Source organism: Desulfopila sp. IMCC35006, assembly GCF_005116645.1.
Lineage (GTDB): Bacteria > Desulfobacterota > Desulfobulbia > Desulfobulbales > Desulfocapsaceae > Desulforhopalus_A.
On sequence record NZ_SWCM01000005.1, the window covers coordinates 173015 to 364943 of the forward strand.

The 191929-nt window shown below is 51.3% G+C and carries 151 protein-coding genes, 4 tRNA genes and 2 riboswitches (1 of these 157 only partly in view); of the genes, 74 read left to right on the forward strand and 81 right to left on the reverse strand.

Features of this window, described 5'->3' with window-relative positions; genetic code table 11:
• Positions 1-147, reverse strand: the 5' portion of a protein-coding gene (locus tag FCL47_RS10740) for a zinc-binding alcohol dehydrogenase family protein (RefSeq protein WP_136813498.1). 873 nt of this gene lie to the left of the window's left edge; 147 of the gene's 1020 nt are visible here — the first part of the coding sequence; it begins with the start codon at positions 145-147; its stop codon lies off the left edge, out of view.
• A gap of 385 nt (positions 148-532) precedes the next feature.
• Here FCL47_RS10740 and FCL47_RS10745 point away from each other — a divergent pair, with 385 nt between their 5' ends.
• Positions 533-1447 carry a LysR family transcriptional regulator gene (locus FCL47_RS10745; protein WP_136813499.1) on the forward strand — a complete coding sequence of 305 codons (915 nt, stop codon included), beginning with the start codon at positions 533-535 and terminating at the stop codon, positions 1445-1447.
• A 135-nt stretch (positions 1448-1582) separates the two neighbouring features.
• The gene (locus tag FCL47_RS10750; protein WP_136813500.1) at positions 1583-2182 is read left to right on the forward strand and encodes an ACP phosphodiesterase; all 600 of its coding nucleotides are present in this window, start codon (positions 1583-1585) and stop codon (positions 2180-2182) included.
• A 102-nt stretch (positions 2183-2284) separates the two neighbouring features.
• Here FCL47_RS10750 and FCL47_RS10755 read toward each other — a convergent pair whose 3' ends face one another.
• The 4 genes from FCL47_RS10755 to FCL47_RS10770 all read right to left on the reverse strand — a co-directional run bounded on the left by FCL47_RS10755 (position 2285) and on the right by FCL47_RS10770 (position 5527).
• On the reverse strand, positions 2285-2995 hold the full coding sequence (locus tag FCL47_RS10755) for a gamma-glutamyl-gamma-aminobutyrate hydrolase family protein (protein WP_136813501.1): 711 nt from the start codon (positions 2993-2995) through the stop codon (positions 2285-2287).
• Positions 2992-3180: a hypothetical protein gene (locus FCL47_RS10760; RefSeq protein ID WP_136813502.1), complete on the reverse strand. Its 189-nt coding sequence runs from the start codon at positions 3178-3180 to the stop codon at positions 2992-2994. Before FCL47_RS10760 ends, FCL47_RS10755 begins: the two co-directional genes overlap by 4 nt.
• 112 nt (positions 3181-3292) lie before the next feature.
• Positions 3293-4471 carry a beta-aspartyl-peptidase gene (iadA, locus tag FCL47_RS10765; protein WP_136813503.1) on the reverse strand — a complete coding sequence of 393 codons (1179 nt, stop codon included), beginning with the start codon at positions 4469-4471 and terminating at the stop codon, positions 3293-3295.
• Between the two features lie 270 nt (positions 4472-4741).
• Positions 4742-5527 (reverse strand): HD domain-containing protein, encoded by a 786-nt coding sequence (locus tag FCL47_RS10770; RefSeq protein ID WP_136813504.1) that lies wholly within the window; start codon positions 5525-5527, stop codon positions 4742-4744.
• 397 nt (positions 5528-5924) lie between these two features.
• Between FCL47_RS10770 and FCL47_RS10775 the strand changes: the two genes are divergently transcribed.
• Positions 5925-7622, forward strand: coding sequence for a diguanylate cyclase (locus tag FCL47_RS10775; RefSeq protein WP_167496461.1), 1698 nt, complete (start codon positions 5925-5927; stop codon positions 7620-7622).
• Between the two features lie 7 nt (positions 7623-7629).
• On the opposite strand, the gene FCL47_RS10780 is transcribed toward FCL47_RS10775, so the two are convergent.
• From FCL47_RS10780 to FCL47_RS10820, 9 genes are all read right to left on the reverse strand, one after another.
• Complete coding sequence (locus FCL47_RS10780; RefSeq protein WP_136813506.1) at positions 7630-8475, reverse strand: SH3 domain-containing protein; 846 nt, start codon at positions 8473-8475, stop codon at positions 7630-7632.
• Between the two features lie 22 nt (positions 8476-8497).
• Entirely contained in the window at positions 8498-8863 is a 366-nt protein-coding gene (locus tag FCL47_RS10785) for a hypothetical protein (RefSeq protein WP_136813507.1), read from the reverse strand.
• Positions 8864-9035: 172 nt separating this feature from the next.
• Positions 9036-10988, reverse strand: coding sequence for an alpha-amylase family glycosyl hydrolase (locus FCL47_RS10790; protein WP_136813508.1), 1953 nt, complete (start codon positions 10986-10988; stop codon positions 9036-9038).
• A gap of 42 nt (positions 10989-11030) precedes the next feature.
• Positions 11031-11858 (reverse strand): nitroreductase family protein, encoded by an 828-nt coding sequence (locus FCL47_RS10795; RefSeq protein ID WP_136813509.1) that lies wholly within the window; start codon positions 11856-11858, stop codon positions 11031-11033.
• 261 nt (positions 11859-12119) lie between these two features.
• Positions 12120-12932 carry an enoyl-ACP reductase gene (locus FCL47_RS10800; protein WP_136813510.1) on the reverse strand — a complete coding sequence of 271 codons (813 nt, stop codon included), beginning with the start codon at positions 12930-12932 and terminating at the stop codon, positions 12120-12122.
• 33 nt (positions 12933-12965) lie between these two features.
• A complete protein-coding gene (locus tag FCL47_RS10805) occupies positions 12966-13868 on the reverse strand; it encodes a 1,4-dihydroxy-2-naphthoate polyprenyltransferase (RefSeq protein WP_205747284.1) in 903 nt (300 codons plus the stop codon).
• A 162-nt stretch (positions 13869-14030) separates the two neighbouring features.
• Positions 14031-14783 carry an ABC transporter permease gene (locus FCL47_RS10810; RefSeq protein ID WP_136813512.1) on the reverse strand — a complete coding sequence of 251 codons (753 nt, stop codon included), beginning with the start codon at positions 14781-14783 and terminating at the stop codon, positions 14031-14033.
• 17 nt (positions 14784-14800) lie between these two features.
• Positions 14801-15595, reverse strand: a complete 795-nt coding sequence (locus FCL47_RS10815) for an ABC transporter ATP-binding protein (protein WP_167496462.1) — start codon at positions 15593-15595, stop codon at positions 14801-14803.
• Positions 15596-15608: 13 nt separating this feature from the next.
• A complete protein-coding gene (locus tag FCL47_RS10820; protein ID WP_136813514.1) occupies positions 15609-16580 on the reverse strand; it encodes an ABC transporter substrate-binding protein in 972 nt (323 codons plus the stop codon).
• 319 nt (positions 16581-16899) lie between these two features.
• Here FCL47_RS10820 and FCL47_RS10825 point away from each other — a divergent pair, with 319 nt between their 5' ends.
• Positions 16900-17493 (forward strand): metallophosphoesterase, encoded by a 594-nt coding sequence (locus FCL47_RS10825; protein WP_136813515.1) that lies wholly within the window; start codon positions 16900-16902, stop codon positions 17491-17493.
• Complete coding sequence (locus FCL47_RS10830) at positions 17477-18589, forward strand: Lrp/AsnC ligand binding domain-containing protein (RefSeq protein ID WP_205747285.1); 1113 nt, start codon at positions 17477-17479, stop codon at positions 18587-18589. Before FCL47_RS10825 ends, FCL47_RS10830 begins: the two co-directional genes overlap by 17 nt.
• Here FCL47_RS10830 and cobT read toward each other — a convergent pair.
• From cobT to FCL47_RS10850, 4 genes are all read right to left on the reverse strand, one after another.
• Positions 18580-20703 carry a nicotinate-nucleotide--dimethylbenzimidazole phosphoribosyltransferase gene (cobT, locus tag FCL47_RS10835; protein ID WP_136813517.1) on the reverse strand — a complete coding sequence of 708 codons (2124 nt, stop codon included), beginning with the start codon at positions 20701-20703 and terminating at the stop codon, positions 18580-18582. The genes FCL47_RS10830 and cobT overlap by 10 nt on opposite strands.
• Position 20704: 1 nt before the next feature.
• The gene (locus FCL47_RS10840) at positions 20705-20917 is read right to left on the reverse strand and encodes a hypothetical protein (protein ID WP_136813518.1); all 213 of its coding nucleotides are present in this window, start codon (positions 20915-20917) and stop codon (positions 20705-20707) included.
• Positions 20918-20919: 2 nt separating this feature from the next.
• Positions 20920-22026, reverse strand: a complete 1107-nt coding sequence (gene trpD, locus FCL47_RS10845; RefSeq protein WP_136813519.1) for an anthranilate phosphoribosyltransferase — start codon at positions 22024-22026, stop codon at positions 20920-20922.
• 213 nt (positions 22027-22239) lie between these two features.
• A riboswitch (cobalamin riboswitch) is annotated at positions 22240-22470 on the reverse strand.
• 109 nt (positions 22471-22579) lie between these two features.
• Positions 22580-23341 carry a YiiX/YebB-like N1pC/P60 family cysteine hydrolase gene (locus FCL47_RS10850; protein ID WP_136813520.1) on the reverse strand — a complete coding sequence of 254 codons (762 nt, stop codon included), beginning with the start codon at positions 23339-23341 and terminating at the stop codon, positions 22580-22582.
• A gap of 530 nt (positions 23342-23871) precedes the next feature.
• On the opposite strand from FCL47_RS10850, the gene FCL47_RS10855 reads away from it, so the two are divergent.
• Together FCL47_RS10855 and FCL47_RS10860 are read left to right on the forward strand one after the other, a co-directional pair.
• Complete coding sequence (locus tag FCL47_RS10855; RefSeq protein WP_136813521.1) at positions 23872-24897, forward strand: hypothetical protein; 1026 nt, start codon at positions 23872-23874, stop codon at positions 24895-24897.
• Between the two features lie 426 nt (positions 24898-25323).
• The gene (locus tag FCL47_RS10860) at positions 25324-27099 is read left to right on the forward strand and encodes an SLC13 family permease (RefSeq protein WP_136813522.1); all 1776 of its coding nucleotides are present in this window, start codon (positions 25324-25326) and stop codon (positions 27097-27099) included.
• A gap of 109 nt (positions 27100-27208) precedes the next feature.
• Here FCL47_RS10860 and FCL47_RS10865 read toward each other — a convergent pair whose 3' ends face one another.
• Both FCL47_RS10865 and FCL47_RS10870 read right to left on the reverse strand, forming a co-directional pair.
• On the reverse strand, positions 27209-28054 hold the full coding sequence (locus FCL47_RS10865; RefSeq protein WP_136813523.1) for a neutral zinc metallopeptidase: 846 nt from the start codon (positions 28052-28054) through the stop codon (positions 27209-27211).
• A gap of 35 nt (positions 28055-28089) precedes the next feature.
• Complete coding sequence (locus FCL47_RS10870; RefSeq protein ID WP_240744208.1) at positions 28090-28749, reverse strand: DUF2959 domain-containing protein; 660 nt, start codon at positions 28747-28749, stop codon at positions 28090-28092.
• 263 nt (positions 28750-29012) lie between these two features.
• On the opposite strand from FCL47_RS10870, the gene FCL47_RS10875 reads away from it, so the two are divergent.
• The 4 genes from FCL47_RS10875 to FCL47_RS10890 are packed head-to-tail and all read left to right on the forward strand — an operon-like array spanning position 29013 to position 32588.
• A complete protein-coding gene (locus FCL47_RS10875; RefSeq protein WP_136813524.1) occupies positions 29013-29246 on the forward strand; it encodes a hypothetical protein in 234 nt (77 codons plus the stop codon).
• Positions 29247-29265: 19 nt separating this feature from the next.
• Positions 29266-29745, forward strand: a complete 480-nt coding sequence (gene ybaK, locus FCL47_RS10880) for a Cys-tRNA(Pro) deacylase (RefSeq protein ID WP_136813525.1) — start codon at positions 29266-29268, stop codon at positions 29743-29745.
• Positions 29746-29787: 42 nt separating this feature from the next.
• On the forward strand, positions 29788-31125 hold the full coding sequence (gene trkA, locus FCL47_RS10885; protein ID WP_136813526.1) for a Trk system potassium transporter TrkA: 1338 nt from the start codon (positions 29788-29790) through the stop codon (positions 31123-31125).
• Entirely contained in the window at positions 31122-32588 is a 1467-nt protein-coding gene (locus FCL47_RS10890; protein WP_136813527.1) for a TrkH family potassium uptake protein, read from the forward strand. The genes trkA and FCL47_RS10890 overlap by 4 nt, the downstream gene beginning before the upstream one ends.
• Before the next feature lie 39 nt (positions 32589-32627).
• On the opposite strand, the gene FCL47_RS10895 is transcribed toward FCL47_RS10890, so the two are convergent.
• From FCL47_RS10895 to FCL47_RS10990, 19 genes are all read right to left on the reverse strand, one after another.
• Positions 32628-32819, reverse strand: a complete 192-nt coding sequence (locus FCL47_RS10895) for a ferredoxin (protein ID WP_136813528.1) — start codon at positions 32817-32819, stop codon at positions 32628-32630.
• A gap of 267 nt (positions 32820-33086) precedes the next feature.
• Positions 33087-35162, reverse strand: a complete 2076-nt coding sequence (locus tag FCL47_RS10900; protein WP_153306365.1) for a hypothetical protein — start codon at positions 35160-35162, stop codon at positions 33087-33089.
• Positions 35163-35433: 271 nt separating this feature from the next.
• Positions 35434-37473, reverse strand: coding sequence for a hypothetical protein (locus FCL47_RS10910; RefSeq protein ID WP_136813531.1), 2040 nt, complete (start codon positions 37471-37473; stop codon positions 35434-35436).
• A 473-nt stretch (positions 37474-37946) separates the two neighbouring features.
• Positions 37947-38615, reverse strand: coding sequence for a PEP-CTERM sorting domain-containing protein (locus tag FCL47_RS10915; protein ID WP_136813532.1), 669 nt, complete (start codon positions 38613-38615; stop codon positions 37947-37949).
• Positions 38616-38962: 347 nt separating this feature from the next.
• The gene (locus FCL47_RS10920; protein WP_136813533.1) at positions 38963-40906 is read right to left on the reverse strand and encodes a S8 family serine peptidase; all 1944 of its coding nucleotides are present in this window, start codon (positions 40904-40906) and stop codon (positions 38963-38965) included.
• Positions 40907-41003: 97 nt separating this feature from the next.
• On the reverse strand, positions 41004-41609 hold the full coding sequence (locus FCL47_RS10925) for a hypothetical protein (RefSeq protein ID WP_136813534.1): 606 nt from the start codon (positions 41607-41609) through the stop codon (positions 41004-41006).
• 24 nt (positions 41610-41633) lie between these two features.
• Positions 41634-43463: an Ig-like domain-containing protein gene (locus FCL47_RS10930; protein WP_136813535.1), complete on the reverse strand. Its 1830-nt coding sequence runs from the start codon at positions 43461-43463 to the stop codon at positions 41634-41636.
• Between the two features lie 17 nt (positions 43464-43480).
• Positions 43481-44878: a multicopper oxidase domain-containing protein gene (locus FCL47_RS10935; RefSeq protein ID WP_136813536.1), complete on the reverse strand. Its 1398-nt coding sequence runs from the start codon at positions 44876-44878 to the stop codon at positions 43481-43483.
• Between the two features lie 11 nt (positions 44879-44889).
• Positions 44890-46125 carry a multicopper oxidase domain-containing protein gene (locus FCL47_RS10940; RefSeq protein ID WP_136813537.1) on the reverse strand — a complete coding sequence of 412 codons (1236 nt, stop codon included), beginning with the start codon at positions 46123-46125 and terminating at the stop codon, positions 44890-44892.
• Between the two features lie 66 nt (positions 46126-46191).
• The gene (locus FCL47_RS10945) at positions 46192-51384 is read right to left on the reverse strand and encodes an SdrD B-like domain-containing protein (RefSeq protein ID WP_136813538.1); all 5193 of its coding nucleotides are present in this window, start codon (positions 51382-51384) and stop codon (positions 46192-46194) included.
• A 38-nt stretch (positions 51385-51422) separates the two neighbouring features.
• Positions 51423-51743, reverse strand: coding sequence for a putative quinol monooxygenase (locus FCL47_RS10950; RefSeq protein ID WP_136813539.1), 321 nt, complete (start codon positions 51741-51743; stop codon positions 51423-51425).
• Between the two features lie 269 nt (positions 51744-52012).
• Positions 52013-53866, reverse strand: coding sequence for a sigma 54-interacting transcriptional regulator (locus FCL47_RS10955; RefSeq protein ID WP_136813540.1), 1854 nt, complete (start codon positions 53864-53866; stop codon positions 52013-52015).
• Positions 53867-53924: 58 nt separating this feature from the next.
• Positions 53925-54929, reverse strand: a complete 1005-nt coding sequence (locus tag FCL47_RS10960; protein ID WP_136813541.1) for a hypothetical protein — start codon at positions 54927-54929, stop codon at positions 53925-53927.
• Complete coding sequence (locus FCL47_RS10965; RefSeq protein ID WP_136813542.1) at positions 54926-55615, reverse strand: ABC transporter ATP-binding protein; 690 nt, start codon at positions 55613-55615, stop codon at positions 54926-54928. The genes FCL47_RS10960 and FCL47_RS10965 overlap by 4 nt, the downstream gene beginning before the upstream one ends.
• Positions 55616-55619: 4 nt before the next feature.
• Entirely contained in the window at positions 55620-56777 is a 1158-nt protein-coding gene (locus tag FCL47_RS10970; RefSeq protein WP_205747286.1) for an ABC transporter permease, read from the reverse strand.
• Complete coding sequence (locus FCL47_RS10975) at positions 56774-57076, reverse strand: hypothetical protein (protein WP_136813543.1); 303 nt, start codon at positions 57074-57076, stop codon at positions 56774-56776. The genes FCL47_RS10970 and FCL47_RS10975 overlap by 4 nt, the downstream gene beginning before the upstream one ends.
• A 7-nt stretch (positions 57077-57083) precedes the next feature.
• Positions 57084-58799 carry an amino acid ABC transporter substrate-binding protein gene (locus FCL47_RS10980; protein ID WP_136813544.1) on the reverse strand — a complete coding sequence of 572 codons (1716 nt, stop codon included), beginning with the start codon at positions 58797-58799 and terminating at the stop codon, positions 57084-57086.
• Positions 58800-58843: 44 nt separating this feature from the next.
• Positions 58844-59422 carry an SCO family protein gene (locus tag FCL47_RS10985; protein WP_136813545.1) on the reverse strand — a complete coding sequence of 193 codons (579 nt, stop codon included), beginning with the start codon at positions 59420-59422 and terminating at the stop codon, positions 58844-58846.
• Between the two features lie 144 nt (positions 59423-59566).
• Positions 59567-60940: a diguanylate cyclase gene (locus FCL47_RS10990; RefSeq protein WP_136813546.1), complete on the reverse strand. Its 1374-nt coding sequence runs from the start codon at positions 60938-60940 to the stop codon at positions 59567-59569.
• A gap of 738 nt (positions 60941-61678) precedes the next feature.
• Here FCL47_RS10990 and FCL47_RS10995 point away from each other — a divergent pair.
• On the forward strand, positions 61679-63886 hold the full coding sequence (locus FCL47_RS10995) for a mechanosensitive ion channel domain-containing protein (protein ID WP_136813547.1): 2208 nt from the start codon (positions 61679-61681) through the stop codon (positions 63884-63886).
• A gap of 43 nt (positions 63887-63929) precedes the next feature.
• On the opposite strand, the gene FCL47_RS11000 is transcribed toward FCL47_RS10995, so the two are convergent.
• Entirely contained in the window at positions 63930-65147 is a 1218-nt protein-coding gene (locus FCL47_RS11000; RefSeq protein ID WP_136813548.1) for a lytic murein transglycosylase, read from the reverse strand.
• A gap of 67 nt (positions 65148-65214) precedes the next feature.
• Between FCL47_RS11000 and FCL47_RS11005 the strand changes: the two genes are divergently transcribed.
• The gene (locus tag FCL47_RS11005; protein ID WP_136813549.1) at positions 65215-65673 is read left to right on the forward strand and encodes a YqaA family protein; all 459 of its coding nucleotides are present in this window, start codon (positions 65215-65217) and stop codon (positions 65671-65673) included.
• A 6-nt stretch (positions 65674-65679) separates the two neighbouring features.
• Positions 65680-66393 (forward strand): YkgJ family cysteine cluster protein, encoded by a 714-nt coding sequence (locus FCL47_RS11010; protein WP_136813550.1) that lies wholly within the window; start codon positions 65680-65682, stop codon positions 66391-66393.
• A gap of 46 nt (positions 66394-66439) precedes the next feature.
• On the opposite strand, the gene msrB is transcribed toward FCL47_RS11010, so the two are convergent.
• Positions 66440-67489 (reverse strand): peptide-methionine (R)-S-oxide reductase MsrB, encoded by a 1050-nt coding sequence (gene msrB / locus FCL47_RS11015; protein WP_136813551.1) that lies wholly within the window; start codon positions 67487-67489, stop codon positions 66440-66442.
• 193 nt (positions 67490-67682) lie between these two features.
• Here msrB and FCL47_RS11020 point away from each other — a divergent pair, with 193 nt between their 5' ends.
• Genes FCL47_RS11020 through lptC form a run of 4 tightly spaced genes read left to right on the forward strand, consistent with a single transcriptional unit; the run spans position 67683 to position 71419 of the window.
• On the forward strand, positions 67683-69374 hold the full coding sequence (locus FCL47_RS11020; protein WP_136813552.1) for a CTP synthase: 1692 nt from the start codon (positions 67683-67685) through the stop codon (positions 69372-69374).
• A complete protein-coding gene (kdsA, locus tag FCL47_RS11025; protein ID WP_136813553.1) occupies positions 69367-70203 on the forward strand; it encodes a 3-deoxy-8-phosphooctulonate synthase in 837 nt (278 codons plus the stop codon). The genes FCL47_RS11020 and kdsA overlap by 8 nt, the downstream gene beginning before the upstream one ends.
• Before the next feature lie 2 nt (positions 70204-70205).
• A complete protein-coding gene (locus tag FCL47_RS11030) occupies positions 70206-70844 on the forward strand; it encodes an HAD family hydrolase (RefSeq protein ID WP_136813554.1) in 639 nt (212 codons plus the stop codon).
• Positions 70841-71419, forward strand: coding sequence for an LPS export ABC transporter periplasmic protein LptC (gene lptC, locus FCL47_RS11035; protein ID WP_136813555.1), 579 nt, complete (start codon positions 70841-70843; stop codon positions 71417-71419). Before FCL47_RS11030 ends, lptC begins: the two co-directional genes overlap by 4 nt.
• Positions 71420-71534: 115 nt before the next feature.
• Here lptC and tsaA read toward each other — a convergent pair whose 3' ends face one another.
• The gene (tsaA, locus tag FCL47_RS11040; RefSeq protein ID WP_136813556.1) at positions 71535-72260 is read right to left on the reverse strand and encodes a tRNA (N6-threonylcarbamoyladenosine(37)-N6)-methyltransferase TrmO; all 726 of its coding nucleotides are present in this window, start codon (positions 72258-72260) and stop codon (positions 71535-71537) included.
• A gap of 190 nt (positions 72261-72450) precedes the next feature.
• Between tsaA and cbiM the strand changes: the two genes are divergently transcribed.
• The 6 genes from cbiM to FCL47_RS11070 all read left to right on the forward strand — a co-directional run bounded on the left by cbiM (position 72451) and on the right by FCL47_RS11070 (position 77180).
• Entirely contained in the window at positions 72451-73053 is a 603-nt protein-coding gene (gene cbiM / locus FCL47_RS11045) for a cobalt transporter CbiM (protein ID WP_136813557.1), read from the forward strand.
• On the forward strand, positions 73053-73688 hold the full coding sequence (locus FCL47_RS11050; RefSeq protein ID WP_136813558.1) for a carboxypeptidase-like regulatory domain-containing protein: 636 nt from the start codon (positions 73053-73055) through the stop codon (positions 73686-73688). The genes cbiM and FCL47_RS11050 overlap by 1 nt, the downstream gene beginning before the upstream one ends.
• Positions 73682-74467 carry a DUF4198 domain-containing protein gene (locus FCL47_RS11055; RefSeq protein ID WP_370459549.1) on the forward strand — a complete coding sequence of 262 codons (786 nt, stop codon included), beginning with the start codon at positions 73682-73684 and terminating at the stop codon, positions 74465-74467. Before FCL47_RS11050 ends, FCL47_RS11055 begins: the two co-directional genes overlap by 7 nt.
• Before the next feature lie 3 nt (positions 74468-74470).
• Positions 74471-75226, forward strand: a complete 756-nt coding sequence (gene cbiQ / locus FCL47_RS11060; RefSeq protein ID WP_136813559.1) for a cobalt ECF transporter T component CbiQ — start codon at positions 74471-74473, stop codon at positions 75224-75226.
• Between the two features lie 116 nt (positions 75227-75342).
• Positions 75343-76413, forward strand: coding sequence for a DUF933 domain-containing protein (locus tag FCL47_RS11065; RefSeq protein WP_136813560.1), 1071 nt, complete (start codon positions 75343-75345; stop codon positions 76411-76413).
• A gap of 50 nt (positions 76414-76463) precedes the next feature.
• Positions 76464-77180, forward strand: coding sequence for an energy-coupling factor ABC transporter ATP-binding protein (locus FCL47_RS11070; RefSeq protein WP_136813561.1), 717 nt, complete (start codon positions 76464-76466; stop codon positions 77178-77180).
• A 40-nt stretch (positions 77181-77220) separates the two neighbouring features.
• On the opposite strand, the gene FCL47_RS24385 is transcribed toward FCL47_RS11070, so the two are convergent.
• Positions 77221-77364, reverse strand: a complete 144-nt coding sequence (locus tag FCL47_RS24385) for a hypothetical protein (protein WP_153306366.1) — start codon at positions 77362-77364, stop codon at positions 77221-77223.
• A gap of 233 nt (positions 77365-77597) precedes the next feature.
• Here FCL47_RS24385 and FCL47_RS11075 point away from each other — a divergent pair, with 233 nt between their 5' ends.
• Positions 77598-80588 (forward strand): PAS domain S-box protein, encoded by a 2991-nt coding sequence (locus tag FCL47_RS11075; RefSeq protein WP_136813562.1) that lies wholly within the window; start codon positions 77598-77600, stop codon positions 80586-80588.
• 40 nt (positions 80589-80628) lie between these two features.
• Here FCL47_RS11075 and FCL47_RS11080 read toward each other — a convergent pair whose 3' ends face one another.
• The 11 genes from FCL47_RS11080 to rlmKL form a co-directional block, all read right to left on the reverse strand.
• Entirely contained in the window at positions 80629-82725 is a 2097-nt protein-coding gene (locus tag FCL47_RS11080) for a site-2 protease family protein (protein ID WP_136813563.1), read from the reverse strand.
• Positions 82719-84071, reverse strand: a complete 1353-nt coding sequence (locus FCL47_RS11085; RefSeq protein WP_136813564.1) for an efflux RND transporter periplasmic adaptor subunit — start codon at positions 84069-84071, stop codon at positions 82719-82721. Before FCL47_RS11085 ends, FCL47_RS11080 begins: the two co-directional genes overlap by 7 nt.
• A 15-nt stretch (positions 84072-84086) precedes the next feature.
• The gene (locus tag FCL47_RS11090) at positions 84087-84839 is read right to left on the reverse strand and encodes an efflux RND transporter periplasmic adaptor subunit (protein ID WP_205747287.1); all 753 of its coding nucleotides are present in this window, start codon (positions 84837-84839) and stop codon (positions 84087-84089) included.
• Positions 84840-84871: 32 nt separating this feature from the next.
• The gene (locus FCL47_RS11095) at positions 84872-86413 is read right to left on the reverse strand and encodes a TolC family protein (protein ID WP_136813566.1); all 1542 of its coding nucleotides are present in this window, start codon (positions 86411-86413) and stop codon (positions 84872-84874) included.
• Between the two features lie 8 nt (positions 86414-86421).
• Positions 86422-99009 (reverse strand): Ig-like domain-containing protein, encoded by a 12588-nt coding sequence (locus tag FCL47_RS11100; protein WP_136813567.1) that lies wholly within the window; start codon positions 99007-99009, stop codon positions 86422-86424.
• A 220-nt stretch (positions 99010-99229) separates the two neighbouring features.
• Positions 99230-99748 (reverse strand): PaaI family thioesterase, encoded by a 519-nt coding sequence (locus tag FCL47_RS11105; RefSeq protein WP_136813568.1) that lies wholly within the window; start codon positions 99746-99748, stop codon positions 99230-99232.
• A gap of 43 nt (positions 99749-99791) precedes the next feature.
• Positions 99792-100415: a hypothetical protein gene (locus FCL47_RS11110; protein WP_136813569.1), complete on the reverse strand. Its 624-nt coding sequence runs from the start codon at positions 100413-100415 to the stop codon at positions 99792-99794.
• Positions 100412-100981, reverse strand: a complete 570-nt coding sequence (amrA, locus tag FCL47_RS11115; protein WP_136813570.1) for an AmmeMemoRadiSam system protein A — start codon at positions 100979-100981, stop codon at positions 100412-100414. The genes FCL47_RS11110 and amrA overlap by 4 nt, the downstream gene beginning before the upstream one ends.
• 168 nt (positions 100982-101149) lie before the next feature.
• Positions 101150-102187, reverse strand: coding sequence for a 3-oxoacyl-ACP synthase III (locus FCL47_RS11120; RefSeq protein WP_240744210.1), 1038 nt, complete (start codon positions 102185-102187; stop codon positions 101150-101152).
• Between the two features lie 82 nt (positions 102188-102269).
• Positions 102270-103964 carry a response regulator gene (locus tag FCL47_RS11125; protein ID WP_167496463.1) on the reverse strand — a complete coding sequence of 565 codons (1695 nt, stop codon included), beginning with the start codon at positions 103962-103964 and terminating at the stop codon, positions 102270-102272.
• A gap of 118 nt (positions 103965-104082) precedes the next feature.
• Positions 104083-106251 (reverse strand): bifunctional 23S rRNA (guanine(2069)-N(7))-methyltransferase RlmK/23S rRNA (guanine(2445)-N(2))-methyltransferase RlmL, encoded by a 2169-nt coding sequence (gene rlmKL / locus FCL47_RS11130; RefSeq protein ID WP_136813572.1) that lies wholly within the window; start codon positions 106249-106251, stop codon positions 104083-104085.
• 265 nt (positions 106252-106516) lie between these two features.
• Here rlmKL and FCL47_RS11135 point away from each other — a divergent pair, with 265 nt between their 5' ends.
• Positions 106517-107155 carry an OmpA family protein gene (locus FCL47_RS11135; protein WP_205747288.1) on the forward strand — a complete coding sequence of 213 codons (639 nt, stop codon included), beginning with the start codon at positions 106517-106519 and terminating at the stop codon, positions 107153-107155.
• Positions 107156-107222: 67 nt separating this feature from the next.
• On the opposite strand, the gene cmk is transcribed toward FCL47_RS11135, so the two are convergent.
• From cmk to FCL47_RS11165, 6 genes are all read right to left on the reverse strand, one after another.
• The gene (gene cmk / locus FCL47_RS11140; RefSeq protein ID WP_136813573.1) at positions 107223-107924 is read right to left on the reverse strand and encodes a (d)CMP kinase; all 702 of its coding nucleotides are present in this window, start codon (positions 107922-107924) and stop codon (positions 107223-107225) included.
• Positions 107917-109029: a histidinol-phosphate transaminase gene (gene hisC / locus FCL47_RS11145; protein WP_136813574.1), complete on the reverse strand. Its 1113-nt coding sequence runs from the start codon at positions 109027-109029 to the stop codon at positions 107917-107919. The genes cmk and hisC overlap by 8 nt, the downstream gene beginning before the upstream one ends.
• 64 nt (positions 109030-109093) lie before the next feature.
• Positions 109094-110551, reverse strand: a complete 1458-nt coding sequence (gene gatA, locus FCL47_RS11150) for an Asp-tRNA(Asn)/Glu-tRNA(Gln) amidotransferase subunit GatA (RefSeq protein WP_136813575.1) — start codon at positions 110549-110551, stop codon at positions 109094-109096.
• Positions 110552-111011: 460 nt separating this feature from the next.
• Positions 111012-111296, reverse strand: coding sequence for an Asp-tRNA(Asn)/Glu-tRNA(Gln) amidotransferase subunit GatC (gene gatC, locus FCL47_RS11155; RefSeq protein WP_136813576.1), 285 nt, complete (start codon positions 111294-111296; stop codon positions 111012-111014).
• 57 nt (positions 111297-111353) lie between these two features.
• Positions 111354-112427 (reverse strand): HD domain-containing phosphohydrolase, encoded by a 1074-nt coding sequence (locus tag FCL47_RS11160; RefSeq protein ID WP_240744211.1) that lies wholly within the window; start codon positions 112425-112427, stop codon positions 111354-111356.
• A 698-nt stretch (positions 112428-113125) separates the two neighbouring features.
• Entirely contained in the window at positions 113126-114370 is a 1245-nt protein-coding gene (locus FCL47_RS11165) for a YeeE/YedE thiosulfate transporter family protein (RefSeq protein WP_136813577.1), read from the reverse strand.
• A gap of 300 nt (positions 114371-114670) precedes the next feature.
• Between FCL47_RS11165 and FCL47_RS11170 the strand changes: the two genes are divergently transcribed.
• The 4 genes from FCL47_RS11170 to FCL47_RS24555 all read left to right on the forward strand — a co-directional run bounded on the left by FCL47_RS11170 (position 114671) and on the right by FCL47_RS24555 (position 115900).
• The gene (locus FCL47_RS11170) at positions 114671-114928 is read left to right on the forward strand and encodes a sulfurtransferase TusA family protein (protein WP_136813578.1); all 258 of its coding nucleotides are present in this window, start codon (positions 114671-114673) and stop codon (positions 114926-114928) included.
• 149 nt (positions 114929-115077) lie between these two features.
• On the forward strand, positions 115078-115392 hold the full coding sequence (locus FCL47_RS11175) for a peroxiredoxin (RefSeq protein WP_136813579.1): 315 nt from the start codon (positions 115078-115080) through the stop codon (positions 115390-115392).
• Positions 115393-115404: 12 nt separating this feature from the next.
• Complete coding sequence (locus FCL47_RS11180) at positions 115405-115707, forward strand: hypothetical protein (protein ID WP_136813580.1); 303 nt, start codon at positions 115405-115407, stop codon at positions 115705-115707.
• 19 nt (positions 115708-115726) lie between these two features.
• A complete protein-coding gene (locus FCL47_RS24555; protein WP_167496464.1) occupies positions 115727-115900 on the forward strand; it encodes a hypothetical protein in 174 nt (57 codons plus the stop codon).
• Positions 115901-115991: 91 nt separating this feature from the next.
• On the opposite strand, the gene FCL47_RS11185 is transcribed toward FCL47_RS24555, so the two are convergent.
• Complete coding sequence (locus FCL47_RS11185; RefSeq protein WP_136813581.1) at positions 115992-117107, reverse strand: serine hydrolase; 1116 nt, start codon at positions 117105-117107, stop codon at positions 115992-115994.
• A gap of 360 nt (positions 117108-117467) precedes the next feature.
• Between FCL47_RS11185 and dnaN the strand changes: the two genes are divergently transcribed.
• The 4 genes from dnaN to FCL47_RS11205 all read left to right on the forward strand — a co-directional run bounded on the left by dnaN (position 117468) and on the right by FCL47_RS11205 (position 124917).
• The gene (gene dnaN / locus FCL47_RS11190; protein ID WP_136813582.1) at positions 117468-118598 is read left to right on the forward strand and encodes a DNA polymerase III subunit beta; all 1131 of its coding nucleotides are present in this window, start codon (positions 117468-117470) and stop codon (positions 118596-118598) included.
• Between the two features lie 130 nt (positions 118599-118728).
• Positions 118729-121143, forward strand: a complete 2415-nt coding sequence (gyrB, locus tag FCL47_RS11195) for a DNA topoisomerase (ATP-hydrolyzing) subunit B (protein WP_136813583.1) — start codon at positions 118729-118731, stop codon at positions 121141-121143.
• A 212-nt stretch (positions 121144-121355) separates the two neighbouring features.
• Complete coding sequence (gyrA, locus tag FCL47_RS11200) at positions 121356-123905, forward strand: DNA gyrase subunit A (RefSeq protein ID WP_136813584.1); 2550 nt, start codon at positions 121356-121358, stop codon at positions 123903-123905.
• Entirely contained in the window at positions 123886-124917 is a 1032-nt protein-coding gene (locus FCL47_RS11205; RefSeq protein ID WP_136813658.1) for an NAD(P)H-dependent glycerol-3-phosphate dehydrogenase, read from the forward strand. The genes gyrA and FCL47_RS11205 overlap by 20 nt, the downstream gene beginning before the upstream one ends.
• Before the next feature lie 4 nt (positions 124918-124921).
• On the opposite strand, the gene FCL47_RS11210 is transcribed toward FCL47_RS11205, so the two are convergent.
• Genes FCL47_RS11210 through FCL47_RS11220 form a run of 3 tightly spaced genes read right to left on the reverse strand, consistent with a single transcriptional unit; the run spans position 124922 to position 127730 of the window.
• Entirely contained in the window at positions 124922-125599 is a 678-nt protein-coding gene (locus tag FCL47_RS11210; protein WP_136813585.1) for an XTP/dITP diphosphatase, read from the reverse strand.
• Between the two features lie 30 nt (positions 125600-125629).
• Positions 125630-126172, reverse strand: coding sequence for an epoxyqueuosine reductase QueH (locus FCL47_RS11215; protein WP_136813586.1), 543 nt, complete (start codon positions 126170-126172; stop codon positions 125630-125632).
• A 4-nt stretch (positions 126173-126176) separates the two neighbouring features.
• Positions 126177-127730, reverse strand: coding sequence for a sigma-54-dependent Fis family transcriptional regulator (locus tag FCL47_RS11220; RefSeq protein WP_136813587.1), 1554 nt, complete (start codon positions 127728-127730; stop codon positions 126177-126179).
• 179 nt (positions 127731-127909) lie between these two features.
• On the opposite strand from FCL47_RS11220, the gene FCL47_RS11225 reads away from it, so the two are divergent.
• A tRNA-Ser gene (locus tag FCL47_RS11225) sits at positions 127910-127995 on the forward strand.
• Between the two features lie 17 nt (positions 127996-128012).
• Positions 128013-128104, forward strand: a tRNA-Ser gene (locus FCL47_RS11230).
• A gap of 217 nt (positions 128105-128321) precedes the next feature.
• Here the strand turns inward: FCL47_RS11230 and mltB are convergent.
• From mltB to FCL47_RS11245, 3 genes are all read right to left on the reverse strand, one after another.
• Positions 128322-129488, reverse strand: coding sequence for a lytic murein transglycosylase B (mltB, locus tag FCL47_RS11235; RefSeq protein ID WP_136813588.1), 1167 nt, complete (start codon positions 129486-129488; stop codon positions 128322-128324).
• Positions 129489-129752: 264 nt separating this feature from the next.
• Complete coding sequence (locus FCL47_RS11240) at positions 129753-130613, reverse strand: ParB/RepB/Spo0J family partition protein (RefSeq protein ID WP_136813589.1); 861 nt, start codon at positions 130611-130613, stop codon at positions 129753-129755.
• The gene (locus FCL47_RS11245) at positions 130606-131391 is read right to left on the reverse strand and encodes a ParA family protein (protein ID WP_136813590.1); all 786 of its coding nucleotides are present in this window, start codon (positions 131389-131391) and stop codon (positions 130606-130608) included. Before FCL47_RS11245 ends, FCL47_RS11240 begins: the two co-directional genes overlap by 8 nt.
• Before the next feature lie 220 nt (positions 131392-131611).
• Between FCL47_RS11245 and nadB the strand changes: the two genes are divergently transcribed.
• From nadB to FCL47_RS11310, 13 genes are all read left to right on the forward strand, one after another.
• Positions 131612-133183 (forward strand): L-aspartate oxidase, encoded by a 1572-nt coding sequence (gene nadB / locus FCL47_RS11250; RefSeq protein WP_136813591.1) that lies wholly within the window; start codon positions 131612-131614, stop codon positions 133181-133183.
• A gap of 30 nt (positions 133184-133213) precedes the next feature.
• Positions 133214-134278 (forward strand): hybrid sensor histidine kinase/response regulator, encoded by a 1065-nt coding sequence (locus FCL47_RS11255; RefSeq protein WP_136813592.1) that lies wholly within the window; start codon positions 133214-133216, stop codon positions 134276-134278.
• Between the two features lie 201 nt (positions 134279-134479).
• Positions 134480-135226, forward strand: a complete 747-nt coding sequence (locus tag FCL47_RS11260; protein ID WP_136813593.1) for an HAD family phosphatase — start codon at positions 134480-134482, stop codon at positions 135224-135226.
• Positions 135227-135306: 80 nt separating this feature from the next.
• On the forward strand, positions 135307-137712 hold the full coding sequence (locus FCL47_RS11265; protein WP_136813594.1) for a glycoside hydrolase family 65 protein: 2406 nt from the start codon (positions 135307-135309) through the stop codon (positions 137710-137712).
• A 185-nt stretch (positions 137713-137897) separates the two neighbouring features.
• Positions 137898-138998: a redox-regulated ATPase YchF gene (gene ychF / locus FCL47_RS11270; protein WP_136813595.1), complete on the forward strand. Its 1101-nt coding sequence runs from the start codon at positions 137898-137900 to the stop codon at positions 138996-138998.
• 165 nt (positions 138999-139163) lie between these two features.
• Entirely contained in the window at positions 139164-139913 is a 750-nt protein-coding gene (locus FCL47_RS11275) for an ABC transporter substrate-binding protein (RefSeq protein ID WP_136813596.1), read from the forward strand.
• Positions 139914-140029: 116 nt separating this feature from the next.
• On the forward strand, positions 140030-140710 hold the full coding sequence (locus FCL47_RS11280; RefSeq protein ID WP_136813597.1) for an amino acid ABC transporter permease: 681 nt from the start codon (positions 140030-140032) through the stop codon (positions 140708-140710).
• Positions 140710-141474, forward strand: a complete 765-nt coding sequence (locus FCL47_RS11285; RefSeq protein WP_136813598.1) for an amino acid ABC transporter ATP-binding protein — start codon at positions 140710-140712, stop codon at positions 141472-141474. Before FCL47_RS11280 ends, FCL47_RS11285 begins: the two co-directional genes overlap by 1 nt.
• 2 nt (positions 141475-141476) lie before the next feature.
• Positions 141477-142142, forward strand: coding sequence for an amino acid ABC transporter permease (locus FCL47_RS11290; protein WP_167496465.1), 666 nt, complete (start codon positions 141477-141479; stop codon positions 142140-142142).
• Between the two features lie 32 nt (positions 142143-142174).
• A complete protein-coding gene (locus FCL47_RS11295; protein ID WP_136813599.1) occupies positions 142175-143566 on the forward strand; it encodes an FAD-binding oxidoreductase in 1392 nt (463 codons plus the stop codon).
• An 18-nt stretch (positions 143567-143584) separates the two neighbouring features.
• Complete coding sequence (locus FCL47_RS11300) at positions 143585-144790, forward strand: pyridoxal phosphate-dependent aminotransferase (protein ID WP_136813600.1); 1206 nt, start codon at positions 143585-143587, stop codon at positions 144788-144790.
• A gap of 98 nt (positions 144791-144888) precedes the next feature.
• A complete protein-coding gene (locus FCL47_RS11305) occupies positions 144889-145326 on the forward strand; it encodes a co-chaperone YbbN (RefSeq protein WP_136813601.1) in 438 nt (145 codons plus the stop codon).
• A gap of 217 nt (positions 145327-145543) precedes the next feature.
• Positions 145544-146671 carry a beta-ketoacyl-ACP synthase III gene (locus FCL47_RS11310; RefSeq protein ID WP_136813602.1) on the forward strand — a complete coding sequence of 376 codons (1128 nt, stop codon included), beginning with the start codon at positions 145544-145546 and terminating at the stop codon, positions 146669-146671.
• A 132-nt stretch (positions 146672-146803) separates the two neighbouring features.
• Here the strand turns inward: FCL47_RS11310 and FCL47_RS11315 are convergent, their stop codons facing one another.
• From FCL47_RS11315 to FCL47_RS11325, 3 genes are all read right to left on the reverse strand, one after another.
• On the reverse strand, positions 146804-147235 hold the full coding sequence (locus FCL47_RS11315; RefSeq protein WP_136813603.1) for a PilZ domain-containing protein: 432 nt from the start codon (positions 147233-147235) through the stop codon (positions 146804-146806).
• 511 nt (positions 147236-147746) lie between these two features.
• Positions 147747-147824: transfer RNA gene (locus tag FCL47_RS11320), tRNA-Glu, on the reverse strand.
• Positions 147825-147833: 9 nt separating this feature from the next.
• Positions 147834-147909: transfer RNA gene (locus FCL47_RS11325), tRNA-Lys, on the reverse strand.
• 304 nt (positions 147910-148213) lie between these two features.
• Here FCL47_RS11325 and rdgC point away from each other — a divergent pair.
• The 7 genes from rdgC (at position 148214) to FCL47_RS11360 (ending at position 154183) form a co-directional block, all read left to right on the forward strand.
• Entirely contained in the window at positions 148214-148819 is a 606-nt protein-coding gene (gene rdgC / locus FCL47_RS11330; protein ID WP_136813604.1) for a recombination-associated protein RdgC, read from the forward strand.
• 132 nt (positions 148820-148951) lie between these two features.
• Positions 148952-149518 carry a hypothetical protein gene (locus FCL47_RS11335; RefSeq protein WP_136813660.1) on the forward strand — a complete coding sequence of 189 codons (567 nt, stop codon included), beginning with the start codon at positions 148952-148954 and terminating at the stop codon, positions 149516-149518.
• Between the two features lie 20 nt (positions 149519-149538).
• Entirely contained in the window at positions 149539-150963 is a 1425-nt protein-coding gene (gatB, locus tag FCL47_RS11340) for an Asp-tRNA(Asn)/Glu-tRNA(Gln) amidotransferase subunit GatB (protein WP_136813605.1), read from the forward strand.
• A 14-nt stretch (positions 150964-150977) separates the two neighbouring features.
• On the forward strand, positions 150978-151715 hold the full coding sequence (gene radC, locus FCL47_RS11345; RefSeq protein WP_136813606.1) for a DNA repair protein RadC: 738 nt from the start codon (positions 150978-150980) through the stop codon (positions 151713-151715).
• Positions 151712-152848: a radical SAM family heme chaperone HemW gene (gene hemW / locus FCL47_RS11350; RefSeq protein WP_136813607.1), complete on the forward strand. Its 1137-nt coding sequence runs from the start codon at positions 151712-151714 to the stop codon at positions 152846-152848. The genes radC and hemW overlap by 4 nt, the downstream gene beginning before the upstream one ends.
• Positions 152849-152862: 14 nt before the next feature.
• Entirely contained in the window at positions 152863-153582 is a 720-nt protein-coding gene (gene yqeC, locus FCL47_RS11355; RefSeq protein WP_136813608.1) for a selenium cofactor biosynthesis protein YqeC, read from the forward strand.
• Positions 153575-154183 carry an NTP transferase domain-containing protein gene (locus tag FCL47_RS11360; RefSeq protein ID WP_136813609.1) on the forward strand — a complete coding sequence of 203 codons (609 nt, stop codon included), beginning with the start codon at positions 153575-153577 and terminating at the stop codon, positions 154181-154183. Before yqeC ends, FCL47_RS11360 begins: the two co-directional genes overlap by 8 nt.
• On the opposite strand, the gene FCL47_RS11365 is transcribed toward FCL47_RS11360, so the two are convergent.
• Complete coding sequence (locus FCL47_RS11365) at positions 154178-154837, reverse strand: GntR family transcriptional regulator (protein WP_167496466.1); 660 nt, start codon at positions 154835-154837, stop codon at positions 154178-154180. The genes FCL47_RS11360 and FCL47_RS11365 overlap by 6 nt on opposite strands.
• A 217-nt stretch (positions 154838-155054) precedes the next feature.
• On the opposite strand from FCL47_RS11365, the gene FCL47_RS11370 reads away from it, so the two are divergent.
• From FCL47_RS11370 to FCL47_RS11400, 7 genes are all read left to right on the forward strand, one after another.
• Positions 155055-155966, forward strand: a complete 912-nt coding sequence (locus FCL47_RS11370; RefSeq protein ID WP_136813611.1) for a proline dehydrogenase family protein — start codon at positions 155055-155057, stop codon at positions 155964-155966.
• Positions 155967-155983: 17 nt separating this feature from the next.
• Positions 155984-157624, forward strand: a complete 1641-nt coding sequence (gene pruA / locus FCL47_RS11375) for an L-glutamate gamma-semialdehyde dehydrogenase (RefSeq protein WP_136813612.1) — start codon at positions 155984-155986, stop codon at positions 157622-157624.
• Between the two features lie 111 nt (positions 157625-157735).
• Positions 157736-157957, forward strand: a complete 222-nt coding sequence (locus FCL47_RS11380; RefSeq protein WP_136813613.1) for a ferredoxin family protein — start codon at positions 157736-157738, stop codon at positions 157955-157957.
• Entirely contained in the window at positions 157950-159098 is a 1149-nt protein-coding gene (locus FCL47_RS11385; protein ID WP_136813614.1) for a 2-oxoacid:acceptor oxidoreductase subunit alpha, read from the forward strand. The genes FCL47_RS11380 and FCL47_RS11385 overlap by 8 nt, the downstream gene beginning before the upstream one ends.
• Before the next feature lies 1 nt (position 159099).
• Positions 159100-159909: a 2-oxoacid:ferredoxin oxidoreductase subunit beta gene (locus FCL47_RS11390; protein ID WP_136813615.1), complete on the forward strand. Its 810-nt coding sequence runs from the start codon at positions 159100-159102 to the stop codon at positions 159907-159909.
• Positions 159906-160451: a 2-oxoacid:acceptor oxidoreductase family protein gene (locus FCL47_RS11395; protein WP_136813616.1), complete on the forward strand. Its 546-nt coding sequence runs from the start codon at positions 159906-159908 to the stop codon at positions 160449-160451. The genes FCL47_RS11390 and FCL47_RS11395 overlap by 4 nt, the downstream gene beginning before the upstream one ends.
• Positions 160452-160636: 185 nt before the next feature.
• Complete coding sequence (locus FCL47_RS11400) at positions 160637-163780, forward strand: NAD-glutamate dehydrogenase domain-containing protein (protein WP_136813617.1); 3144 nt, start codon at positions 160637-160639, stop codon at positions 163778-163780.
• 46 nt (positions 163781-163826) lie between these two features.
• Here the strand turns inward: FCL47_RS11400 and FCL47_RS11405 are convergent, their stop codons facing one another.
• The 5 genes from FCL47_RS11405 to FCL47_RS11425 form a co-directional block, all read right to left on the reverse strand.
• Positions 163827-165710, reverse strand: coding sequence for a glutathionylspermidine synthase family protein (locus FCL47_RS11405; protein WP_136813618.1), 1884 nt, complete (start codon positions 165708-165710; stop codon positions 163827-163829).
• A gap of 299 nt (positions 165711-166009) precedes the next feature.
• Entirely contained in the window at positions 166010-168046 is a 2037-nt protein-coding gene (locus tag FCL47_RS11410) for an MtrB/PioB family outer membrane beta-barrel protein (RefSeq protein ID WP_136813619.1), read from the reverse strand.
• An 11-nt stretch (positions 168047-168057) separates the two neighbouring features.
• Positions 168058-168981, reverse strand: a complete 924-nt coding sequence (locus FCL47_RS11415) for a DmsE family decaheme c-type cytochrome (protein ID WP_167496467.1) — start codon at positions 168979-168981, stop codon at positions 168058-168060.
• A 51-nt stretch (positions 168982-169032) separates the two neighbouring features.
• Positions 169033-169878, reverse strand: coding sequence for a formylglycine-generating enzyme family protein (locus FCL47_RS11420; RefSeq protein ID WP_136813621.1), 846 nt, complete (start codon positions 169876-169878; stop codon positions 169033-169035).
• Positions 169879-170404: 526 nt separating this feature from the next.
• Positions 170405-172954, reverse strand: coding sequence for an amino acid permease (locus FCL47_RS11425; RefSeq protein WP_136813622.1), 2550 nt, complete (start codon positions 172952-172954; stop codon positions 170405-170407).
• A gap of 64 nt (positions 172955-173018) precedes the next feature.
• On the opposite strand from FCL47_RS11425, the gene FCL47_RS11430 reads away from it, so the two are divergent.
• Positions 173019-173282, forward strand: coding sequence for a hypothetical protein (locus FCL47_RS11430; RefSeq protein WP_136813623.1), 264 nt, complete (start codon positions 173019-173021; stop codon positions 173280-173282).
• Here FCL47_RS11430 and FCL47_RS11435 read toward each other — a convergent pair.
• The 3 genes from FCL47_RS11435 to thiC form a co-directional block, all read right to left on the reverse strand.
• The gene (locus FCL47_RS11435; RefSeq protein ID WP_136813624.1) at positions 173258-175552 is read right to left on the reverse strand and encodes a response regulator; all 2295 of its coding nucleotides are present in this window, start codon (positions 175550-175552) and stop codon (positions 173258-173260) included. The genes FCL47_RS11430 and FCL47_RS11435 overlap by 25 nt on opposite strands.
• Positions 175553-175878: 326 nt before the next feature.
• Positions 175879-176595, reverse strand: coding sequence for a fumarylacetoacetate hydrolase family protein (locus FCL47_RS11440; protein ID WP_136813625.1), 717 nt, complete (start codon positions 176593-176595; stop codon positions 175879-175881).
• Between the two features lie 132 nt (positions 176596-176727).
• The gene (gene thiC / locus FCL47_RS11445; protein WP_136813626.1) at positions 176728-178032 is read right to left on the reverse strand and encodes a phosphomethylpyrimidine synthase ThiC; all 1305 of its coding nucleotides are present in this window, start codon (positions 178030-178032) and stop codon (positions 176728-176730) included.
• Between the two features lie 75 nt (positions 178033-178107).
• A riboswitch (TPP riboswitch) is annotated at positions 178108-178212 on the reverse strand.
• 353 nt (positions 178213-178565) lie between these two features.
• Here thiC and FCL47_RS11450 point away from each other — a divergent pair.
• The 3 genes from FCL47_RS11450 (at position 178566) to fdhF (ending at position 182579) form a co-directional block, all read left to right on the forward strand.
• The gene (locus FCL47_RS11450; protein WP_136813627.1) at positions 178566-179150 is read left to right on the forward strand and encodes a thioredoxin family protein; all 585 of its coding nucleotides are present in this window, start codon (positions 178566-178568) and stop codon (positions 179148-179150) included.
• 129 nt (positions 179151-179279) lie between these two features.
• Positions 179280-179654, forward strand: a complete 375-nt coding sequence (locus FCL47_RS11455; RefSeq protein WP_136813628.1) for a winged helix-turn-helix domain-containing protein — start codon at positions 179280-179282, stop codon at positions 179652-179654.
• 234 nt (positions 179655-179888) lie between these two features.
• Positions 179889-182579, forward strand: coding sequence for a formate dehydrogenase subunit alpha (gene fdhF / locus FCL47_RS25060; protein ID WP_240744215.1), 2691 nt, complete (start codon positions 179889-179891; stop codon positions 182577-182579).
• 86 nt (positions 182580-182665) lie between these two features.
• On the opposite strand, the gene FCL47_RS11465 is transcribed toward fdhF, so the two are convergent.
• On the reverse strand, positions 182666-182920 hold the full coding sequence (locus FCL47_RS11465; protein WP_136813629.1) for a Trp family transcriptional regulator: 255 nt from the start codon (positions 182918-182920) through the stop codon (positions 182666-182668).
• Between the two features lie 113 nt (positions 182921-183033).
• Between FCL47_RS11465 and FCL47_RS11470 the strand changes: the two genes are divergently transcribed.
• The 7 genes from FCL47_RS11470 to FCL47_RS11500 all read left to right on the forward strand — a co-directional run bounded on the left by FCL47_RS11470 (position 183034) and on the right by FCL47_RS11500 (position 191490).
• Positions 183034-183894, forward strand: coding sequence for a branched-chain amino acid ABC transporter permease (locus FCL47_RS11470; protein WP_136813630.1), 861 nt, complete (start codon positions 183034-183036; stop codon positions 183892-183894).
• 243 nt (positions 183895-184137) lie between these two features.
• A complete protein-coding gene (locus FCL47_RS11475) occupies positions 184138-185958 on the forward strand; it encodes a thiamine pyrophosphate-dependent enzyme (RefSeq protein WP_136813631.1) in 1821 nt (606 codons plus the stop codon).
• Entirely contained in the window at positions 185955-186464 is a 510-nt protein-coding gene (locus FCL47_RS11480; RefSeq protein ID WP_136813632.1) for a 2-oxoacid:acceptor oxidoreductase family protein, read from the forward strand. The genes FCL47_RS11475 and FCL47_RS11480 overlap by 4 nt, the downstream gene beginning before the upstream one ends.
• Positions 186461-187456, forward strand: coding sequence for a branched-chain amino acid ABC transporter permease (locus FCL47_RS11485; protein ID WP_205747291.1), 996 nt, complete (start codon positions 186461-186463; stop codon positions 187454-187456). The genes FCL47_RS11480 and FCL47_RS11485 overlap by 4 nt, the downstream gene beginning before the upstream one ends.
• Positions 187456-188220 carry an ABC transporter ATP-binding protein gene (locus FCL47_RS11490; protein ID WP_136813633.1) on the forward strand — a complete coding sequence of 255 codons (765 nt, stop codon included), beginning with the start codon at positions 187456-187458 and terminating at the stop codon, positions 188218-188220. Before FCL47_RS11485 ends, FCL47_RS11490 begins: the two co-directional genes overlap by 1 nt.
• Positions 188220-190307, forward strand: coding sequence for an ATP-binding cassette domain-containing protein (locus FCL47_RS25065; RefSeq protein WP_136813634.1), 2088 nt, complete (start codon positions 188220-188222; stop codon positions 190305-190307). Before FCL47_RS11490 ends, FCL47_RS25065 begins: the two co-directional genes overlap by 1 nt.
• Before the next feature lie 31 nt (positions 190308-190338).
• Positions 190339-191490: an ABC transporter substrate-binding protein gene (locus FCL47_RS11500; RefSeq protein WP_136813635.1), complete on the forward strand. Its 1152-nt coding sequence runs from the start codon at positions 190339-190341 to the stop codon at positions 191488-191490.
• Between the two features lie 121 nt (positions 191491-191611).
• Here the strand turns inward: FCL47_RS11500 and FCL47_RS11505 are convergent, their stop codons facing one another.
• Complete coding sequence (locus FCL47_RS11505; protein ID WP_136813636.1) at positions 191612-191785, reverse strand: tyrosine-type recombinase/integrase; 174 nt, start codon at positions 191783-191785, stop codon at positions 191612-191614.
• Between the last annotated feature and the right edge of the window lie 144 nt (positions 191786-191929).

The window sequence follows — 191929 nt, forward strand, 5'->3', positions numbered from 1 at the left end:
AACCTTCACATCCACTGGATTTACCGAAATGCCCCTGACCTCAACTAAAAGATCACGTGGCCCGAGTACCGGTGTTGCTGCTTCAAATTCGATCAAAGCGTCTTGTGCGGTAATTGGTCCTGCCTGCTTGTATCCTATTGCCTTCATGTTTGCGTCTCCGATGTGTTTGTTTATGTCCAATGTATTTCGTTCAAATCATTACTGTCCGACAATCTCTCATTGAAGATGGTCGAAACTTTTCTGCATCGTTGATTCTTTTTGATTGCATGATCGGACTATAATTACCAAAGTAATCGAGGATAATAGGGCAAAATACAGAATCAGTTTATAGTTTATATTGATAATTAAAAATTTGATTACCCCTCAAACTCAGCCTATCGGCATGGAAGGGGGTGAGCTGTTCGTGTCTCGGGTCTCTGCAGCCATGGACGGCTGCAGCGAAGCCCCCAGGGATGGGTTTACGGCGTCCCGAGACACGAACAGCTCACCCCCTGATTCAGTAGCTGAACATTAAGGACAATCAAAATTAAAAATGAACATTGAACACCTCAAACTCTTTATCCGGGTGGCCACGACCAATAACATCAGCCTGGCCGGCAAAGAACTCGGGCTGTCACCTGCGGTGGCAAGTACGCATATAGGCAAGCTTGAAGAAGAGCTTGGTGTCCGCCTGATCCATAGAACCACTCGGAAAGTATCCCTGACGGAAGAAGGGGTGGCACTTCTTCCGCACGCGGAAGAAGTCCTTGCAAGCATTGAAGCCGCCCGTGCATCGGTCGGGGCTGGGGATGTGTTGCCTAAAGGAAACCTGCGGGTCACTGCCCCTTCTTCTTTCGGTCGCATGCATCTGGTGCCGACCTTAAAGGGTTTTTTATCGCACTACCCTGACCTCTCTGTCGATTTGCACTTTTCTGATTCGATAGTCGATTTGGTTGAGGGTGGATTTGATATAGCCATCCGTAATGCAGATTTAAAGAATTCAACGATGATTGCCCGCAAACTGGCACCCGACAAGCGAATTGTCTGTGCATCCCCGGAGTATCTGGCGAGGTTTGGTGAACCGAGAAGACCGGATGAGTTGCGCGACCATCAATGCATTAATTTGCTGGGCCTTGAAACTTTGGTATTTGAGACTCCCACCGGTCAGGTGAGCATTAAGACAAAGGGACGCGTGCGGACCGATCATGGAGAAACCGTCCGGGATGCGTGTGCCGATGGACTAGGTATTGCAATTTCTTCTACATGGAGTGTCTATCAGCACCTGGAGCGGGGAGAACTGGTGCAGATATTGCGGGACTACCCATTGGTTTCCGAAACCGCCATATGGGCAGTCTATCCCAGTTCTCGACTCCTGGCTCCCAAGGTCAGGGTTTTTATCGACTATTTTGGTGGATGTTACGGCAGCCCCCCATATTGGGATGAAAAATTGCGCGGCAGTATCTTGTAAGATTGGACTTTGACCAAATGACGCGTGGTGCGTATGTATATAACAATTCAGTTTCGAACACCCTCGACCTGTACCCAAAAATAATAACGACCCTTTTTGCTTTTCCATTTTTTTTCCAGGTTTTACCCGATACACATGAATTTCTTGGCACATTTATATCTTTCCGGCGATTCCGATCAGGTGATGATAGGCAATTTCATCACTGATTTCATAAAAGGAAAAGAAGGAGAACATTACCCACGAGAGGTTTATCTGGGCATTCTGCTGCATAGAGAAATTGACGCATTCACGGACCGGCATCCTCTGGTCGCAGAGAGTAAACAGCGGCTTTGGCAAAAACACAGGCATTATTCATCGGTTATTGTGGATATATTCTACGATCATTTTCTGGCTAAAAACTGGCCTGAATACAGCAGCACCTCGCTTAAAGAGTTTGCCTGTCATTCCTATTCGACCATTCAACGCTTTGGAAATGTCCTTCCCCAAAAAGCTCAACAGGTAATTCCTCAAATGATAGCCAACAATTGGCTCCTTAATTATGCGAAGCTGGAAGGGGTCAACAGAGCACTGCATGGCATGGCCAAAAGAGCTGCCTTCCAGTCTTCGATGGATAGTGCCATAGACGACCTGCAAAAAGATTATGAAAAATTTGCCAGGGACTTCAGAGAATTTTTCCCTCAACTTGCAGCCCATGCCATAACCTGCCTCCAAAGGCTGGAAGCTACGAAGCTTTGACATTAAAGCTGAAGCTGTAACTCTCTCTAACATCTGCGGAGCCAGGCACCGGGTTCCTGTTTGTGACTGAGCTGATGTTGCCAAAGCGACGCTGCGTTGAAATTAGCTGGAACATTTTATTAGAGTTTTAAAGAGTGGCAACATCGTTTTTTCGGTGACGGACATCATGAGCTCCGGATGCCACTGGACAAGAGTGATCGGCAGCTCTCTGTGCTCTGCGGCTTCGATAATACCATCGGAGGCCAATGCTGTGATCAATAGATCTTTTCCCGGTGTTTTGATTGCTTGATGATGCCGGGAGTTGACGGTGATTGTGGAACCAAATAAATGATGCAGCTTCGACTCCGGTTCAATAAATACCTTATGATCAACACCAGGTATGCACTCTCCACCGGAATGGCAGTGCAGAGGAGTTGAGAGTTCAGAAAAAATGTCCTGATACAGAGTGCCACCCAGAGCCACATTCACCAGCTGTGCACCCCGGCATATTGCCAGTACTGGTTTTTTGCTTTCACGAGCGATGCGAAAAGCCGCAAACTGGTATGCATCGAGTTCACAGTTGGTTCTGCCGCAGCGATCTCTTTTCTTTTCTCCGTAATGTTGCGGGGCAATGTCAATGCCGCCGGTCAAAAGAACACCATGGGCAATTTGCAGCATCGCAGACAATTGTTCAATCTGTCTGGTAAATGGGATGATGTACGGTATGCCCCCTGCCGCTTCAATAGCTGTGGTATAAGCGATGGGTAGAATGTGGGACGGGATGCCATGCTGGTTTTCGTCGGTATAGCAGACGATTGCGATAAACGGCTTCATGAACAGCTCACTTTATTTTCGGGGTGGAGCAAGGTCATCGGCTCCTGGAAGATCATCAACATGTCAAGGCCTCGAACCTTCCCTGCTTCCTTGTTGGAGAGAGTTGTGCTGTCCTGAGCCTGACCGTTCTTGCGACGCAGTTCGATTTTGCCTGGATCTGTGCGCACATGGGCGAGAAGCTGCATACCCACTGCAAAGTTACTATTTTTCCGGATCCGAATTCTCCAGCAATGGCAAGTGTTTCCCCCCTTTGCCACGGAGCAACTCACCGAAAGGATTTCGTCAGAGTGCATCTGCCTATCCTTGCTCAAAATAACCTTTTTTCAGAAGGCACCCGTCTCTTTTGACAATGGCTCCACCGGCGACAACATCGACAATGCGCATGGCCGATGGGTCAAGGATGAGAACATCCCCATCAGCCCCGGCAGCGATCACTCCCTTACGTCCTTGTAAACCATAAAGTCGAGCCGGAGTTGTGGTCAGCGGTTTCAGGGCTTTTTCAAGGTTCATGTGCAATGTATTAACCAGCCTGTTCAGCTCAAAACAGAGGGAGACAGGGGTGTCGATGCCCATACCGACGATGTGTTTACGTTCCTTATCCCAGCGAGGCATGGAACCGCCGGCATCGGAGCTGAAGGTGATCCGGTCGAAAAGGCCGCGATTATCGGCAAGGACGGCGAAGTCGGCTGCAGAAAGGTAGTTGTCCTGTTCGGTCGGCATTTCCGTCAGGCAGGTCGCATCGGCGGTTGCGCCCATTTCAGCAAGCTGGAAGACCTGTTCCTGCAGGAGCAGATCCTTCCTGTTGACGTGAGTGGGAATAAAGGTATCAGCGCGAATGCCGTATTTTTTTATCACCATAAAGAGCAGCTGCAGCCGCTCTTCTTTGATCCCGGTGTGAATGGTCATGATTCCCGGCTTGCCGGCGACCAGCGCGGCCACACGAATTTCAGCGGCCATGGCCGCCAGGTCCTCGGCAGTCAACAGGGGTCCCCGGGTATCGGCCAGGGCCAGTTTCAGGCCGATTACCGGTCTGAGATAGGTAAGGTCACGCCCTATTGAACCGGTGACAGTGGGGGATGGATGCCAGTAGGCACCGGTCAGCATAAAGGCGGTCATTCCTTCATTGTTGAAGGCTTCGGTTTTGGCGTAGAGGCTCTCCACTGATCGGGTCAGTGAGTCGGTGCCAAGCAGCCCCACGGCTGTTGTTACCCCGTTGTCAAAGTTCATCGACAGCTGCATCTCGGGGGTGCGGGTGTGAAAACCACCCTCCCCACCTCCACCGGTGAAATGCTGATGTCCATCGATGAATCCTGGCGTCACGGCCATGCCTTTGGCATCAATGAGGTCGTTTTTGCCAGGCAGGCTTGCCGGATCAATATGCTCCGCGATGTGGAGTATCCTGCCTCCACCAATCAACACGTCGCCTCTGCCAAGGGCAGACGGGGTGTAGATGTCACCATTTTGTATCAGAATCATGCTGTTCAGCCCCAGGGTTATTTGTGTTTATAAAGACGTATTACAACTTAGTATAACTTAAAAAAATATCCGTCAAAGGGAAATAGTCGTGCAGCTAAAGATATTGATAATGTTACAGATGTGTATTTTTACAAGGCTGTTTAGCTCGAGCTAAAGGTATCTTTTTCGGTCTTGCGTGCGGATCGCTTGGCAAAGAAGGCAGGTTATTATCGACAGAAGGTCTATGAATTTTTTACTTGAGGTGTTCCAGGTTATGCAAACTGCAAGCCACTAGTACTTCAAACGCTTCTCGATATAGCTGTTGACGAAATCCAGTGCCTCTCGAAGAAGTGGTGTATCGGGCAGCGTGGCGGCGATTGCTCCAATATTGTCTCGCTCCCGCAGAATCACAAAAGTTGGCCGGAAATGTATATCGAAAACCCAACTCATCTGCAGTACTTTCAATTCATTGATGGTTTTTAGCTTGCCGTAGTTCATGATCCGTCCATCGAGCAGCATACGATAGACCTCTTCACGTACCTGCGTGCCTGTTCCCAATCCAAGGGTAATAACGGGATTTCGCAAAGATTCTGCCATTTGAAAGTGCTCGGACATGACCCGCAGAATGTCAATTTTATCCGCATCACGGATGAGTTGGCAGTGAAGCAAAGTTTGCGGATCAAGATTTTCAGGCAGACGGAGCCGGTTGTGAAACAGAATGGCGAGACTGATGATCCGACGCTCGGCAAAATTCAATGTGTGGAGGACGCGGTGACGATTCAACTCCCAAAGGGAAAGCTTGGCATGATTATCGGAATCAAGATCACGAAAGGTCCGGTATTTTTGGTACTGGGGAAACCGACCGATGTCGTGAAATAAAGCCGTCACGAAAGCAATCCGGATATCGTTTTCCATAAGACCAAGACCTGATGCAATACGCGCAATGGCCGCGCACACACGGAAGGTGTGTGCTTCCTTCAGGTCCAGACTCTGCTGATGCAGGGGGTCAACCTCCTGGAAAGTCAGGATATGATGTTTCGCCCATTGCTGAAAAAAATTACACTGCTCTTCGTTCATGCGGACGTGTTATACTTTTTAAAGGCTGGATATGCACACCACCCACAGACGAGTGTTTTACAGGGACAGCATCGCTTAAATGAAAATTTCCAATACTATCATACCACTACGGCATGGCAGAGATATCTCTCGTAAGAACTGGTCATTATATTAATACCACCGGCTATTTGACATTACAATTTGTTATCCAGGCAGTTTGCAGGAGTATACCTGCAACGGTAGTGGTGAACAGCTACTAAGGATGAACGGCAGGAAAGCGGATTGTTTGCAAAGAACTCCGGATGGAGAAGCACAAAAAGTGCACTACGTGAATCATGATGCTTATTGTTTCAGTGCGTATTGATATATCATTATGGACAGCATGTCAGCCCCAGGTCACTCTCTCTTCCCTGAGCTTATGAAGAATAAACAAAACATCCCCGGCTTCCGGTCTATTCGTAATCGGATTCTATTTTTCTCAATTCTGGTCACCATGATCCCTTCATTGGGAATGGGCTGGTTCTGGTATGACCTGAGCCACAAGGCCACAACCGAGAAAGTTGAAAAAAATCTGGTTAATGCAGCCGAAATCGCTGAACGTGAAACCAACCTGTGGTTCAAGGAGCGAAATTACGATCTGCGTGTTTTCGCCAACTCGTTTGTCGTCCTCGACAATTTAAAGCAATACCTAGCAGCAAACGAAGACAAAATACCAAATGAGGCAACATCATCATCATCATCGTATCTGCGCGTAATCAGCACGTATCTGACTCTTATCAGAAATCAATTCACGAATTACCAACGCTTACTGGTGCTCGACAGCGAGGGGCAAATCCTGGCCGCCTCAGACACATCCGATAAGAATCGCCCGGTCGCCCTGCCTGAAAACTGGAAAAGCCAGATCGACAAGTCACCTTTTTTTACGGGAGAGGCATATTTTATTGAAGGTGAGCCCTCACCCATGATCGTTGTCGGCGTTCCTGTTTTTTTGGAGCAAAGCTCCACCCAGCTTGGATTTTTTGTCATGGAGGTACGGCTGCAGGGGCTGCTGCCGCATCTCAAGGCCGCTCTATCAGGAATGACCACCGGAACGGTCATTCTGCTTAACAGAGAAGGTCGCTCTCTTTTGTCCACGGCCTCGCCAGAAAATCATACAGAAACGACCAGCACCTCGGTTCAGGGAGTGGACCTGTTCAGCAATCCACACCACCTTCATGACTTCATTGATGACCGGAATGTGCGGGTTGTTGGTCTCGCGACTGCTTTTACCGATCTTCCAATGGGGCTCCTCATTACCGAAAACTACGACAGTGTCTTTGCCGGGCTGATGCAGGCACGCGATCAAATCGTTTTAATTACCTTTTTCCTCACCATACTCATCGGCTCTACTGCGACCCTCATCGCCAGTCAGATCATCATCCCACTCAAATCCTTAACCAACGGTGTGTTGCGGGTTGCCGACGGAGATCTGGATGTCTCCGTCGCTATACATAGAAATGACGAACTCGGCATTGTCACCGGGATGTTTAATCAGATGGTGTGTCGATTGAAGGAGAATCAGGTTGCGCTTGAGCAATTAGCCACAACCGATCCGCTTACCGGACTGGCAAATCGGAAGCAGATCATGGCGGATCTGGCGACCAATTTTGCAAATTATCGCAGATATAGATCGGAATTTTCCATCCTGATGATTGATATCGATTATTTCAAATCAATCAATGATACCCATGGACATCTGGCGGGTGATTCCGTTCTGATTCAACTCGCCCGCATTCTCAAGGATTCCTTGCGTATTGTGGACAGTGCCGGACGCTACGGGGGCGAGGAATTCTTTGTCATCCTGGGAAAAACCGACATTCATGAGGGCCTGCAGACTGCCGAGCGGATCCGGCAGGCGGTGGACCAGCATATCTTTACCTGGAAAGAGTTGTCTCTGCATATCACCATCAGTGTCGGATTAACCGGAGTCACAGAGGAAGACAAGGATGGTATCAGCATGATCGGCAGGGCGGATAACGCCTTGTATGCCGCCAAAGAGGCAGGTCGAAACCGGATTTTCCTGGCTTCGGACAATGCATCGATCTCCTCTCATGTCGATCAGGATGAGCCCGAATGAATCCCGGTTATTTGACAGGTTTGCAAACTGGAAGAGTTTTTTCAGGAACGGCCAGTAAGGAATAATGGATCCAGCCCTTTTGCCCATTGTTGATCATCACTTTAATCCAGTCACCTTGAGACCCGCTGGCGGTAACCGGTGTCCCCGGAGTCAGGGTCCCTAAGACTTTTCCGCGTTCGCTGGGCTCTTTGCGAATATTGCTTCGTTTTGCTAAATGAAGATTCAGGGGGAGGATGAAATCTGCATAGGGACTCTCTTCCATCTTCTTGCTCAAGGCTCTTTTGTTCTGTATAGTCTGGGTCAATTCCATCGCCTGGGACGCTCGAGAATAGGCAGCCTCGTCATTGCCTCGCTCAAGCTCAACCTTGCTCTCGGCGATGAAACGATCGACCTGCACAAAGATGGGCTGCTCGCTGTCTAAGGCGCGTTCCTTTGCAGCATTACTATCCGTCTCCACCTCAGCCAGATAGGTCACCACCTCAACCCTGGTTTTGGGTGCAGGTTTTCTTGCCTTGGTCTGGGAGATCTCCTGGGCAAGATGTTCCTGCGTGACTTTTATCCTGTCGATTTCCGTCTGTTTCTCCACTAACTTCATCTGCAAGCTGGCGGTTACGACATTCTCTTCGGCAAGTTCGGCCGCCAATTGGCTGTTTTTCTCTTGCAACAGATTGTTTTGAGAAAGCAGCTCCGCTTCTTTCATTGATGAACAACCAAAGAGCAGGGTAGCCACCATAAAAAGCAGGAAAACTGTCAGGGAGTTGGATGAGAGTTGTTTGTTTCGCAGCATGAACCTTTTACAGCAGGTGCAAACAGCAACGCGCTTCATTACGGCAATGTTTGTTACCTGCAGCATATACTTTTCGCCTTGAATCTTCCTAATCAGCAAGAAGTGCCTGCGCAGCCTGGGGGGTGAAATGAGCCTGGGCAGATAACGCGGCTTTACTATTTGTCATGATTTTTTTCATGACATCCTGCAATACTTTATCCGCCGAGTTGTTATCGAGCGCAACAGGGCCAGCAGTTTTTTCTGAATTTTGGATACTGCCTGGCTCAGTGAGTGTGACATTGTCACTGAATTTCGCAATTTCACTCGCAGAAAGAAGACCACCCTTCCTCTTTTCTGATTGTTCCACACCAGTTCCAGAATTTTGATTATTGCCTTGATTTGCTTTTAAAGTGTTATTTGTGATTGATGATAAGGACATGGTTGCCTCCAGATATTTATAATCATCGACATGCATCGATATTTGCGCTTCTTAATACTCAATCGACAGAAATGCACAATTGATTAAGTAAAATCTAGCCCCTCACCAGAAGGTCCTCATTTTACTCCCCCTCGTGAGGGGATGATTGCCCTGGAGATGCAACGAAATTTCTGATGGCAAATGTATCTCAGGATCTCTCGTTTATTATTTATCGCTCGCACAACCAGTAAAAACCAAATCCCGGAATCACCAGGCTGTTTTTGAAAATATCCGGGTGTGTCCCTTGATACAGGTCAACCAGCGGACGATATTTCGCCCCCCAGCTCCCCAGATCATCCAGGTTGAGATGCTGCGGCTGGTTGCTGAAGTTGGCAATCACCAGGACCTGTTCGGTTGGTTTCTGGATGTGGTAACGGCCGAACACAAACAGATGTGGGTTTTCGACCTCGATCAGTTCGCGATTGTTGAAATCGGCAAAGACTTCGATTTCTTTGCGGATAGCAATCATCCGTTTTAATGCACTGAAAACGCCATACTCGACGGTACCGGGCGTGTTCCTCAGTTCTGCTTTCTCCCAGTCAATTGATGGCCGGTGTACCCAGCGTGTATCGCCCTTTTTATAGGGATCATCCCGGTAGGAATCATCGTTCAGGGTGCCGATTTCATCCCCGTAGTAAAGCAGCGGGATGCCGCCAAATGACAAAATCATGCTGTGCAGCAGCAGAATCAGCTTGACAGCATCATCGACTGCTTTGTTATCGCCGATTTCAAGCGCATGTTCGAGTCCCACCAGGGAGGCAAGAGAACCGGAGATACGTGCGTCGCCGGTCTTGGCATTCTGTCCGAACGGGAGCCCCCGGGCATGGGATTTCTCAAACTTGCCCGTGAAATAATCGATCAGAAATTTACGGTGCCGGGCCGGTTCGTAATCGCAGAGAAGAATATCCCGGTCATCAAACCCCAATCCTATATCATCGTGGCAGCGGACATAATTCAACCAGGTAGCCCGATCCAGTTTGACCGGCAGGCTTTTAATTCCATGATTGAGCAGACATGCATTTTTGGTTGCCACGGCATCCCAAAGCAGCGCCATGAACGTAGCGTTGTAGGCAATTTCACACTCTTTGGCGATGACTGCATCCTCGCCGAAATATTTAATAACTTCCACCGGTGCGACAATCGCCTCGGCTATAAAGACCACGCCCGGTGCGGTGACCTGGCAGCAGTCCTTCAGCAGCTGCAGGATCAAATGTGCTTCACGCTCATTCTGACAGGTACTGCCAATTTTTTTCCAGAGAAAGGCCACCGCGTCGAGCCGCAGAATATCGGCCCCCTGGTTGGCCCAGAAGAGGATGATATTCAGCATTTCGATAAAAACCGATGGATTGCTATAGTTGAGATCCCACTGAAAATCATTGAAGACGGTCATAACCCAGCGGCCCATTTCTTCACTCCAGGTGAAATTACCAGGCGCCGTTTCCGGAAAGATTTCAGGCATGGTCTGATCAAACATATCGGGAACATTACGGGTTTCAAAGGTGTAGTAATAGTCCTGGTATTTCTTCTCGCCGGCCTTGGCCCGCTTCGCCCAGTAATGCATGTTGGAAGTGTGATTGACGACAACATCGAGCACCAGCAGAATGTCGCGTTTTTTCATCTCAGCGGCAAGCTGCTGAAGGTCCTCCAACGTGCCAACTTCCGGGTTGATCTCACGAAAATCACTGACCGCATAGCCGCCGTCGCTGCTCCCCTCGGGACAACGCAGTATCGGCATTACATGCACCAGGTTCACCCCCAGCTCCTGAAAATAGTGCAACCGCTCCTGCAGCCCCTGCAGGTTGCCGGCGAACCCCTTGCAGTAAAGGGCCATCCCGATCCATTGCTGACTGAGAAACCAGTTGTAATCCTTTTCCCGGGCAAGGTCGAGCTGGCGCAGTTTTTCCGGGCGCTTTATATAATGCTGGGCCATGGTTTCGACCAGTTGCTGCGCCTGTTCAGCAAAATCCTCCCTCTCTCCGTAGAGGGTATGAAACAGTGAGTGGATTCCGTAAAAATTCGCCCCTAGGCGGGTGTAGAAATGGCGCAAATCCTGCTCAGAGATCTCCGGTTTGATGTCGTTGAGAATGTCGTTCAGAAGAGTATGGGATACCTGTTCGTACATATCTGCCTTAAAATGTATTATTGCGGTTTTAATCGAAGAACCTTAACTGACTCTATGCACCTGCGGTTTGTCTCTCTTGATCGTTCTCTCATATTGTATGGCCGGATAACCAAAGCCCATCACATAGCCGATCTGGTGGTCCTCCGGAATACCGAGCTTCTTTTTCAGCGCCGGGACAAGCTCGGAAATAGTCAGCATCGCCAGACCATTCCAGATTGTACCTATGCCATAGGTCTGGGCATAGAGCTCAAAGGTGGTCAGGGCAATAAGACAATCCTGCAAAGGTGCGGCGTTTTCCTGAGGAGCAGAAACAACCAGCAGGTGCGGCGCTCCCCGAAAGAGGATATCGGTGCCGGAATTCTTCCAGGCCTTGATAATATCGACGAACATTTCCATCCCTTCCGGCAGCTTTTTCTCTTCGATCAGTTTTTCCAGGCCATCAATAGCCTCTTCCCGCAGATCGTAGACAACGCCCTTATCGTCGACCAGCGTATAGAGCAGCTGCCGATCGTTATGGCCGCTGGGCGCATGACTGGCAACTTCAATGAGTTTGTCGATAAGTTGCGGATCGAGATTTTCATCCTGATAATTCCGCACGGACCGCCGCCCCTTGATGAGCATTTCCAGCTGCTCCGGCTTGGTCACTTGTTCCGAGGCCAGCACCAATCCTTCCTGTGGGCCATAACCATGAATGGAGACAGAGCCTTCACTGCAGATCGCCACACAATGCATGCAGCGTATACAGAACTGCTCCAGGTCCGGGGCAATGGTCGGAATACCTGTTTCCATGCTGATAATCATGGCCGGACAATCGGAGGCGCATTGTCCACAGCCGATACAGGTTTCCACATCAATGGTAAAGTCGATCATATATTTCCTTTTAGGGCGTCGTAAAAACTCTTCATTTGCCCCCAGGGGCACTTCCCTCGGGGCGCTTTCTTTTTTCTTTTTTATGGTAATTAACCACTAAACCTCAGCTATATGGGGATATGAGGTGCCCTTTGCACGGGACACCATGAACCCATCCCTGGGGGCTTGACCGCAGCCATCCAGGCTGCGGGACACCCGCGCAAAAGGCACCTCATATCGCTTTGGATCTTTTCAGCTGAGCTTTAGTGGTAAGCACATTTTTTATTGTACTGCTTTGGTAACAATTTCTTTATCAAAATAGTTCACCGCCATCCCGGCATCGATGACAATGGTCTGGCAGTTGATGCCGGAGGCCCTGGCCGAAAGCAGGAAGGCGGCGGTGTCGGCCACTTCCCGGGTCTCCAGGGCTTTTTTTCTCAGCGTCGCTTTTTCGGCAAAGAGATAACTGTCGATATATCCGGGAATTCCGGCGGAGGCGGAGGTCTTCAAAAGACCGGGTGCCACTGCGTTAAAGCGTACCCGGGAAAACTCCGCGAAACTCTTGGCCAGAAAACACAGTGACGAGTCCAAAGCGGCTTTGATCGGCGCCATATAGCCGTAGTTCTCTGCGGCCATGCGGGTGGTGGAGATGGTTATCGTCACCATCGAACCATCTTTTGCCAGAAGCTGTTTAAAATGGTTGGCAATACTGATAAACGAAAAACAGGAGACATTTATCGCCTGGAGAAAATCGTCTTTTCGCGTCTCATGAAATGGTTTCATGCCATCCGAATAGTTGGCAAAGGCAATGGAATGGACAATGCCGTCAATTCTTTTGCCCTTTGCAACACCGATTGCCGCACCGATCTCATCGCGCACCCGGATTATATTATGTTCGTCTTCCACATCACAGATAAAAACCGGGGATGCGGGAAATAGTTTACGGGCATTGACCGCGCGCTCTTCCGATCTGACCACATGAATTACCTCGGCACCCTCTTCCACGAGGGTCCGGGCGATGGCACAGGCCACGGACTTTTTATTGGCCAGCCCGAAAACTACAAAGATTTTATTTTCTACTCCAAGAAAACTCATACTCTCTCATCTCTCTTATCTATCCAAAAAGAATCAGCTGATGCGAACCATCAGGCCGGCACCAAACAGCAGACTGTAAATAAGCGACAACCTGGCGGTACCGGCCAGTAATTCATTCAATTGGGCGCCCTGTTCTTCGGTTATTCTTTTGGCCAGCTGCCAGGCTTGGGGACCGGTTACCAGCGGCAGCAGCACAAGGGCGTCGGCAAGGCCAAGCGACATTATTACCGGCAGAAACAGATAGCTCAACAGCAGCAGCAGTTTAAATTCGATAATCGTCCGCCTGCGGCCCAGAAATACTGCCAGGGTATTTTTACCCGCCTTGCGATCGGTATCGATATCCCGCAGGTTATTGACCACAATGATGGCGGTAACAAGCAGTCCGGGCGGTACCGATGCCAGCATTGCCAGCAGACTCACCCGTCCGGCCTGGATAAAATACGTCCCGCCTACCGCCACCAGGCCAAAAAAGATAAAAACAAACAGCTCCCCCAGTCCATTGGAGGCAAGAGGAAAAGGTCCCCCGCTGTAGGCCAGTGCTGCCAGCACCGAGACCGTGCCGATGATCACGATCGGCCAACCACCTGCCTGGGCCAGATAAAGAAAAATCAAGACCGCAAGAAACAGGCAGAAGATCATACCTCGTTTCACCTCAGCCGGCGAGATCAGGCCGCTCTGCGTAACCCGTACCGGCCCCAGGCGCTCCTCGGAGTCAATGTTATTTTTGAAATCAAAATAATCATTGGCCAGATTAACCCCGATCTGCAGCAACATGGCACCAAGCAGACAACACAAAGCCGGGACAAAGGCAAATTTCCCATCACTTGCGGCGACTGCACACCCCACCGCCACCGGCCCCACCGCCGCCGGCAGGGTCTTCGGTCGGATGGCCATCAGCCAGAGCCTGAATTTAGCGGGAGTGTTTTTTTCTTTCATTTTATTTTCTATTTTCATGATGGCAAAGTAAAAAACTTCATATGCGAGGCGTAAGATTTTTATATCATTTCGGCGTACTAAAGTACGTCGTAATGATATAAAAATTGCAACAACGACACAGACGAAGATTTCTATGCCCTTTGGGTAATTTTTACGACGCCATCACTCGATAAACAGGTGTTTGCTGACCTTTAGTTCTATAGCATAAATGGCAAAATAGAGCATCACTCCCAAGAGCCCCATGCCCATAATGCCGGTATACATTTCCGGATAGAGCAGCACCTGATATGTTTCAATCACTATGTAATAGCCAAGCCCATAGCTCGTCAAAGACTGTTCGGCAATAAACAGTACCGCCACCGCCGTGCCGACCGAGATCCGCAGGGCGGTCAATACCGCCGGCAGCGACGCCGGCAGATAGACATACCGGAACAGGGCCCGGCGCCCGGCGCCAAGGGATTTGACGGAGAGGATCAACTCCTTTTTCAATCCCGATGCTTCATCACGCACCACCACCAGAATCTGGAAAAAAATAATTATGGCGATGAGGGTGATTTTAGAAAAATCGCTGATGCCCATCAGCACATAAATAACCGGCAGAAAGATGATCTTGGGAATGGGATAGATAATGGCTATCAGCGGGCTCAGGATCCTGTCCAGTTGCGGCATCTGCCCAAGCGCCAGTCCCAGCGGCGCCGCAAAGAGGGTGGCGAGAAAGACAGCGGCCAGAACCCGGCCGGCCGACGCCAGAAAATGCAAGCCCAGTTCACCGGTGATATGCGCGAAAAAGAGCGGCACCACCACGATCGGCGAAGGAAGAATAGGCCGATTTATAAGCATGGCCGCGAGCTGCCAGAGGCAGAAAAACATCACAATCCCGATAAGGGTACTGAGCAGGGTCGCTTTTTTCTTCATGGTCGTAAGCGCCTCCCTCAGCAGTGAGCCCGGGTAGTGCAGCGCGCCAGAAGCGCACGCAAGACACCGCACCGTTCAAGGAATTCAGGATCGGTCCGCTTATCGATCTCGCCGGACAGATGGTTGTCGATGATCTGCGGCTCCCGGTTACAGCTGTTGCCGAGAAGCAGTATCTTTTCCCCCAGCATCACCGCCTCTTCAATGTCATGGGTGACGGTGAGCGAAGTCAGGCCGGACTCCAGGTGGAAACGGTTCATCACCTTCTGCAGTTCCTCTCTTATCGGGGCGTCAAGCGCTGAGAAAGGCTCATCCATGAGCAGCAGATCCGGTTCCAGCACCAGGGTCCTGGCGATCGCCGCCCGCTGTCGCTGCCCTCTTGACAACTGGGCGGGGTACATGCCCTGCAGTTGTTCAATCCCCAGCCAGTGCAGCCAGTAGTCCACCCGCTTTTCGTCTCCCATCGCATCACCCAACGCATTGGCGGGACTGTGTTTTCCATCGGGGCCATAAAATTTGCGTATCTTCAGGCCCAGCCGGGTATTTTCCAGGATTGTCGCCCAGGGCAGCAGGCCATGGTCCTGCAGTACCAGCCCGGTAGACGGCCTGGCCCGGACAATCTTCTCCCCGCCGATGCGGATTTCCCCGCGCAGAGGCTTATGCAGGCCGGCAACGAGATAGAGCAGCGTCGTTTTGCCGCAGCCGGACGGGCCGATAACGGTCCAGGACTCACCCCGCTTAATTCTAAAGGAGAAATCGTCAAAGAGAAAAGAACGGCCACCATATCCGAAAGTGAGATTTTGTATCTCTATCACTGCCGCAGGCCTGTCATTTTGCGAGAAATTCGGAGGTAACGGAACCTTCATAGGCCAGTGGAACGGTAAGGAGATTTCTCTCAAGCATCCAGGCCATGACATCATCCCATTGGGCTTTGGTCGGCACCTGCTTTCGCGGCAGAGGAGGGACGTGAAAATCATTTTCGATGTTTTTCGGTACCCGTATCTTTTTCAGCATCAGGGCCTGAAACGCGGCGGGATCGCTATTGAGATCACCACATGCCCTATCCCACGCCACCATAAATTTTTTGACCGTGTCTTGCTTTTTGACAAGCACATCAGTCGTGAAGGTAACGACACTGGCACTGACACTTTTCAGGGCCGTATCATTGACGATTTCAACGGCCCCCCCTTTTATGGCGCTGACTCCCAGCGGATCAGGCAGTGTCACCGCCTTTACCTGCCCGGACATGAGCAGCTGCAAACGCTCCGGCAGCACCGGAACCGACTGGTATGCAATAGCCTGCCCCGATACCCCGCCTGCCTCGAGCAGTCGAGTGGTTATATATTCAATAATGGTGTTCTTGGAAATGCCGATGGGGATACCGGCCAGGTCGGCAACCGTTTTAAGATTGCTGCCGGGGGCGGCAAGCAGCCTGAACAGCGGCGAATTCCCGAGCGGCGAACGGGCAACAGAGACAATTTTCACCCTGTTCTTCTCCCGGTTGAAATTGGCGGCACCGGCGATTTCATTGATCAGGCCATCGACTCTCCCGGCCTGCAGCAATTGATCGCGCTCGACGGCACTGCCGACCGAAAGAGCTTCAACCGTAATCCCCAGCTCGGCAAAATATCCCTTTTCTGCGGCAACATAGACTGGCAGCACGTCAGGTATCGGCAGCAGCGCCAGTCGAAGGGTACTGTTTTCATCGGCAGCAAACATTCCTGATGGCACAGCCAGGCACAATGACAGTATACTGATGATGAATACTGCTCTTTTTCTCGTCATTTCAATTGGACTCACGTATAATTTTTTCCATCCCGGCTGTGAAAAACGTGGTTACAGTATGGTGTTGCCGGCTCGTTTCACCATAGTATTTCCATGCTGTTTGCAGTATATGATCAAGGGAGACGCTCTTTCGTTGTCGACGTTCACCGGATAACAGATAAAGCTTGCATAACCTCAGGGCCATTAACGGTTACCTTCCATTCATAATGGGAAACAGAACAGTCTTGCAACCGAAAAACATGGTGACGGCCTAAAAAGTAGCCAATTGCGATAAACAACAATTATATCGGGATAATTACCAAAGATTATTGCCGTCACCCCATCAGCATCTTTTATGAAAATTCTCAGTGTCTCCGATACCGTTGTCAAAAGCCTGCTGGAGCCGGTCGGCGGCAGTCCGGCTATTGACGGCGTTGACCTGATCCTTGCCTGCGGCGACCTGCCACCCGAATACCTCACCGCCTTAAAACATCGCTATGATACGCCGCTGCTGTATGTTCTCGGCAATCACGATCTCCGCTATGAGGAATCGCCGCCACAAGGCTGCCTGCACATCCACCGGAAGATTGTCAAAATGGGTGCTGTCAGGATAATCGGTTTCTCCGGTTCAAGATGGTATAACGGCAATATTAATCAGTATACCGAAAAGCAGATGGCCCGGTTTATCCGGAAAATGCGTTTTTCCCTCTGGCGCAGCGGCGGCATCGATCTGGTTGTCAGCCATGCCCCGCCAAGATTCGTCAAGGATGCGGAAGATCCATGCCATCGCGGCTTCCGGGTGTTTTTGCAGTTTATTGAAAAATACCGCCCGACCTACTTTATTCATGGACATATTCACACCCTGTTTGAGAACGATTCCGAACGGTTAACCAGGGTTCAATCCACCTCGGTAATAAACAGCTATGGCTACCATGTTCTCGAAATTTAATCCATTTACAACCCTGAAAAAGGTTATAACCGGTCAAGCCCGGCAGGATGAAATTGACAACCCGAGTAATTTCAACGTCCGTCAGGAAAAAGAAGAGGCCTACGAAGCGGTCGAACGGGGCACCCTGATGGTGCCACTGGATAAAATTACCGGCAGCGTGGGGAGATACCACGATTTTGACAACCAGTTCAAGTCCCACTCCAGCACGATGGATGAGCGCTTAAAGGCTATCATGGACGCCATGCGGGAAGGCAAGGATATGCCCCCCATTGCGCTCTATCAGATCAAGGAGGATTTTTTTATCCTCGACGGCCATCATCGGTTCAAAGCAGCGGTTGAACTGGGCCGGTCCGAAATCCGCTCCCGAATCGTCGAACTCCTGCCATCGAAAAACACCCTGGAAAACAATCTCTATGTCGAAAAAATTCACTTTCGCGATAAAGCTGGTCTGACCGAAAGCATTGACCTGACCGAACCCGGCCAGATAGCCCATCTGGAGTGGCAGGTTCGCGAGCATCGAAAGTTTCTGACCAATGAAAAAAACCAGGCCGTCAGCTTCAAGCAGGCGGCAGCCGACTGGTACAGGACCATCTACCGTCCCCTGGCAACCCTTATCGCCAACAGCAACCTGATCAGTTCCTTTCCGGGCCGTACAGTTGACGACCTGTACCTGTATATTTCCGTACATCAATGGGAAAAAGGCAGCAAAAGGACCTACGGCATCGGTGTCGACAAACTCATTCCCACAGACATGGAGGCCTTCCGGCAAAAAATGGCAGAACATACCGAACAGGAATACCCGGAGATGAAGCGGGAAATTACCGTCTTCATCCTCCTCAACGTCGATGGCAAATACGAACAACAGATCTTCGACAAACTTTTAGCCCTCGATGAAGTCCGCGAGGTGCACAGTGTCCATGGTTCCATCGACATGATCGCCAAAATTACCCTGATGCGCGACCTGCTCTCTTCCGATGCGGAAATCCTGTCGCAGTTCATCCAGTATACGATCCGGCAGTGGCGGGGGGTGGTCTCGACACAGACCCTGATTCCCGGCATGTCGAGGACCAAGGACCAGGACCGTTGTCATCTATGACAGCGTACCGCTACCATGTGTCTGTCCACTCCAGCCTCCTCAAATGAGGCCATATCCCGCATCATGCAGCAGGAAAGCTCGACCAGGTTCATGGTGACAGCCGCCCCGGTCCCCTCACCGAGGCGCATATCCAGATCGACCACCGGTGTCAGTCCCATGATATCAAGCGCTGCCTGCTGCCCCACTTCCACCGACTTATGCCCGGCGATCAGATAGTCTTTCACCTCGGGACAGAGCAGATATGCGAGCAGTCCTGCAGCCGTTGATATCAGACCATCCAGGACAACCACACAACCGGTCGAGGCAGCAGCCAGAACCGCGCCGCAAATGCCGCCGAGCTCAAAACCACCCAGCATGGACAGAAGCTCCAGTCCGTTATCCTTGGGCGGACGATGCAGGGCGAGGGCTTTTTCGAGCACTTCCCGCTTGCGCATAAGGCCCCGGTCATCCACCCCGGTGCCGCGGCCGACGACCTGTGCCGGAGCAAGCCCGGTGGCGCCGCAGATGATCGCCGCGGCACTGCTGGTGTTGCCGATCCCCATTTCCCCCATGCCGACGAGATCGCAGGGCTGTCGCTCATTTTTTTCAAGAAACATTCGTGCGCCGTTTTCAATGGCCCGGATCGCTTCATCCGGACGCATTGCCCGCCGCAGAGTAAAATTGCAGGTTCCCGGCGCCACTTTCTGTTTTATCAGCATCGGGTGGTCACGAAGCTCACCATTAACCCCCATATCGACTACTGCCAGCTCGATACCATAATGGCGACAGAAGGAGTTGATCGCGGCACCTCCATTCAGAAAATTATCGATCATCTGGAGGGTCACCCTGGCCGGAAAAGCCGATACCCCCTCTTCGACGACGCCATGATCGCCGGCAAAGACAAACATGCGTTTGCAAGCTATCGTCGGATTGAGACTTTGTCTGGCTGCGCTCACCTGCACGGCAATCTCCTCAATCCTCCCCAGAGCGCCGAGAGGCTTGGTCTTCAGGTCAACTTTTTTTCGGGCCTGGCTCTTGAGGCTCTCGGCAACCGGTTTGATCCCGGCTACCAATTGCCCAAGAAAGTCAGAGAGCACAACAGCCCTTTTCGGTCTGGTCTCTGACCCGGCACCGGTGGAGCTGTCCATCTCTGCGTGTTTGCCCATTCCGGTAAAATCGACAATATATTTCAGACTATTGCCGGCAAGGATCTGCGGCAGCACGGCCTCGACCTCTTCCGGAGAAATCACTTTTTCGATCAGCATCGCCAGATTTTTCTGTTGCCGGGCGCAAAAAGGGAGTGCCTGAACCATATGCTCTCTTCTCGGTCCATAGGCACCGTAGATTTCCAGCTCTTTATAGTGGATGAGATTGAGCAGGTTGGTCTCTATGTCCTCATTTTTAGTAAGCCCGCTAAAAAAGACCAGCCGCCCGCCTTTGCAGAGCTTGGCAATACAGAGACTCAAGGCAGCAGGGTCGGCACAGCAGTTTATCGCCAGATCAAAGTCAGCGGCAACGGTATCCTTGGCCAGCTCGATGCTATTTTTCGCGCAAAAGGGGCGCAGTCGATCAATTTTCTCCTGGCTTCTCTCGATTACCGTCACCCGGCACTGCTGCTCTCGGCAAATGAGCGCGGCGATCATGCCCATAACCCCGCCACCGTAGAGAATGACCCGTTGATTTGCCGCCAGGGCACTATTCGAAAGACCATTCAGCACGCAGGCCACCGGTTCGGCAAAGGTCAGAATTAATGGTTCGATGTCCTCTTCAACCGCAATCAGACTCTTGTGGGGGACGGAAACAGCGCGGGCAAAACCACCATCGGTATGAAAGCCGAGAATCCGCATTGCATCACAGAGATTCTCCCGCCCGCTCAGGCAATACCGGCAAAGACCACAGGCCTGCCCCGGCCAGACGGTATAGAGCTTGCCGCTTTGCGGATCCCTGCCGGCAATCTCATGGCCCAGGACCCTGGGCAGAACCAGATCGCGATGGCCCTGGCGCCACATTTTTGCATCGGTGCGGCAGACGGCGCAACAGCTGACAGTCAGGACAATATTGCCATCATGGGCTGCCGGAGGCTCACAGTCGTCGATACACGCCAGAGCTTCACACCGGGTCAGGATAAGTTTCATGTCACACCTGGTCGAAAGGTTCTTCGATAATGGTAAGTTTTCTGAGTACTGGTCCAGCCACCCCGGTCAACGCCAGTTTACGGCACAGGAATCGTACATGGTCTGCCTGGTCCAGAGGAAATACACTGGCCTTATTCAGCGCACACGGTTCAAAATGGTCGTCTCTGCAGCGAAAATAGTCATCGCCGGCCTTGATAATAAGGAGTTCGGTCATAATCAGCCTCCGGCTCTCTGCAAATCAGTGAGTCTCGCAAAACCTGCCGCCGGATCGCGGTTTTGCACCTCGATCCAGCGGGTAAGCGATACCAGGGCCAGTCCGGACAGCAGAAGATCCCTTGCCTTGTTCACCCCTTCCGTAATAGTCGCAACCCTGTCCTGCACATAAAAAATCAACCCGCTGTTCAATATAACCGCATCAAGACGCGCCTGGTCCCCCTTGCCGGCCAGCAGCTGATACATCTTCACCGCAGCACTCTTTCTGTCCGGATCTGCCGCCAGCAACTGGGGAGCATGTTTTTTCAGGCCGCAGTCCTCCGGTTGAAACGTGAAATCGGTGAGTGTGCCGTTTTTGAGGTGCACGCCGGAAGTTGCGCCACAGACAGAACCTTCATCCATCCCCTTGTCACTGCCTGAAATACCGCCGTAGACCACGAGGGCGTCGGTATAGCCGATTGCCTGCATAACTTCCGCCACCGGCCTGAGCAGAGCCGGGGAATAGACCCCGCGCACCGCCACCCTGGGCAGAGCGGGATGGGCCAGGGAGGCGGCAATGTTGAGCGGGGAGCCAAAACAGATCTGGGAAAGGATGCGTCCAAGCGCCATGGGGTGGACCTGGGGACTCATGCCGTTAAACAGGCCGATACCAGCCTGTCGGACGCTTTTGGCCACAAGATCGACACTGCACTCGACATCAACGCCAAGACATTCGGCCATATCAACCGTGCCACAGCTTGAGGTGATGGCCCGGGCGCCATGGCGGGCAATGGTTACGCCCCCTGCTGCGGCGACCAGGGAGGCGGCAGTGCTGATATTAAAGGTCTTGAAACTGTCCATGCCGGTCCCGCAGTTATCGACAATGGCCAGATCGGCCAGATCGACTTTTTCGGTATCCAGTTCATACACCGCCCGCCAGCCACCGGCGACCTCCCCTGCGGTCTCTCCTTTGGCGGTAAGAGCCGCCAGAAAGGCACCCTGCTGCATGTCCGAGACTTCACCTTCAAGTACCATGCAGAAGGCCTCATGCGATTCTTGCTGAGAGATATTTTCTCTCGCTATCAGCCGGGTAATTATATGTCCAAGTTTTTGATTTTTTTCCAGATCCATGACCATACTCCAGAATGGATTATTGAACGTTCAGCCTGATTTTGGTGTCTGCGCAAAATCTGCACCGAGAGGCTTCATTCATGGATACGGAAAAAGACGATACAACGAGGTGATAAGTCTCCGTATCCGCAACAATGCAGAGTCTGCAGCAACCAGACAATACAATTTTCCAGATACAGAGAACTCCAGTGGTTAACTCTGGCGTGGACCGGCACGGCGTCCACCTGTGCAGGCAGGCTTTCTGACTCACGAATTATCCTGCAGAACAGCCGCCTTCCCGAGATTTCCCAGTGACGAATCCTTAAAAGACAAAGATTTGGGAACACAGATTGGGTGTGCTCCCAGCTGCCGCAGCCTTCGTATACAGCAAGGACTGGCTTGTGACGGACTCACACCGTCTTTCCTTTTACCATCAATAGGTGCACCTGCAGAAGATATATATACCCTGCACACCGTGAAAAATCAAGATGCAGAGGATGGTTGAACGTACGGATCACCCGGAAAAACGCTTGCTGCATGAGCGGCCCACGGATGTACCACTTGTGCTGGTGGGTTAATTTTCACTCCAAACGAACCTGTGCGGATCAAAACCATATTGCAGGGTTGGTTTGATAATCTGGAAATACGGGGAAACATCGAAATCCCGCGGCGTGAAAAGGCTATAATGGCGAATTTGGTACATTTCCATGGAGCAGACACGACAGGAGAGGTCATCCGATTGCTGGACAATAAGTTCAGGTAATATCGGATATTTGATCGAATGAAAGGCCTGGGCGATAAGCGAAGAACAAATCGCCTGGGTTGGATCTGCGCTGCCAAGAGACAGCAGGCGTCGCCTGAAACGTGACGGAACAGGAGGGGTGGGCACGAGATATCGGGCAAGGTCAATTATGTTTTGCAGATCGTATTTATATCCCAGACGCGAGAGGGCAAAGTTGATAACCTTTTCTATTTCATCCTCATGCAACCCGACAGGCCGGCAGATACGGGTATGAAAGGGGGCATAATGCGACAATTCGACACAACGGACGCCGTCATTTATATCAGCTTCGACGAGCACCGGTTGTTCTTGAAAATCTTTCACCGCCGGCAGGGCTGCATCCCCGACATAAAGAGCGGCATGCGACCAACTGGATTGGGTCAGATATTTAATTGCTGCACTGAAGGTACTGTTCCCCTCCACCAGTAAAACGTCGCCGGGACGAAGGCTGCCTGCCAGTTGTTTCGCAGTATTGGTAGCCATCCGATTGCCGCCCGGACGCGGCTTTGCCAGGTAGTGCGCCAGGAGCCCACCTATTTTTTCGAGTATTTTCATAGAGAGTCAGAGTGTATCCATAATGTTCATCGATCAGAATAAAATGCCCTCGCGCTTCATCCTGTTCCCAGTCGGCCAAAAGGAGTTCTATGGTGTCGACGGGCAAAGTACTCTTTGAAAATTCATGCACCAGAATTGGCACACTCAACAAGACCACCAGCTCTGTGAATACAGCAAAAGCAATGTGAAATCAATCGGCATGCGCCAATCTTAATGTCGACAGCCTTTCGTGATAACATCGAACTTGATCTCATGCACGGGTCCAGGCGGTCCAACGACCCGGTGATCAACTTTACCAGACACTGCGTCAGCATGGGAGCTGTTGCATCTTGTACAAGAGCCGTTGCATTGTGAAACGCTTTTTTGCCATGTTTCTTCTCATTTACCAATTATTCGTTGCATTTCGCAACAGACATGATTTCATTTTAAAAACTTCCTTTATAAACAGCACCATACCAGACAAGATCATCTGGCACCTATTTTGCTAGCAGATAACAAGACAACGCCAGTTTGTGGAGAATTGAAAAAACATGCTGTTACAACTCAACCTTCCTACTCTCATGACAATGCCTTTGCCCGCAGAAACAGAATCGACAGGATCATCGCTGAAAATCAAGGGGAGAATAATGCGCCATGAGGAATTTTCCTCGCGACTGCAGAGTATGTGCAATATCCTTGGCTTCGAAAACGTACAGATCAGCGAATCCTGCAGCTTCAGCTCCCCGGACAGTTATTCGGATACCATGCAGAACTGCGGCGAGCAGGATGCGGTGATCGTGGTGTCATGCAAGGTACATTACAATCCAAATTGGGGCGGTTTATACGGTCATCCGCATTTGATTGACCGCGTGAAAAGGAGCACGGACGAGTTATGTCCCGCCGGATTCCTTGCCCCCTTTCTGCAGCTGTACAAATTCGCCCAAGAGCATATTTATCTCACCGAGACGAGACAGGGGGAACATCACATCACTTTCCCGAAAGATCTCGTGAAAAATGACGAAGAAAAGCCGGGGAACAGACTGTTCATTGCCCTCGACAAGGTTGCTGAACCGGATGAACACGGGGCTATCCTGCCGGTCTCAACATCCGGTTCCAGGTTCTCCTATCCACTTTCTGCCAAACTTCGACAGGCGCTCGATGCGCAAAACTATGCCTGGATCCCTGGACGAAGCATGCCAATTGGCCGGCATCTCGGCGCTGACATGTTCTTCTTTACCTGTGCTGCAGAAGAGATTGATCGAAAAGGTCCTTTTTACGCAACACTTTTCCCGTATCTGCAACAGCTGGTATCCCACCAGACACCGCACCTTCGCGCGGCGGAAATCCACCTTCGCCAGGAATTCAATCGGGTTATCGCGCAACTCACTGCCGAACGACCAGGAACATTTCCCAAATTACTGTGTCTGGCCGGACTGGATATTGATATGGCTCCCGCCGCAGGCCATGGAGAAAAGTACTTTGTACCATGGAAGGCCTATCTGGAAACAGTAGATGGGAGTGATTCCGAAAGATGTTCGCTGGATCAGGACGATCTGTTCGTACGACTGATACAGTAACTCTCGACTGAGAGCAGGGCAGGACCGGAACAACAACAGCGACTCGATGCAGCGTCATGTTCCGGTTCTTTTGCCGCGATGCACACTCCATTCCCGCGTATTTTCAGTAATCCTGCCATCCATCACGCACCTCAAATATTTGGACAAGATATCACCATCCAACCAATACGTATAAGTATATCGAACAATTCCAGGCATCACCCTATCTTTTAAAATATCCAACCCGACACGCACGGGCCATCGAACGACTCCCAATTTCCAGACGATAGAACAGCTCGTTTATCATTAAACACAAGGCCGATCGGCCACAGCAGGCACAACTCTCAGGATCTATAAACTTTTTATTTCTCCGGTGAATGATTACAGTGATATTGTTTTCATCATCTTCGGGCAGCTCAGATTCATTCCAATTCCTCCTTCATACCTATGGATATCTGGATAATTTCAATAATACTCGTTCTGGCCATTTATCTGCTGATAACGGAAAAAATCTCCGTGGATCTGACTGCTATCGGTATCATGGTTCTGCTCGTCGTCAGCCGTATTCTCACCCCTCACGAGGCTATCGGCGGCTTTGCTAACCCGGCGGTGATCACCGTCGGTGCGATGTTTGTGGTCTCCAAAGGGATGATGCGCACCGGCGGCGTCGAATTCCTGGGCAGGAAAATTATCAACAGCGCCCGCGGCAATTATAAACTCGCCCTGATCATCATCCTGCTGTCCGTTGCCATTGCCAGCGCCTTTATCAATAACACCCCGGTGGTCATCCTGTTTATCCCGGTGGTCATGACCATGTGCTGCGAATTCGGCCTCAGTCCGTCAAAGTTTCTTATTCCGGTGTCCTATGCCTCGATCCTTGCCGGAACCTGCACCCTCATCGGCACTTCCACCAATATCATTATCAGCGATCTCAGTGTCAGTTTCGGTTACAAGGGGTTGTCCATGTTCGAACTCAGCACCCTTGGGGTACCGCTCGCCGCCGCGGGGATTGTCTTTCTTTATTTTGCCGCCCCGAAAGTGCTTCCTGCCCTGGCCAATCCTATCTGCCAGCTGCAGGACAGCGATCATCGCCAATATCTGGCTGAGCTCAAAATTCCCGAAAAAAGCAACCTGATCGGCGGCAGTCCGGGCCAAATCTTCGATGAAAAATACCCCAGCATCAAGGTTATTGAACTGATCAAGAAATCCTATATTTACCACCCAGATCGAAATAAAATGACCATCACTGCCGGAGATGTGCTTCTGGTCAAGGGGTCGCTCAACGATCTCGTCGCTATTCTGCACAATGAGGAGGTGGAACTGCCCACATCGGAAAAAGACCTGGTCCTGGGTGCACAGAAAGACGCACCCATTGTTGTCGAGCTGATTATAGCGCCCCACTCAAGCCTGCGCGGCCAGCAGCTGCACAGAACGGATCTGGCCAGGGACCGCGATGTCAATGTCATCGCCGTCAAACGTACCAACCTGCATCTGACGGAGAGGCAGATCCACGATGTCCGCCTCCAGACCGGGGATATTCTGCTTATCTGGTGCCTGGAAAGTAAACTCAAGCAGATCCGCAGCAGCACGGAATATATTGTTATTGAGGATGTATATTCAGAACTGGTCCACCATCGTAAGGCATGGTGGTCGATCATCAATTTTATCTGCATGATCGGGACCGCCACCCTGGGACTTGCCGATATTATGACCTGCGCCCTGACGGCGGCTTTTCTGATGATTATCACCGGCTGTCTGCAAATGCGCGATGCCTACCGGGCGCTTCAGGGGGATGTGCTGCTGCTCATTGCCGGAACTATCGCTCTTGGTACTGCCATGCAGAAAACAGGGGCCAGTCAGCTGTATGCCGAGAGCTTTCTCAGCCTCTTCTCGGGGTTTTCACCTCTGATCGTACTTGGCGCGATTATCCTCCTCACCAGCATCTGCACCCAGTTACTCAGCAACAACGCCACGGCGGTGCTGCTGCTGCCTATTGCCATCTCCACGGCGCTTGGGATTGGCGTAGACCCGAAACCGTTTATCGTCGGCATCTGTTTCGGGGCGAGTGCCTGTTTCGCCACGCCGATGGGCTACCAGACCAACCTCATGGTCTACGGCCCGGGCGGATACAGCTTCATGGACTATATGAAGCTGGGTATTCCACTTAATATTTTCGTGGTTGTGGCTTCCACCCTGCTGATTCCACTGATATGGCCATTTTAGTGACTTAGAAATGGTTTTCTTGTTTTTCAAAGAAAATCATTTCGTTAAGGAACTTATCCCGTTTATCGGGATCAAATGCAGATATTTACCACAAATTCACGCACGCTTTTTAGATAAAGGTATTGCAGCGGCGGATATCGCCGCTGTTCAGTCCCTCGCGGAACCATTTCACCCGCTGCCTGGAAGTTCCGTGGGTAAAGGAATCTGGAACGACATAGCCCCTGGATTTTTTCTGCAGGGTGTCGTCGCCAATCATACTGGCCGCATTGAGCGCCTCCTCCACGTCACCAGGCTCCAGGATATGGCGCACCCGATTGGCATGATTTGCCCAGACCCCGGCAAAGCAGTCGGCCTGCAGCTCCACCTTAACCGAAAGCTGGTTGTAGGCGGCCGGTGCAAGCCGCTGCCGCTGCGCCTGTATTTTTGCGCTGATCCCCAGTAGATTCTGGACATGATGCCCTATTTCATGGGCAACCACATAGGCCTGGGCAAAATCGCCAGGAGCCTGGAGATTATGCTTCAACTCACGATAAAAACTTAGATCGATATACACCTTTTTATCTGCCGGACAGTAAAAGGGGCCGGTGGCGGACTGGGCATAGCCGCAGGCCGACTGCACCGCTCCGGTAAAGAGTACCAGCTTCGGCTTCTGGTATGCACTTCCGGCGTCCCGGAATATTACATCCCAGGTATCCTCCGTATCAGCGAGCACAACCGAGACAAAGTCGGCGAGGTGATCCTCTTCCGGACTGAGCTGCATTGACGACTGCTGCACCGGCCCGCCGCCATCAACCAGGCCCGAATTGAGAATGACCGAAGGATCAATGCCAAAGTACATCCCCACCAGAGCAAGCAGGATGATGCCGATACCACCGCCTTTCATCTTCCCTCCGGTCAATCGAACCCCTCGCCGGTCTTCAACGTTGCTGCTTCTTCGACCTGTCTTCCATAACATCGGCTGTACCTCCAGCTTAGCGGAATAATGCCATCTTACTTAATGTCGGCGATAAAGGCATTTGACGACATAATTGCAGCATTCATCTCCTTTATAAGAACATCGATCTGACCTTTAAGATCGGCAAACTCAGATTGCAGTGAGCCGATCGCCTGGGCATTGAGATTATGTTTTAAATATAAGACATTGTCGTGAAATATTTTCAGAACCGGCTCCATGCTGGCCTCGGCCCGGTGCATGCTGGTCAGCATTTCTTTATATCTCTTCTGGGTCATCTGCAGTTTTTGTTTACTGGAATCGCGGAGTTCCTTATTCTGGTATTCCTTCAGCTCCCTTTTCCATTCATCAAACAGGTCTTCAGCTACCGACTCGACTTTATCAATGGAACTGGAAACTTCTTTGGCCGATGCCAGGCTGTTTTCATAGCCACTGTTAAGCTTGTCGTAGGCTTTTTTCAGATCTGTCTCCTGCAGTTTGACCACCGAATCGAATTGCTCAAGCGCCGACTTAAACTGTTTCTGCGCATCAGCTTGGGAATCCCGGGCATCTTCAACCCGATCGACCATGATATCCCGTTTATGGATTCCAACTTTTTCCATGGCGCTGTAATAGGTTTGGGTGCAGCCACTGAAAAAGAGCAGGAACAATGCCATCATGAATAGTGTAACATACTGTTCTATTATTATTTTTTTCATTCTCCCCCGGCCTTTTTGGTTATCGTGCAATAGTATGAATCAATTATCGGAATTAAACTGCATTTTGCCCATGATAATCATAAGACTGCATTTCCGCAAAAATCTTGTTACATCTCCTTTACTCTGCTGGTTTCAAAAAAATTGGCATGGTATAGTTGTTTTATACCAGCGTGTATGAAACATAAAATATTCTGATTGCCCCCAAACTCAACCTGTTGGAATGGAAGGGGGTGATCAGAGAAAATATTACCGGATACGCCGTAATGACCGAAATTGACAAAAACATCCACCCAAGCAACACTCCCTGCCCCGGCTGCGGCGGCTCGGGCCAGAGCTCTTTTTTCGCCGGGGCCAGCAGATTCATGCTCACCTACGAAGACTGTCCGGACTGCTGCGGTACCGGCGTAGTACTTGAGGAAACAAAACCCGAGCAAAAAGAGAGTCCGGAACCAAACCCCGCCAAAAATCCTTGCGGACCAAGTTCCTCAGAGAAATAAATTTCTCCGTCACTAAAGTATGACACCAGCCATCAACGCCGCTAAAAAACGAAAAATTGCCTACACAGTTCACCAGTATACCCATGATCCAGGCTGCGAATCTTACGGGAAAGAAGCGGCAGAAAAACTCGGTATTGCCGAAGAGAGAGTCTATAAAACGCTGGTGGTCCAGCTTGATCAGCAAAGCCTGGCGGTAGCCGTTGTCCCGGTTTCATCGATGCTCAGCATGAAGCTGATTGCCAAAGCTGCAGGATGCAAAAAAGCGACAATGGCCGAAAAAGAACTGGTGGAAAAGACAACCGGCTATGTGCTGGGCGGCGTCAGTCCGCTGGGTCAGAAAAAAAGATTAGTGACAGTGATCGACAGTTCTGCTAAAGCTTTCCCGACAATCTTTGTCAGCGCCGGACGCAGAGGTATGGAAATAGAACTCAAGCCTGCCGACTTAGCTGCTCTCACCACGGCAACTTTTGCGGGGATCCGTCAAGGGACGGACGAGTAAGCGATCTGCTGACGGTTTCAATTCACCGAGTAAAAAATCGATATGGATATTCTGATTTACGGCACTACCGAGATGAGTTATCTGGTCGCTTCGCGGTTGCACCAGCAGCATAACATCACTCTTCTCCATGACCCGGGCGAGTTGAGTGAGAAATTTGCCAACCTGGATATCCGAATCGTCGAAGGCAGCGGTGGCGACCTTGCCGTTCTGGAAAAGATCGAGACCCATAAAACGGACCTTTTCATCGCCTGCTCAGCCCTCGATGAAGCAAATATCGTCGCCTGCTGGACGATCAAGAAAATAGTCGATACCGAAACAATCTGTTTTATCGGCAAGGCATCGCTCTACAAGAATTTTTCTTCACCAACCCATAGTCGCTATCATGTCCGCTATGATATAGACTCCATTATCTGGCCGGAAAAATTGCTCACCCAGGATATATTTCGTATTATATCGGTGCCGGAAGCCCTCGATGTTGAATATCTGGCCGGAGGCAAGGCCAAACTCTTCGAGTATCGGATCAAGGAAGGCTCCTCCCTGATCAATACATCCATCAAGGACTGTCATTTTCCTCAAGACGTGCTCATCCCGGGCATTACCCGGGATGGCAAACTCTTCATCCCCAAAGGGAACACCACCATTCTGTATGGCGACAAGGTGTTTTTTATCGGTTTCGATATAGCACTTGATACCCTGGCCGCCGATTTCTTCAAACATGACAAAAAAGTAAAAACTGTTTCGATTATCGGCGGCGGCAGTGTCGGTTTCATGCTGGCGGAAAAACTTGAGCGGACCAACAAAAAGGTGAAAATAATCGAGCAGAACCCTGAACGATGTGAATTCCTGGCCAATTCACTCAAAAAAACCCTGGTCCTGCAGGGTAATGGCACCGATCTCGAGCTGCTGGAAAGTGAGTCGATTGCCGCAGCGGATGCATGCATCTGCACAACCAATAATGATGAAAAAAACCTTCTCTGTTCTCTTCTCATAAAACAACTCGGGTCGAAAAGAATCGTCACCAGGGTCGGCAATATCCAGAATTACGAGCTGTTTGAACACGTCGGCATAGACGTCGTGGTCTCACCGAAAGCGTCTGCCTTAACCGAGGTCCTGAACCGGGTGCAGGTTCGTGACGTAAACGTCCTGGCCATTTTGGAAGGCGGCAAAGGCGAGGTGTTACGACTGACCTTGCCCGATACGTTCAAGGAGGTGCAGATAAAAGATCTCAAACTCACGGCCAACGCCATTATCGGCGTCATCATCAGAGGGCACAAAGTGCTCATCCCCAATGGCGACACCTTGCTGCTGCCGGGGGACCGACTGAAAATATTCACCATGAAAGAAGATTCGGAAATGATCAAGGAGTTCTTTTTCCGATGAAAATCCCACTCCTCGCCAGTGCTCTCGGCATAATTCTCCTCGCCTTTGGCGGCATAATTCTCCTGCCGGCCATTTTTGCCGGGATAGATAATGAATATTTCGAGATTATCCCGTTTGTGCTCGCCTCGTTCTGCTCCCTTATCCTTGGCTCACTCTGCCGGTGGTATGGTCGGAACGCGCGGAATTTTGATGTCCTGAGGCGCACGGAGGGGCTGCTGATAGTCACCCTGACCTGGGTCATTACCGCCGCAATCGGTGCACTCCCTTACCTGTTTTTCGGCCTGCATCCTATCGACGCCTATTTTGAGTCCGTCTCCGGCTTTACGACAACCGGGGCGACGATCCTGACCGATTTTTCCCTGTATCCGAGGGCGTTTTTTTTCTGGCGGGCCCTCACCCAATGGCTGGGCGGCATGGGCATCATTGTTTTGTTTGTCGCTATCCTGCCGCAGTTCGGGGTCGCCGGCCGGCAGATTTTTTTTGCGGAAGCACCCGGCCCCAGCGAGGAGAAAATCACCCCGCGCATTGCCCATACCGCCAAGGCCCTCTGGCTCATTTATGTGCTGCTTACCTGTCTGCAGATAATTTTTTTAGTCCTTGCCGACATGCCGGTCTTTGATGCGATCTGCAACTCCCTGGCAACGATGGCCGCAGGCGGATTTTCACCCCACCCCCAATCGATCATGGGCTATCAGAGTCCAACCATTACCTGGATTACCAGCCTGTTCATGCTGCTCGCCGGAGCGAACTTTGCGTTGCAATATAAATGTTTCATAAAGGGAAAGTTCCGGTCGCTGCTGGCCAATGACGAATTCCGGTTATATCTGGCCATCGTCATCTTCTTCTCGGCACTACTGTGCTGTTTTCTTTATACCATAGAAAACAGCACATTTTCCGCCAGCCTGCGGGACAGTGTCTTCCAGATACTTTCCATCTTGACCACGACCGGATTCTCGTCCGCCGATTTTGCGCTGTGGGTTGTGCCGGCCCAAGCAACACTCTTTGCCATGATGCTTATCGGCGGGTGCGCGGGATCGGCCGGTGGGGGAATCAAGGTGGTCAGGGTCCTCTTTGCCGCAAAATTTCTCAAACGAGAAATCGATCAAATCGTTCATCCCAAGGCAATCCTGCCGATAAAATTGGGCGGCGTGACCGTCCAGGACGATATCCAGCGCCAGATGATCAGTTTTCTGCTGTTCTATCTCGTGCTGATGATTTTTTCCGGCCTCGCGGTGACCATGATTGAGCAAAATGGCGCGATCGGCCTTGCTGGAACAGCGGCGACCCTAGGCAATGTCGGCCCGGGATTTGGCGAGATAGGCCCGATGGGCACTTTTGGTTTGCTGCATCCGGTAACGAAGATAATCTTTATAATCGATATGCTGGTCGGCCGGCTGGAACTGATTCCTTTTCTGGCGATGTTTTGCCCGGATTTCTGGTCGTTCAACAAAAACGGTAAGTGAACCAGACCAGCCGTGGATCATAGCGGCTCGCTGATCGATCTACTCTCGGCTGATACACGCCGCAGGACATGAAGCAATCGCCTCATCGACACAGTCCGCATCCCCGTTGGCCCCATCGATAACGTAGGCTTTTTCTGCGTCGCTGTCAAAGGCGAACACTTCCGGACATGTCTCAACACACGCTTCACAGCCAATACACTCTTCTTGATCGATTACTACTGTTCCAGCCATCGTTTTCCCTCCTCGTATAATTCATTGTTCAACCGCAACAGAGCGCTGCCCGGTTGTCCCCTATTCTCGTCCTACAGGCGAGAACCATTTCAATGGTAAGCACTGTTGCTCGTGTTCTCAAAATTAAATTTTGAAGAAGTCGACCGCTAATAGGGGGGTCGACTTCTTCAACTGTACCATGCTTCAAACTGACCGGTGTAAAGAGTCTCAAATAAAAAAGGTGCACCCGGATGGATGCACCTTGTAGTCTTTCAGAACATCAGGGTCTTACGGAAAGGTATGGCACTTAATACATGCTATACGTTTTTCGGCAACGTGTTTTTTATGTCCTTCGCTTTTCCATGATTTACTTCCATGACAGCTGCTGCAGACACCCTGTTTCACGCCGGTGGGCTCCTGAGTATGACAGCTGGCACAGGACAACCCTCTTCCTTCGTGATACGAATGCATGCTTTCCCAACCCATGCTTTTTTTCTCATGACAGAGGTTGCATGAGCGCACCGCTGCCGGGACGGTGTGATATCCCAGAGCGGCAAACGGCACAATACCGACTCCGTCTGGAGTAGACCCCGTGCCGTTATGGCACTCGGCGCAGGAAGGAGCCTTCTCTTTGGGATCGACACCATGGGTGATGAGCATCTCGGCATCGGCCTTGACCATAGAATAATTACCGGACAGACCCTGCTCTTCCATGCCCTTCTGGACGGCAATATCAAAATCACCGGTCATAAACATCCACATGATGGCCGGTGGGATGATCCTGCCACTCTCATGCAGGGGCATTGAGGAAAAATGCCGCTTGATGGGTACAATGTAAGATTTGCCGTCAAAGGGTTGGCCATTTGCTCTGGCCATATGGTAGACACCTGACGCATCGGCAGCAATTGTCTCACCGACATTGTAGACGTATGACGTCCCATCGAACCAGACATATTCAGGCTTCACATTTGCTGCTTTAACTTCCTCACCGACAAAGCCTCCCTGACCTGAACAAAAATTCTCATTCCACACAGGAGTACTCCAGTCCCTGGACATCTCCGTCGCACCACCCTTGGCGTACTCCCTTATATGACAGACCTGACAGCTGACCTGCCCCTGGGCATGCCTGTTCAAGGTTGCATTTGCATGAGGCTTATCAGTATGGCAGGCCTGGCAGGTTGGAGATGCAGCCTCGGTCGCCCGCAGATCGATGCCACGTCCGCTGATCTGATGATTCAGCGCGGCATGACAGTTAACACAGGAGAGATTGGCGCCATCTTTGGCCAGATGGACATCTTGAGAAATTGTCGCATTGGCGGAATTGAGACCCATATCACCACGCTTGGTCCAGTCACCGCCACCCGCTGTGGCATGACAGCGCAGACAAGATGCATTGGTCGGCAAGTGCACGGTCCTGGCAACATTGACCATGCTGGTGCCAGCAGCCATTTTATCGAAATCAGGGACGGTTGTATAGTTACCCTCGGCATCGACCTTGCCAAAAACATATGTTTTTACCTGTCCGAACACGTTCGTTACAGTCTCTGTGTTATTTGGATCGGCAATAAATTTCCGCTGGTATGCATCGCTATGACACATCAAACAGTCGACATCTTCAGGTTTTGGCGCATCCAGGGCATTGCCATCCCCCCGAACATGACAGGAGAAACAGGCACCTTTCGAAGACATGGCATAGGTACAGAAGGTGTTGATGCCACCTTTGCCTTTGCCAAGCGACTCACCTTTCGTGTTGGTGAGATCAGGTGTTGCCCCTGACCATTGCATATGCAGGCTGTCGAGCATCTCTGCCGCCTCTTTCTGATGACAGGTGATGCAGGTGGCAGGACCATTATATTCAGTAATGGTGTTATGAGCCTCAATGGGGCCGTTGACTGGTGGATCAACTACCGGCGGTGGATCGACAGGGGGATCGACGGGCGGGTCAACTACCGGTGGCGGATCGACCGGGGGATCGACGGGAGGATCAACTACCGGGGAATCGATTACAGCAAATGAGGCTGTGCTCCTGAGCCGCGATTTTCTGTCTCGAAGCTCGCATTTGTATTTCCAGTTTCCAATTTTCCCATTCGAAGGAACAACAAAATCGTACTTGGCAGCAATTCCATCAAGCTCCATGCCGGCCCCGGAAACCACCCGAAGGCCCTGAGGATTCGTTATGCTTATTTTTGCCGAACGTAACGAACTCCGCCACTCTCCACCTTCCGAACACTGAAACTGCACTGTCTTCCCAAGAGCCGGATTTGCCGGATTCGCCGACATTTTGATATACCGATCATGATCATCAGCATAACAGCTGCTGCTGATCATGATCCCTAAACTTACCGCAATTACAATCTGTTTCATACCAACCCTCCGAAGCTTTACCTGAATAAGACCCATCTTTCGTGCGAAAGCTATGGCCTCAGCTTTTTCTCCACAGCGTAGTACTTTGCAAAGAAGGTGCCACATTGTGTGCCTGACAATCCTTAATATTCTTTTACAGGAAGGATCAAATTTTTGCTGGATGGAAGTCGAGGCCCGTCTCTTTCTCGAAGCAGTTGGAAATGACGAGCGGCTCAAAAAAAAAAGGTGCACCCGAATGGGTGCACCTTGCTGAAAATTACAACATCACATGTTAAGTAAAGGTATGGCACCTTACGCAGTCATATCCTTTTTCCGTGACATGCTTTTTATGACCTTCAGAGGACGGCCAGGACTTGTTCCCATGACAGCTGCTGCAGACACCCTGCTTTACGCCGGTGGGCTCCTGAGTATGACAGCTGCTGCAGGATACTTTCTGGCGATGCGTGTTGTGCATGGCTTCCCAGCTTGCACTTTTTCGCTCATGGCAAAGAGTGCATGACCGTACGGCATCAGGCACCTTATGGTAGCCAAGCGCATCAAAGGGGAGCATGCCGGCGCCGTCCGGGGTTGAGCCGCTGTTATTATGACACTCTATGCAGGAAGGGGCCTTTTCCTTCGGTTCAACGCCGTGGGTGATGAGCATTTCGGCATCGGCCTGGTACATTGCATAGTTACCCGTATAATCACCGGCCCTGCCCTTGGCAGCCTGCTCTTCAAGCCCTTTTTGAACGGCCTGATCAAAATCACCGGTCATAAACATCCACATGATCGCCGGCGGAATGATCCTGCCACTGCTCACATCAAAAGGCATGTTGGTGAAATGTCGCTTAATCGGCACGATATACGACTTGCCGTCAAATGGCGAGCCGTTGGCTTTGGCCATATGCAGAATGTTATTTGCGTCGGGTTGGATTTTTTCACCAACATTGTACACATAGGAAGTACCGTCAAACCATACATAATCGGGCTTCACGTTGGCCTGTTTGACCTCATGCCCGACAAAACCACCCTGGCCGGAACAGAAAGTGGGATTCCAGGTAGGCTGGCTCCAGTCTCTGGACATCTCTGTTGCTCCACCTTTACCAAAGGTGCGAATATGGCAGACCTGGCAGCTGACCTGGCCCTGGGCATGCCTGTTCAAGGTTGCGTCGGAGTGCGGTGCCGTAGTATGACAGGATTTACAGGTTGGCGCCACAGCTTCGGTCTGGCGCAGATCTATGCCACGTCCGGCGATTTTATGGTTGAGGGCCGAATGGCAGTCTACACACGCGAGGCCGGCACCGTCTTTAGCCAGATGGACATCCTGCTCAACCGTTGCATTGGCGGAGTTCTTACCCATATCACCGCGCTTGGTCCAGTCACCGCCGCCAGCTGTGGCATGACAGCGCAGACAGGAGGTATTGGTCGGCAAGTGCACCGTTCTGGCGATATTGACCATGTTGGTGCCGACAGGCATTTTGGCAAAATCCGGCACGGTGGTATAATTGCCCTGGCCATCGACCTTGCCGAACACGTAGGTCTTTTTCACATTATCAACATTGGTTACGGTCACGGTATTATTTGGGTCTGTAACAAATGTTCGCTGATAGGTGTCATTATGACACATAAGGCAGTCGACATCCTCCGCTTTCACAGGATCGGGGGCATTGCCGTCGGCACGAACATGGCAGGAAAAACAGGCAGCCTTCGATGACATGGCATAGGTACAGAAGGTGTTGATCCCATCCTTGGCTTTACCAAACGATTTACCTTGAGTATTGGTTAGATTGGGCGTTGGCCCGGACCACTGCATATGCAGGCTCTGGAGCATCTCCGTTGCCTCTACCTGGTGACAGGCAATACAGGTTGCAGGGCCGTTGTAGGCAGTTATGGTATTGTGGGCAGGAATCGGGCCATCGACCGGTGGATCAACTGATGGAGGCGGGTCAATCGGCGGAGCTGTTGTTGTCGAATCGGCAACAACCAGATTAGCAGTCCGGGTTAATCGATTACTTCGATCCCGAAGTTCACATTGGAATTGCCAATTCCCATTTTGTTCATCTGCCGGGATGACAAAATCGTAATTTGCCGATAGACCGTCAATTTTCATATCAGCGCGGGAGATTACTGTCGTCCCCTTTGCATTTATTATATCTATGCGGCCTGATCGTAACCGGCGACTCCAGTCACCTACCCCATTACACTGGAACTGAACGCTTTCGCCAAGCACTGCTTCCGTCGGCGTTGTTGACATTTGTATGTCTCGATTCGCAGCATAACTGGCACCGCTGATCAAGACACCTAAACCGACGGCAATTAAAACTTTCTTCATACAACCCTCCAGGGTTTTTTGTTAGTGAAGACCACTGTTGCGCGCATTACAGGGCTCCCCTTGGACGTACACCACTATGTAGGAATTACTGTGCAAAAGAAGTGCCACAAAGTGCTTGTTTAGCATTTTAGCAACTTCTTTTGTTATTTCCTATCAATGACTAAACCTGGAGATTAATTATAAATATTATTAACACAGACCAATAATCGCATAAACTTAAGGACATGATACACCATCCGGAATGGATAACCGGCTACGGTGTCTGCTCCTCTTGCTTTCGAGCTCAAGACCTACGGAAAAATTGGCGGGCGAAGGGACGGTGCATTTTTTGCGGATGAGGGAGAAGCGACAGTACCAAATTTGCACTTCGCTCTGAGCGCAGAATAAGGGGCCCTGTAAAAACCCCCTAGTCTGACGGATCAAGATACCCCTGTTACGTGAAATTGAGCTGAATTATCGGTGAGAGGCAAAATTTATTTTGCGGAAGTATCCTGCTTTCTGGCTTTTCTCCTGCTGAAGGCAATCAGCCCGACTAGACCTGTACCAAAAAGCAGCATAGTAGCGGGCTCCGGCACAGGATTCACACTGACATTGTCAATCCCTGCTTTTGAGTATAAATTGCCAACGTTCTCATTTAATTGAAATCGCAATCGAGTGTTTGTTGTTGCAAAACTCGAAACATCAATTATCTCAGAATAAGAGCCATAAAGCAGTTGGCTTTTAAGCTTATTATCATTACCAGTGGAATGCAATCTATCGAGTGTGATGTTTACCGTTCCGCTATCAAAATCTCTCAGGATCGAGACGAACACATCCTTTACGCCTGTTGCTTGATCCTGGAAATCAAAGACCCAATCAAAAGAGACCTGAACCGTATTGAAACCTGAGACATCAAAATCTTGCCAAAGCCTGTTTGTGTTAGCATTGGTGCCATACCCCAATACAGCATAATTGCCATCCATTCCGTCAACCGGACCAGAAAAAATACCACTCGTTGCGGCGGTAAGCATTACATCGTTTGCGACCTTCCACCCATCAAGAGTACCCGTTTCAAAATCGCCATTGCGGATCAAATTTGCATTCGCCGTTCCAAGCCACAATAAACTTACAACACACATTGCCGATATCAAATTTGTTCTCATATTTTCTCCTTCATGTAGTTTGTGATATTGTGAAAATATGCATCTTCACCAGATGCGCCTGTTGCTTGCAGCAGGTTCAAGCAACCACTCCTGCAGACATGCTTTAGGTTGTTAGAGCAAAAGCCATACCACATCGTAATACTCTGATTTTTATTTCTTATATTTCAGAGCATTGCCCGATATTAAGTGTTTTCGCCCTGGTACAACAGCCGGTTTTTTCCGTCTTTCCGGATTCAACAGTCTGGGGGTTTCCTGTTTACTGGAAACATACCTGCTGCAGTCTGTATCCCTTCGCTGGCCCACTGTTACCCCGTGAGCCAGGAAGACTGAACAATACCTGTTAGCTGCTATTTAACAGTGAGGGACGTACTCACCGCCCCTTCAGGTCCAGATACAGTGAGGATGATGCCGCTGTCTGGCTGTAAGCCTTTTTTAATGGCCTTGGATATGGTCTTCTGCCACCGATTTTTCGAATTATTCCAGTTCAGCGCATAGGATCCCATTCCGGGGATAGTAACGTCCAGATCAGCATTACTGCCTTGAGCTGATGTGGCAAAGACCACAATTTTATCCGTGCTGGCGTTGTAAAGGGCCTTGGATATAGCAATCGTCAGGTCATAGCCGTCACAGTTCTGATCAATTGCATCGCCTACCACTTCAGGAGCGCCTGGATAGACGTTGGGATCGGCATCATTGCAGTCAACCGGAGTTCCACAGGACGCCTCGGCGTAAAAACCATCGCCATCCCCATCGCTGCACAGCGGCAGAACAAGATCCTGCCCATCACAATCCTGATCAATACCATCACCGGCCACTTCCGGCGCACCCGGATAAACAGCCGGATCGGTGTCATTGCAGTCAACCGGGGTTCCACAGGACGCCTCGGCAAAAAAACCATCGCCATCCCCATCGCTGCATTGACCAGACCCGGAGACATATGCCAGGGCATTGGCCGCATTGACCAGTCCGTAGCCGTAGACATTGTCTTCACCGACATCACCCCGATCAATTGACGAATGGGTTATGGCTGTTTCCAGATCATCAGGGGTCAAGGCAGGGTTGCTGCTTAACAGCAGCGCCATGGTTCCACTGACATGGGGAGCGGCAAAGGAAGTGCCGCTCACCAGCATGGTGGCATTGGGAAAAAGGCCGCCAAAGGTGAGATCGGAGGTATTTACCAGATAGCCCGGCGCGACTGCACCAGGATAAATACTTCCCTGCCCGCAGGCAGAAGGCCCCTGATTGGAAAACGACGTTATGAATTCGCTCTGATCGACCGCCCCGACGGCAAAGGCTCCGGGGTTGTTGGCAGGGCTGATGCTGGACGGTCCGCCTCCCTGATTACCGGCGGAAAACACGACACTTATCCCCAGCTGGCGCAAGGTTTGTATATCCGGTTCAAACTCCGTCTGACAACTGTTAATTGTCTCGGGAAATCCCCATGAGTTATTAACGATATCCGGGGCGTCATCGGTGTTAGGATCGTTATCCGGATCGAGCAGCCATTGGAACCCGGCATGAATATCACTCATCAGGGCGGAACCGCCGTCATCAAAAACCTTGACCGCTATCCATTTTGCCGCGGGTGCCATGCCTATGGCCGTTGCCCCCAGGTTCTGACCAGCCATGATACCCATCGTCTGCGTCCCATGGCCATTCGCATCATAGGGCAGACTATGCTGGCCGTGCGGATCAAACCAGCTATTGCCACCACCCCGCCAGTTACCGGCGAGATCAACATGGTTATAATCAACACCGCTGTCCATAGAGGCAACAACTACTCCCTGCCCCCGGTAACCTTGGGCCCATACGACATCGGCGCCAAGCATCGCAATGTTCCACTCTGTCGCAGCGCTTGCCGTACCAGCATCGACAGACAGAAGCATCGGCGCATCCAGCCTGATCTCAACAACTTCCGGACGTTTGGCTAATTTTTTTATAACGGAAGGCTTGGCTTTAATGGCTATTCCGTTAATGATCCACAGGCTGCGGACATCCGTCGCACCATCGCCTATCAAATAAGACTTTAAGGAAGTCTGATTCGCGGCGGCTTGTTGCTTCAGTTCTTTCAGCAGATGCAGTCTGCGCAGTTTTTTCGTGAATTTCTTAAACTGTTTTCTGTCAATCTGATCACTTAGTTGAACGATTACTGCGATTTCCTCTTTCGCTTTGGCGGTGTCAAGGACCTCCTGCAGTTGCGGGGTAATTGTACCGGCTGTGACAAATACAGCGGAGAGGAGGAAAAGGAGTAATGCACCAAATATGCTCGTTCTCTGTAGTATTGTATGCATAACTTTATCTCCTTATTTTCACCATCTGCTAAAAGCTTTTTTTGGCACCAAACAGTGTAAAACTGCTCGATAATATTCAGGCCAGGAACTTTACCTGTTACTCGACGATCAGGTTGTCAGCCCGAAAGTCTCCGATAACAACGCTGACCTTATCGCCGTTCTTGACGAGGCCATTGTTGCCGAAGAACATCCAGTAAATCCGGCCCTGCTGGGGCATATTGGAATTGCGCAACGATCCGACCTTGGCCGTATTCGGCACCGCCAGTACCTTGCCGCTGGCCTGATGGACGAGATAGGGTTTGATCTGTCGTTTAAAGAGGGGAGCTGCTTTGTCTTTATCAAGGACGCGATAACGAAAATCTATCATTCGATTGGCAGCCGTCATGCGCAGGGCCGTCAATTCAATCCCATATTGCTCTTTCAGCTGCTGCTCAAAGGCCTGACTGGTTTGCAGCGGTTCGGGTCTGGCCGGCATGGCGGCTCCATTGGCATCACCAGTAAAAGGAGGATTCTGCAGGAACAGACCGGCCAGCAAGAGGACCAGGATCAGGTATCGCTTAGATTTTATACAGCTGTTTGAAAATTTTTTTGAGTTCATATCAACATCTCCTTTTGCTACTCCAGGATAATGAAAGAACAGGTCAAACCGGGCACCGCAGGCAAAAGAGATAGCCGCCAATCTGCGCCTGCGTTGCAGACGCATTGGCTATCTCCTCCACTAGCCTGCCTATAAGGGAGGCAGGTCCCTGGCTCTCACTACATTGACGCGAACAGTTGCCGTATTGGATATCGCACCAACTGTATCGTTCACCGTATAGGTAAAGGTGTCCACTCCACGCCAGTTCCTTGGTGGAGTGTATGAGACGGTTCCATCAAAATTATTGATTACCGTACCACCACGAGTGGTGCCGCTGAGAGCGACGGTTGTCGCGTTGATACCATTGGCATCGGTATCATTTGCAGTCAGGCTGAAGGTGTTTCTGACGCCAACTCCTGTTGCCGAAGGGACACTGTTCCTGCGCACATAGGCGACATCATCCACCGCAACCGGATTGTCGTTTGCCGCTGTAATAACTACATTGGCACCTGCACACAGCACCGGGGTGCCATTGTCGCAAACCTCGTAGGGGTAGGTGCCGGTGACAGGATTGGCAATATTGATCGATCCATTCGGACTGACGATCCCACCTGCCGTCACGCTCAAGCTATCTCCGTCTACATCCTGATCGTTGGCCAGTACTCCCGGTGCTGCGACAACAAGAGGTACTCCGGCAACCGCATCGTAGGCATCATCAACAGCCGACGGTGCATCATTCACAGGATTGACAGTGATGGTCACCGTGGCAATGTTGCTGCTTGGAGTAGTGCCAACCGCCACTGTTTTGTAAGTGAAGCTGTCGTTACCGTTGAAATTTGGATTCGGAGTGTAATTAAATGAGCCGTCGGCACAGAGAAAACCACCGGCCGGGCAACTGAGTGTCCCCGCAGAAGTACCGGTTACCAGCTCGACCTGCGCAGGCGTTGGCAGGCCCGTGTCGTTTAACAGTACCCCTGCTGCTACAGGAACTGCAAACGGGGTGTCCTCAATGGCGGTATTATACAAATCATTTGCAGCAACTGGGCCACCACCGGCACCGGTGCCAACAGTCAATCTTGCAATCATGCCGTTACCGCGCCGGTCATAGAGAACATGCTCGCCGTCAGCGGTTGGCTGCCAGAAAGCCTCGACGGTTTTACCCGCCTGCAGACTCACCGAATACTGCTCCTTGGCAAACGGGTAGGCATTGCCGTCTTCAGCTTCCAAACGCATGTAGTCTCCACCACTGAAGGTCGGCACATGGAAATCGAGTCCTGCGTTGAGAAAACTCAGAACCGTTGGCTGACTTGTGTTGCCGGCAGGAATAGTTACCTCCTGCTGTCCGTTAACCAGATAATATCTGGGTTTGTAGGTGAGCGGGGTCGCAGCCGTAGCAGTACTGTGCAGTACCGGATCAATTTCACTGTACAGCAGGGTCACGTCGGCACCGGTATTGGCATAATCACCTATTTTTAAGGCGCCATAGAGTCCCATATGCACCTGCAGGGCCGGGTGGCTTCCGCTCATATAGAGGTAGGTCCCCGGACTTGCACCTACATTCTGCCAGAGGTAATCAACAATCCCGCCGGGGGGGGTTGGCGCTGTAAAAGAAGTAATCCGGGCGCCATTTCGCGCCGGCTGCGGCGCAACACCGAGGACCGGGATGGCTTTTTGGCCTGGAATGATAATAGAGACTGGTTCGCTGAGACAGTTACGCAGCCGGATTCTCAAATTACCGTTAGCCTGCAGGTCGACAGCCTTCAGTTCTGGCCCGACTGTCCATTGCGACGGGGAACCGCAGGCCTGCCCGGTATCTCTGGCAAAGCCCCACATATTAATCGTGCTGCCTCCCGGTGGAGTCCATGTTCCCGGAATGGCGACAAGATCAACTCGGGCAAAGAGTGGAGAGGCCATCAAGGTGAGTGTCGTTGCCATCACCACCGAGGTCCCCAATTTTGATATAGTTTTTTTATAGTTCATATCTTAACCCCCTGTTATTATTCAATCGGTACATTGTATGCTTCAATGATCATCATCGTCAGCATACCACCGGGAAAGATGTCCCAGTTGGTGAGCTCTTTTTCCGTGTGGGAATGCCACATGAAGCTGAAACCACCATTGGGGTTAAGGCCGCCTTCACCGGGAGGCAGAGTACCCAGGGAGCCAAGATACGGGCTGCCGCCCCACCAGCCGCCAAAGGCCAGTTCCTGGTTACCCGGCAGTACCACCGGGAAAGGTTTGCCGTGATCCGCACAGTATTCATGCGTTACAGGATCATACTTCGGAGCCCCGGGATCCTGCGCCTGACCAACTTCCTTGCCGTTACAGGTATGCGGCATATTGACATCGGTTCCGCCATAAATATCCCAGTTCAATCCTTCACCGGTCCAGGTGAAAAGGGCATCTACCGTTTTCCCTGGTGTCGCAGTAATGGTAAAACCCTCGGTACTGATGTCAGGCCCTGCTCCAGGCGTGCTTTCAAGCATCCTGCCGTCCCGGGCGATAACCCTGGCATGGTTGCCATGATGATGGAAGGGGTGCATTTCCCGTCCCCCCCCGACAACCCGCATCAGCAGAGTATCACCGGGGTGCATGCGCGGTACTGAGTTATAGGGCTGGGTCGGGAGCCAGAAAACATTCGGGGCAGCCAGATCGTCCGGTGCCGTCCGACCGTTGATAAACCAGTAATTGGAGAAATAGTTGTCAAGCATCGGTTGAATGCTGGAATGGTTTGGGCCATAGAACTCAACGGCCTGGTGAATATTGGGATCCATCTCGGTCAAAAAGAAGAGCTGTTCATAGGTATAGGCGGTATCAGGGTGTCCGTACGCTTGTGGAGAAGCGGCGTTAAACCCGGTCGGACGAACAATGATCGCCCCGGTCAAACCCATCTCCATCTGCAGGCCCGGATTGGTACCGCTGTGGTAGGTATAGGTTCCGGGTTTCCCGGCGACAAAGGTATACCGCACCACATCACCATCGTTCTCTGCTTCAAGTGTCAGGTCACCTTGTACACATGGATCTAAACCACCGCCGCCTGATGTCACGCAGGTTGCGGTTGCTGCATGCCCCGGAAAAACCATAGATACTGGAGGAACTGCACCACCGGTAACAAACAGATCGTTTTTGAGGAAAATGTTTACCGTCTGCCCCTGGTTGACAATCAGGGTCGGGCCGGGATACTGCGCACGGCCATTGCCATCGACATTGGCATAGCCCCAGAGAAGCATGGAACCGCCGTCCGCCGTGCTGACATAATCGGCTTTGACCGTCAGGTTAAAATTATTTCCGCTGAGGCCGTCTATCGCCGCCTGTACACCACCCGAAGAAAAGAGCAGAAGTACGGCCGCGAAAACAGCAACCATATTGAGAGGTCTGTATTCAGATATTTTCATGGCGTCACTCCTTAATTAATAACGATTTCCGTCATCATACCACCGTACTCCTCCTGATCATTATTGAGGTAGTTCAGGTTGCTGGTATAGAGGACATAAGTACCGGGAGCCACACCAGCGGTGTCGAGGATCACATCCACTGATTCACCGCCTCCGAGGGTGACCGAATTGGTTTTATAATAGAGATCTGCCCCATTGGGAGCCCGCAGCAGCTTGGCATCCCTGCCCACCACTTCCATTTTGATCCCCGAACTTTGCAGGGTATAGTAGCGGGTGATTGCCAGATTGGAGATCCGCAGCAATATTCTTTGATTCGGAGCCGCCTGAATCAAAGAGCTGACCGGCTGAGAGGTTTGCAGCCTTGGGTTGTCAGGGTTATTGGTGGGGTTTGCTGAACTGCCGTCGGTGGGGGGGAACGTATTCGTCCGCCCATCTGCAGTGTCCGGATACCCCCGACCGTTTATCATCGGATAGTTATCCCGCATAAGCGCAAAAGGCAACGGTTGCACCGTCTCACTGGAATCATGAAAAGCACCGTCAAAAGATCCCAGCTGAATCGGGTATTCCACATCGTAGCCAGTGGATCCGTCGACGTCATTATAGGCGAACTGGGTGTAGGTCCTGCCGTTATAGGATATTGACGTGCCGTTTTGGGCAGGTTTGACATAGAGACTGCCGAGCATGCCCATCTGCATATGTTCAGTAGCCTCGACATGACAGTGGTACATATACGTACCCGGATCGTTCAGTTTATAATAATACGTGAGAGTTGACCCCATATTAATAGCAATACCGCTTTCCGGCAGGCCGTCGAACACCGTTGACGATTCGGGATACCCATGGAAGTGGACCGTGTGCGGGTCGAACAAATCGGGCCGAATCATCATACCTACGTTGGTCAGGCTGAGGTAAAACTCCGTATTCTCGTCCAGTACAATCGTAGGCGCCGGCCAGTTCTGAGAGAGTACGCCTTTTGCAACTGCCTGATCTTTTTCTGCCTGCGAGGCGGTGGGCAATCCTGTTAGATCGGCAAAACCGAAGATATATTTGATTGATCCATCAGCCATCGTTGCGTACCCATCTCCGGCGGATAGATGCATGCACTGTACAGCCGGATCGGTGCTGATGGCGTTGCCATTTGTGTCAGTCGGACATTTCACGTCCACTCCGGCATTGGCCACTGCTGCCCCAGAGAGACAAAACAGACCGGCCAGAAGCGGGATACTGTATTTCTTTGTCGTTTTCATATTTTCACCTATGCCGTTGCTCCGGGCAGGAGAACCCGCCCGGAGGGAATAGTTTGGTTATCGGATTTAATGGAATTCATCAGCACCAATATCTGCGCTGCCGCCCCATGGGCGCGACTCAAGATCAAAGTCATCAGATATAAAGCTGTTTGTTCCCTTATCCAGGGCTGCAGAACCCAGCTGGATATGATAGTCGCGGGTCTGGGTCAGAGGTCCATAGCGCAGGCGAATAAAGTTGCCTCCTTCATCCAAAGCCGGAGGAGCAGCAATGGCAGTATTGACTTCCGGGAGAAACGTGGTTGTCTCCCGATTTCCGTTGAAGGTACCGGCAACAAACAAAGGATCGCCGCCGTTGGAATCAATACAGTCAGTACAGGTAAGAGAACCTGCAGCGCCAATTACAGCCAGATCACTGAAGATAGGATCAGGCCCTGGTGCGTTGGTACAATTCAAGCCAACGGCACCAGCGATATCGGGACAGAGCCCGGTGCGCACATTGTCCAGGTCGGTACTATCCAGCAACCAGTAGAACATACGGTTCTGATAAACAATGTTGTTACTGAGAGAAGGCTCTGAGTAGCCCGGATTAGCAACCAGGTCGATATGGCGATGCGAGGCGATACCTGCTCCCGGCTGCGGGTTGGATTGACTTGGGATGCCGGGACTGAAGGCGGCACCGCTTGTTGAGGTATTATCATTGTGGGCGATGGTGTTGTACAGGATATTCGCTCCCAGAGTGTCCTGGATGGAAATACCGCCACCCGACAGGGCTGCAACGTTATTGACGATAATATTATTAATGACATCAACCCGGTAATTGAAATTACGGACATTGCCATTTGGTCTGACGTTAACGTCCTGGCCATTTACACGACTGAGCTGAATACCACCACCGTCGCCGGCACCAGCCGAGTTCCCTTGAATCAGGTTACGCAGAATCTGTACGTTACCAGCTCCGGGAGACAGGGTACCGTTGACCAGAGGAGCCGCTCCTGCAACCAGAATACCACCACCGTTGGTGGGCGCTCCCTGGTTAAAGTTTTCATTGAAGGTAATCCGGTTATCAGCAATAAGCGGATACGAACTGTTCCTGTTGTTTCTGTCGCTGAGCCCGTAATGGGCAATACCGGCACCATCGGCTGTGGTAAAGTTGCCACAGACATAGTTACTGGTTACCGCATAGGAATCAGAACCGGTGTGGAGCGCTATCCCGCCGCCGGCTACATCAAGGCCGCCGTTTTGCACGACAGCGTTATGGTGAATGTTGATATAGTTGTTCTGTGCGTCTGTATACTCTTCGTTAAGGGCGACCAGAGGATGGCCAACCCGGATCCCACCAGCATAGGTAGCACTGTTATTGACGATTTTCAGGTTGGAGATCTCAAGATAATCGGCAAACCCGTTGACGACTACCCCGCCACCGGTATCGGCACCGGAGATATTGAAGCCATCAATCCGGGCTTCCCTGTTTCGACCGAGGCTAAACCTGTTCGCTCCAGTCGCTTTTGCCAGTACAAAGACCCCGGCTCCTTCTTCACTGAAAAAAGTAGTCGGTTCGATGCCGCCAAAACCAAGTCCCTGGCCATCGATGAGATCAACACTGCCATCACTGACGAGTTGTTCCGCCAGGGTTCTCCAGGCAACCAGCTTCTCCGCCGGAGTCTTGACTGCATTGATAAAGGTGGAACCTTCACCCCAACCCTGAAGCTGGACCGGTTTCCACATGATCACCATCTCATCGTAGGTTCCCGGTGCGACCAGAATCAGATCATTAGGCTCGGCATTATTAATAGCCTCCTGGATTGATTCGCCGTTGGCAACGGTCTGGATACCAGCACGGTTTCGCAGACCCACCTGTACCGTCACACCGGTAACGGTTTCATTGCCTCCCCGGCTGCCTCGGGTAACTAACAACTGTTTGCCACCCCTGCTGCCAAAGTTAAAACCATTGGGGATGGTTACCGCGATTAAGGTTGGTGACCAATTTATGTTAGTGGCAGCTATCTCTATGCCACCGATGGTCACTTTATTATTGGAGTTGTTGCCTCCAAAATTATAGTTCCTGGTTATGGTCTTCGGTTCAGTTCCGCCAACCCCGTCATAGGCAGGATTCGGCACTTGTACACGATTCCCCATGGAGGTGATCAGAATGGTATGGTTGCCACTCACGACCCCGCTATTGCTGGCAGGAATATACGGCCCGCCACCAACACCATTGGTCGACACACTGACGCTTTTGATGCGCGGTGTAAAGTCTTCAATCTCACAGTCCAGAGGGTTCTGATCGGGTCCGGCAAAAGCTGCCACCGGTAATACCGGTGTATCCAGATAGGTGGTAGAACCAGGCATATACTGGAATGTGTAACAGAACTGGCTGTACTGCGGATTATGCTGCGGATCAACACTCCCGTCCCCCCTGAGTTTTGCGTTCATACAGGTGGTCAGCATGTTTGGCGACATTCCGCTTGGCTGGGGAAGGTTCGCTGTAAAGGTAGAAGGGACTAAAGCATTATAGACCCCATACTCATCCGACACGGTCCGCCCGATTTCCCGGCCAGTCCAGTCGCGGATAGATACCGGCAGGAAGGGAGGTGCATACTTCTCACCAAACTGGGGTGAGGCCGGGTCATATTCATTGGCGGTATCATCGAGCATAAAGCCAATGATGTGACCGGAGATAGGCACCTCGGTAAAGAGGGAAAAATCAACCGCGGCGTTCTGCGTACCGGACAAGAGTATTTCCTTGCGATCGCAAAGTGGCAACTGCTGTCCGGCAAGTGGTGCAGCGACCCCTGGAAAAAGGGTCAGGTTCGCCGGAACCGTATATCCTGGCTGACTATCTCCATCAACATCCGCAAAGTTTACACATTTCGGCGGTAACAATTGGGGAGCTGGAACATAGGTGTTACCAAAATCAACGTTGCGGTCCTGCGAACGGATCACTTCGTACCCTTGTGGTGGCACGACTTCAACGACATATTTACCAGGTCGCATATAACCGACATCAGGGTTATTTGCAAAATCCGGTACATTTATCCAGGTCGGCTGAACACCACCGAAGTCATCCTGAATGCTGAACGTTGGGCCAAAGGCATACCCGCCGTCAAACACTCCAGGTCGTACCTGGTTCCAGTTGCGCATACCATCATAACAGTCTGTCGGGACACCACGGAACACATAAGGATCATCCGTTGTGCTGCCGGCATTCACTCCGTACTGGCAGTTTGTCGGCAGGTTGTCATCCCAGCTGTCGGTTGTGGTTGTGGCAATTGGTGGGGCGTTGGGATAATTCGGATCATTAGCATCGTACAAATTGACCGTAACATTGGGGATACCAGGTTCCCATGGTTCAGCGGCGGCCAGTTCGGGATTGTCTTCAGCACGGGTAACTGCGTACATCACCACCCCAGAGATTCCACCGTTTTCCCCGAAACCATAAAGGGTTTTACCCCACTCGACCACATTGGTCTGGCCAAGAAATCCTTGAAAACCCTGGGTGAGCACCGGGCCAACTTCGGATCGGGTGAAAAGATCGCCATATACATTGCCGTCAGGATCAAACGGATTATCCTGCACCTGTGGGTTCAGCTGATCGCCGAATGACAAGTCGGTCCCGAAAGGTATCGGGCCACCGTCATCAACGGTAACTGTTGCACCGGTCGCCTTAAACCTGGCGAAATCGACTTCAGCGATAAACCATGAGAAAAAAGGAAAATTCTGATCAAAGGGTACAAAACCTTCAGTATCGGTTGGAAATGTTTGATAAATGGTACCATCACGAAAGCGTAAGTTAACGGTTTGCTCAGGAATCCCGACCTCATTTGCATCCCTGACCCCGTTCTGGTTGACATCGTTAAATACATGATGCTCCATGCGATTGAACCATTGAAAAACCGGAACATCGCCGAGATTACAATCAGCAATGCCATTGCAGCTGCCATCAGCCGCAATATTGATGGTATTTTTGGCAAAGACAATGTCCAGAGCATCATCCCAAACGACCAGTTGATACTGTCCGGGAGGCACACCGGCTATACTGAAATTACCATTATCGGTGCGGGCTGCATATAAACCGTCACCGAGCACCCCACCTGACATGGCATTCAAACCAATCCATGGGGTTGTATGCGGGAAAGGCCCACCGCTATAAAAGACTGTGTCCGGCGGGCGGGAAAGATGGAGATTGACCACCTGACCACTGATGGTTGATCCGCCCGTCAGCACATCTGTTCTCTTATACACCTTCGCTGGGCCGGCAGGGACAAAACCAAATTCCGTATGGGGTCCCGGAGGCCCGAATTCAGCAAAGAAAGGCGGTTCGTTAGCCTTTACCCAGGCATCGATAATCTTTGTTCCTTCAATGGTGGACGTCTGCACCCAGTCATTAGTGTTCGGTGGAACAGCCTGGACACCATATTTACCGGGGGCCAGATTCTTGATGACAACACGACCATCCGGTCCTGTTGCACAGCCGCCAGGACCAGCTATAACCGGGTTACCATCACTATCCAGGACGTAGCTGCCATCAGCATTTTCCTGATAGGAGGTACACAGATCATTGCCATACACGTCCTTGCTCTGGGTTCCGGCTGAAGCACCGTACTTACCGCCGGCATCCTCCAGGATGATAGAGAAGCCCGCGAGTCCATTTTCGCCCTGGTCCCAGACATTATTTATCGGGGCAATATCCTCATGGACAAATATGCTTATCTGGGCCGTAGGGATCGGCAGACTGGTGACATAGACAGTCACCTCACCGGCTGGATTACCTTTGAACTGTGCACCGCCGATGGTATATCCGGGCTCTATGGTAGAAGAACCGGGCAGTACTGATATGAAATAATTTTTATTGGGATCAAGCGGGGTCGCATTGCCAAGAGCACCAATATTACTCTGGTCCCCTTTGGCAACTACCGGCATATAACTCCGGTGAAAACTGACCGACAGGGTGTTACGATTCGGATCACCCACCCGCCAGTTCGGATCAATTGCCGGTCCGTTAATACCCGCCTGATTTGGCTCCGTCCGTACAGTGCCATCGCTATTCAGCTGGACATGGTACGTTTTATCCTCCTCTACCAGCCAGCGGTAGGGAGTATTGATTACGCTGCCGCTCGAGTCACGTAAAACAAGATTCATTGCTTGAGCAGTATTGACAAGACATACCACAAGGCTGAAACTGATAAGCACAGCCAAGAGGCCTTCATATATCGATTGATTCGGTACGCATTGTACATTCGGTGCATTCGGCATTTTCATAATACCCCCTCCTCTATTTTGACTTCCAGTGGTTCGGGTTACACACACTCCCCACCCTGCAACATATTATTTCCTGCTGTGCACTTGACTGCGTGCTTGATCTCCAGGCGCTCAGCCAATAGGTTGTCGAGCCCCAGCAGAACGGCCAGCGACCTCGAGTTTAGATATCTTTCAAGATCTTCAATTGTTTTCCATTCCTCCAGAAGATAAAAAATATCCTTATTCTCCATATCCTGATAGAAATCTGCACTGGTACAACCCTCATCTTTCACCACCTGATCGGCCAACCCTTTGATAGTCTGGATTATCTCTCGTCTTTTTCGAGACAACCCGTGTATTTTAATGGTGGTAACTATCATCCGGACCTCATAGTTTTCAAACTACAACCGACCTGTTTATGATATGGATTATCAATAACCATACCAGAAATGCCACTTTGTCGTACTTTTCACACTATGTCAGGGTCTACGGGAAAATAATGAAGACAACAGCGAGTGCAGCAATAGGTTTAAGATGGCAAATAGGTGGCCAAATATGGCCACCCGGCTATATTTGGCCACCTATTTGACCAACTGATGAAGGTGTGAATGTAGCGAGAAAGAGGAGGTACGGGGGAGGAAAGGAGGATTTAAGGCTTGCGTAGGTTATGTTTTACCATCTTGGCTCGCAGGGTGCTCCGCTGCAAACCCAGGATCTCCGAAGCGCTGTTTTTGCCGCTGACCTTCCAGTCAGCTTCTTCCAACACCTTGAGGATGTAGGATCGCTCCATTTCCTCCAGGGTCAGAAAGTCTGTTGTCGATTTCTCGAGGGATTGTTCCAGTTTGTCAGCCAGGCTGAGCTTGGAGCCTGTGCTGCTGATCACCGCCCGCTCAATAACATTCTCCAGTTCCCGGACGTTACCGGGCCAGCTATAGTTTTTCAATTGCTGCATGACGTTAAATGGAATGGTACCGATCGGTTTCTTGAGTTTTTTGGTAAAACGTTCAAAAAAGAAGGTCGTGAGCTGGGGGATATCGTCGATTCGATCTCTCAAGGGCGGCGCGGTTATCGGAAAAACATTCAATCTGTACCAGAGGTCTCTCCGAAACAAACCTTTATTCACGTCATCCTCCAGGTCACGATTGGTAGCGGCAATAATACGGACATCTACCTTCGTTGTTCGCGCACTGCCGAGCCGCACAAATTCCCCTTCCTGCAACACCCGTAAAAGTTTTGCCTGCAGTTCCAGTGGCAGTTCACCTATCTCGTCGAGAAAGATAGTCGCCTTATCGGCAAGCTCGAAACGGCCAAGCTGTCTGGTATACGCACTGGTAAAAGCCCCCTTCTCATGGCCGAACAGCTCACTTTCGATGAGATTGGCGGGCAAGGCGGCACAGTTGATCTTGATCATTGGCCGGCCTTTACGCAGGCTGGTGTTATGAATCGCCCTGGCAAAAAGTTCTTTGCCGGTTCCTGTTTCCCCGAGCAGAAGAACGGTCGTATCCGTCGCGGCAATCTGTTCTATCTTAAAAAGGACATACTGGAGGGCATTACTGCTGCCGATGATATTGTCATAGTTGAAAGACAGTTTTATTTCTTCCTGCAGGTAGGCACTTTCCGCCTCGAGTTGTACTTTACAGCTGGCAACTTCTGAAAGAGTATGCCGTAATCTGTTTTCATATTCTTTTTGCCGGGTAATATCCTGATTGCTCGACCGATAGCCGAGAAACTCACCCTCATCACCGGTAACGGCCTGACAGGTATGGGCAATCCAGCGAACTTTTCCATCACGCCGGACGATGCGGAATTGCAGCTCGCGTAAATCGATTTTCTCCTCTCCGTCGTGCAGGTGCTCAGCAAATTTTTCTTTATCTTCCGGAAAAATTATATCCTTGAGCAGAGAAGGGTTTTCCATGAACTCATTGGCATGATACCCGGTAATTCTATGACAGGAGGGAGATATATAGAGAAAACTTCCGTCCGGCCGGGTCCAGGATTCGAGGTTATATGCAAAATCAGCCAGGATACGAAATTTGCATTGTTCTCGAAGCAGGCAATTCTCCAATTCTTTTTGCCTGGTCATATCGCGAAAAAACCTGATATAGCAGATCAACCTCCCGTTATCATGAGTAAATATACTGTCATTGGTTTCGGCTGTGAAAATCCCCCCATCTTTTCGGCGAAAACGGGCTTCAACTGCACCGGATTTTTCTCCAGTGTTCCACTTGAATGCTGCCTGTTCCAGTTGCTGGTAATCCTTACTGCAGCTATAAAGAAATTCCGCTTTTTGACCCAGAAATTCTTCTTCCATGTAGCCAAAAAGGTTTTCCATGGCCGGATTGACCATGATGATCCGCTGCTCACCATCAATACATATTACGCCGTCGGAAATTGAAGCAAAAATCTGCCTGAACTGAGAAATCTCGAGGTGGAGATACTCCACCTCGAATTTCAATGCCGAGACAAAGTTTTCCAGGACAGTCTGATTGTCATTTTCCGCCATATCTATGACCTAAGATAATTTCTCCCATTGCGGCTCCTGATTGCCTTTCTGCTGCCGATCAAAGGAAATACGTCAGCTTACTCAAACAGATTGCATAGGTGACAAATGCAATAAAACACAGACAACTGATCATACTACATTGTACCCATTTTTTTTCAACCCCAGCCACGATCTCTGCAAGCCCGGCAGTATTTTTCAATGGCTGAAAAAGGCCCGGCAGCATTCCAAAGTATACCCCGCCGAAAAGGGTCAGGTAGAGTGGATACCCAACAAAATTATACTCCTGCTGCAGGATATCGAACGGACAGTGATGCGTGGGCAGTTCATAAATATATACTGAGATAAAAGATATCATAGAAACAATGGCCAGAACAAAGAAAAGAGCAGAAAACAGGGCAAGAAGATACCGAAACACGCCAGCTTGAAACGCCAGGTTCAAGACCATTACACTGATCAAGATAATACTTAAGCTGTAAAATGCCACCATTGCCGGAAAAACTGGCAGTGCGGCAAGGCTGCTTGCCGTGCTCTCGCCACCACTGCCAAAGAGCGAACCGCAGCAGGAGGTAATGATATCCGGTTCAAGCCCGAGAAAATACGTGAGCTGCAGAGTAAAATCGATACCAATACAGGGTACTATGCCACCGAGCAACGCGTATTTGAGACGTACAAGCGGGTATTGCTCCGCTTGTTGATCAATATAATTCAGGGCGATCCAGAAGCCCGACAGAAAGAAAACGATGATTTTGGACAGTAATGCATACCAGCCTACCGGATTGGCATTGAGCGAGCCGGTGGCACACATGGCCCCGACAAACAAACGGTGGATGTCATCCATGGTGAAAATAAATAAAACAAAGGCAATTATCTGAAACCCCAGCCCATAATTGACAAGGGTGGATATCAGATACGTCTTGCGTTCCAATGCCAGCTGGGAGGCAGAACTGCTGTTATAATTCCAGGCGAAGAAAATCATTGCTCCGTTGATCGCAGCATAGCAGAGCATCAGCAGGGTGATAGCCGAACCAGTAATGAGGGCAAGGACTCCCGGATGCAGAATCACTTCGTATCAATCCTCTCAATCTGGCCGTCACGCATGACAATCGACCTGGTGACGAGCGGGTTGTCGTGGACAAAGGGATCGTGGGTGGCAATTATGATGGTCTTGCCTTCGTGGTTCAGCTGGTCAAGGGTATCGATAAACTCCTGGGCCAGCTTTCTGTCGAGATGTGCAGTCGGTTCATCGGCAATAATGATCCTCGGTTTATTGATCAGGGCCCGGGCAATGGCAACCCGTTGCTGTTCACCGCCGGACAGTTTTTTTACCTGCAGATGTTTTTTATTGTCGATTTTCAGCCTCTCAAGTATCGACAAAGCCCTTTCATTCATTGTCCGCGTGCCGAGCGCCAGGGGAAAGAGGGGCAACAGCACATTTTCCAGGACGGTCAATTCCCTGATCAGATGGAACTGCTGAAAGATAAAGCCAAAGGCCTGCCGCCGGATGTTGGTGAGAAACCGTTCAGGCAGTTTCACCACATCCTTGCCGTCGACCAGAATCCTGCCTGAGGTGGGTCGGGCCATACAGCCGATAAGACTGAGCAGTGATGTCTTTCCGGATCCGCTCGGTCCGGTCAGAACAGCCACCTCGCCGGCTTCAATTGACAGCGATGCCGCATGGACCGCGGTCAGTTCATCGGCCAGTCCCGGATTATAAATCTTAACGACATTATCAACCTCTATAAGCGCCACGCCATTACCCCCTCATCACGGAATCCGGATCGGTGATTGCTGTTTTCCAGGTTGGTATCACCGTACTGGCGATATACGGAATAATGGTGAGAAAAGCCATGATCAACAGGTGAAAAGAGTTGAAACTCGGCGTGAGATGAAAAGCGGGGAAAAGTACCGACCATCCCTTGAGGACTGCGGCGAGAAGACTGGCGTTAAAGAAAAAGACATGCATATAGGCGACAATCACCCCGGTGAGAAAGGAGGTCAGGGAGATAATCAGTCCTTCCCAGAATTTCAGGGCGAGGATGTCGGAGGTATCCCAGCCGATGGCCTTAAGGATACCGATCTCCTGTTTTTCTTCGGCACTGATCCCGGTCGCCTTGTCCCAGGCCATGATGCACAGGGCGATGACGGCGGCACTGAAGACCGTCAACATCATGCCGCTGCGCCAGTTGAAGACCATATCATAGGTCCTGACCAGCTCTCTTTTGGTAATCGGCCGGGTATCGGGGAAGAGCTTTTTTATCTTGGCGGCCACCGTCTGGACTTCGCTGCTGTTGGGCACACTCACCGCAAAATCGGTGGCCAGGCCGGGCGGATAACCGAAAAAATCGATCAGGCTCCGATCGGTGAGGACGACCAGGTCGTTGGTGAGCAGGTCGGATTCGGACGTAAAAAGACCGCTCACTTCAAACAACACCCCGGTATTTCTGCTGTCAACGAGAATGAGCTGCCCGGAACGACCAGAATGCCTGAGGGCGGCAACGCCGGCACCGACGGCACATTCATCAGGGGTTTGCGGCAAACGGCCTTCAAGCATTGTCAGGGGAGCAGTTTCGCCGCCCGAACCTATCAGGGTATAGTTGGCCTTTGTGAGGGCATCGTAATAATAGCCCCAGTATCGAGGGGTAATGGTGCCGATGCCGAGAATCCCGGCCATGCCTGCTTTATAGTCGACAGGGATAAGCTCGTGGCGGCCGCCCAGAGTCCGCTGGACAATAAGGTCAGGAACTCCCTGCAGAAGTGCGGTTGTCTCTGTTTGCAGAGAGCGCGTCAGAAATAACACCGAGGCAAGCGCCGCCACCGTGCCGATATACGCCGCCATGATTGCGCCGTTTTTAAATTTTCTCCGGAGCAGGGAAGAAACGGCATAGTCGATAATTTTCAGATGCTTGGTCACTCTCTTTCTCCCGATGCAGCATGGCTGGGCGCAATTATCGAACCGGATGGAAAATGATCGGGCGACCCCGGGAAATCCTGAAAAGCAGAGAAGAAATCCGTTTGCGAAGGATGCCGCGTATATCTGGCCTCCGTCCAGAGCGCAGGATCAGTCAAGCCAAGTCTGCTGACCAATGCCTGCCTGGCCGGCAAAAAGGCGTCCCTGTCTGACAGTTGTGCGGTGCACCCATGAAAAAAAAGGGCAAGGAGTATCAGACCCAGAACGACAGTCAGCGCTATAAAAGACTTGCCTCTTTTCATGCCCACATCAATGCGTGACCCAGTCACTGACGGGAACCAGATGCGCTGCGGCTCCTTCGGTCAGCCTGGCAATATAACACCCTTTCGAGGCATAGCGCTGCCCCGGGCCGAAAGTGAGGCGGGGATAGACGGCAATCGCGTAATCCTGGTCGATCATCATGTCATATCCCTCCAGAAAATAATCCCGGAAAAATTCACTCCGCATATTCTTTATGGAGCCGGGAAGCATCCAGCCAAGGAAATACATCTTCGCCTGAATGGTGAAATTGCTGTCAGGAATATTCCTGACTTTCAGCCACCGCTCCACCGAGAGCCGGGTCGTATTGTTTTTATCTTGCAGGGTATACGGATAGCTCAGCAGGAAACTGTTTTTTAACGAATCGGGAATAACCGAGTAATCATTTTTCAGCAAGGTTGCCGAAGCAAACATCATCTTCACCCGATCACCATGTTGAGGAAGGTTTGCAAAGACATCCTGGTGCGAACCATCGAGCCAGACAAGGACAACGACGGGGTCGGGACCCGCCAAAAGATCGGTCCATTGTTTGTCTGAGAGAGAAGCATCCCCCTGAATCATAATATTTTTTACCGCGGGATTGCCCATTTTCTTCCAGGCCTGCTCAAAACCTTGAGCGAGCGCGCTGCTGCGCTTATTGTCCGGCTGAAAGATCTGCACGATGGGGAGGTTATTGACATCCTTGTTGCCGGCCCGGATATATTTGGCAACACTTTCCCCTTCCTGGTAAAGTCCCTTGGAAAAATACAGGGTGTACCAATCGGTATCCGAGAGGACCGGTAAATCGGTAATGGGAAAAATGCAGGGAATTTTATGCTCCTCGCTGAAGGTATGCATCTTCTCCCAGCTGCCTCCGGTAATCCCGCCCAGAAGCGCAAAAACAGGCTGCTGTTTATAATAGCCTTCCAGCTGATCGCGCCAGGTCTCTTCCGGCCCGTGCAATACCCAGACGTGAAGCTTCAGCTTCCGGTACGCCTGATGCCTTTCGCTTTTATAGAATGGGCCTGAGGCAGCTCGTTTGCTCTCCTGTCTGCTCTGCGAGTTATGGGCATCGATATGGGCCTGGAGCACCGACAGCATGGCTGTTTTATCGACTTCTGCGACATCGTCGGTGATCACAGTGGCAAATTGCAGGGTGGTCGCATCCACTCCGGGCGACAGCGTCACGGAAAGGTTTTTCAGATAGAATATCAAGATGCGCATATCGCTTTGGTTCAGGCGAAACTTCGGCATGATCGGGTCAAGCTGACGGCCGGCCGGATCGACGCCTACCCTCAGTACCCGAGCCAGAGACTTGTCCGTATACGCGGGCCGCACCTCCTTCATCTGCCAATATTCAGGCAGTTCCCCACGACCAGAAACTTTTTTATCGCCTGCTGGAGGCGGTTTGTAGGCGCCGGTTCGATGGCGCGGAGCAAACAGCTCCTTGCCGTTGGTTGGCCAGGTGATAACCGTGCCTTCCTTGGAGCCCAGACCACTTCTCTGGTGACAGTCATCACAGGTAAACATCCGCCCGTCAAAGGGAATGTCGCCCATGACCAGTGCCTTGATGGGTTCCCCGGAAGGCAGAACTCCTGTCCGGTACATCCTCTCCCCGAGTCGTAAAGCTTCCGCACGGGAATACCCCTCAATGAGTTCCGCTGCTCCCAGCGACTGCAGCGACAGACAGAAAAGCACCAGAAAAATACCGATATATCTCACGTTCATGGAAAAATATTCCCTTGGGATCAAAAAAGTAATTTGACCAACATCTACTGGAGATGCTCGTATTCGGCTATCAGATCGGAGGCACTCAGCATGCCATAGATCCGCACCCACTCCTTCTGGCCGGGTCCACGCAGCAGCGTCAAAGGATAATGGTTCATCTTGTTTGCCACATAGGTGTCAAACGCTTTGAGGACCTGAACGATATCGCCGCGTTTTCCGGTAAACGCATCCCAGCCCGGCTGCGCACCATATTTTTGCAGATGCTCCTTCATAAGCTCGGGGGTATCGTTATCCGGGTCGATGGAGATCGATACCAGTCTGACCTTATCGAGGTCTTTCCCCAGTTTTTTCTGGAAATAACCAAAACTCACCGAGAGAACGGGACATATCGTCGTGCACGTGCAGTAGATAAAATCGAGGATGATCGGCTTATCGGTATCGAAGTAATTTTTAAGCTGTACCTCCTGACCATCCTGATTGAGTAAGGTCACATCCGGGACGACATATGTTTCCAGGGTCCTCTTGTATGGTTTTCCCTCTGCCGCCGCTACGCCTTGAACAAAGAGAAAGAGGCACGCAATCATCCACACAACAATTTTCAGCAACAGATTTATGTTCTTCATATCATGTAACCAATAGAGTTTATGATAAATAACATGGTGAGAATTATTTTCAAGGTTCGACTGAAATATTCATTATCTTCTGTCGATTCTTTAAAAATTAAGATTTTTTATATCTTTGTCGATACCTATCGGGGATTTACAACTTCACAGTGCAGCACCTGCCGTCTTCCGGGCGATCTGTACTTTATTCCGGCCCGAATTCTTGGCCAGATACAGGGCCTCGTCGGCCAGCTGGATCAAGTGATCGACGTTTTCCACCGGCTGTGCAGGAAAAGCAGCTCCGCCGATGCACACGGTGATGCACACTATCTTGTCGTCAGCCGAAATGGTCGTGCCCTCGATGGCCTTGCGCAGCCGTTCTCCACTGAGCCATAGATCCTGTTCCGTCGATGCAGGTAAAACGGCGACAAACTCTTCCCCACCGTACCGGAACAGGATATCGCTGTCCCGAAGCGCATCCTTGGCTATGGCACAGACGGATTTCAACGCGCGGTCGCCAACGAGATGCCCGTAGGTATCATTAACCACCTTAAAATGGTCGATATCGAAAATCAGGATTCCAAAGGATGCCTTGCTGCGTACGGCCTTACGAAACTCCTCCTGCAGCCGGCGCATACCGAATCGACGGTTAAAGATGCCGGTGAGCGGGTCAACCGTCGCCAGATGCTGCAGACGATCATGGGTCATGGCATTATTGAGGGCTAATCCCAGGCCCTGAATAAATAGATCGATCCGGCCAAGCTGGATGGCATCGAACTTTTGCCCCGTCGCAAGAATGACCATTCCGATCAGCACATCCTTATTGGTGACAGGTAAAACAATGACTTCGCCCGGCTGGAAATCCGGTTCAACCCACTCAACCGAAACGGTGCGAGATAGCGGGACAATCTGTTTCTGACCGGTCCGCAGTACGTCTTGAACATAAGGAACGGCAAGAACCAGATCGGGATTCTTTACCCCGCGCGAAGCCGCGAGCTTCATTAATCCGTCAGATTGATAAAAGATCAGGCCAGCGCCCGCACCGGTATGTTCAAAAAATAACTCGAGTGCTTTTTCCGTCAGGCTCTCGACTTCCAGTTGGCTGGTAAGCATCCGTGAAAAAGAGCGCACTGCCGCCTGCGTCTGTATAGAGACGGAAAGAGACTCAACCAGTCGATTAAATGCCACAGCACTTTCGCCGATCTCGTCCCTGGAATCGACAGGTATCGCGCAATGTTCCGGGGTACACTTCGACGTGTCGCCACTGAAAGTCATCTCATTGATGTTCTGCTCAACCTGGCTCATGCTGCTCGCCAGAACCTTCAAACGGTTACCGACAATCGATCTTGCAAGACTATAGTTGAGGATCCCTGCCAGTGCTCCGGCACCGAGGCAGGCCGTAAAGAAGAAAGGTTTCAGAGCGATATCTGCCGGGACCCCAAGCAGTATCACGAAGAATGGAAAAACTGTCCCGATGCACAAGCCAAAGATCACCATCCAGATAGCGAGATCATAAAACACTTTTTGGGTGATGCGCATACGACTCTCTTTTTCGTTTGATAAACGACCAATGCAGCGGGACGATTTTATCTGTCTTGTGCCGGCCCCTGCTCAGAATATTCCAACATCTCGTTATCTTACATATTTTTCAACCCTTTTCAACCACCAAACCTCAGTCCTATCATAACAAAAGTTAACAAATACTAACAGAGTATTAAATCAGCTTGACACATCCGTTCGTACGACATGAAGAGTCAACCATTCCTCTCCCCGGTCAGACCGATCGCCAGACAAAAATCAGACACACATGACCCGACTCGCTTCTCATCCTGCTCTGATGAGGAGACAATACTGCCCAAGAAAGACGCAAATTTGCCCAGACTGATCGGAAAAAACAGTTCTTCAAGCCTGGTCGAGCAGCGTGATTCAACAGCAAAAACGGATGCTGGTTTTTAATTATTTGTCTGTACTTATGGATACATATAACACCAGATATTGGAAAAAAGTGATACCTTTTCCTGGGTGTGTTTTGTGAAATAACTTCAATTGGCAACCTTATTGCAAAGAACCTTTATATTGAGTTGCTCTGCCTCCCTCTGCAGTGACGCAGAAATAATGTATCCCGTCATTACCACGATACCTCCCCAGCCAAGCCACTTAAAATCTTCTCGATCACTCGACGACAGCGGCAGAAAGACGTATTCCGGGAATCATTGACCCTGGCTGTTCAGCCTTTTTTTGCGACAACATGGAATCCAACTTTAAAATCCAATTTCTATGAAACTTACAGACAACTCAGCACAAAACCCGGCGCCGCGCAAATTGGTGATTCTCTTTTTTCTGATTGTTTTTGGAATAGAGATCTTCGGGGTTAAGGTGCCAAATATTCTGGCGGTTGAACCGGATGGGAAACTTTATTCGGAGCAGACGGCGGAAAGAGATGCTGCCTACAAACTGAAGGCGGAACAGCTGGCGAAGAAAATTGCCACGGTGACAGACGAGAAAGAAAAGCAGGGTTTTCTGGTACAGCAGCAGCTGCTGATCAAGCTTGATGCTCTTTCGGACAAGCCTGAAAAGCCCGCCATAGATTTACTTTTTTCGGAGCAGAACATTCCCAAAACCCTCTCTTGGCAGGATGTTGAACAGTATTTGGAACGATATGTCGGCGTCATACAGGAGGCCAAAATTTCGGCTCAGAATCTGGAAAACAGCGAGAAACAGGTGCAAACTCTGTACAACCGGTTAATCGCCCTTGATGACCACGATCCTCAGCAGGAAATCCTCCAGCTCCAATATGCCTTTCAGGTTCGCAAAGTCGCCCAGCAAAACGAAATAGACAAATATCTGAAAGAAGGAATGGAAATCGCCCAAAAGCAGTATCCGGCTGTGCTGGCGCATATACATCTTGACCAGAAGACGATCGATAAACAAGAAAAGGTGCGGAATCAGGCAAAGAAAAAATTACAAGGCCTGGAAGATGAAAAAATTCTGGCCACTGCAGGCAATGATGTCCTGCTGCAGCAGCAGGAGAGTCTGTTGGCAGGCTATCTCGGCCGAGAGCTTAGCGATGACGAAAGAAAAGAGATGCATTATGAACAGCTGAAATCTCTCAAACAACAGCTCCAGCAACTTATTACCGACGATCATATCCATGAAGCGACAATCGGCTTTCTTGAAGAAGAGCAGAAAAACATCTGGTTTCATCTGCTCGCCGAAAAACCGGATTTCTTTACACTCACCGATTTATCGGGAAATATTAATAAACAGATCATGTTATTAAGAAAGAAAACCGAGAAAGCACACAGCTTGATTTATACCTATGAAAAGAACTTATCGACCCTGCGCGGCGGCAATGCCCTGGTTGGCCCGAAGGCAGAGGAGTTGATCAATACCCTTGATGAAAATGTCCGAACCGTTTTCACCTTGCTGTCCAGTATTGATCAACGCGCAGAGATGCTCGACAACAGGGGACGATTACTGGACAGGGCTATCGACCTCAAGCAGTCGACGTTCGGATTCATGGTCACCAAAACCAAAGAGGCAACTGACAATATTTTTGAGAAAATCCTGTCCATCTTGAAATACCCGCTGATCTCTTATAGCGGCATGAACGTGTCATTGCTGCTTTTTCTCCAGGTGATCATTGTCCTGATCTTCGGCATCATCGTCAACCGCCTCTATGGTCATGTGGTGTCGCGAATGGGCAAAAACAGAAAGTGGTCGGAACAAACGGTACACCTCGTTCAGGCTTTTGGAAAGTATCCCTTTGTTTTTATTGTCGCCATGATCATGCTTTCCGTGGTCGGCATAAATACCCGGTCCCTGGCGCTGGTTGCCGGTGCGCTTTCGGTGGGAATCGGATTTGGTATGCAGACCATTGTCAACAATCTGGTATCGGGAATTATTCTCCTTTTTGATAAATCTATTCGACCGGGCGATTTCATCTGCCTTGGAGAAAATTCTTCACCAGGTGGGTTTCGCGGCAATGTTGTCCAGATGAATATCCGGGCCACGGTGCTGCGAACCAATGATAATATCAACATAATCGTTCCCAATGCTGATCTCATGGCTTCCCAGGTGGTCAACTGGACATACTCGGACGAGAGAGTCCGTTTCAGGATACCTTTTTCTGTAGCGTATGGGACAGATATTGACCGGGTCAAGCGGCTGATAAAAGAGGCAGTACTTGGGCTCCCGGTTGTGATGCCCGAGCCGGAACCGCAAATATGGATGGCCAGCCATGCGGCCAGCTCGCTGGATCTGCTCGCTGCAATCTGGGTTGAAGGGCAGAACGCAAGACAACCCGCGCAAATAAGCGATATCGTCCTGACGTGCATATATAAAACTTTACAGAAACACGGCATCGAGATTCCCTTCCCGCAGATGGACCTGCACCTGAGGGCTGCCGAACGTCAACCGACTGATATTACCGCCATCCCCGAGACCCTGCGGTTTAACGTGTTCCGGGAAGCTGCGACCCAATAACTGTGTTCTGCAGGAAATGGTCGGGGGAGGTTTTGCAATGCCGTTATTTACGCAAAGCCTGGAGCAGGTCCTGGGATGGAATACCATCTTCGGCCAGTCCAAGCTTGAGCTGAAACTGCCGGATTGCATCTTTGGTGCCACCCCCCAGATTCCCGTCAATTTCCCCGGAATAATAACCACGTTCCTGCAGTATTTTTTGCAGTTCAATCTTGTCTTCAAGACTGAGCGACCCTGGCGGCCTTGGCCAGGAGCCTGCTAAACCGCCCGTTCCTGTCAGCCGGTCGGCTAAAAGCGCTACGGCAAGGGCATAGAAATCGGAGTTGTTATAGCGTTTCAGCACGAAAAAATTTTTCATCATCAGAAAGGCCGGCCCCTGTGGTCCGGCAAGAAGTTTCAGCACCGCCTTCGTATCAGAGGAACCATAATTCTTGCCGTCCGGTCGCTTAAAGCCAAACTTTTGCCACTCGGCCAGGGTTTTCGTCTGCTCTTTAAACTGTTCGCCGGAGACAGGCATTACTACTTCATAGCCCCAGGTGCTGCCGAATCGCCAACCGTTCTTATGCAGCAGGTTGGCGGCGGTTGCCAGGGCATCGGGGACGGAAGTCCAGATATCTCGATGGCCATTCCCATCCATATCAACACCATAAGCCAGATAGCTGGTGGGAATAAACTGGGTATGGCCCATGGCCCCGGCCCAGGAGCCGGTCAGCTGCTCTTTTTGGACATCCCCGGCCTGCAGGATCTGGAGCGCGGCAACCAGCTGGCTACGGGCAAATTTCTGTCTCTTAGGATCTCCATAGGCAAGGGTAGCAAGGGCACGGGGAACATAAAACAACCGGTCGGTCTTTTCGAGGATGGCACCGTAGTTCGACTCCATGGACCAGATTGCCAGCAGAACCGATTTTTCAACCCCGAATTTTTTTTCCACGTCAGCTAGTGTTCGGGCAAATTTTCGATCCATTTCCCGGCCTCTGCCGATGGACAGCGGATTCACCCGGGCATCCAGATAATCCCAGATCTCGGTGGTAAACTCGGGTTGATAACTTGCCTTGGCAAGGACCTCCGGATACGGTTCCACCACCCCGGAAAAAGCTGTTTCCCAAATCGTCCTGCTGATCCCCTGTTCATGTGCTACCGGGTAAAATCCGGCAAGCCATTGCACAAAATCCTTATTTTCGGCCGCCCGAACCGGACAACCTGTCAATCCATATACAATAACCAGCGGAAGAAACAACAGTGCCGGTTTCAACAAAAATTTCATCACCTCAACCCCTCACGTACTCAATTATCATCTTTGCAAAAGAATTCTTTTCGAATATCCTTTTTCCATGGATTATCTCCCCTCCCTTCTCACCAGCCCCAGCCTGCCGCTGCTCTTTATGCTCAGTTTTCTGGCGGCAACCATTCTGCCTATCGGCTCCGAGTGGCTGCTGATTGTCATGGTCTTACAAAAATTCGCCGTTCCGGACGTTGTCTTTACCGCAACGCTTGGTAATTTTTTAGGGGCCTGTTCTACCTATCTGCTCGGCATGCTCGGGGCAAACTATATCATTCGCACCATCCTTCGCATCAATGATGCACAGTTGCTGCGGGCTGAGAAAATGTATGCTCAATATGGAACCTGGTCTCTTCTGCTCAGCTGGCTGCCGGTACTCGGCGATCCTTTATGTCTGGTCGCCGGAGTCTTTAAAACCAGTTTTATCCGTTTTTCAGTTCTGGTTTTTGTTGGCAAATTTTTTCGATATGCTATCCTTGCCCTTCTCACACTACAAGGCACAGGAGGCTGAGCGACAATGAAACAGCAGATTTTATTTACTCTATACGATATCTTCGACCAGTGGAACCAAGGCCTCGCCAAGGCATGCAAAAGGGGCTGCAGCAGCTGCTGCACCCAGAATGTGACCATTACAGCGGTAGAAGGCGAGGCGATACTTCGCTATATTCTGGCTGAAGACATGGCCTTCTGGCTGGCGGAGAAATTGAACTCTCCCCCTGTCCATCAGGCTCCCAAAATGACCACCAATGATTTTGCCGCAGCGTGCCTTGAGGGGAGAGATGTTGATCACGATACCCCCCATACTGCATCCACCTGCCCGTTTCTGGATAAAGACCAGTGCACCATTTATCCTGTTCGTCCCTTCAGCTGCCGACTCTTTATCTCCCAGAAAACGTGTTCTGCCATGCACCCCGCTGTGGTTGCCGATTTTTATCTCGAGGCGGCAACGGCGGTGACGCAGATCGTCGAGCATCTTGGCCAGAAAGAATACTGGGGCAACATGCTCGACGTCCTCCCCGCTCTTCTTGATATGAGTGAATTCAGAGAGATAGCCGACCACCTGAGCACCACCCAGATCATTCAGGCGCGTATGCGAACGCTCACCGCCTCCCCCCTGCCCGGTTTTCTTGTCAGCGCAGAGCACAGCGATACCGTGTCACCTCTTCTGCAACAGATCTTCGATGCCGAGGTTGAGGGTAGAAGAGTGGAAGATGTGCTTAACGGAAAATAATCCCGCCGGTTCCCATGTGGCGCACATGGGAACCAAGCAGACCATTTCATTTGAATAGTTTCACAAATTCTCCATACCCTTTACTCTCGAGCTCGTCTGCCGGGATAAATTTCAAGGCTGCCGAATTAAGACAGTACCGCAGGCCGGTCGGCGCCGGGCCATCGTCAAAGACATGGCCGAGATGGGAATCTGCTCCAGCACTTCGCACCTCGGTGCGCACCATGAACATTTTCACGTCTTTTTTCTCAACCACGTTTTCCGCAACCAGAGGTTTGGTAAAACTTGGCCATCCGGTTCCCGAGTCGAATTTATCCAGTGAACTGAACAGCGGTTCTCCGGAGACGATATCAACATAGATACCGGCCTTCTTATTGGTGTTGTATTCATTTTCAAAAGGGCGCTCCGTGTCTTCCTTTTGCGTCACCTCGTACTGCAAAGGCGTTAACCTGGCCCGCAGCTCCGCATCCGAAGGCTTGACGAATTTTTTGTCCGCCGGGTGGTCTTTCCAGGTTCTTTCCAGAAAACCGGCCCTGCCGGAACCAACTTTATAGGCCTCATAATGGGCGACGTTCTTCTTGTAATAGTCCTGATGGTATTCTTCGGCGGGATAAAACGGCTTGGCCGGGCGGATAGCCGTAGCTATCGGCCTGCTGAAAATACCTGATGCAGCAATTTCGTCACGGGACTGTTCGGCGATCTTTTTTTCGGCTTCATCGTTATAAAAAATCGCCGTTTTATAGTGATCACCGCGATCGGCAAACTGGCCACCCGGATCGGTGGGGTCGACATAACGCCAGAAGGTGTCGAGGAGTTCCTTGAAAGAAATTTTTTCCGGGTCGTAGACCACCCGGACCGATTCGATATGTCCGGTCCGACCGCTGGATACCTGTTCATAGGTCGGATTCTTTTCATCCCCGCCACTATAGCCGGCCGTCACCTCCAGCACCCCCTTCAGTTGTTCAAAGGGAGGCTCCATGCACCAGAAACAGCCACCGCCGAATACCGCAGTCTTTTCTGAGGAAACAGGTCGTTCTCCGGCGGCAAAAGCCGCGGTTGCCAGGAAGAACACCGCGGTCAAAAGTAGTAAATATTGCATAGTTTTCTCCTTTAGAATTTGTACTGCCACCTGACACCATAGGCACTGGCGCCGGCTTATTCAAGACTGCCCTGCATTTAGCCTTCCGACGCCATTAAAATGTTATAAACTTAACCTGCTTGTTTGCCGTTTTTTACCTCGCCAGGCAAGTTTTCTATTCCAAAAAGAAGGTTCGATTGCTATAGTGCCCACCATGAAAAAGCCAAATAATACCAAACGAACCAAGTTTATTTTTGTCACCGGCGGCGTCCTTTCCTCTCTGGGAAAAGGGCTGGCCTCCGCAGCCATTGGGGCACTGCTCGAAAGTCGTGGGCTGACGGTAACGTTCCAGAAACTGGACCCCTACATCAACGTCGATCCAGGCACCATGAATCCTTTCCAGCATGGCGAGGTTTACGTCACCGACGACGGGGCCGAGACCGATCTGGATATGGGGCACTATGAACGCTACACCAGCGCAGTCATGGCCCAGAAAAACAATTACACCTCAGGGCGCATCTACTATTCGGTTATCACCAAGGAACGGCGCGGTGAATACCTCGGCGGCACCGTGCAGGTCATTCCCCATATCACTGATGAAATCAAAGCCGCAGTGCGCCAGCTTGACGGCAGTGTCGATGTCGCCATCATCGAAATCGGCGGCACCGTCGGCGACATTGAAGGTTTGCCGTTCATCGAGGCCATTCGCCAACTGCGCGGTGATCTGGGCCGGGAGTACACCCTGTTCATTCATCTGACCCTGGTGCCTTATATCAAAACGGCCGGGGAGGTAAAGACCAAACCGACCCAGCATTCGGTACGCGAGCTGCGGGCCGATGGCATCCAGCCGGATATCCTGCTCTGCCGGACGGAAGTTCCCTTAGATGACAGCCTGAAGGCGAAACTTGCGCTGTTTTGTAATGTTCCCCAGGATGCTGTCATCACCGCAATCGACGTTGACACCATCTACGAACTTCCGCTCCATCTGCATAAGGAAGGTCTCGACAACAAAATCCTCGAGCTGCTCAATATCTGGACCGGCCAGCCGAATATCAAACCGTGGGAAGAGCTGGTCCACAATATCAAGAATCCACGAAACAGCGTCACTATTGCCATTACCGGCAAGTATGTCGATCTTACCGAGTCGTATAAAAGTCTCCACGAAGCGCTGGTGCATGGCGGTCTGGCCAACGGTACCAAGGTCAACCTGGAGTATATCAGCGCGGAATGCCTTGAATCGAAAAACGTGGCCGCCCTGCTCGACGGCTGCGACGGGATTCTTGTTCCCGGCGGATTCGGCAAGCGCGGCGTAGAAGGGAAAATTAAAGCGATAAATTACGCCCGCAAGAACAAAATACCCTTTTTTGGTATCTGCCTCGGCATGCAGCTGGCGGTAGTTGAATTTGCCCGGGATGTGCTGGGACTTCCCCTGGCCAATTCTACGGAACTGGACGAAGCCACCCCGGATCCGGTCATTTATCTGATCAAGGAATGGTTTGACTATCGCACCAACCAGAAGCAGATACGGGACGAAGAGTCGGACCTCGGCGGCACCCTGCGCCTTGGTGCCTACCCCTGTGTACTCAAAGAAGACACCAATGCCTATCGGGCCTACGCGCAGGATGAAATTTCCGAGCGACACCGCCACCGGTTTGAATATAATAATGCCTATCGGCAAAAGCTGGAAGAAAGCGGCCTGCTCGTATCAGGAACATCGCCGGACAACAATCTGGTGGAAATTGTTGAGATAAAAGACCACCCCTGGTTCCTTGGCTGTCAATTCCATCCCGAGTTCAAATCCAAACCAATGAAGCCGCATCCGTTATTCCGAGATTTCATCAGCGCGGCACTGGCTCATAAACAACAGGGACAACTCAAGAAAGCCAAGGAAGTGATCGGTGACTGATATTAAACTCGCCATTGATACCCCTTCCGGTCCCCCGCTTCTTGTCGGCACCGGACAACCGCTGCTGCTTATCGGTGGACCGTGCGCACTTGAATCAGAAGAACTGGCCAGAACCGTGGCGGGGGCAATGCAGGAGATCTGCGACCGCCTGGGCATCCACTACGTATTCAAGGCTTCTTTTGACAAAGCCAACCGGACATCACTTGATTCCTATCGAGGTCCGGGCCTGGTAGAAGGGCTGGCGACGCTCGCTAAAATTCGACGGGAATTCAGGGTACCGGTTATTTCGGATATCCATGACGTCACCCAGGTCGAGGCCGCCGCAGAAGTACTCGACATTATCCAGATTCCAGCTTTTCTCTGCCGACAGACAGATCTTCTGACGGCTGCGGCAAAAACCGGCAAAGTGGTCAATGTTAAAAAGGGCCAATTCGTCTCCCCCTGGGATATGCAGAACGCAGTCAATAAAATGCGCGGCGTCGGGGGCAAAAAAATTATGCTGGTTGAACGAGGCGCCTGCTTTGGCTATAACAATCTGGTCGTCGATATGCGCTCCCTGCCAGTCATGCGCTCGTTTGGCTGCCCGGTCATTTTTGATGCCACTCATTCGGTACAGCTTCCCGGTGGAGCAGGCGGCACTTCCAGCGGCCAGCGGGAGTTCATCAGCACTCTCAGCAAAGCCGCCATTGCCGCCGGCATTGACGGCCTGTTTATGGAAATCCATCCCAATCCGGACCAGGCCCTGTGCGACGGCCCGAATTCCATCCCCCTTGATAAGGTTGAAGAACTGCTCGTGCAGCTGATCAGGGTTCGCAATGCGGTTTGCTAGTTATGGCCGATAATTGTCCTCCATCGCCCACAGACTATCCGTCCGATTGCGAAATTCTTGAAGGATACCGGACCAGGGTCCGGGAACGCGACAGTCGAAAAAACGATCCCCAACGAGTTCGTGCTCTTGCCAAAGCCCGAGAAATAAAACTGTTATTGCTGGATGTCGATGGTGTTTTGACCGACGGGACGCTTCTCTACACCGGCAGTGGCGAGGAAAGCAAGTCGTTTAATACCCAGGATGGTTTCGGCCTGCGCCTGCTTGGGGAAGCAGGTGTCGATACGGGTGTCATAACAGCCAGACAGTCAGAAGTTGTCGCCAGGCGCACCAAAGAACTCAACATGCGGTTCATATACCAGGGCGTCGGCAATAAAAACGATGCCTTCAGGGAAATCATGCGGGTCTCCGGTCTCAAGCCCTTCCAGATCGCCTATATGGGTGACGACTGGCTGGACCTGGTGCTGCTGCAGCAGGTTGGCCTGGCTATCGCTCCGGCCAACGCCGTGCCGGAAGTGCAGGAGATCGTCCATTTTATAACCGAACGACCGGGAGGTGGCGGGGCCGTGCGTGATGCCTGCGATCTGCTCGTCGAGGCCAAAAATCTCGCTCTGGAGTTGCTGCAAAAGTACAAAAATCGATGAAATTCCATCGCAACACCATCTGGCTCGTCCCTCTCATCATCATTGTCACCTATCCTCTCTGGTCCGTACCGGTCGGCAATTTTCTCAGTCCCCGAGGCAGCGTCGATCCCGCCCCGATCCCGCTGCACCCCGACAACCAGAATTTCAATATGAACACGGTACAGATACTGCAAAACCAGAAAGGGCAGAAAACCGCACTGGTACGAGGCCGTAAAGCCCACACGGGCGTGAAACCAAACGTCCTGGTTATGGAGTTCGTCAACGCTGATCTTTTTGATGCGCAGGGCAATATCACCAAAATTATCGCCAACACCGGCGAGTACAACACAACCAGCAAAATTCTGACCTTAACTGACGATGTGGTAATCAACAGAATACACGATAAACAGTTCCTCTATACCGATCTGTTGATGTACGACAGTGAAAAACGCACCGTCAAGTGTCCCGGCAAAATCAGGCTGGAAGGGAAGAATATTGAAATAGACGGCGGTAGCCTGGATTACGACGTTACCAGTGGAAGCTATGAGATCGGTAAGAGAGTCCATTGTATCATCAACGGCTTCATCAAACCATGATGGTTACGGAAAAAACCTTCATCTGATTTCATATGCCACAAGGGAACCAGGGGGAATATTGAAACAACGACGCAGATGAAAATTTCTATGCCGTTCAGTAATTTTTACGACGCCATCAGATTTCCGCACAGTTTTTGATAAAAAACCTGTTCCCCTCGACTGTCCAACGGATGTTGACATTCCAGAGCAGCATACCGAAATTTTTACGGTTTTTTTTCTGACTAGCCGGTCGCGGGTCGTGACGAATCAGATCCTCTATTAATTGGCGTATATTTCTGCCGTGTTTTACCAGGTATGCAGAACAGAAAATCTCGGCCTCGGCGCTGAACGCAATATCCACCACCGGTTGTTCCCCGAGCGCGTAACCGCAGGAGGCTGACAGAATACAATCGCTGTAAGGAATATAGGGTTTAATATCGAAAACAGGGGTTTGATCGAGAAAATCGATGCCGGAGAGCTCGAGAAATAGACGGCCCTTTTCCAAGACAAGCCCCTCGAGCCGCACCACCGATAAACCGAGATGGTTGGGACGGTGCGGACTGCGGGTCGCAAAAACACCAACTCTTTTCTGCCCTCCCAGCCAGGGTGGCCGGACTGTCGGCTTCCATCCCTCGGCAAGAGTCTCATGAAAACAAAAATGCACCCAGATATGCGAAAACTGCTCCAGGCCGCGCACCATTTCCTGTCTGTTAAAGGGTGGCAACAGTTCCAGTCGAGCGGTCGCTGAGGCCACCATGCCCGGCTGCCGGGGAATGCCGAATTTCTCCGTGAAGCAGGAGTGGACGATGCCGATGGGGGTAAGAGCCCCATTATTTTCTGTACGCCCGTTATCTGGTTCCATCGCGTATTCTTTCACCTCTCTCTGTTTACCTCTCGAGACGCTCAACGGAGCGCCAGTAATACTATTTTTTATTTTGTGTCACTAAATTCTTGACACGCCATGATGCCCTCGGTACTTTGTAACACAAATTATTTCTTCGTGTTATATTTTAGCGTCTCAGGCCGATTGAAGATAGGGAGAACCACATCACATGCATATTTCGGAAGGCGTCTTAAGCCCCCCTGTCCTGTTAGCCGGAGCGGCAATTACCGCCGTCGGCACGGCAATTGGCTTGAAAAAACTTGATTATGACCGAATCATGACGGTCTCCCTGTTGACAGCTACCTTTTTTGTGGCCTCGCTCATCCATGTACCCATCGGACCTGGTAATGTCCATCTCCTGCTGGGGGGCCTGATGGGTATTGTCCTCGGCTGGAGTTGTTTTCCGGCAATCCTGGTGGCACTGTTGCTGCAAAGTCTTTTTTTCAACTTTGGCGGCATACTGGTATTGGGAGTGAACACCACGATCATGGCCCTGCCGGCCCTGATCTGCTTTTATATTTTTCGGCCATGGGTTGAAAAAAACGGTCATAAAAGAAAAATTGCGGCTTTTGGTGCCGGTTTTTGTTCGATCCTCCTTTCCGCATGTATAGCGGCGCTTGCCCTCTGGTCGACTGATCAAGGTTTTGCGCGGGCAGCTCAACTGATACTGGCCGCCCATATCCCCCTGATGATCATCGAGGGAATTATCACCATGTTTACTGTCTCTTTTCTTGCCAAAGTTCAACCGGAATTTCTTATAATGGGAAAATAATGCACCGTATAACTCTCTACCAACTGCTCTTTATTCTTCTTCTGGTTCCCGCTTTATGCAGCCCCTGTTTTGCGCATAAAGTACGCATCTTTGCCTGGCGGGATGGTGACCATATCATCACCGAGTCAAAGTTCAGCGGTGGCAGACCTACCCAGAATGCCACCGTCTCCGTTGTCGAAACCAAAACCGGCCAGACCCTGCTGTCGGGAACAACAGATAGAGATGGAATGTTCAGTTTTCCCGTACCACAGACAGGTTCAAAAGAACTGCAGATCATCGTCAGCGCGGGAGACGGCCATAAAAACAATTGGACCTATACTCTGGAAGATTCTTCTGCAGAGAGCAACAATACTCCTCCCCCGGTAACCAGCGAAACCATTCGCCCTTCCCTGCAACCAGTATCCGAGGAGATACAAGAAAAAGAGCTGCAAGCCATTACGGCCTCTGAAATTGCCAGGATTGTCAATACAGCCCTCGATAAAAAGCTCGCCCCGATCGAAAGAACACTCGCGGAAAACTCGGACAAGGACCCGAGCCTGCAGGATATCCTTGGCGGTATCGGCTATATTCTCGGACTGGCCGGGATAGCTGCCTATATGCAATCACGCAAAAAACAACAAGGAGGAGGATCGTGAGAAAGTTTGCTGCAATGAGTATTCTTGCCACTTTAATCTGCCTGCCGACCGGGCAGGCGCTTGCCCATTTCGGGATGGTTATTCCAGATCAGCATATTATCGATCAGGAAAAAAAGAAGACAACGCTGACCCTTTCATTTTCCCATCCTTTTGAAAACGTCGGCATGGATCTCGCCCTCCCGAAAAAATTCACGGTAACGATGGGCGGCAAAACAACCGATCTGCTGGCAACCCTCACGCCGGCCTCGGTTATGGAGCATAAAGCATGGCAGACTACCTATAATTTTACCCGTCCTGGTGTGTATCAGTTTGTCATGGAACCGACCCCTTACTGGGAACCAACCGAAGATTTGAGCATTATTCACTACACCAAAACAGTCATCCCCGCCTTCGGCGACGACGAGGGTTGGGATGAACCCGTCGGTTTGCCAACTGAGATTGTCCCCCTGCTCAGGCCGTTTGGTAATTACGCCGGCAATAGTTTTTCCGGCCAGGTGCTGCTGCAGGGCAAGCCGGTCGCCGGAGCCGAAGTCGAGGTGGAATTCTATAATAAGGGCAACAGACTGCGGGCCAGAAGTGATTATCACGTGACTCAGGTCATAAAAGCCGATGGCAACGGCATCTTCACCTTCAGCTGCCCCCTGGCGGGCTGGTGGGGATTTGCCGCCCTGAGTGAAGCGGATTACACCATTAAAGACCCGGCGGGTAAGGATAAAGGCGTTGAACTCGGGGCAGTATTGTGGATATACCTGGATGAACTACCGGAGGCACGGCAATAATCGATGATGGACGAACGTTTTGCGACCGGGAATTCCCTGCTGCACAAAAGAGATCCCAAGGTAAAAGTCATAGTTGCTGCCGCATATATAACTGTTGCCGCCATATCCAATAGTTTTGCGGTCGTCTCTCTGGCTCTTGCCTTGGCCTTTTTGCTGCTGCTTTTGAGCCGGCTGGACCTGCGTCAGGTCGGCAAACGTCTGTTGGCTGCCAACACCTTTACCCTTTTCCTCTGGCTCACCCTGCCTCTGACCTACGGCGGGGAAGAGTTGACCCGGCTGGGTGCTTTCTCCCTCAGCGTTGAGGGCATACGCCTGGCGGCTCTCATCAGCCTGAAAACCAACTGCATCGTGCTCAGCCTGATCACGCTGCTCGGCACATCACGAATCGCCAGCCTCGGCCATGCCCTGGAAGGACTGCATGTCTCCAGGCGTCTTTGTTTTATGCTGCTTTTTTCCTATCGTTATATCTTTGTCATCTACCAGGAATACCAGAAATTAAAACGTGCAGCCGGGATGCGCTGCTTTGTGCCGGCAACCAATATTCACACCTACCGAACCTATGGATACCTGTTTGGCATGACGCTGGTGAGAAGCTGGAACCGGGCCACCCGGGTGCATCAGGCCATGCTGCTGCGCGGCTTTAATGGACGGCTTATTCCCCTCGAACAGCGGACTGTTGCCAGCAATGATATTGTTTTTCTCGTTATCGGCCTGGCCATTACGGCTACAGTAGCGTCGATACCTTTTTTCTATAGATGACTGCTCACTTCATACCTCTGCCATAATTCCCGGTCTATTAGCTTGCCGATACCCTCCGTCCTGTGGTAATTGTCCAGGTAACTTACTCGTTCTTTCTCTTAACAAAGGATTTTACCATGAAGGTTGGAATCATCGGCCTGCCCCAAACAGGCAAAAAGACCCTTTTCCAGGTACTGACCGGCAGTGAATTAAGAGAACAGGCCGGTCCCGCCAAACCTATTCCGGGTACAGCTGAAATACGAGACCCTCGCTTTGACCGGCTGGTATCCATGTATAGCCCGAACAAACAGGCCAGGGCGCGTATTGACCTCGTATTATTACCGAAAATGGAACAGGAGAACATCGCCAAGGGGGACATCTTCAAAGAGATCGACGACGTCGATGCCCTGTGCCATGTGATCCGGGCCTTTGAAGACGATTCGGTGTACCACGCGGAAGGCTCTGTCGACCCCTTCCGAGATGCGGATATGGTAAATGGCGAGCTGATCATGCATGATCAGATCTTTGTCGAAAAACGCATTGCCCGTATTGAAACGGCCCTGAAAAAGATCAAGGACGAGAAGCAGGCCATTGAACTGGACCTGATGCGCAGGCTGCTGGCCCATCTGGAGGAGGAGAAACCGCTTCGACTTATGGCATTCAATGAAGACGAAGAACTGCTCCTCCGCAGCTACCCTCTTATTACCCGAAAAGAATTGATCCTCGCCTTCAATGTGGCGGAAGATCAGCTGGGAGACACAACGCTTCTTGAAAAAATGGCCGGGCAGTGCCGACAAAATAAGATGGAAGCGATGATTGTCTGCGCCCAGGTGGAGTCAGAGATTGTGCTGCTGGATTCAGAAGCAGAAAAAACGGAGTTCCTGCAGGATTTAGGGATCGACGAACCGGCCCTTGGCATTATGACCCGCCTTTGCCTGAAAGCGCTCGGGCTTATCTCTTTTTTCACCGTCGGTAAAGATGAAGTCAGGCAATGGCTGGTGCGAAAAAACTCCCCGGCCCCGGTCGCCGCAGGAGTGATCCATTCCGACCTGCAGCGCGGCTTTATCCGCGCGGAAGTGATGAAATACGATGAGCTGATGGAATACGGCAGCGAAGCGGAATTGAAAAAGGCCGGCAAGATGTACCTGCAGGGCAAAGACTATATCGTCACCGACGGCGATATTTTAAATATCCGCTTCAAGGTGTGAGAACCCGTAGATGGTTGCATTTCTGAATGACTACGTAATATGAGAAACAAATGATTGAGCTTCGCGACATCAGCTATACCTTCGCCCAGGCGAAAGACCCCGTGCTGCACCACCTTACTTTTGCGGTACACGATAAGCGGATCGGCATTATCGGTCCCAACGGCTGCGGCAAGACCACTCTTTTTCATCTTATGGTCGGCTTGCTCAAACCTGACGAAGGAGAACTCCTGTTTAACGGGAAAAAAGTCTCCACCAAAGAGGAGTTGCGCGCTCTGCGCAAAGAAGTCGGCTTTTTATTCCAGAGTTCTGACGACCAGCTCTTTTCGCCCACGGTCATCGAAGATGTCGCCTTCGGCCCTCTGAACCTGGGGTTTTCCCCTAAAGAGGCCAGAGATGTCGCCATGAAAACTTTGGCCGATCTCGGTCTTACCGGCTTTGAAGACCGCATTACCCATCGTCTTTCCGGTGGAGAGAAAAAACTGGTCGCTCTTGCCACCATCCTCGCCATGCGGCCCAAAATACTGCTGCTCGACGAACCGACCAACAACCTTGATCCGAAAACCCGCAGTCATCTTATCGAAATCCTCCTGGGGCTGGATCTGCATCAGATTATCATCTCCCATGACTGGGACTTTCTCAGCCATACCACTTCAATCCTGTATAAGATCGATCATGGTCATATACATCGGTGTGAAGAAAATCACGTCCATGTCCATCGCCATCTGCATATAGCCGGTGATCATCCGCACCAGCATGATCCGTTATAGGGAGCGCAATTGCCTGCTCAGTCAGTCTGCACCGTTTGAGTCACCCCCCTCCGGGGCAAGAGCCGTTGTTGTCGCCCGCCAGTTCATCCGCCCCGATTTGCAGTCCCGTTTTTTCAGGACCGATAAAAAAAATGAAGTGTCCTGATGTTCCAGGCATTGCCATGGATTTTCTGATATCTTTCATTGACCCCGAACCACCATACGCAACCAGAAGTATATTAAAATTAATATTTCGGCTATAATATCATCGTTTGGTGTATGCGAAAATAATGCACTGTATGCAATCCATGCACCTCAACATTTTATGATTTTTCCCGCAAATCCAAGCGGATATTCAGCCTGCACGCACGTACCCGACATTGGCATTCTGCCCACCTGCCGATCTTCTTTTTACGAGCAGGAAAATGGGGTTTGGCTATGAGCAAAGCATCAAAAGACCCAAATTTTGACAGACCGCAAAATCTGCCGGCAGGCATCCTCGACGCCATGCACGAACCTGCGGCTGTTATGGATGAGAATCTGTGCATTCAGAGAGCCGGGCTTTCCTTTTGCCATGTTCTGGGCCGCTCCCTGAAAGAAACAGAAGGCCATACACTCTCCGAATTGGGCATGGGCCCAACCGAAGTCGAAAAGCTGCAGGCGATGCTCGCTCTGGTTCTCAATCCAAAAGCCAGGACGGCGCAACAAAGAGCGCAAACAAGAATTGAGCTTTCCAGTTGTAGAAAAATATGCATCAGTGCCAGGTTAATTGACCGGCAGCCGGAAGCTTCACCGCTTATTCTTCTCACCATTTCAGACTACTCTGACGGGGCCGAGGGTACAGCTTCCCCGCAAGACGGCTGGCATCTTTTCCGAAATTTGGCGGATGCGGCATTCGATGGCATCGCCATAACGCAGGACGGCATGTTTGTCGATCTGAGCGACCGGTTGGCCGCAATGCTTGGATACCAGCGCGACGACCTGATCGGAACACCTTTTTTGGACTGTGTGGCTTCTGAGCATCGTGGACATCTGACCGGTTTCATGGCGCACAGTGAAGATGACCTGTATCAGAGCCTGATGCGGCATGTTGACGGAACGGTCTTTCCCGTTGAGATCCGGCCGCTATTGACGGAAATCGATGGTCGCAAAACCTGTATCCTGGCAATCCGGGACACCTCCGAACGCAAACAGTACCAAAAAGCGCTGGAACTGACCCAGTTTACCATCGATCATGCCTCCATCGGCTGCACCTGGATCGGCAAGGACGGACGTTTTTTCTACGTGAACGACCAGGAATGTCGTTCTCTTGGCTACGACCGGCAAGAACTCCTGCAGATGTCGGTTATGGATATCGACCCCAATTTCGACAGCAGAGTGTGGGCTGATTACTGGACCTTACTGCTTCGAGAGAAAGTCCGCACCTTTGAAACCATCCATCGGCACAAGGATGGCACCTCTTTTCCGGTCGAGATCCAGGCCAACTACGTGAAATTTCACGGCAGGCAATACAGCTGTGCCTTCATCACCGATATTTCCGAACGCAGAAAGATTGAGCTGCAGTTAGAGCTCACCCAGTTCGCCATCGACCGCGCATCATTTTCGTGTTTCTGGATGGAACCGGAAGGCCGATTCTTCTATGTCAACGACAAGGCCTGCCAGTCCCTTGGCTATTCTCGCCAGGAACTGCTGGAAAAATATGGCTATGATATCGATCCCGATTTCACCCCGGAAATGTGCCTCAAATGTTGGCAGGACATTGTTGATCAACGTGTGGTCACTTTTGAAACCAGGCATCAACACAAAAACGGTACGATCTTTCCGGTCAAAATCACCGCCAACTATGTTAATTTTGGCGGTAAAGAGTACAGCTGCCTGTTTGCCCGCGATATCACCGAAAGTAAACGCGCAGAAGAGGAATTGCGCCTGTTCCAGTTCTCTATCGACCGGGCTTCGGAAGCGATTTTCTGGATGAACCGCGAGGGTGGCTTTGCCTATGTGAACGACCAGGCCTGCCGTTCCCTGCATTACTCCCGAGAGGAATTGCTGAGCATGCGCCTGTGGGATATTGACCCTGCTTTTCCTGCAAAACGCTGGAGCAGGCATTGGCAGGAGATGGGGACGGTTGGATACCGAATCATTGAAACCACCCATCGGCGCAGGGACGGAGTGGTCTTTCCAGTCGAAGTTTCTATCAACCATATCCGCTTTGGCGACCGGGAACACCATGTGGCCTTTGTCCGCGACATCACTGAACGTAAACAGGCGGAGGAGGAAAGATTGAAGCTCGAATCTCAGCTTTTCCAATCCCAGAAGCTGGAATCCATCGGACGCCTGGCCGGCGGCGTGGCCCATGACTTCAACAATATGCTCGGAGTTATTCTGGGCTACGCGGAATTGATGAAATTGAACTTAATCGACGGGGATCCGCTGCGAAGCGATCTCATGCAGATAGAAAAAGCAGCTCTGCACTCAAAAGATATTACCGCCCAGCTCCTGGCGTTTTCACGCAAACAAGTCATCTCGCCCAAAATTGTCGATTTAAACACCCTGGTCATCACCCTGCAAAAAACTCTGGCCCGATTGATCGGGGAGGATGTTGAGCTGCAGTTTTTTCCGGCAGAGACTCTCTGGAAAATCAGCTTCGACCCTACGCAGACAGAGCAGATACTCATCAACCTGGCGGCGAATGCTCGAGATGCCATGCCTAACGGTGGCAAGCTCACCATCAAAACTGCCAATATACATCTCGACAAAAACTTCTGCCGGAACCATGTCGATTTTATCCCCGGCGACTTTGTCCAGCTGTCGTTGAGCGACAACGGGCTCGGCATGGACAAGGATACGCTAAGCCATGTTTTCGAACCTTTTTTCACCACCAAGGAGGTTGGAAAAGGAACCGGCCTCGGGTTGGCCACCGTTTACGGTATCGTCAAACAGGGTGGTGGCTTAATCAACGTGTACAGTAAACCGGCACAGGGAACCACCTTCAACATTTACTTTCCCAGAACAACCGAGGAGGGACAGGTCGAGACGGAAAGCAGCGAAGCGCCGGCAGATGTCGGCACAGAAACGGTGCTGCTGGTGGAGGACGACAATATGGTGCGAGACATGACCCGGGCAATGCTCGAGGAGATCGGCTATGACGTCCTGTCTGTTGCAACCCCCCAGGAAGCTCTTACTCTTCTCCAGGACGACAGCACATCCATTCAACTTCTCATGACCGACGTGGTCATGCCGAAAATAAACGGAAAAGAACTGCATGACCGTGCTGTCACCATCCGGCCGAATATCAAGACCCTTTTCATGTCCGGATACACTGCCAACGTGATCGTGCAGCATGGTATGCTGGACGAGGGTATTCATTTCATCCAGAAACCCTTCAGTTTAAACAATCTTGCCCGCAAAATCCGCAATGCGCTCCTGTAACATCCTCCCCCGCCCCGCCCTGAGGCGGCCGAGGGGCACACTAAAACCCGCTTTCCCGAACAATAACGGCGGCGGTTCGTTTAATGCCCTCCCACAACAGGCTGTAGCGGCGCCCTTCTATCGTGGTTTGGCCCCGCGTCTCATGATTTTCCCGCAGGGGCCGGGCGAGCTCCAGGCGCACGCGATAGACGGCATCGGCGGGGACCGACTGCCGTTCACCAGCCTGGGTGGCGATCGGCCCGCCATGCTGGGCATCGAGCATGACATGGGACAGCTTCCTGCTCTGGCTCTGGTCGATATCGATGATCCTGGCATCGATTGAAGCCCAGCTTTTTTCCGGACGAAAGCGGGCCCTGGCCCCCGGCAAAAGCCGTTCCACCTGCCGCTGTCCCACATAGGCATCGACAATCCACGCAGACGGATCAATCAGAATACCCACCTGGTCCCTGGTGCTGACCCAGCTGCCGACCCGGAGCGTCGGGTCGACATCCAGCCAGATCCCATCGAATTCAGCTGCTGCACTGAGCCGTTTTTCTTCTTCACGGGTGGCTGTTGCCTCCGCCATCTGTTCGGTCAGCTGCTCACTGGTAACTCGGCGCAGATCAAGGCCCAGGCTGTCGGCGCTCACCCCTTTCAACCGCTGATTGAGTGCATCGATCGAGGCGGCGATCCGAACGCTGCGTGCCTGCAGATCCGGGGCGTCAAACAGCGCCAGCTGGGTTCCCGACGCTACCTGGCCCGGCTTGTGCAGCTGAACAACGCGAGCTGGAAAAGGACTGTAGACATTCTGCTGGTATTTCGGATGGGCGATACCAGGCGCGGTGATGTCAAAGGCCCAGGGGCAGGCAAGGAGCAGCAATATAAGTATTCCCAGGCCCAGCATCAGGCAGCGGCGGTTGATCTTGATGTCGCGCCAGCGCCGCCGCCAGACCAGGAATTCGTTTAAGAACGGGCGGACGATAAACCAGCTCACCTCAACGGCAAAAAGAAAAAGCCCCAGGACCTTGAAGAAAAACAGGTAGACCATCACGGCGATGCCCAGAAAAACCACCAGGCGATAGATCCAGGTCAAAAGGGCAAAGGCAATCAGACCCCTGCGCATCAAAAGCGTGACTTCCTCCGGGTCCGGTTCATCCCAGCCGAGCAGTGTCCGGCGCAGCCATGCCCGACAAAGCGCCCCGGCACGTTCATGCAGGTTGGGAAAATCGAGAAGGTCGGAGAGGATGAAGTACCCGTCAAAACGCATGAAAGGGCTGGCATTCAGGGCAAGAGACAGCACCCAGCCGGTAGTCGCCAGATAGAGCGCGGCCTGCCGCATCGGTCCGTCATCCAGGAGCGCCCAGGCCAGCGTGGCCAGTCCGGCTATGGCTATTTCGACGGCAAGACCGGCCATTGAAATAGCCAGTCGCTGGCGGGAAGAGCGAAGCTTCCATGATTCACTGGTATCGGTATAGAGCATCGGCCAGAGCACAACCAGGGCAAACCCCATATGGGCTACCCGGACACCGAAATGGGTTGCGACCAGGGCGTGCCCCAACTCATGAAAAATTTTCGAGAGGGCCAGTGCCAGGATAAATCCGCCGATACCGGCGGGCGTCAGGATATCCATGACTCCGTGGGTGAACTGGTCCCATTGCCGCGCAACGAGCAGAAGACCGAGAAGTGTGGCGATGACAATGAGAATGCGGCCGACCGGAGAAATGACCGGACGAAACCAGGGCAAGGCCCTCGCCAGCCAGCGATCCGGCCTGACCAGCGGAACCCGGATAAAAAGATAGTGATGCAGCCACCAGCGCCAGTGTTTCCATCCCGGCTGGTTCCCCTCTGCGGCCAGGCGGGCGATCCCTTCTGCCGTTGGCCGCACCAGATGGTGCTGTTCCAGAAAATGACCAAAAGCGACAACCTGTTCGGGCTCAACGGACATGGGGGTGGCCATGGCGATGGCATCGGCGATCTGGGTCGGATTGCCCGGCCAGCGCCGCAGGCACTCGAACTCCAGCCAGCCGATGCGGAAAAAACGATTGGTCACCGGATCCTGGATGGACCAGGCCGGTGAACCATCCCTGTCCGGAGCCGCCTGGTGCAGGCGCAGGTCCTGCCGCAGAGGCGGCAGGATCATTTCGGCGCCAGTTACCACCCGCTCCACTCCCTCACCCTGGCCAGCGGCCGGCGCAGCAGGTAATAGCCTAAGGCAACCCGGTCGCCATAGATTTTAGCGGTGCCGCGCAGACCGATACGGGCCTGTTCATTGGTGTTGGTAAAAGCGGCCCTGAGCCGGTAGCCGGCGACGCCGGTTGGTGAAAGCACTGCCTGAAAACTGGTCTCGGTGATTGTGGCGTCCAGGGGTGATAACGGTAACACTGTCAGGAAAAGCTTTACCGGGTCGCCAATATCTAGAGATACGGCATCGGCCACCGGCAAATGAATGAGAATGCCCGGCTTTTTCGGATCGGCAAGAAGCATAATTCGTTCGCCGGTGGACACCGGACGACCGAGCCAGTCATCGGGGTCGCCGAAGATGGCAACGCCGTCATGGCCGGCGACCACGTCGATCCGATTCAGCTGCGCCTGCACTGCCGCCAGTTCCGCCCGTTTTTCAAAAGTGCGGCCGCTTAACATGGCCAGATCGCTTTTACTCTGCAGATTGTCAAAGGATTTATTGGTGGTCGCCAGCAATTCGGCATCGGCGACGGCCACCGACTGCTGGGCGACCTCCAGCCGGTTGCGCAGGGTGGTATCATCTAAAGAGAACAGCTTTTCCCCGGCCTTGACCGGCTGGTTCGGGCGAACGTGAATGGTTTTGACCACGCCGTCAAGAGGAGAGGCCACGGTTGTTGCATCGAGGGCAATGACTTCAGCGGGGGCCATTGCCGTCTGGTGAATCGGCAGGAGCATCAAGGCCGCAACAGCCAGAACAGCCAGCCATCGTCTGCCGGAGCTGAGGGTACGCAGGCGGTCAAACCATGGTTTATTGTTGGTTTTCTGGAGCATTTCCCAGCAGTAGCTCCAGGTAAGAGAGACATGCAGGATGTTCTTTGCCTGCTGCTCGGTGGGCGGATTATCCAGCAGAAAGCAGGCCCAGCCCAGTGTTTCTCCGGTCCGTTTGCGCAAAGGGAGAGCAAAAACCCCTGCCGGCCACCATTCCCGCCAGCCCGCCATAATTTCCGGAGGCATGGCTGCATCATCGGCCACCGGCTGGTACCAGCCGGGCTGGTGGCCGAATTGCTCCTGCAGCCAGGGCCAGACCCGGCACAGCCAGATCAGATAGGGGCTGTCTTCCGTCACATGGGCCAAACCGGAAACAGTCTGCAATCGACTGGCTGCCTTATCGCCGTCAAACACCAGGGCCTGGCGAAACGCAAGCAGATCGTAGCTGTCATTGGCGATGGAGAAGCCCAGTTCGGCCAGATTGCCCGCGGCGCGGGCACGCGCTTCAAGTGCGCTGACCAGATTGGTTAAAGATGAATCCTGAGTATGTTCCATGACAATGCGATTATCTTATGGGCCGGGCTTGATGCGGGCAATACCCGTCATGCCGGCGAGCAATTCGCCTGGTTGACCAACGATAGCGGCTTCCAGTTCAATTGTCTGGGCTACTGCGTCGACGCGCGCATTGATGGCGGTAACCCTGGCCGGGTATGTTTTGCCTGTTTCGTAAATATCCACCTCGAAATCTGTGCCGATATGCAGGCTCCGAAGCAGTTTGGAGGGGACATTCAAACGGATCTTCAACGGGCCGTCGTTGACCATCTCGACCAGCGGCATACCACTGCTCACTCCCTGATAGGGTTTGACGTATATTTTGACTATTCGACCGGAAAAAGGGGCGGCAACAGTGCATTGCGAGAGCTGGGCACGGGACAGGCCGACTGCCGCCTTGGCCCGGTTCGCCGCAGCCGCCGCCAGGGCGACCTCTAGGTCGCCTGCCGCCTCCAGCTGGCGCAGCTGTTTCTTGGCCGCAAGCGTCTCCCGGGCGGAAGCGAATTCGGCTTCAGCCATGCTTAGTTTGGCGTCGCCTTCCCGGCAGTCGAAAGATACGAGTGGACTCCCTTTACTGACGGCCTTGCCAAGGGATGCATTGAGGGCCACTATCGATCCAGCCATTTGCGCGACAAGAGTCGTTTCAATTTCAGGGCTGAGCAGGATGCGGATGGCATTGGGGTCTACTTGCTCAACCGGGCCGGCCGTATTGGCACCCGAGAATTCCTGGGCAGTCCGGGCTGACACCGGAACAGCGGTGAGAATGGCCATCAGAAAGAGTGTTCTAAAGAAGGAAGATAAGGTCATTTCTCAGTTTTAAAGATTATTGATTGCCATTCGGCCATCGTCGTTTTCATGCTGTGAGCCAGCGTCTCAACGTCGTTGCTGTCGATTGTTTCGGGCAGTACATCGAGGCCGATTGAATTGTAGAGTCGCCCCCAGGCGGCCTGGACGTTAGAGTATGCGGCATAGCGTTGATATTCGGTCAGCAGCGCACGGGCCTCGGAGCGGATCACTTCCAGTTCGGAGTCGAATTGGGCCCGGGCAGCGGAGCGGGCGTATTGCAGCAGACTTCTGTCGACGCGCAGACTTTCATCGGCAAATTCCAGCTCCGCCAGGGCCAGACCATACCGCTGCACCCCGACGCGCACCTGGGTCAATACCGCCATTGACAGAGCCATTCGGCGAAAATCATCTGTTTTATTCTGGTTCTCCAGAGATTGTGATAAAGCCGGCCACTGTGCCAGTTTGACGATATTCCAGGAGAGCCTCGCCCCGATATTGGCCCATGAGCTGTTATAGTTGTACTTGTTGGAATCGTAGTTGAGACCTGACTCGAGACTGAGGTTCGGCCAGAGCAAAATTTTTGCCGCCTTGATGTCATTGGCGGTCACGCGTTTACGATACCACTCCTCCATGATCTCCGGCCTTTTTTCCTGGGCGATGCGTTCAAGTTCCGCGAAATTATCGGGCACAGGCGGCAGAGGTTCTTCTTTTTCTTCTGCCAGGGTGTATGCGGTTCCCGGAGGGACCGACATCAGGGCAGTCAGTTCCGCCCGGGCCAGATCGAGATCCTGCCGCCTGAGCGTCAGCAGGTTGACCGCATCAAGAAGTGCACGTTGATAAGAAAGCACCTGCAATTTCGGCATCAACCCTTTTTTCTCCACCTGTCTGGCTCTGGCGAGGGCCTTGTTGACCCGGACCAGCAGAGCGTCAACCTGGCCAAGCAGTTTTTGCGCCCCGAGGGCACGCCAGTAACTGTTGCGGACATCCTGCAGCACATTCTGGGCCACCTTGCGTCGGCGTTCGTCCGCCATCAGGATCTGATCGGCTTTCTGCTGAGCCCGATAGTAGGAGACCCCGAAATCGAGGACATTCCAGGAAAAAGTCAGGTTGGCCAGGGTTCGCTCCCGCTCCTCCGAGGTAGAGGGCCGCAGGGACTGGATACCATCTTCAATGCCGACCGAGCTGCCCCCGGAATCGTTGCTGCGATTCACATATCCCGCTCCGGCAAGGACCCTGGGCAGCATTTCATAGGCGGCAACGTCGTTGAGGTTTTGCGCCAGGGCCTGTTCCATCAGTTTGAGCTTATAGTCAAGATTGTACTTCAGGGCTCGGGCGCTCGCTTCATAAAAGGAGATCGGCCCGGTCACCGGTTCCTGGTCGGCATACATTACCTGGCGATCCAGGGCGACCCGTTCTTTTATCTCGCTTAAGGTATACGGTGTCGGCTTAACGGTACAACTGGCCAGCGATAAGGAAATACTGCAGAGGACCAGCAATCGCAGGGAAAAAACAGAAACCGAGTGCCGGGCCAGAACGGATCGGTCAGGTAAAGTCATCATAAGGAAATTCAATAAATTTTTAGGTTGGAATGCTGATGAAAAGTACCTCTGTCGGCGATCGGTCCAGAAACGCCGGCGGCTCGTATTTGCTCGGAGAAAGAAGGGGCTGTCCATGACTTGTCATGGGTAGTACCGTCTTTCGACCGGTTAACGGGGAGCGTCGATTTCAGATGGTTATCCGGTAAAACATCATGCTCATATATATCATTTATTTCGACGATTTTCCATGGCGGCATGATCTTAAGCGGATTGGGCTGGTGGAGGTCAGGCGTTGGAATCAGCCGGTCACTGCTGAGAGAGATGCGCGTTAATCGTCCATTAACGATGTTATCGATAAATTCTCCCTGGGCCTGCGAATCTCTCACCGCATGCTGGACAAATAAAACAGGGTCAAGACCTAATTCAGCGCCGATGGACTGACTTTCTATGTTACCAAGGCGCACCATATCTGGATTGCTGAAAGACAGAGCGTCTCCATTCATTCGTTCCTGCTGCGCGAGCTCAACGGCCTGATGGATGAACACAGCGGGACTGAAGGGGATCACCTGACGGATCACACTGCTGTAGCTATCACCGAAAAAGAAAACGCTTTGATCACCAGACAGCTTAACTCTATTGTCCGAAAAAAACTGGGGCTTGGGTCCCGCAGGGATGATATTGGGTTCTGGAACGACAGAAATGCTGACCTCGGCAGTTGCTGTGCCGCCGTTGCCATCACTGATTTCATAGGAGAAAACTACGTTACCCCGGACCCCGGCGTTGGGGGTATAGGTGAGGGTGCCGTCGGTGTTGAGCATGACCACGCCCTCCGGAATGATCACCGTGCCGCCCGGAGACAAAGAGATCCCAGCTATCCTGGAGACAGTCAGGGTATCACTTTCCGGGTCGTTATCGTTACCCAATATCGCGACAGTAACCGGGCGTCCTTCTGGCAAGTGCCCGGTATCATCCACAGCGACGGGAGCATCATTGGCACCATGAATAACGACAGTCAGGGACGTGCTGCTGGTGGCCCCCATCGTGTCCCGCATGGTGTAGGTGAAGGTATCAGTAAGTGTCTCTCCGTTGTTGCGAAGAGCCTGAACCGCCGCGTCGTTGTTATCGACATTGTAAATGTAAGTACCGTTGGCATGGAGAGAAAGCGTACCGTGTACTCCGGGGGTCACACCATCAACCGCCCCTGCACCCACGCCGGTAACGCCAACAACAGTTTTAGTGTCGCCGACGTCAACGTCGGTATCATTGTCCAGCACATTACCCATTGCATTGGAACCAGGGGTTCCGTTGTTGATGCCACCTGCCTCCAATGCCACACCGGTATCGGCAACGGCTACCGGAGCCTCGTTGGAGCCGGTAATTGTGATGGTAAGACTCGTGCTGCTGGTCAAACCGTTCGTATCGCGCATTGTGTAGGTAAAGGTATCGGTGGCGATGTGTCCGGGGAAGATGGCCTTACTGGCCGATCCGTCCGCCACATAGCTGTAGCTGCCGTCGATGTTCAAGGTCAACGTACCATAGTCACTGAGGATCACCCCCGGGGTGCTGCTTGTTACTGCCTGGGTCGTACTGCCCTGAGCTGCCTGCGTGACAGTTTTGCTATCTGTCACGTCAACATCGATGTCGTTTTGCAGTACACCCGCAGCAGCGTTTACGCTCAGGGTGGCATCATGAATCACCGCACCGGTGTCGGCAACCGCCACCGGTCCATCATTGGTGCCCTGAATGGTAACGATGAGCGTGGTACTGCTGGTGAGCCCGGCGGCATCCTTCATGGTGTAGTTAAAAGTATCGGTCAGGGTATCACCGCTGGTGCGCAGGGACTGAACTGCCGAATCATTGTTATTGACATTGTAGGTGTAGCTGCCGTCACCATTGAGATGCAAGGTGCCATGGGCCCCAGAGGTGCTTCCCCCGACAACCCCCGCGGCAGCGCCGCTGACCTGCGTAACGGTCTTTGTCTCGCCGTTGGCTACGGAGTCAACATCGGTATCGTTGGTCAGCACATTGCCGGTCGGATCTGTTCCAGGGGCGGCATTGCCCAGTCCTCCGGCTTCAACCGCAGTTGCCGTGTCGGCAACTGCAACAGGGTTGTCATTCCGCCCGTCGATAGTGACCGTCAGCTGGGTACTGCTGGTGAGCCCGGCGGCATCCTTCATGGTGTAGTTAAAGGTATCGGTCAGGGTATCACCGCTGGTGCGCAAGGCCTGAACAGTCGCATCATTGTTATTGACATTGTAGGTGTAGCTGCCGTCACCATTGAGGTGCAGGGTGCCATGGGCTCCTGCAGTGCTTCCCCCGACAACCCCCGCGGTCGCGCCGGTGACCTGCGTGACGGTCTTTGTTTCGCCGTTGGCTGCGGAGTCAACATCGGTATCGTTGATCAGCACATTGCCGGTCGGATCTGTTCCAGGGGCGGCATTGCCCAGTCCTCCGGCTTCAACCGCAGTTGCCGTGTCGGCAACTGCAACAGGGTTGTCATTCCGCCCGTCGATAGTGACCGTCAGCTGGGCCGTATCGCTCAGCCCGCCGGTGTCTCTAACCCTATAGGTGAAGATGTCAGTAACTGATTGACCTGTTTCCCGCAGGGACTGCACCATCGTATTGGCATTGTCCACTACGTAACTGTAGGTACCATTTGAACCTATATTAAGCGTCCCGTAACTGCCGACCAGGTGCAGACCGGTGACGCTGGTCGTGCCCGCGCTGACCGCAGTCAGCGTTCCTCCCGCCGCTTCCGTCCCGATACGGGCTCCATTCACCGTCTTGGTCTCTCCGTTGACAACGGCATCAACATCGGTATCGTTATCCAGCACATTGCCGGTGGGGTTGACCCCGACTGTAACATTGGCTATGCCGCTGGCTTCAACCGCAGTTGCCGTGTCGTTCACTCCCACCGGGGTGTCGTTCCGCCCGTCGATATTGATGGTCAGCGTGCTGGAACTGGTCAATCCAGCGGGATCACGCATGGTGTAGTCAAAGAACTCAGATACCTTCTGGCCGGTAATCCGCAACGCCTGGACGGCAGCGTTGCTATTGTTCACTACATAGGTGTAGCTGCCATTGGCATTCAGCGTCAAGGTACCGTAGGTGCCTATCCTTGAACCCGTAGTGGTAACGGTCTTGGTATCGTGGCTGTCGACATCGGTATCGTTGGTCAGCACATTGCCAGTAGCATTGCTCCCTGCTGTTCCATTGTTCAGCCCGCCCGCTTCAACTGCACTTCCTATATCGGGGTTGGCTATTGGAGGATCGTTCACCGCAGTAATACTGATGGTACTGAGAACGATGTTGCTGGAGGCTGCACCAGCGAGATCCGAGTTAGCGTCGGTTACCTGCCATGCCACGGTACGGCTGGTGCTGATAGCAGTTGGGTCGTGGGAAGACGAGCTGTATTGTACCGATTGCAGTGCCGCAGTGTACTCGGTAAATGGGGCATTGCCTGTCAGGGTCAGCACGCCGTTGGCGTTACTTGCTATGCTGATGCCGTTCTGCGGGGTAAAGGTTAATGTATCACCCAACGTGTAACCTGCGCTGATTCTGACAGTAGCTCCACCCATCTGAATATCATCGGCATCGGATACAACATTGATCGTGGCGTCAATGGCCGCCGCCGGCCCCACCTCGGTATACAGAAGAGTTTGCCCTCCTCCCCCAAGTATCGGGGCATCCTGGGCTGGAATAACCGTGAGTGCTGTGGTACGGGAAGCGCTGGTATGGGCTCCAGCACCGTCCGAGTCGGCATCGGTCACTGTCCACTCTATGGCACGGGTGGTACGGGTGGCATTGACGGTAGGATCATCACTGGTGGAGGAAAAGGTGATGGACCGCAGGGCCGTAGTGTAGTGCGCCAGCGTAGCGGTACCTGTCAGGGTCAGCACACCTCCTGCGTTACTCAGGATGCTGATGCCGTTTTGCGGGGTAAAGTTGAGGGTATCTCCGCTTGTCAGGTTGCTGGTGATACTGACCGTGGCTGAAACAATCTGGGTGTCGTCAACATCGCTTACCGTGATATTGCCGTCAAGCACTACCCCGGAGGTGTTCTCGGTGTAGATTGGCGCAGGCGCACTACCGGTCAGCGTCGGGCCGTCATTGACCGGGGTGATGTTGATGTTACTGATACAGGTGTTGCTGACGGCTGCACCGGCATTGTCCGAGTTGGCATCGGTTACCCGCCAGGTTACCGTGCGGCTGGCGCTGATGACAGTCGGATCATCGGACGTCGAACTGTATTGCACCGATTGCAGGGCCGCGGTGTACTGCGCCAGGGTGGCTTTGCCGGTCAGGGTCAGTACCGCGCCAGAATTGCTCAAAATGCTGATGCCATTCTGCGCCGTAAAGCTGAGTGTATCGCCTGTCGTGTACCCGGCGCTGATACTGATCGTCGCCCCCCCCATCTGAGTATCGTCGTCATCGGATAACACGTTGACCGTGCTGTCAATTACTGCTGCCGGCCCGTTTTCGGTGTACGCCAGGGTCTGGCCTCCTCCCGCCAGAATCGGGGCGTCCTGGGTAGGGGTAACTGCAATGGCACGGGTCGCTGCCCCGGTCAGTGCACCACTGCCGCCGCCCCTGGAATTACTGTCGGTGGCGGCGAAGGTAATGATACGTGTTCCTGCGGTCGTATTTGCCGTCGGGTCGTCGGATGGGGTGGTGAAAGTGACGGTACGCAGTACGGCCTGGTAGTTGGCAACGGTGTCCGTGCCGCTCAACGAAAGCACGCCGGTCACGCTGTCATAGCTGTCAACCCGGATGCTGGTGCCTGCCACTGTATTTTCAAGGCCTGTGCCTGCAACTGCCAGGACATCCCCGTTCACAAAATTACCGCTGATGCTCACTCTTGCGCCGGTCAGCTGCGTGTCATCATAATCGGCCAGGCTCAGGGCGCTATCGATGATTATCGGCGTCAACGCATTCTCGGTAAAGGCGGCGTTGCCGCTGGTCATCGTGAAAATCGGCGCATCGTTGACAGCAGTAATGCCGATCCCGACAGAGCCGGCATTGTTCAGATGAAGCGGTGTCGATGTCCCCTGGGGATTTATGCCGGAGTTGGTGTTGCCGTCGTCGATGGTATAGTTGATGGTTATGTCGGCGGCCGGATCATTGCTCGTGTTGACATAAGTAATCGCCTGCAGAACCTGATTCACCTGGACTGTTGCGGCGCCATTGGCAAATGTAATCCGTAACTGACCGCTTTCGTTGGTAAAAGAACCGACTGTCGTTATACCGATGCGAAGAGCATCTGCACCACTGAAGTTAACCCCCGTGTTGCCGCTGCCGGTGACACCGAACACATCCTCGCTCTGGGCGCCGCCATTTCTTACCAGCGTCAATACCGCATTCCCCCAGTTGTCATACACACTGAGTTCCGGGTCAGTGACCGTTGCGTTGGCATCAAGGACTATGGCAGCGCCTTTTTCCGTGTAGACATGATCGGGAGTCCCGCCGCCAAGCCCGCTGAAGCTCGGAGCTTCGTTGGCACCGTCAACCGTGATCGCAATATTTTTGACATCTGTCTTATCGCCGCCGCTGCCTCCATTGCCGTTATCGTGCAGAGTCAGCGTTACGGTGTCGATACCCGAAAAATTATTATACGGCGTGTATGACAGACTATGATTGCCGCTGCTCAGGGCGGCCGAGAGATCGACGAGCGTGCCCTGTAGCGTCAGCGTTCCACTTCCCTCTCCGGAGACGATAGTTACACCATCTGCACCGGCAAAGTTCAAAAAACCGTTGTGCGTCGTGACCACAAGGTATGGCAGAGAGGTTCCCGCTGTGGCGTAATTTGTATCGAAAATATCTTTCGTATCAGTCAGGACAATGTCATTCGAAACTGTTGTCGCGGCAGCATTCTCACTGAGCGAGATGGGCGTGTTGTCCAGCGTCACCGACGGCGAATCATTGACCGCGGTAATATTGACTGCCACCGTCCTGGTCGCGGTAAGGGGGCTCCCCGGCGTGCTGTTTTCCCCATAGCCCAGGTCGTCGACGTCCAGTCTGACCGAGGGTTGCGCGGTGGAACTCTGGTGGGCCAGATTGAAGTTGTTGGCGTCGGCGGCCGGCGTATATTGCAGCTTGCCGACAACGGCATCAAGGTTGGTCCTGGTGCCGTACAGAGTCAGCATCTGACCATCAGTGAACCCGCTCCATGCAGCCTGCGGGGCAGTGCCTCCAGCATCAGTATAGACGCTGCCTGTCTCGCTGGAAAAACCGAAGCTCCCCGAGCCGGCAAAGCTCAGCGTCAGCTTGATCAGCCCGCTGCCCGAGTCCACATCATCGAGCGTAATACGGTTGGTTCCGGTGAAATTGAAGACTGTATCTTCCACAGCATTCACGAAACCACCGGCAACGCCGGTCAGAGTCGGCGCATCATTGAGCGGCGTTACCACCATTTTGACGCTGTCGGTGCCGCTTGAGAAGGCGCTGGTCTGAGCGGCGCTGGTGGTGCTGGTCTTGCTGCCGGCTGTGCCGCTGGTCCGGTCCCAGGCTTTGTAGGTAAAAGTGGCTGTGCCGCCATCCTTGGTATCAGGCACAAAACGAACGGAATACGCAGGAGCCAGCAAAAGTGCGCTGGTGTCGCTGACGACCCCGAAAGAGGTCCAGTTTGTCGAGCCATCTGCCGAATATTCCCAGTGGCCGGTGGACGCATTGGATACGGATGTAACGGCTATGCCCTGCTCGGCGCCGGTATCCGCATCGGTAATTCCGGAATGAGTGCTGTCAGCCGCACTGCTCGTGAGAAAGCCCGACACCAGATACCCTGCCGGGTTGGTATTGTCTTCATCGATGGGACTGCCCAGCGAGATGGCGCTGCCGGCATCGTAATCCGTCAGCACCGGCCGGTCGTTGGCGGCAGCAACCGTTACGGTTGCGCTGCCGGACCAGATGTCGGCACCGGCGAAATACACATTCTTGCTGTCGGTATAGAGGGGATCGGCAGGATCAGACGTACCGCCGCCATCTATCAGGACATAGTTGAGCGTGCGGGTGCCGGTAATGGCCTTGTCGTACTCGGTGTGACTGAAGGTTATGGCTTCGATCAAGGCCTTGACGGCGGGGACGGTCAGCGAGGTGTTGGCGCCGGCGGTGAAATTGATGGTCAGGTCATTGCCATTGACGCCGTTGGCGAAACCACCGGTTGTAACGGTGCCGATCTGGACGCCGCCGCAGGTGACTATCCCGGTGAAGGTATCATAGCCTATCTGGCCCGGGCCGGTACCGATATTCTTAATGCTCAATTGATCTGAGGTCTTATTGCCAAAGGTGTCACTGATGGTCAGCGATCCGCCCCGGAAATCGGCGCTGTTGTTGGCCAGATCCGAATCGCTCAGAGTGACGCTGGTGTCAATCAGAACCGGTGAGATATTGGGCGAACTGGTGCTATCCCCTTCGGTAAAGGTGGCACCTCCCGCGAGCCCGGTCACTACCGGCGCGTCGTTCACCGGTTTGATATTGATGACGAAGATCGCCGTCGGTTCGGTCATGCCGCTGGCGTCGGATATGGCATAGGTAAAAGTATCCCGGCTGCTGTACAGGGCTGCTTCAGTGCCGTTGTGCTGGTACCAGAGCCTGCCGGATTGAATATCTTCCAGGGTGAAAGCGCTGCCGACTGAAAGCTGTTTGGTAATAGCACCGGTTGCCGGGTCGCCGAGATAAAGAAAGCCGTGATCGACATTATCGGTGATCCGGTACTGCACCTGGAGACGACTGTTGTCGGGGTCGATGGCTTTGACGATGTCGGCGCTGTTGGCCACATCCGCCGAACCCAGCAGGTTGCTGGTGATTTTGAGGGCGCCGCCTTCGGGCACCGAGCCGGGGCCGTTATTGACAGCCAGGGGAGGCTGGTTGGTCGGGCGCAGGAAGATCGAGACCGTGGCCTCATTGCTGTCCAGAGGTCGGGGCGACGATATGAGCTCCCCGTCGTTGACCTTGAATTTGAAGCCGTCGTGGGCGATGTTCCAGTCGTAGCCGCTGGTAACTTCAATTCGACCGGCGTTGACATAGCGCAGGCTTCCGGCGTTCAATTCGGCATAGGTGAACGTGGTGTTTACGGTCATTACGTTCCAGGCGCTGCCGTCCCATTGCTGGATTGTGCCGTTGGTTGGCAGCTCGGTCAGCGTATAGGTCCAGGTGGCATTGCCGGTATCGCTGTCGCTGGCGGCAACCAGGGCGGTGGTGAGAACTTGGATGTGGTTGGTCTGGCCCGGGATGCCGCTGGAAAACTCGGTGGCGGTAAAGCTGGTGTTACTGGCAACCGGGGCATCATTGACGTCGGCAATGGTGAAGGTGACGGTGCGGTCGGGGCTGCGCATCTGGCTGTCTTTGATCAGCGAAAGACTCGTTGTGCCGTCGTTGACAGCAAGCGTGTTTTTCTCGCTGATATTTGGCGGCGCAATCAGCACATCACCGGCCGCCACAACGCCGCCATCGATCAGGTAGACGGTAACGCTACCCGTCATGGTGGTGTTGTCTGGAGCCGCTACATCGGCGGCCGGATTGTGGAAGTAGGCAATATTACCGGCGGCCAGATCGTCGGCAGAAAAGGAGGTGACGGCACCCCAGGCCGAACCGTTCCAGCGCCCGATGGTGCCGCCGACGGTGCTCACCATATAGGTGAGCTGACTTTGCGTGTTGTCGATATCGTGCCACTGGAAGTTGTCAGTCGTCAGTTTGACGGCGTTGACGATGTTGACGGCGTTGACAATGCCGGTCAGGGCAAAGTTGGCTGCTGCCATGCCGTTGCTGTTGTCGACATGCTGTTCCATCAGCATCCCGCCGTCCTGATTGGTGCTGATCGGTCCGGCATTTGTCTGGCTGATAGTCGGGGCGTCATCTACCGGGGAGATGGTGATGGTGAACGAATGGGAGATTGCGGCGGCACCCTTGGCCGCAGTAATGTTGAGCGTGTCGGTGAAGGCATAAGCGCTGCCCTCACTGCTGTCGTGGATGTAGATGATCCTGCCGCTGTTGATATCAGCCTGCGTAAAGGCGGTGCCGGCAGCACCGTAGACCAGCTCGACGCCATTCAGATACACCTTGCCGTGCACCGGCGCGGTGAACGTAAAGCTGGATCCGGTGCCGTCATCACTCAACATCCGCTGATCGAGCGTCAGGAAGAGACCTTCTGGAGAGACGCCTTTTAAGGTGCCGGTAATGCTTGCCGTATCACTTCCGATGGTTCCCGAAAACACGGGAAGCGGTACTGAGTTATCTGCAGTAATTGTAATGGCCAGCGTCTTGACGCCGGAATCGGCACCGTGACCGTCGGTGGCGACCACCTGCAGGCTGTCGCTGCCATGATAATAGGCATCGTTGCAGGTATATTTGAGTACGCCGGAGCTCAGATCGCTTTCACTGAAAGTGGAGCCACGGCCGATGCGAACGCCGTTCAGGGTCAGGTATCCGCGTGCAGGATCGACGCTGACCGTGTAGGTGCGCAGGTTGGCCGGGCTGTCCGGGTCGGTTGTTGTCAGGTTGGTGGAGCCAATGTTATTGTTGCTGCTGCCTTGCCCAACAGTCAGACCACTGGTGACAAGCAACGGCGCATCATTAATGGGAGTAATGGTGATATTGACGGCGGCGTTGGCGGTCGTGGGGGCAAGGTGGCCGTTATTGTCCGAAATTGAGACGTTGAAGCTGGTTTGCGATTCGGCGGAAATGACTGTTCCGTTCTGATCTGTGGGTTCGGTGCTGTTGTTGTAGGCAAAACGCAGGGCCGGATGGACAGCGTCGGTGAGTTGCGCCTGGGTAAAACCCAAACCGGATGTCGCCGCCTGGTAGCTGCTGCCGTTCCAGTATTGCAGAGTGCCGAAGGTTGCCCCCGGCAGAGAGGTAATGGTCAGAGTACGCAGACCGTCAGGATCATCCGCATCGACCATGGAGAGCGGAATCGGCGCAATCACCGGCACGCCGGGATTGGCGTTGTCTTCGGCAATAACCAGGGTTGTGCCGCTGACGGCAACCTGGGCATTAACGTCCTTGATGCTGATATCGAGGAAGGCCCAGGGGTTGCTTCCGGTGTTCTTGCCGTCGCTGCCGATGATACCGCCGGCGCCGTCACGGATGGTAAAATAGAATCGATCCGTGGTGTCGGCGGTGAGTTCGCCGACAGTCGGCGTATACGTAATGCTGCTGATGTTTGACTGGGAAAAGAGTGACCCGACCCCAAGGACGGCACCATTGAGATTGAGTGTCCCATTGGCCGGCAGTTCTTCGATACGATAGAGAATCTGGGTGGTGCTGTTGTCGGGGTCGTAAATGCGCATATTGCCGGTAAGGCCGGCAACCTGGGTTGAATCGTTGGTAAACCCGCCGGTCAGCATGACCGAGGCGTGTTCATTGACCACGAGTGGCGAGGCGGTGAAGGCAGGCGGGTCATTGACCGGTGTTACGTTCAGGGTGGCCGTATTAGCTGCACTGCTGAAGGGTGACGTGCTTGACAGGACGGTGGTACTGCCGGTTGCACCGGCCAGGCCGCTGCTCGCATCCCATGCCTTGTAGCTTAATGAAACGGTGCCGGAGTTGCGGCTGTCGATCTGGCTATTGGCGGTGACGACAAATCTGACCTGGGCGTCGCCGGGCAGCAGGAGGGCGCTTTCTGCGCTGACAACGGGAAATGGTGTCCAGGCATTGCCGCTTAACTGATATTCCCAGGTCCCGGTCATTGAACTTGCCGCATCGGTCCCCGAGGCGGAGGTAATGGCAATTCCCATGGCTGTGCCGGCATCGGTGTCACTCCACATCGCCTTGGCACTGGCATTGGTCAGCAGGTTGGTGACGGTAAATGCGGTGGTCAGGTCTTCGGTCTGCGCCAGGGAAATACCGGAAGGCGTCAAGACAGGCTGATCGTTCGTGCCGTTGATGGTGACGGTGAGGGTTGACGAGGACGTTTCATTGGCGGTATCCTTCATGGTGTAAGTGAAGGTTTCAACCAATATCTGACCAATGCCGAGCTCCTGAACAAGGGTGTTGCCGTTGTCCAGGGTATAGGTGTAGCTGCCGTCAACATTAAGGAGCAGGCTGCCATAAGCAGTGGTGAGTGCGCTGCCGATTGTGCCGCCGGCGAGGGTGGAAACTGTTTTCGCATCCCCGGTATCCACATCGGTGTCATTAATCACAATATTGCCGGCAACACTGGCCTGGTCTTCAGCTATGCTGACCGTGTCGGCGACAGCCTGGGGTGCGTCGTTCGTGCCGTTGATGGTGACGGTGAGGGTTGATGCGGACGTGGCATTGGCTGCATCCCTCATGGTGTAATGGAATGTTTCTGTCAAGGACTGGCCAACGCCGAGCGCCTGAACGGCACTGCTGTCGTTATCCAGCGTATAGATATAGCTGCCGTCAACATTAAGGAGCAGACTGCCGTGGGTGCTGGTAAGAACATTGCCAACTGTGCCGCCGGTGAGGTCGGTGACTGTTTTCGAATCCCCGGTATCCACATCGGTGTCATTAGTCAGAATGTTGCCGGCAACACTGACCAGGTCCTCGGCGATGGAGACAGTGTCGGCGACGGCAACGGGCGCATCGTTGATTGAGGTGGCAATGACCGTGCTTGAATGGTCGGTGACCGTACTCGTGTAGTCGTACACCGAAATCGTGAAAGTGGTTGTTTCCGTAGTGCCGGGGGCTACATGGTTGGCTGTTGGGGTAAAGACCAGCCCGCGGATAGCCGCCTGTGCAGCGGCGGCGCTGCCGGTAAAGGTGTACAGCCCGGTGCCTGCGTCATAGAGACCGCCGCTCAGGTTCGACAGGGAACCTTTTGCCGCTGCATCCAGGGCAACGCTTAGGCGCTGGATATCGGCCGGGTCGGCATCGGTAATGGTAACGGTTGCGAAAGGTGTTATGGGAGTATTATCGTTCACCGTCTGGCTTGTTACGGTACCGCCAATTGCCGGCGCAGCGAATAGTCCGTCGTAGCGTGCCAGGGCCGCCTCGCCTACAGCCAGCCGGCTGTCAATCGGTCCGGTCTGCAATTCGAGCACCCAGTCGCCGCCTCTGGCCGCGCTTCCGGTAGCATTTGTTGATGCCGCAATATCCGCACCGGTGAGGGTGGCGAGTTGGCTGAGAAACGTGGTGCCGTTCGAACCGGAACCAACATCGCAGCCGTAAAGCAGAATATCGGCGTCGTCCGTAAGATGGGGTGCCCAACCCTGGATCTGGGTGCTGCTGCTCAGGGTGCTGCTGGTGATGGTGTCGCTGCCCAGACTGATACTGCCGCTGCTGCCATGACTGATAATCTGGATCGACTGGATATTGCTGCTGTTGTTGATGGCGGCATCGAGCGCAGCGAGGCCGGATTCATCCGCGTTGATGACGCGCACCATGACGTTGCCCGGCAGGTCGCCAAGCAGACTCTGGTAATCGGCGACCCGGCTGTCAACGACCAGCAGCGTGGTTGGCGCTGCAGCCGGAGCAGGGTTCGCGGTGGTGGCGTCGACCGCCGTCGTTGTTCGTACCTCGGTGGCATCGGTTTGATGGACCAGAGGATCGCCGGCGGACAGGTGATCCTCGACCGCTACTGCCGCCGCTCCGTCAAAGAGAACCCTTGGTTCCAGGGCAAAAGCGCTGGAGCGCGGGCGAAATAATTGGTTATTTTTCATTCAAAATATTTTTGACCCGAAAGGAACAAACAGGTGCGGTTTCGCAAGAGAAAAAAGACGGCAATACCAGGAGAACCCCCCATGAAACCTTTATATAAAAGCATATCACAGCAAACGAGGAGATTCCAATTCAATTTTTGCGACGAACCAATCTCGTTAAACCAGCTAAATTAGCGGGTTATCAGTTTTTTCCTGGTCACGTAGAAGAGTGCCCGAGAGGTTACCCCTTGTTGCTTAACTCGACACATTCCGGATCGTCCGGTGCGTTGACAACAAACCAGTCTTCCCCCTGGTGGTCAAAGTCGGCGATTTTCTCAATATCCATTTTCAGGTATTTGCCACTCCCGGCAACGGCGGTCTGACCATCGGCAAGAAGGATCTCCCCTTCCCCTTGAAAAGAACGTTTACCTTCCGAGACAATCCTGGCCAGCACCCGGATTTCACCGTCAATCGGCACGGGTTTTCTCAGTTTCATCGAGAAATCAATCGTTACGCCCCAGATATTGCCGGAGTGGGCCACCATTATCGCCCGGCCGATAGTCTCATCGAGGATTGTCGCGGCAATACCGCCGTGCAGGCGGCCGGGATATCCCTGATGTTCTTCGGCCGGTTGAAAAACAGCCATCAGCTGGCCGTCTTCCAGTTCGTAAAACCGGCTCTTCAGTCCGAAACGGTTGCTCATCCCGCAGACAAAACACATCTTCGAGTTAGGTTGTTTTCTGGTGACTCTTACCCGCATGTCACTCATCTCCTTTTGAGGGTAGGCTTTGCTTTTGAGGCTTTTATTTTGAGGGGTCAGTTCGGGGAATTACCGGGGGCCCATGTACCAGCATCTCGGCAATAGTCATTTTAACTTTAGGCAGAAGATGACGTTTGTTATCGAGAAGTTCGTTTTCCAGCAGCGCCAGCCTTTGCAGAAGGAGTGTTCTCTCAACGGGGACTGGCAGTTCGTTTTTATCCAGGTTCTCGACGATTTCCTGACAGCGAAAACAACCGGGGAACTGAAATGTCCGGCCATCGGGCCTGGTCAGGGTCGCCGGGACGCCGTGGGTCCTGCAGACCAGCAGACGGTGCTGGTAAACAACGCAGCGCCCCTCGTCATTCAAGGGACACATGACCTGGGGCCGCTGCCCGGCCGCCAGGGCCTGTTCACACTGCTCAAGATAGGACTTCGCCCTGGCAATCAGTGATAGCTGCACCTCAGGCTCAAGCCGCCGGATGCCCAACCAGAGATGGGCCCACTCCGCATAGGTGTGATGCTGGAAATAGGAGTCGCAGCAGTTATCCGGACAGCCGGTGCAGGTAAAATCAAGCGCCTCCGCCACCCGTTCATATTCCAGCTGAAGCTTGTGATAGATATATTCAAGTACTTCCAGCTGCGCATCCGTCAGGATAACCTCTTTCACTTCTTTTCCTCCTCAAAACACTGAACCTGATAGGTGTAAATTTCCAGCTTTTTTTGCCGCCAAACATCCCCGGGCAATCCGGCTTTCTGGCAGAGATGCTCAAGAAACTGTTCCGTTGCGGCGAGCTGTTGCCAGACCTGGGGCAGAAAGGTGGCGCTGCGGCGCCCATCGCGGAGGATCACGCCGTCAACACCTGGGCGCAGTTTCAGCAGCAGCTCCTCCGGGTCCCGATACGCCAGAAATTCGGGTTGCGATAGAATGGAAATATCTACGTGCACAGCCGGCAGCTCCTCGGGGCGAAGCGGCGAAAACCGATAATCATTGAAGGCGGCGTTGATGGCGTTATCGCGGATTCCCTGCCAGAGCGGACCAGCCGGTTCGAGATTGCCGATGCAGCCCCGCAGCTGTCCGGCTATTTTCAGGGTGACAAAAGTGGCCGCCGGCATCGACAAGGCAGGATCTTCGGGTGGTGCCGGGGCTGTACCCTCACCCATTTTATACTGCAGGGTTTTTCTAGCCAGCTCAAGCAGCACCTGCCCCTGTTTATCTGTTAATACATTACTCATTATGAAGGAACTCGTAAAAGATCAAAGTTAGCAACAGAGATGGCTAAGCAAAAAGCTTGATATTCGAGGCGCAGTATTTTGGGCCGGCTTCCGACTATACAAAGAGTATGTCGGAAGCCGGCCCAAAATACTACAACGAAGAAGATCGGGCTTTTTACAACGCCATCATCACCATTCGACACCCAGCATAAGACAATTTATCCCACTGCCGATCCCCAGCAGCGCCCCTTTTTGACCCGGCTCAAAAAAATTCTGTTCCATGGCCATAGCCATGGTGATCGGGGCCGAAACGGAGCCGACATTGCCAAGAATCGCCAGGGTCTCGAAATTTTTTTCGGGTTCCAGACCAAGCCTCTCAAAGAGCAGCTTTGCATGGGCCGAGCCGACCTGGTGACAGAAAAAACGATCGATACTTTCCGCTCCCCAGCCGGATTTGGCCGAAAACTTCTGCCAGGTCATCTGGGCGGTCTCTACTCCCCGGTGCAGGAGTTCTTCGGAGTTGGTCGCCATCAAGACGGTATTTTCCCCGCTCTGGCCGCCATGACACAGGTCGGAATGTTGCGTGTTGGCCTGCCAGGCACCATGCACCAGCCGGGGCCTGTCTTCGTTGTCTTTTGCCTTGCGCATATACAGGGCGACCGAACCGGAGCCGATGGTCAGCGAGGCAAAGGCCGGCTTGATGGTTTTACGACTGAGCGTTGTATCTTTCAGCAGGCCAACCAGGGTCGATTCAAGTAACTCCTCGGCGGTCTCTCCGGACACTATCAGCCCGTTTTTAACGTGACCAAGCTCAATCATATTGGCCAGCATGACCATGCCATCGAGAAACCCCAGACAGGCGTTTGAGATATCGAAAATTAACGCACCAGAGGATAAACCGAGCTTATCGTGGACGAAAGATGCCGTTGCCGGCTCCATCATATCCCGGGAAACAGAGGTGAAGATAAGACATTCAATGCTTTTGGGGTCGATATCGGCAGTAGCAAGCACCCTTTGGCCGGCCAGTGTACCTGCGGTACTCGGTCGTGTCCCTGGAGGCCACAGGCGCCGCTCGCGGATACCGCTCATCAGCTCCAGCCGCCCGGACGGCAGACGCAAACGTTTATAGACCGGGGATAACCGCTTTTCAATATCTTCTGAAGAAAGCACCCTTGGCGGCAATGCATAGCCAAAAGTGTCTAAACAGACATGGGAATAATGCATCATACGCCTTGCTGATGTGTTGACGATGGTCGCCCTGCCCTGCATTTGGCAAGGAAAACAGCGGATTCGCTTCTAACTTCTAGACTCATTCTGCATCCAGGACTTCCAGCTGTTGCAGGATCTTTTCTTTGGTCACCGGCCTCGACATATATCCGTCTATGTTCTGCGGCAGCTTGCCGGCAATATTCGCATCCCCGAAACCAAAGATCGGTGTTCGCTGTCCGGAATACTTCTCCAGCTGCCTGAGTATCTTTACGGCCTCAAAGCCATCGAGCTGCGGTGTGGACAAATCAAAAAGTATCAGATCGAAGTGCGACAGGGAGGCTTCGTACATCGCTGATCGGTTGGTTTCAGCAAGAGTAACCTGCCATCCTTTCTCGACCAGGGTGCGGACAAAAACATGCTGGCTGGCCGGGTCGCCATCCACCACCAGCACCCGGCTCGTTAAAAACTGCGCCAAAACAGAAATTAATGCATTTCTCTGCACCGGTTTGGGCAGGTAGTCATCCATGCCGGCCTGGAGGCACTTTTCCCGGTCTCCGGACATTGCCAGGGCCGTCAGGGCAATAATAGGGAGATGACCATCGTGTTTACCCTCGTATTTTCTGATCCGCCTGGTAGCTTCCATACCATCCACATCATCCATCTGAACATCCATGAGGACCAGCTGGTATGCACCGGAGCACGCCTCGGCCACCGCTTCCCTGCCGCTGGCCACGGATGTTACCTCTACCCCCAATTGTTTGAGGATTGTCTCAATGAGCACCCTGTTGATATACTCATCTTCGGCGAGAAGCACCCTGGCACCTCTCAGTACATAGGCAACCTCCTCTTCGATGCCTTCGAGCGTCGCATTGGTTTTTTCCTCAATGCCGGCAAGATCGGCAACTTCCTTAAACGGCAGAGTAAACCAGAATCTTGTCTCGCCCTGCGCACTTTCTGCACCAATCTCGCCACCCATCAGCTTGACCAGCTGCGAAGTTACGGTCAAACCCAATCCCGTTGTCCCGACAGATAACGGCAGGGCGACACTGCGTTGCACCTTTTCTTTAAAATAATGGTTGATCAGGTCGAGCTTTTCCGGTGTTATGCCACAGCCCGTGTCACGAATACTGAATTGAAGAAAAATATTATTATCAGTATCGTACCCGGTATTTTCGATGGTGATATAGACTCCGCCTGTCGTCGTGAACTTGATTGCATTGTCGACAAGATTCGTGACAACCTGCACCAGTCGGACCGGATCGCCATGCACATGAGCGGGAACATCCGGTTCTATCGTGCAGACCAGCTCCAGATTTTTTTTCCTGGCGGAAAGATTCAGGACATAGAGGTCGTGATCAAGGCTCTCCCGGAGATTAAAATCTTCCGGCTCAAGCTCGAGTTCTCCGGTTTCTATCCTGGAGAAATCAAGCACTTCATTGACCACCACCAGTAAGCGGTCAACGGAGGAGCCGACCATCTCCAGGTATTGTCGCTGCTGCTCTGTCAGTTCCGTTTCCAGAACCAGTTCGGTCATTCCGACAATACCGTTCATGGATGATCGGATCTCGTGGCTGACATTTTCCAAAAAGACACTTTTCACCCGGCTGGACAACTCAGCCCGCGCCAGATCAAGTTCGCAACCATTCCGGTTTACCTGATTCCGGTGCGCACCATTCGCGCCAATGATTGCCTGTAGAGCCCTTTTTTTCAGGAGCTGGTTGGTCTTTTTTTCTTTTACCAGCTGCTCCCGAAGATTTTTAATCTGTTTTTGAAGACGTTCTATTTCAGCCACCATTCCCCCTCCGGTTGGTGTTGAGGTATTCTTCACCACAAAGCTGCCTGTACCCGCCCTATTGTACAAATAAAAGCTTATATTTGCACGATTCTGTTGCTGCTCGCCAGCACCTCGCTTGTCATAGACCTGCTTCCGGCCATTTTTTTCCCTGCGCCGTTTGGACTTTTTTTCTGATTTCCCAGCATCGATGGATTTTTTCATTCCTGGAAAAATCAAAAGGCACCGAATCCTGGGAAATATCCTTTATTTCATAGAGCGAAAGCAGTCTCTCTTCAAGTATAAAGCGTCGAAAATTCGTAGAAAAGATGAGCAGGCCGTCTTTGTCCAGATGCGCCATCGCGCGCTCGATCAAGCGCGCATGATCCTTTTGCACATCAAAAATCCGCTTATCTTTTTTGGTGTTGGAAAAAGTCGGCGGATCGATAAAAATCAGATCATAGGTTCCGGTCGACTCCTCAAGCCACTGCAGACAGTCGGCTTTTTCAACCTTGTTCTTCAGCTCCGTCAATCCGTTTAAGGCAAGATTCATCTGGGCCCAGTGCAGATACGTCGCCGAAAGATCTACGGTTGTCGTACTCGCCGCGCCGCCCATCGCCGCATGAACCGTCGCCGTCCCGGTATAACCATAGAGGTTGAGAAACCTTTTTCCTTTCGCCTCACGGTATATTTTTTGCCGGATCGGTCGATGATCGAGGAACAATCCCGGATCGAGATAATCGGTGAAATTTACCAGAAAAGAGCACTCGCCCTCTCTTACCTCCACCATTTTGCCGCTCTCGCCCTTTTTCTGGTATTGTTGTCGGCCTTTCTGGCGCTCCCGGGATTTGACAAAAATTCTATTTGAACGAACGCCAAGGATATCCCTGACACTCTTTAAAGCCGTTGTCATTCTCGAGGCGGCAAGCTGCGGATCTATCGTTTTTGGTGGTGCATATTCGTGGATATGCACCCATTTGCCAAAGAGATCGATGCTGAGATTATAATCCGGCAGATCCCGGTCATACACCCTGAAACAGGTTATATTTTCCCGCGCGGCCCATTTAAGAAATTTTTTAAGATTTTTACGCAGCCTGTTGGCAAACTCATTGTCGTCTTCTTCACCGCCCGGCTCCACCGGCGACCAGACAAAGTCGCTCTCCTGCCCGCTCACCGTGCCTATCAGCAACCGGCAGGGTATGGAACCATTGAATAATTTATATTTATTCTCCCACCCCAGGGTAAAACTGTCGGTCAGGTTCGGGTTGGAGATGAACACCCCGGTTTTCCACCCGGGAAAGCGCTGTTTGACAATCCGTCCAAAGGCTCGATACAGCCGGCTCACCTGTTCCGTCTCGGAGAGCCTTTCGCCGTACGGCAGATTTGACAGCAGCATGCCTGCCTTGGCCGGAGAACGAAGAGTGGCCAGTTCCGCCTGTTTTATCTGTATATGCTCCTCGAGACCAGCTTTTTCGATGTTTTTCCGAGCAGCACTGACCGCCACCGGATCAGCATCATAGCCGAGAAGCAGCGGCCAGTTTTTGTCCAGGCCCTTGTCTTCCCGCTCCAGGGCTTCAGCCACCAGGCTGTCCCAGAGTTCCGCGTCGTGACCCAGCCAGCCCAAAAAGCCAAAATAGCTGCGCGATAAGCCAGGAGCCGAATCGCCAAACATCAGCGCCGCTTCAATCAGCAGCGTGCCGGTACCGCACATCGGATCAATTAAAGGCCCGGGATCGGCAGGCCAGCCGCTCAGGGCAACAATCGCCGCCCCCAGCGTCTCCTTGAGCGGAGCCTTCACAGCCGACCCGCGATACCCCCTTCGGTGCAGGCTTTCGCCGGAAAGATCAAGAGAAAGAGAAGCCGTGGTTTCATCCACATGCAGATGAATCTGCACCTCCGGTCGAGTGGTTTGTACCGATGGTCGTTTGCCGGTCCGGTTTCGGATGGAGTCGACCAGACCATCTTTTACCTTGAGGGCAGCATAACGGCTATGGGTAATCGGCGATTTTCCAGCCAAGGTGCAGCTTACCGCAAAACGTGTCTCTTCGGTGAGATGATCCTGCCAGTCAATCTCCAGACAACGCTGGTACACGGTCTCTTCATCAACGATAGGAAACTGTGCCAGCTGCAGATAGACCCGGGAGGCGAAGCGCGACCATAAACAGCAGCGATACCCTGTTTCCAGGGAGCCTCTCCAGGTTACCACCCCGCTTGAAGGACTCACCTCCAGCCCGCCGAACAAGGCGACCTCTTCTCCCACTAACCCTTCCAGTCCGCTGGCGCAGCCGGCAATCAATGTATACTCTTTCATCTTCTCCTGTGTTTCCCGACGCCCCGCAAGGTTTCGGGGTGCCTTTTTATTTGTGTTTGTACGCACGCATCTGCCCTCTTGCACCGATTACCATTATCGCCTTGGCGAGGCAACAGCTAATGAAGTGCAATGTCCTGACAATTTGTTCTTGACCTCTTTTGCAATACGACTAAAGTGAATACATCTAAAGTTAGATTTTTACGTTATCTTAAGATAATTATACAATTTATAGGTCTGAAAATATTTTTCACATTAGAGGTAGTCTATGAAGAAAAGGCTCAGTAGAACTCTTGCTCTTACCGCTCTTTCAGCTCTTGTGGGATCATTTCTTCTTTTTGGTGCCGGTTGCAGCAAAAAAACGGTTATGCCGCCCGATGGAGCAGGATCCGATATGTCTGGAGGAACGGATATTAATTACCCTAAAGCGAGTGGCGGCTACTCAGAAGACAGTCTGCCAACAGAAGGCACGCTCGACGATCAAAAAGGTTCCGGCCAGGCCGGCAGCGGGACCAGCATGATGTCTGATGCGGACCAGCAGTCAGATGAATATAAGAGACTGCACGGAAGATGTTCCGCCAACCTCTCCCCCATCTACTTTGATTTCGACCAGGCCGGCGTTCGCCCCAACATGACGGAAGTGCTTGCCGCCAACGCCGAATATCTGAAGTCGATTCCTGGGACCATGGTGACCATCGAGGGCAATACGGATGAGAGGGGTACCAACGAATACAACCTTGCCTTAGGTGAGAGAAGAGCTATCAACACCCGACAGTATATGATTAATCTCGGTATTCCGGGTGACAATATCCGGACATTGTCCTATGGTGAGGAAAGACCCCTTTTTATGGGTCATGACGAGGACGCCTACAGCATGAACAGAAGGGCTGATTTTATCGCCCAGTAGTCAAAAGAGTGCAAGAGACCAGGTGCGCGAGCCATTCCCCCCAGGAAATGGCTCGCGCCCTGCCACCTCACCTGCCTGTATCAGCAATAATCTGCAGTATCTTTTCGACCACTTGTTGGATCGTTATCCCGGTAGTGTCGATACAGTGCGCATCCAGAGCCTTGCTTAATGGGGCAATCGCCCGCTCGCTGTCATTTTTATCGCGTTCAAGCGTCATCGACAGGATCTGGTTAAAATCGGCAACCACCCCCGTTGCCTGCAACTGCAGCACTCGTCTTCTTGCCCTCTCTTCCGGTTCCGCATCCAGGAAAAATTTATAAGCCGCCCTCGGGAAAACGATGGTGCCGGTATCTCTGCCTTCAGCGACAATTTTTCCCTTCTCGCCGTAATTTCGCTGGATGCTGGTCAATATTTCCCGAACGACCGGTATTGCCGAAACCCTGGAGGCAACCATGGCCATCTCAGGGGTCCTGATCGCCGCACTGACATTTTCGCCGTTTACCAGTACTCCCACATCACTTGATTCATCAGGCGCCGGAAGCAGCTCCAGCTCAAGTTCGGCAAGTTTTGCGGCCATCATTGCGACATCATCGAGAGAAACTTTATGGTGCAGAAAGTGCCACCCTACTCCCCGGTACATGGCCCCGGTATCAAGATAGGTAAATCCTGTTGCGGCGGCAATCTTTCTGCTTACCGAAGACTTGCCAACGCCGGAGGGGCCATCAATGGTGATGATGTTTTGTTTTTCCCCGCTCTTGTTCTCAGACATAGCCGAGTTCTTTCAGGCAATCGGCCAGACTGCTTAGAAATCGGTTGTTTTCCTCTTCGGTCCCGACAGTCACCCGGATAAAATCGGTAAAACCATAGGCACTCATGGAGCGCACAATCACCCCTTTGTAGAGCATGGCCTGATACAGTTTATCCGCATTCCCCTGTACATCGATCAGAAAAAAGTTAGTCTCTGAAGGGTAACTTCGGCAACCGAGCCTGTCGACCTCTTTGCTCAAAAAAGCTAACCCTTCGGCGGTACGCTGCAGAGTGCTCCGGTAATATTTTTCATCGTCAAGAGCAACCAGAGCCCCAACCTGGGCCATCTGGTTGATATTAAAAGGCTGCCGGACTTTATGCAGGCATTCGGCGATTTCCCGCGGCATAAGTCCATAGCCAACACGCAGACCAGCCAGCCCATACGCCTTGGAAAAAGTTCTTAAAAAAACGACAGGACATCGGCCGGCATTGTTTCTGATCAGAGAATAGAAATCAACCTGAAGTTTATTGTCCATGAAATCGACGTAGGCTTCATCCAGGACAACGATGACCGACTCCGGTATCTCGCTTAAAAACCGATACAGCTCTACGGGAGGGATTGCCGTTCCGGTCGGGTTGTTCGGATTATCCAGGAAAATAAGTCGTGTTTTTTCGGTGATTTTTTTTTGAATAGCCTTGAGATCATGACGCATATTTTTCAGCGCCAGGATATGATTCACCCCGCCTCTGACCTGAACAATTTTCTGGTACATGAGAAAGGAGGGATGACTGGTAATAACCTCATCACCTTCCTGGACAAAGGCCTTGACCAGAAATTCGATAACCTCGTTCGATCCGTTGCCAACGACAATCTCGTTGGCGGCAAGCCCCAGCTTTTCCGCGAGGGCCTGAACGAGATAAAAGCACGAACCATCCGGATAGCGATGCAGGTTCAACAGTTCGTTGCGAAGGGCGCTTATCGCTTTTGGTGAGGGGCCCCAGCCATTCTCATTTGAGGCGAGTTTAATGGAATTCTTAATCCCATACTCGCGTTCCAGTTCATCGAGCGGTTTTCCTGGAGGATAGGGCGTTATTGCTGCGATAGCAGCCGGAATTTTAATTTTCAAAGTCTCACCATAAAACGAAAGTGTTAAACAACAGGTTGTCTCATACCCCGGTATCTTCTGCCCATTAAAGGGCCGGTTTTCTGTGCTCAAGCGCAAGGCCCTGCTCGAGATTGAAAGCGGTTTTCAGCAATGTTTCCTCCTGAAAATGACCCCCTTGAAGCTGTACGCCGACCGGCAAACCATCAGCGGTGAAACCACCGGGGACAGACATCCCGGGAATACCCGCCAGATTAGCAGAGAGTGTTAATATATCGGACATATATATGGCCAGAGGATCCTCGGTATTCTCCCCCTTTTTCCAGGCAGGCGTCGGCGTCACCGGCGAGATAAGCACATCGCAGACCTCGAAAGCCTTTTTAAAATCATCGAGAATAAGAGTCCGCACCTGCGAGGCCTTTTTATAATAGGCATCATAATATCCGGAAGACAGGGCATAGGTGCCGATCAGTATACGCCGTTTTACCTCGGCACCAAAACCTTTCGACCTCGTCTGTTTGTACATATCAACAAGCGTGTCAGCCTCCATATCCCTGTATCCGTAGAGAACCCCATCGTAGCGGGCCAGGTTGGAACTCGCCTCCGAAGGTGCAATCAGGTAATACACCGCCACGCAGTATTGCGTGTGTGGCAGCGAAACGTCAACAATGGCAGCCCCTTTCTTTTTCAGAACCTCGATGCTGTCGTCAATAATCCTTTTCACCTCACCATCGAGGCCTTCGGTAAAATATTCCCTTGGAACACCAACAGTTAACCCTTCCAGACCATCGGCAAGAGACGACAAATAAGGTGGGACGTCTCTTTGTACCGAGGTGGAATCCATCTGATCATAGCCGCTTATAACATCCATCAACCGGGCACAATCCTCAACAGTCCTGCATAAGGGGCCCACTTGGTCAAGAGATGAGGCAAAAGCCGTCAACCCATAACGGGACACCCTGCCATAGGTCGGTTTCATCCCGACTATGCCGCAGAGCGAAGCCGGTTGCCGGATCGACCCGCCGGTGTCGGACCCCAGAGAGCCAAGGCACTCAAGGGCCGCGACCGAAACCGCCGACCCCCCGGAGGATCCTCCGGCAACATAGCCTTTCTTCCAGGGGTTTTCAGGGACGCCGAAGGCACAGCTCTCCGACGTAGATCCCATGGCAAATTCGTCCATCGTCGTCTTGCCGATAATTACCGCCCCTGCACTCTTTAATTTCTCAACCACTGTTGCATCATATGGCGGAATAAAATTGGCAAGCATCTTTGATCCGCAGGTAGTCCGTAACCCCGCCGTACAGAGCAGATCTTTCACCGAAAGAGGAACACCGCACAACGTGCCTGCCCGTCCGGCTTTTCTCTGCCGGTCGGCATTTTCCGCCTGTAACAGGGCGCCATCCCGATCAATGGTAATAAAAGCGGTCACTTCTTTTTCAACAGCATCTATTCGCTCAAGACAGCTTTCGGTGAGTTCAACCGCGGAAAGGTCGCCCTGCTTCATCTTGGCAAGTGCCTGGGTAATAGTCAGTTCATACGGCTTCATCGCAACCTCAAAAAAAGGACAGTCATGCCTGTCCAACCTGAAATGGGAATACAGTTCAACCCGGTTATACGGATGTAAGTCAGAATTATTTTAAATACCGGCTTTCAAGGAGTAAGACTCTCGCTCCGGTAAAAATTTTTTGCGGGGCTCTTTTCAGTACTCGCTTGACGGGTATAAGCTCCTTCACGAAATAATAATCTTGTAAAAAGCACAAGAGAACTGGCAAATCAGCCACTAACCCCGCCTAAAAGATTTGCGGGGCTCTTTTCAGTACTCGCTTGACGGGTGTAAGCTCCTTCACGAAATAATAATCTTGTAAAAAGCACAAGAGAACTGGCAAATCAGCCACTAACCCCGCCTAAAAGATTTGCGGGGCTCTTTTCAGTACTCGCTTGACGGGATAAGCTCCTTCACGAAATAATAATCTTGTAAAAAGCACAAGATTATTATTTCTAAGTCGCTAAATTATTTTAGGGACCTGGAACATTTGATCATCGTGCTGCGGACCATTTTTTAGTGCCTCAACCTGGGACAGCGATTCTTTTTCCACATCCTCACGAAATGCATTACTGACCGAAAAAACATGGGAGGTGGGGGTAACCTGGCTGGTATCCAGCTCATCCAGTTTGGCCACATAGGACAATATCTCGTCGAGTTGTCCGGTCATCTTCTCCAGCTCTGCGTCGCTCAGTGTAAGTCTTGCAAGATGGGCGACATGCTCAACTTCGTTTCGATTTATTTTCATTGAACCTGACTTCTTGAATTTTTATTATTTATTTTTTGAATAGATATTTTCCAGGTCTTACTGATTAAACCTGTCCTTTTTCTGGGCATACTCAGTGATGGCTTCAGCAAAATGTTTGACAATACGCGAGTCAAACTGCGTTGCACTGCACCTGTGCAACTCCGCTACCGCCTCTTGCATCGTCATGTTTTTTCGGTAGTTTCTCCTGGAAGTCATGGCGTCATAGCTATCTACGACAATAAGTATCTTGGTCAAATCGTCCAGCTGATCGCCGACCAGCCCATCAGGATATCCATTGCCATCCATTCTCTCATGGTGGTGTCTGATTATAAATCGTTCCCTCTCCATAAAACCGAGCGGCTGAATAATATTCGCCCCGACACTGGGATGCTTGCGAATTAACACCCACTCTTCCTCAGTCAATTTTCCAGGTTTTTGAATGCAGGAAAGATCTATGACCAGTTTTCCTATATCATGAAACTGAGCGGCTCTCCTGAGAACAAGGATCTCACTTTCAGGCAGCTTCATGGCTGTACCGAGCATCAGTGCATATTCCGTTACCCGCATGGTATGACCGGCAGTATAAAAATCCTTTTCCTCCATGGCATTCTGCAGACTGGTCATCAATTGGACAGTGGCATTTTCCAGGCTGTTGCTGTAGGAAAGCAACAGTTTATTCTTTTCTTCAAGCTCAATGGCCTTGGTTAAAATATCATCCTCAAGAGACGCCTTGTATTGTCGTTCCTGAAGGACATACACCCTCTTTTCAATAGCCCGGCGAATTTTAACATTAAAAATATCAAGATCTTCAATGGGTTTGGTAAGAAAATCATAAACCCCGAGATTTATTGCCTTTACCGCATAATCCATTGAACCGGCACCGGTGAGAAAGAGCACCGGTATTTCAAAATTACGATCATTAAGCTTCTGCATGGTGGCAAAGCCATCCAGGCCAGGCATATTGATGTCGAGGATGATAACATCATAGCTGTCGTCGACCTGATCAAGAATCTCTTGACCACTGGATGCAGTATCAACAAGATAGCCAAACAGTTCGAGTATATTCGATACCGTCGTGCGCACCATGCTGTCATCGTCTCCGATGAGTATTTTTTTCGATCTTTTGTCCAAAAAAGATATCTCCACTTCTCCTGAAAAACCGAGTGATTTCCGAATCTACATTTTTCAGCGGCTTTTTGCAAATTCGTTCATTACTGCTTCACTGTTTCATCACGTCTTGTCGGAAAAAATAAGAATATATGTAGAGACGGGTGTCATGATATGCAATCATTATCTTAAATATATCAGGATATAAATATGATATCATCCCGGCACAAAGTTTTGCCGGATTCGTTGTAGTGCCTCTTGAGGGGGAGAATTTCCTTCGCGAAATAAATTTCTTGTAGAAACATGATAAATTTATGTGATTACGACTAAAGTTCAGCTTAGAAAGTGTCCAGAGGGATATGAGGTGCCCTTTGCACGGGTGTTCTGCAGCCTGGATGGCTGCGGTCAAGCCCCCAGGGATGGGTTTATGGCGTCCCGTGCAAAGGGCATCTCATATCCCTCTATAGCTGAGGTTTAGTCGTAATCACATAATTTTATTTCTAAAAAATGTAAATCACTAATCCCGCCCAACAGATTCGCGGGACTTTGTTTAATACTCGCTTGACGGGTGCTCTTTTCTGTACTCGCTTGACGGGTATAAGTTCCTTCACGAAATAAAATTCTTGTAAAAAAACACAAGAATTTTATTTCTAAGTCACTAAAAAGAAAAACGCAATTCCATAACAATGAAATTGCGTTTTTAGCTGTTGAAAAGAATTCAATCACATAGGTACTATCAGTTTATTGGTATCTTCATTCCAGGTAACAACCAGGTACCAGACAATCATGACAATGCCTATAATAAGAAGCGTAGGTCCGTAGCCAAGTGTATCGGGCAAATATACATACGAACCAAGAACCCCGTCGGCCTCAAATTCCTGATCTCTGAACCAGGCCGTCATTATAGAGGAGCTGATAGAGAAAAAGGGTACGACCATCATCAGCTTGACCTGCCCTTCCCCTACCCGCCAAAGGGTTCCGGATCCGCAGCCACCGGCAAACATTGCCCCAAGGCCGAAGATAAAGCCGCCAACGACCCCACCCCAGCCAAAAGTTCCCCGTACATAGTTCGCGGCGGCCAGTACGGCCTCCCCTTCTGCCCGAACCGGGACAGCATATTTCAACACAGCGGCACCGATGGCCACAATAAAAATGGACAGCATGACAGATTTTGCAAGGGTACAGTCACCGGTCATATGCGGTTCACGAAAACCCTGAACCATACACCAGCGTCCCCGCTGCATGGTATAACCAAGGCAGGCAGCAATGACAATGACACCGCTGAGAGACGCAATGTAGTCACTGTCTTCATTGTCGGCATAGAAATATGATGCCCAGACAATTCCTATAATTCCTATAATTCCAAGCCCGTAAATGATGGCTGGAGGAAAGGTAAAAGTTTTCGATCCGCCGTCACCCCAGGTTATATGTTCCATTTCCAGGTACAGAAGTTTTAGACCGAGAATGACACCAAAGACGAGGCCGAACATCATGGTAAAGCCATTAGCGGCGAGATTGCCGATAGCATTGTAGAATCCACCGACGTTACAACCTCCAGCCAGGGTGGCGCCTATTCCCATGAGAATACCGGCAATGACCGCTTTAACCATTTCTCGATAGGGCGGTATCCTCAAAGCAAAGTCTTTGCCAAGACAGGCAGAGATAAATGCTCCCACAACAAAACCGATGCCAATCACCGAACCGGAATCGACAAAGATGGATCGAGGTGCTTCATCGAAATACTGAAAGACGCCAGCCTCGGTACCAAGCAGTTGTGCCGTACCATACATGATCCAATCGCCCCAATTCCGAATGGCTCCCACCGCGCCCCAGGGTCTCCACCAGGCCATCATCAGAACTGAGAAAAAAGCGACAATGACGCCGGTTACATAAGGATTCCATTCTTTTGCGCATAGCAAGGTATAGAGATCCTTTACTTTATTTTTAAAAACTGACTCTTCACTCATGACTCGTATCTCCAGGTTGAATAAAAATATACACGTATCCTCTTATGATACGTGAATTTTTTACACAGCCCTTGTTTTTTTGTCAAGACCAACTACTGAGACGCCAACAACAACCACAATGTAGCCATTTGGTTTTATTGTATCTTTCTAAATAGTTACGAACGCGGGCTTTTCATTTCTTGACAGAAATGCGCTGCTACGGTATAGGTCAGTTTTGCAATTAATGCTTGGTAAATAGAATAGAGGCATATATTGTAGTTATATGCCCATAAATTTTTAATTCAATTTCAGGAGAAAAAAATGAGTGATCAGAAAGCTGCCCCTGCTGATATTCAACCCAAAAGTATCCTCGATGCAAAAGGTTTAAGTTGCCCTATGCCTCTTCTTCGCACGAAAAAAGAGATAGGAAAGCTTGCTTCCGGTGAAATTCTTCAGGTTGACGGTACCGATCCAGGTTCCAGAAACGATATTCCCGGCTGGTGTGAGCGTTCCGGTCATGAATATCTTGGTGAAAAGGAAGGATCCGGTTTCATCAGTTTTTTCATTAAAAAAGGTTAATTTCTTTCACCGTTCCACATCCGGAACTCAATAAGAAAAATAATCCAATGTAGATACAAACAATTATTCTGACTCGTTTGTATCTACATTCTTTTTTCAACAACCCAAATATAAAATATAGCCACCATTATTTTCTGGAGGAAGTTAACATGGCGAAAAGTTTAGGTATATTCGTAACTTCACCTGACAGCCTGCAACATGCCATAGGTGTTACCAAGGCGGCCAAGGCAAAAGGTTCGAAAGTTAAAGTGTTTTTCACCTGGAAGGCAACTGCCCTGTCCAAAGATCCTGCTTTCAAGGGGCTTTGTGAGTTAGCTGACGATGTTTCCATCTGCGTTGACAGCTATGTAAAACAGGGTTTTAATGTTGATGATGTTCCTGCCGGTCTGACCCCCAAGAAAATGGCGACACAGGCGCAGCATGGTATTATGATCGAAGATTATGACTGTTATCTTAGTCTGTAAGGAGATATTGGTATGGAATATAAAAAAGTGTGTTTGATGTACCGTCACAAGGATTATGCCGTTGATGGAATTCGATCAGCTCTTGGCCTTGCTGTTGAGAATATGTATGCCTATGGCGTTGTTATGGATGTAGAAATACCAAAACTTGATGAACTCAATCAGGAAAGCATTGAGATGCTGCGTGACATGGAAGGAGAAGTTTATTCCACAGTTCCAGCCAATGTCGAGATAAATGGTTTAGAGCCTATTACCATCGAAGAACTCGGTGAAAAACTTCGCGACATGACGCATATCGTCCCGTACGGTATAAAATAACCTTGCCAGGAGTATCCCTATGAAAATATTAAATGTATATAGATCCGAACCGGATGCCACCGTCAAAAAACTGGTGGAAATTGTTACTCGCGACAGAGAGTCCGATACCTTTAATCTTAATACCGAAAATCCGGATTACGATGCACTGGTCGATAAAATTTTTGCAGCTGACCAGACCATCTGCTGGTGGTAATTGCCAGTAACACTGTTACTGAACTTTTGAGTGACTCAGAAATAATAATCTTGTGCTTTCTGCAAGATTATTATTTCTTGAGAACCCCAGTTTATTCTCCTTTCACCTGCAGCAAAGTTTCCATAACAGCGTCATGGAGCATCGGTCTGAATTTTTTAATAGGACTGAGATCTTCTCCACTGAGAACCCGGTTGGTAAGTACAACTATCGCTATTTCTCTTTCAAGATCAATCCAGAAAGAGGTTCCGGTAAAACCAAGATGACCAATACTCAGCTCGGAGAAATAATTGCCGCTGCTGGACAAAGCCGTCGATGGAGTATCAAAACCAAACCTCCAGTTCCCCTTTTTCAAATCTAATGCGTTTCTGAGGGTTTGCGAGCTGTAAGACGGATGATGCAGTCTGCCTCGATATTGCAAAAGTATATTTTCGCACATTGCGAGAACTCCTTTTGCCGTTCCAAAAAGCCCGGCATGACCGGCCACTCCTCCCAAGGCTCGACAATTATCATCGTTAACCTGTCCATACAGCCTCGTTTTTGACCAACTACACTCCCCTGTGGCCGCGTATATTCGAGAGTCTTTTTGTTGTCTGTTGACGAAAAAAACGTCGTTTTCGAGGTATAAGGGTTTGGCAATCTTGTGCTGCCAATATTCATCTAGAGGATGTCCGGAGACTTTTTCAATTATTCTGCCGAGAAGCATAAAACCAAGATCGCTGTAAATAATTTCACTGCCCGGTTTACATAAAAGATTTTCACCAAGAATCCATTCTATCATGCGATCCATCCTTTTTTCCAAAGGAATGGACAACAACTTTTCATAATAAGGACGATGTGCCGGTAAGCCGGAGGAATGTGTCAAGAGATGAAAAAGGGTAATTTCTGCTTTATCTGGCATACGAACTCTAAAAAAGTCAGTAATATTTTGCTCAGTGTTAATTTTATTTTCTTCTAAAAGAGCGAGCATACTGAGGGAGGTAACGAGAGGTTTGGTAAGGGAAGCAAGATCAAATACGGTCCGTTCATCAACCGGACAGACACTTTCCCCCTTGTCCGTACATCCATAGTAGCAAATATTGCCTTCCTTCACCCCTGCCCTTACTCTGAAGTATCCGACGGAACATGCCGAAAAAACTTGCTTTTTCAAGTTATCATCGAGAAGCTTATCAATTTTTTCATGACAAATATCAGCTGTTCTTTTTTCCATTGCTCAATTATATTATTCTATTGAATTTTTTAGCTATTTTTACTAGATTATGAACCGTCGGCTGGGCTATCAAATCTTTAATATTTCGTTAAAATTCGATCTTCTCATAAAGACAGTTTTATCTCTTTCAACAACGTTTTCAACAGACATTAAACAGCCTATTGTTCATAGTTTATGGAAAAGCTGTTTACAATAGTGTTGATAACTTTTTATCAACATAATGAAAAAGATAACAATAGGTTCGTTGTTTAAATAATTTCCTTAAATTTTAGCCTATTACACACCATATCAACATATCAGTCGTCTTAATAGTAATAAAAGATATAAATATACTAAGGATATGCCAAAAGGAGTTCCTTAATGTCACTCAATTGTACAGTAAGTAAAAACGATCTGCTCGAAGGTCTGAATAGCCTGCAAAATATAACCAATAAAAAAGGAACGTTAGCTATTCTATCCAACGTTCTTATAAACACCGTCAATGGCGGCCTCAGCCTGACTGGTACAGATCTGGAAGTTGGTTTGCGGCTTTTTGTGCCGGCAGAAATCCATGACGAAGGTTCCTTGACGCTGCCTTCAAAGAAAATTTTCGAAATAGTAAGAGAATCCGGTTCTGACACTATCAGTATCGAAGAGACTGAAAACAGCTGGGTCGTCATTAAAGCCGGATTGAGTACCTATAATCTGGCGGGTATGCCCAACGATGAATTTCCTGAATTTCCTGATTATGAAGAAGATACATTTATACCCTTCGAAAGTTACATTTTTTTAGAGCTTATAGAAAAAGTTATCTATTCCATCGCCAACGAACAGGAAAACATCTACTCCCTGACCTCCGTTCTCTTTGAAAAAGAAAAAATCGACGAAACCTACTATCTGAGAATGGTCTCATCTGATGGACACAGACTTTCCATTATGAGAAAAGATGTGGCTGCAGACCTGGATCAGCTCCAACTCAATGAGGTTACCCTTATTCCGAAAAAAGGGATTCAGGAGTGGAAAAAATTCTGTGAAGGAAGGGATACCATTGAAGTTTCCTTTGAACCAAAACAGGTGGTGCTTCGGGATGATCGAGCGGTGATGATAATTCGTCTGAAAAATGGTGAATTTCCCCAGTATTCTGCCATTGTTGAAGCTATTCAATTAACTAATTGTTTGAAAATAAACCGAATTCCTTTTCTGGATTCCCTCAAAAGGATAAATCTTTTCACGGAAGACATTTTTCATACCATTCAGCTCAAAATAGAGCAGAACAAGATGATCCTGTCATCGCAAAATGCTGATCTCGGCAATGCCAAGGATGAACAAAATATAGTGTACAGTGGGGAACCGCTTACCCTTGGTTTTAACTGCCGATATTTTATCGAGACCCTGCAGGTTATGGAATGCGAGACAGTCGAGGCATACATAAACTCAAACAGCAGTCCCTGTCTTATGAAGTCAGAGGAAGACAAAGGCTTTATCAGTATAATCATGCCGATGCAGTTATGATATCCACTCATATATTGCGTTTTTCATAAAGATTAAACTCGTAAAACCCTGAAATAGAACATGGCTGAGTAAAAAGATTTATATACGAGAAGAAAAATTTTTACGAAACCATCATATAAAAGGAACAAGTGTGACAGATTTAACGAATAACTACGATGCACAGCAGATACAGGTTCTGGATGGTCTTGAGGCAGTGCGCAAAAGACCATCCATGTATATCGGCAATACCGGCGAAGAAGGGCTCCACCATCTTATCTGGGAGATTGTCGACAATAGTATAGATGAAGCTTTGGCCGGCTATTGCAGTCGAATAAGGGTAACTATTCATGAGGATAATTCCGTTTCCGTCGAAGATGATGGCCGGGGGATTCCCGTGGATAAACACCCAACCGAAAATATGACTGCTCTTGAACTGGTCATGACTACTCTGCACGCCGGCGGTAAGTTTGACCATTCGAGCTATAAGGTTTCCGGTGGCCTTCATGGAGTTGGTGTGTCGGTAGTCAACGCCCTGTCCATTGAAACGGTTGCGGAAATCCGTCGCAATGGAAAAATTTACCAGCAATCATATAAATACGGCGATAGGACCGGCGAGTTGCTGGTAATAGGCGAAAGTGAAAAAACCGGCACGAAAATCACCTTTACGGCTGACCCGGAGATATTCACCGAAACAACCGTTTATAACTATGAAACGGTAAAAAGCAGGTTGCGTGAGCTGAGTTTTTTAAATAAAGGACTGCGCATCTATCTGAAAGACGAACGAAGCGGTGAAGAAGATAAATTCCATGCTTCCGGTGGTATTGTGTCTTATGTGGAATACCTTAACCGTAAAAGAACACCGGTCTTTGATCCGCCAATCTTTATCTCCGCTGCCAAGGATAACGTGGAGGTGGAGATATCTCTGCAACACTATGATGGATACTCCGAAAGACTCTATAGCTTTGTAAATAACATTAATACCCGTGAAGGCGGCAGTCATGTTGCCGGCTTTAGAGCAGCGCTGACCCGATGTATCAATAAGTATGCCAACGATGATATGATCCCGAAGAATATGCGGGAAAAAATGGGTGGCGACGACGTGCGGGAAGGTCTTACCTGTATTATTTCCGTTCGTGTACCTAACCCGCAATTTGAGGGTCAGACCAAAACGAAACTTGGCAACAGTGAAGTAAAGTCTATTGTTGAATCGGTCTGTACCGAGAAATTAACGCTCTTTCTGGAACAAAATCCTGGGGTGGCCAAAAAAATTCTATCCAAGGTTGTCGATGCGGCGCGGGCGAGAGAAGCTGCCAAAAGAGCCAGGGATCTGTCGCGCAAAAAAGGCTCAACCAGTATGATGATGGCCGGAAAGCTTGCTGAGTGTCAGGAAAAAGATCCGGCAAAGCGAGAAATATTCATCGTCGAGGGTGATTCTGCCGGAGGTTCTGCTAAACAGGGCAGAGACAGGTCTAACCAGGCTATTTTACCGCTTCGGGGAAAAATCCTCAACGTTGAGAAAGCCAGGTTTGATCGGATTCTCGGGAGCGAAGAAATAAAACATCTTATCGGTGCACTTGGCTGCGGTATTGGCAAGGATGAGTTTGCTCTCGAAAAGCTCCGTTATCATAAAATTATCATCATGACCGATGCCGATGTGGATGGAGCGCACATCCGTACCCTGCTGCTTACCTTTCTGTACCGGCAGATGGCGCCTCTGGTCGAAGGTGGTTTCGTTTATATAGGCCAGCCTCCCCTGTACCGTCTGGGAAAAGGCAAAAAAGAACAATATTTTCTCGATGAAAATAAGCTTAACAGCCATCTTTTCACCCAGGCCAGTGAAAATTTTAAGATTGAACTCTCCGGCCCGGAAAAGATGACCGTTGAGGGTTCCTTGTTTGTCGAGTTGTTGGAAAAGCTCTCGGTTTACCAGCGGATTATGCTGTTTATGCATAGAATGAATATCTGGGAGGAATTGCTCTATTTTCTCCTCGAAAATAACATAAAATCTGCCGATCAGTTTAAAGATGAGTCCTTTGTCAGAGACCTGAAAGAAAAGCTTCCTGAAGAAAAACTCGTTATCGGCAATATCCGTTCATGTCGGTGGCGCGCGGACTGTTATGAATTTGATATTGCCGTGCGTGGCCAGGTTCAGATAATGGTGACACTTGGTCCACAGATACCACTCATCAACGAATACAGGACTGCGCTGAACCTTTTTCCGGTTATCCGGCAGTATCTCCAGACCGGTTTCACTATTATCTTTACCGGTGCAACCAGACAGGAAAAAGAGATTACAGCGGCCAACTGGAGTGAGATGTTGAAAATAATAAGAGATGAATCCTTTAAAGGAAGTCACCTCCAGCGTTACAAAGGTCTTGGTGAAATGAACCCGGAGCAACTATGGGATACCACCATGAATCCCGAAAACAGAACTCTCATGCAGGTAACAATAGACGATGCTGAACAGGCAGATGATATTTTTACCACCTTGATGGGTGATAAAGTCGAACCAAGAAGAGATTTTATCCAAACCCACGCATTGGAAGTTACTGACCTGGATATCTAATCCCGGGAGAAAGAATAAAAGTCGGGATTATTTACAATGCCCAAAAGAGAAAGAGGCTCTTTTAGTACCCCTCTTTTTGGGTGTAAGTATCCGCTGCACACTATGTTCCCTGTAAAAAGGAAAAATAGTGTGCAGAGGTACGAACCTCGATACATGGGACATACAATGGTGCCCATTTTCAACCAAGTTAATTAAAAAGCAGATATTTACTTATGAGCGCAGATACTGAGAAAAGTAGTGAGCAGTTTCCGACAATATCCATAGAAAAAGAGCTACAGAAATCCTATCTCGAATATGCCATGAGTGTCATCGTCGGCCGTGCTCTGCCGGATGTTCGCGATGGTTTGAAGCCGGTACACAGACGAGCTCTTTTCGCGATGCGGGAATTAGGAGTCCATTTTAACCGTCCCTACGTCAAATCAGCCAGAATTGTCGGTGATGTTATCGGTAAGTATCATCCCCACGGCGATACTGCCGCTTATGACACTATCGTGCGAATGGCCCAGGATTTTTCTCTGAGATATCCGCTCGTTGATGGACAGGGCAACTTCGGTTCCATGGATGGCGATTCTCCGGCGGCCATGCGATATACCGAAGCGAGAATGACGAGGATTGATAGGGAGATAGTCAACGATCTCGACAAAGAGACCGTTGACTGGATTCCTAACTACGATAACTCTCTGAATGAACCGGCGGTTATGCCGAGTAAGATTCCTAATTTATTAATTAACGGATCTTCGGGTATTGCCGTGGGCATGGCGACAAATATTCCGCCGCATAACCTTACTGAGGTGTTAGATGCCCTGATCACCATGGTAGACGATCCGAATATTACGGTTCATGAGATAATGTCTATCATCACCGGTCCGGATTTTCCCACCGGAGGCCAGATCTGCGGTAGAGCAGGAATAAGAGAAGCCTATGAGACCGGCAAAGGCGTTATTGTTATACGGGCGCTCACCCATATCGAAAAGATAAAAGAGGGGAAAAGAGAAGCAATTATCATCACCGAAGTTCCTTATCAGGTGAATAAAGCCAGTCTGGTCGAAAAAATTGCCGAGCTGGTCAAAGATAAAAAAATCAATTCCATATCCGAAGTTCGCGATGAATCGGACCGACACGGGCTGCGTGTAGTCATTGAACTGAAGAAAGACGAGATTGCCGATATTGTCATCAATCAGCTCAATTCGATGACGCAGATGCAGAAGTCTTTTGGCATCATTTTGCTGGCCATCGTTAATAACAAACCTGAAATACTCAATATTAAACAAATTCTTGAACATTTTATTGTTCATCGAAAGGTAATAATCTATCGTCGTACCGCCTTCGAACTGAGAAAAGCTGAAGAAAAAGCCCATATTCTGGAAGGGTTGAAGATAGCCCTGGATAATCTTGATGATGTGGTAGCGCTGATCAGGGCTTCGAATAGTCCGCAGGAAGCGAAAGACGAATTAATTCGTCGATATGACCTCAGTGAAATCCAGGCGCAGACTATTCTCGATATGCGCCTGCAGAGGTTGACTGGACTGGAGAGGGAAAAAATTGTCCGGGACTACGAAGAAATAATGGAGGAAATTAAAAATTTAAAAGCAATTCTTGCCGACCCACAGCTGGTCATGCAGATCATCAAGGATGAATTTAACGAACTGAAGGAACAATATGGTGATGATCGCCGGACAGAAATAATCGACGCTACCGATGAAATTCTTCCAGAAGATATGATAGCCCCTGAAGATATGGCGGTTACCATCACCCACTCAGGGTATATAAAACGTAATCCGGTCTCGCTCTACCGCTCGCAGAATAGAGGGGGTAAAGGGGTAACCGCGGTTAAGAATATTGAAGAAGATTTTGTTTCCGACCTCTATGTTGCCTCGACTCTCGACACATTTTTGTTTTTTACCAATCAGGGCAAGGTGTTCTGGCGAAAGGTATATATGCTGCCCTCTGCCGGCAGAACTGCCAGGGGCAAAGCAATCGTCAACCTGCTCAACCTGGCGGAAGACGAAAAACTTGCCGCAATTCTGCCAATAGTGAGTTTTGATGATGAATCAAATGAAAAAACCATTCTCATGGTCACTAAATCCGGTCGAATTAAAAAGACCAGTCTGCAGGAATTCAGCCGACCGTTGCGCAAAGGAAAACGAGCACTGACCATCAATGAGGGTGATGAAATTATAGCCGCCCATCTGCTCAACGGCGATGACACCATTCTGCTTGTTACCAGAAAAGGCATGTGTATTCATTTTGCGGAATCCGATATACGAACCATGGGCAGGACCGCAGCGGGGGTAATGGGGATTAGGCTCGGGGCTGACGACATTGTGGTCAGCGCGATTGTCATTAATTCCAATAACTCGGTTCTTATTGCGACCGAAAACGGCTTTGGCAAAAGAAGTCCTATTGAAGAATACCGGCTCCAGAAACGCGGCGGCAAGGGCGTAAGAGGGATTAAGAGAAGTGAGCGAAACGGCGATGTCATTGCGGCCAAGCAGGTAGATGATGAGGAAGAGGTCATTCTCATTGCTGATTCGGGCAAAATGATCCGCATGGACTTGAGTACCATTAGAGTCATAGGCAGGAGTACTCAGGGAGTAAAACTGATTAATCTCGATGAAAATGAGCGGGTTGTAAGTATGGATAGTGTGGCCAAAGACACCAGCAGCGATGACGACGAGGAAATCGTCGATGACGAAAACAACGTTGAAATCAGTGAAAGTGATGACACAGAGCCCGGCACAGATGAAGAACAGTCTGAATAAAGGCGGTAAAATTGCACTAATTGGTGCGGGATCATGGGGAACGGCGCTGGCGATTCTTCTGGCCGGAAAGGGCTATGCCGTTTGTCTGTGGGGGCATAACAGCGACCATGTCGACAAGCTGATCAGCGACAGGGAAAATAAAAAATATCTTCCTGGCAGTTTGTTTCCGGTAAATCTGCAGGTCGTACACCCGTTGCGGCAGGCAGTGGAAAATGCCTCCCTCATTGTCATGGCGGTACCTTCCCATGCGTACCGCCGGGTCTTTGCGGCAATGGTCCCTTTCCTCATGGAGAATTGCCGAATTGTATCTGCAGTGAAAGGCATTGAAAATACAACACTCATGACCATGACTCAGGTCATGAGTGAGATCCTCACCACACAGAGTGACATCCCCAAAAATATACAACTGGGGGTTATATCCGGGCCCTCATTTGCCAAGGAAGTTGCCCTGAAGGTGCCGACAGCGGTCACTATCGGTTTCAAGGATTTAGCGGTGGCAAAAGAAATGCAGCAGGTCTTTGTGACAGAATTTTTCAGGGTCTATGCCAGTTCCGATGTTATTGGACTTGAGATAAGTGCGGCTCTTAAAAATATAATAGCAATTGCCGCTGGAGTCTGCGATGGATTGGGGTATGGACTGAACACCCGGGCGGCGCTGATAACCCGCGGACTTGCTGAAATACAACGTCTTGGAGCAGCCATGCACGCCGAAGCGGCAACCTTTGCCGGTTTAAGCGGGCTTGGCGATCTCCTGCTCACCTGTACTGGAGATCTGAGCAGAAACAGAACAGTCGGTTTAAAACTCGGGAAGGGAAAAACTCTCGATGAAATTAACGGCGAAATGGACATGGTCGCTGAAGGGATAAAAACGACCCTGTCCGCTTACCATCTCGCCCGAAAAATGAAGATAGAAATGCCCATTCTTGAGCAGGTCTACAACATACTATACCAGGGAAAAAGCTGTTCGGAGGCCGTAAAAGACCTCTTAACCAGAGAATTAAAAGTCGAGTAAAGCGCTACATCTCATCGGACCAGTCTTTATGCGCAAACTGGCTGTGATCAGGTTTGGGCGGTTTTTCTTCCTGTAGACGCTGTTCCAGCCATTTTTTTATCATTGTCGCTTCGGCTTTAACTTCAGCTAAAGCCTTACCCCGATGACTCACCTTGTTCTTTTCTTCCATGGACAGTTCGGCAAAGGTTTTGCCCAGTTCTTCAAAATAGAAAAGAGGGTCATAGCCAAAACCATTCTCTCCCCTCTTTTCATCAATTATTATACCATCGCATTTCCCTTCGTAGGTCAGCGCAGGGCCTGACGGTACGGCAATAGAAAGAACACATTGAAAATGAGCCCGGCGGTTTTTAACGCCCTGCAGGGCCTTGAGCAATTTTTGGCAGTTCTCCTCGTCGGTGGCATTTTCGCCGGCATACCGGGCTGAATATACGCCCGGTTCCCCATTGAGGGCCTCGACAACAAGACCGGAGTCGTCAGCTATTGCCGGAAGACCAAGGACCTTGGCTGTATGAATGGCTTTTTTATAAGCATTTTCATCAAAAGAATCGCCATCTTCGATAGCTTCCGGAGTCGGGCCAAAGTCATCGAGACTGCGTATTTCAATCTGGAGATCCTTGAGTATTTCGCGAAATTCACGAAGTTTATTCTTGTTGCGAGTTGCTACAACCAAAATGGAAAGCATAAAAATTACCTCATAACCGAAAAAGTGAAATCAGCCCTTGCGCAGGCTTTTGTCGTATCGTTCCTGTTCACTGTAAACACAGCCGCAATATGGTTGACGATACATCTCGCGTTCTTTCGATATGTCGATACCATACTGCCACCCTTCCCTGAAATCCTTATAATAAAACAAAACGTTGTATTGCTGGGCCAACTGTTCACAGAGGGCTATTATTTGCGAATGGCCCTGGTATTTACTGTAGAGCAGAGTTGTCGTGAAAGCGTCAAATCCATTTTCCCTGGCCAGCGATGCCGTTTTTTCAAGACGCATACGATAACAGATAGAGCATCTTTGTTGTTCATAAAAGGCGACCCTGCGCACAAAATCGGTAAGACCGTACTTCTTCTCGATAATGAGCGGCAGTTTGCTCTCTGCGGCGTAGTCCTCCAGGGTGGAAAGCCGGCGTTGAAATTCCTTGAAAGGATGAATATTGGGATTTAAAAAGTGGCCGGTAACCGAGGCACCCTCTTCACGCAGTACGGTGAGTGGATAAATGGTACAGGGACCACAGCAAACATGGAGTAAGACACGCATCGGCTTATATTTTATAATTTTTCGGGTCTATATTGTACTGGTGAATTTTATAGTTGATAATTCGCAGGCTGGTGTCGAGATCCTTGGCCGTCTTGGTCTGATTTCCGTTGTTTCGTTTTAACCCTTCAACAATGAGTTCCTTTTCAAAATTTTCAACTGCTACAGATAAAGAGTACGGATTTTCTCTCTTGGAAGATTCCGCGGTCTGAAGAGTCGGCGGCAGATGAATTCCTTTAATAGTATCGCCATCGCAGATGATGACCGCACGTTCTATGCAGTTTTGCAATTCCCGGACATTGCCGGGCCAATGATATTGTATAAGCATATCTATGGCAGAGGTAGATATCCTTCTGATATTTTTGTTGTTTTCCTTGGCATACTTGGCAAGGAAAAATTCTGCTATCAGCAGAACATCCGTGCGTCGCTCACGAAGCGGCGGCATGTAGACGGGGAAAACATTGAGGCGGTAATAGAGATCTTCACGAAAGCTTTTGTCGGCCACTGCACTTTCAAGGTCTCTGTTGGTCGCGGCAACAAGACGAACGTCACAGGTGAGTTGTTTGGTGGATCCAAGCCGCTGAAAGGTTCTTTCCTGGACGACGTTCAGCAGTTTAACCTGCACCGAATTACTGATTTCGCCAATCTCGTCTAAAAAGAGCGTTCCTCCTTCCGCCTGCTCGAATCTGCCGATTTTTCGATCAGTTGCTCCGGTAAAAGCACCTCTCTCATGGCCAAACAGCTCGGATTCAAGAAGAGTTTCGGGAAGTGCCGAACAGTTAACCACTATAAAAGGTTTTGCCCGCCTTTTGCCGTTATAATGCAAGGCCTTGGCCACCAGGGTTTTACCCGTACCGGATTCACCGCGCAGCAGCACGGTTGCATTGGAATCGACCACCCGGTGTATCATTTCGTAAACATCCTGCATCCTGCTCGAGTTGCCGATAATATCGTTGATTTTATTTTTTTCCGAGAGCTCTCTTTTTAATTTAAGATTTTCTGTATACAGTTCTTCGGTTTCTCTGTTGACCTTCTGGATGCGTACGACTGTCTGGGCAATAATACTTGAAAGAACCGTCAAATATTGCAGATCGGTGTTTGCCTGTTCACCTATACCATCTTCATAAAAACGATCTATGCTGAGGGCCCCTATGATGTTATGGCCGTCTTTGATGGGTACACAGAGGAAAGATCTTTTTTGTTCAGATACATTTCCCCGGGCTCTGGTCCTGTTCAAAAAAAGAGGTTCATCAGAAATCTGTGGAACAATTATTGGCTGGCCTGTAGAAACAACGCGGCCGGTAATCCCCTCGCCTATCTTATATTTTCCCCTTTTTCGGCCCTCAGCCGTCAAGCCGTGAGCGACCTCTATCTCCAGTTTGCCGGTGGTCGGATTGACAATTGTTACAGTTCCGTTTTCCATTAATTTCATTTCGGAAAGAATCTGCATGGTTTTTTCGAGACAATCACGGAGTTCCAGGGAAGAAGCGAGTTGTTTGGTAATTTCATAGAGGGCAGTCAGGTCTTCTAACTGTCTGGATATATCACTTGTAGGAGGCATATTAATGAAGAAAATCGCTGGTAGAGGAGTAAGTTGCTAGTTATTTTTGCAAGATAATAACAAAAGGAAGCGGATTTATCGAATGAATATTACATAATTGTGAAAAACAACAGCAAGACAAATATTTTCGAATGCATATTGTTGACATAAACAAGAGCAGATGGTACAAAGTCCTCCACGGAGGAATGGCCGAGTGGTTTAAGGCGGCGGTCTTGAAAACCGTTGTACGAAAGTACCGTGGGTTCGAATCCTACTTCCTCCGCCAAAAAATTATTATTGCGTGGAGAGGTGACCGAGAGGCCGATGGTGCTCGCCTGCTAAGCGAGTGTGGGGGTAATACTCCACCGAGGGTTCGAATCCCTCCCTCTCCGCCAGTAATTCCTGTAAGTCCTCGTATTACTTGCAATATATTCCAATGTTTCCAAACGACCTGCGGGTCTCAAAAAGCTGAAATCGGTATTGAGGGATCAACTGTCTTGCAGCTGATCGGCAAAGGTACCTTTTTTTCTTACGGAAATTCCTATTTCTGGTAAATTTGACGAATCGCCAAAAAATGCTTCACCAAAGACAGTCTCTTGATATTAAGCACTATTACAGCCGTTGCTTGATTGCCTGCGCCAGCTCATGGACAGCCATCGCATAATAGACGCTGTGGTTGTAGCGGGTAATGGTATAAAAATCAGGATGTCCGATAAGGTATTGATCATATCCGGCATGATGCAGCAGGAGCAGGTGGAAGGGTCCTTCGCTGTTGTCTGGCCGCGCTGGGTGCAGCCCCGCCCTTTCGATTTCGGCCATGGTATACTGTTTTTTAAGACCAGGTTCCAGGGCAACCGTGCCTCGAGTTAGAAGGGGTGTTACGACTGGTTGTCCGGACTTCCAGCCATGCTGTGCAAAATAGTTGGCAATACTGCCGATCGCGTCTTCCGGATCCCAAAGATCCCGGTGTCCATCCATGTTGAAATCAACCGCCCATGTCAGAAAACTGCTGGGCATGAATTGGCCCAGTCCCATGGCTCCGGCAAAAGATCCTACCGGTTCAGCCGGATCAAGACCTTCGTTTCTGGTCATCAGTAAAAATTTTTCAAGTTCACTCTGGAAATATTCGCCCCGGCGTGCGTAATCAAAGCTCAGCGTGGTCAAGGCATCAATAACTCTGTGATTACCGACATTGCCACCAAATCTTGTCTCGACAGCAAGAATGGCAAGGATATACTCCTCAGGAACGCCGTACTGCCGGGAGGCACGTTGAAGTGCGGAACTATAGTTTTGGGCAAAATCCACTGCTTCTACAATATGCTTCTCATCAACGAATTTGGCGCGATATCGGGTCCATCCTCCTGGAAAAGGCTTTCCCTTCACGGCCTGATCGGATTTGGTCAGATATCGGAGGGTCCAGTTTTTGCGTTGTGCCTGTGAAAAAAGCCCTCTCAGGTAGTCGCGCTCAAAACCGTGCTTCTGTGCCATCTCCTCAATGAATTGATTGACGGATGCATACCCGGCAAAATGACCTGATACCGATTGGGCTGAATACGAACCAACCGGTGCCTGCGGCTTCCTGGTCTCTGTTGCTAAATGTTGTGGCTGCTGGCTGGCTATTACCCTTTGGCTGTCGTCCTGGTGACCTCCGCAGGCAGATAAAAAAAGAGAAAATGCCAGGGTTCCACAGACGGCAATCCTTTTCAGGAAGGACGACCGCAGAAAAGGATGATTGCAGGAACAAGGATATAAACGCAGAAAGCTGAAGGTTATGAACATCGCAAATCGTTTGAAATTACTCTTGAGAGGTGTGTATTATCGGTAAGTTATTAGATGGTGATTTAATATCAGATTGACGAAAATAGCAATAAAATACAGTGCGGATGGCTCTGGCTTGTCGGAGATAATCATAGTTTGGGTGTTGCAGCAAAATGATGCAACGGCCAATCAGTGCAGAGTGATTTTCCTCTCTGTCAAAACCAGAGCAAAATAGACGTAATGCACACTAATTTGAAACTGCTTTAGATTGCTCATTTGCACTCATTATTCTCCCAGCAATAAATCTGCTACTCGGTCGAGGTCGTCTAGCGAATAATATTCTATTTCAATCTTGCCTCTGGTACCATTTTGGGTAATCGCCACCTTTGAGTTTAAGCGATTGGTCAGTTGTGTGACCAAAGAGTTTTTATAGGAGAGTGGTATTTCCTCAGCGGGAGGCTGGATCGGTCTTTTGGGCCTTGAATGGGTAAGAGTTGCTTTTTTAATAATTTTTTCTGTCTGGCGAACCGAAAGTCCATTTTTAATAATAACATTTCTGATCTCTTGAATTTTTAGCGGTTCGTCTGCCAGCTTTACCAGGGCACGGCCATGACCTTCGCTTAAAAGCCCATCTGTTATATCTCGCCGTATAATTTCAGGAAGTTTTAGTAATCTCAACATGTTAGTAACTGTTGAGCGTTGTTTCCCCACTCTTTTTGCCGTTTCTTCCTGGGTATATCCGAATTTTTCGATAAGTTTTTTATAAGCTTCCGCTTCTTCTATGGGATTGAGGTCGGTCCTCTGCACATTTTCAATGAGGGCTAACTCGAGTAGACTATCCTCTTGGTCAACATCAAGCACGATGACGGGTACGTGGGTTAAACCTGCGAGTTTTGAAGCTCTCAGCCTTCTTTCACCCGCGATGAGTTCGAAATCATCATTCGGTCCGGATGTTACTATCAGTGGCTGGATAACGCCTTTTTCCCGAATCGAATCAGCCAACTCCTGGAGATCGTCGGCGTTGAAGTGTGTACGTGGTTGGTACTTATTCGGTATTATCTTGTTTATATTACACTCAAAAAATTTTTCCTGCTCTTCACCGAAAAGGAGGCCAACTCCCTGGCCCAGTCCTGTTTTCTTACTCATTATATTTCCTCTGATTGGTCAGGAACTCTTTAGCGAGGTTCATATAGGAGACCGCGCCGGTGGAAGTTTTGTCGTAATCGATAATGGTCTGTCCGTGACTTGGACATTCACTGAGTCTGACGTTCCTGGGAATTACCGTTTTATAAAGCTGGTCTTTGAAATGGGTTTTTATCTCTGCTGCAACCTGATGGGTGAGCCTGTTACGCTTATCAAACATAGTCAGAACCAATCCTTCGATATAGAGGGATTTGTTAAAGGACTTTTTCACCGATCGTATGGTATTGACGAGTTGTGCAAGTCCCTCCATGGCGAAATATTCACACTGCATTGGAATGAGCACAGAATTTGCTGATGTCAAGGCGTTCACCGTCAAGAGTCCAAGCGATGGCGGACAATCTATTACAATATAATCATACAAGCCAAGTACCGGTTCCAACAAGAGGCGCAGTCTCGTTTCTCTGTTTTCCACTGATATCATCTCTATTTCTGCTGCAACGAGATCTATGCTTGACGGAAGTATGTCAAGATTATTTACGCTGCTTTTTCTGAGGATATCAGTGCTCGAATAACCGCCGGAATAGGCATGATAAAGGTGGGCTTTCACTTTTTTCATGTTTACCCCGATCCCGCTAGAAGCGTTCCCTTGAGGGTCAGAATCGACAAGTAGTACTTTTTTTCTTTTTTTCGCAAGGGCAGCAGAGAGGTTGATCGACGTTGTCGTTTTCCCAACCCCACCTTTTTGGTTTGCAATCGCGATAATTTTTGCAGACGGATTCATCGTTTATTCCTTTAAGGAAAAGTTTTAATGAGCGCAAAATAATCGGTCCAACTAAAAATATCTCCATAAATTTTCTGTTTTGGCTGTTTTTAATGCCTTTTTTTGTTCAAAAACAACAAGGTCTTGCTATTTTTGGCAAAAAACATTTAGGTTTTGTTGCTGTTTTTCTGTTAATTATATGTTTCACGTGAAACATTTTTTCTCTTGGGGGTTGTGTGAAATGGAATCAGATTTTCTGATTATTGGAAGTGGCATTGCTGGTTTATCTCTTGCGTTGAAGGCGTCACGGCTGGGGACGGTAAATGTTATAACTAAAAAAGAAGAAGTTGATACAGCAACGAACCTTGCGCAAGGTGGAATTGCGGCTGTCTTGAATAGTGAAGATAGTTTTGCCGATCATATCCATGACACACTAAAAGCTGGAGACGGTTTGTGTGATGAAAAAGTGGTGAGAATGGTCGTTGAAAACGGACCTGAGCGCGTCAAGGAGCTTATTGCGTTAGGTGTTAAGTTTGTAAAGGAAAAAGATGGAAATCTCAGTCTGGGAAGAGAGGGCGGACATTCCAAACGAAGAGTTGCCCATGCTTACGATTTGACGGGGCGGGAGATTGAAAGGGCTTTGATCGAAAGTGTGGAACAAAATAAGAAGATATCTCTTTATGAAAACCATATGTGTGTCGATCTGATCACAGAACAGCAAGAAACGACTCAACGGGAAATATCACAGAAAAGATGTGTCGGGGCATATGTAATCGATGAATTGGGGACAGTTAAAGTTTTTTTAGCAAAAATAGTGGTTCTTTGCACTGGTGGGGCAGGAAAGGTCTATCTTTACACAAGTAACCCCGATATTGCAACCGGGGACGGGGTGGCGGTCGCGCATCGTGTCGGTGCGGCGGTGAGCAATATGGAATTCGTTCAGTTTCACCCAACCTGCCTGTATCATCACCAGGCTAAAAATTTTCTTATCTCAGAGGCGGTTAGAGGCGAAGGTGCGATTCTTGTAGATGAAAATAATAATAGATTTATGGCAAGGTATGAACCGGTGGATATGGAATTGGCAACTCGCGATAAAGTTGCCAGGGCGATTGACACGGAAATGAAAAGAACCGGAGCGGATTGTGTTTATCTCGACATTAGCCATAAGGAAAAGGCCTTTTTAAAGGAGCGGTTTCCAACTATTTATGAAAAATGTCTGTCTCTGGGCATAGACATCGCAAAAATGCCGATTCCGGTTGTGCCTGCAGCGCATTATCTCTGTGGTGGGGTGAAAACCGATATTCATGGTCGAACCACGATCGACGGTCTCTTTGCCTTGGGTGAGACGTCGTGCACAGGATTGCATGGTGGAAATCGTTTGGCGAGCAATAGTCTGCTTGAAGCTGTTGTTTACGCGGAAAACGTATTTAGATATTGTGAAAGTAACTGGCCGTCAATTATGCAGCTGGAAAATAACAATTGTTATCATTATGATAATGCTGACAAAGAAAAAATTGATGAGGAAATTCTTATAAATCATAATTGGGATGTTATTCGAAGAGTAATGTGGAATTATGTTGGCATTGTCAGAAAGGAGTCCCGATTGATGATTGCCCAACAAAGGATAGTAGAAGTAAGAAAAGAAATTGAAGAGATCGTTGAAAAATTTCAAATAACCCCGAACATGCTTGAATTGAGAAATATATCGCTTGTGGCATCATTGATAATTGAGGCGTCACTGGCGCGAAAACAGTCGAAGGGGCTGCATTATATTCTCGATTACCCGGCCGTTGATGTCGGGGAGTCTGACTGAGAAAACATCGTATCCCCAGAGGACCAATATATGAAAAAAAATATTAAAGTGCTCATCGTTGACGATGAACCGTTAAATGTCGAGATACTCCTGGAGATATTACGTTTTCATCATCGCTATGAATGTAGATGGGCAACCTCTGGGGAGGAGGCTTTGCAGATCCTTAGCGCATACATTCCGGAAATAATTTTGCTAGACGTGAAAATGTCCGGGATAGATGGCTATGAAGTCTGCCGCCGTATACGAGCACAGTCAGAGCATAGGTTTTCCAAGATAATTATGATTTCCGGTATGTCGTTGATTGATGATCGCTTGAAGGGGTATGAAGCGGGAGCCGATGATTACCTCACCAAGCCATACGATGAGGGAGAGCTTGTTGCCAAACTAGAAGTGTATTCCAAGCTCAATAGAATAGAGGAAGTAGATACACTGAAAACAACGGCATTAAACATATTACGGCATGAAACCCGGACCCCCCTCAATGGGATAATCATGGGCAGTGATTTGCTCAGCAACATGGAGGATCTTTCCGAAAAAGCAAAAGGCTACGTCGAGTTAGTGCGACAATCCGGATTGAAGATTCAGGAGCTGGTAGAGAAAATTTCGCGATATTATTCCATTAAAGACGGCATACTGCTCAACCCCTCGTTAAAAGCGCCATATTTAGTTATTAACAATATTATCAATGAGTTAAGTGGTTCGCTGTCCGCTGGTCGAGTGATTTTCAGTTGTGATGAGAAGATAGAACTTTTTGCGGATTGGACTCTTTTAACAGAGGCCTTTAGGTATCTTGTTGATAATTCAATAAAAGAATGTCCCGAAAAGCAGCAGGTCACGATCAACTGCCAGCAGAAAGCAGCGGATCTTTTCATTCAGGTGGGCGATGCCAGTCTCGGATCGGACGTGGCCTTGAGCGAAAGGAGGTTTGACGGTCTCTTTTCATCTGATCTTTTGCATCATCATCAGGGAACCGGGCTGAGTCTGGCAATTGCCAAGGAAATCATTGAAGAACACGGCGGCCAAATCACCTGTAGAAATAGAGAGAACGGCGGGGTTCTCTATGAAATCACCGTAAAGAATCAACCGCCCTGTTAAGGACCCGCTTGAATTCGTTGTTTTCTTGCTTCTGGTACAGATACCGTTGCATCCATGACCGGGTATAGTTTGAAGCATCAGGTTCTAATCGATGCATGACGTATTGCACGATTCACGAATTGTATTAGTGTGTTAGCTGCAGGATATATGGGGTGTTTTATTAAAAAAGACTGAATACTTTCCTGACGGCGGGACAAAGCCATGCGCAATGCTACCCTCTCGAAAAGTCATTTTGATGCCGTTTTGTTCGATCTGGATGGTGTCATAACAAAAACCGCAGGAGTCCATGCCGCCTGCTGGAAAAAGCTGTTCGATGATTTTCTGCGAGACCATGCCATATCCACGCAACAGGTCTTTGTCCCGTTTGATCCCGTGTCCGATTACACCAAATATGTAGATGGAAAATTGCGGCAGGAAGGAGTTGCCGATTTTCTCGCGTCGCGGGGCATTTCCTTGCCATTGGGGGATTCCTCTGCCGCTTGTGGTCAGCATACTGTCCGGGGCTTGGCCTGTCGAAAAGATGAAATTTTTAACACTGTCCTGCAGGAGAAGGGTGTTGAAGTACTGGAGGATGGACTGGCACTTGTAGGTCATGTGCGTGCCAATGGCTTCAAGACTGCGGTGGTATCTTCCAGTAAAAACTGCCGGCTTGTCCTGCAAATGGCTAATATTGAGAAATTATTCGACATTCGGGTAGATGGTGTCACGGTCGAACAGTTGGGATTAAAGGGCAAACCGCACCCGGACACCTTTTTAAAGGCAGCGGATATGCTTGGTGTTCAGCCGAAGCGTTCTGTGGTTGTCGAAGATGCCATTGCCGGGGTGCAGGCTGGACGGCGCGGTAACTTTGGCCTGGTGATCGGTGTCGATCGCCTGGGAAATGCATCGGCCCTGCGGAACAACGGCGCTGATATTGTGGTGACGGATCTGAAATGTTTCATCGTATAGATCCGGATTTTCCCGCATAGGCCATCGAATTTCGCGGAATTACTCTGTCTGAAAATGCTTGAAAACATGCAGAGGGGATCATGCTCTATCGAGAACGACTCAATCCGCCTTCATATATTTATCCGGGCGATGAATGGAAAATTATCGAAAAAGAGTTTTATCCGTCGCTTCTTGGCCAGATGGAGACGATTTTCGCCTTGAGCAACGGTTATCTCGGCATGCGCGGAACGTCCGAAGAAGGGACACCCTTTGCCAATCATGGAACGTTGATTAATGGTTTTTATGAAAGTTGGCCAATTATCTATGGTGAAAATGCCTACGGGTTCGCTAAGACCGGGCAAACCATTGTAAATATTCATGATTTAAAGATAATCCGACTTTTTGTCGATGATGAACCCTTTAGTCTGCTAACCGCCGACATGAAATCTTTCAATCGTACGCTTGATATGAAAGAAGGCACCCTGACCCGGGATATTCTCTGGGAAATGCCCTCGGGCAAACTGGTGTCGATCAAATCGACCCGTCTGGTCAGCTTTGAACATTGGCATTTGGCCATTATTAATTATGAAGTGACTATTCTGAACAGTAATGCTTCTGTGGTTATCCTGTCGGAAATTACCCCCCACCGCACTATCAGGGGAACTGACGGGGATCCCCGGGAAACCAGGGTATTTAGGGAAAAAGTGTTGCTTCCTCAGGCGAGAATGGCCGAAGAAATGCAGATTATTCTCGGTTTTCGTACCCAAAACAGTGGTATGAGCCTCGGCTGCGGCATAGATCACTCTGTTGAAACGGAGAATGTGATCACCGCGGAGAACGAAGCCGCCGATGAGGAAGGCAATGTCGTTTTCACCATAGATGCCCGGCAGAACAGCCCGGTTCGGCTTATCAAGTGGATGAGTTTTCATACGTCCAGTACCACAGCGCCAGAAGATCTTTGCAAGCGGGTCGGACGAACTCTGCGTCGGGCAAAAGAAAACGGCTACGAAACGATTCTGAATTCACAAAAGCTCTTTCTGGATAACTACTGGCAGGCCAGCGATGTCCAGATGGCGGTGACCGAAAGGCGAAAACAGGGGGGGCGTACCACCGAACAATGGCAGCAGGCCATTCGTTGGAATCTTTTTCAGCTCTGTCAGGCATCGATGAGGACTGAGGGCACAGGAATTCCGGCTAAAGGCCTGACGGGCACGGGCTATGAAGGCCATTATTTCTGGGACATTGAGATTTATGTGCTTCCTTTCCTCATCTATACGAAACCCCGCATTGCCAAAAACCTGCTTAAATTTCGCTACGGCATGCTCGATCAGGCGAGACAGCGCGCGAGGGACGTCAATCAGAAAGGTGCTCTTTTTCCCTGGCGAACCATTAACGGCGAGGAAGCATCGGCGTATTACGCGGCAGGCACCGCCCAGTACCATATCAATGCCGATATCATGTTTGGCTTGAAAAAATATGTCGAGGTGACCGGAGATTTCGAATTTCTCTACCGGGAAGGCGTCGAGATGCTGGTAGAAACCGCCCGGCTATGGTGTGACCTCGGTTTTTTTTCCGAGCGGCAAAACGGGCAGTTCTGCATTCATGGGGTGACCGGTCCTGATGAATATAATACGGTGGTCAACAACAACGCCTACACCAATCTTATGGCCAGGGAGAATCTTCGGTATGCCGCTGCCACTGTGGAAGAGTTGCGCCAAAAAGATGCGGCTGGTTACCAGTTCCTGGTGGATAAAACCGGCCTGGTGTATGCGGAAGTGGAGGAGTGGCAGCGGGCCGCCGATAAAATGTACATTCCCTACGACGATGAACTGCAGATTCATCTCCAGGATGACACTTTTTTAGAAAAAAAAGAGTGGGATATTGCAGGAACGCCCCCGGAAAATTTCCCTCTGCTGCTCCATTACCATCCGCTGGTGATATACCGGCACCGGGTGATCAAGCAGCCTGATCTGGTCCTGGCCCTTTTTCTGCTCGGTAATCAGTTTTCCGCCGAAGAGAAAGAGCGAAATTTTGATTATTATGATCGACTCACCACTGGCGATTCCTCACTTTCCGTCGGTATTCAGGCTATTGTTGCCGCCGAGATCAACAACAACGAGAAGGCTCAGGAATATGGCCGTTTTGCAGTCTTGATGGATCTGGCCGATGTCGGCGGCAACAGCGGTCAGGGTTGTCATATCGCCTCCATCGGCGCCGCATGGATGGTGCTGGTCTACGGTTATGCCGGCATGCGGGATTATGGTGGGTCGATTTCCTTCAACCCGAAACTGCCTGACCGTTGCACCCGGTTTCGCTTCCGTCTGACGGTTCGAAAAAGCTTTATGGAGGTTGAAATTCTTCCCGGTCAAGCCATTTATCGACTTGTAAATGGACCGAACCTGAGCTTCCACCATAACGATAAAAAGGTGGAATTGACCTCACAATCCCCCGAAGCGGTTTGTGCCTATGCCGGCGCAGCGCCGGGTCCGCTCCAGTGTGATCTGTGATCGCCAATCTGCAACGATTATGCGAGATTCATAATGCACACAACCTCTGTTAATGGTACAACCGTCCGGTTTAGTTCTGGCGTGATTGGTTCGTTCCTGCTTGTTGTTTGCTTGTAAGAAGCGTGGCAGAATAACGCAATAACCCCGCAGATATCTCAATTGTAAAAACAGCAGGAGTACCTGGAATGAAAATAGGAATAGTCGGTTTGCCCAATGTCGGCAAATCAACGTTGTTTAATGCCCTCACCAAGGCTGGGGCGGAGGCGAGTAATTATCCGTTTTGCACCATTGAACCCAATGTTGGCATCGTCCGTGTTCCCGATCGACGACTTGATGTTTTAGCACGACTCGGCACCTCGAATAAAATTATTCCCACCACGATTGAATTTGTCGATATTGCCGGACTGGTGAAGGGGGCGTCCAAAGGAGAAGGGCTGGGCAATAAGTTTCTTGCGCACATTCGAAGTGTTGACGCCATTGCCCATGTCGTCCGCTGCTTTGATGATGACAATATAACCCATGTTCACGGCGGAATAGACCCGGTTGGCGATGTAGAAACAATCAATCTGGAGCTGATCCTGTCAGATCTGGATGTGGTCGAAAAGAGGGTATTGTCGGAGGAAAAGAAAGCACGGGGACAGGATAAGGATGCCCAGATAAAGCTGAGTGGTTTATTAAAAATTAAAGCTATGCTTGAAGCGGAAAAACCGGCCAGAATCGCACAGCTCGATAAGCAGGAGAAAATACTGCTGGATAGGGAGATGCAACTGCTGACCAGTAAAAAAGTCATGTATGTCGCCAATGTGGGGGAGGACGATCTCGCCTCGGACGGCGCTGACAATCCCTATGTCGGCAAATTGAGAGCTTTTGCCGATTGTCACGGTGATGGCCTGGTATGCGTCTCTGCTAAAATTGAGGCCGAACTTTCGGAAATGGACGAAATGGAGGCGGAAGTCTTTCTGGCGGAACTGGGCTTAACAGAATCCGGATTTGCCCGTCTTGCCCGGACAGCGTATTCCCTGTTGGACCTTATCTCTTTTCTGACCACCGGTGAAAAAGAAACCCGTGCCTGGACAATAAAGCAGGGCACCAGGGCACCTCAGGCGGCCGGGGTCATCCATACCGATTTTGAAAAACATTTTATCCGGGCGGAAGTGGTTCCATACGACGACCTGGTTGCGGCCGGGTCGTGGGCTGCCGCCCGGGAACGGGGAAAATTGAGAACAGAAGGGAAAGACTACGTTTTTCGGGATGGAGAAGTAACGGTGTTTTTGACCAGTGCATGATCCTTCTGAACGGAGCCGGCCCTGCTGTTCTGGTTTTTACCCGAGCAGCTATTTTAGGTTTTTACCAAATAATCAAAATAGGATATGTTAAAAGGCCTGCAATGAGGGTTGTGGGTGTGGAAAGAACTTTACAATAAAGAAAACTAACAACAAAGGAAGGGGAAAATGCTGAGAAAAAATTTATGTCTTCTGTGCAGTTTGCTGACACTGGTTTTTGCGGGGAGCTCGTTTGGTGCCGAGAAATTGGTTAATGGTATTGACGCAAATTTCCCGCCATTTGCCTTTATCGACAAAACCGGCACGCCAAGTGGATTTGACGTGGAAGCAATGAACTGGATTGCCAAAGATATCGGTGTGGAAGTTACCCATCAGCCAATCGAATGGGATGGAATTATTACCAGCCTGCTGACCAAAAAAATCGATATCATCGCATCGGGGATGAGTATTACCGAAGAGAGGGCCAAGCAGGTCAATTTTACCATTCCGTACTGGGTCATCAAACAGGTTATGGTCACCAAGAAAAGTTCTCCGCTGACCGTTGATCAGGCTTTAACCGGTAAAAAAACCATTGGCGTGCAGCAGGGAACTTCCGAGGCCAAATGGTTGAAGGAAGAGGCACCGAAGAAGGGATGGAATTTTGAACTCCGCTACTACAGCTCCTCACCTCTTGCCATAGAGGATGTACTCAACGGCAGAATTGATGCGGCAGCAATGGACGATGCTCCGGCAAAAGACGCGGCCTCTAAAAAAGACGTCCACATTATCGGTACGTTCGGCATGCATGACGAAGAATTCGGCTATGCCGTTCGCAAGGATGAAAAAGAGCTGCTGGAAAAAGTAAACAAGGCTCTTGCTAAATTTATGGCCACTCCCGAATGGAATAAACTGATTGTAAAATACGGTTTAAACAAATAGGGCGAGAGGAAGACGGGTCCACAGCAATCTTTTGATGTGGACCCGTCTTTTTGCGTTTCCGGTTTTTAACCCGTCACTGCTGCAACCATCCTTGTCTCAATCGTCCAGGTAACTCGATGCAAAATGCCTTATCCGTCGTCCTTGATTCCCTGCCATATCTTCTGCAGGGATCATTTCTTACCGCCGGGATAGTGGTCTTCGCCATGTTTCTTGGCCTTTTTATCGGTATTTTCATGTCGGTCGGCCTTGTCTATGGCAATCGTTTTATCCGATATATATTGACCGCCTACGTCTGGATATTCCGCGGTGTGCCGGTGGTGGTTCTGCTCTTTCTCTTCTATTTCGGTCTCTTTTCCTTTCTGGGTCTCAATTTCAGCGCCTTTGCCACGGTTTCGATAGTCCTGGGTATGACCACCGGCGCCTATCAGGCCAATATTTTCAAAGGAGCAATCCTGTCGCTGCCCCATGGTCAGTTCAAGGCTGCCAGCGGTCTTGGCATGAGCGATATGCAGGCAATAAAGAACATCGTGCTGCCGCAGATACTGCGGATGTCGATTCCGGCCTGGTCGAATGAGTATTCCATCATCCTCAAGGATTCCGCGCTGGCCTTTGTTATCGGGGCACCTGAGATTATGGCCAGGACCCAGTTTGTTGCCTCTCGTACCTACCAGCACCTTTCCCTGTACATTACCGCCGGAATTATCTATTTTCTCCTCACCTGGGCCGGGGTCATCGGTTTGCGAAAACTAGAACAATATGTCCGTATTCCGGGCTATTCTCAGCATGGAAATCAATAATGACTGAAAAAATGGTGATTCTTCGGGTGAACAATCTCTCTAAATCTTTCGGGGACAGTACAATTCTCAACTCGGTAAGCATCGAGTTGGCCAAGGGCGAAATAAAGGTCCTTATCGGTCCTTCCGGGGGAGGGAAAAGTACCCTGCTGCAATGCATTAACTGTCTGGTCGTGCCGGATGCCGGCGAGATCGAGCTGGATAATGCGCGCATCCAGTTCACCCGGAAGCAGGATATCTACCGGTTGCGCCAGCAGGTGGGCATGATTTTCCAGGATTTCAATCTCTTTGACCACCTGACTGCTCTCGATAATATTACCATTGCCCTGCGTAAAGTAAAAAAGATGCCGAAAAAAGAGGCCGAAAAACGGGCACGCCTGGAACTCGAGCAGGTCGGCCTGGGCGACAAAGAGACCCTCTATCCGGCACAACTGTCCGGGGGACAGAAACAGCGGGTGGCTATCGCCAGGGCATTGGCCATGGACCCGAAGATTTTATTGCTCGATGAACCGACCTCCGCTCTGGATCCTACCTTGATCGGCGAAGTAATCAGCGTCATCAAAGGTCTGGCCGTCAAAGGGATGACCATGATCATGGCCACCCACCAGATCAGCCTGATCTATAATCTGGCCGATGAGATACTCTTTATGGAAAACGGCAGGATAGTCGAGCAGGGCCCGCCGGCCGCACTTCTCGCCGCCGGCAATAAAAGTAAATCCCAGGGGTTTTGTGACCGGCTCAACGAACTCTCCGAGGTCGAGGGCTAAGCGTGGAACTGTCACCCTTTTACCAGGAACTGTTTGTAAGCCTCAATCGCGGGCTGGTCATGTCCATCGCCCTTATCGTCCCTTCAGCGGTAGGCGGAGTCCTGATCGGTATTGTCGCCGGTGCCATACGAACCTATGGCAACAGATATCTCAAGACAATTGCGGATTGCTATGCCGCGGTATTTCGCGGGACACCGCTGGTTATCCAGTTGTTTGTCCTCTATTTCGGCCTGCCTAATATCGGTATCTACCTGACGCCCTATGTTGCCGCTGTTCTCGGTTTTACCTTTTGCAGCGGGGCCTACCAGTCGGAGTATGTGCGGGGGGCGCTCCTGTCGATTAAAAGCGGTCAATATCTTGGCGGCCAGGCTCTGGGCTTTACCACGTTCCAGACCATTGTCTGGATCATTATCCCCCAGGCAGTGCGCCGGGCCATTCATGGCTGCGGCAACGAAATTATCTATCTGATCAAGTATTCCTCTCTGGCGTTCATCGTCACCTGTATCGAATTGACCGGAGAGGGGAAAACCATTGCCACCGAGTATTTTCGTTTTACCGAGGTCTTCGGGATAATCGGCCTCTATTACCTCGGGTTGGTTTCCCTCGCTATTATCATTCTCAAAAAAATTGAACAGCGCCTTTTCATTCCAGGCTTTGGTCATCATTGAGATCGAAGTTGTAACCTTTACCGTTATCCGCCATGGTTCAATATTCTCCTGTTACCGATACGATCAAAGCCGCCATACGGCAAAGAATCGCCCCTGAATTAATTCTCAGCACCCCTGCGGAACTTGCTCAATTTGCCGGCGATGCCTCCACCCTGACCTACACCCCCGAGCTGGTTGTCCGGGCCCAGAGTGTCGGGGATATTCAAGCCTTATTGGAGCTGGCCAATATCTACCGTTTTCCGGTCACCCCGCGCGGCGGAGGGTCGGGACTTGCCGGTGGATGCCTGCCGTCTCTTGGCGGAGTGGTGCTGCTCACCGGAGGACTCAACCGGATCACGGCGATTGATGGGAAAAATTTTGTCATGAAGGTCGAACCTGGGGTTATCAGCCAGCAGGTACGCCTGGCAGCAGATGCAGCTGGCCTGTTCTACCCGCCTGATCCGGCCGGGATGGATCTCAGCACTATCGGCGGCAATGCGGCAACCGACGCCGGAGGCCCGGCCTGTGTCAAATACGGTACCACCCGTGATTATATTCTTGGCCTGGAGGCAGTCCTTCCGAGCGGTCAGCTGATAACGACCGGTGTACAGACGAGAAAGGGGGTCGTTGGCTATGATCTGACGAATCTGCTGGTCGGCAGCGAAGGGACGCTTGGGATTATCACCTCGCTGACCCTGAAGCTGCTCGCCAAACCTGCGGCCACCCAAGGGATGATGTGTGTTTTCCGCGACATGGTGTCCGCCATGAACTGTGTGGCGGCAATCATGGGTCAGGGATACCTGCCCAGCGCCATAGAGTTTCTTGACCATCGGTGCCTGTCTCTTATCGGCGAGCTGCTGCCTTTTTCTCTGCCTCCCGGCAAATCATCCATCTTGATCGTCGAGGTCGATGGACCCGAAAGCCAGGTTGCGGCCGAAATGGAGGCTATTTGCGCAATTGCCCGGGCGGAAGCAGCCATCGAGCTGATTAAAGCCAACAGTACCGAAGAGAGGGAAAAGATCTGGGCGGTCCGTCGCCAGGTGAGTCTGCGCATCCATGACTATGCAAAGCTGTACATTCCGGAGGATATCGTGGTTCCTCTTACCGCCATTGCCGAACTGGTTGATGCGCTGCCTTTTTATGAAGAGAAATACGGCATTGAGGTCTTTGCCTTCGGACATGCGGGAGACGGTAACATCCACCTCAATATAACCACCCAGAGCCTCGACAGGCAGGATCTGGCCCATGAGGGTACCAGGGCCCTGCTTGACTTGACTTTACGGCTACAGGGGACCATTTCAGGCGAACATGGCATCGGTCTGGCCAAGGCACCGTATCTGTCGATGGAGCTGTCGCCCCACAGTATCGAGCTGCAGAGAAGCATCAAAAAGTTGTTCGATCCGAACCTGGTGTTAAACCCGGGAAAAATATTTCCAGAAGATTAAGGCAGGGCCATAGAGCTTATGACACATTCCCGGCACACTAACGATTCGACGCGCCTCAGCAGAAGAGTGCGCAATATTTCTCCGTCAGCCACCAAGCAGATGGCGCTTCTTGCCGCTGGAATAGGCGGCTGTGTTTCTCTCGGCCAGGGGGTCCCCTCGTTTGCCACGCCGCCGCATATTGTCGAGGCGGTGATAAGGGCCCTGCGGGAGGACCCCGGCAGCGGTCATTATTCCCTGCAGACCGGGATGCCCGCGCTGCGAAGACAGATCAGTCAGTATATGCTCCGGGAAAAAAATGTGGCAATAGACCCGGAAAGAGAAGTCTGTGTCACTGTCGGCGGCATGGAGGCTCTGCTGGCCACGGTCATGACGGTGGTAGACGAGGGTGATGAGGTTATTCTGCCTTCTCCCACCTATGCCTCCTATATCGAACAGGTTCAACTCGCCGGGGGCATTCCGGTATTCGTGCCGTTAACCAGCGCCTGGGGCCTGGATCTGGCGGCGATCAGTAAAGCGATTACCGCCAAAACCAGGGCCATAATGCTGTGCAATCCCGGTAATCCGACCGGGACAGTTTTCTCTGATGCGGAAACCATTGCCCTCTGTAAACTGGCCGTTACCCATAATTTTGTGGTCATCACCGATGAGGCGTATGACTATATGGTCTATGACGGCGGGATGCCGGTGAATCCGCTCAGTATCGATGCCTTTCGCAATCATGTGATTTCCATCTCTTCTCTTTCCAAAAAATATGCCCTTACCGGCTGGCGGGTGGGCTGGGTTGCCGCGGCAGGGATATGGATGGAACAGATCATGAAAGTCCATGACGCAACAGCCATCTGTGCCCCGACACCATCGCAGTTTGCCGCCCTTGCCGCCCTTGACGGAGACCAGGAGTGTGTTGCAGAAATGCGCGATGCGCTGGTCAAACGACGGACTCTGTGCTGCGCTCGCCTCGACAGGCTGCAGAAGTATTTTTCCTATGTGCCGCCCAGAGGTGCATTTTATGTCATGGCCAGATACCTGTTTCAGGCAGCCTCATCCCAGGAGGTGGCCACCCGCCTGCTCGAGGAGGCAAGGGTTATTACCATTCCCGGCGGCGCTTTTGGTCAAGGCGGGGAGGGACATCTGCGCCTGTCTTTTGGCGGTGAATTGACGGTGATCGATGAGGCCTTTGACCGCATAGAACAATGGTGCATGACGGCAGCCCCCACCTTGCCCTGATCCTGCAGCCAGCTTATACTCTCACCTATCAGGCGAGGTATTTGAATTTACAAAAATGAATCGATAACAACCGGCAATTACAACCAGGAGGCAATTTCGTGAATACTCTCATTGTTGCCTGTGCATCATGCGGCAAGAAGAATAGAATTCCGGCCAGTAAACAATTTCTGCATCCCAAATGCGGCCATTGTCATGTCCCGCTTAATATGACGGGAAAAGGTGTGCCGGTGGAACTTGGTGATTACGACTTCCATGACTTTGTCAAGCAGGCTCCCTTGCCGGTCATGGTCGATTTTTTTTCGCCAACCTGTGGTCCCTGCAGGACGATGCTGCCGATAGTCGATGCTATGGCCAGCGAGCATACCCAGAGGTTTATCATCGCCAAGGTCGATACCAGCAAAAACCAGCAGATTGCCGCATTTTTCAATATCCGGGGAGTGCCGACCTTCATGTTTTTTAAGAACGGCAGCCTTGTCGATCAGATTGCCGGCGCTGTTGGCCAGTATGTTCTGGAGCAGAAGCTGCAGAATTTATAAGCCACTCTTGCAGCATCTCTGGTCACTGTTTTTCCCCGCAGCGTGCCGATATTTTTCGTTTGCGTTGTCGTGCCAATACCTTGCCGTGTGGAAAAATAACAGCTCTGCAGGTTGCCAGTTGTCGTCTTCATAAAATCATGCAATATGGTATGCAAGAGTGGCTCGGGTTCCTATGTGTCACTTTTTTCCTACTTTTAATTAAACCGCAGGGAGAGTTATGGCCAGAATTGTCATCAGCGGCACCGGAGTGTTCACTCCGCCATTTTCAATTACCAATGAAGAACTTGTCCTTTCCTTTAATACATTTGTCCGGAATTTTAATAACGAAAACCAGGATGAGATTGGTGCCGGAACCTGCCAGCCATTAACGGAGTCCAGTGCCGAGTTCATCGAAAGGGCCTCGGGTATAAAAAGCCGGTTTGTCATGGATCGTGACGGGGTTCTTGATCCGAAGATTATGTGTCCGCAGTTGCCAAAACGGTCAATACAGGACGGGTCTCTGCAATGCGAAATAAGTGTCGCGGCCGCGAAAGAAGCAATGGACAGGGCGGGCAAGAAGCCGGAGGATATCGATGCGGTCATTGTATCCTGCTCCAATATGGAACGCCCTTACCCGGCAATTGCCGTTGAAGTGCAGGAGGCTTTGGGGATTGCCGGTTTTGCCTTTGATATGAATATCGCCTGTTCTTCGGCTACCTTCGCGATCCAAACGGCGGTTGATTCTATTTTCCGGGGCAATGCCAGGGCCATTCTCATGGTCAATCCGGAAATCTGCTCCGGTCATCTGAATTTTCGTGATCGAGACAGCCACTTCATCTTCGGTGATGTGTGTACGGCGGTAATTATCGAGCAGGAGGAACACTGCAGTAAAAGAGATGTCTTTGAGATTATCGGCACAAAACTGGCGACCAAATACTCCACTAATATCTATAACGGCTTTGGTTTTCTCAATCGCACCGCACCCGATCAGGGCTCTGAAAAAGAAAGGCTTTTCGTCCAGGAGGGTAGGAAGGTTTTTAAAGAGGTGGTGCCTTTTGCAACAGAAATCATTCTCAGTCATCTGGCCAGGCATAACCTTGCCCCGTCTGATTTAAAGCGGGTCTGGCTGCATCAGGCAAATCTCAATATGAATCAGCTGATCTGCAAAAAATTGCTCGGCACCGAGATCACCACAGATGTAACGCCCACCATCCTCGATACCTATGCCAACACCGCCTCGGCCGGATCGATTATCTGTTTTCATAAGAATCATGATGATTTAAAAGAACATGATCTCGGTGTCATCTGTTCCTTTGGCGCCGGATACTCCGTCGGCAATATCATTGTGCGGCGAATAGTTCTTTAATAAAGAGGCAAGAAGGACGATACAAAAAAACAGGCCCATTGATTGGCCCATTAAAACAGTCGCCAATACTGTCAGTATTCCCCTTGTCCCCCCGCCTTCTGCTTCGCAGGCGGGGTACTTTATAGCGTAGATCTAAACTGTAGTGTCATCTTGTGCAGGTGACACTTCAAAGGATACATCTATTTCGTTGCCATCTTTGTCTTTAATCCAATCTCTCATAATATCGCGCTTGTCAATGTGCTTGATAAATTCCTCGGTAGCTTGAAACGCACTGATAATATTTTTTAAAATTTTGAGATTTGATGGATCGATGTTGGTAATCTTAAATCCCGCCGAATTTTTGTAGGTATGAACAAGAGTTCCTGAAAAGTGCATTTCTCCATGAGAAATTGTTGTCACCTGGATTTTGTATTCGGTGTTTTCCAGACGATTTGAAAAATCATTTATGCCTATCCCATTTTCACTGATATCCAGAGCACTTGCCTTAATAACAACGCCTAATTCACTTTCCAGGGATACGCCCCCAATGACAGGTACCCTGATATGTAGTCGTTTATATTTCATAATCCCCTTATAGTAAAATCGCTCGGTACCTCTGAATCCTGCGGTCTCTTGCTGAAAGTGTTTACTTCAACGAAAGGCAATGTATTCAGATGATCAAAACAAATTATGTCAGATAATCCTTCGAAAAGGGGCTGAGATGTTTTTGGTTAATAAGGAGTGCGTTTGAGTTGAGTGGCGAGCTCCAGCGAGTTCAACTCGAACGCCCGATTCGATACTATACGATACTATATATATTTAAGGAAAGTAAGAGTATGACTTACATGGTTGGTTGAGGACTATCGCCATCTCTGTGCATCGATTCCAGCAGCGGAAAACGTGCCACCGGTGAAGACACAGAATCATTTGCGGCACAGACACCTGACCACAACACCAAGATATATTCACAATATGAAATAGGCAGGAAAATCTGGCAGGGCTTGAAGCGCTCCCCGATTTGGAAGGTAGTTTGAAGAGAGGGCCCATCAACGAAAAACAGGCACTTAACGAAGATCGCTAAGTGCCTGTTTTTATATGGCGTCCCCAACCGGATTTGAACCGGTGTTGTCGGCGTGAAAGGCCGATGTCCTGGACCTGACTAGACGATGGGGACAAAATTCTTTGGTGGGTCGTGCGCGATTCGAACGCGCGACTCTCTGATTAAAAGTCAGATACTCTACCGGCTGAGTTAACGACCCGTGGAGGAAGTGTTTATACATGGTCGGCAATAATGTGTCAACATGTTTTTTGCTCCCTTTGATCTTTTATCATCTGGAACCGAAATGGTCAAGGTCTGTCGGCCATTTGCTGCATTGCCTGCAGGCAACAGTATAAAAAAGTTGAGACCCTGCGCTGGGAATGCTATATGAGAGAGCAGTATTCAATTTCAACAGGCAGCTGCTGTGTTCCTGTTGCTTGTGTTGACGAACAGAATAACCGCAGCGGGCATCTGCCTTTCTGCAGTTTATATAATGTACACCAATCTCTACCAATCGGTTTTATATGGGTTTATTGAAAGGTTCAGCAAGTTTTGTGCGTTTTTCCGTGCTGGGCGAGTTGCCGGAAAACACCTTGGATTTTATCGCCGAGAGGATAATGGCTTTTTCCTTTCAGGATATCGATGACAGCTATGATGAATACTCCATAGGCTGGGTTTCTATTTTGAATATGTTCGATTCTCAGTTTAAGTATGCCTCCTACGCCGCCGGGGATTATATTACCCTGACCCTGCGCATTGACGAGAGGAAGGTTTCTCCGGCAATCCTGAAAAAGGTCATCCAGAAGGAAGAGGAGAGGGTGCGTCTGGAACGGCAGTTGCCGAAATTGAGCAGGGCTATGAAGGTTGAAGTGAAAGAACGAGTCAGTGTCGACCTTATGCGTAAAGCGATACCGATACCGTCAATTTTTGAGCTCTGCTGGAGTCTGAGCGATATGACCCTGCTGTTTTTTTCAACGAATAAAAAAGTGCACGCCGTCCTCGAGGATTTCTTTAAAGAGAGTTTTGGCCTGCTCATTCGGCAGCAGATACCCTACACAACGGCAGAGCATTTGATCGATGCAGAGCAGTTGGCGGTTTTGGAGAGGATATCTCCTGAAATCTTTGTCTAAGTGTGCAATAAAACTTCTGCATTGTACGTGCCCTGTACTTCAGGGACACTTTGCCTCTCAAAGGATCTTCCTGCGGGCGGACATGAAGTTTTTAATTGAGCCACCAGTAATTTAACAGGTGATAAGAACGTGATGGATTTAGTCGATCTGATTGTTGAAAAACGATTTCTGGGACAGGAGTTTCTGACCTGGCTCTGGTATAAAAGTGAAGAACGCGGGGGCAGTGTTCTGCTTCCGGGAGAAGGGGATATAACCGTCGTTTTTGAAAAACATATGCTGCTTGAATCCGGGGAAGGGGAGTCGACGGAAAAAATAGTCTGTACCGGCCTGCAGGCTGAACTGCAGGAGGCTCGAACCGGCCTGCGGATGGGCAAAAAACTTGAACAGGCCCGGATCGTTATCGGCCATAATGACTATGAATACAGCTTTACCCTGGCGGCAGCCCTGATGGAATTCAGGGCTGTACGCCTGCCCAAAACAGAAACGACAGAACAGGATAACAGTGACAACCCGGAAGAAATTGAAGGGATGACCCTGGAGCGTATCTATCTCTTTGAAGAGCTTGTCAAGCTGGTCAACGGGCTGTTTAAAATGTTTCTCAATGTTCGCCTGGGTGCGGAGTGGCGTGATGAGTTGCAGAAAATCAGGGCCTGGGTGGCAAAATCAACTGTGATCGATGGGGAAGAACAATTAACGTAAACTGAACATTCAGGGACGCCATGGAGTTTGAAACAGTAATCGGGCTGGAAATTCATGCCCAGCTGAAAACAGCAACGAAGATTTTTTGTGGGTGTTCGACGAAATTTGGTGCGCCGCCGAACAGCAACACCTGTCCCATCTGCCTGGGCATGCCCGGGGTTTTGCCGGTGCTCAATAAAAAGGTCGTTGAGTTCGCCATAAAATTCGGGCTGGCTACCAATGCAAAAATCAACCGTTTCAGCCAGTTTGCCCGGAAAAATTATTTTTATCCGGACCTGCCCAAAGGTTATCAGACGTCACAGTTTGATCTGCCGATAATTGGCCGCGGTGAGATTGAAATAGAGGTGGACGGGCAGACAAGACCCATCGGCATAACCCGTGCCCATATGGAAGAGGATGCGGGGAAACTGATCCACGACGAGGTCGAACCGGTCTCCCATGTCGATCTGAACCGGACCGGCACCCCGCTGCTGGAAATCGTTTCGGAACCGGATATTCGAAGTCCTGCCGAAGCCGCTGCCTACCTGAAAAAAATTCATGCCATTCTTCGCTATCTGGATATCTGTGACGGTAATATGCAGGAGGGGAGCTTTCGCTGTGATGCCAATATTTCCCTGCGGCCGGTTGGTCAGGACGAGCTGGGTACCCGGACCGAACTTAAAAACATGAACTCGTTTCGCAATGTTCAGAGTGCGCTGGAATTTGAAGTTCGCCGGCAGAGGGATATTCTGCTTGACGGCGGCACCATCGTCCAGGAGACGCTGCTTTGGAACCCCGACAAAAACTGTTCGGAATCGATGCGGGGGAAAGAAGATGCCCATGATTACCGCTATTTTCCCTGCCCGGACCTGGTACCGGTTGAGATCAGCGAGGAGTGGATTGACGAAGTCCGTCACTTGCTGCCGGAACTGCCCGATCAGCGAAAAGCGCGCTTTATTGACCAGTACGACCTGCCGGAGTACGATGCCGTCCTCTTGACCGCTGATCGGGAAGTGGCCGAATATTTTGAGCAAACCGTGAAAGGCGGGGCGCAGGCCAAAAAAGCCTCCAACTGGATCATGACGGAGCTGATGCGGGAGCTGAAAGGGGACGCAATATCTTCCTGCAGGGTCAGTCCGTCGCAGCTGGCCGCCCTGCTGACCATGGTGGAGAAAAACACCATCAGCGGCAAAATTGCCAAGACGGTTTTTACTGACATGATGGCCAGCGGAGATGACCCGGCAACGATTGTCCAGGAGAAAAACCTGGCCCAGGTATCCGATGTGGGAGAACTCCTGGCGCTGGTCAAGGAGATTGTCGCCGCCAACCCGGCGCAGGCGGAGGATTATCGCGCCGGAAAAAGCAAATTAATGGGCTTTTTTGTCGGCCAGCTGATGCAGAAAACCAAGGGGCAGGCCAATCCGCAACTGGCCAATGAACTCTTTTCCAAAGAGCTTGGCGGCTAAAGAAGGCTTAGGTAGTGGATAAGGAACTCTGGCAGAAAAAAGGAGAAGGCCATCGCGCTCGACTACGGGATCGGTTTCTGGCCAGAGGTCTTGACGGGTTCAGCGATGCGGAAATTCTGGAACTGCTGTTATCTTTCGGCACGCCGCGAACCGACTGCAAGGAACCGGCCCGCCTGCTGCTGCAAAAATACGGCTCTTTTGCCAAGGTCTTTGAGGCCCCGGTTGCCTCGCTGCAGGAGGTCAAGGGAATCGGGCCGAAGAACGGCTTTGCCATTCATTTTATCCATGCGGTGGCCAGCTATTATCTCAAAGAACGGCTGCACGGCAAGCGTTATCTCCATTCTTCCCGGGAAGTGGCCGAGTATCTGATTCATTCGATGCGCGGCCTGAAAAAAGAAGTTTTCACCGTCATCTTTCTTGACTCCTCCCATGCCATAATTGATTCGGAGATCGTCGCCGAAGGCACCCTGAATGTCAATACCGTTTATCCCAGGGAGATCATCAAACGGGCCCTGGAGTTTCATGCTGCGGCCCTGATTATCGCCCATAATCATCCGTCTGGCAGTCTGCAGCCGTCCACCCAGGATATCAAACTGACCAAAACCCTTGCCCTGCTCTGCCGGTATATGCAGCTGCAGTTGCTGGATCATCTGATTATCGGCGACGGATCGTATAGTTTTGCCGACAACGGGCTGATGGATTCGGTCAGGGTGGAGTGCCAGACCGCCATGGACACCTTTGACCGCTCATGACTGCGCTGTATCTGCATATTCCGTTTTGCCGCAGCAAGTGCCACTATTGTTCCTTCAGCTCCTGTGCTGGTGGCGAGGCACTGTATGGTCCGTATGTTGACGCCCTGATCATGGAACTGACCCGGCTTGCCGAACAGCATGGCGCAACAGCAACAGAGGGACTGGATACTCTGTTTCTCGGCGGGGGAACACCCACCTGCCTGCCGGTTGAATTATTGCAAAGAGTGATCCGCTCCTCGCTTGATCTTTTTGGCGCTGTACCCGGTGCGGAAATCAGTGTGGAAGCCAATCCCGGCACAGTCGAGAGAAGGTATTTCGAAACACTGCTTGCTGCCGGAGTAAACCGGCTCTCGCTTGGCGTGCAGTCGTTTGAGGACCCCGAGCTTGCATTGATCGGACGAATCCATAACAGGCAGGAGGCCTGCTCGGCAATCGAGGCCGCCCGGGTCGCCGGCTGTACCAATATAAGTCTTGATCTGATGTTCGGATTGCCCGGCCAGACCCCTGCCTCCTGGCGAAATTCCCTGGCAAAGGCTCTCTCCTTTAACCCGCAGCATCTGTCTTTATATCAATTGACCATTGAACCGGACACCCGGTTTGATGTTTTTATGCAAAACCACACCATCAGTCTCCCGGCAGAAGATGACATAGTGGCGATGGATGACATCACCGCTGAACTGTGCAGTGCGGCCGGACTTCGTCTCTATGAAACCTCAAATTATGCAGCAGAAGGATACCAGTGCCGGCATAATGTCAACTATTGGCTGAATGACGATTACCTGGCAGCCGGAGCTGCCGCGGTGAGCTGCCGGCGTGGAGTTCGGGAGCGGCGCATTGCCGATCCCGGGGAGTATATCCGCCGGATAAACCGGCAGGAATCGGTTGTGGTGGAAACCGAACATCTTGCCCGGGAAGAATCCTTTCGCGAAACGGTGATCATGGGGCTGCGCATGGTGCAGGGGGTCTCGCGGTCCACTCTATACGCACGATACGGCATGGAAATCAGCGAGTATTATGGCGTCATCCTGAAAAAGCTGCTCGATCCGGGCTTTGTCGAATTAACCGCAACCCACCTCCGCATCACGGCAAAGGGATGGCCAATCGCCAATCAGATCATGGCCAAGCTGGTCTGATTGCCGGGGTATAAATGAAAAGGGACTCTTTTATTCAGGCTCTTACCATTGCAACCGGGGATGTGGTGTGTTGTGTCGGGGCTGGCGGGAAAACCTCGCTTATGTTTCATCTGGCGCGAGAAGCCAGAGAGCTGGGCTTGAAAGTCCTGGTAACCACCACGACGAAAATGTTTATCCCGGATACCGGGCAGTATGACGCCCTTGACCTGAGCGGGAAACTGTTTGCTGCAGGTCCTGTGCCCGGGCCCGGAATCTGTGTCGGCGGGCTGCCGGGTCCTGTCGCCGGTAAAATGAGCGGGGTGGGTATGGAACTGCTTGCAGAGCAGCGAAAACTGTTTGACCTGGTACTCGTCGAAGCTGATGGTGCCGCCCAAAAACCGCTCAAAGGCTGGAAAGCAACAGAACCGGTCATCCCCGACTTTACCACCAGGACCGTTGGCATTGTCGACATAGGGACTATCGGCAGGATCATCTGTGCATCGCTGGTGCACCGCCTGGAAATTTTTTCCGGGCTGACCGGGGGGATTGATGGCGAGCAGCTGACCGTTGATCATCTGTATCGAATGGTTGCCCACCGGATGGGGCTGTTTTTTCATGCGCGGGGTGAGAGAGTCCTTTTCATTAACAAGGTGGAGTCGGTCATGGACCGCCGTAATGTCGATCACCTGCGGGGCCTGCTGCCCGATCTGAAAATTGTCGCCGGCAGTGTGCACCGGGGAACTCTCTATGGGTAGGCTCGATACGATCATCATGGCATCCGGTCTGTCCCGGCGGATGGGGGGCAATAAGCTGCTCCTGCCGCTTGGTGAATCAACGGTGGTCGGTCATTTTTTGTCCCGCTTTCCCTACGCTTTATTTCAAAAAGTGATTTTTGTATACAGTGATCGCGAGGTGGCGGCAATTGCCGGCAACTATCCGGTAGTACTCTGCCAGAACGAAGATCCTGAAGCCGGTAAAAGCCACTCTATTCAGCTGGGACTTGCCATGAGCACCGCAGAAGACGGCATAATGTTTGCCGTGGCCGATCAGCCGCTTCTGACCGGTCGTACTATTCAGACCCTGGTTGCGCTGTTTTACCGGCAGGGCGGTAAAAAAATTATAGTCCCCGAGGTGGCTGGCCGACGGGCAAATCCGGTGATTTTCCCGGCCGCCTGCCGCAGTGAATTTTCCCAGCTGCACGGCGACGCAGGAGGACGGCAGCTGATTGTCAAGGAGCCCGGGCGGGTCTGTCCGGTACCTTTTACCGCTCGTGAGGAATTCTTTGATGTCGACACCCCCGAGAGGTACCGGCAGCTCGTGACCCAATGGTCTGGTCGTTTTCAGGAAAAACTATAGAGACAAATAGTCTTCAGGCAGCTGTCCGGCCGATTCAAGTCCGTTGATAGCACTGTTGATATGTTCCTGCACCGCAGCGCAGGCCCGGTCGATATCGCGGTCGGCAATGGCGTCGACAATGGTCTCATGCTCTTTGGTCGGACAATATTCAATCTTGTAGAAAGGATCGTAGAGGATGAGAAAGATCCTTGTCCGGTCAAGAAGTTCGTGGATATAGGAAGAGAGGACCCGGTTGCCGGAAAATTCGGCAATTTTCATATGCAGCGAGTCATTTATGGCAAAATACTCGTCCAGATTGTTTTTATCGAAGACTGCTGTTTCAGCCTCTATGAGGTCGCGAATTTCTTTGATCTGTTGTTCGGTGATACTGGAAATGGTCAGCCGGATTGCCATCATTTCCAGCTGGGCGCGGACCAGAAAGGTTTCCTTTATTTCTCTCTGGGTCGGGGTAATGACAAAGGCCCCTCGATTGGGAATACTGTTGACCAATCCTTCAGCTTCCAGTCTTTTGATGGCACTGCGCACCGGGGTGCGGCTGACGCCTAATTGCTGGGCCAGGGCAATTTCAACCAGCTGACTGCCCTGTCTGATATATCGCTTGCGTATTGCCGTTTTCAGTTTCCTGTAAACAGCGTCTTCAGAATTAATCTTCATTATCTTTCCCATTTCTGTCCTGCTCCGTTTCATTTGGATCAAAGAAGCAAAAATAAACTATTTTTTTGCTAAACACAAAAATTGTTGACACATATATGCTGAATACCGTACAAATATTTTGTGTGCATATATTGTATACAATTTTTCAGTTCAATACTACAGGTACTTTTATTGGGTAGCGGAAATATATAAAAATTTTTTTCTAATCAGGACTGTTATGTTTAATAAAATGATTGCCGGCATCCTTCCACACATGCCCAAAAAATTAGTGTGGATTTTTTCCAAACAGTACATCGCCGGAGAGACGCTGGATGAAGCGATTGTCAACGCCAAGAAATTGAACGCTGAAGGTATCCAGACCACCATCGACGTCCTGGGTGAGTTCATTACCACTCTTGCAGAAGCCAAAACCAATAAAGAAGAGTATCTGCAGGTTATCGAAGCCGCAGAAAAAGCGGGGGTGGATGGTAATTATTCGCTCAAACCGACCTTCTTCGGCCTGCTCCTGGACAAGGAGGTCGCCTACCAGCATATCCGGGAGGTTGTCGCCAAGGCCGCATCGTACAATAATTTTGTCAGGATTGATATGGAGGATTCTCCCTGTACCGACATGGAGATCGAGATTTTCCGAAAACTCAAACAGGAATTTCCCGCCAATGTTGGTCTGGTCGTCCAGGCTTATCTAAAAAGGACCTACCGGGATATTGAAAGTTTCAAAGATCTCAACAGCCCGGAACATCCGGTTAACCTCAGGGTCTGTAAGGGAATTTATATCGAACCGGAATCAATCGCCTACAAAAAATACCACGAAGTCAATAGCCATTTCCTCGATGATGTTGAATGTATGTTGAAGGAAGGGATGTACCCAGCTATCGCTACCCACGATGTGCCGGTGATTGAAGGTGCCTATAAACTTATCGAAAAATATAAAGTTCCCAATGACAAATACGAATTCCAGATGCTTTACGGGGTAACCCCGGCGCTCAGAAAATCAATCCTCGATAAAGGGCATCGGATGCGGGTCTACGTGCCATTCGGTAAACAGTGGTTCGGCTACAGTACCAGAAGATTGAAAGAAAACCCGAAGATGGCCGGAGTGATTATTAAGGCCTTGTTTAATAAGGGATGAATAAAAGGAGCTTGATTATGAACCTCATGAATAATGCAGTTATCAATACCCCAAAACCGGTTAATGAACCCATTCTGAACTATGCCCCGGGCAGCCCGGAAAAAGCGGCTCTGAAAAAGGCGCTGGCCGAGATGTCGGCCAGACAGCTGGAAATTCCTCTTATTATTGGCGGAAAAGAGATTAAAACCGGCAATCTCGGCAAGGTTGTCATGCCCCACGATCACCAGCATGTGCTGGCCACGTATCATAAAGCAGGTCCGGTCGAGGTACAGCAGGCAATTGATGCGGCGGTCGCTGCCCAGCCGATGTGGCAGTCTTTCCGCTGGGAAGAGCGCTGTGCCATCTTCCTTAAAGTTGCCGAGCTGCTGGCCGTTAAATATCGGGCCCTGATCAACAGCGGGGCGATGCTTGCCGGGGGTAAAACCGCCTTCCAGGCAGAAATCGATGCCGCCTGCGAACTGATTGATTTCCTCCGTTTCAATGTGCGCTATGCCCAGGAAGTGTATCAGAAACAACCGGAATCTTCCGCCGGGGTGTGGAATTTTGTACAGCACCGGCCGCTGGAGGGTTTCGTCTTTGCCGTGACGCCGTTTAATTTTACCGCTATTGCCGGTAATCTGCCGACCGCGCCCGCCCTCATGGGCAACACGGTGGTCTGGAAGCCGGCATCGTCCCTGGTCTACACCCCGTATCTGATCATGCAGATGCTCGAAGAGGCAGGCTTGCCGCCGGGAGTCATTAACTTTGTCCCCGGTTCAGGGGCCACTGTCGGCGATGTATGTCTGGCCGATCCCAATCTGTCGGGGATTCATTTTACCGGTTCCACCCGGGTATTTCAGCAGATGTGGCAGACCGTCGGCGCAAATATCAGCAGGTATAAAGCCTATCCGCGTATAGTCGGGGAAACCGGGGGCAAGGATTTTGTGTTCGCCCATAGCAGTGCCGACATAGAACCATTGGTCACCGGTCTGGTCCGGGGAAGTTTTGAGTACCAGGGGCAGAAATGTTCTGCCGCCAGCCGCGCCTATATTCCCCGTTCACTCTGGCCGGCGGTGGAGGCGGGCCTGAAGGAGCAGATCGGCAGGATCAAAATGGGGCCGCCCACAGATTTTCGCAATTTCTGCGGGGCGGTAATCGATAAAGCTGCCTTTGATTCCATAGCCGGGTATATCGAGTACGCGAGAAATAATGCCGGCGGTGAGATCATCATCGGCGGAAAATGTGATGACAGCGTCGGGTATTTCATTGAACCTACCGTCATTCTGGCCACTGACCCGCACTTTAAGACCATGGTCGAAGAGATTTTTGGGCCGGTCCTGACCATCTATGTCTATGACGATGAAAAATATACCGAGACCCTCGAACTCTGTAATACATCTTCGATGTACGCCCTTACCGGCGCTATCTTCGGCAGGGACAGAGCGGCGGTAAGCACTGCGGTAACCATGCTTGAACATGCGGCGGGTAATTTTTATATTAACGATAAACCGACCGGCGCAGTCGTCGGCCAGCAGCCTTTCGGTGGTGGCCGGGCCTCGGGGACCAATGATAAGGCAGGTTCACAGGCCAATCTTATGCGCTGGGTTTCCACTCGCACCATCAAAGAAACATTTGTACCTGCTGCCGATTTTGGGTATCCTTTCATGGGCGAAGAGTAATCGCGTGGAAAACGAGTAGTGACCGGTAAAGGGACAAGGGTCCCGATATACGGTTGGTGCAAACAGCAAAACGTTGATCATTCGCGTACGATCAACAGTCAAGAGGGCGTAATGGCCAAGAAGAAACTAAAAGAAATTGTAATCAACCAGGACTGGTGCAAAGGGTGCGGCATCTGCGTCAGTTTCTGTCCGACTAAGGTTCTGGAGCTGGACAAAGCGGATAAAGCCACCGTTGTCCGGCCGGAAGACTGCATATGCTGCAAAATGTGCGAACTGCGGTGCCCGGACCTGGCTATCGAGGTGTTGACAGAGGAAGGTGACAAAGATGAGTAAAAATATCCGATTTGTACAGGGCAACGAAGCCTGTGTCGAAGGGGCAATCTATGCGGGCATTGATTTCTTTGCCGGTTATCCGATTACCCCGTCAACGGAGATTGCCGAACTGCTGTCTGCACGTTTGCCGGAAAAGGGTGGCAAATTTATCCAGATGGAAGACGAAATTGCCTCGATGTGCGCCATTATCGGCGCCTCGCTGACCGGCAAGAAGGTCATGACGGCGACCAGCGGTCCCGGCTTTTCGTTAAAGCAGGAGGCGATCGGTTATGCCTGCATGGCGGAAATTCCCTGCGTGATTGCCAACGTCCAGCGCGGCGGCCCATCGACGGGCAACCCGACCCATGTCAGCCAGGGGGACATCAACCAGGCCCGCTGGGGTACCCATGGCGATCATGCGATTATCGCCCTGACCGCTTCCAACCACCAGGATGTATTCACCATGACGGTCGATGCCTTCAATATGGCCGAGACCTACCGCACCCCGGTGGTGCTGCTGTTTGACGAAGCAGTTGGTCATATGCGGGAAAAACTGATCATCCCTGAACAGGGGGAACTGGAGATTGTCGACCGGCTGCGTACTTCGCTGGGGAAAGGGGTCGATTACCACCCCTACCTGCCGCGGGAAGACGGACGGCTGCCGATGTCCGATTTCGGCGGGGAGCACCGTTATAATGTAACCGGACTGTTCCACGACATGTGGGGTTTTCCGTCCAACAACCCATCGGTGGTCAACGAACTGCTCAAGCACCTGGTGGACAAGATCGAAAACAATGTCCACGCCATTACCCGCTACAAAGAGCACTTTATGGAGGGGGCGGAATATGTCCTGATCTCCTACGGCTCCTCGGCCAGATCGGCCATCCACCTGGCCAAAAGCAGGCGGGCCAAGGGAGAAAAGATCGGCGTTCTGGAGCTGCAGTCCATCTGGCCCTTCCCGACGGAGCTGGTCCGGGAGAAATGCGAACATGCCAAGGCGATCCTCGTGGTCGAGATGAATATGGGCCAGGTCACGGCCCAGGTCAAAGCCTCGGTACGAAAACCCAATCGGGTGTTTTTAGCCAACCGGATCGACGGACATCTTATCACCCCGTCGGATATCAAAAAACTCCTCCGGGTCATCCAGGGGAGGGGAGTATAATATGGCAGTTAAAGATTATTTACGCGAGCGGTTTTTCCCGCATATGTGGTGCCCCGGCTGTGGGCACGGAACCATTCTCAACTCGCTCATCCGGGCGGTTGAAGAGCTGCAGTTGAATAAGAACGAGATCGTCATGACCTCGGGGATCGGCTGTTCGGCCCGGATCTCCGGGTATGTCGATTTTCACTCCCTGCATACCCTGCATGGCCGGGCCTTAGCCTTTGCCACCGGGGTGAAGCTCAGCCGGCCGAACCTCAATGTGCTGGTCCCGATGGGTGACGGCGACGCCCTGGCCATCGGCGGCAATCACTTCATCCATGCTGCGCGGCGCAATATCGATATCACCGCCATCGTCATGAACAACCGGATCTACGGTATGACCGGCGGCCAGTTTTCGCCGCTTTCCGGGCCGGGGGTAAAAGCCACGACGGCGCCCTATCTGACCATCGACTCCAATTTTGATGTGGTTGAGCTGGCCAGGGCGGCCGGGGCTACTTTTGTCGCCCGTTCCACCGCCTATCATGCCAAGGAGAGCACGGAACTGCTGAAAAAAGCCATCCTGCACAAGGGTTTTTCCGTGGTGGAGATACTGTCGCAGTGTCCGACCCATTACGGCCGGAAGAACAAGGAAGGCGATGCGGTCAGCATGCTGGAGCTGCATAAGACCAATACGGCAAAACTCGGTTCCAAGGCCCTGGAAGAGAACCCCAACCTCGTCCCCCGCGGGATCTTTGTCGAAAAAGATCGACCGGAGTACTGTGCGGAGTATGACAAGATAATCGCCTACGCAACAAGGGAGAAGGTTTCATGAGCAGAATAAGACTGGTATTCTCGGGCTCCGGCGGCCAGGGGGTGATAACGGCGGCCATTATCCTGGCCGAGGCGGCGGTTATGCATGAGGGGATGAATGCCACGCAGTCCCAGAGCTATGGGGCGGCGGCCCGCGGCGGTTCGACCCGGAGCGATATAATCATTTCCGACAGCGAGATTGATTTTCCGGAGGTGACCCAGCCCAATATCCTGGTCTGTTTGACCCAGGACGCCTATAACAGCTATTCGTCGATCATCCGTCCCGGTGGCATCCTCCTGACCGACAGCCGCTATGTGCAGGTCACCCGGAAAGTTGATGCCAAGCAGGTCCAGCTGCCGATGTATGACAGCGTCATTGAGAAAATCGGCAAGCCGGTGGTCTTTAATATCTGTGTGCTCGGGGCACTGATCGGCATTACCGAGGTGATCAAGCCGAAGTCGGTTATGGCGGCGGTTGCTGACCGCGTGCCCAAGGATTTTGTTAATCTGAACAACCGGGCCTTTGATCTCGGTCTGGTGCTGGGCGCCCAGTACAGCTGGTAATAGTGATGGCACCGTAAAAAGCCCGATCTCCTTCACTGTACCCCAAGGGCACCGCCTGCGGGGTATTCACGCTTTTTACCCAGCCATCCCTGAGATAGTTTTCATGGCTCCCTGTTGCAAGACACAAACAACAGGGAGCCTTTTTCATAAAGCAGATCTAGGGCAGAAGGAAGACAGGAGACGATATGGATACTTTTCCCACCAGCTATTCTTCGATTACCAGAGGCGAAGATATTATTGCCAAAGCCGAGAGTGTCGGCCTCGATCCCCGGGTCCTGTACGAGGCGGTCATTGACCTGAGCTCGGAAGGTCTGCTTACGGCAAACTGCATCAATATGGCCGCCGGGATCCTTCTGAAGGATATCGGTCTGCCCCGCTATTTCTTTGAAAATATTCGTAAAGCTGCCCTGGCGCATCTTCTGGAGTCCATCGCCACCTCCATCAAAGTGGTTGATGGCAAGGTGATTCTGTATGGCCGGGTATCCCAGATCGACTTTGACGTAACCCAGGCAAACGTGGCCCAGAGGGTCAGAATCGCCACGGAGGAGACCCGCGATAATATGGAAGCGGTGCTTGAGGGCCTGATCTCCGGGCATCGCCGGGAGTATTATTACAGTCCGGCGAGCAACTACTACACCTATATTATCCGACCGGAAACCGTCAACGATTTTCCCAGGGAGACCTTTAAAGATTCCCGTTTTCTGTTTACTCTGGCCGGGGACTACACGGCGACTCCGGAGCCGACCAGGAAACGGTACGAAAAAGTCTTAAGAGAGTGCGAAGAATCGACTATTCCCCTGATTGCCGTGTTCAATCTGCCGGAAACAGGTGAGACGCGGTTGATGTTCAACTCCGATTTCGAGTCACCGCAAATCCCGGTGTTGCGCAAAATTCTTGCCGATCATGACCTGACCCTGGTGCGTGCCTACTGGGAACCCTACCTCGGACAGGCGTCGGTTCCTTCATCTATCTGCACACTGTATGTGAGCGGCGAGCTTACCAGAAAACAGGAAGACGGCGTTGTCACCGACCTTCGTTCCTATCTCTCTTTTTCTGTGAGTAGCATAAAAGATCTGTACCTGGATGACCGGATAAGTTTCCAGGAAATGCTTTTTGCCGGCAATGCTATCGACTTTACCCACCTGTTCGTTTTTAAAGAGAGCGAGAACGTCACCGACCGGGAGATTCTCGAGAACCTGGCCAGCAAGGATCAGCGGGAGTCATTCGCCAAGCGTATCCAGAGTTCGAACAAGTCGACATACGGCGCCCCGGTCATCATGGAAACGGTGACCCGTTCTCCGGATCTCATCAAATTTCTCCATGCCCTTTTTGAACTGCGCTTTGCCCCCGAACGGATACGGGGGGCGAGATCCATTTCAGACGAGGAGCTGCAGCGAAAGTGGCTCGAATTTGAAAAAATAATCGCCGGCAGGTTTATCGATTATCCACTGGGCTACGAGATTTTCAAATTCATGTTCAAGATCATCACCTGCACTCTGAAAACCAATTTTTATAAGCCGGAAAAACGGTCGTTTGCCTTTCGTTTCGACAACAGTATTCTTGATCCCCTGGTCTTCAGCAGGTTCGTTTTTGGCGTCTTTTTTGTCAACGGTCATTATTCCTGCGGCACTCATCTGCGGGCGGCGGATGTCGCACGCGGCGGACTGCGGCTGATCCGCGTGTCCCGTTCCAACTATGACAGCGAGCTGGACAACGCCGTGTTGCTTAATTACGCCCTCGGCCCTAAAGCGCAGCGCTTGAAACATAAAGATATCTGCGAAAGCGGCTCAAAAGGTGTGGTTGTCCCCCTGCCGCAATATGCCAGCTACAGAAAGGAAGCCCTGAATGATTACACCGAAGGGATTATGGACCTGATGTTGCCGGACAGCTCTGTGGTCGACTATTACGGGAAACCGGAGATGGTCTTTTTCGGGCCGGATGAAGGCACCGCCCCGCTGATGGACGATGTCGCCTACCACGCCCGGGACAGGGGCTACCAATACTGGCGGACGATCACCACCGGCAAGAGTTTTGGCATTCCGCATGACACCTATGGCTTGCTGCAGAGTGGCGAGACCTTTGGCCTCTATGATAAGGGCAGCAAAGGTGTTGAGCTGCAGGTGGACGGTCGTTCGGTTATCGTGACCGATGACATGGAAAAAATCTTTGCTGAAGTCGGTGAAAGCATAGCCGTTTCGGGAATGACGACTACTTCCATCATGGGATCTTTCAGAACGCTGATTGACCACTACAAGGCAAAGGAAGAAGAGTTGAATCTGATGATTACCGGCGGTCCGGACGGCGACCTCGGTGCAAACCAGATTCAATGTTATAAAGGAAAGATCTGTCTGATCGTTGACGGTGGTTCGATTCTCTTTGATCCGCAGGGACTTGATAAAAAAGAATTGATGAAACTGGCCTTTATGCGCAACTCTTCACCTAGAGCCAATTCATTGCAGTTCCCTGTGGACAAATTGAGTAAAAACGGCTTTATGGTGCCGATAGAGGCCCGTAACGTCACCTTGCCGGATGGCACCATTGTTGAAGACGGCGCCCTGTTCCACCGTAATTTTCTCAGTAATCCGGCGCATCGCAAATATATCAGCGAGGCGAATATCCGGGCCTTTATCCCCTGTGGCGGCTTCAAGGATACGATCAATCAAGGGAATATTCGCCGGTTCCTCGAGCTCTTTGGCGAACTGCAGTTCATTGTCGAGGGGGCAAACGTCTTTTTTGACGATGCGGCCAGACGGTATATCGCCACCCAGACGAACATTAAACAGATAAAGGATTCCACCGCCAATAAAGGCGGTGTTTTCAGCAGCTCGATTGCGGAAGTGCTCACCGGCTTTCTGCTCCAGGAAGATTACGAGGATAAACTGCTCAACGACAGCGCAACACGCTGGGCACTGACCAAGGATGTTCTCCATATGGTCGATCGTTATGGCCGTATGGAAACCGGGTTGCTGCTGCGCCTGTACGATGCCGATCCGTCCGTTCCGCTCTTTGAACTGTCGGAATTCACCAGCGAGCAGATCTTTGCCCTCCAGGATGAACTGGAACTACGTCTTGTCGAAATCCTTGCCGACAGCAAACTGGTCTGGAAGGTTATGGTTCACTACATCCCCTCAGTGCTGTGCGAAAAACTCGGAGCGCAGCATATTATGGACATCCTGAACACGGAGCAGCTCCAGTCCTACAGGGATGCCATTATCACCAAGAAACTGGCGTCAATGGCCTTTTACCGCTTTGGAGAGCGCTGGGAGGAGTATCTTGGGGAGATCGAGGCCGAGTTGCTGCCTGCACTGCATAAAATATTTGCTGATTGATCGTCAGTGATCACCAGCACCGAATCCGGCATATCAGGATGACGGCCTAACGGCCGTCATCCTGGCCTTTCTTCATCTGTCGATATGCATCATCTCCGATGATGCGCAGCGGCATCAGATCACTAGCCCCCCGGATTACCAGAGAGGGATCAACCCGTACGCAGGCTCCGGCAAAGGCGCCCGCAACGGCGAAGGAACATACCTGAACATTCATCCGGTCCACCTGCGGCAGACGGCATAAACTCTGATAAATCCGTTGACGGCTGCCAAAGCGTCCCTCTGTTCTGCCAATAATATCATCCGTCTCGGTTATGACAATATTTTCCCCGGCACGGCCGACAATCGGTTTTTCCACGTATCCGCTTTGGCGCAGTTCATCCGTCAGTTCGAATTGCGAGTTGAGCAGATAAGGGTGATCTGGAAAGAGCATCCACATGACGGGCAGGATGGCCTTGTTGCTTGGAATAAGCGTCCAGAGGGGTTCGTGAACCATAACATCGGGCCGCAATAAAACATCGACAAGCCGGGGCGAGGACGTTGAATTAAAACGTATATCAGCTACATCGTGCTCCTCCATCTCCTTTCTCACCTGATCAAGGACCGTTTCCCAGGCCCACGTCTTCCACACCCGTTTTATCGGGATGTCTTCTGAGTCGACAATAATCCCGTTGCTCCAGTGAAGATTCGACAGTCCATGCAATATCTTTACGGTGATTCCTGCCTCTTCCATTGCGGACTTCATGAAAAGGGCATGGTAGGTCTCCTCGTCGTCTTCATCCTGCATGATGTGCAGAATATCCTGAATTTTCCTGGCCTTCCATGCCTGAACCAGACAGCCATAAAGTTTCTCACCGGGACTGTGTCCTGCCGTGCAGCCGTAATGTACGGCCCATTCTGTCTGCAAACGTGCAGCTTCAAGGTAACAGGAAGCCGAATCGGCATTGTATTCGTACGTTTTGAGACCTTTTTCGGAGAGACTGAAATCGAATCGGCCGGTGATCATGGAGTTTTTTCGATTATTCCAGGAACTGCGAATTTTCGGCCAGAGAGCCGGAGGAAGACGGAAGTGTTGCAGTAATGTATCATCCTGCAGGACATATTCGGTGGCCCGCATGAAAAGATGATGCAGTTCGTTTGTTGCCCGGCTCAATTCTGAAAAAGCCGTTTCAGAAAGACAGAAGTATTTACGGGCGTTATCCGGATCACCGGTCAGCTTATGACCGGAGCATGCCACATAGGCTGCGCCGGCCGGATTACTGGTGTCGATCCAGGGCGAATCACCCTGTCCCGTATCGTCCACTTCATCGATAACTGGTGGAAATATCTCCGGGTCGAGGTCGGTAATTTCTTCAGCAAATCGGTCATCATCGGTCTGAATTACCCAGCCGAGAATAGAGGTGTTTTCATGGTCCGGTTCAATCCAGTATCCCCCGTCTTCGGTGATCCTGGTCTGCAGCTGCCGTGAAAAGGTCTGTCCTTCAGGCCAGACGATGTTGTCAGCGTTCTGCTCAGCAATGCGAATGTACGCATCATCCACCTCTGTCACAATGGCAACATGACCGGTGACGGCAAATTCGCCGGCCGCTTCCCAGATGAGAAGACATCCCGGCTCAGGCCGCCGCGGCCCGCCATTTTTGAAGGAATGCAGGGGAAGCAGGCTGTCATCGCTATGTTTTTTGATATTGCGAAGGCGGAAGATGTCATAGGCCATGGAAACATCGTCAAAGGTACACTGCCGGTTAATATACAGCCAGCGCCTGACGAATTCGACACATTGCCATTTGTACCCCATAAAGATGCCATCGACAAAGGATCGGTACGCCTTGCGATTGGGAAATTCTTTTTTATCGGCCGTGTCATAATCAGATGAATAAACCGGCACATCACCTGGCGCTTTGCCAAGCACCGTTCCAAATTTTGTTGCGTTCATATCAAGAGAGTAAGGTAGGGGTTGTCCTTTCGTCAGGATGGTCTGTTCGGTCCGTAATATTTTTCTGCCGCTTCCCGGACATTCATCGCAACCTATCTTTTTTTTTGGGTTTTTTCCAGAGCTTTTCTGTTGGTCTTTGCTCAATTAGATGCAGAATGGAAATAGAAAGAGTATGTGCAGGAATCAAAGTTGATTGGAGTGTATCCCCAGGTCGGAGCGGGACCTGTTTCATGCGGGCTCGGGCAGCAAGCCGGCGCACATAAAAAAGTGCGCCGGCTCGCCTTAAACCTGCCCGTTCATCAGAATTTGTATCGAATGGTTAGATATCCTACATTATTTTCGTAGTCGTGATCTGTATAGGCGCCACTTAAGTATGTTAGCGACGGATTGTAGTTATACCCATCATATTGATTATCCTCGTAGGTTAATTTTTCATACATGTACCCCAAGGTCACATCCATTGCATCGGTCAGGGCATACGCCACTTTTGCGTCCAGAGTCGTAATGTGGTAATCGTCGTAGTTGTTGATTGGCAGCAGTGGTGCAAGGCCCTCGGTCGTGAAATCGCTCGAACCGTCTGCTTTCTGATACTGCCATGACAGGTTCAGCTGCAGGCGATCCTGCAGGAGCGGGATCTTGCTCGAAAGGCCGACGGTCCAGAAATCGGTGTCGATCGACTGATACCAGCGATACGTAGCGGGATTCCCGTCATCGATGGTCGGATCAGCGAATTGATTGACGCTAAAGTTGTAATGATTGGAATCGGCCTGATACTTTTCGTAGCCGGCAAAACCGCTCAGGTTGAGTATTTTTGCTGCCCGCCACATGAAATCGACATAAAATTCATGACCTTTGTCTGCTGTTCGTCCTAGGGTGACATCATGATAATCATTGTTTACGTAGGTGTAAGCCAGGCCGAAATCAAAAGTGTCCAGTGGAGAAAATTCGAAAGCAAACTTCAGCGCATTCTTGGCCTTTGATACAACGTCAAACCGTTGAACGAACTGGGTGATATATTCCGCATCGGTAATTGTCAGCCCGGTGAGGTCGTGATTTTCATCTGTATCCCGGTTCAGATAACTATACTCAATTCTGGCCGTGATAAAATCAAGGCTGGTATTCTTGAGCTTGAGGAAGACCAGATTATCGGTATTGCTGTCACCATCCGGTCGATTATTACGGTCGACACTTTCATAGGTATAGCCGCCATTGATCCTGGTGTGAAACGGTAATTTGTAATTCGCATCGAGACCCATCCGGTTTTTTGAGTAGTCGAAGAGATGGCTCGCGTTCCCGTCATCGTCATATTCGATAACCGTGGAATCATTGTCTCTGTCATAGTATTCATAAAAGAGACGCGTATCCATTTTTTGCACAGGATGCGAGGCAAAGGAAGCCGAAAGCCTGGTTGTGGAAATGTCTCCATCAAACGACGTTTGATTTAACCCGGCTGGTATTGCCGCACCAATCTCATAGACCGAAAAATCACTTGATAAATTGGTATAGCTGCCGTTCACCAACAGGGTTGACATCAAGGGCAATTGACGCCAGATCATGTTCGCCGCGATTTTGGCATAGTTATTATCCGCCGGCAGTGAGTTGGTTTCAGTCACGCCCGAAAATGGGTTCTGCCAATCAAGAAAATTATTGTCATTCTGAAAAGTGCTATACCAGCCTGAAAGCTTGAACGATAGCTGATCCGAGCGATATCCGCCGTCAACGGTGAAATTGTTCGTCTTATAGTTGACCGGTTCCGGCATTTCGACCACGCCGGCAAAACCGCCGGACCCGAGAGGTTTCAGGCCGTCTTTTTCCTGTCTATTGACCCCGAAGTTAAAATAAAACGGAGCAGCCAGGTTCACCTTGACATCGGCACCATACTTTTTGGTTTTAACCTCGTAGTCAAAAGACTTCCATGTATTCTGGCTGGCTGGAGTGGAGGTATCGATGGTCAAATTGTCACTGCCGATTCCCGAATAAAAGGTCCGCGCACCAAACGACAGGTTGTGGGGTATTTCGTCATAAAAAAAAGCATATTTAAATTTTTCATAACTGCCGCCGGTAATTTGATAAAACTGATCATCCAGGCCTACATTTTGCCCCTCGGCACCGAAAAAATATGAATCTCTGGCATAATCGAAATTAAAATTACCAATAAATCCATCATCTAAATCTCGATATTCCATAAATTTTGCGCTCTCGTCGTCGCTGTCGACGATCCGGCCACCGAGTTCAACTGCGCCGCGCATATCCGCATCCTCAGCCGCGAGACTTCGACCATCGATTGGGAGGAGGAGCAGTGCTGATGCGATAAGCAATAAAGATGTATCCTTCATAATCAATCCTCCTAGCGGGTTAAGGCGTTATTTTCAAACGTGTTGCTCCCATGAATCGCGCCATGACAATTCAGGCAGGATCGACCGAAATACCGATTGCTGGGACTCTGGCCGGTAAAAGCGGTTTTACTATCATAGGGTGTTCCCGGGTGGCGCTGCCAATCATGGCAATCCTGGCATAGATTGGGTACTTTTTCGGTCAACAACTTTTCATGTATACTGCCATGGGTTGTATGGCAGGTGAGGCAGTTTTCCGCCACCGGCGGATGTTCGTAGACATAGGGACCTCGTTTGTCGGCGTGGCATGTATAACAGAGTTGCTGAGGATCATCTGCCTTCACCATAGCTTTGCTGAGACTGCCATGGGGGAAATGGCATGAGGAGCAGCTGACCTTGCCCTCAATGATCGGGTGATGGGAACGCTTGTTGGCGGCGACTTTGATATCACGATGGCAACCAAAACAGACTTCCGGCTCCTTGGGTTTTTGTGAACCGCTGGCGGTATGCAGGTCGTGGCAGGAATCACAGGACACATCGTTTCGATTATGGACGCCCAGATCCCAAAAATCCATATCCGGTGTTTTTCCGTGACAGGTGAGGCATCTTGCCGACTTTGCCAGAGGGTCGGTATTCTTGTCGAAGGTGAAGATATCGACGCCCCGACCGCCGCCCTTTTCAACATGCATTGCCCCGGCCCCGTGGCAGGTCTCGCATGCATCCTGCGATTGAGGTCCTTTTATTGATGGTTTGAAATGGACAGATTTGGCGTAGCTGGCATATTGTGTTTCATGGCAGTCTTTACAGGTTTCTGCGCCGATAAAACCCGTTTTTTCAACGGCCGGTTCAGGATCGGTCGTCGCGCTACTTGCCAGCGTGCAGGAGAGCCAGAGCAGACTGAGCGGGAAAAAAAACAAGATAATGTGCTTTCTCTTCATAGTGCCTCCAGATTGTTTTTTTATTATCAGCAAGCCTGATCTCATAGCATGTCACGGTGCGGTCTTAACCAGGCGAAAACCGAGTGCGTGATGGCCAAAATCTGGTGAAAGTCCTACACGATGAGAGCTTCGTATCCCAAGAGGCCCGTTGCTCCACCCTCCGCCGCGCATGACACGATATTCTCCTGATCCATTGTAGACCGGGTTATTTTTCGGCAGTTTTGTATACGCCTCGCTGTTATAGACATCTTCACACCATTCCCACGCATTGCCCAGCACATCGAAAAGTCCATAGCTGTTCGGCAGGAAGCTGCCTGCCGGGGCGGAAACTGCGTAACCATCATCACAGGTGAAAGAAGTCCATTTGGCCCACTGTTTTTTCGCCGTCATATCCGCCACGTTGGCATACTTGCAGGCTTCATCGGGATTATTTCCCCAAAAACGGCTCTGGCTTGATCCGGCACGGGCTGCGTATTCCCATTCTGCCTCGGTCGGCAATCGATAATTTTGGCCCGATTTTTTGGAAAGCCATTCAGCATAGGCGACTGCGTCTTCCCAGGTGACATTGACGACCGGCTGGTTTTCTTCCTGCAGGGAAGAACCTTGAGAGGAGCCGCTATTATGTTCGGGGTTGAACTTTTTGTATTGAGCGTTGGTGATCTCCGTTTTGCCAATGGCGAAAGCGGAAACACAGACCTCGTGGACAGGCCTCTCGTTAGGATCGCCATCGCCGACGGAATCCCCCATCAGATAACAGCCGCCAGGAATAGAGTTAAATTCTATGCCTGTTGAGGGGTCTGTGTACGGTATTGCTGCGAGAGGGGGTGCTGCATAGGCGCTTGTTGCATAGACAAAGAATACAAGAATAGATAACGTACCGGGCATTTTATAAGTCATCCTGTACCTCCTTGGTTAAATTGGACTACCTGGTTTCTCTCCATCAACAGACAACGCTGCTATGACGTCGCTGTATTGTTAATTACCAAATTGTCTTTCTTCTGCTTCAGGGTACTATCACCCGGCAAGGGGTGCAGAAAACCTTATCTCTCTCTGTCTTGTTGAATAGAATTGTGTCAGTCGATGTGTTGGTGACACAACATGGTTTGGCAAGCGGACAATGTGTATCAATTAGGGTGATGATTGATATGTATTGTATGAATACAGCTTGGTCAAGCTGCTTTTGGGCAATCGTTCGATTTTTTAATAATGCGTTGCTCGCCCCCGTAGACTACTTCAGGGGAGAAGTGTAGTATTTTCATCCAATACCAGGACACCTGCCGAGCGCGAAAAGCTGATCGGTTTTTCGCGTGGCAGAAATTAAGTGTAAAAAATGAGTCCAGGGGATGGTCGGGACCGGAAAAAGAGATTATGTAGAAAGTCAGGTACAAACAGGAGCAGGAAAAACATGTTAGATTTGATCACCTTACGAGTCAGGCTTGTGTTTGTTGTCTTCGAGTTTTTTGAGCTGCTTCATAGCTTCATTCACTTTTGTCTGTTCTCTTACCTCCTTGCGAAAAGATTCTTCAATCTCATGTTCAATTTCGCCACGCTGGTTTTCAATTTTTTCACGAGCAGCAGCATTTTGGGAGTCGGTAAGTGCTGCCAACTGTTCCTCGACGGCAAGGAGTTTTTTCTCGTTTTTCTGATGCTGTTCCATCGCCTTTGCCAGTCGTTTTTCCGCATCGTGCAGGGTGTCCAATGCCTCGGCAAGCTGCCCTGCAGCACCCTCTTCGGGTTCGGCGTCAAGATCGATATCTCTTGCGGCCATGACCAGGGCAGCCGGCGGCAGCCTGGTCAGCACCCGTTCGAGGCTCAGCCCGCCGGTATCGGTGAGCATCGACTTTCTGATCCGGAACGGCAGAAAAACGAGATCGGCGCCGCCTGATTGCGCGATCACCGTTTCGGGCCGCATGTCCGGAACCAGCACCGGTTGGGCGGAAATCCTGGCGTCATCCAGCTGCTGCTCGACAAGGGTTATATTTTCGGCCAGATCAGAGGATTCGCCAACGGCCAGCAGGCGGATGCTCGCCTGCGCCCAGAGGTCGCTGCGGGTCATCAGGTAGGCAAAAAGCAGCATGAGACGGCTGCTGGCATCGTTGTTCCACCACACATCGATGAGGCGTTCTTTTTTATCCGGATCAAGGAGATGTTCGGTGCGCAGGGGATCAACATGGAAAACGACAAGGTTGTAGCCATTGTGAAAGGCGAGACGCAGGGTGCTGCCGTACCTCATGGTGGTCAGTCCCGGAAAGGATGTCATCGTTTCTCCATACCAGTTGCAGAGCACCGTGTTGCCTTTGAGTGGTCCGATTCCGTAGCCCTGAAGCAGGGTTTCCGTTGTTTGGACGATATCCTGTCCGGACACGACCAGGGGAAATATCTTCAGTCCTGTTTCCCGGATGCAGCTGTTAAGTTCCCCCAAAGCAGCGTCTTTTTGCTTGGCGACCTGCAGACCACTGCCTTCAAGCAAGGTGACCGCACTGATGATTCCTGTGGTTCCGCCAATCCAGTCGGCAAAACGGAGCAGGTGTGGGCGGCGTTCCGAGTCTTTGGTAAATACGAGGATGTTGGGCCGCCAGTCGCGGTCGTGTTCCGGTTCCCCGAAGGTGCTCAACAATTGCCGCCGGATGACCTGCATGGCATGGGATCGGCCGCTGTCAGCCCATCTGGCGGGCACCGCCTTGCTTTTTACATACTGGTGGATGGCGGCAAGGATGGCCATGGCGACAAGGCCGTACTCCAGATCCAGGGCAAAGATGACCCCGACGCAGACCAGACAGCCAAGCAGACTGAGATATTTGTTGAACCACCGGAAACGGGGCCGAAAAGACGGGCTCTCGCTGTGGGCTTCATACCAGGTGGCATAATTGAGCAGCCCATAGGAAATAAGAAAGAACATGGAGACGATGCCGGCCACCATGTTTAACTGACCGAGCAGAATCACACCAACCGCAACAGCAGAGGTGAGCAGAACCGCCCGGCGCGGATTATTGGTTGCTCCGGAACCTTTGGCAAAGGGGCTCAGAATCGGAAAAATCTTATCCGCGGCGAGTGACTGCAAAATGCGGGGCCCGCCGAGAAAGGAGGCCATGGCCGAGGAAAGAGTGGCGGCGATAACCCCGGCATCGATCAGAAAATCATAGCGGGACACCAGTTTGATCGCCTGGTAATCCTCCATCATGACCCTGTTGGGCAGCACCCCGGCAAAGACGATGACCACTGCCAGATAGACCAGAATAGACAGACCAACGGCCATAAAAGTACCTGCAGGCAGACTTTTGCCCGCATCGCGAAGGTCGCCCGACATGCTCACGCCCTGGGTAAAACCGGTTACGGCCGGAAAAAATATGGCAAAAATCACCCAGAACGGCTGCGGCACCCCGTCCGGTGACCAGTTGGCCAGAAATATATGCCCCTGCCACCGGGGAATGCCGCCGATAAAAAACGACAGTAGGGCGGCTACAAGAAGAATCATGACCACGTACTGAAACTTCGTAGCCCAGTCGGCACCCAGCCAGGCGAGCACAAAAATGGAGGCGACCGCCAGCATGGCGATAAGCCGGGATGAAAGAAAAAAATCCGGGCTGAGCATGGCGGAAAGGGCCTCGGCAAAGCCGATGCAGTAAAAGGCCACGGACACGGACTGGGCCAGGTAGAGGACAATGCCGATGGCCCCGCCGAACTCCACTCCCAGTGTTCTGGAAATAAGGTAGTAGTCGCCGCCGCCTTTAACTTTGAGGTTGGTGGCAATTGCCGCCAGGGACTGGCTGGTCAGGATGGTTATCACATTGGCGATGGCAACGATAAGCAGTGCCCGGCCGACTCCACCGCTGCCGGTGACGTAGCCGAGTCGTAAAAATAAAATAATGCCGAGGATGGTCAGGATACTGGGGGTAAAGACCCCGGCAAAAGTACCGAGTCTGCCGGGAGACTGTTTCTCCTGCTGCTGTATCGGATTCAGCTGCTTATTCAATTGTCTCTGCCTCGTAAATTCGTTAGTATGAGAGTCGTTACAATTTACCGAGAAGGGGATGCGAATGAAAGAAGAATATAATTATACCTTGACTGTCCCGCTGCATGATCTGGCAGAAGCAGAGGTCCTTCTTGCCGAAATCCAGGCAGATAACCCGCAGATGAGACTCAGCAGAAAACCTGACAGCAGAGGCAGTGCCCGGTTTTATCTCTGTTTTCCGTACGCCGGCACGCGAACGGATCTGCGCTTTAAGGAGTGGTTTACCTCGCGGAACAGCAAAAAGTGGGATCTCTTCGGCCCTAATTACGGGGTCTGGGGCTTAGCCTGAGTGCAGGCTGGCCGGGACTGCAGAACTTTTTTAATCTGGTATCCTATTGTATCCAGTCGAATTGGTTTGGTTATATAACCGTCCATGCCCGCAGCCAGACATTTCTCCCGATCATCTTCTATGGCGTGGGCAGTCATTGCAATAATCGGTATGTGTCTGCCGGTATTTTTTTCGCGCCGGCGGATGGCTCTGGTTGTTTCATGACCATCCATCCCGGGCATCTGGACGTCCATCAGAATCAGATCAAGGGAGGTGTCCTCCGCAGCTTCCAGGGCCTGGAGGCCGTTTTCGGCCGTTGTCACCTGCCATCCCTCGCGTTCCAGCAGAGTAACGGCGAGGGTCCGGTTAATATATTCGTCCTCGACCAGCAGGATGTGAAGCGGTTTTCTTCCCGGTTGGTCCTCCGCAGCGGGTACAATGGTCTTTTCTTTGAGACTTTGCTCGGCAGATTCAGTTCGTCCGGGGGCAAAACGGATGGTAAAATAAAAGGTCGTTCCGATCTCCGGCTTACTGTCGACACAAATCTTCCCGCCCATCATTTCCACGAGTTCACCGGCGATGACCAGGCCGAGTCCTGTGCCTCGCTGGTTGGCGTTCTGGCTGGTGCTGATTTGACTGAATGCCTTGAAAATATTTTGTATTTTTTCCTGGGGGATGCCTATGCCGGTATCCCGGATTTGAAAATGAAGATCGATAAAATCCTGCGGTGTACTGTCCTGGCTCCGGTCCCGGCCCTCGTGCAGGACGGTAAGTCCCACCTTTCCAGCGTTGGTGAACTTTATGCCGTTGCCAACCAGGTTGATCAGTATCTGACTCAGTTTGCCGGCATCGCCGCGCAATATATCCGGAATGTTTTCATTGCAATCGACGGTCAGGTCTATATTTTTTTTCGAGGCACTTACCGCCAGGATCTCCAGGGCTCCGGCGATGGTCTCCCGCAGGCTGAACGGCGCCATGTTCAGCTCGAGCTTTCCGGCTTCTATTTTTGAAAAATCGAGGATGTCGTTGATAAGTTTCAACAGCCTGTCGGCAGAGGAATGTATCATTTCCATATAGGTACGTTTCTGGCCGGAAATATCCGAATGCAGAACCAGATCCGTCAGGCCGAGAATACCGTTCATCGGCGTGCGTATTTCATGGCTCATGTTGGCCAGAAAAATGGACTTATTTTTCTCGACCCGCTCCGCCCGTTCCTTGGCTTTCTGCAACTCATCGACACCACGCTTGCGGTTTAAGGCGTCGCCGATATGGCGGGCGACAAAGGCCATGAGTTCTTTATCTTTTTCGGTATAGATGATCTTGCTGTAACTCTGAATCGCCACAACCCCGGAGATATGGCCAACAAAAAACGGCGCTCCCAGCCAGGAATAGGGCCGGGCTCCGACACATTCGATGCCCTGTTCCGTGCAGATTTGGTCAAAATTTGTCGGGGTGAGCAGCAGTGGCTGCCGGGTTTTGAGTAAATAGCCGGTGATGGAACATTGCTTCTGGTCGAGTTTCCGTTCCGTGCCCTGAAAATGCGCGTCGATTTCATCGACGAAATAGGGGAATTTTATATACCTGCCATCCGGATGCTCCTCCACCAGGGCAATAAAAAAGTTGCGGGCGTAGAGTAAACGGCCTACTTTTTGATGAAGTTTTGCATACAGGTCATCGATATTTTTAGAATAATGGGCCTGTTCGCTGATTTCGTACAGGACGGTGCGCAGCCGGTCCGAATACTCCAGGGCGTGCATGGACTCCTGCAGTTGACCGATGGTTGCCATGCTTTTCAGGCGTGATCCGATTACAGCTGCAATTGTTTGCAAGGTGTCGAGAAACTCTGCCGTAATGCTTACCGGATCAGGACTGCCAAGATACAGCAGGCCGGAGAGTGCCTGGCCGTCAAGAATGGGGACGAGCAAATGGCTTGTGTTGTTTGTCTCTGTGGCAAAAAGAGATGACTGTGCCCCGCCGACCAGCTGGACAGCCGCGCCCGATTCTGTCAGTTGCCTGAGGATCGGGTGATTGGCGGCAATGGTTCCCGGAACATTGGTTTGCCCATTTGTGCTTTGACAAGAGGGTTTTGCGGGAGTGAACCGGCTTGCATGATTTTGCCGGAAATAGATTTCGACAAAAAATGGTCCAAGTTTGGGGAAAATGTTCGAATGCAGAAAATCCGACAATTGATCAACAGTATCGCTTGACCGCTGGCCGATAGTGAGTTCTTTGACAAGCTCGACAATGGCGAGCGTTGGAGCAGTGTAAAGGCTCTTGGTAATATCTTTCATGGAGGCACAGCATCATCGGTTAGTATTCCTACAAGACCGTCCTTGGATGTTCAGGCAAAACAAGGACTCGTTTTCATTTTTCTTGTTATTACAGATAAATCATATCAGAAAATAGTAAAGAGATGAAGGACGTCCCGTCATTTTGCTGGAAATCTTATATTTTTTTAAACATTGGCGGTCTAACCCATTTAAACCGTTATGAAAATGGGGGACTCGGCAATGAACTTTGCCGCTGCTTGTCCGACGATTCCAAGGGAGGCAGGCCGTCTGCGACAGATTGTGCTCCCGTAAAGACAAGCACAATCTCTTCGTTGCCGCGGCGGCAATTATCCTGCTGGTTCCGCTTTTACCGGATTGCTGAGGGTGCCGATTTTTTCTATCTCCACCTCGACGCTATCCCCGTCGTGTAGGGGGCTTACGCCATTCGGCGTGCCGGTGATAATGATGTCGCCGGCTTCAAGGGTGAAATTTTTGCTGATAAACGCGATGATTTCGGGAATTTTAAAGATCATCTGCCGGGTATTGGAGTGCTGCACGACCCGGCCGTTCAGACGACATACTATGTCCAGATTCTGTGGATCGCCGATATCTTCCGGGGTGACGATCCTCGGGCCGATCGGGCCAAAGGTGTCCAGTGATTTTCCCCGGTACCAGCCCGATTTATCGCCCTTTTGCAGGTTGCGCTGACTGATGTCGTTGAAGCAGGTAAAGCCGAGGATGTGCTCCATGGCGCTCTCTGGGGAGAGGTTTTTCACCCGGTCTTTGATGATGATCGCCAGCTCCGCCTCATGATCGGTGCGGCAATCGGCAAAACCGTATTCGGTAAGAAATGCCGGCAGGATGATTGCCTCTCCGGGACCGATCAGCACGTTCGGTGTTTTCGGAAAGAGTACCGGTTCGGTGGGGATCTCGCCGGCCAGGTTACTTTTATCAACCGACTGGCTTTCTTTAATATGTTCCAGATAGTTCAACCCCAGAGCGACAATTTTACTTGGGTTGACCAGATAGTTGCCGCCGCTTGACATGGGCAGGGTTATTTTCATCGGAATCTCCTTGATGGCTTGTTGTTTTGTGCAAGAGTTCTGGACGTCAGCTGTTCGCCCAAAATTGGTTGCCGGGAAGCGCAAAACGAAAGGTACCATATTTCCCGGCAACAAATCATCCTCCTTATTCGGCTATGGAGTACTGGTTTTTTTACGGCCATCCATGATCTTGTAGGCGCAAAATTCACCACACATGGTACATGCGCCGTGCGTGTCTGCAACCTCAGCGGTTGCGCCGCGCCGTGCACGCGCCAGGGGCGGATCCAGGGCGAGTGCATATTGCTTCTCCCAATCCAGGGCCTGGCGTGCTTTGGAGATGGCGATATCCCGTTCGATCGCCCCGGGGATGCCTTTTACGATATCAGCGGCATGACCTGCCAGCCGCGTGGCCATTACGCCATCATGAACGTCCTGGGAGGTGGGGAGACAGAGGTGTTCACTGGGCGTGACATAGCAGAGAAAATCGGCACCGGCGCTCGCCGCGACGGCACCACCGATGGCGCTGGTAATGTGGTCGTAACCCGGGGCAATATCGGTCACCAGCGGGCCAAGCACATAAAAGGGTGCTCCGTGACAAATGCGTTTCTGGAGCTTTATATTCGCCTCGATCTGGTTAAGCGGCACATGACCTGGGCCTTCGATCATCACCTGAATCCCCTGATCCCAGGCTCTCTGCGTGAGCTCGCCCAGAAGAAGCAGCTCGTGGATCTGCGCTCTGTCCGTGGCATCGGCTATGCAGCCAGGGCGAAAACCGTCGCCCAGGGAGAGGGTTGCATCATAGGGTTTTACCAGTTCCAGCAGGCGGTCATAATATTCGTAGAGTGGGTTTTCCGCCCCGTTATGCGCCATCCAGGCGCAGGTGAAGGAGCCGCCGCGGGATACAACATCGAGCAGCCGACCCTCCCGGTCCATAAACTCAAGGGTCCGCCGGGTTACCCCGCAATGGACAGTAATAAAATCAACCCCGTCATCGAGGTGTTTTTTTATGCCGGCAAAGATGTCGTCGACGGTCATATCGACAATGGCTTTGCCTTTTTTCATTACGGTGTCGCAGGCGGCCTGGTAGAGTGGAACGGAACCGATGCAGATATCTGTTTCGGCGATTATGGCTGCGCGAATTTCGTCAATCGGTCCCCCGGTGGAGAGGTCCATAAGAGCGTCGGCGCCGGCACTCACAGCGACCCGGGCCTTTTCCAACTCGTTATCGATACTGGTGTCGTCTTTGCTCGTGCCGATATTGGCATTGACCCGGGTTCTTATTCCCGCACCTACCGCCAGCGGTTTGCCGTTGAGGTGGACATTGTTATGACAGATAATGGCTGTGCCCCTGGCAATATTGTCCCGCAGGGTTTCAGGGGCGATGGCGGCTTCCCTCGCCGCTTCCTGCATAGTCTCGGTGATCTTCCCTTCCCGGGCGTATTCCATCTGGGTTTTCATTGTCGGCAATTCCTCTTGTTTTGACGAAAAAAAAAGATCGCAGGAAGCGGTCTTTCAAGAGGAGCAGGCTGGCAGGCGCTCAATTGGTCCGTTCCCTACGCCGGTATCAACCGGATCAGGTTCAAAGGGTCACTCCGCTGTCGCGGAATTCTCAGTCCGTAGACTCCCCCAGGCTTTTATGCAAATATGTTTGGTGATTGCCACTCAACCCAAGCTGTATGGGCTAAGAGATGCCCTTTGCACGGGACGCCATAAACCCATCCCTGGGGGCTTGACCGCAGCCATCCAGGCTGCGGAACACCCGTGCAAAGGGCATCTCATAGCCCTCTGGATTTTCTAAGCTGAACTTTAGTGGTAATCACGTTCTGCTGTGAAAATTACCCTGTCCGGGCAGGGCCGTCAAGCGTTTCCGCCCGCGCTCAACCGGAAGAGCTTGCGTCGTGTTTTCGGGATGCATACATAATTCCTTAAGCGATTCATTGTGAAAGAGCAGGTTGTGTGTATGACATCCAACACCAAAAGAGGAGTTTATTATGGTACTGACACCTTCCACTATGCAGGAACTGGGGATGAAAGCCCCGGATTTTACCCTTCCCGATCCCCAGGGAAAATCGTATGCACTTGCCGATGTGTCAATTGACCGGGGATTGCTGGTCATCTTCATGTGCAATCACTGCCCATACGTCATCCATATTCGCCCGAAACTGGTAGAGAACATTCGAGCCTACCAGAAGCAGGGAATTACCGTCGTCGCCATCAACAGCAACGATTTCAGTGCCTATCCCGATGATAATCCGAAAAATATGCAGCTTGACTCCCAAAAATACGGCTACACTTTCCCCTATCTGGTCGATGAACAGCAGCAGGCGGCAAAAACCTACGGAGCGGCCTGTACACCGGACTTTTTCCTCTTTGATGCGCAGCAAAAGCTGGTGTATCGGGGACAGTTTGACAGTGCGAGGCCGGGAAACAACGAACCGATCACCGGGAAAGACCTTTCTGCCGCCGTTGACCAGTTGATCGCCGGCGGCCCGGTGACGGTGGACCAGCGGCCCAGCATGGGGTGTAATATAAAATGGAAACCGGGCAATGAGCCGGTTTATTTCAAACCAAAGTAAGATCGCGGCGGAAAACCGGAAATCGGCAAAGAGCCCCGTATGCAAGCGGCTTGAAACAATCGATCGCTTCCGGTATGCTGCGTGAAATCGTCGCCAACCGCACCTTCACCCACCAGGGGATCAATTGCAATGGATCATAAAACGGCCGGCAGCCTTCATGTACGAACCAAGACCTGGATCGAAAATGACCGTCAGGAACTTCTTTTCGGTAAAGGAAAAACCGAGATCCTCGAGCTTATCGAGCAGGAAGGATCCATTGCCAAGGCGGCGGAAAAAATGGGCATGAACTACAAAAAAGCCTGGACCCATGTCAAAATCCTCCGCGAAAACATTGCTGATGAACTGGTTGTCGCACAAAAAGGAGGAGGGGAGACGGGCGGCACGGTTCTGACTCCAAAGGCAGGTGATCTGATACAAAAATATCGCCGACTGCAGCAAGAGATAGAAAACTTTGCCAATAAACGATTCAGGGAGCTGTTTTATCCAGAAGAGCACTCCGGTTAATCGAATGAACCGCCCAACGCAGAATATCCCTTCCTGCCGACGCATAACTGCCTCTGTCTTCACATAAAAACAAATATGCAATATTTGCATATTTGTTTCTCCTCTGGTATATTCCCCCTCGATATTTCATTGTACGGAGTCTGCGTGATAAAGTGACGACGCAGATTCCGGTGATATGTGCTCAACTACCTTCACTATAATCTGGAGATCACTCTCATGACGCAGATGTTGACGATGACGATCAATGGCAATGCGGTCGATTTTGTTCCGGGAAAGACGGTCCTTGAGGTGTGTCAGGACCAGGGCATTCCCATTCCGACCATGTGCCATGATGCACGACTGAAACCCTATGGGGGCTGCCGACTCTGTCTGGTCGAGGTAAAAGGCGCCCCCAAACCTCTTACCTCCTGCACCACCCCGGCGGCAAGCGGCATGGTGGTCACCACCGAAAGCCCTCGTCTTACCAGGCTGCGCAAGACGATCATCGAACTGCTCCTGTCCAACCATCCCAATGACTGCATGTGTTGTGAAGCAGCGGGCAACTGCACTCTCCAGGAAATGGCCTATCAGTATAATGCCGATATGAAAAAATACCCCGGGGAACAGTGGGCACTGCCCATCCGGGAAGATAATCCCTTTATCACTTTTGAAGCAAACAAATGTATTGTCTGCGGCCGCTGCACGCGGATCTGCAATGAGGTGGTGATGGCCGGGACCATCGATATGACCGGACGCGGCTTCAATGCCATCCCCGACACCGCTTTTTCCAGGCCCCGGAGCCTGCAAAACTGTGAATTCTGCGGCCAGTGTGTCTCTGCCTGTCCCACCGGTGCCTTGACGGATCGAAAGAGCAGGGGGTTGGGCCGGTCCTCGGAAGTGACCAGGGTCAAAACCACCTGCTCGTATTGTGGCACCGGCTGCAATTTTTTCCTGAAAGTCCGGGACGACAGGGTGATCGGGGTCGAGTCCGATTACGATGCACCGGTCAATAAGGGCAATCTCTGTATTAAAGGGCGGTACGGGTACGACTTTATTCATCACAAGGATCGGATTACCACCCCGCTGATCAGGGAAGGGGACGGCTATCGGGAGGCATCCTGGGATGAGGCCCTTGAGCTGTGCGCCACGAAATTCAAGCAGCTCATCAAGGATTACGGCGCGGACACGGTCGGCGGTTTTTCTTCGTCAAGATGTACCAATGAGGAAAATTATCTCCTGGCCAAATGGGTCCGGACCGCGGTCGGCTCGAACAACGTCGATAACTGCGCTCGGGTCTGACACGCTCCTACCGTGGCCGGTCTGGCCACAAGCCTTGGTGCAGGTGCTGCAACCAATTCTCTCGCCCAGATGCCTGGGATGGATGTCCTGTTTTTGTTCGGCTCCAACCCGACGGAGGCCCACCCTATTGTCTCGCTGTATCTGAAAGAGGCAATAAGCAACGGGGCCAAGCTGATCGTCAGCGATCCGCGGAAGACCTGGATGGCGGAGCGAGCCGATGTCTGGATGAATTTAAAACCGGGCAGCAATATCGCCCTGTTAAACGGCCTGATCAATGTCATTATTGAAAATGGCTGGGAAAATAAAGAGTTTATTGCCAAGAGGACAGAGGATTTCGATGAGTTGAAGGCCAAAGTGGCCGAATATGACCTCGATCGGGTGGAAAAGCTGACCGGGGTTGCCCGGGAGAAAATCATCGAAGCCGCCAGGACCTATGCCCATGCCGACAAGGCGATGATCGTCTATGGCCTGGGGGTGACCGAGCATCGGACCGGGACCGAAAACGCCATGGCTATCGCCAATCTGGCCCTGGTCTGCGGGCAGATAGGGCGTCCGTCCACCGGTATTATGGCGCTCAGGGGACAAAACAACGTCCAGGGCGCCTCCGATCTTGGTCCTCTGCCCGCCACCCTGCCGGGCTACCAGTCGGTTACTGATGAGAAGGTTCGCGATAAGTTTGAAAAAGCCTGGGGCAGGAAGATCAAAAAAGAGCCGGGACTGAAGTCGGTTGAGATGCTCGATGAATGCGTGCGGGGTAAGTTCAAAGGCATTTTCATCCTCGGCGAGGACCCGGCCCAGACCGATCCGGATCTGACCCATGTGCGCAAAGCCCTCGAATCGGTTGAGTTTTTAGTGGTTCAGGATATCTTCCATACCGAGACAACCCGCTTTGCCGATGTTATTTTGCCGGGGGCAAGTTTTGCCGAGAAGGACGGCACCTTCACCAACGGCGAAAGACGGATCCAGCGGGTGCGAAAAGCGATCCCGCCGCTTGCCGGTATGGCCGAATGGGAGGTTCTCTGCAAGCTCTCGACCCTGATGGGCTATCCTCTGTCCTATGCCGATCCTGCGGCAATCATGGACGAGATCGCCTCGCTGGTGCCGATTTACGGTGGTATCAGCTATGACCGGCTGGAAAAGCGCGGCATTCAGTGGCCCTGTCCGACTAAAGATCATCCGGGGACAACCACGCTGTACACCGATCTCTTTGCCCGGGCCAATGGACTGGCTGCCTTTATGGCCCTGGATCATATTGGCTCTGGCGAGGTGGCGGATGAACAATACCCGCTGGTGCTTATAACCGGTCGAATCCGTGAGCATTACAACAACGGCTCGATGACCAGAAGGTCCCATGGCATTGCCCAGATCGTCCCGGCGGAGCGGGTGGAGATAAGTCCTCAGGATGCCGAAGCGCTCGGTATACAAGACAGGAACTGGGTGACGGTATCGTCTCGAAGAGGCGCGGTGAAGGTTCGGGCGAAAGTCACCAACCGTTCCCAGCAGGGGAATGTCTTTATGACCTTCCATCATGAGGACGCCCTGACCAATGTTCTCACTTCCGGCTTCCGGGATCCAATTTCGGGGACGCCGGAGTATAAATCCTGCGCCGTTCGTATCGACAAGGTTGTGGAGGCGGCAACAGCCTGAGAGTTATTTTAAAAAAGGCCTTGATGGGTGAGCCGCATCAAGGCCTTACTGTTTTTCCAGCCATGAGAATCCTTACCGGCAAGGGGTTATTTGTCATCCCTGCGGGATTTCATTGCGTTTGAACCGCGGGTGACGGTGGCGATACCGACTCCCAGTTTTTCGGCAATCTGCCGCTGCGGTACCCCCTGTTCCAGCATCTCAAAGATCTGCAGACGGTTTGCCACATCAAGCAGTTCATTGGCGGTGAGAAGGTGGCGCAAAGCCTTTTCCATCTCGTCCGCAGTCTTCTGGGCAAGCAAATGATTGACTAAATGAGAAATGTATTTTACTGTCGCTTTCATGTACTAGTATACTAGTACGAACTGATAGGGAGTCAACTTTTTTCTCGTCGTGCCCGGTCTTCTAGAGGGATCAGGCACGACGTTAATTTTTGTCGTGGACGTCGGCAATTGTAATGTTCCAGGATTTACTGCAATACACCTTTTCCGGGATGACGAGCGGGGCGATCTATGCTCTCATTGCCCTCGGATTCTGTGTGGTCAACAACACCATGGGGATTGTCAACTTTGTCCAGGTTGACTTCGTCACCCTGGGCGGCATGCTGATGTTCTCCTGCCTGTTCAGTGCCGGGCTCCCGGTTGTACCGGGCCTCCTTCTGGCGGTCGCCGGGGTCGCTGTTGTCGCCATGATCGTCGAACGACTCGGTTTGCGTCCGGCCAGATCGGACAACCACCTGGTGCTGATCTTTCTCACCGTCGGCATCTCTATTATTCTGCGCGGCATTATCAAACTGATCTGGGGGAAAAACCGGATGGCCTTACCGCCGCTGACTCCCGACCAGCCAATTAATATTATGGGCGCGAGTGTGCTGCCCCAGGCGCTGTGGATCCTGCTGCTGACTGTTATCGCCATTGCTCTGCTTACCTGGTTTTTCTACCGGACCTCTCTCGGCCTCTCCATGCGGGCGGTCGCTTCGAACCCTACCGCCGCGGCCGTAGTCGGCATCCCGGCGGGGCGGGTGCGCCTGACCAGTTATGCCATTGCCGGTGCTCTGGGTGGCCTTGCCGGAGTGCTGGTGACGCCGATTACCACCCTGAACTATGATGTTGGCGTGTTGCTCGGTCTGAAGGGGTTTGCCGCCGCGATCCTGGGTGGTTTCGGGTCTTTTCCGGGGGCTATTTTCGGCGGGCTGGGGCTGGGGCTCCTGGAATCCCTTTCCGCTGGCTATGTTTCCAGTGCCTATAAGGATGTCGTTGCTTTTGTTGTTTTACTGCTGGTGTTGTTTGTGAGACCCAAAGGATTACTGGGCAAATGATGGCGTCGTAAAAATTCCCCAAAGGGGATAGCAATCTTCATCTGCGTCGTTGTTACAATTTTTCTATCATTACGACGTACTCTAGTACGCCGAAATAATAGAAAAATCTTACGCCTCGCATATGAAGCTTTTTACTTAGCCAAGCCGATTTTATTTTTTTGCGGGATAAACTGGTTCCCATGCGCTGCATGAGAACCAGCTGGTACAAATAGCTCTATTATATAATGAGATTTAAAGGATATTATGAATAAAGAACTCATGATGGGCAACGATGCAATCGCCAGGGGTCTGCTTGAAGCGGGCTGTCAGGTTGCTGCAGCGTATCCCGGGACGCCGTCCACGGAGATCCTCCAAAGTGTCATCAACCGGAAGGACCAGGCGGTAAACCCGCTGCATATTGAATGGTCGGTCAATGAAAAAATCGCCTTTGAAGTTGCCCTGGCCGCCAGTTATACCGGCAAGCGATCGGTTGCGGTGATGAAACAGGTCGGCCTCAACGTTGCTGCCGACCCCTTTATGCGCACCGCGTACCTTGGCGTAAAAGGCGGCATGCTGACCGTCGTGGCCGACGATCCCGGCCCGCACAGTTCGCAAAACGAGCAGGATACCAGGCTGTTCTGCCTGCAGGGGCGCGTTCCGGTGCTCGATCCTTCAAGCCCTGCCGAGGCCAAGGCGATGATCGGACCGGCCTACCAGCTCTCGGAAAAATATGAAATGAACATCGTGCTGCGCCCGACCACCCGTGTCTGCCACTCACGGCAAAGTGTCGCGCTCGCCGAACCGGTCAAACTTGACAGGATCGCAGCTTTTGTGCCGGACACCGGCCGCTGGTGTGCCACCCCGGCGTTTCTGCCCGGTCTGCACCGCAGTCTCAATGCCAAACTTGAGCAGATAGCCCAGGAGCCGCACTGGCAGCCGCGCCTGCTTGTCGGCGATGAGAGCCGGCCAAGGGTTGCCCTGGTTGCCTCCGGTATCGCCCATGCCAACCTTGTTGATCTGCTGGAGGAATTAGGCTTAAGCGGGACCATCGATCTCTATCAGGTATTGATGCCGTACCCGCTCAATCCACAATTTGTCGAGCATTTACAACAGGACTACGATCGACTGCTTGTCGTGGAAGAGACCTACCCGGTCATCGAGCTGCAGCTTGCCCATCCCGGCGCCTGCGGCAAACAGACCGGGGCGGTGCCGCGGGAGGGAGAGCTGACCCCCGATGTCCTCTACCAGGCCCTGGCCGCCTTTCTCGGTCTTGATACCCCGCCGACGATGGCCGCACCGGGGAGGGGCCAACGTCCTTCTCTGTGTCCCGGCTGTCCCCATCGCGCCGCCTTCTACTCGATTAAAAAGACCTTCCCCGACGGGATATTCCCATCCGATATAGGCTGCTATACCCTGGGGATGAACCTTGATGCGGTCCACACCGTCCATTGCATGGGCGCCTGCATCAGCCAGGGTGCCGGTTTTCACCAGGCCTACAAGCAGGATGGCGGCCGCGTGCCGACGGTGGTTGTCACCATCGGCGATTCGACTTTCTTTCATGCCGGGGTTCCCGCCCTCATTAACGCCGTCCTCCAGGATGCCCGGATCATTGTGGTGATACTCGACAATGCCACCGCGGCGATGACCGGCGGCCAGCCTGTGCCGCATATGGGCTCTACCGCCGACGGCAGAAAAACGAAAATCATTGCCATTGAACCGCTGGTCAAAGCCGCCGGGGTTGATTTTATCGAAAGCTGCGATCCGTACCAGCACGACCGCTTCGAAAATTTACTGAAAAAAGCCGATGCCCACACCCGCAGCGAAGATGGCGGCGTCGCCGTGCTTATCTCCCGCCATGGCTGCCTGATGGATCCGCAGGTGCGGAAAATGCAGGAGGCCCCGGCAGTAATCATCACCGAAGACTGCATAGGCTGTGGTCAATGTGTTGAGGATTTTGAATGTCCGGCCCTGTCGATGGACGAGGAAAATGGCATCGCCCGGGTCGATCCTGATCGTTGCCACGGCTGCGGAACCTGTATCCCGGTATGTCCGGCGCAGGCAATTGTCCGAAAGGAGGAGCTATGAAACAGCAGATAGTCGTCAGCGGCATCGGTGGCCAGGGTGTGCTTTTTCTGACCAGGGTCATTGCCCAGGTTGCCGTTGATCGAGGCATTCCTGTGCTCACCTCGGAAAGTCACGGCATGGCCCAGCGCGGTGGTACCGTTCTGTCCACCCTCAAGGTGGGAAATTTTGCCGCTCCCTTGATCCGCACCGGTCAGGCGGATGTGGCCCTGTTGCTCTTTGAAGCAAACCTTGCCGTCCATCGAGCCCTGGTAAAAGATGATGGTGAATTGCTTATCAATTCAGACAGGGAAGGGGAAGGGGACCGCATCGACGGCTCGGGCATAGCACGCAAAATGGGCAACGCGGTGCTTTCCAACCTGGTTCTGCTTGGCCGGGCGGTGAGTAAAAACGCGCTTTTTTGCACTGAAGAGGAGTGTATCGCCGCTATTGGCAAGCTTGCTCCGGCCAAATTTATCGAGCAAAATCTCCAGGCTTTTCGTATCGGCGTACAAAGCTTACAACAATGATGTCTGCACGCGATAAATGTATTTATTTCATTTCTCTGCACCGGACCGGGCTGACGGTAAGCCTGCTGACGGCGGCCCTGCTGCTCTATCCGCTCTATGAGGATAATCCCTACACCCTGGGCATCACCAACCTGATTGCCATCAACACTATGGTGGTCCTGGGCCTCAATCTCTTTATCGGGTATACCGGACAGATCTCCCTCGGCCATGCCGCCTTCTTCGGCCTTGGCGCCTACGGTTCGGCGATCTCCACGGCAACCTATGGGCTGTCTCCCTGGCCGGCGATGCTCCTCGTTGCCCTGCTGGTCGGCCTTGTCGCCCTGTTGATCGGGGTGCCCATCCTGCGCCTATCCGGGCATTATCTGGCCATGGCCACCCTTGGGTTCAATTTCGTGGTGCACAGCGTGCTTCTTGAGTGGGATGAAATGACCGGCGGACCCAGCGGTTTTTCCGGTATCCCTTATCTGGGCGTTGGTGATTTCTCTTTTGATAATGAAGTACGCCTGCATTATCTGCTCTGGGGTTTTACCCTGATGGGCCTGCTGCTCAGTCTCAACCTGGTGCGCAGCGGGGTCGGCCGCGGGCTTGCCGCGCTGGCTGAAGATGAAACCGCCGCCGCCGCACTGGGCGTCAATACCCGCAATGCCAAGATCAAGGTGTTTGTCCTGTCGGCGGTAATGGCTTCGATCGCCGGCAGCCTCTTTGCCCATTGTTATACTTTTATCAGTCCGGATTCCTTCGGGATATTTACCTCCACGGATATGGTCATCATGGTGGTTGTCGGCGGGATGGGATCGATTTGGGGCTCCCTGTTCGGGGCCGGACTCCTCACCTTACTGCCCGAAGTAATAGGTATTTTTGAAACCTATAAGGATTTTGTCCATGGCATAATCCTGGTGCTGGTGCTGATGTTTCTGCCCCAGGGACTGGTCACCGGTCTTGTCGATATGGTCAGGGTACGGCTGGCCCTGCGCCGGCGGGAGGCCCAATAATGCTGCAGCTCATGTCGGTATGCAAAAATTTTGGTGGCCTGCCGGCCCTGGGCCATGTCAGCTTTCAGGTGCCCCATGGCCGGGTGACCGCCCTTATCGGCCCGAATGGCGCGGGAAAATCGACGCTCATCAATTGTATAACCGGGGTGCTGAGTGCAACCAGCGGCTCGGTGCTCTTCAAGGGCAAAGAGATTGCCGGTCAGCCGGCCCATGCTATCAGCCGGCTGGGGATCAGCCGCACCTTTCAGAATCTGCGGCTTTTTCCCCGCCTCAGTGTCCTCGATAACGTGCTGACCGGTCTGACCTGCGAGGGGGGACAATCCATGGCCATGGCCATGCTGCGGCTGCCGTATCTTCGCCATCGCGAACGACAGTTAAAGCTGCGCGCACTCGAAGCCCTGGACCGCTTCGGACTGAGCGATAAGAGCAGCTGGCCGGCGGGAGTTCTTGCCTATGGCGACAAAAAGAGGGTTGAACTGGCCAGGGCCACCGTGGGCCAGCCTGATCTGCTGCTGCTGGACGAACCGGTGGCCGGTTTAAACGGGGAAGAAACCTTCGTCGTCGGTGAGCAGCTCAAACACCTGCGCCGGGCAGGACACACCCTGCTGTTGGTGGAGCATGACATGGATCTGGTGATGCGGATCGCCGACCAGGTCGTGGTCCTTGACAGCGGCAGGTGTATTGCCGCCGGTACCCCGGAGGAGGTGCGGCGCAACCCGCTGGTGCTGGAAGCGTATCTCGGCCGGATGGAGGCTGTCGCCTGATGCTGAAAATTAACAATCTCTCCGCCCATTACGGCGCCGCCCAGGCCCTTTACGGCATCGACATGACCATCGCTGCCGGGGAAACCGTGGCGCTTGTCGGCGCCAATGGCGCCGGGAAGAGCACCCTGCTGAAATGTCTGCTCGGGCTGCAGAAACCAAGTGGCGGCACTATTTCCTTGGACGAAAAAGATATCACCGGAACAAGTCCTGCCAGAATGGTGCAGCTCGGGGTCGCTCTCTCTCCGGAAGGGCGTGAAGTCTTTGGCAATCTTTCGGTCTTTGAAAACCTGCAGCTGGGCGCTATTCCCTTAAAACTCGGCAAAGCCGAAGAATCCCGGCGCATGGACGAGGTCTATGAGCGCTTCCCGAAACTTAAAGCGAGAAAAAAACAGCAGGCCGGGACCCTGTCCGGGGGCGAACAGCAGATGCTCGCCATGGGCCGGGCGCTGATGGCAAAGCCGCGTCTGCTGCTGCTCGATGAACCGAGCCTGGGACTGGCCCCGCGGATTATGGATGATATTTTTGCCATCATCCGGCAGCTTGCCCGCGGCGGCACGACCATTCTGCTGGTGGAACAAAACGCCGCGCGTGCCCTCTCTGCATCCGACAAAGCCTATCTCCTGGCCAACGGCCGGATCGTCCAGCAGGGAAACAGTGGCGAGCTTTTGAATGATCCCATGCTGCGCGCCGCTTTTCTCGGCGCCGCAAGTGATGAAAACCCTGCCGCCAGTCGACTTGGCGCTGCAGGTCTGACCAATATCCGTTTGGAGAAACCCGCAATGCACACCCCTGATTTTATGCCCGCTTTTCACAATGAACAGGAATTGAAAGACCACCAGTTACGCGGTCTGCAATGGACCGTTGCCCATTGCTATGAAGGTTCTTCGCATTACCGCAAAAAATTCGAAGCGGCCGGGGTCGCTCCCGGCGATATTCAAAGCCTGGAGGACCTGCAAAAACTGCCCTTTACCACCGCCGATGATCTGCGCACCGGCTATCCTTTTCCTCTTCGGGCCGTGCCCTTCGAACAGATTGTCCGGGTGCACGCCAGCTCGGGCACCACCGGAAAAAGAAAGGTACTCAGCTACACGCAAAAGGATCTTGACGATTGGATCAGTATTTTTGCCCGCTGTTACCAGATGGCCGGGGTGACTGCGCTTGACCGGGTTCAGGTCGCGGTTGGCTACGGGGTGTGGACGGCCGGGATGGGATTTCAGCTCGGCTGTGAAAAGATCGGGGCCCTGGCGGTGCCGATTGGACCGGGCAATATCGATATGCAGATCCAGTTTCTCCTCGATTTTCAGTCGACCGTGTTCTGTTCAACCGCCTCCATGGCGCTTCTGATGGCCGAGGAAATTCATCAGCGCGGCATCGCCGACAAAATCAACGTCAAAAAAATTATTTACGGCTCCGAGCGCTCCAGCCGCTCCATGCGCCGGAAAATTTCCGATCTGTTCGGCGGCGCGGAGCTGTTCGACATCACCGGTCTGACCGAGCTCTATGGCCCGGGCACCGGCATCGAGTGTTCCGATCATGACTGTATCCATTACTGGGCGGACTATTATCTGCTGGAGATTCTCGACCCGGACACACTCAAACCCCTGCCTGAGGGGGAATGGGGGGAGATGGTGGTGACCAGCCTCTGCAAGGAGGGAGCCCCGCTTATCCGCTATCGGACCCGCGATATTACCCGCATTATTGGCGGTCCCTGCTCCTGCGGCAGTATCATGCCGCGCCACTCGCGGATCAGGGGGCGCTCCGACGACACGATCAAATTCCGCGGGGTCAATATCTATCCGAGCAGTATCGACACTATCCTCTCCGCTGTGCCCGGCCTGGGCTCCGAGTACCAGATCCATATGCATAGAGACAGCGCCGAACGCGACCATATGAATTTAATAGTCGAACGCGCCGAAGGGGTCGATGGCGGCCGGACAGCGGAACTCATCCACGAGGTGGTCCACCAGATCAAAAAGCAGATCCTGGTCTCGGTCAATACCGAGCTGGTTGATTACGGCACCTTGCCCCGTTCCGAGAGAAAAAGTCAGCGGGTCTTTGATAAACGGATAACAGACGAGATCGTATAACACTACCATCAACAGGAGGAGAGAAACATCAATGAAAAAATTACTAGCCGCACTGACCCTTTTAACGCTGTTTGTCCCGGCTGCCTACGCCGCGGATACCATCAAGCTGGGAGCATTCTTTGATCTCTCCGGCCGGGCTGCATTTATCGGCACGCCCACCAAACTGGTGGCGGAGATGGTGGTGGAAAAAATCAATAATGAGGGGGGGATCAATGGCCGGAAGCTGGAGCTGATCCTGGCCGATACCGAAGCAAACCCGGCCAAAGCAGCGTCGATTGCCAAGAAGTTTATCCATAAGGACAAGGTGGTCGCCATCATCGGCCCCACGCTCACCGATACCGGGATGAACGTTAAAAAAGTCGTCGACAGCGGCAAGACGCCGACCTTTATGACCGTCGGCGGCGATCCGGTTATTATGGGCGGGAAATACGGCCCCTTCAAATATGTCTTTAAATCGCCCCAGCGCTCGAGTATCGCGGTAGAGCGGTTATTTATCTATCTCAAGGAAAAAAACCTCACCAAGATTGCCCTGCTTGCGGCCGCCGACGGCTTTGGCAAGGATGGCGAGCACTGGATGGAAAAACTTGCCCCCACCTACGGCATCGAGATTATCGCCCGGGAATCGTTCGGTACCCGCGATACCGACATGACCGCGCAGCTCACCAAGGTGAAGAATGCTAAACCCCAGGCCATTGTTGCCTGGACCATCGGACCCGCCGGTTCGATCATCGCCAAAAACAAAATGCAGCTGGGCATCGATCTGCCGCTGTTTCAGTGCCATGGCCTGCCCGACCCCAAATATATTGAACTGGCCGGTGCCGCAAGTGAAGGCGACCGGATGCCCGCAACCAAGCTGATGATCGTGAATGAACTGCCCGACAATGACCCGCAGAAAGCGGTTATCCAGGAGTTTGTCAAACTGTATACCGAGAAAGGCTACGACAAGCAGTTCCCGATCAACACCCACTCCGGCTATGCCTGGGACGCCATCATGATGGTCGCCGACGCCATGAAGAAGGTGGGAACGGACAAAGATGCACTGCGCAATGCAATCGAAGCCACCAAAAACTATGTCGGCGTCTCAGGAATCTACAATATCACTCCGGAAGACCATAACGGCCTGGGTGTAGACTCTATGGTGATGGTGCAGGTGAAAGACGGCAGGTTCACACTGGCGAAATAGGCTGGCGCAGCAAACGTTGCATAAGCTCCTGGTTCAAAGAGCCAGGAGCCGCTAACAGGGCCCCGGTCGTTCATCTTTAACGACTCGGGGCTTTGTCATATCCGGACGGTGGGGTAACTTTTCATTTCGACATGTGTACAAGCAGATCGAAGGGACTGGCAACCGGGTTTCGCATATCCTTTACCACATGGGTATAGATCATCGTTGTCTCCACTTTTGCATGGCCCAGATATTCCAGGATCTGTCGCAAATCAACTCCGTTTAACAGCAAATGCGTGGCAAAGGAGTGGCGCATATGCCGAGCTCGGCATATCCGTCACTATGCCGAGTTCCTGACTATGCCGAGTCAATGATCCAACTATTTAATAAATAGGCGTTTAGCCTCTTGTAAACTCGGCATAGTTTTTTATGTCTTTTCCTATGATCCTCTATTCAAAGG

What these genes read in the sequence shown, in the direction of transcription:
- FCL47_RS10745 (WP_136813499.1), top strand. Translation starts at nt 533, where the DNA reads ATGAACATTGAACACCTCAAACTCTTTATCCGGGTGGCCACGACCAAT.
- FCL47_RS10750 (WP_136813500.1), top strand. Translation starts at nt 1,583, where the DNA reads ATGAATTTCTTGGCACATTTATATCTTTCCGGCGATTCCGATCAGGTG.
- FCL47_RS10755 (WP_136813501.1), bottom strand. Translation starts at nt 2,995, where the DNA reads ATGAAGCCGTTTATCGCAATCGTCTGCTATACCGACGAAAACCAGCAT.
- FCL47_RS10760 (WP_136813502.1), bottom strand. Translation starts at nt 3,180, where the DNA reads ATGCAGCTTCTCGCCCATGTGCGCACAGATCCAGGCAAAATCGAACTG.
- iadA (WP_136813503.1), bottom strand. Translation starts at nt 4,471, where the DNA reads ATGATTCTGATACAAAATGGTGACATCTACACCCCGTCTGCCCTTGGC.
- FCL47_RS10770 (WP_136813504.1), bottom strand. Translation starts at nt 5,527, where the DNA reads ATGAACGAAGAGCAGTGTAATTTTTTTCAGCAATGGGCGAAACATCAT.
- FCL47_RS10775 (WP_167496461.1), top strand. Translation starts at nt 5,925, where the DNA reads ATGAAGAATAAACAAAACATCCCCGGCTTCCGGTCTATTCGTAATCGG.
- FCL47_RS10780 (WP_136813506.1), bottom strand. Translation starts at nt 8,475, where the DNA reads ATGCTGCAGGTAACAAACATTGCCGTAATGAAGCGCGTTGCTGTTTGC.
- FCL47_RS10785 (WP_136813507.1), bottom strand. Translation starts at nt 8,863, where the DNA reads ATGCATGTCGATGATTATAAATATCTGGAGGCAACCATGTCCTTATCA.
- FCL47_RS10790 (WP_136813508.1), bottom strand. Translation starts at nt 10,988, where the DNA reads ATGTACGAACAGGTATCCCATACTCTTCTGAACGACATTCTCAACGAC.
- FCL47_RS10795 (WP_136813509.1), bottom strand. Translation starts at nt 11,858, where the DNA reads ATGATCGACTTTACCATTGATGTGGAAACCTGTATCGGCTGTGGACAA.
- FCL47_RS10800 (WP_136813510.1), bottom strand. Translation starts at nt 12,932, where the DNA reads ATGAGTTTTCTTGGAGTAGAAAATAAAATCTTTGTAGTTTTCGGGCTG.
- FCL47_RS10805 (WP_205747284.1), bottom strand. Translation starts at nt 13,868, where the DNA reads ATGAAAGAAAAAAACACTCCCGCTAAATTCAGGCTCTGGCTGATGGCC.
- FCL47_RS10810 (WP_136813512.1), bottom strand. Translation starts at nt 14,783, where the DNA reads ATGAAGAAAAAAGCGACCCTGCTCAGTACCCTTATCGGGATTGTGATG.
- FCL47_RS10825 (WP_136813515.1), top strand. Translation starts at nt 16,900, where the DNA reads ATGAAAATTCTCAGTGTCTCCGATACCGTTGTCAAAAGCCTGCTGGAG.
- FCL47_RS10830 (WP_205747285.1), top strand. Translation starts at nt 17,477, where the DNA reads ATGTTCTCGAAATTTAATCCATTTACAACCCTGAAAAAGGTTATAACC.
- cobT (WP_136813517.1), bottom strand. Translation starts at nt 20,703, where the DNA reads ATGAAACTTATCCTGACCCGGTGTGAAGCTCTGGCGTGTATCGACGAC.
- FCL47_RS10840 (WP_136813518.1), bottom strand. Translation starts at nt 20,917, where the DNA reads ATGACCGAACTCCTTATTATCAAGGCCGGCGATGACTATTTTCGCTGC.
- trpD (WP_136813519.1), bottom strand. Translation starts at nt 22,026, where the DNA reads ATGGATCTGGAAAAAAATCAAAAACTTGGACATATAATTACCCGGCTG.
- FCL47_RS10850 (WP_136813520.1), bottom strand. Translation starts at nt 23,341, where the DNA reads ATGAAAATACTCGAAAAAATAGGTGGGCTCCTGGCGCACTACCTGGCA.
- FCL47_RS10855 (WP_136813521.1), top strand. Translation starts at nt 23,872, where the DNA reads ATGCTGTTACAACTCAACCTTCCTACTCTCATGACAATGCCTTTGCCC.
- FCL47_RS10860 (WP_136813522.1), top strand. Translation starts at nt 25,324, where the DNA reads ATGGATATCTGGATAATTTCAATAATACTCGTTCTGGCCATTTATCTG.
- FCL47_RS10865 (WP_136813523.1), bottom strand. Translation starts at nt 28,054, where the DNA reads ATGTTATGGAAGACAGGTCGAAGAAGCAGCAACGTTGAAGACCGGCGA.
- FCL47_RS10870 (WP_240744208.1), bottom strand. Translation starts at nt 28,749, where the DNA reads ATGAAAAAAATAATAATAGAACAGTATGTTACACTATTCATGATGGCA.
- FCL47_RS10875 (WP_136813524.1), top strand. Translation starts at nt 29,013, where the DNA reads ATGACCGAAATTGACAAAAACATCCACCCAAGCAACACTCCCTGCCCC.
- ybaK (WP_136813525.1), top strand. Translation starts at nt 29,266, where the DNA reads ATGACACCAGCCATCAACGCCGCTAAAAAACGAAAAATTGCCTACACA.
- trkA (WP_136813526.1), top strand. Translation starts at nt 29,788, where the DNA reads ATGGATATTCTGATTTACGGCACTACCGAGATGAGTTATCTGGTCGCT.
- FCL47_RS10890 (WP_136813527.1), top strand. Translation starts at nt 31,122, where the DNA reads ATGAAAATCCCACTCCTCGCCAGTGCTCTCGGCATAATTCTCCTCGCC.
- FCL47_RS10895 (WP_136813528.1), bottom strand. Translation starts at nt 32,819, where the DNA reads ATGGCTGGAACAGTAGTAATCGATCAAGAAGAGTGTATTGGCTGTGAA.
- FCL47_RS10900 (WP_153306365.1), bottom strand. Translation starts at nt 35,162, where the DNA reads ATGAAACAGATTGTAATTGCGGTAAGTTTAGGGATCATGATCAGCAGC.
- FCL47_RS10910 (WP_136813531.1), bottom strand. Translation starts at nt 37,473, where the DNA reads ATGAAGAAAGTTTTAATTGCCGTCGGTTTAGGTGTCTTGATCAGCGGT.
- FCL47_RS10915 (WP_136813532.1), bottom strand. Translation starts at nt 38,615, where the DNA reads ATGAGAACAAATTTGATATCGGCAATGTGTGTTGTAAGTTTATTGTGG.
- FCL47_RS10920 (WP_136813533.1), bottom strand. Translation starts at nt 40,906, where the DNA reads ATGCATACAATACTACAGAGAACGAGCATATTTGGTGCATTACTCCTT.
- FCL47_RS10925 (WP_136813534.1), bottom strand. Translation starts at nt 41,609, where the DNA reads ATGCGTCTGCAACGCAGGCGCAGATTGGCGGCTATCTCTTTTGCCTGC.
- FCL47_RS10930 (WP_136813535.1), bottom strand. Translation starts at nt 43,463, where the DNA reads ATGAACTATAAAAAAACTATATCAAAATTGGGGACCTCGGTGGTGATG.
- FCL47_RS10935 (WP_136813536.1), bottom strand. Translation starts at nt 44,878, where the DNA reads ATGAAAATATCTGAATACAGACCTCTCAATATGGTTGCTGTTTTCGCG.
- FCL47_RS10940 (WP_136813537.1), bottom strand. Translation starts at nt 46,125, where the DNA reads ATGAAAACGACAAAGAAATACAGTATCCCGCTTCTGGCCGGTCTGTTT.
- FCL47_RS10945 (WP_136813538.1), bottom strand. Translation starts at nt 51,384, where the DNA reads ATGAAAATGCCGAATGCACCGAATGTACAATGCGTACCGAATCAATCG.
- FCL47_RS10950 (WP_136813539.1), bottom strand. Translation starts at nt 51,743, where the DNA reads ATGATAGTTACCACCATTAAAATACACGGGTTGTCTCGAAAAAGACGA.
- FCL47_RS10955 (WP_136813540.1), bottom strand. Translation starts at nt 53,866, where the DNA reads ATGGCGGAAAATGACAATCAGACTGTCCTGGAAAACTTTGTCTCGGCA.
- FCL47_RS10975 (WP_136813543.1), bottom strand. Translation starts at nt 57,076, where the DNA reads ATGAAAAGAGGCAAGTCTTTTATAGCGCTGACTGTCGTTCTGGGTCTG.
- FCL47_RS10980 (WP_136813544.1), bottom strand. Translation starts at nt 58,799, where the DNA reads ATGAACGTGAGATATATCGGTATTTTTCTGGTGCTTTTCTGTCTGTCG.
- FCL47_RS10985 (WP_136813545.1), bottom strand. Translation starts at nt 59,422, where the DNA reads ATGAAGAACATAAATCTGTTGCTGAAAATTGTTGTGTGGATGATTGCG.
- FCL47_RS10990 (WP_136813546.1), bottom strand. Translation starts at nt 60,940, where the DNA reads ATGCGCATCACCCAAAAAGTGTTTTATGATCTCGCTATCTGGATGGTG.
- FCL47_RS10995 (WP_136813547.1), top strand. Translation starts at nt 61,679, where the DNA reads ATGAAACTTACAGACAACTCAGCACAAAACCCGGCGCCGCGCAAATTG.
- FCL47_RS11000 (WP_136813548.1), bottom strand. Translation starts at nt 65,147, where the DNA reads ATGAAATTTTTGTTGAAACCGGCACTGTTGTTTCTTCCGCTGGTTATT.
- FCL47_RS11005 (WP_136813549.1), top strand. Translation starts at nt 65,215, where the DNA reads ATGGATTATCTCCCCTCCCTTCTCACCAGCCCCAGCCTGCCGCTGCTC.
- FCL47_RS11010 (WP_136813550.1), top strand. Translation starts at nt 65,680, where the DNA reads ATGAAACAGCAGATTTTATTTACTCTATACGATATCTTCGACCAGTGG.
- msrB (WP_136813551.1), bottom strand. Translation starts at nt 67,489, where the DNA reads ATGCAATATTTACTACTTTTGACCGCGGTGTTCTTCCTGGCAACCGCG.
- FCL47_RS11020 (WP_136813552.1), top strand. Translation starts at nt 67,683, where the DNA reads ATGAAAAAGCCAAATAATACCAAACGAACCAAGTTTATTTTTGTCACC.
- FCL47_RS11030 (WP_136813554.1), top strand. Translation starts at nt 70,206, where the DNA reads ATGGCCGATAATTGTCCTCCATCGCCCACAGACTATCCGTCCGATTGC.
- lptC (WP_136813555.1), top strand. Translation starts at nt 70,841, where the DNA reads ATGAAATTCCATCGCAACACCATCTGGCTCGTCCCTCTCATCATCATT.
- tsaA (WP_136813556.1), bottom strand. Translation starts at nt 72,260, where the DNA reads ATGGAACCAGATAACGGGCGTACAGAAAATAATGGGGCTCTTACCCCC.
- cbiM (WP_136813557.1), top strand. Translation starts at nt 72,451, where the DNA reads ATGCATATTTCGGAAGGCGTCTTAAGCCCCCCTGTCCTGTTAGCCGGA.
- FCL47_RS11050 (WP_136813558.1), top strand. Translation starts at nt 73,053, where the DNA reads ATGCACCGTATAACTCTCTACCAACTGCTCTTTATTCTTCTTCTGGTT.
- cbiQ (WP_136813559.1), top strand. Translation starts at nt 74,471, where the DNA reads ATGATGGACGAACGTTTTGCGACCGGGAATTCCCTGCTGCACAAAAGA.
- FCL47_RS11065 (WP_136813560.1), top strand. Translation starts at nt 75,343, where the DNA reads ATGAAGGTTGGAATCATCGGCCTGCCCCAAACAGGCAAAAAGACCCTT.
- FCL47_RS11070 (WP_136813561.1), top strand. Translation starts at nt 76,464, where the DNA reads ATGATTGAGCTTCGCGACATCAGCTATACCTTCGCCCAGGCGAAAGAC.
- FCL47_RS24385 (WP_153306366.1), bottom strand. Translation starts at nt 77,364, where the DNA reads ATGAAAGATATCAGAAAATCCATGGCAATGCCTGGAACATCAGGACAC.
- FCL47_RS11075 (WP_136813562.1), top strand. Translation starts at nt 77,598, where the DNA reads ATGAGCAAAGCATCAAAAGACCCAAATTTTGACAGACCGCAAAATCTG.
- FCL47_RS11085 (WP_136813564.1), bottom strand. Translation starts at nt 84,071, where the DNA reads ATGGAACATACTCAGGATTCATCTTTAACCAATCTGGTCAGCGCACTT.
- FCL47_RS11090 (WP_205747287.1), bottom strand. Translation starts at nt 84,839, where the DNA reads ATGGCCATTCTCACCGCTGTTCCGGTGTCAGCCCGGACTGCCCAGGAA.
- FCL47_RS11095 (WP_136813566.1), bottom strand. Translation starts at nt 86,413, where the DNA reads ATGATGACTTTACCTGACCGATCCGTTCTGGCCCGGCACTCGGTTTCT.
- FCL47_RS11100 (WP_136813567.1), bottom strand. Translation starts at nt 99,009, where the DNA reads ATGAAAAATAACCAATTATTTCGCCCGCGCTCCAGCGCTTTTGCCCTG.
- FCL47_RS11105 (WP_136813568.1), bottom strand. Translation starts at nt 99,748, where the DNA reads ATGCGGGTAAGAGTCACCAGAAAACAACCTAACTCGAAGATGTGTTTT.
- amrA (WP_136813570.1), bottom strand. Translation starts at nt 100,981, where the DNA reads ATGAGTAATGTATTAACAGATAAACAGGGGCAGGTGCTGCTTGAGCTG.
- FCL47_RS11120 (WP_240744210.1), bottom strand. Translation starts at nt 102,187, where the DNA reads ATGATGCATTATTCCCATGTCTGTTTAGACACTTTTGGCTATGCATTG.
- FCL47_RS11125 (WP_167496463.1), bottom strand. Translation starts at nt 103,964, where the DNA reads ATGGTGGCTGAAATAGAACGTCTTCAAAAACAGATTAAAAATCTTCGG.
- rlmKL (WP_136813572.1), bottom strand. Translation starts at nt 106,251, where the DNA reads ATGAAAGAGTATACATTGATTGCCGGCTGCGCCAGCGGACTGGAAGGG.
- FCL47_RS11135 (WP_205747288.1), top strand. Translation starts at nt 106,517, where the DNA reads ATGAAGAAAAGGCTCAGTAGAACTCTTGCTCTTACCGCTCTTTCAGCT.
- cmk (WP_136813573.1), bottom strand. Translation starts at nt 107,924, where the DNA reads ATGTCTGAGAACAAGAGCGGGGAAAAACAAAACATCATCACCATTGAT.
- gatA (WP_136813575.1), bottom strand. Translation starts at nt 110,551, where the DNA reads ATGAAGCCGTATGAACTGACTATTACCCAGGCACTTGCCAAGATGAAG.
- gatC (WP_136813576.1), bottom strand. Translation starts at nt 111,296, where the DNA reads ATGAAAATAAATCGAAACGAAGTTGAGCATGTCGCCCATCTTGCAAGA.
- FCL47_RS11165 (WP_136813577.1), bottom strand. Translation starts at nt 114,370, where the DNA reads ATGAGTGAAGAGTCAGTTTTTAAAAATAAAGTAAAGGATCTCTATACC.
- FCL47_RS11170 (WP_136813578.1), top strand. Translation starts at nt 114,671, where the DNA reads ATGAGTGATCAGAAAGCTGCCCCTGCTGATATTCAACCCAAAAGTATC.
- FCL47_RS11175 (WP_136813579.1), top strand. Translation starts at nt 115,078, where the DNA reads ATGGCGAAAAGTTTAGGTATATTCGTAACTTCACCTGACAGCCTGCAA.
- FCL47_RS11180 (WP_136813580.1), top strand. Translation starts at nt 115,405, where the DNA reads ATGGAATATAAAAAAGTGTGTTTGATGTACCGTCACAAGGATTATGCC.
- FCL47_RS24555 (WP_167496464.1), top strand. Translation starts at nt 115,727, where the DNA reads ATGAAAATATTAAATGTATATAGATCCGAACCGGATGCCACCGTCAAA.
- FCL47_RS11185 (WP_136813581.1), bottom strand. Translation starts at nt 117,107, where the DNA reads ATGGAAAAAAGAACAGCTGATATTTGTCATGAAAAAATTGATAAGCTT.
- dnaN (WP_136813582.1), top strand. Translation starts at nt 117,468, where the DNA reads ATGTCACTCAATTGTACAGTAAGTAAAAACGATCTGCTCGAAGGTCTG.
- gyrA (WP_136813584.1), top strand. Translation starts at nt 121,356, where the DNA reads ATGAGCGCAGATACTGAGAAAAGTAGTGAGCAGTTTCCGACAATATCC.
- FCL47_RS11205 (WP_136813658.1), top strand. Translation starts at nt 123,886, where the DNA reads ATGAAGAACAGTCTGAATAAAGGCGGTAAAATTGCACTAATTGGTGCG.
- FCL47_RS11210 (WP_136813585.1), bottom strand. Translation starts at nt 125,599, where the DNA reads ATGCTTTCCATTTTGGTTGTAGCAACTCGCAACAAGAATAAACTTCGT.
- FCL47_RS11215 (WP_136813586.1), bottom strand. Translation starts at nt 126,172, where the DNA reads ATGCGTGTCTTACTCCATGTTTGCTGTGGTCCCTGTACCATTTATCCA.
- FCL47_RS11220 (WP_136813587.1), bottom strand. Translation starts at nt 127,730, where the DNA reads ATGCCTCCTACAAGTGATATATCCAGACAGTTAGAAGACCTGACTGCC.
- mltB (WP_136813588.1), bottom strand. Translation starts at nt 129,488, where the DNA reads ATGTTCATAACCTTCAGCTTTCTGCGTTTATATCCTTGTTCCTGCAAT.
- FCL47_RS11240 (WP_136813589.1), bottom strand. Translation starts at nt 130,613, where the DNA reads ATGAGTAAGAAAACAGGACTGGGCCAGGGAGTTGGCCTCCTTTTCGGT.
- FCL47_RS11245 (WP_136813590.1), bottom strand. Translation starts at nt 131,391, where the DNA reads ATGAATCCGTCTGCAAAAATTATCGCGATTGCAAACCAAAAAGGTGGG.
- nadB (WP_136813591.1), top strand. Translation starts at nt 131,612, where the DNA reads ATGGAATCAGATTTTCTGATTATTGGAAGTGGCATTGCTGGTTTATCT.
- FCL47_RS11255 (WP_136813592.1), top strand. Translation starts at nt 133,214, where the DNA reads ATGAAAAAAAATATTAAAGTGCTCATCGTTGACGATGAACCGTTAAAT.
- FCL47_RS11260 (WP_136813593.1), top strand. Translation starts at nt 134,480, where the DNA reads ATGCGCAATGCTACCCTCTCGAAAAGTCATTTTGATGCCGTTTTGTTC.
- FCL47_RS11265 (WP_136813594.1), top strand. Translation starts at nt 135,307, where the DNA reads ATGCTCTATCGAGAACGACTCAATCCGCCTTCATATATTTATCCGGGC.
- ychF (WP_136813595.1), top strand. Translation starts at nt 137,898, where the DNA reads ATGAAAATAGGAATAGTCGGTTTGCCCAATGTCGGCAAATCAACGTTG.
- FCL47_RS11275 (WP_136813596.1), top strand. Translation starts at nt 139,164, where the DNA reads ATGCTGAGAAAAAATTTATGTCTTCTGTGCAGTTTGCTGACACTGGTT.
- FCL47_RS11280 (WP_136813597.1), top strand. Translation starts at nt 140,030, where the DNA reads ATGCAAAATGCCTTATCCGTCGTCCTTGATTCCCTGCCATATCTTCTG.
- FCL47_RS11285 (WP_136813598.1), top strand. Translation starts at nt 140,710, where the DNA reads ATGACTGAAAAAATGGTGATTCTTCGGGTGAACAATCTCTCTAAATCT.
- FCL47_RS11295 (WP_136813599.1), top strand. Translation starts at nt 142,175, where the DNA reads ATGGTTCAATATTCTCCTGTTACCGATACGATCAAAGCCGCCATACGG.
- FCL47_RS11300 (WP_136813600.1), top strand. Translation starts at nt 143,585, where the DNA reads ATGACACATTCCCGGCACACTAACGATTCGACGCGCCTCAGCAGAAGA.
- FCL47_RS11310 (WP_136813602.1), top strand. Translation starts at nt 145,544, where the DNA reads ATGGCCAGAATTGTCATCAGCGGCACCGGAGTGTTCACTCCGCCATTT.
- FCL47_RS11315 (WP_136813603.1), bottom strand. Translation starts at nt 147,235, where the DNA reads ATGAAATATAAACGACTACATATCAGGGTACCTGTCATTGGGGGCGTA.
- rdgC (WP_136813604.1), top strand. Translation starts at nt 148,214, where the DNA reads ATGGGTTTATTGAAAGGTTCAGCAAGTTTTGTGCGTTTTTCCGTGCTG.
- FCL47_RS11335 (WP_136813660.1), top strand. Translation starts at nt 148,952, where the DNA reads ATGGATTTAGTCGATCTGATTGTTGAAAAACGATTTCTGGGACAGGAG.
- gatB (WP_136813605.1), top strand. Translation starts at nt 149,539, where the DNA reads ATGGAGTTTGAAACAGTAATCGGGCTGGAAATTCATGCCCAGCTGAAA.
- hemW (WP_136813607.1), top strand. Translation starts at nt 151,712, where the DNA reads ATGACTGCGCTGTATCTGCATATTCCGTTTTGCCGCAGCAAGTGCCAC.
- yqeC (WP_136813608.1), top strand. Translation starts at nt 152,863, where the DNA reads ATGAAAAGGGACTCTTTTATTCAGGCTCTTACCATTGCAACCGGGGAT.
- FCL47_RS11360 (WP_136813609.1), top strand. Translation starts at nt 153,575, where the DNA reads ATGGGTAGGCTCGATACGATCATCATGGCATCCGGTCTGTCCCGGCGG.
- FCL47_RS11365 (WP_167496466.1), bottom strand. Translation starts at nt 154,837, where the DNA reads ATGAAGATTAATTCTGAAGACGCTGTTTACAGGAAACTGAAAACGGCA.
- FCL47_RS11370 (WP_136813611.1), top strand. Translation starts at nt 155,055, where the DNA reads ATGTTTAATAAAATGATTGCCGGCATCCTTCCACACATGCCCAAAAAA.
- pruA (WP_136813612.1), top strand. Translation starts at nt 155,984, where the DNA reads ATGAACCTCATGAATAATGCAGTTATCAATACCCCAAAACCGGTTAAT.
- FCL47_RS11380 (WP_136813613.1), top strand. Translation starts at nt 157,736, where the DNA reads ATGGCCAAGAAGAAACTAAAAGAAATTGTAATCAACCAGGACTGGTGC.
- FCL47_RS11385 (WP_136813614.1), top strand. Translation starts at nt 157,950, where the DNA reads ATGAGTAAAAATATCCGATTTGTACAGGGCAACGAAGCCTGTGTCGAA.
- FCL47_RS11390 (WP_136813615.1), top strand. Translation starts at nt 159,100, where the DNA reads ATGGCAGTTAAAGATTATTTACGCGAGCGGTTTTTCCCGCATATGTGG.
- FCL47_RS11395 (WP_136813616.1), top strand. Translation starts at nt 159,906, where the DNA reads ATGAGCAGAATAAGACTGGTATTCTCGGGCTCCGGCGGCCAGGGGGTG.
- FCL47_RS11400 (WP_136813617.1), top strand. Translation starts at nt 160,637, where the DNA reads ATGGATACTTTTCCCACCAGCTATTCTTCGATTACCAGAGGCGAAGAT.
- FCL47_RS11405 (WP_136813618.1), bottom strand. Translation starts at nt 165,710, where the DNA reads ATGAACGCAACAAAATTTGGAACGGTGCTTGGCAAAGCGCCAGGTGAT.
- FCL47_RS11410 (WP_136813619.1), bottom strand. Translation starts at nt 168,046, where the DNA reads ATGAAGGATACATCTTTATTGCTTATCGCATCAGCACTGCTCCTCCTC.
- FCL47_RS11415 (WP_167496467.1), bottom strand. Translation starts at nt 168,981, where the DNA reads ATGAAGAGAAAGCACATTATCTTGTTTTTTTTCCCGCTCAGTCTGCTC.
- FCL47_RS11420 (WP_136813621.1), bottom strand. Translation starts at nt 169,878, where the DNA reads ATGACTTATAAAATGCCCGGTACGTTATCTATTCTTGTATTCTTTGTC.
- FCL47_RS11430 (WP_136813623.1), top strand. Translation starts at nt 173,019, where the DNA reads ATGAAAGAAGAATATAATTATACCTTGACTGTCCCGCTGCATGATCTG.
- FCL47_RS11435 (WP_136813624.1), bottom strand. Translation starts at nt 175,552, where the DNA reads ATGAAAGATATTACCAAGAGCCTTTACACTGCTCCAACGCTCGCCATT.
- FCL47_RS11440 (WP_136813625.1), bottom strand. Translation starts at nt 176,595, where the DNA reads ATGAAAATAACCCTGCCCATGTCAAGCGGCGGCAACTATCTGGTCAAC.
- thiC (WP_136813626.1), bottom strand. Translation starts at nt 178,032, where the DNA reads ATGAAAACCCAGATGGAATACGCCCGGGAAGGGAAGATCACCGAGACT.
- FCL47_RS11450 (WP_136813627.1), top strand. Translation starts at nt 178,566, where the DNA reads ATGGTACTGACACCTTCCACTATGCAGGAACTGGGGATGAAAGCCCCG.
- FCL47_RS11455 (WP_136813628.1), top strand. Translation starts at nt 179,280, where the DNA reads ATGGATCATAAAACGGCCGGCAGCCTTCATGTACGAACCAAGACCTGG.
- FCL47_RS11465 (WP_136813629.1), bottom strand. Translation starts at nt 182,920, where the DNA reads ATGAAAGCGACAGTAAAATACATTTCTCATTTAGTCAATCATTTGCTT.
- FCL47_RS11470 (WP_136813630.1), top strand. Translation starts at nt 183,034, where the DNA reads ATGTTCCAGGATTTACTGCAATACACCTTTTCCGGGATGACGAGCGGG.
- FCL47_RS11475 (WP_136813631.1), top strand. Translation starts at nt 184,138, where the DNA reads ATGAATAAAGAACTCATGATGGGCAACGATGCAATCGCCAGGGGTCTG.
- FCL47_RS11480 (WP_136813632.1), top strand. Translation starts at nt 185,955, where the DNA reads ATGAAACAGCAGATAGTCGTCAGCGGCATCGGTGGCCAGGGTGTGCTT.
- FCL47_RS11485 (WP_205747291.1), top strand. Translation starts at nt 186,461, where the DNA reads ATGATGTCTGCACGCGATAAATGTATTTATTTCATTTCTCTGCACCGG.
- FCL47_RS11490 (WP_136813633.1), top strand. Translation starts at nt 187,456, where the DNA reads ATGCTGCAGCTCATGTCGGTATGCAAAAATTTTGGTGGCCTGCCGGCC.
- FCL47_RS25065 (WP_136813634.1), top strand. Translation starts at nt 188,220, where the DNA reads ATGCTGAAAATTAACAATCTCTCCGCCCATTACGGCGCCGCCCAGGCC.
- FCL47_RS11500 (WP_136813635.1), top strand. Translation starts at nt 190,339, where the DNA reads ATGAAAAAATTACTAGCCGCACTGACCCTTTTAACGCTGTTTGTCCCG.
- FCL47_RS11505 (WP_136813636.1), bottom strand. Translation starts at nt 191,785, where the DNA reads ATGCGCCACTCCTTTGCCACGCATTTGCTGTTAAACGGAGTTGATTTG.